This window comes from Polynucleobacter sp. AP-RePozz3-80-G7 (assembly GCF_018882145.1).
Lineage (GTDB): Bacteria > Pseudomonadota > Gammaproteobacteria > Burkholderiales > Burkholderiaceae > Polynucleobacter.
The window spans coordinates 1-222,378 of the sequence record NZ_JACVPC010000001.1 but is presented as its reverse complement, the minus strand read 5'-3'; the positions used below and the strand labels follow the sequence as shown (position 1 = coordinate 222,378).

The following is a 222,378-nucleotide window of genomic DNA, read 5'->3' as shown; positions in this document are numbered from 1 at the left end:
CTTTGCCATATAGTAATAGCCATCTGTATCTAAAAATATATTTGCTTCTGCAACGCACTTAGCCTCTCTTTCTCCAGTTCCTTGTGCCAAGTTGCTTGCCATACCTTCACTACTTAACTCACTACCATACGCTGAAGCCAATTTAGAAAAACTTGCCAAATATTCGGCATTAATATTTTGTGTGCCTAACTGTTCATTGGCTGTGGCGATTATTTTTTTTGCCACATCTTCATAGCTAACCATATTGTTGGTTTGATATCTGTACATAAGCGCAGACTGTAATAGCTGTGTAAATACCCTGCAATCAGCCTTTACTTGTTCTAGACTGAGTTTGTAGTTATTTGTATTTCGCTTTCCTGTATCTATATCCGATTTAGCAGGATTAGAGCTTGTGGAGTTATATGGCTTATTAGTTGCGAAATTAACCAGTGCAATTATGGCTATAAATAATGCAATTATTAGAGAAATTTTTTTAATGTTCATTGCTGGCTGTTATTTTGATAACCAATATTAGTTTTTATAAGCATAGCACTTGATATCCGCCCTACAAACGCTTAATGCATTGGACTGTATGCAACACATACAAAGTTGAGCTAAACAGCTTGTAGGGCTTATACGCAAGCCTGCATATTCCGTAGTCAATAAGCCACAAAATTACTAAATATATAAATGTAAGGAAATACACATTTCCTTACATTTGAGTACTTGCACTACATAAGCTCTTGAATTTTGGAAGGAATTTATAGGTACTCGATACAGCTAAAAAGAGGTAGGAAATTGATACATAAGAAAACACAATTAACTCATACAAATACTTTGATTACAGAGGGGGCTATGAGTAAACAGGCTAAAACACTTACTACAGCAGAATTACGCAGAGTGCTTGACTATGTAGCAACTCGCAAACACTCGGCACGCAATCGCGCCATATTGCTTACTACCCATTACGCAGGCTTAAGGGTTGGAGAAACAGCCAGCCTGCGTTTTGGGGACGTTGTAGATGCTGGCGGAAATATACGTAATGAAGTCCACTTAAGTGCCGCACAAACTAAAGGGGGCAATGCACGTACAGTTTTTATAAACGAAAGGTTGCGTAAAGAGCTGGAAGCGTACATAAAGTCTTATAGCCCTACTAACCCACTACATAAGTTGTTTTACAGTCAGAAAAAAGACAGCGATGGGTTTACAGCAAACACAATGACTCAATTTTTCCACTACTTATATCGTCGTGCTGGAATTGAGGGCGCTAGTAGTCACAGCGGAAGACGCACATTCATTACTAATCTAGCCAGCAAAGGCGTTGGTGTGCGTGTGCTAATGAGTTTGGCTGGACACAGAAATATCAGCACAACGCAAGCATACATAGACGTAAATGATGATATGAAGAGGCGCGCCGTTGAGTTGGCTTAGATTGCCTAGTCCTGAGAAGTAGTCATATCAACACTTAAGCCAATTTCTCTGCCGCCATTGTTGCCGTTAGCTTGCTGTAGTGCTTCTCAATCATTCCAATGCTCGTACCCATTTGCTTTGCCAATGTATGTACGTCAGTTTTATTCTCTATTAGCTCTAATGTTGCGTATGTATGGCGTAAGCTGTAAAGAGTGCGGTTCTGTCCTGTCGCACTATCTTTAAGCAGTCCGCTCGCTTTCATAAGCCATATAAAGGTGGTGTGGAAGCTTTTAGGCTGTGTGCCATCTTTAAATTTGAAGAGTGGCAAGTCGTGCTTCTCATTCAGCACCTCGTCTAATGTTTTGCCATCAAATAAAGCTTCCCTACTTAGTAATCTATCTAATGCTTCTTTTACATTGTGTTTAGCTATTAGATATCGTGCGCCTGTTTTGCCAGTCACCCATATGCGTAAATAGCGCTTGCCAGTGTTGCTGTCTGTGTACCAAGTTATATGCTTCCACCTAATATTTAGGCTTTCCTTGCCACAGCGCATACCTGTGCCAATTAATAATTCAATGTAGTCCCTGCTAAGTAAGCGCATTTCTTTAGCCACGCCACTATGCCCACCTACGCTATATGTTTTTAGATAGTTAAGTAGAAAGTCTATTTCTTCTCTCGTAAAGCCTGGACGAGGTTTGCCCTTAACTCCGCGCCTACTCATACTTGCTATTGGTGTGTTGTCGTTTATCCAGCCACGCTGTATTGCTGTGTCAATAACTCGCCTGTATGCACTTGCGTGATTTGCCAATGTGCTTGTTAAGGGCACTTTGCCCATAAGCTCATTGCGCCACAACTCGTACTTACGCATTACTTCGCCGTCTATGTTTTCTAGTAAATAGTTGCCAAAAAATGGAATAAGGTACTTATTAATTGCCCTTATGTAGTCCTTATTAGTTAAGGGCTTAATGCCCGCATTAATCTCATTTTCCAAGTCCTGTAAGCAAACCTTAGCTATAGCGTGGAATTTCTTAGTTGTATGCGTAATGCCCAAGCGTTCTCTAAAACGTGCTTCGTCATATATGTCGCCAGCCACTTTTATTGCGTAATTTAAGTTGCGGTGCTTAGTGCTTACTCTTCGCCACTCCTTATCAAATAGCTTGTAGCGCATTTGCCATACCCTGCTACGTTCGCGTTTGTATAAAACAACGTCCCCGTCGCGTAAGTACACAAGATTTTCTGTGCGTAAGAGAGTTGCGTTTTCATTTGTTTGCGCTTGCAGAAGCTGTACGTAAGTGCGTTGCATTCGCGTAGCGTAGCTTCGTCTTAGTTGCGAGAGCAACCAGTTTTGAGGTGTGCAATTTCTGCTAATAAAAAATGATAGGCAGGCTGTGAGGTGCGTAAATAAAGGGTGGGGAGATAGTGAGTACACGCACTATTGGAGAAAGATAACGACAGTTAGAAACTTTTAACAACGGAAGAAACAGTTGCGCTATAATCCTAAGTCTTAAATGGCCTGGTAGCTCAGTCGGTAGAGCAGAGGATTGAAAATCCTTGTGTCGGTGGTTCGATTCCGCCCCGGGCCACCAAGAAACACCAAAACCACCTTCGGGTGGTTTTTTCATTTGGTCTTTCGGAAAGGTTGCGTGATTCAGGATTTTTAACCCTGGTTGCTTATCCCAGCTGATGTATGTACAATGTACATATAACTTCGTTACGATTTGAATGGGAACCTAGAAAAGCTTCAGCCAATCTGAAGAAACACGGTATTTCATTTGAAGAGGCGAAATCTGTGTTTTATGACGAAAGTGCCAGGTTAATTTCCGATCCCGATCATTCGGAGGATGAAGACAGATTTATCTTGCTGGGGGTAAGCCATTCTCTTCGTGTGATTTTGGTTTGCCATTGTTATCGAAGCGAGGGTAATGTCATTCGTATTATTTCGGCTCGTAAGGCAACCCCTAAAGAGTCAAAATCTTATTAAAGGTGATGAAGATGCGTAAAGAATATGATTTCTCAAAAGCTCGTAAAAATCCATATGCTTCTATGCTCAAGAAGCCCATTACCATTAGATTGGATGAGGATTCAGTGAGCTACTTCAAATCTATATCAGAAGAGGTGGGCATTCCTTATCAAAGCCTCATTAATCTCTATTTAAGAGATTGCGCCCTTTCGCATAAGAAATTGAACCTTAGCTGGAAGTAGTCTAGAACTAGGATGAGAGTCTCCAGGGGCCTTGGTCGATTCCGACCCGGGCCACCAAGAAATACCAAAACCACCCTCGGGTGGTTTTTTCACCTGGGCTCTGGCTGGCCTCCAAATACGTCAACCCCGATTCCCTCTCGGCGTTATATTAGTAGAACAACGAGAAAGGTGGGTAATATGAATTCAAAATTCTATGCTTCTGTAACTCTAGTTTCCGTATTGGCTTGCATTGGTGCGCCAAGCTATGCTGAAAATGCTAAGTGGGAAAAAAATCATCCTCGTAGGACTCAAGTAAACGAGCGCTTAGAAAATCAAAACCATCGCATTACCAATGAAGTGAAGAGCGGAGAAATTACTAAATCCCAAGCTCAAGCACTAAGACAGAATGATAAAAATATTCGCCAAGAAGAACGTGATATGGCATCGCAAAATGGCGGCCATATTACTAAGACTGAGCAAAATGCTTTGAATCAGCAGTTAAACCAAAATAGTGCGGCGATAGGAAGGTAAAGTTTCTTGCATCCCGGGCCGGGCCCTGGTCGATTCCACTTCAGGGCACCAAGAAGCTCCAAAACCACCTTCGAGTGGTTTTTCATATAACTCAAGCTATCAATTTAAAGTTGCTTATGAATCCGAATACAAAAAAAGTTATTGAAAAATGCGCCCGTGAATCTCATGTTGGTTTTCTAACCTTCCCAGAGGCATTGGGCCGCTTAATTGAGGCTGGCGTTGAGTCCTACTTCGCTGACTATCGTAATCAATCAACCACATATTATTTGTCAAGAAATGAGGCCCTCAGTGTTCCCATGGCGATGCCCACAATTGAAATTCCAAACTCATTTAATAAAGATGGAGTTGTTTCAGCTATTTGTGCCGCTCAAAGTGATACGGTTAGATATCCTGAGTTCCTCAAGTTAACGATGTCTGCTGGCTGTATCGGGTACATCGTTTGGATGGCTGGAAAGTATGTCAGCTATTTCGGGCGGCAAGGTGAGCTTCATATCGAGCACTTTCCGCAAGAATGAGAATTCCTGGGCCCTAATAGATTCCGTTCTTGGTCACCAAGAAATACCAAAACTACCCTCGGGTAGTTTTGGTATTTGGTGTTCTATGATGTCGTTTAAAACGATAATATCAATTTAAGCCTTTGCAGCTTTTTCTAGTGCCCTACTTAAGTCAGAAAAATACTTGTCAGCTTTCTTTGTTAGCTCGATTCTTTTGACGCGGCCATCATTCGTTGGTTTGAGTGTGATATATCCATCATCAACCAATGAATGAAGTCTTTTGTGCAGTGTGGCTTGAGAGCCGAGTCGGTTAAGGGTAAGAATATCACCCACTACAAGCTTGCTCTCGTTCAGAATGATATTTTTGCTGATGTACTCAAGAATATCTTTGCTTAAAGGGTCTAGGGGTTTCTCGCTAGATTTAGTCAGCGTATCAGCGAGTCGTAAAAATCGTAAGTAGGAATTTGCCATTTAGTTATACCTTCTTTTTAAGTATGATAGATCTGTGCTCATTTCTTCAAAAAAATCACCACTAGTTTCAATTATCCTCTTAAAAATAGGATTACCGTTTTGCCTCTATTTTTTAACTTTATATGCGGTTAAAGCTCTACCAATATTAGTTAATCATCCCGAGCTTAGCTATTTTGTTTATCTACCAGCCGGTATTAAAGTTCTCTCGGTATTGATTTTTGGGTGGATGGCGGCTATCGGAATTGGCCTAGCTGTATTTGTTAGGTTGCTGATATTTCAACCGGAACAACCATGGGTAGTATGGTTCATAGTTGCGCTTGTTGGTAGCGCTGTGCTCGTCTTAGTGGTTAATTTAACGCTCAAAGGGCTTGGCGTTTCGAGAGACCTCCATAATTTGAAATATCGCGATGTAATTACCTTGGCGTTGCTTGCTAGCATTGCTCATGGCTTTAGCTACACCTATGTAATTTTTACCATTCATCACTATGCCTTTGATAACTTCATGCGTGAAGGCATGATTATTGTGATGGGCGGATTCTTTGGGAATATGTTGATTATTGGTTTATTGACTTTTGTTATTCAGCGCAACACATGGCTACAAAACGAGATCAAACGATTAAATGATGGCGAGCATCAAGGCTAGAGCCTTGACATCCTAGGCCCTGGTCGATTCCACTCCGGGCCACCAAGAAACATCTTCGAGTGATTTTTTATTTGATCGGATTGGTTAGCCACTATTGGTCTCAGGCCCTCCAACATTCCTCTGGACTCGAGATATTGTTTAAAAAAATCGTTTAGTTTAGGAGTGGCTTTTGGCACCTACCAAGAAACTCTGTTCTGGCTATATTGCGTTCATTAGGATTTATCTTTTCACCAACAGCCCAAATAGCATCAATTTCTGCGAATGACTGCGTGCTTGTATCGTAAATAATGCGTTTACGCTGCCTGGTACCGCTTTCTTCTTTTATAAAGTTACAACTGATGATGTTGGCTTGTTGAGCACAATCATAATCATCAATCTTGTAATTTTGGAACTTATAGGTTCGTGTAACCTGAGGTGTAACTACCTCTTGTTTTGCTTCAGTCTTAATGGCCGCACCATAACAACTTAATGTTAAGTTGTTAGGATTTTGTGAGCAAGCAACCAGTAAGCTAAACAGCGTTAGTACAAGCAATTTCCTCATAGCACCCTTTATAGTTTTAAAAATTATAAGTGATTTTTCTCCCCTACAGTTATGTTGTTAGCGGCGCGTCAATACTCTGCTTGCGCCTATTAGAAAAACTTGTCCTAAGTCAACCTTCTTGCCAAGAGCGGGTAATACTTTAGCTCTAGTGATGATTTTTAGTACTAAAAAACGCTATAAGGATTTCTATTATTGCGGCGCGTTAAAGATTTTTAAATAGCCACCAAGGATTAGACATCCTCGGCCCCAGTCGATTCACCCCGGGCCACCAAGAATCTCAATAGTCTACTTGTTGGGCTATTTTCTTTTAAGGCTTGCCAAGGTTAGGCGCCATTGGTCTCGGATATTGCATGCAAGAACTGCCCTTCAAAAGGGCAAACTAATTTGACTGCCCTGCGTCAATTTAAGCATATAGCTTATTAATGGCGGTTGCTCGCAATATCATTTAAAACGACATTTTTAATGCTCGATGAGGGTAATCACCAACGCATGCCTCTTTAAAAGTAGCTATTCTTACCTGAACCAAAAATACTATGGAGGAGACATCCATGAATTCAGAGAACTTTACCAATAGACGGAAAGTCATTACAGCCGCATTGGCTGGTGGAGCCAGTTCATTATTGCCATCTTGGGCAATGGGCGCAGAGAAAACAAATTTACCTATGGCCTATGGTGAGCGCGAACTCATGGCGTTTCCTGAAAAGAAGCCCATGATTGTGCTGACCTCTAGGCCCCCACAATTAGAAACACCATTTCAGTATTACGACAATCATGTCATTACGCCAAATGATGAATTCTTTGTACGCTATCACATGGCCGGCATTCCAACATCCATTGACCCTAATACTTATCGACTAAAAGTTGGGGGCAATGTAGAAAAGCCTTTAGAGATTTCTCTAGAGTCGTTAAAGAAAAACTTTCCATCGCAACGCATTGTTGCTGTTAATCAATGCTCTGGTAATAGTCGCGGCTTATTTGAGCCTAGAGTGAATGGTGGGCAACTCGGTAATGGTGCGATGGGTAATGCCGCTTGGGTTGGCGTTGCCTTAAAAGATATTTTGAAGGCGGCCAATCCCGGCGGCGGAGCTAAGCAAGTAACTTTCAATGGCTTGGATCAGCCAATTCTCCCAAGCGATTCAGATTTTGTAAAAGGCCTAGATATTGATCACGCCATGGACGGCAATGTGATGGTTGCCTATCAAATGAATGGCACAGATATTCCTTTCTTAAACGGCTATCCAATCAAGTTAATTGTTCCCGGCTACTACGGAACATATTGGGTTAAGCACCTTAGTGAAATTAAAGTGGTTGATGATGTATACAACGGTTATTGGATGAATCCTGCTTATCGCATTCCTGATAATGACTGTAACTGTGTTGCGCCTGGAACCGCACCTTCAAAAACGATTCCTATTAATCAGTTTACGATTCGCTCATTCATTACGAACTTCACAGACAGTAGCGTTGTCGCTATTGGTAAGCCGGTTCAAGCCCGAGGCATTGCCTTTGATGCGGGCTATGGAATAAAGAAAGTTTTGTTCTCGCAGGACAATGGACAAAATTGGACAGAGGCGAGATTGGGTCAAGACCTTGGACGTTTCTCATTTAGAGAGTGGCGCATTGAATTTACGCCAAAACAAAAAGGGATATTGGACTTAAGGGTCAGAGCATTTAATCATGCTGGCCAAGTTCAGCCCATGACTGCAAGCTGGATGCCTGCAGGCTATATGCGAAATATTGTTGAGACTGTAAAAGTCACAGCGGTTTAAGGAGAAGAATATGAAAAAAACTATCCTCCTTCTATCTGCTCTTGCTTTGGCACAAATGGCACAAGCTAAAACGATTGAGTTACCAGCTGATACTGTTTTATGGCGACCATCAGATTTGCCTGGCTATCAGCTGACTTTACAGAAATGTTCTACCTGCCACTCTGCCCACTATGCAGAATATCAACCGCCCAATACAGGAGTTGGCTATTGGAATGCTCAAGTTTTAAGGATGAAAAATGTATTTAAGGCGCCCATTACTGATGAGGAGGTTCCAGTCATAGTCGACTACCTTAATAAAACTTATGGGGCAAACAGGAAATAGAATTAAACATCCTCGGCCCTGGTTGATTCCGTGCCGGCCCTCCAAGAAACACCAAAACCACCCGAGGGTGGTTTTTTATTTAGCAATCTCTCAAGCTTCTGCGCAATTAATTGCATCTGTTTAAGATAGATGAATCTAAGGAGAATAGTGATGCCATTAGTCAGAATTGATTTAAGTAAAAAACACCCTGAGAGTTTTGCTCAGCAAGTCGGGGACATTATCTATAACGTGATGCGCGAGCAAATCAACGTTCCTGAAGACGATAAGTTTCAGGTTATTACTAGACACGACGCATCAGAATTAAATATCCCAAAAAGCTATTTAGGAATTGAATACTCAGAGGGCATCATTTTTATTCAAGCGACCATAAGTTTTGGTAGGTCCATAGAGGCAAAGAAGAAGCTATATAAAGCCATTTGTGAGGCCTTGGTGCAACAGCTTCAAGTCAGGCCTCAAGATATTTTTATTAACTTGCTTGAGGTAAGCAAAGAAAATTGGTCATTTGGCAATGGCGAAATGCAATATGCAGACAAGGATTAGGCATCCTGGCCCCAGTCGATAGGGTTATTGCCCATTTAAGCTTGGTGACTAAAAGAACAAACTGGCTTTAGTTTTCATAGTTATTTTTAGAGGCCGGGAGAATAAGTGAGTGTTGACGATCCAAATCAATTGGTTGAGCTGAGCTATATCAGCAAAGCAACTCATGAAATGGGCCTTTCAAGCCTAGTCCATCTGTTTGATGTTGCCCGAAAGTGGAATTTAGACCATGAGCTTACGGGGGCTCTTTTCTACGAGAATGGCCATTTCGCCCAGATTCTTGAGGGTAAGCGAAAGGATGTTTTGTTCATTTGGGGAAAAATTCAAAAAGACTATCGTCATAAGGTTCTGCATCGAATTGAGCTCGATGAGATTGACCAGAGATTGTTTCCCAATTGGGCCTTAAGGTTTTATGGGGGTGATCAAATTGCTAAGGATGTTCCGCATCTAGTTGGCCTGCTGGATGGTCTTCCAAGCCATGATGTTGAATTATTGAGAATCATGCGCTTAGTAGCTAAGGGCGATCAAAATTAGGATTAAATATCCTCAGCCCAGTTTGTAGGCATTGTTTAAAACGACAAATTTGGTAATCAGGTATAGAATTTGTCCATGTTGCTTCGTAGTAAAACACTCGTTCTATTGATATGCCTCTTCTTGATTGCATTTAAGGCGGCAGCTGGAACTATTTTTATCCAGTCTGCAATTGAGCGGGCAGAGCTTGCTGGCAGCTATAACAATGCCTCAGCTTCACAGCAAGCACATAACAGCTCTGATTCGACCGATGACAAAGAGCAGGTTCATACGATGTATCTGATGAGCCATGTAACCGCAAATATTAGCGAGATTGGAATTGCTGTTTTTCTTCCATCAACTACCATGCATCAATTTGCTATGACAAATGAAGTTTTGTTGACGCAAAACTTTCCCGACTCAGCGTTTAAACCACCCAAAGCTATAGCCTAATTTTCTTAGGTTGGGCATGCTTTAGTGGCGTGCCTCTTTGCTATTTGGCTACTAAGGTGTAGCCATGTTTGGGGAAACCTCATCATGTTTAAATTTGTAAAAATAGTGCCATTGGCATTATTGGTTTTATTTGTTTCCGCTTGCAGTAGCGTTAAGTTAGATGATGCCAATGGCGTCACCACTGTTAACGCTGGAGGCTCTTCTACTTACGATCCAATTAGTGATCCGAAGTCTAGTGTTTATGGTAAGCGCTCAATCTATTTTGAGTTTGACAGCTATACCGTAGACCCAAAATATGCATCAACAATCTCCGCGCATGCTTCTTACTTAAAGGCATTTCAAAAGCAAAAAGCTTTTGTGATCATCCAGGGCAATACCGACGATCGTGGAACTACCGAGTACAACCTTGCCCTAGGTCAAAAACGATCAGAAGCCATTAAGAAGGCGTTACTTGCCCAGGGCGTCAGTGAATCTCAGTTAGAGGCGGTGAGCTTTGGAAAAGAAAAGCCAGCTAACCCAGCTCAGACAGAGGCGGCATTTAAAGAAAATCGCCGCGCTGATTTTGTCTATCAATAACTAATGGGCCACTCAATGAAAAACATATTTAAGTTAAGTTTGATAGGAGTTACTTTCCTGGGGGGATGTGCGACAAGCGTTATACCCAATAACCCAGTACAGGTTGCTAAGGCACAATCACCAATGATGGCTCCAGCACCAGATCACTCGGGGTCTGTAACTAAGCGACTGAATGATTGCATCATTCACAGCAATCAAAGTGCTGATGCGTTGTTGGCGGACAGTCAAATCATCGCTGTCACAAGAAGCAATCCTCACGCCAAAGCCCTCTTTAGTTCCGCAGATAAATTAACGGATCAGCAAGCTGCGGCATTGACAAATTATTTGGCTGAAGCAAACTCCTGTCGACCCATTGCTTTGGAGGGCTTAAGCCCCGAAAAGAAAGCGGTTTACGAAGATTTTTTTAAAAAAATTGATGGTGTTTATGCAGATCTTATAGCCAGAAAGATCACTATTGGAGTGGCCAATCAAGAAAGGCAATTGCTTATTCAAGATGCCCGCATGAAGAAATTAGCGCTTCAATCTAAAAAGAATTAGCGAGATACATGTATGGCTAGATATAAATTTGTGTGCCGCTCTTGTAAGTTTGAATGCATTAGTAGCATAGGCAGAGAGGTTGGTCTTCACTCTTCTAGGGTGGCGATGGTTTGTAAATCTTGTTCAACGATTGATGCTTATACAGTGGCTCATCCAGGAAGTATTAATACTGAAATTAGTAGGGCACCGGTTTGTACTAGTTGCCACTCGAGTAATCATCTGTCTGAGTGGGATGGCCTTACCTGTCCGCATTGCAATACGAGCATGAGGGCTTTAGGCGGTGATGTAGATGCTGAAAAGCCTTTTAAGTACTGGTAATCAAGGATATATGCCAATCAGGGGCCTGCTAGCAGATGTTGGTTGAGGCCTTAAATTTTGTGCTGCGCTTGTTATAGGATGTAGGAGACACTAAAACCACCTTCGGGTGGTTTTTTCATATTGGGCAATATCGTTAAAGCGACATGCGATGCTGAGGTAAGTCCATTAAACCAGCATCAGCAAGTTAGAAAGGTAAAGAGCATAATAAAAGCACATTAAAAATAAGAGGCAACAAAATGGTAGATACGCTTATTTTGAGCAGAATTCAATTTGCTTCGAATATGACTTTTCACATTCTTTTCCCAACAATATCGATTGCATTGGGATGGGTGCTTTTTTATTTCAAAGTTAAATTTAATAAAACTGGCGACTCAGTATGGAGCCAAGCCTATCAATTCTGGGTCAAGATATTCGCTCTAACTTTTGCCCTGGGGGTTGTTAGTGGTATCACGATGAGTTTTCAGTTTGGAACCAACTGGCCTGGATATATGCAAACGGTTGGCAATATCGCAGGACCTTTGCTTGGCTACGAAGTTTTATCGGCATTCTTCCTCGAGGCAACTTTTTTAGGAATTATGTTGTTTGGCTCCAAAAGAGTCTCTCAAAGAGCTCACACTATCGCTACATTTTTAGTTGCCTTCGGTACATCACTATCGGCATTTTGGATCATTGCTTTAGATTCTTGGATGCAAACCCCGCAAGGGTTTGAGATGATTAATGGTCAAGCACATGCAGCTAATTGGATTGAGATTGTCTTTAATCCTTCCATGCCGTATCGCCTCTTGCATATGATGACAGCATCATTTTTGACGGTAACGTTTTTAATTGCAGGCATTTCCTCTTATCGATATTTGAAGGGCATTGATCTTTCTGGCAGTCGAGCGCTGATCAAGTTGGCGATGACTATGGCGGCAGTGTTAGCTCCACTGCAAATTGTTCTTGGAGACTCGCATGGCTTAAATACGTTGGAGTATCAACCTGCAAAGGTAGCGGCAATGGAGGGAATTTGGGAGACAACAAAAGGTGCCCCCGCCGTTTTATTTGCGATACCAGATGAGAGTATTAAAGCCAATAAATACGAAATAGCTATTCCAAAGCTCGCATCTTTATATTTGACACACTCATTTGCAGGTGAGGTGAAGGGTTTGGATTCCTTCCCTGGTGCAACTCCACCAGTCGCCCCCATTTTCTTTGCCTTTCGCATTATGGTCGGCATTGGCATGTTGATGCTCTTAACCGCATTCGTTGGGTTTTATCTCACAAGAAAAAATAAAGAACTACCAAACTGGCTCTTAAGGGCTCTCAGTGTGATGACTTTTTCTGGTTGGGTTGGCGTAGTTGCTGGCTGGTATGTGACGGAGATAGGCAGACAGCCCTACCTTGTTAGTGGAGTACTAAAAACTGCTGACGCAGTTACTAAAGTTCCTGCCAATATGGTTTTGGGTACGCTCGTGATGTACCTTGCTCTGTATTTGGGACTTATTGTTTCTTATATTTGGGTTGTTTTTTATTTGGCAAGACAAGCTAATCCCGTACATATTATTGATGGGCAAAAACCAGGTTTGACTAACGGTATTGCTGGAGCATAAGAATGATTCCTAATTTATACGAACCATCTGGTTGGTTGCCCCTTTTCTTTTTGGCGGCAATGGGCATTGCAATGATTGCTTACGTTGTCTTAGATGGATATGACTTAGGCGTTGGCATCTTATTGAATCAGGCAAGTGAGTCAGAAAAAGACATCATGATTTCATCAATCGGTCCTTTTTGGGATGCTAATGAAACTTGGTTGGTGCTCGGAGTCGGAGTTCTCTTGATTGCCTTTCCAATGGCGCATGGAATTATTTTGACTGAGCTCTATTTGCCTGTAGGCATCATGTTGGCTGGTTTAATTTTACGAGGCGTATCTTTTGACTTTCGTGCAAAAGCCCATTTGAGTCAGAAGGCAGTCTGGAACTTTCTATTCTTTTTTGGCAGCTTCTTGGCCGCTGCATCTCAAGGGGTTATGGTTGGTAGAGAGGTGATCGGTTTTGACTCCGGATACTTGGGTTGGATATTTTCTTTTATCGTGGCGCTTTGTCTGCCTGCTGGATATTCCCTATTGGGGGCTGGCTGGCTGATTATGAAGACTTCTGGCGAGTTACAGCTAAAGGCGGTGGGCTGGGCAAGAAGATGCCTCTTATTTACGGCCCTGGGTGTTGGGATCATTTCTGTGGCGACACCATTCTTTAGTGCAGAGATTGCGGCAAAGTGGTTTAACTTTCCCAATGTCTTTTTCTTATTGCCATTTCCAGTTTTGACTTTGGCTTGTTTTATCTTTATCGATTTGAACTTGTTAAAAATGCAGAAGAATAAGCCCGCTCCTGTTTGGGTTCCTTTTGCTTTAAGCGTAGCCATCTTTGTCTTAGCATTTCTAGGAATCGCCTACAGCATGTTCCCTTACATCGTTGTAGACAAAATGACGATTTGGGAGGCGGCTTCAGCTACGGAGTCATTATGGGTCATATTCTGGGGGGCTATAGTTGTGCTGCCAACCATCATTGGATATACCATTTATTCCTACAAAATCTTTTGGGGAAAAACCGAGCCACTGAGTTATTACTAAAGCAATAGTTAGAGCGCCCCCTCAATGGGTACTTCACCAACTGATTAATCGGTGTGGGCCTTAGAATGTAGTTTCAATGCCAATTAAGTTCATTCAGCTTTTAACTAGCGCTCAGCGCTCTCATAAGACTAATGTTCAGCTGGGCGCCTATATGGCATTTGTAGCGGGTGCGGTGAATGCGGGTGGGTTTCTAGCGATTGCTCGTTATACCTCTCATATGAGTGGCATCATTTCTGCTATTGGCGATGACCTGGCTCTCAATAATTTTATTTCTGTTTTAGGTGGCATCTCGCTTTTGCTCTCGTTTCTGTTTGGGGCGGCAACCACTGCTATTCTTATTAATTGGGGGCATAGAAGAAAAATTCATAGTGAGTTTGCTTTGCCCTTGTTGGTTGAGGCCATCCTGCTACTAGTGTTTGGTTTGGTGGGGGCCAACTTGAATATCTACTTGCCTATAACTGTCCCGGCGATTGCTCTTCTTTTATGTTTTGTGATGGGCCTACAAAACGCCATAGTTACAAAAGCCTCTAGAGCAGAGATAAGAACTACACATATGACGGGAGTCATTACTGATATAGGTATTGAGTTGGGTAAGTTGATCTATTGGAATAAGTCACCAGAAGCCAATGTGAGTGGTTATGTCATGGCCAACAGGGAGAAACTCAAAACCCACCTATTTATTTTTGGAATGTTTTTGGTGGGTGGAATTATTGGTGCGGTAAGCTTTAAAAGGGTTGGCTATATTTCAGTAGTGCCCTTATCCCTTTCCCTTATCTTCATTGCCGGCTTACAGATTTATCAAGATATTAGGGTTGCAATGAAGGATCGATCATTCTGAACTTCTGGTTTGGCTCCGTCCTGGGCGACCAAGAGACACTAACACCCCCTTCTTTGCTAGTATCAGGTAATGGATAAAGAAATAGAAGATCACGAATCACAAACGCCTGCCAAACAACAGGCCGGGAAGAAGAGCACATTGGTTAGTGTCGTTGTGAACATCGGCCTGACAGTTTCTCAAGTATTTGCAGGTATTGCGTCTGGCTCTCAGGGTTTGATTGCAGATGGCATTCACTCCGCGACAGATTTAGTTGCAGACTTTGTAGTGCTCTTTGCCAATCACCATAGCGCTAAAGATGCGGATGAAGATCACCGCTATGGCCATCAACGATATGAAACTGCTGCCTCTCTATTTTTAGGAATCTCTTTATTGGCTGTTGGTGCGGGCATGCTTTTTAAAGCCGGGGAAAAGATTATCAATCCAGTAGCGGCCGGACAAATTCAAACCCTAGCTTTGTATGTTGCATTGGCCTCCTTAGTTGCAAAAGAGCTTCTTTTTAGATACATGCTGGCAGTAGCTCAGCGTGTGCGATCTTCAATGTTGGTAGCTAATGCTTGGCATGCCAGATCTGACGCAGCTTCTTCATTAGTCGTTTCTATTGGTATTGTTGGCGCTCTATTTGGGCACCCAATCTTTGACGCTATTGGCGCTTTAGTGGTTGGCTTAATGGTGGCAAAAATGGGTTGGAAGTTTGGTTGGGATGCCCTGCATGACTTAATGGATAGGGCGGTATCGGAGGAAGAGCATCGTCAGATAGAGGACATCATTAAATCTACTGATGGCGTTAGAGGCTTTCATGATCTGCGTACTCGTAAGATGGGCGATATGATTTTGGTAGACGTCCATATTGATGTGGATGCCAATGCCACCGTCAAGGTTGGGCACGACATTGCTTTAAACGCGGGCAATGAAATCAAGAAACAATTGCCGGTGCTCAATGTCATGACGCATATCGATCCTGTATAACCCTCAGGCACTGTGGGGCCAATACAAGAACTTCTAAAATTACCTAAGATATCGATATGAATAATTTTTTGGATCCAGCAATTCTCTTCTTTGTCTTTGGTGCTTTTGCTGGCGCCGTTAAATCCAATTTAGAAATTCCTCAGCCCATTGCTAGGTTTTTATCGCTCTATCTATTGATGGCGTTGGGTTTGAAGGGCGGCTTTGCTCTGCATAAATCAGGATTTACTCTTGAGATAGGTTTGGCGCTTGGGCTCGCAGTATTTTTGGCAATCATCATTCCTCTCATGGGGTATATGGTTTTAAGAGCCAAACTCAATAACTATGATGCAGCCGCCATTGCAGCTACTTATGGTTCGGTTAGTGCCGTTACGTTTATTACTGCGACACAAGCACTTGATCAATATGGGATTGCGTTTGGTGGACACATGGCGGCCGCTATGGCTTTGATGGAGTCGCCGGCAATCATTCTGGCAATCTTGTTGGCGAATAAAGCAAGATCATCAGCTACTAATTCGACGCAGTCCACAGGCATGTCAAAGATTCTTCATGAGTCATTTACTGATGGCGCACAACTACTGCTTTTGGGTTCGATGATAGTTGGCTTAGTCAGTGGCGACAGCGGACAAAGAATAATGGCCCCATTTTCAATCGATTTGTTCAAGGGAATGCTGGCCTTCTTCCTGCTAGATATGGGTTTGATGGCGGCTAAGAACTTTGAGGGATTAAAGGGTAAGCCACCCATTACTTTGCTTTATGCAATCGGCGCCCCTTTGGTTCATGCCTCAATCGCATTGGGGTTTTGCAAACTACTTGGCTTACCATTGGGAGATACTGTTTTATTGATGGTGCTTGCCGCGAGCGCTTCTTATATTGCTGTGCCAGCTGTATTAAGACACGCACTTCCAGAAGTAAACCCCGCTTTATATATGGGAATGTCGTTGGGAATTACCTTCCCCTTCAATATCATTTTGGGGATTCCACTTTACGCTTATATTGCGGGTCTAACTTACTAGATGTGGCTGGTTGACTCTGTCCTGACCGGGATTAGAATGGTTCATAACCAGCAGGAGATGAGGCGATGATTTCTAAAAAATGGGTAGTTGGAGCGCTATTTAGTGTTGCTGTAATTTCCTTGGCTGCTGCTGCCATCCCCGAGCCACCAAATCCTTTGGCCAATATCAATCTCACCTTTGATCAGCGCTTTGAACAGATGAAGCAAATAGATGCTGCATTGCTGAAGGCAACACCAGAAGAGCGCAAAGCTTATTGGCATCAGGGGCGCGATCAAATGAAGGCCTTAAGCCCTGAAGATCGCAAGCTAGTTCAGGAAAAAATGAAGGCACAATGGCGATCCATTACTCATGAACAAAAAGAAAAAATGAAAGCTGAGAAAAAATATTTCTTTGATGGACTAACACCAGAAGAGCAGGCAGAAATAAAAGCACGAAGAGCTAAATGGGACAACATGAGTCCTGAGGAAAAGCAGAACCGGTTTAAAAAACCGAGTTAGGCTTGCCATCCTCGCCCCTTAATGCAATGAGTGAATTTATTGGATTTAGTCCGAAAGCTTTCAAATTTCTTGAAGAGCTTACCAACAATCAAACTAGGGTTTGGTTTTCTGAGCATCGTTCAGAATATGAAGAATTTGTGCGCGAACCCATGAGGCACTTTACAGACGCCCTGTCTGAGGGTCTCGCTAAAAAAGATGTGCCCTTGTGGGGTGATCCTAAAAAATCTCTCTTTAGAATTAATCGAGATGCTCGGTTTTCAAAAGCAAAGCATCCTTACAACATGCATGCCAGCGGGCTCTTTACGAGAACCGGCGACAAGCACTCTCCCGGCGTTTTGTATTTTCGTTTAGACCCCTTAGGAAGTAGATGTGCTGCGGGTTATTTACAACCAGAGGCCCACAATCTCAAAAAACTCAGGCAGGGGATTTTAGATAACCCTAAGGCCTGGCTATCTCTTGAGAAGTCTCTAAAAAGAAAAGGCTATGAGCTGGATTATTCCAACACATTGGCCCGAATTCCGAGAGGCTTTAATGATGTTCCTAAAGAGATTGAGGGAGCTATCAAGCTCAAGGGTTGGATTATTAGAAAGCAGTTGCCCAGATCAACGATTTGCTCGAAAGAGTTAATTAAAGAAGTCACTAGTTTTGCTAAAGATATGCTTCCCCTGCTTAGTTTTGGGTGGCATGCGTTGGCTAAATTTTCTGATTAAATGACAATAGAAATTCATACTAGAAAGCAAGAAACACATGTATAAGTTAATCGCTTTTGATGCCTATGGCACGTTATTTGATGTGTATTCCATGGGGCAGTTGGCAGAAGACTTATTTCCGGGTCATGGGCAGGCCTTTGCTTTAATGTGGCGCGATCGCCAAATTGAATACACTCGCCTGGTGACGATGAGTGATCCCAATCCCAATGGCAGTTCGCACTATCTCCCATTTTGGGAGCTAACCATTCGCTCATTGCGATATGTCTGTAAGCGCATGAACCTAAATCTCACCCCTGATTATGAGGGGCGGTTGATGGACCAGTATGCCAAGCTCACTGGCTTTGAAGATAGCCTTAATGTCCTCAAAACAATAAAACAGAAAGGAATCTCTACTGCGATTTTGTCTAACGGCAGCAGAGAAATGTTGGCAACCGTAGTCGAGAGTAATAGCTTAAAGCCTTACCTGGATAAAGTTGTCACCATCGAGGATGTGCGCTTATTTAAAACGGCCCCACAGGCCTATGAATTGCTATTAAAGGCATTTCCTGTGAAGAAAGAAGAAATTCTCTTTGTATCGAGCAATGCTTGGGATGCTCTAGCTGCAAAGTGGTATGGTTTTGATGTATTTTGGGTCAATCGTCTTGGCCACCCTTTTGAAGAGATTGGTGAAAAACCAAACTATGAAGGTAATTCTTTAAGCAAGGTATTAGAAGTTATCTAAGGAGATATGAATGCTTTTAATTACATCCATCATTACCGCCATCCTAACAATTATTTTTATCAAGCTCTCTTTTGCGGTCATTGGTTTAAGAAGAAAAAATAAGGTTGGCTTAGGAAGTGGTGGTCACGAAGATCTCGAGAGGGCTATTCGTACCCAAGCAAACTTTGCCGAATACATTCCTTTGGGAGTTATCTTAATAGCTTGTCTTGAGTTAAATGGCGCCCCTTGGTGGTTGATGGCTATTCCAGGTGTCTCACTCATTATTGGGCGCTTGATTCATGCAAAAGGCATGAATACTCCGCCGCCAGATTTCAGCAAGCGTGTGCTTGGAATGAAATTCACTTTTTTCACGCTTATTGCATTGGTTGCATTGAACTTGGGATGGTCTCTCTACAGGATCGCTGTGTAAACGATCCTTTGCCGTTAGGGTCTGCTATAAATCGAGCATTACTTATGGAAGCTATATGACTGCATCATCACGCCGCAATTTTTTAAAAACTTCCGTTGTTGGCATCGCGGCAGTTGCCAGTACACAAGCTCTAGCCCAGGCCCAAAATTTGCCACTAAAAACCATCGCCGAAGTTGAGGCCTTGGCAGCTAAAAAAGATGTTGAATCTACGGCGAGTTGGAATGATGGTTTGGTTCATCCAGCTCCATTTAAGAATCCGTTTGCGCAAGGGAAGGATCGAGGTTTGGCGTTGGGCGGTGGCGGAACTCCATTGATTGCTTGGTATGCCGGGTACTGTAATGCACTTAAGAAGGCCGGCGTAGATTTAAGTGTTGCAGATGTTGTGGTCGGAACTTCTGCAGGTTCAATATTTGGTGCAATGCTGACATCTGGGCACATGTGGCGCCTTATGGGTGAGATGGATCTTTTTGCGGATTTCCCAAAATTGCTTGCAGAAATGATGCCCGCATTAAAATTTAATGCTTCTCAATTAAGGGCGCAGCGTGCCGAGTTGACTGTGCACGATGGATCTCTTGCATCCATTCAGCGCATCGGCAAAGCTGCGATGGCTTCGTTCAATCCTGATGGTGTAGCCAATCACTACAAGGTAATGAGGAAGCTGCTAACGGCGTCTGCTTGGCCTTCAGATGGAATGTTTACTACGGCTATTGATTGCTTTACGGGACAGCGTATTGTTGTGTCAAAAGCCGATAATGTTCCTATTGACGTTGCTTGTGCCGCAAGCTCTTCAGCACCAGGCCAGGTTGGCCCTACATTCATAAAAGATAGGTTATGTATGGATGGCGGCATGAGCCAAAGTAGCACGCATAGCGATGTTATTGCCGGCGTTAAACGAGCCATTGTGATTTCTTTGGGCGATGGAACGATCAATGAGCAAAAGCAGGGATTGCGTTTATCTTCTCTGCCCAATACGATTAATCAAGAGGTGAAGGATTTGGAGGGCGGTGGCACAAAGACCAAGCACATTGTTGTTGGTCTTCCGCCTGGTTTATCTAAGGTAGAGAATCTTCTTGATCCAAAATGGATTGCACCTTATTTGAAGTATGGAAACGATAGGGGCATTGCTGATATTGCAATGATGAAAGAATTTTGGGCCTAATACAAAACTATTTATAAAGCTGTATTTCCAGTGAGGTATCGCAAATGAACAAAATATTCCTAGCTTTGACGATAGCTTTATTATCTCTGGTCTTGAGCGGTTGTCTTGCCAGCACCACTTCTCCAGAAGGGGTGAATTGTGATTTCAGCCAAGGCAAGCCTTTGTGGGAAATGCCTTTGGCTTGTCAAGGACGTTAATATGCCAATGCAAAATTTAACCCAGATGGGCGACTTTGTCTGACCTGATTCTTCAGGCCTTAGTCCTCGGTTCGCTGGGCCTGGGCGCTGGGGTTTTAGGCGGCGTCATTGGTTTTGGTACCACCATCATATTGATGCCCGCTTTGGTCTATTTTTATGGGCCCATTCAGGCAATTCCCGTCATAGCTTTGGTTGCTACCGTAGTTAATCTTTCTCGCATTTTTTTGTGGTGGAACGTAATTCAATGGCGTGTATGTTTTGTATATAGTCTAGCTGCAATACCATTCACGATATTGGGCGTGAATACGCTCGTACAACTTAATGAGCGATTAATTGAAATAACTTTAGGAATATTTTTAATCGCGTTAATTCCGATTCGTCGCTGGATGCGCAACCAAAATTTTTATCTAAAACTTTGGCAGATGGCCCTGGTTGGGGCTGTTATTGGCTATTTGACTGGGATTGTTGCGACTACTGGCGCTATCAACACCCCCTTCTTTTTAGCCTACGGCCTCACGAAGGGCGCCTTCTTGGGAACAGAGGCGGCAAGCACCCTATCTATTCTGTTTACCAAGGGAATTACATTTCATCAGCTAGGCTTTCTCAATGTAACCGCAATCATTCAGGGGCTTCTTATTGGAGGCTGTGTTTTGGTGGGCTCGATCTTTTCTAAGAAAATTGTTCTGGCGTTACCGGAAAAGAAATTTTTGCTGCTGATGGAGCTGGTGATGTTAATTTCAGGCTTGTCGATCTTGGCCATGTCTTTCTAAAGTCGCCATCTAGAGTAAGCCAGCTTCTATCTTCTTACTTAAAGCGATACGCAAGTGCCATAAAGACATTGTCTTGGAATGAGCGATTCATGACTGGGCTATTATTAATTCCGCCACCCATCCATTTACGTCTGCCATATACATTGATATACCAGTTATCCACTACCGGAATCTCTACCATGAGTCCTGCTAAAAGATTGTTCGTCGCTGGTGCGCTATAAGCTCCATAACCAGTAGCTGTCGACTCTCCAGGGCTGATGCCATAGTAGTAGTTAGCATATTGACTTGACTGTCGTTCTATACCAATTTGCGGATAGAGGATTACTTTTTTATAGGTTTCAATTTCGGCGAAGTATAAAAATTCATAGAGCGCCCCTTTTGATTTACCAAAGTCATGATAAGCATTAACAAAAAATCCCCCGATCGGCGTCTCTTGAAAGGTTCCCAGGCCAAGGGGTATTGGGTCGCTTCGGTTGATAGAGTTGCCATTGATTGACGACTTTACTTTGTAGGTGTCTAAATTAATTTTTCCGATGACTTCAAAGTAGCCGTAACCCATCTTGAAAGTCTTAATCCCCACCTCATCAATGCGAGCGAAAAAACGCTGATAGTCAAAAAAGGCATAGGGCAGAGCTAAGGATTGAGTCCCTTCGGTGCCAATATGTAAATTAGAGGTGTAAACGGCCGCACCGATATCGCCAACGATGCGATCCGGAAGCGCGTCCGGAATATCATCCAACGCGTAGGCGGGAATATGGATTGCAGTGGCAATTAAAAGAGCCGTTATGCGAAAAATCGATTTCATGTATGCATCATAAGCCCTTACGGGCCATTAGAGATCTAGATTATCTAGAGCCAAATCCTGAAGGTGGCTTATATCTGCCCAGCTATTCACCTTCCAGGCAAGTCCATCATGACTGATCCAATTGAGAGAGGCGTTAGGTACGGTAACGGCCTTTTCTGCATCCAAGGCTTGATTGCTCGCAATTCTGTACATCATATCCAATGCGCCTCCATGGCTTACCAATAAAATAGTTTTGCCTGAATGTTCTTCGCAGATTTCCACAAGCGCAGCTTTAATTCGATCTGCAAATTGTTGAATGCTTTCTCCATTGTGTAAGCTCTCTTCAATATTTCTGCTGAGATGAGATTTCCAAAGTTCTGGCTCACGTATCGGGGCTTCATCGGTAGTGAGTCCCTGTAGAGCACCAAGATGACGCTCTCTTAACCCAGCATTGGGTATCGCAGAGGTTTCGAATACATCTTCAATCGCTTGTGCAGTCTTTGCTGCTCGCTGAAGATCGCTGGTATATAGAACGTCAAATTGAAGCTTCATATTTTTGAGGGCACGCGCCATTTGCCCTGCTTGAGCTAAGCCTCTGGCATTGAGGTCAATATCAGTGTGGCCTTGAAGGCGTCGTGCGGCATTCCAGTCAGTTTCACCGTGGCGAACTAAGCAAAATCGAGTAATAGTCATATGGCAATGATAAAGACCGAATTACTTTTTGAGAGTCCAGGCGCGCGGATTGTGTTCAAAGCCAATATGTCCGTAATATTCATTTGCCTTAGGCGCTGCTAAAAGTACGATCATGCATTCAGGACCAAGGCGCGCTTTGGTTTCCTCAATCAGTTGCTTGCCAATCCCAGAGCGTTGATATTTTTCATCAACGGCTAAGTCCGCAAGATAGGCTACATAGGAGAAGTCAGTTAGCGAGCGAGAAATGCCCATCAAAGTTTCGCCATCCCAAGCGGTAATAGTGAGATTAGCGTTATTGAGCATGTCCGTAAATGTTTGAACGTTGTGAATAGGGCGCCGCTCTCCAAGAGTGGAGCGCTTGTATAGATCGATTGCTTGCTCAGCGCTAATTGTGGCGTTGTCGCGATATTGAATCATGTCACTCCTCATCTCTTATGAAGAGCTTATCACCCGCAGCCAGGACTCCGGAGTTTAAAACCTCAGCTCGAATGCCGCCACGCCCCTCGAATGCCTCCATGAAACTAGGCTTGCCGAGTAATTGCGCCGGTCTTTCACAGGGGGTGCATAGTTCTGTGCCAAGTAGCTGAATGTCACCTAGCTGAAATCGTTGGCCCACGAGCGCATTGAGTTCAGATGCCGTAATGCCTGCAAGCGCAATATTACGGCGTGTTTCAGAGCCATCAAAAGTCGGTTCATCCCCAGCTGTTAACCAATCATTTGCTGTATCGATGGCAGATAGGGCGATGATGCTGATGTGACGCACTTTAGTTGGCTCGATGGCTGAATAGGCGCCCGTACCTAGCGCATAACGGTCACCTTCAAGGCCAATGCCAACTATGGCTTTGGCAGTGCTGACAGATAGCATCTGCTTGCTAGCAGACGCTGCTAGATAGATGGCTTGAATATAGGCATTGAATTTCATATGGAGTGTTTACATATTACAACTCATGCTTTGATGATTGTTAATACAATAAATACAACACAAGAAAAAGGGCAACAGTGAATAAAGAAAGCAAGGGAATGCTAATTGGCTTTATTGGCATTCTAATTTTTAGCTTAACGCTACCAGTAAGTAAGATTGCTGTTTTAAGTTTTAACCCGTATTTCATTGCTTTCGGAAGAGCAACCCTGGCAGGACTAGTTGCACTCGCCTATCTTGCTTATAAAAAAGAGAGCACACCCACTAGGGTGGATTTCGTGAAATTTGTGGTCATAGCCCTGGGTGTCGTGTTTGGTTTTCCTATATTTACCACTGTTGCAATGACTCAAGGTTCGTCTTCACACGGGGCAGTGATTTTGGGGATGATGCCGCTTGCTACCACCGTTATTGGCGTGCTACGCTTTAAAGAGCGTCCCTCCTTAGGGTTCTGGCTGGTATCTTTATTGGGCGCCGGTTTAGTCATTCTGTACGCTCTATTAAAGAGTTCCGGCAGCTTTACGTATATTGATGGCCTTTTAGTGCTTGGCGGGATTAGCGCTTGCATTGGTTATGTAGAGGGCGGCGAACTCTCCAGAAAAATGAATCCACGCGCGGTCATTTCTTGGGCCTTGGTCATTTCCTTGCCGCTGAATATTGTGATGACTTGGTTCACTTATAGCCCAGAATATATTCATGCGGATGCCGTGGCATGGACTAGCTTTGTCTATCTAAGTTTATTCCCCATGTTTCTTGGCTTCTTTTTTTGGTATGAGGGACTTGCGATTGGTGGCATTGCACGCGTCAGTCAAGTGCAGTTAATTCAGCCGTTTTGCACTTTAGTAGCAGCAAGTATTTTGTTGGGCGATTCACTCACGGCGATGAATTTAATCTTTGCTATATTGGTTGTGTCTACTGTCATCCTTGGGAAAAGAATGTTGGTAAAAAGAGCGTAGTTTTATTTGTAACCATGAAATTAAATAGCCCCGATTAAACGGGGCTATTTAATTATGCGGCAACAACTTTGTGTTTGCTGAGTGCGCGCAAGATTTTGCTTTTCTCTTTGGGTTTGGTGATCGATTCTAGTAACTTAGTAAGTTGAGCGGTATTCAGGGGGCCTAAGCGCGCTTTTCCCGTTTTGGTGAGCATAGAGTCATTTTTTCTGGTTCTTTGATTTTGGCCTACAGCCATGGAGTTTTCCTAGGGTAATGGAATGATGAATCTCAATGACTTTCGCAAGAGATTCCCCTGTCTAGGGCGCACAATAGTGATCACAGTCCAGAATAACAGTTAACAAGTCTAGAAGCTATGATGTAGCCATGATCAGCCTACCCAATCTCATTTTTGCCCTGGTTATGGGATTCTTAATGTCCTCAAGCATTACGCTTGCTACTACATTTGTTCGTATTGGCCTTGCAGAAAATTTCTTCTGGGTATGGTTTGAAGTTTGGTCAGTAGCTTACCCAGTGGCCATTGTTTGTATTCTGATTTACAGGCCATTTGCTAGCAAAATCACTGCAAAGATTATGAAGGTGCTGGAGCTCAATAAGCTCTAGCTTACAGATGAGGAATGATTAAATGAATGTATTGATGAAGTCTTCTATTTTGACTATATGTTGCGCATCTATTTTGAGCGCTTGTGCTGCGGTATATACCGATGCATCAGATTCTAATCACGTTACTTTTCTAAATAGTAGTGGTGAATCAATTGAGCAATTAACTCAGAAGGCCGGCGCCTATTGTGCGCAGTACGGCAAGATTGCCTCGTTTAGAAGTAGTGATACGCAGTTAGTTGTCGTTTTTGATTGCAAAACAACACGCTAATTTAGTACAACCGCTGGACGAATTAGCCTGCCAAATCGGATTGATAAATTAAGCCAGCATGCTCTCTGAGGGCATGGAATTGAATAGACTCCCAACGTTGTTGGGCAACATCCAGTTCTGATTTATGTGATGCCAAGAAAACGGATGCGCCCACCACGTCTTCTGCCATACGGTGGATATTTTCTTGGGTAAATTTTTTCAGGGCAACAGGATCGTCTGAGCTAACCCAGCGAGCCAGGCTATAGCGGGCAGGTAGAAGACGCACTTCTGCACCGTATTCAGTTTGGAGGCGATGGCTTACCACCTCAAATTGAAGTTGACCAAAGGCGCCAAGTAGCATGGTGCCCCCAGCCATTGGCCTAAAGACCTGAATAGCGCCCTCTTCACCCAATTGCATGAGTCCAGTACGCAGTTGCTTAGAGCGCAAAGGGTCGGCAGATTCAACCATGCGGAAAATTTCTGGTGCAAAGAATGGGAGCCCCGTAAATTGCAATTGCTCACCTTCGGTTAAGGTGTCACCCAAGCGCAGCAAGCCATGATTTGGCAAGCCAATGATGTCGCCTGGAAAGGCCTCATCCAAAATATCGCGTCTTTGCGATAAGAAAGAGAGCGCATTATTCGTTCGAACTTCTTTGCCGTTGCGACAAATCTTGAGTTTCATACCGCGCTGAAAATGGCCAGAACAGATGCGTAAAAAAGCTACACGGTCACGATGTGCGGGATCCATGTTGGCCTGAATCTTGAATACAACCGCTGAGAACTTGTTCTCGGCAGGGCTGACCTCACGTTGCAAGGCTTTACGTGAGCCTGGCGATGGTGCAAGCTCAACCAATGTATTGAGAATTTCGCGCACACCAAAATTGTTGATGGCTGAACCAAAGAAGACCGGTGACTGGCGGCCAGCTAGAAAGGCTTCGAGATCAAAGGCTGGCATTGCTTCTTTGATCAGATCCACTTCAGCCAGGGCATTTTCTAAGTCTGTGCCCAGACGCTCTTTAAGGGCTGGATCATTTATAGCAACTACTGCATGTGAGTCTTCGGTCACGCGATCTTCACCTGCTTTGAACATGCGCATACGAGCATGGGCGATATCAATCACTCCAGCAAAGGATTTACCCATGCCAACTGGCCAAGTGAAGGGCACTACTTCTATGCCAAGCGCAGTTTCAATCTCATCCATTAATTCCATTGGAGGCTTAACTTCGCGGTCCATCTTATTAATGAATGTCACGATAGGTGTATTGCGTGCACGGCAAACTTCAAGCAAGCGCAATGTTTGAGATTCAACACCATTGGCCGCATCAATCACCATGAGAGCGGAGTCGACCGCAGTCAAGACACGATAGGTGTCCTCGGAGAAGTCTTGGTGGCCTGGCGTATCTAATAAATTAATGACGCAATCGCGGTATTCCATTTGCATCACCGAGCTTGCTACAGAGATGCCGCGCTGCTTTTCAATTTCCATCCAGTCAGATGTTGCATGACGGCTGGCTTTGCGTGCTTTAACACTTCCTGCGATCTGAATGGCTCCCGCATACAGCAGTAACTTTTCTGTAAGCGTAGTTTTACCCGCATCTGGGTGGGAGATGATCGCAAAGCTGCGACGTCTAAGTACTTCTACGCCTGGAGTGCTGGAGGTAAGAGTTTCGATGATAATTCTGCGTTGAGTATCTAGGTTCGGAGGCCATTATAAGCGTGCCAAGGTGCTTCAGAACTGCTCATGAGCCCCTACGTAGCGCCATTGCCCGGGAGGAAGCGGCCCCAATGAGATGCGACCCATTCTGACGCGTTTGAGACCTATCACTTTGAGGCCCACCATCTCACACATTCGACGAATTTGGCGCTTACGACCTTCACGCAACACAAAGCGAAGCTGATCTTCATTCTGCCAGCTAACCTGTGCAGGCTTGAGTTCTACCCCATCAAGAGAGAGACCATGTTTTAAGCGATCTAAATCTTCAAAAGAGAGAGCCCCCTCTACGCGCACTAAATATTCTTTTTCGATTGGGCTGTTTTCACCAATCAATAATTTGGCAATGCGGCCATCTTGAGTTAGAACTAGCATGCCCGTAGAGTCAATATCTAGCCTGCCTGCCGGTGCTAGCCCTTTCGTGTTAAAGCGAGGACTTCTACCTCTATCAAGCGGGCTGGTAAAGTAGTTTTCAGGGGTAATCAAAGAAGCCGCCGGTTGATATTCCTGCTCATCGTCATAGTGAGAAATATAGCCAACGGGTTTATTTAGAATGACGGTAATGCGAGAGGCTTGCTGTGCTTTGGCGCCAGATTGCAACTCAATTTTTTGATGACGGTAGGCGCGAACACCTAATTCATTCACCACTTCGCCATCTACTGTGACTAAGCCTTGCTCAATATATGAATCCGCTTCACGACGGGAGCAAAGGCCAAGCTCAGAGAGTAATTTTGAGACGCGTACTTTTTCTTCCATGCTTGCATTATCCGGTATCAGCGCTAAATACTGGCCTGGAGTTAATATGAGGGCAGACGAAATAAAAACGCCTGCTCATAATTTAATAAAGGATGACCAAATGACTGTTGAATTAAAAAAACCACCAATCTATAAAATCCTTTATTTTCAAGTACTTACAGCTGTTGTAATTGGCGTTCTACTGGGCCACTTTTACCCAAGCTTGGGTACGGAAATGAAACCATTTGGAGATGCCTTTATTAAAGGCATCAAGATGTTAATTGCCCCCATTATTTTTTGTACGGTGGTTCTCGGTATTGCCGGCATGGAAGACATGAAGAAGGTAGGCAAAACTGGTGGGCTAGCACTGTTGTACTTTGAGATTGTGAGCACGATTGCTTTGATGGTCGGCTTGGTTGTGGTAAATGTGCTTCAGCCTGGCGCTGGCATGAACATCGATCCAGCAAGCTTAGACACCAAAGGAATTGTTGCGTATACCGGGCCCGGAAAAATGGGCACTACTACGGATTTCTTAATGAATATTATCCCGAGCAGTGCGGTTGATGCATTTGCTAAGGGTGAAATTTTGCAGGTCCTTTTCATTGCAATCTTGTTTGGATTTGCATTGCATAAGTTCGGTGGTCGTGGAACTATGGTGTTCGACTTAATTGAAAAAACATCCCATGTTCTTTTTGACATGATTGGTGTGATTATGAAGTTCGCGCCTATTGGCGCATTCGGCGCAATGTCATTCACTATTGGCAAATACGGCATAGTCTCCTTGTTCTCTTTGGGCAAACTCATGGGCGCGTTTTATTTAACCTGCCTGCTCTTTGTGTTCATTGTCTTAGGAATCATCGCGCGAATTAATGGGTTCAATATTTTTAAATTCGTGCGCTACATTAAAGAAGAGTTGTTAATTGTTTTAGGTACTTCATCATCCGAATCCGTCTTGCCACGCATGATGGAAAAAATGGAGCTGTTGGGCGCCAAGAAAACTTGTGTTGGCCTCGTTATTCCAACGGGTTATTCATTCAACTTAGACGGTACTTCTATTTATCTAACAATGGCCGCAGTATTTATCGCACAAGCAACCAATACGCCAATGACACTCATGCAGGAGGTCACACTCTTGCTGGTGCTGTTGCTGACGTCTAAAGGTGCAGCGGGTGTTACTGGTAGTGGTTTTATCGTTTTGGCAGCTACTCTTTCTGCTGTCGGAGATGTTCCTGTTGCTGGTTTAGCCATCATCTTGGGCATCGACCGCTTTATGTCTGAAGCACGAGCGCTGACGAATTTAGTTGGCAATGGTGTGGCTACGATTGTGGTTGCTAAGTGGACTGGCGAGCTAGACCAAAAGCAATTAACTAGTGTGCTAAATCGCGACAATTGGATTGAGGCACAAGAGCCGGAACTAATCTTAGATCAAAAGCAGGACAAAATGCGCTGAGAATTAAGTGCGCACAATGTGAACGCTACAGGGAGCCTCTTCGACGATTTTGGTCATTGAGGTTCTCCAAGGCGTTACCTTATTAGGTAGCTTATGTGATGCTCCAATCAAAATGAGGGAGGCATCATTGTCTTTGGCAAATTCAACGATTCGAGAGGCGGGATCAAGTGCCTCAAGTACATGATAGGAAATTCTTTCGGGCGGTAATTTGAGTGGCTTAGCCCACTCCATCAGCTGTACTAAGTGGCCGCGGACGATGCCGCTAGCTGTTTGACTTTCATGATTGCCTTCATAGGTTGGTGTGCTGGCAATCGTGCTCAAGCAAATTAGGCGACTTTCAGGATGGGCCTGTAATAAATTTTTTGCCGTAATTTGCATGCGCTCACGCAGAGCCTCATCGGATTGACGTGTATCTATCGCAGCAATCATGAGGGGTGCATCAAGGCTGCCCATACTAGGCCGGGGGCTGGGAGAGGGCTCGTAACCAGCGGCTTTGAACATACCTTTGAGGTTTTCCCAAAAGCTAGGTGGCTCAACGCGGTCGGCGCGTTCGGTGAGCGTAACGCCCTCGGGGTCTCGCAATACTTGACGTAATCGCGCAGCGCTTTGATAGCGATCGGCAGCGCGTGGCTCTAGACATCTCAGTACTACCTCTTGTAACCAGCGAGGAATTTCTCTGCGAATAGCGCGTGGTGGAAAGGGCTCTGCCCACATCCGTTTGCGTAGACCACTCATTGTTTGGGGGTTGCCAAATGGCAGTTCGCCAGTCAGCAGCTCGTACATGATCACGCCAATAGAAAAAATATCACTTCGCGAATCAGAGCGAATACCGGCTACTTGTTCAGGAGAAATATAAGGTGCAGAGCCGATACCTTTTCGCATCTCTTCTGCAAGCAAGTCTGGGTATCGAGCGTGGTGCGACAAACCAAAATCAATGAGCGTTAACTTTCCCTTCTCATCAATCAAAATATTTTCAGGTTTGACGTCGAGATGAATGGCGTCCTGCGAGTGAAGTGATTGAACGGCTTGCGCCAAATCTGCGCCAATGCGCACTACCTCATCAATCGTAAATACCTTGCCTTCTTTGATGTAATCCTCTAATGGCCGGCCCCCAACCCTTTCCATTGCAATATAAGGACGCGTGGCCATATTGCCCGAACCTAAATATTGAGGAACATAAGGACTTTTTAGGGACCGCAGGATGGTGAGTTCGGTTTCAAAGCCAATCAAACTTTCAACCGGTTGATCTCTGCCAACACGCGGGATTTTTAGCAAGATAGGGACATTTATTCCCTCTTTAGTTGCTGAAAAAAGACTAGCCATTCCACCGCGGTGAACTTCCTTGCCTAAGACAAATCCATCTACTACTTTGCCTTCTTGAAATATATCGTCTACTGCTTGAATGTCGGTATTGATTGGCATTGTTTATTTGCCAGTGATGAGGCGGTTTGCCAGGTCTTCTGGCAGGCCAGCGCGACGTACTTTCTCTGCGGCAGTATAGTGATCGTAGGGCGTACGATGAAATGTAAGCACTTCTGAAGCGGGCTCAAAAACAGCAAAGCAGGCTTCTGGATTGCCATCTCTGGGCTGACCAAGAGAGCCGACAACACCTACCCATTGGCGATGAGGTAGTACCGGAATTTCATCACCAGGGTGTGGTGCAAATCGAATGAGTTTCCCAACAGCGCTTTGATAAAAAAGCGCTTGCTCATGCGCATGACCAACAAAAGTGTAGTTTTTCCCAGAGCTTTGTACACAACGCCATGCACTCATGCTGTCAGTAATGTAATTCCACTCTGCTGGATTGTAAGCGGAGGCATGCACAAAACAAATCTGATCTTCTTGAACCATCAGAGGAAGATTTTTAAGGAAGCCTACATGGTCATTATTTAGTTGAGATTTAGTCCACTCAATGGCGGCATTGGCACTGGCGTTCATTTGATTGCGGCTATCTTTAAAAACAGCCTCATCATGGTTGCCAAGAATGGCAATCGCTTTTTTGTTTTCTACGAGCGCGGCAACGCGTTCAAGCAGCGCAACAGGATCAGCGTTATAACCCACGAGATCACCCAGAAACACCATGCGAGTAACGCCAAGTTCCTCGGCGCGAGCCATGCAGGCATCAAAAGCTTCTAAATTGCTGTGGAGATCGGCAAATAGCCCAATACGTTCAGTCATCTCTTAATGATAGGACAAAAGGCCCCTAGTTAGAAGGGTTATAGGGGCTCGGACCATTATCTGGGCGATTTTTAAAGCGCTTGTGAACCCAGTAGTATTCCGCCGGCCGAAGTCGAATTTCTTCCTCAAAGCATTGATTAAGGCGTGCGGTGTCTGACTTGGGGTCTGCCCCAGGAAAATTCTCTAAAGGCTTCCCAATTTCGCAAAGGTAACCTGACTCATCTGCTTTTAATGTGGTGGTCATTAAGCATACGTCTGCGCCAGTAATTTTTGCTAAGCGAGAAATGGTGGTGATGGTATTTGTTTGAATTCCAAAAAATGGCACAAATTCAGAATCCTTAAGGCCTAAATCAAGATCCGGCGCAATGATGATGAAGTCTCCATTACGAATTTCTCTGATGATCGCTTTTGCATTGCCTTGGCGATCAATTGAATTTCCACCAAAGCGATTACGCCATTCCACAATTCGTTTATTAAAAAATGGATTCTTCATTCTCTGGAAAAATCCTGAAGTACGCGGCCAATGTTTTGTTTTAGAGAGCGCGCTCAAAATAATGCTGCCCTCAATCCCTGTGAAATGCATGTTTACTAAAATGCGCGGTTTCTTGCTTGAGAGATCAACCGCTGACTTCACCTCAATCATATTAATCAGTTGTTTAGAGCTGCCACACCAGATAATGCTTTTCTCTACCAGACTACGCCCAAGCAATCGCCAGTGCTCTTTGGCAAGACCGTCGATTTCAGCTGCACTTAGTTTTGGAAAGCATAAATGGAGATTTGTTTTGACCACTCGACTTCTATCGCTTGGAATTCGAGCCGCAATATATCCAAGGCCGTAGCCCAGCGCAACCAGAAGCCTGTATGGCAAAAGGGTAAGCAGCTTGAGTAGAACGACGACTACTTGATTGGAGAAAGACTTCAGCAAATTAGTTTTGCTCTGATTCGTAACGCTTTACGGATTTAGCATAGCGCTCTGCCATTTCTTCAATAGAGCTACTTGACATTCCCAAATCATTTACTAGGCCAGTTTCAAGGCGATAAGCCCAGCCATGAACAGTGAGATCTTGCCCGCGTGCCCAAGCATCTTGCACGATGGTTGTTTCGCATACGTTAACTACTTGCTCAATGACATTGAGTTCGCAAAGGCGATCTTGACGCTTAGGGGTTGGAATAGTCTCGCCTAAATACCGCCCATGTTTTTGATGCACATCCTTAACGTGACGCAACCAGTTATCTGCAAGGCCTATGCGTTTATCAGTTAGTGCTGCATGGACGCCTGAGCAACCATAGTGGCCGACTACCAGGATGTGTTTGACCTTGAGAAGGTCAATCGCAAATTGGATAACGGATAAACAATTTAAATCGGTGTGAACAACTACATTTGCAACATTTCGGTGAACGAATAATTCACCAGGTAGTAGGTTCACGATTTCATTCGCTGGCACTCGACTATCGGAGCAACCAATCCATAGATATTCAGGGGCTTGTTGAGAAACGAGGCGCTTAAAGAAATTGGCATCTTCCGCCACCATGCTTTCGGCCCAGGTACGATTATTGGCAAATAGCTGTTCTAGCGCTTGAGAATTCTTCATCGTCATGCTTTCAGTTTAAAGTACTTTAATGATGCCTCATTGGTTAAAACAAACCCCCACCGGAATTACCTTAAATTTACATTGCCAGCCAGGAGCCAAGGTGACCAAGGTCGTTGGCCTGCATGATGGCTGCTTAAAGATTTCTTTACAGGCACCTGCCTTAGAAAATAAGGCTAACGAGCTCTTATTAGCCTGGCTTTCTAAGCAATTAAGAGTGCCTCAAAAACAAATTCAATTCGTTTCTGGCCAGAATAGCCGCAAGAAACGAGTAGAAATTTGGGGGCCTATTAGTCCCGAGCAAATTGTGCAGTTGTTGAGCCCTTGATTTAAAGGTCGGCGCTTACCAAAATATTGCCCATAAGATTCCCAAAATAAGCACCCACTTACCTACGTAATAAACTGAGCGATGTTTTGCTTTGAGCTTTTTGGCTTGTGCGCGGAGATGGTAAAAATAGGTAAACAGAATATTTACAAAGCCTATTTTCTCGCCTTCAACATTTTGAGATGATGCAGCGCTCATGACATACCGCCCAAACCAGCGATTAAATAGAGCGACTGCCTTAGTGTGAACCGGGCGTTCGACATCGCAAAATAAGATGATTCTTTGCTGATCTGTTTCATTGGCAGCGAAATGAATGTAAGTTTCATCAAACATGACCGCTTCGCCATCTTTCCAGAAATAACGCTCTCCATCCACATCAATAAAACATTTGGGATCGTTGGGAGTCGCTAGGCCAATGTGATAGCGCAAGGAGCCTGCATAGGGGTCACGATGGCGCACCAGCGTTGCTCCAGGCGGCAGAGAGGCGAACATGGCAGCCTTGACCGAGGGTATTGATTTAAGCAGTGCAACCGTTTTGGGGCAACCTGCTTGGGCCGAGGGCACTTCTTTTCCATACCAGCAGAGGTGAAAACGCTTCCATCCAGTGCGAAAAAAGGAGTTAAAGCCAATATCGTTGTATCCAGTTGCCGCAGCAATAGAGCCACCTTCCTGCAGTGAAAGCGCTTCTTGTCGAATCATTTCCCAGTTATCTTGGATGGGCTGCATTTCAGGAAATTGGCTTACTGGAATAAAAGCACCAGGTTTTACTTTTGAAAATAAATACAAAAGTGCATTTACGGGAGCCAAAAGCACTTGGTAGTCGGTAAGGGATCTAACGACTCCAAAACGAATCTTTCCTCTGAAATAGACGTAAACGGCCGATGCAATAAAAATAAAAAAGATGATGTGGCGAATTTCCATGAGTTTTGTCTAAGTGAGGTAATTATTAATATTTTAATTTGTATATCAGATCTAAATTGACTATTTCTTATGCTTGGATGCTCATATACTTCAAGCAGAGGGTTTGAAAACCGGCCTAGGGTTTATGTGGAGTTTTACTAAGGATGATCTTATGAATAGCTTTATAAAGTGGCTCTTAAGCCTTGTTTTAATTGGGTTAGTGGGTATTTCAGTCTATACATGGGGAATGCTAACTTGGAGCTATGGCAGTGGTGAGCGTGCAGGGTATGTCCAGAAATTCTCTAATCGCGGTTACGTATGCAAAACTTGGGAAGGCGAATTAGCCATGGTTTCTATGTCGGGCACGATGTCAGAAAAATTCTTCTTTACGGTGCGCGAAGATGCTGTGGCGCAAAAAATCAATGCTAATTTAGGTAAAAAGGTGGCCCTAAAGTATGAGCAACACATTGGTTTGCCAACTACCTGTTTTGGCGATACCGAGTATTTTGTTTCTGATATTACTGTTTTGGATGAGTAATTTGTAGTCGTAGTAAAAAATTGCTGTAACGCAACTTTATTTTTGTAATTTTTTGTGGTTAAAATCATGTAAGCGTAATGTGCGCTGACATCAATATCTATAAGGAGCTTCACTTGAACAAAGCCGAACTAATCGCAGCGATTGCTGACGACGCGGAGATTTCTAAAGCCAAAGCTGAATTCGCATTGAATTCTGCAATCGACACAATTATCAAAGCTGTTACTAAAGGTGACTCAGTACAACTGATCGGCTTTGGTACTTTTGCTTCTGGCAAACGTGCAGCACGTATGGGTCGTAACCCAAAAACTGGCGAGCCACTCAAAATTGCTGCTGCAAAAACTGTTAAGTTTTCTGCTGGTAAAGCATTTAAAGATTCAGTTAACAAGCGTAAGAAGTAATTCTTCCTTTGTTGATAAAAAAGCCCGGCATGCCGGGCTTTTTTATTCCTTCAAAAATCTCAATCAATCAGATGCAACACTAAGCTGAGTTAGCTTTGCACTAAACGACGGTGACGATGGATGCTCATTAATATCCCTGCGCCAAAGCCAAGTGTCACTAATGCAGTGCCACCATAACTAATAAATGGAAGTGGCACACCAACTACTGGCAAGAGACCACTCACCATGCCAATGTTGACAAATGCATAGGTAAAGAAAATTAAAGTCACTGACGCACCTAAGAGACGCGTAAATAAGTTTGGCCCGCTCGCCGAGATCGCTAAACCTCTTTTAATGAGCGCGAAGAACAAGGCAATCAATATCAGATTACCCAATAAGCCAAATTCCTCAGAGAAAACTGCAAAGACAAAGTCAGTATGTTTTTCTGGAATAAATTCTAGATGTGCTTGCGTTCCTTGGAACCAACCTTTGCCAAAGAATCCGCCAGAGCCAATTGCAATCATGGATTGAATGGTATGAAAGCCCTTTCCAAGTGGGTCGCTAGTCGGATCTAGCAGAGTGCATATGCGATGCTTTTGATAGTCGTGCACAAATGGCCACACTACATCATGGGCACAAATAGTGCCGCCAAAAATAATGATTAACAAAATACCAATAACACCCAAGCCAACAAACGGCAGTATCCATTTCCACGGTAGGCCCGCCAAGATGATGACGTATAGTCCTGCTGCAAAAACGAGTAGCGCCGTTCCCAGGTCCGGTTGGCGTGCAATTAAAAAAACTGGTATCGCTAAGATCACAGTAGCAATACCATAGTCCCAAGATTTTTGAATGCCTTCTCGCTTTTGAAAGTACCAAGCAAGCATCAGTGGCATTGCAATCTTCATGATCTCGGATGGCTGAATGACAACTCCAATATTGAGCCAGCGACGAGCACCCTTTTTAATGAGTCCGAATGCGGCTACTGCTATTAAGAGGGCAACACCAAATCCATAAATCCAAACTGCACCCATCTCCAACCACTTAGGTGGAATACGTGAAACGATCCACATCACTAAAAACGAGAGTGCGAGGTTGCGCAATTCATCTGTAATTTGTACGGGAGTATTTTGACTTGCAGATAAAAAAGTACAAAAGCCAACAGCCGCTAAGCCAAGCAGAATAAGGCCTAGCTGGCGGTCTAAACCAGCGAAGATGCTGGAGAAAAATACTTTAACTTTGATTAAGGGGCTCTTTTCCATTCAGGAACCTCCTTGGGCCACTTGCCCTCAATGTAGTAGTCCAATGCTTGACGTGCAATCGGAGCAGCATACTGTGCGCCGAAGCCTGCGTTCTCTACAACCATTGCAATCACAATGGTTGGTTTATCCGCTGGAGCAAATGCGATATACAAGGCATGGTCGCGCAAAAATTCTGCTGTGGATCCATGCTTGTAATCTTTGGAGTTCAAGCTAAATACCTGCGCAGTTCCAGTTTTCCCACCCACTTGATATCCAGTGCCTTTAAATGCTGCGGCAGATGTGCCGGAGTTATTAACCTCGACCATGGCCTTCTTAATCACTTCAATATTCTCAGCATTGAGATCGATGCGATAACTTTCTTTTGGAGTTGTCAGTACTCTGTTGCGAGTAAATGGATCTTCAATGGCTTTGACTAAGTGGGGCTTCATCACAATTCCGTTATTAGCTACGTTTGCCATGGCATGGGCTAATTGCAAAATTGTGAAAGCGTTGTAACCCTGTCCAATACCCAGGGAAATAGTTTCACCCTCGTACCATTTTTGCTGCTCAGGTTTTTTGAAAGTATTTTTCTTCCACTCGGTAGATGGCAAAACACCCCTTGCTTCGCCTTGTAAATCAATGCCAGTAATTTGACCAAAGCCCAATGGCTTCATAAAATCAGCAATCATGTTTACGCCCATGTCTCGGGCAAGCATGTAGTAATACGTGTCACAAGATTCAACAATCGACTTTTGCATATCGACTATTCCGTGACCACCTTTTTTATCATCCCGGAAGGTGTGGTTGCCAAAGTCAAAGTAGCCAGGATCCGAAATTGTTTGTAATGGAGTGCGCTTTTTATTTTCTAAAGCTGCTAATGCCATGAAAGGTTTGTAAGTAGATCCGGGTGGATAGATTCCTTTCAGTGGGCGGTTATAGAGCGGCTTCTGTGGAGAGTCATTCAACTCTTTCCAAGTCACCGAATCAATGCCTTCCACAAAATCATTCGGGTTGAAGTTGGGCTTAGAGACAAAAGCCAATACATCACCTGTCGCTGGTTCAATAGCCACAAATGCACCGCGGAAATTTCCATACAGTTGCTCAACTAAATATTGGAGCTTGATGTCAACTGAGAGAACTACATTTTTGCCCGGAACTGATGGTGCGCTAGAAAGCGTGCGCACTGGTTTGCCGCCCGCAGTAATTTCTACTTGATCGTAACCAGGCACGCCACGTAAAACATTTTCATAACTTTGTTCCAGGCCAATCTTTCCAACGTATTGAATGCCCGGCAAAAAAGAAGCCTGCAAAGCATCGGGATCATCGGCCTTGGCGCCCTCAATTTCAGTCTGCATGCGCTCTTTGTCGCGTTGCGAAACGCGGCCAATATAGCCAATCAGGTGGGAGGCCAATTCGTTATATGGATACTCCCGAAAGCTTCTGGCCCGGATTTCTACCCCAGGAAAGCGATAGCGATTGGCCATAAACCGTGCAGTTTCGGTCTCGTTGAGCATGGATCGCAGGGGGAAAGTGCCCATATTGCGAGAATCTTCTAGGGAACGCTTGAAATTGCGACGATCCCGGGGCGAAATAGCAACGATTTCAGAAAGCTCATTGATGAGCTGATCTACGTTTCCTTTGACTTCTTCAGCATTCACATCCAATGTAAGGGCAGAATAATTTCGACCAATCACGATGCCATTGCGATCAATAATGAGTCCGCGATTTGCCGGCGCCGGAACCAGGGCAATGCGATTGCTTTCAGCCAGAAGTGCGTATTTCCCGTGGCTTACTAGTTGTAGCCATACAAGACGGGTGATGAGTAGTAAAAAGCAAAATGTGACAAATAGAGTCGCAATATGAATGCGCTCTTGAAAGGAGTCGAGATCGGGTTTTTTAAAAGAAACCATGCCGCCTCTTAAAGGGGTCGATTGTGATCAACATCTATAGGGCGACGTTGCGGCGCAAGCAAGATGCGAGTGGCTAGCGGCCAAAGCATCGCTTCAATCAAAGCCTGGATTGCGCCAGTTAAAGCCCACCAATAGAGCTCACCGCTGAGCAGCCAATGGGCGAGCACAGGAAATAGCGATACCAATAAGAAAATGGGAAGTAGGTGTAGGGCTTGCGAAAGAACGGTGAGAGCCACAATGCGCCTGTGCCATGAGATAGCAAGGTAGGCGACTAGGGAATAACTAAAGGCGTGCAATCCTAATAAATCGGAATTATGTACATCGATCATCAAGCCCAAAATGAAGGCGGTGATGACGCTGACATAGCGATGTTGATGAATGTTCCAAAACACAATACACAGGATTAACCAATCTGGCACCCAACCGTAATTACCAATGGGCAATAGGTTTAATAGCAGCGCACAAAATAAGCTGAAGTAAATGAAGACCGGATTTACCGGGCGCAGAATATAGCCGCTCTGGAAATCGATCATTGCATACCTCGCGCACGCGTTTGGCGTCTGCCGGGTGTATTGCTTAGTGGTGCACCAGAAGTGGATTTGCTATTCACAGTTGCCGCTTTGGCATCAAGTTGCGGATCGTACAACAGTGCAAGCGCTTGACGATAGCGATTTACTGCCGCAACGGGAACACAAAAGACGTTAGAAGAGTTCTTATCAACATTGCGCTCTATTTTGCTAATCACTGCTACTGCAAACCCTGGGGGGTAAACGCCATCAATGCCCGAGGTCAGCAAAATATCGCCAACCTCCAAATCGCTGGCTACCGGTAAATAGCGTAGCTCCAATGGATTGCCACGCCCCGCGCCAAATACAGCCGCACGAAGGCCGTTGCGGGCCACTTGAACTGGAACCGCAAAATCACGGTCTTCCAGCAGGGAAACCTCGGCAGAGCGCTCATAGAGGCGAACCACTTGACCCAAAATGCCAGAATCATTGGCAATCGGATTGCCAAGCTTTAGGCCATCATTGCTGCCACGATTGATTACGATGCGCTGCGAGATTGGATTGGGTGGATTAAATAGAATTTCTACCGGTAATGTTTTGAATGGAACCTGTTTTTGCAAAGTCATAAGCTCGCGCAGGTTTTGGTTTTCCACCATCAAAAATTCAGATTGATTTGCCAGCAAAGAAAGCTCTGCTTGACGTACTTTCATTACTTGGTTTTCTTGATCAAGAGTTGATCGGGTGGTGAAATATTCTGATGTTGCTTCGAAGGCGTTACGCGGTGCCATCATCACATATTCAAGAGGACGCAAAATCCAGTTGACATTATTGCGAATGGGGTCGAGTGCTTTGAAACGAAAATCGATCAGCATCAGAGCGATGCTGATCGACAGACAGACAATCAGTTTAAGTAAGGCCGGAATGCCCTGTCTGAAAAGTGGTGGAGCGCTATGTTGCAATTCCCTGGTCGACGTGTATGTCGCTTACTCGTGCGAGAACACTCCGCCTAACTTATCCATGCGCTCGAGTGCGATACCGCAACCACGAGCCACGCAAGTTAAGGGATCTTCTGCCACATGAATTGGCAAACCAGTTTCTTCAAGCAAGAGGCGATCGAGGTCGCGCAATAAGGCTCCGCCGCCAGTAAGCATCATGCCGCGTTCAGCAATATCGGACGCCAACTCTGGTGGAATTTGCTCGAGAGCTGCTTTTACCGCAGTCACGATTTGATTCAATGGATCAGTCAACGCTTCCAGAATTTCATTGCTTGTAACAGTGAAGCTACGTGGAATACCCTCAGAAAGATTGCGACCTTTAACTTCCATCTCGCGCACTTCAGCGCCAGGGAAAGCGGAGCCAATTGTTTTCTTAATCAGTTCAGCAGTTTGTTCGCCAATCAACATCCCGTAGTTACGACGAATGTAATTGGTAATCGCTTCATCAAACTTATCGCCACCAACACGAACAGAGCCTTTGTAAACCATGCCGCCTAATGACATCACGCCAACTTCAGTTGTGCCGCCACCGATATCAACCACCATCGAACCAGCAGCTTCTGAAACCGGGAGGCCAGAACCAATTGCAGCTGCCATTGGTTCTTCAATGAGGAACACTTGCGATGCGCCGGCACCTAATGCAGATTCGCGAATCGCACGACGCTCAACCTGGGTAGAACCACAAGGAACGCAAATGATGATGCGTGGGCTAGGCTTTAGTAATTTGCTTTCGTGCACAAGCTTGATAAATTGCTTGAGCATTTGTTCGGTGATGGTGAAGTCGGCAATTACGCCATCTTTCATTGGGCGAATGGCCTCAATATTCCCTGGAACCCGACCCAACATCGCTTTTGCCTCTTTGCCGACGGCCAAAATGGTCTTTTTGCCGTTTGGACCGCCTTCTTGGCGAATTGCCACAACCGAAGGTTCATCGAGGACAATACCCCGCTCACGCATATAAATTAAGGTGTTGGCGGTTCCTAGGTCGATGGCTAGGTCATTGGAAAAGTAGCTGCGGAAAAAACCGAACATGATGTAGTGGGAAAATAGAAAGTGTTAATGAAAATATATAGGAATGATACTCTCGTCCCATGAAACTTGATGATGTCCAGCGCATTGCGCACCTATCTAGGCTTGAGTTAAATCAGGCAGAAGCCGAGGCAGTTTTACCTCAATTACAGGCCATTTTTTCTTTGGTTGAGGAAATGCAGGCCGTGGAAACCACTGGTCTTGAGCCATTGGCTCACCCAATCCTCTTTTTGCGGGATTTGGCCCAGCCCATGCGCGTTGATCAAGTTACTGAATCAGATCATCGTGCCGAAAATATGCAGTCAGCCCCTGCTCAGCATGACGGCTATTTCTTGGTGCCAAAGGTGATCGAATGAGTTGGCACAACACCCCTATCGCCTTAATGGCAAAAGCACTTGCTGCAAAAGAGGTATCCAGTACAGAGCTAACCCAGTACTTCTTAGACCGTATTGAGGCTGGAAAACAGTGGAATGCCTATCTTGATGTGAATGCTCACTTAAGTTTAGAGCAAGCAAATAAGGCAGATCAACTGATTTCCTCCGGCAATGCTGGAAAGTTAACAGGCATCCCCGTTGCGCACAAAGACGTCTTTGTAACGCGTGGTTGGAAGTCAACAGCTGCCTCCAAAATCTTGGCTGGATATCAGAGTCCTTTTGATGCCACGGTGGTGGCTAATTTGGGCATTCCCGATGAAAGTAATCCCCATGGTGCTGGCATGGTTTGCCTGGGCAAAACCAATATGGACGAGTTTGCGATGGGCTCCTCGAATGAAAACTCTGCCTTTGGGCCGGTGTTAAACCCTTGGAATGCTGCTCACGTAGCGGGAGGCTCGTCCGGTGGCTCTGCTGCAGCTGTAGCAGCGGGATTGGCTCCGATTGCAACTGGCACAGATACGGGTGGATCAATTCGCCAGCCAGCAGCATTTTGTGGATTAACCGGCATTAAGCCTAGTTATGGGCGCGTATCGCGCTACGGCATGATTGCTTACGCTTCATCGCTCGATCAAGCTGGGCCGATGGGCAAGACTGCAGAAGACTGCGCCTTGTTGCTTTCTGCAATGTCTTCGCATGATCCGCGTGACTCAACCTCTTTGGCTGACTCTGGTGAAGATTACGGTCGTTACCTCAATCAACATTGGAAGGAAGGCAATGCCAATCCCGCAAAACCATTGGAGGGTTTGCGTGTTGGTTTACCTAAAGAATTTTTTGCAGAAGGTTTAGCCGCTGATGTTGCTAAATCCGTTACTGAAGCCACTAAGCTTTTAGAAAATTTAGGCGCTACATTAATTGAAGTCAGCTTGCCTAAAACCAAGTTATCCATACCGGTGTATTACGTTTTAGCGCCAGCAGAAGCATCGAGTAACTTGAGTCGCTTTGATGGTGTGCGTTATGGGTATCGTGCCAATGAGTATCGTGATCTCAATGATATGTATGCCAAGTCACGCACCGAAGGTTTTGGTGAAGAAGTGAAGCGCCGCATCATGATTGGAACCTATGTGCTATGTCATGGTTACTATGATGCTTACTATCTTCAGGCACAAAAAATTCGTCGCATTATTGCAGCGGATTTTCAAGCTGCATTCAATCAGTGCGATGTCATCCTGGGGCCTGTAGCCCCTGACGTGGCTTGGCGTTTGGGCGAGAAATCTAAAGATCCCGTGCAAATGTATTTAGAAGATATTTATACGCTCTCTACTAACTTGGCAGGCTTGCCAGCGATGAGTGTCCCTTGTGGATTTAATACAAACAACTTGCCAATTGGCATGCAGCTCATTGGTAATTATTTTTCTGAAGCGCGCTTGTTGCAAGTGGCTCATCAATATCAGCAAGCCACTGATTGGCATTTGCGTCCAGCAAGTGAGGTGGCATGATGCAATGGGAAGTCGTTATTGGTCTAGAGACCCACGCGCAGTTGCAAACTCAGTCCAAGATTTTTAGTGGCGCAAGTACGCGCTTTGGCGCCGCGCCAAACACGCAAGCGTGTGCGGTGGATTTAGCATTGCCTGGCGTTTTGCCTGTACTTAATCGTCAAGCGGTAGAGCATGCGATTCGATTTGGTTTAGCAGTAAATGCGAAGATTTCGCCGGCAAGTATCTTTGCTCGCAAGAATTATTTCTACCCAGATCTACCCAAGGGCTATCAAATCAGCCAGATGGAGATCCCGGTTGTTGTTGGCGGGTATCTTGAGATCTTGGTTGGGGATGAAATAAAAGTAGTTGAACTCACTCGCGCCCATATGGAGGAGGATGCTGGTAAATCAGTCCATGAAGAAGGCTTTACAGGCCCTCATGGCGAGCCCTCTAGCGGGATTGATTTGAACCGCGCCGGCACACCACTCCTCGAGATTGTTACTGAGCCAGTGATGCGCAGTGCCGCTGAGGCCGTTGCCTATGCCAAGGCTTTGCATGGCTTGGTGGTGTGGCTGGGAGTTTGTGACGGCAATATGCAAGAAGGCTCTTTCCGTTGCGATGCGAACGTTTCTGTTCGCCCTAAAGGCCAGGCTGAATTCGGTACCCGTTGCGAAATCAAAAACTTGAACTCCTTCCGCTTTTTAGAGGAAGCCATTCAATATGAAGTGCGTCGTCAAATCGAGCTGATTGAAGATGGCGGTGCCGTTGTTCAAGAAACCCGACTTTACGATCCTGACCGTGGCGAAACCCGCAGTATGCGCAGTAAAGAAGATGCTAACGACTATCGCTACTTCCCCGATCCTGACTTATTGCCCGTTGTGATTGATGATGCATGGATTACAGATGTGCGCAGCAAGATGCCAGCATTACCTGCTCAATTACGCGAGCAGTGGCAAACCGAGTTTGGCTTAAGTGCATACGATGCGCAGTTGCTCACGCAAGATCGCGACACAGCAAAAGTATTTGAAGCATTGTTGGTAATCGTAGGTAAGCCATTGGCAAAGGCCGCAGCCAATTTAATTGCTGGTGAATTTGCTTCCTCCTTAAATCGTGCAAGTATTGCTGCAGCTGACGCGCCATTAAAAGCGGAGCATTTAGCGCCACTACTGACGCGTGTGGCAGATGGCACTATCTCCAACAAGATTGCTAAAGATATCTTTGCCATTCTTTGGGAAGAGGCGATTGCAGGTAAAGCTATTAGCACGGTTGATCAGGTGATTGACGCTAAAGGATTGAAGCAAATTAGTGATAGTGGAGCCATTGAGGCCATCATTGATCAGGTGTTAGCCGCTAACCAGAAATCGGTTGAAGAGTTCCGCTCGGGCAAAGAGAAGGCATTTAACGCTCTCGTTGGCCAGATCATGAAAGCCTCTCAAGGCAAAGCAAACCCTGGTCAGGTGAATGAGCTCTTGCGTAAAAAGCTTGCTTAACCAAAGAACATATTTAGAAAGAAATACATGAGTGCAATCGATCCAAAGCAAGCCGAACAAGAAGAGTTAGTTGCTGAGTGGTTGCGTTCAACCCCAGGCTTCTTTGAGCGTTATGCCGATCTCTTTAATGAGATTCGGATTAAGCATCCACATGAGGATCGTGCGATCTCTTTGCAAGAGCGTCAGATGACGATATTGCGTACACAAAATCAAGAGCTCAATCGTCGCTTAAGTGAAATGTTGCACTTTGGAAGCCGTAATGACAAAACCCAACAAAGTTTGGTTGCTTGGTTATTGTGTTTGATGAAGGCCAACAATAAGGCTGATGTGGAGTCTGCGATAACTTCGGGCTTGGCCGAAGTATTCGAAGTAGAGTCTGCACAATTACTGTCGCCTAACTCTGCTTTTGGCCCTTGGGTAGACACCCCGTTATGCGGCTCCGCTAAGGAGTTGGCGGCAGCCAGCGTAGATTTGTTAGCAAGCCAGACAAGCATTGATTCTGAATGGCAAAGCATGGTGGCCATTGGGTTGCCATTAGGCAAGAGTATTGGTGCCGCTCAATCGCCCGCAGTATTGCTGTTAGCCAGCAAGGATGAATCCCGCTTTACGGCAGATATGGGCGCTTTCTATTTGCGTCAGATTGCTGAATTAACTGCCGCAGCTTTGGATCGTATCCAGGCTTATGAAATTAAAGTCGACTGAACTACACCCCCTCATGCAAGAGTATTTGCATGAGTTACATGTGTTGCGTCAGCTCTCGCCGCATACGCTTAAAGCGTACGGCATGGATTTGAGCGATCTACAAAATTTCGCCCTTGAGGACAATATTGAGTTGTTAAGAGTGAGTAACGGCCATGTGCGTCGTTGGGCTGGCCGTTTGCACTCCAAAGGTAAATCCTCAAGAAGTATTGCGAGAGCGCTTTCTGCATGGCGTGGCTGGTATGACTGGCTTACCGAGAAAGATGCCAGGCGTGATGCCCGTGCTGGTAAGGTAACAAGCAATTTAATTGCTAACCCGGTTGACGATGTAAAGGCGCCTAAGCGCTTGAGGTCTTTGCCCAAGGCTTTGTCGGTCGAGCAGGCGCTTGCCCTGGTAAACCAAGCCGTGAAAGAAGCGGAAGAAAAAAAGGATTTGGAATCAATCCGAGATGCAGCCATTATTGATTTGCTTTACTCATCAGGCCTGCGTCTTTCGGAGCTCTTGGGAATTGATGTGATGCAAAGCAAAAATCGTCAGCATGAATCTGCTGGTTGGTTGGATTGGGATGCTGCTGAAGTAACAGTTTTAGGTAAGGGCGGCAAGCGACGTTCAGTACCTGTTGGTGTGCCTGCAATGAAATCACTTGCTACCTGGCGAGAGCTGCGTGATGCTGGAAACTATTCAGAAGAATCCATCGCCTTGTTTTTGTCAGCAACGGGTAAGCGCTTATCACCGCGTACCGTACAAGCAAGACTGCGGACTTTAGCTATGCGCGCTGGATTGCCCACCCATGTGCATCCTCATATGATGCGCCATAGCTTTGCCAGCCACGTGCTGCAATCCTCACAGGATTTACGTGCAGTACAGGAGATGCTAGGGCACGCCAGCATTGCTAGTACCCAGATTTATACCTCTTTAGATTTTCAGCACCTAGCTCAGGCATACGATAAAGCGCATCCGCGCGCAAAGGCTGGCAAAGGCTGAGGAACTCGGTAAGATAGAAGGTTTCCCGCTTTGGGAATTGTTGGCTTTTAGATTTTGATTGGATCATCCATGGCATTAATTCCAGTAACGATTTTGACGGGCTTCTTGGGAAGCGGCAAAACCACTTTGCTTAAACACATCTTGACTGAAGAGCATGGCAAAAAAATTGCCGTCATTGAGAATGAATTCGGTGAAGAGAATATTGATAACGACATCTTGGTGCAAGACAACCAAGAGAACATTGTGCAAATGAGCAATGGTTGTATTTGCTGCACCATTCGTGGCGATCTCGTGGATGCTTTAAACGAGCTTTGGGAGCAACGCAAAGATAAGAAGATTAGTTTTGATCGTGTCGTGATTGAAACCACAGGCGTTGCTAATCCTGGCCCCGTCGCTCAGACATTCTTTATGGATGATGATGTGGCAGACCATTATGTTTTAGATGCTGTAGTGACCCTGGTGGATGCCAAGCACGGTCAGCAACAACTCAATGAGCATGAAGAGGCTCAGCGCCAAGTTGGCTTTGCCGACCAAATCTTTATTACTAAGACCGATTTAGTGACGCCTGCTGAAGTAGATGCCTTACGTAATCGCCTGATGCATATGAACCCAAGAGCGCCTATTGCAGGCATTTCTAAGGGTGTGGTGCCCTTGAATGCTGTCTTAGACCTCAAGGGCTTTAATCTCAATGCCAAGTTGGATATTGACCCTCATTTCTTGGAGCAGGAAGATCATGACCATGCGGATTGCGGTCATGACCATAGTCACGACCACGACCACAGTACCTGTGGCCATGACCATAGTCACGACCACCAGCACCAACACCATGGCCATGCTGGCCATACTGATCGTATCCAATCCTTTGTTTTTCGTAGTGATAAACCCTTTAATCACAAAAAGTTGGAAGACTTCCTGGGAGGCATTTTGGAGGTCTTTGGAGAGAAGATGTTGCGCTACAAGGGTGTACTCTATGTGAAGGGAAGTAGCCGAAAAGTGGTGTTTCAGGGGGTTCATCAGATGATGGGCAGCGATTTAGCCGGTCCATGGGGCACAGAACCCAAGCAAACCCGGATGGTCTTCATAGGCATCGATTTGCCCAAGGACACCCTATTGGCAGGGCTTGAGGGCTGTTTAGCCTAGCAAGATTCGGGTACAATCCGCCGCCACGGCCCATATTGATGAATATTAATAAAGGGGTCGTAAAAGTTTGGCAGAATGAAGCAATAATGCTTCAAACCAGGAAAGAATGAGATGACGGTAAAAACAGCAACAAAACCAGCAACCGCTGCAAAAGCTAGTAGTAAGGCTGCGAGCGCTAAGGTTGCAAAAGGTGCTCCATTGACTGAGGCCGAATTGCTCAAGATGTCCGATAAGGACTACATGAGTGCTGCGCAGTTAGATTTTTTCCGTCAAAAACTACTCACTCTCAAAGATGACATTTTGAAGAATGCGTCCGAGACAACAGAACATCTGCGTGAAAATATTTTGGTTCCCGATCCCGCCGACCGTGCAACGATCGAAGAGGAGCATGCATTGGAATTGCGCACGCGTGATCGTGAGCGCAAGCTGCTTAAAAAAGTAGAGCAAGCATTGGCTCGCATTGAGTCAGGTGACTATGGATGGTGCGAAGAAACTGGTGAGCCAATCGGCCTGAACCGTTTAATTGCAAGGCCTACAGCTAATTTATCTCTTGAGGCTCAAGAGCGTCGCGAACTCCGTCAAAAATTATTTGGCGAATAAATTTTAAGTAGCGATGACTAAGCATTTACCAACCATTAGTGATATCTCTCCTTTATTAAAGGCGGAGATTCTTGCTGAGGCTTTGCCTTATATTCGTGCGTATCACGGCAAGACTATTGTGATTAAGTATGGCGGAAATGCCATGGTGGAAGAACGTCTCAAGGAAAGTTTTGCGCGTGACGTTATCTTGTTAAAGCTTGTTGGCATGAATCCAGTAGTAGTTCATGGGGGAGGCCCACAAATTGATGAGGCCTTGAAGAAGATTGGTAAGACCGGTACTTTTATTCAAGGTATGCGCGTAACCGATGAAGAAACCATGGAAGTAGTGGAATGGGTTCTAGGCGGCGAGGTGCAGCAGGATATTGTGATGTTGATTAACCACTTTGGCGGCCAGGCTGTTGGCTTGACTGGTAAAGACGGCGGATTGATTCACGCTAAGAAAATGAAGATTCCTAGCGATACAGAGCCGGGCAAGATGGTGGATATCGGTTTTGTTGGCGAGATCGAGGCAATTAATCCTGCGGTGGTTAAAGCTTTGCAAGACGATGCGTTTATTCCAGTAATTTCTCCTATTGGCTTTAGTGCAGAAGGCCAGGCTTACAACATTAATGCTGACTTGGTGGCTGGCAAGATGGCAGAAATCCTGCATGCAGAGAAGTTGGTCATGATGACCAATATCCCGGGCGTGATGGATAAAGACGGTAAGTTGCTGACAGATTTAACCGCGCGAGAAATTGATGCGCTCTTTGCTGATGGCACTATTTCTGGCGGTATGTTGCCCAAGATTTCTTCCGCATTAGATGCCGCTAAGAGCGGTGTCAATTCAGTGCACATTATTGATGGCCGCATTGAGCATTCATTATTGTTAGAAATTCTGACCGAGCAAGCATTCGGCACGATGATTCGCTCTAGATAAGCAGATAACCATGAGCGAATCTTTAGAGCCAGTAAACATCAACGACAGCAACGCTGACGCTGGTGTAGCTCGTAAGCGCCCTCGCCCAGGTGAACGCCGCTTACAGATTCTGCAAGTGCTTGCTGAGATGTTGCAAAACCCAAAGGCTGAGCGTGTCACTACAGCCGCTTTAGCGGCCAAGATTGAGGTTTCAGAAGCAGCTCTTTATCGGCACTTCGCCAGCAAGGCGCAGATGTTTGAAGGCCTCATTTCTTTTATAGAGCAAACCGTTTTTGGATTGATTAATCAAATTAATCAAAAAGAAGAATCTGGCCTTGCTCAGGCGCGCGGTATCTTGCAAATGCTTTTATTCTTTGCTGAAAAGAATCCTGGCATGACTCGCGTTTTATTGGGCGATGCTTTATTGCAAGAGGATGATCGTCTTCAAGAGCGCATTACTCAAGTGCTTGATCGTGTCGAAGCATCTCTTAAGCAAGCTCTACGTATTGCCCAAACCCAAGGCGGTAATTGGGCTCAGCTAGGCCAAGAAGAGGTCAGCATTCGTGCGGCCATGTTGATGAGTTTTGTTTTGGGTCGTTGGCATCGCTTTGCCCGTAGCGGATTTAAGAAGCTGCCAACTGAAGCCTCCGATGTTAGCCTGCGCCTTCTCCTTTCAGAATGAGCGAGCTACACCTCTCTAGAAATACTATTCATTTTGCCGAGCCCCTGCCTTTGCAGAGTGGCGCCATTTTGTCTGGCTACGATTTAGTGATTGAGACCTACGGCAAACTCAATGCCGATAAAAGTAATGCTGTTCTTGTTTGTCACGCTCTCAATGCATCTCATCATGTAGCTGGCCCAAGCCCAGATAATCCAGAAGACATTGGTTGGTGGGACAACATGATTGGTCCTGGTAAGCCAGTGGATACCGATCACTTTTTTGTCATTGGCGTCAATAATTTAGGCTCTTGTTTTGGTTCTACTGGGCCAATGAGCATCAATCCTACTAATGGCAAGCCATATGGCGCAGATTTTCCGGTGGTCACGGTTGAGGATTGGGTGAATACTCAAGCCCGCTTGGCGGATAAGTTGGGTATTCGTAAATTTGCTGCTGTAATGGGTGGAAGCCTGGGTGGCATGCAAGCTATGGCTTGGGCTATTCAGTTTCCTAAGCGCATAGACCATTGTGTGGTGGTGGCATCTACCCCAAGGCTGAGCGCACAAAACATTGCCTTCAATGAAGTGGCTCGTAATGCCATTCTGTCTGATCCTGATTTTCATGGGGGCAACTACTACGAGCATGGCGTTGTACCAAAGCGGGGTTTGCGTTTGGCGCGCATGGTTGGTCACATCACCTATTTATCTGATGATGACATGGCAGAAAAATTTGGACGAGAATTGCAGCGTCCTAATGGCGAGTCAAATGACTATCGCTTCAGCTTTGATGTTGAGTTTGAGGTTGAAAGTTACCTACGCCATCAAGGTGATAAGTTTTCAACCTACTTTGACGCCAATACTTATTTATTGATTACGCGTGCACTAGATTATTTTGATCCTGCACGTCGTTACGATGGCAGTCTGAATCGCGCCTTAGCGGAGGTACAAGCTAAGTTTTTGGTTGTCAGCTTTTCAACCGACTGGCGGTTCCCGCCTGATCGCAGTCGCGAGATTGTGCAATCTTTGCTGAGCAATAAGAGTGAAGTAACCTATGCTGAGATCGACGCGCCACATGGGCATGATGCTTTTCTGCTAAATGACGAGCGTTATCACAACCTGGTCCGAGCTTACTTTAAGCAAATGCGTGAGGTTCAAGCATGAGCAATTTTAATAAGCGTGCCGACTTTGCTGCCATTGCTAATTGGATTGCACCCAATACTCAAGTCTTGGATCTCGGTTGTGGCGATGGTAGTTTCTTGGAGTTTTTGCAGAAGCAAAAACCGGTTCACGCTTATGGTGTTGAGATTGATGATTCACGCGTACTCTCTTGCGTGCAAAAGGGCTTAAACGTCATACAGCAAGATTTAGAAGGCGGCTTAGCGCTCTTTGAAGATGGTAGTTTTGACACAGTTGTGCTGTCACAAACTCTGCAAACTATTCATCAAACTGAAAAGATTTTGCGTGAGGTAGTGCGTGTAGGCAAGGAGTCAGTAATCTCTTTTCCAAACTTCGGCCATTGGTCTCATCGATTGGCTGTTGGTCTAGGCCGCATGCCAGTTTCTAAGAGTTTGCCTTATCAGTGGTACAACACGCCCAACGTACGCGTTCTCACGGTTGCTGACTTTGAGAAGTTAGCCTCAAGCCTTGGCCTGAAGGTAATCGATCAATGCATCTTGCATGAGGGTCGCCAGGTGACTTTGATGCCAAATTTATTTGGTAGTCTCGCTTTATTCCGCATTCGTCGTGCCTAACAAGCAACTCCATGTAGTGAAGTCCTGGCTTCAAGACTTTCGGGTTTATCTCGAATGGTCTTGTTTGCGCATGTTGTTCTTGGGCTTTTCCGCAGGACTTCCTCTATTACTTATTCTAGGAACTCTGAGCTTTTGGCTGCGTGAAGCCGGCATTGATCGCAGCACCATTGGTTACTTAACTTGGGTTGGTTTGATATATGCTTTTAAGTGGGTTTGGGCTCCGCTTGTTGATCGCTTACAAATCCCGCTCTTAACGCAATTGTTTGGTCGCCGTCGCAGCTGGTTACTCTTTGCGCAAGCACTCATCATTTTGGGTCTGGTCGGTATGTCGACTTTAGATCCCAAGCTGGCACTCAATTCCATTGTTTGGTGTGCGCTCTTGGTGGCTTTTGGATCTGCCACTCAAGATATCGCATTAGATGCTTTCCGTATTGAGTCGGCCAATGGTGACCATCAAGCAGCCCTTGCTGCTACATATCAAACTGGATATCGTCTTGCCTTAATTTGGGCCGGCGCCGGTGTGCTTTGGCTTGCTGCTCGTGCTGAAACAGGTAGTGGTTACGATGCGGGTGCATGGCAATTTGCCTATCTTTGTATGGCGGCCTCAATTGGGGTAGGTGTAATTACAACCCTTTTAAGCAAAGAGCCTGTGAAGTATGAGTTAGCAAAGGTCCGTACTGCCAAAGCATGGCTATATCAGACCTTAGTTGAGCCTTTTGCAGAATTTATTACACGCTATCGCTGGCATGCTATTTTGATCTTGTCATTAATTGCCATCTACCGTATTAGTGATGTCGTGATGGGCATTATGGCAAACCCCTTTTATGTAGATATGGGTTACACCAAAGATGAGGTTGCTGCAGTAAGCAAAGTGTTTGGTGTAGTGATGACCTTAGTTGGTGCTTTTGTTGGTGGCGTGCTGACACTTCGTTTTGGCGTCCTACGCATTCTGTTTGTAGGTGCAATTCTTTCGGCTGTCAGTAACTTGCTATTTGCTTGGCTAGCTACACAAGGTCATGATCTGCATGGTTTGATTTGGGTGATCTCCGCAGATAACTTAAGCTCTGGCATTGCCAGTGCCGCCTTTATTGCTTTCTTGTCTTCGCTTACCAATATCCGCTACTCAGCCACTCAGTACGCTTTGTTTAGTTCGATGATGTTGCTGCTACCCAAATGGTTGGCGGGCTTCTCTGGAGTGTTTGTTGATAACTTTGGATATCAGGCATTCTTCTATGGCACCGCCATTATTGGCGCCCCAGTCCTACTACTTATTTGGGCAACGATTCATTTCAAGATCGTTCAGATCAAAAAGGAAGGGGAGTAACTTCCCTGGCGACTTTTATTAACGCTTAAAGCTTCCAGTCGTAATCTACGGTAAGTGGTGCGTGGTCTGAAAACTTCTCTTCTTTGTACACCGCAGTTTTCTTGGCGGTAGCGGCAATGCTAGGAGTGGTGATGTGATAGTCAATGCGCCACCCAACATTCTTGGCATAGGCTTGACCACGATTGCTCCACCAGGTGTAGCAAGTTTCAGTTGCCTCTGGCTCTAACTGGCGATAGACATCGACATAACCTACTTTGCTAAATAAGTTGGTAAGCCATGCGCGCTCTTCGGGCAAGAAGCCAGAATTTTTGAGATTGCCTTTCCAGTTCTTCAGATCAATTTCTTGATGGGCAATATTGACATCGCCGCATAGGACAATTTCACGACCTGATTTTTTGAGGGAGATGAGATGCGGCAGAAAGCTGTCGAGGTAGCGATATTTAGCTTCTTGGCGCTTGGGGGAGCTTGAGCCTGAGGGCATATAAACAGATATCACTGATATACCTTTAAAGCGGGCTTCAACATAGCGCCCTTCAGCATCAAACTCTTCATTGCCATAGCCGTACAAGACCTCATCTGGCTTATGGGGCGTATAAATACCGCAACCACTGTAGCCCTTTTTCTCCGCATGATGGAAGTAGCCATGCATGCCGTCAGGGTTCAGAATGGCGTCCTCTAGATCATCGCGCTGAGCCTTAAGCTCCTGCATACAAATGAAATCAGCCTTTTGCTTTACAGCCCATGGCAGAAAGCCTTTTTTGACTGCAGAACGGATACCGTTGAGGTTCGCGGAAATGATGCGTAACATATAGGCCTATGAGCTCAAATAATTCAAATCAAGATAACTTTATTCGTTTTGCCTTAGAGGCAAGGGTTTTGTCCTTCGGGGAGTTTAAAACCAAAGCGGGAAGACTCTCACCTTATTTCTTTAATGCGGGTGAATTTAATGATGGAGCTCGTCTAAGCGCCTTGGGTCGTTATTACGCCAAAGCCTTGCAGGAATCGGGCATTCAGTTCGATATGCTTTATGGACCGGCATACAAGGGAATCACACTTGCAGCGGCAACAGCCATTGCGCTGGCAGATGATGGGATTAACGTTCCATATGCTTACAACCGTAAAGAAGCTAAGGATCATGGTGAAGGTGGCATGCTGGTTGGTGCGCCAGTAAAGGGCAGGGTTGTCATCATTGATGATGTAATTTCTGCTGGCACTTCAGTTAGGGAATCCGTAGATCTTATTCGCAAAGCGGGAGGAGAGCCTGCAGCGGTATTGATCGCTTTGGATCGTATGGAGCGCTCAGGCAATGCTGTTGAAATTGGAGACAAGTCTGCAGTGCAGGCCGTAGAGCAAGAATTTGGTTTACCGGTGATTGCAATTGCGAATTTAGCCGGCTTAATGTCTTTCTTAACTTCATCAAGCGATGTGCAGTTAACAAACCACTTGCCCTCAGTAAAGGCCTATCGTGAGAAATACGGAATCTAAGAGCAACCGCTTTTAGATTGTTGTTTCACCCTCAAAGACAGTAACTGCTGGGCCGGTCATGATGACTGGCTGAGCAAGGTTATCAATAGTCCCGCCCCAGGCAATCTGCAAGTCGCCGCCCCGCGTATGCACCTTTACTGGCGAGTCTAGTAAGCCTCTGCGAATCCCTGAAACCACCGCTGCACAAGCGCCGGTACCGCAGGCTAGCGTTTCTCCAGCACCGCGTTCAAAGACACGCAATTTGATTTCATTGCGATTGATTGCTTGCATGTAACCCACGTTTACTTTTTTCGGAAACGCTGCAAACTGTTCAATTTCTGGGCCTTCTTCTAATACGGGTGCACTATCAACATCACCAACTACTTGGACTGCATGTGGATTGCCCATTGAGAGGACGCCCATCAAACTATCGTGAGTAGCGGGGTAATTCAAAGGAAGCGCATAGAGAGTCTCTTGAAACTCTTGAACGCTTGCCAACCCGGCTGCATTAAATGGAATATGACTGTGCTCAAAAATTGGTGCGCCCATATCCACCTCAACCTGGCCATCCGGATGGGACTTGAGAGTCAGAACGGTGTGTGCCACTTCCACACGTAATGGATTCTTATTGGAAAGACCTTGATCTAATACAAAGCGTACAAAGCAGCGCGAGCCATTGCCGCATTGCTCTACCTCACCGCCGTCAGCATTAAAAATGCGGTATCTAAAATCAGCATCAGGACGCGTGGCTTTTTCAACCAGGAGAATTTGATCGGCACCAATGCCAAATTGACGATGGGCTAAGGCTTGCCATTGATCCTTGGTAATGCCACTCAAGTCTTGGTCGATACCATTGAGCACAATGAAGTCATTGCCAGCACCATGCATTTTGGTGAAGCGTAGCTTGCGTGCTGGATTGTTAGTATTGGTGCTCAAAATATTTCCGTTTAATCGTAAAGACTAGGTTCGCCTTCAGGCCTGTGTTTAAAACGCTTATGAACCCAATAGTACTCTGCTGGTCTTTCTCGAACAAGTTCCTCGATATATCGATTTAGGCGAGCAGTATCTTTTTCAACATCATCGCTAGGGAAGTTTGGCAATGGCTCACTAATATGGCAGGTATAGCCCTTGCGGTCTTTGTTTAAGGTAGTTGTCATTAAACATACTTCAGCGCCACTGAGTCTTGCCAGGCGGGAGACTGAGGTAATGGTGTTGGTCTGTATGCCAAAGAAGGGCACAAAGATAGAGTCACGTGGACCCAAGTCAATATCGGGGGCGATGAAAATAAAGTTGCCTGTTTGAATTTCACGAATCAGGTCACGTAAGCGGCTCTGTCGCTCAATGGACTTTCCGCCAAAGCGATTTCTCCACTCAATCATTTTTTGATTGAAGAATGGGTTCTTCATATTTTGATAAAGTCCTGCGCCACGTGGCCAGTCGTGTTGATTGGCTAAGACGGAAAGTGCCATGAAGCCGCCTTCAAGTCCAACAAAGTGTGGATTAATCAGTAGGCGTGGCTTGCGATCTCCCAAAGTAATCGCTGATGCAATGGTGACGATATCGGTAATTTGTTTGCCACTACCCAACCAGATGCGACTTCTCTCTAATACGCTGCGGCCAAATAATTTCCAGTGCTCAGTCGCCAGATCATCAATTGCTTTTTCGCTGAGATTGGGAAAGCACAGGCGTAAATTGGTTTTCACTACGTGGGTGCGGCTGTTTGGGGTATGGGCAGCAAGCCAGCCCAGGCCATAGCCCACATGGACGGTAATCGTATAAGGCAGGAAGGCAAAGAGGCGCAAAAGACTGAGCGCCAAAAAATTGAAGAGGTTTTGTAACCAGGTCATTTCAAAAATGATAGCGAATTTATTTAATTGCTTGGGGGCAATTCTGCACCGGCAGGATGCTTATAGCGGTTGTATGACCAAATGAATTGTTCTGGCGCGACCAGAACTGCATTTTCAATTGCAACGTTGAGTTCTGCAGCGGCAAGATTGGCATCCTCAGATAAAGGCACAAGGCGATTAGCCTGCATGAGCCATCCTTGGCCAATACCTTTGCGCTTAGCGGTAAACATGACTACTGGCGTGTTATTCCGATTAGCTAGACGCGCTGGTAGTGGCGTTGTGTAAGCAGGACGCCCAAAGAATGGGACCCAAACACCTTCGCCACCACTAGGCACTTGATCTGGAAGAATGCCAATCGCTTGGCCTCGGGTGAGCGCTCTAGTCATTTGGCGCACGCCATTGAGGTTGGTCGGCACGAAATGCATATTTGGATAGGCGCGGCCTTCTTCCACTACTTCATTGAGCCATTCTTGGCGTGAAGGTCGATAGAGAATCGTTGCTGGGAAATGCTGTGCGAGAACACGTGGAATGATCTCAAAGCCACCGAGGTGAGGAGTCAGCATCACTAAGCCATGCCCTTCGCCGATCGCCGCTTCAACCACATCCCAGTTTTGCACTTCCACTAATTTCAGTGCTTTTGCAGGGTTGCGCCAAATCCACAAGCTGTCTGAAAACAGCATTCCAGAGGCTCTTACTGCATCCCAAAGCTTGAATGTCAGACCCCGTGCATCAACTACCGCTTCGTATTGGGGTCTAAAGAGTGAGCGATATTGCTTGGAGCCAAGGTAAGCCAACATGCCTAAACAGGCCCCAATCACTTGCACAAGCGCAAGAGGAAGCACGGCAATCGCATTAAGGCAGAGCTTGAGAAGGAGTTTTCGCACCCCCTAATGATATTCAATGACGCTCTGAGTGTGTGGATTTCAGGTTGATTTGCTGAATTAAGTACTTTTCAGATAAAATTGCTTCATCGCTGAGTTAAGGCAACTTGCAGGGCGATTCATAAATTCTGCTAAAGCGTCGCCGTTGTAGTTCCTGGCACGTCGAGTTGTCCCAATGATCGTGTTAATTATTAAAGGAATATGCAATGGCAAATGATTACTTCTTCACCTCAGAATCTGTTTCTGAAGGTCACCCCGATAAAGTAGCAGACCAAATCTCTGATTCGATTCTCGATGCCATTTTGGCTCAAGATCCTACTGCACGTGTTGCAGCGGAAACTTTGTGCAACACCGGCTTGGTGGTTTTGGCTGGTGAAATTACTACTGACGCCAATGTTGACTACATCCAAGTTGCTCGCAACACTTTGCGTGAAATTGGTTATGACAACACTGACTACGGCATCGACTACAAAGGTTGTGCAGTATTGGTTGCTTACGACAAGCAAAGCCCTGATATCGCTCAAGGCGTTGATAAAGCGCATGATGACGGCTTGGACCAAGGCGCTGGTGACCAAGGCCTCATGTTTGGTTACGCTTGTGATGAAACTGCTGAGCTCATGCCTTTGCCAATTCACTTATCACACCGCTTGGTTGAGCGTCAATCACAGTTGCGTCGCGATGGCCGTTTGAACTGGTTGCGTCCTGATGCGAAGTCACAAGTGACCTTGCGTTATGTGGATGGCAAGCCTGATTCTATTGATACTGTTGTGCTGTCTACTCAACACGATGAAGAAATTTCTCTCGAAAAATTACGTGAAGCAGTTATTGAAGAAATCATTAAACCAGTATTACCTAAGCATTTGATCAAAGGTGCAATTAACTTCTTAGTTAACCCAACAGGTCGTTTCGTTATCGGCGGCCCACAAGGCGATTGCGGTCTAACTGGTCGCAAAATTATTGTGGATACCTACGGCGGTGCAGCCCCTCACGGTGGTGGCGCTTTCTCCGGTAAAGATCCCTCTAAGGTTGACCGCTCTGCTGCATACGCTGGACGTTATGTTGCGAAGAACGTAGTGGCTGCCGGTTTAGCTAGCAAGTGCTTAATTCAGATCTCTTATGCGATTGGTGTTGCTAAGCCAACTTCAGTTATGGTGAGCACATTTGGTACTGGCAAGATTTCTGATGAGAAGATTGCTCAATTGGTTTCTGAGCACTTTGACTTGCGTCCAAAAGGTATTGTGAAGATGTTGAATCTCTTGCGCCCAATTTATAAAAAGACTGCTGCTTATGGCCACTTTGGTCGTGAAGAGCCAGAATTTACTTGGGAGCAAACAGATAAAGCAGCCGCATTACGTGCCGCAGCAGGCCTGTAAGCAGGAAATACGCAGTTTGTAGGTGTATTGAGGCGAAATATGCCGTAATTGTTTACAATTACGGCATATCTTCAAGGAGCGTTGCAAGGAATGCTGAGACCCAGCACTTCCCCAGGCTTGAAGGGAGTGGGCTCTAAGGTAACCCCCAGAGTTTGCTAATTGCAACCGCGCTCGCTAACCCATGATTCAATGGCTAGCGAGTTTCTACTCCAGCATTGGATCGTATTTAGCTGGAGCATTAATGAATACCGTAACTGACTTAAATAACTTTGTTGCAACTCGTTGCGCAATTGCTGATATTTCTTTGGCTGACTTTGGCCGCAAAGAAATCGCTATTGCTGAAACTGAGATGCCTGGCTTGATTGCCATTCGCGATGAATTTGCTGCACAACAGCCATTGCGTGGCGCACGCATTACTGGCTCTTTGCACATGACTATTCAAACTGCGGTATTGATCGAGACGCTTGAAGCGCTCGGTGCTGAAGTTCAATGGGCGTCTTGCAATATTTTCTCTACACAAGACCATGCTGCCGCTGCAATCGCTGCTAATGGCACGCCAGTATTTGCGATCAAGGGCGAAACCCTTGAGCAGTATTGGGACTTTACTCACCGCATTTTTGAGTGGGCTGATGGCGGCTACACCAATATGATTTTGGATGATGGCGGCGATGCTACTTTGTTGTTGCACCTTGGTGCACGCGCTGAGAAAGATCAAGCTTGCTTGAATAATCCAACTAGCGAAGAAGAAACTATTTTGTTCGCAGCCATTAAGAAAAAATTAGAGCAAGATCCAACTTGGTATTCAACACGCTTAGAAAAAGTTAAAGGCGTTACAGAAGAAACCACTACTGGCGTACATCGCCTGTATCAAATGTTTGCTAAGGGCGACTTGAAGTTCCCTGCAATCAACGTAAATGACTCAGTTACCAAGAGCAAGTTCGATAATCTCTATGGTTGCCGCGAGTCCTTGGTTGATGCAATTAAGCGCGCTACTGACGTAATGGTGGCCGGTAAGGTTGCTGTAGTTTGCGGTTATGGCGACGTGGGTAAGGGCTCAGCCCAAGCATTGCGCGCTTTATCAGCTCAGGTTTGGGTGACTGAAGTAGATCCAATCTGCGCATTGCAAGCTGCAATGGAAGGCTACCGTGTTGTGACGATGGATTACGCTGCTGATAAAGCGGACATTTTTGTTTCTGCAACGGGCAACTATCATGTGATTACACATGACCACATGGCTAAGATGAAGAATCAAGCTATCGTTTGTAACATTGGCCACTTTGATAATGAGATTGATGTTGCTGGTATTGAGAAATACAAGTGGGAAGAGATCAAGCCACAAGTTGACCATGTGATTTTCCCAGCCGCTAATGGCAAGCCTGAAAAGCGCATCATCATTTTGGCCAAAGGTCGCTTGGTTAACCTTGGTTGCGGTACAGGACATCCTTCATACGTAATGAGCTCTTCATTTGCAAACCAAGTGATTGCTCAAATCGAATTGTGGAATGCAGTCGGTACAGATAAATACCCAGTCGGCGTTTACACATTGCCTAAGCATTTGGATGAGAAGGTTGCCCGTTTACAGCTCAAGACTCTGAATGCAGAGTTAACAGTGTTGTCTGATCAGCAAGCTTCTTACATTGGCGTAACGAAGGAAGGCCCATACAAGGCTGACCACTATCGTTATTAATCCAATCACTGTTCAATAGATCCCTAGGCCCAAAATCATGGAATTAAGCGTCGAATTCTTCCCTCCAAAAACACCTGAAGGTGAGAGTAAGTTGCACCTGGTGCGCGAGCGTTTTTCTGAAACGCTCAAGCCCGCCTTTTATTCCGTGACCTTTGGTGCCGGTGGCTCTACTCAGTCTGGCACATTAAAAGTGGTGAGCGATATTCATGCTGCTGGTGCAGCTGTTGCTCCCCATTTGTCTTGTGTCGGTAGCTCACGTGAAAGCGTGCGCGAGATGCTCAAGCAATATCAAGCCTTAGGTGTGAAACGCATTGTGGCTTTACGCGGTGATTTGCCATCTGGCATGGGTCAGTATGGTGAGTTTCATCATGCCAATGAATTGGTTGAATTTATTCGCACAGAAACAGGCGATTGGTTTCATATTGATGTAGCTGCTTATCCAGAAACGCATCCACAGGCAAAGTCGCCTGCTAGTGATATCGATTTCTTTGTGCAAAAGATGAAGGCGGGTGCAAACTCTGCTGTCACTCAGTATTTTTACAATAGCGATGCGTACTTTCGCTTTGTCGACGAGGCTTATGAATTAGGCGTTACACAGCCGATCATTGCCGGCATTATGCCGATTACCAATAGCAGCCAATTACTGCGATTCTCTGATGCCTGTGGCGCAGAAATTCCACGCTGGATTCGTTTACGTCTTCAATCCTACGGTGATGACATTGCGTCTATTCGTGCATTTGGTGAAGAAGTAGTGACCGACTTGTGTGATCAGTTGTTAACTGCCGGTGCACCTGGCATTCATTTCTACTCGCTAAATCAGGCTGATGCAGTTTTAGCGATTGCAGACAATTTGGACTTAACGAAGTAAATCAACTAAGTAAGCCAGACTCCGTCAATAGCATATCCAAGGGCTCGTCATGTGTTTGAGCGGCCCATTGAGAATCATCTAATTTTTGCCAATCAAATCCAATCCCCATGCAAATGAGGCTTGGATTATCTTTTCGTAGTTGGGCTAGGGTTCGATCAAAATACCCGCCGCCATAGCCTAGTCGCCAGTAGTTTGCTTTTCCGCTCACAACAGAGCTAGACCAGCCTACGCACGGAATTAGGATGCAGTCAGGAATAAGTTGTGGCCTGGCGGTGTTTTCTGGGCTGGGCTCAGGCACGCCGTGCGCGCTTGGAATTAATGCATCCCCCTCCTGCCACTCGTAGAAATCAAGATGCTTATCTGGACGCGCATAGGGCAGTGCTAAGTGACGCTGTGGGGCATTCTTCATCCAGCTTAATAAAGTTGGGCGTAAATCAATTTCATCTTGAATGGGCCAATAAAGGGCGATTGAGTGAATGGATTTGCCCTCATCGACTAAAAAATGATTGAGACCTGCAATTAGACCTGCTTTTGCAGAGGCGTAGCTATTCCCAGAAGTAAATTCATTGCGTTGTTTTAATAAATTCTGGCGAAGAGTTTTTGGTGAATTACCGTGCATATCGACCATTATCAGGCGAAAATTAAAGGATATAGTAATCAAGTGCTGCCAGGCCTCTAGCCTTGCAAATAGAGATAGGGTTGGATTGGAAGAATGAAGTTTGTAACAGTAAACAGCAAATACCTTGGATGGGCCAAAATTCTGGTTTTGGGCCTAGCCCTAGGCGCGTTCAATTCCTATGCCGAAAAGCTGAAGAAGCCAAGCCTGCCTAAGTCTTATGAAAGCAAGGTAGCCCCTGCTGAAATTACCGATACCGATCGGATATTTATCGATTTGCGCGAAGCTGCAAAAAAGAATGATGTATTTCGTACGCAGCAACTTTCATCTAATTTGGCTAATTACCCATTTGATGACTATGTAGCCTACTTCCGAATTAAGCCGCAATTATTTGATAGTGCTGGCGGTGCACGTAATGACTATGGCGCAGATGCTCAAGTAGTCGCATTCTTAAATCAATATCAAGGTACAGCATTGGCTGACCGTATGCGTAATGATTGGTTATTGGTTTTGGGTAAGCGTAGAGACTGGGCACGCTTTGATGTGGAGTACGCTAAGTTTGTATTGGATGACGATACACAAGTGAAGTGCTATTCCTTGTTGTCTAAATTATCTCAAGGCGAAAACCCAGCTAAATTAGCCATTGATGCACGAGCAGTGTTATTGGACCCAAGCTATTTTGGACAAGCATGCCAAGAATTGGTTCCATCTTTAGTTGCTGCAGGTGGTATATCCCCAAGTGAGGCCAAAGCTATTGGGCGTGCGGCGAGTGAGAAAGGCTACGACACCATGGCACGACGTCTTGGTGGTGAAGATCCGATAGCCGATATTGTTAAAGCTGCAAAGGCTGATCCAGCAAAGGCCTATCGCGACTTTTCTCAAAACGCTTCACGCTATAGCAAAGAAAACCAGGCCGTTGCTTGGGGCGTGATTGGACAATTTTTAGCCAAGAAATTAGATCCTAATGCGGATGATGCCTACCGCTTGCAACAAGAGCTAGGCTATAACGAGCTTCTTTCAGTCGAGTCACAAGAGTGGAAAGTGCGCGCAGGCTTGCGTGCTAAAGATTGGACCTTAATTAAAAATGCGATTGATGGCATGAACCTGGCAGTGCGTGCTAAAGATCCCGCATGGACCTATTGGTATGGCCGCGCATTAAAGGCCGAAGGCCAAGATGCAAATGCCAAAGACAGTTTTGAGTTGATTGCCGATCAATACAATTTTTATGGCCAGCTTGCGCGCGAAGAATTAGGAAAATCCAATAATGCGCCTGCTAAAACGAAAGTGACTGAGCAGGAGATAGATGCGATGGCCAGCCGCAAAGGCTTTATTCGGGGCGAACGCTTATATGCCATGAATCTTCGATTTGAGGGTAATCGTGAGTGGAATTGGGAATTACGCAATATGACTGACAAGCAATTGTTGGCCGCTGCCGAGTATGCAAAGCGAATCAATTTATATGACCGCGTCGTCAACACTGCCGATCGTACCAAGCAAGAGCACGACTTTAGCTTGCGCTACCCAACTCCGTACAAAGAGGAGCTATCTCCGATTGCGCGCCAAATTGATCTCAATCTTGCATGGGCTTATGGCTTGATCCGTCAAGAGTCGCGCTTCATTATGAATGCTGCCTCTTCTGTGGGTGCTTCTGGCTTAATGCAGGTGATGCCGAATACTGCAAAGTACGTAGCCAAGAAAATTGGGATGGCCAATTACACCAATGACAAATTGAGCGATACGAATACCAATTTAACTTTAGGTAGTAATTACCTCAATATGGTTTTGATCGATTTAGATGGATCTTGGGTTTTGGCTTCCGCAGCCTATAACGCAGGCCCTTCGCGTTCAAAGGCTTGGCGGGAAAAATTATCTGGCCCAACAGAGGGGGCTATTTTTGCTGAAACTATTCCATTTACTGAGACACGTGTATACGTGAAGAACGTACTCTCTAATGCAAATTACTATTCATCGGTGATGAGTGGTCAGCCGCAATCTTTAAAGCAGCGCTTGGGTGTCATTACACCGAAGGCTGCTACTCAATCTGAGCTTCCTTAAACAATCAATCACCTAGCTAAGCAAAGAAAGCTTCTTATGAAATATGACATCCTTTTAATCGGGGGCAATGGATTTGTGGGGCGTGTAATTGCTGCACAGCTTCAGCTAGCTGGTTATTCCGCGCTGGTTCCAACGGGTCATTTGGGTGCTGCACGTGAATTGCGTATGTTGCCCCAGGTACACGTCGAAGAGGCTGATGTTCATGAGTTTGATGAGCTGCAGAGCCTTTGTGGGCGCATTAAGCAAAATGGTGCTGTGATCAATTTGGTCGGCGTGCTACACGATAAGCCTGCCAAGCCTTATGGAAAAGTATTTAAGGCTGCCCATGTGGAGCTTCCTAAAAATATTATTACCGCAATGCAGTTGCATGGCTTAAAACGCTACTTACATATGAGTGCATTGGGTGCCGATTCTCATGGCCCATCGATGTATCAGCGCAGCAAAGGTGATGGCGAGGCTGCAGTGAAGGCCAGCAATTTAGATTGGACCATCTTTAGACCTTCTGTCATCTTTGGCGCCCAAGATCAATTTATTAATTTGTTTTCTAAGTTGACTAAGTTATTTCCGGCCATGCCTTTAGCCAATTCCCAGGCGCAGTTTCAGCCGGTGAGCGTAGATGATGTTGCAAGTGCATTTGTTAAATCCTTATCGATGCCTCAAACAATTCGTCATTCCTATGACTTAGTTGGCCCAACGGTTTACACCATGAAAGAGATTGTTGAGTTTGCTGCAAGTAAGGCTAAAACCTCGTGCCTCATTATTCCTGTACCAGCTTTTGTGGGTTATCTGCAAGCATTGGCATTTGAATACTTGCCCGGCCCTACATTGATGTCTCGTGACAATATTGCCTCTATGCAAGTGCCCAATACTTTGCCAGTGAATAGTGTTGATGCGTTGCTGGAAGTATTCAAAATGAGTCGTCGCAGCCTAGAGGGTATGCAGTAATGAAAATCTACGCAGTAGGCGGAGCCATTAGGGACACCCTCATGGGTTTGCCTGTGCACGACATTGATTATGTTGTGGTGGGCTCCAGCGTAGAAGAGATGATTGCTAAGGGCTTTCGTCCGGTGGGCAAAGATTTCCCAGTGTTTTTGCATCCAGAGACGCAGGCTGAATATGCACTGGCGCGCACTGAGCGCAAGACTGGTAAGGGCTATAAAGGCTTTAACTTCCATGCCGATCCTTCCGTCACTCTGGAACAAGACTTAGAGCGTCGTGATTTAACAATCAATGCGATGGCGCAAGAAGTAGGTGCTGATGGAAAGCCATTTGGGCCGATTATTGATCCTTATAACGGCCAAGAAGATTTAGCTGCCAAAGTATTTCGTCACGTGTCAGATGCATTTGCAGAAGATCCATTGCGTCTCTTGCGTATTGCTCGCTTTGCTGCGCGCTTCCCCGAATTTAGTGTTGCTGCTGAAACGCTCAGTGCTTTAAAAGCGATCGCTCAATCAGGTGAGTTAAATGCTTTATCCGCAGAGCGTATTTGGCAGGAGCTGGCTAGAGGCTTGGTTGCCTCTAGGCCGATGCGCTTGTTTCAAGTCTTATTAGATGCTGACGCAGCCAAAACAGTATTGGCGCCTAGATTGACTGCCGAGCTGTCTGAGGAATCGTTTCGCGAAGAGCTCATCGTCTGTTTTTCCTTAGCTGGAAATAGTATTGAAGAGCGCTGCGCAATTGTCTTAATGAATTTACCTGCAAATGAAATTCGTTCATGGGCTGAATGTGTACGCATGCCAATTGATGTGCGAGATTTCAGTGAAATATTCAGCGATCTGAGGGTCTTGGTCAAGAAATATTCCGATACTGCTTATCAGGCAGTAGATGTTTTAGCTTGGTTCAACCGTGCAGATGTTTGGCGTAAGCCAGATCGAGCCCAAGCACTTTTGAATCTTGCGGACAAATTGGGAATGCCTGTTTCCCCTTTGATCAATGCAATGCGCACCACTCAAGCCATCAATACCGCCGAAATAATTGCTGGGGTTGCTGCAGAAGATCGATCTAATGGTGAGCGCATTGGTAGTGCATTTGAGTCTGCTCGGTTGTCTGCAATTGCTGCTGCTCTAGCGGCTTAAAAAACTTCTACAGCCTATTTCTGCCGCGTAGACCTGGCAGATCTTCAAGTACATATCCCGGTAGTAGGCTCTCTAATTTCTTAGAAAATGCAAAAGTTTTAAAGAGTTCGCCCATCTCTGCTTCAGACAATAATTTTTGCAAAGAATTTGAGATTGGCAGGAAGGTTTCTGGATCGCTTGGATCGCCAATTTCTAAAGCAATTTCACCAATACCAGCATCCAATAGATACGCAGCCTGGTTTGTAAGATATACATCATCTACATTTTCAGCCAATGCGCTACGAGCAATTTGCGACCATTCAACGTGTGTTGTTAAATCACAAAGACCAGGTAGATGAAATGGATCTTGAATTGCATGATGGCGATGGTGGGCCATTAAGGTGCCTTCAAGTCTTTGCTGGTGGTAATACTCGCTTTCTGGAAAGCCATAGTCAAACGTGAGGAATAGGCCGGCATCTAAATGTTTTGCAACCTGTTGCATCCATGCATTTGCTGGCGCGTGTAGTTCAGTGATATAGCCTTCTGAGAAGTTGCCGCTGAGAAGGCCTTTAGGAAGTAGTTGTTGCTCGACTGGCAAGCCTGCCCTCCAAATGAGCTTATCGTTTTCAAATGCAACACCGTACCAATACCAAAATCCATTTTGATAAATGATGGCATCACAAGGAATGGCATCGATCACTTCATTGGCCAGAATGATGCCTTTGAAATTTTCAGGCAACTCCGTTAACCAATTGCATTGCGTCTTAAGATTGAGTAGCCCAACGGAGCCTCCAATTCTTTCTTGTTGTCTCTGGGCTAAGTCAGGTGAAATTTCGATAATGTCGTAGCGATCCAAATGAAAGCCGAGATCATTAAGACGAGTGAGTATTGAAGTGGCGAGCTTGCCCGTCCCGGCGCCAAACTCCAGGAGTTGAGTGGGAAGACCTTTTCCCCTTAACCCCTCGAGCACTGGCAAGAGAGTAGAGCAAATAGCTGCGCCAAAGAGGGGGCTTAATTCCGGGGCAGTAGTGAAATCGCCGCCGGCACCTAGTTTGTGAGCGCCAGCGCTGTAATAACCCATTCCGGGCTCATATAAAGCCATCTCCATATAGCGAGAGAATGGCAGCCAGCCGCCCTTTAGGGCGATTTGAGAGGCTATTTTGGCCTTTAGAAGAGCACTATGCTCCGTTTCAAGGCTGGTCAAGGTAATATCCATAGCTCGCTAGTCTAAGAGAATTTAATTGAACCCTAGTTCAAAGCCCCTATCCCAGCAAGGAAAAGCAGTTTTAGTGACTGGCGCCGCAAAGCGTCTAGGTCGCGAAATTGCCTTGCAGTTTGCCCGTCAGGGCTGGGATGTTGCCGTTCATTATGGGCGATCTGAGCAGGAGGCCCAAGAAACTGTCAGAGAAATCGAAATGATGGGTGTGAAAGCCCAAGCTTTCCAGGCGGACTTGGCTGATGAGGTCGCCACTAAAAATCTTTTTTTAGCTATTAGCAAGACATTCCCTAATTTGGTCTGCTTAGTAAATAGCGCGTCTATCTTTGAATATGACCGCGCCAACTCCAGCACCCCGTTAAGTGGGAAAAGTTTGCAAGACCATATGCAAGTCAATTTGACTACACCAATTTTGTTGTCTCAGATGATGTTTGAGTTTCAAAAAAGTAAGCCAAATACATCCGATACGATCTCAGCATTGATTCCAGTAGTAATTCAATTGCTAGATCAAAAGTTGATTAACCCTAATCCAGATTATTTGTCTTACACATTGTCTAAAGCAGCGTTACTTTCTTCCGTTGAATTATTGGCAATGGATTTTGCGCCTCATCTAAGAGTCGTTGGATTAGCGCCCGGAATCTCTTTGCCATCAGGTGATCAAACAATGGATGGTTTTTCCAAGGCCCATCAAATGACGCCGCTAGGTAGATCCTCATCGCCTGCAGATATTGCAAAGGCAGCCGTATTTTTGGCTGACTCTAGTGCCATCACCGGAACTACCTTATATGTAGACGGCGGGCAACATTTATTGCCATCATCACGTGATGTGATGTTCAAAACTAATTAAGTATTTTAAAAAGCAAATATACATGCACGCTATTCTTTCTCATCCCGCCCTTGTCGACTGTCGCCGTTTATTTCTCCGGGACTATGAGATTTATATCAACATCGGAGTTCATGACTTTGAGAAAAAAGCAGAGCAGCGCGTCATACTCAATGTGGACTTATATATTCCCCTTGAAATGAATACGCCAACCAATGATCAGTTGGATGAGGTGGTCGATTACGACTTCATGCGTGAAACTATTAAGGCTCGGGCCTTTCAGGGGCATATTCATTTACAGGAAACCTTTTGCGATGACATCGTGACGGCAATGTTGTTACACCCAAAGGTGTTGGCTGCGCGTGTGAGCACTGCTAAGCCGGATGTCTATCCTGATTGCCACTCTGTGGGTGTTGAAGTATTTCGTATCAAGACTTCTTAAATAGAATTTAGAAAAGAACTCTTATGGGCGATATTCGTAAAGTGGTCTTCGAAGAAAATAAGCTAGAGAAAAAACTCTGTCGCTTGGTAGGTCAGGCCATTGGCGACTTTGGCATGATTGAAGAGGGCGACAAAGTGATGGTGTGTGTATCGGGTGGCAAAGATAGCTATGCCATGCTCGATATCCTGATGAAGTTGCGAGAGCGCGCACCGATCAATTTTGAAATTATTGCAGTGAACTTAGATCAGAAGCAGCCTAATTTCCCCGCTGAAATCTTGCCCAATTATTTGAAGAGTTTAGGTGTTCAGTATCACATTGAAGAACAAGATACTTACAGCATTGTGAAGCGCGTTATTCCAGAGGGTAAAACCACTTGTGGATTGTGCTCACGCTTGCGTCGTGGCATTTTGTATCGTGTGGCGGATGAGTTGGGCGCAACGAAGATTGCTTTAGGTCATCATCGTGATGACATTCTAGAAACTTTGATGCTCAATATGTTTTATGCGGGCAAGCTAAAAGGGATGCCGCCCAAGTTGCGCTCAGATGATGGCAAACATATAGTGATTCGCCCCTTGGCATATGTCCCCGAGAAACTGCTTGAACGTTATGCGGCAGACATGAACTTCCCGATTATTCCGTGTGATTTATGTGGAAGTCAGCCTAATTTGCAGCGTCAGGTCATGAAAGAAATGCTGCGCGATTGGGAAAAAAAGCATCCAGGACGGGTAGAGAACTTATTTCGCTCTATGCATCACATTGTCCCCTCCCATTTGATGGATGGCGAAGCTTTTGATTTCAAAAATCTGGAGATTTCCACGGAGTTAGCGGGTATTGCTGCTAGATCTTCTGGCGACAGGGCAATTGATGAGGCCGAATTGGATGAATTAGCCTGTGGAACCATGATTCAGGGGACTTATAATCCCCCTTTATGAATATCGTCATTTTGGCTGCTGGGCAAGGAAAGCGGATGAAATCCGCGCTGCCCAAGGTCCTGCAAATTCTCGCAGGCAAGCCCCTGCTCCAACACGTTCTCAATACCGCGCTTTCACTACAAGACAAGAAGTCTAAATCTGGCCCCGTTGTAGTGATTGGTCATGGCGCAGCAGATGTAAAAACATTCTTGCTAAACACAAGCAAGGAAGACCCAAGCTTTGACAAAGTAAGCACTGCGCTGCAAGCTGAACAAAAAGGAACGGGTCATGCGCTATTGCAAGCCTTGCCTAAATTAGATGTTCAAGAGCCCACTTTAGTTTTATATGGCGATGTTCCCCTCACTACAAAAAAGACACTAGCCAAATTAGCGAAGTTAGCTGATGGTGTTCGCGGTCAAGACAGTGCACTCGCGCTCCTAACTCAAAACCTTGCCAATCCAACTGGATACGGCCGGATTGTTCGTGATGCAGATGGTTCTGTGAAAGAGATCATCGAAGAGAAGGATGCGACGCCTGCACAAAAATCGATTCAAGAAATTAATACCGGCATCATGGTATTGCCAACGAACTCATTAAAGAGGTGGCTCAAGTCTTTACGCGCCAGCAATGCACAGGGCGAGTACTACTTGACTGACGTGATTGCCATGGCTGTTAAAGATGGCGTGCCGATTCGCACAACGCAAGCTGATGATGAGTTTGAAACGATTGGCGTCAATAGTCGTGATCAACTCGCCGCATTAGAGCGTGTGCATCAACTCAATATTGCCCATCAATTAATGGATGCTGGCGTATCGCTTGCTGACCCTGCACGTATTGAGGTGCGCGGTACCTTAGAGTGCGGCACTGATGTATCAATTGACGTGGGGTGCGTATTTGAAGGTTGTGTCACTCTAGATGCTGGTACGAAGGTGGGACCATATTGCGTTATTCGCAATAGCGTGATCGGCAAAGGCGTAGCTATTCATGCATATAGCCATGTGGACGGCGCAAGAGTCGGCAATCAATCATTGATTGGCCCCTATGCTCGTTTGCGTCCTGGCGCAGATTTATCAAATGATGTGCATATTGGTAATTTTGTGGAAGTGAAGAACAGCAAAATTGCAGCCAATAGCAAGGCTAATCATTTAGCTTATGTTGGTGACTCCATTGTTGGTTCACGAGTCAATATTGGTGCTGGCACCATTACTTGTAACTACGATGGCGTTAACAAACACCAGACCATTATTGAAGATGATGTCTTCATTGGCTCTGATACTCAGTTGGTTGCACCAGTGCGTGTTGGCCGTGGTGCAACATTGGGCGCAGGAACAACCTTGACTAAAGATGCGCCTGCCAATCAGCTTACAGTATCCAGAGCAAAACAAATTTCCTTACAGTGGCAACGCCCTGTAAAGCAAGAAAAGAAACCAGTGAAAAAAGTTGCCATCAAGAAAGCAACCCCTAAAAAATCAGCAGTAAAGACGGCTGTGGATAAGCCCGTCAAGAAGACGGTTAAAAAAACTGCAAAGGGTAAAAAATAATGTGCGGTATTGTTGGCGCGGCCTCCCATAAAAATATTGTTGATGTTTTGGTTGAGGGTTTACGTCGCCTAGAGTACCGTGGTTATGACTCTTGTGGTTTTGCGGTCATTAATGGCGAGGATGCCAAGCACCCCATCGAAAGAGCTCGAACTACCGCACGTGTTTCTGAATTAGGTGAGCAAGGTAAAGATTTTTTCGGCACCCTGGGTATTGCACACACACGTTGGGCTACCCATGGCAAGCCAGATACCCAAAATGCACACCCACATACTTCAAACGACTTAATTGCTGTCGTACATAACGGCATTATTGAGAACTATGAAGTTCTGCGTTCAGATTTAAAAGCTGCTGGATATGTGTTTACCTCTGAAACAGATACCGAAGTTATCGCCCATTTAATTCACCAGCAATATGTTGCTAGTGGCCAAAAGGATATTGCGGCATCAGTAAGAGCAGTGCTTCCTCAGTTGCATGGTGCATACGCTATTGGTGTGATCGCACAAGATAATCCAAGCACTTTAGTAGGCGCTCGCGTTGGATCCCCTCTAGTGGTTGCTATTGGCGACCATGAGCACTTCTTAGCCTCTGATGCTTTGGCTTTAGCAGGACGTGCTCATTCCATGATGTATCTGGAAGAGGGTGATGTCGCCGTGCTTAAGGCAGATTCCGTTGAGGTAATTGATCAAGCTGGTAAGGTCGCCCAAAGAGAGCTGAAGCCTATGCCTGCTCAAGCTGACTCAGTTGATCTTGGCCCTTATCAGCATTACATGCAAAAAGAAATCTTTGAGCAGCCTAGAGCAATTGGCGACACGCTTGCCAATATCGCTGACTTTGGTCCTGGGCTATTTGAAGCAAAGCCAGAAGATTGGAAAGCTTTTGAGCAGATTTTAATATTGGCATGTGGCACAAGTTATTACTCCGCATGTGTTGCTAAATATTGGCTAGAAGATATAGCTGGTATTCCAACACAAGTAGAAATTGCTAGTGAGTATCGCTATCGCACAACCGTACCTAATCCAAAAACACTCATTGTGGTGGTTTCACAATCTGGTGAGACAGCAGATACCTTGGCAGCATTGCGTCATGCCAAGAGTTTGGGTCACCGCTTTACATTGGCTATTTGTAACGTTGCCAGTAGCGCCATGGTCCGTGAAACCGATTGGCATTTCTTGACCAAGGCTGGTGCTGAAATTGGAGTGGCCTCAACAAAGGCATTTACTACGCAGCTTTTAGCGCTTTATCTCTTAGCAGTTTCGATTGCTAAACGCGATGGCAGAATATCTCCTGAGAAAGAAAAGGAGTTACTCCGTGAGTTGCGCCACTTACCGAAAGCACTTCATGCAGTACTGGCGCTTGAGCCACAAATCATTGCCTGGAGCGATGCTTTTTCTAAGTGTGAAAATGCGTTATTCCTTGGGCGTGGAATGCACTACCCAATTGCGCTTGAAGGTGCATTAAAGCTCAAAGAAATTTCTTATATTCATGCTGAGGCATATCCAGCAGGTGAGTTAAAGCATGGGCCGCTTGCTCTAGTTACAGACAAGATGCCGGTTGTTACTGTTGCACCTAATGACGTCTTATTGGAGAAGCTCAAATCCAATATGCAAGAAGTCAAAGCGCGTGGTGGCATGCTCTATGTATTCGCCGATCAAGATACTGAGATTGTTAATGGCGATGGCATTCATGTCATTCGATTGCCAGAGCACTACGGCAATCTCTCGCCTATCCTTCATGTAGTGCCACTACAGCTATTGGCTTATCACACAGCCTGCGTACGCGGCACTGATGTTGATAAACCCAGAAACCTTGCAAAGAGTGTTACGGTCGAATAATTTTCGATTGTTTGACATTCATCTAAAGTTGTGAACAAAATTCAGTAGATAAATCAGGGCTTTACGAAGCTCTGATTGCATTTCTGTGGTCAAATAACCCTTGTAAAAGAGGATATTTGTTGTAACTTATGTTTCTGTCGATACCCCATCTTTCAGGTTTGAAATTGCTTCCGCTAATTTGTGCGCTAGCTCTCTCTGCATGCGCGGTCGGTCCAGACTTTAAGCAACCCGAGGCGCCCAACACATCTTCCTATACTGAAACCCCTCTAGCTAAGAAGCTCGCTACTGCGCCTGGTGTGCCAGGTGGTACAGATCAAGAGTTTGTTGAAGGTGCAGATATAGGGGCGCAATGGTGGGAGCTTTATAAATCTCCTGAGCTTGATGCGCTGATTAAAAGAGCGCTTGAGCAAAATCCAAATTTAGGTGCAGCAGACGCAGCATTGCGTGCTGCGCAAGAAAATGTCAACGCACAGATTGGCGGCCAATACTTTCCAGCGATTGGTGTTGGTGCAAATGCCATAAGACAGAAACAACCTTCAGCCGTATATGGCATGAACTACGGTTCTGATACTTATAACCTCTACAACGCCACAGTTAATGTGACTTACAAGTTAGATGTGTTTGGCGGAGCTCGGAGAGCGGTTGAAGGTGCGCGCGCGCAAGCAGAAGTTGCACAGTTTCAATTAGAGGGCGCTTATCTTTCGTTAACGGCTAACGTAGTAACAAGCGCCGTTAAAGAGGCTGCGCTTCGTGCACAAATGCAGGCCACAGAAGAAATTCTGAAGGCTCAAACGAATCTTGCTGAAGTCACTGAAAAGCAGTTAATCATTGGTACGGTTTCTAGAGTAGACGTCACTTCACAGCGTACCTTGGTATCGAACTCTCAAGTGGATCTCTTTAACTACGAAAGAAATCTCGCATTTGCACGCAATCAATTGGCAGTATTAGTGGGAGAGATTCCGAGCAACGCCAATATTGCAAAGTTTGATTTGGCTAATTTGCATTTGCCAGAGAAGCTGCCTCTATCGGTCCCATCTAGCTTAGTGCGTCAGCGCCCTGATGTGCGGGCAGCCGAAGCCCAGTTAAAAGCGCAGAATGCTTTCGTGGGTGTTGCAACTGCCAATTTATTGCCGCAATTTAATATCACGGGATCTATTGGTGCGGCCGCGCTGACATCTAGTGGGCTGTTTGGGCCGAACTCTGCCTTATGGAGTTTGGGTGGCGGCATCTTGCAGCCTTTATTTCAGGGTGGTGCTTTGCTGGCGCAACGTCGTGGCGCGATTGCGAACTACGAGCTAGCAGCATTTCAATATCAAGCAACCGTCTTAAATGCATTCCAAGAAGTAGCCAATGCATTACGCGCACTAGAGACTGGTGCACAGGCACTCAAGGCAGCTTCAGATGCAGAGCGTTATGCCTACGAAACTCTGGACTTAGTGCAGCAACAGTACAAACTCGGTACAGCCAGTTATTTAGCAGTGCTCTATTACCAAAATCAGTATCAGCAAGCAAAAGTGAAATCTGTTGCAGCACAAGCAACTCGCTTCTCAGATACGGCAGCTTTATTTGCAGCATTAGGTGGCGGCTGGTGGAATCGTGAAGGCCCTGCTTTTAAACCAAAAGACATAGCGAACAAAGATCAAAATGAAACTTCTGGAACAAATTAAGAACAAGCTCGTTGCTTTGGTTCTTGCCTTGTGGGCATGGATGCAACGTAAAGCAATTGAATGGAAATTACGTGAGAGAGCAATTGCTCTGTGGGAAAAGACCAGGGCCTTTTGGGCGAGCATGGGTCAAAAATGGCGCGGTACCAAGGCTCATGAAAAGCTCATGGCAATGGAGCCCTTGCAACGTCGTATGACCATCATGCTTTGCGGTGTATTTTTATTATTGGGCCTGATCTTCGCTTTCAATCAGCTGAAGACTTTCATGATTAAGCATTTCATTGCGGGCATGGGATTGCCTCCTGCAACGGTATCCACCCTGGTGATTACAAATGCAGAATGGCAGCCTAAATTAACCAGCGTAGGTAATGTCCGTGCATTTAGGGGTGTTGAGCTCAGCACTGAGATTGGCGGCTTAGTGCAGACTGTACCCATTAAGTCAGGTCAAGACGTTAAAGAGGGGGAACTCCTCATTAAATTAAACGATGCATCTGATGTAGCTCAGCTGAATTCTTTAAAAGCAATGGCTGATCTAGCTAAAGTCATTAATGAGCGAGATAGACAGCAGTTAGCAATTCAGGCAATTAGTAAGAACGTATTTGATACGAGCGCTGCTGATTCCAAATCAAAACAAGCGCAGGTTGAGCAACAAACTGCTTTAGTAGCCAAGAAAAACCTCAAAGCGCCATTTAGTGGTCGTGTAGGTATTGTTTCTATCAATCCAGGGCAGTATGTAAACCCTGGCGATAAGTTACTAACGCTACAAACCTTGGATCCTATTTTTGTAGATTTCAACTTACCGCAAAACAATGCCGAACTCATTCAGGTTGGCCAAGAGGTTGAGGTGACTACCGATGCATTTAAGGATGCAAGCTTCACAGGCAAGATTACTGCTGTTAGTCCAAAGGTCGATACCAATACACGCAATATTCAAGTGGAGGCGCAACTCGCTAATCCGGATAAGAAAATTTTGCCGGGCATGTTTGCTAATGTGAATATCAAGCTAGGTGATCAAGTGAAATACCTGACCCTGCCTCAGACAGCAGTTACTTATAACCCATATGGCTCGACCATCTTTATTGCTAAACCTACCGGCAAGAAAGATAAGCAAGGCAATCCAGCCCTTGAGGCACAACAGGTATTTGTAACGACTGGATTAACTCGTGGTGATCAAGTGGCTATTTTGAAGGGTGTTGATGAGGGCGCAACGGTGGTTACTAGTGGCCAACTCAAACTCAAGAATGGCACGCCGTTGATTATTAACAACAAAGTGCAGCCAGCTAACTCACCCGATCCAAAGCCGCAGGAATAAATAGCAGATGAATTGGACTGACATATTCATCCGTAGGCCAGTGCTCTCCATGGTGGTGAGCGCTCTTGTATTGATTTTTGGTTTGAAGGCAATTGGCTCTTTACCTGTAAATCAATATCCGCAAACGCAAAATGCGATTGTGACCATCACTACGGCCTACTATGGTGCCGATCCTGAAACGATTGCAGGCTTTATTACTCAGCCTCTTGAGGCATCTATAGCTCAGGCGCAAGGGATTGATTACTTATCTTCTGCCAGCGTGAGTGGAGTCTCCACCATTACTGCAACGCTCAAACTGAACTATGACTCAAACGCGGCATTAACGCAGATACAGACTCAAATTAGTGCGGTAAAGAATCAGTTGCCACCACAGGCGCAACAACCTATTTTGACAGTGCAGGTAGGGCAATCTACTGCCGCAATGTACATGGGTTTCTATAGCGATGACATCCCCAACAATGCTATCACCGACTATCTACTGCGAGTTGTAAAGCCAAAGCTGGATTCTGTTGAAGGGGTTCAGAATGCAGAGATCACTGGCGGACGTAAATTCGCCTTACGCGCCTGGTTGGATCGAGAGAAGATGGCCGGTCTTGGTGTGGGCGCCGATGATGTGTATAACGCCATGTCAGCCAACAACTATTTATCAGCAGTTGGAAGCACTAAAGGCGAGATGGTCTCGGTTGACTTGGTTGCCGGTACCGACTTACATACTCTGGATGAGTTTCGCAAGTTAGTCATTAAAAAAGATGGCGTGAATATTGTGTATTTAGACCAGGTGGCTAATGTCACCATGGGGTCTGAGGACTACAACACGAACGTTGCCTTTAGCGGTAAGAGGTCAGTGTTTATTGCTATTAAGGTTGCGCCGCAGGCCAACCTGTTAGACGTGGCACAAAGGGTCCGCGATGTCGTACCAGATATTCAGAAGCAATTACCCATTGGCATGACAGGCAAGATTGTTTACGACTCTACTAAATTTATTACCAGCTCTATTGATGAGGTAGTGTCCACCTTAATAGAGGCCTTGGTGATTGTGACTGTGGTGATCTACCTCTTCTTGGGTAGTGCTCGTGCGGTTGCTGTTCCAGTGATTGCAATGCCTTTATCGCTCATTGGTACTTTCTTCCTCATGCAAGTGCTGGGCTACTCGATTAATTTGCTTACCCTATTGGCTTTAGTGTTGGCAATTGGATTAGTGGTGGACGACGCCATCATCGTGGTGGAAAACGTTGACCGCCACATGAAAGAAGGTAAGTCACCGCTAGAGGCATCTTTAATTGCTGCCCGCGAATTAGGCGGACCTATTTTAGCAATGACAGTGGTACTGATTGCGGTGTATATCCCGATTGGCTTTCAGGGTGGCTTGACGGGTGCGCTATTTACTGAGTTTGCCTTTACTTTGGCTAGTGCCGTAGCTGTTTCAGGATTAATTGCCTTAACACTCTCGCCCATGATGTGTTCTCGCATCTTCACAGAGGAGCAAGAGGCGTCACCTTTTGTGCAGAAGATTGATCGCATATTTGAGAAGGTGCATCACAGCTATCAAACTACTTTACGTGATTTGCTCAGCACTTGGCAGGTCATTATCGTGATGGGAGTCATCTTGCTGGGGGGCGTAGCTTATTTATATTCAACTGCGCGTGCTGAATTAGCGCCAACCGAAGACCAGGGCATTGTTTTGATGCAAGCATCAGGACCCCCTAATAGTACGGTGACGCAAATGCAGACTTATGCAGATCAAATTTACGCAATTGCAGCTGCAGAACCAGAATATGAACAGGCTTTCCAGATCACGAGCCCAACTTCGAGCTTTGGTGGTATCTTGCTGAAAGACTGGGGTGAGCGCAGTCGTAACGCAACCAAGTTCCAAGAAGATATGCAGCAAAAGTGGAACTCTATTGCAGGCGCGCGCGTTGCTGCGTTCCAGTTTCCAGCCTTACCTGGCGCTCAAGGCTTGCCTGTACAGGTTGTTATTAATACAACGGAGTCTTATGCAGCGTTAAATGAAGTCTCACAAGCAGTACTTGATAAAGCGCGCCGCAGTGGCAATTTCTTCTTCGTAGATTCTGACCTCAAGATTGATAAGCCACAAGATGTTTTAGAGATTGATCGAGAAAAAGTTGCTGCCCTAGGCATGACTCAGCAACAAGTCGGTTCAGCCTTATCTGCTGCTTTAGGAGGTGGATATGTGAATTACTTCTCGGTGGCCGGACGCTCTTATCGTGTGATTCCACAAGTAAAGCAAGTGGATCGTCTCAATCCAGATCAAATATTGGATTACTACATACGTACACCAAGTGGCGCGATGGTTCAAGCGCGCACTATCGCAACGATTAAACAAAGGGTGGTGCCGCAGTCTATTAATCACTTCCAGCAATTAAATTCAGCAACGATCTCAGGTGTAAGCACACCATTTATTTCGCAAGCAGATTTATTGGAGTACATGCGTCAGACTCTGAAAGAGGTTGCGCCTAATGGTTACACCATGGACTACGCAGGCCCGTCACGCCAATTTATGGCTGAATCTGGCGGCTTCTTAGTTACCATGTTCTTTGCGATTCTGATTGTGTTCTTGGTGCTTGCAGCACAGTTTGAAAGTTTCCGCGATCCCATTGTAATTTTGGTTTCTGTGCCGCTAGCCTTATTTGGCGCCTTGATATTTATTAATTTGGGGTTCACGACCTTAAACGTCTATACCCAAGTTGGCCTAGTCACACTCATGGGCTTGATTAGTAAGCACGGTATTTTGATCGTGGAGTTTGCGAATGAACTTCAGGAAGCAGGGCGCAGTAAGCTCGATGCCATCGTTGAAGCAAGTAGCGTTCGTTTGCGCCCGATTTTGATGACAACTGCAGCAATGGTTTTAGGCGTATTGCCTTTGGTGATTGCTTCTGGCGCGGGTGCCGCAGGACGCAAATCTATGGGCATTGTGATTTTCACTGGCCTATCAATTGGTACGCTGTTCACACTCTTTGTAGTGCCGGCAATGTACTTATTTATTGGTGCCGATCACCACGCCAAGAAATTTAAGCAGCAGTAAAAATGAAAGACAGAAAAACTATTTAACGATATTGAGTTCTTTTTCAACAATATCGTTAAAGTAGGTTTCTATTTCTAGCCGCTGCAACCAGGCATCGATATTCTTAAGAGGCGCACGCTCGCCAGTTTGCTGCGGGAAGGCTTGATTCAGAAGAATCCAACGGCTGACACAAAGGGCTAAAACAATATCTCCAGGCTGAAATTGATTGCCCGCGCAATAGCTTTGCTTAGACAATGTTTGATCTAGCAATCCAAGCAGCCGATTAGTTTCTTGATATCCCTTGAGAATCGATTCGTATTGACGTTCTACCTCGGGTGTTCTAGTAAGACCCAGAAATGCTATGCGCAGCGCTGGCCACATCGTACCCAATTGCCAATCCATCCATTTCTCAGATTCGTACTGAGTTCTGATATCGGTAGTAAAGCGCCCAGCCCGATCATGTTGACGAGCCAAGTAACGCATGATGGTATTGGATTCCCAAAGCACTACCTCCCCATCTTCCAGTGTAGGTACTAAGCCATTTGGGTTGAGATTTAAGAACTCTGGAGTGTTATTGATCCCGAATTGCAGGCCGGCATCAATTCGCTCAAAGTCTTTGCCTTCTTTTAATCCAAGCTCAGCAAGGCACCACAATACTTTTTGAACGTTAATAGAACTTTTGCGACCCCATAAACGCATCATGGCATTTCCTTACAAAGATGAAGTGGTATTAGCTGGTTTTGGTTTCTGTGAAATCGAGACCTAAAAATTGGCTGCGCGCAAAAATGAGCGGCTCTCGTTCAGGATGATTTTTTAAGTTAATTACTTTGGCAACAATGATGTTGTGATCGCCGCCTATATGAACACATACAGTTTCACATTCATAGTAAGCAACGCAATGATCTATTTGCGTTAGTCCACTAGCTGCTGGCTTGTGATCAATTCCCTTGAATTGATCTGTCTTCACGGTAGCGAAATGCATTGCCAGATTCTCTTGCGAGCGCTCTAGCACATGAATCAGATGTTTCTTGCCAAGCTCAACCCAAGGCATTAGACGTGAATGCTTCTTGAGACTCCAAAGAATGAGTGGTGGCTCGAGTGAGACAGTGTTGAAGGAGCTAATCGTAATGCCGTGAGAATTGTTTTCCTCATCCAGGCAGGTGATAACAGTGACCCCAGTTGCAAATGATGCGAAACCTTTGCGTAGCTCTTGTGAAGTAAATGGGGTCATTAATCTTTACTTATTTAGCTTCAGCTTTTGCTGTAGCGGTCAGTGTTGTGCCGGGAATGGGATTTAAAACTTCATTCTCTTCAGCTTTTACGCACTTGAAGCGATATTCTTTGCCTGCCTTGGACAGAAAGCTGGCGCCTTCATAAAAATCATCTTTACAGGTCTTAGTGGCGAAATCCATGACATCCTGCGGTGCAGCGCTAGAGGTGATCAGACGCATATTGCCCATGGACATATTAATTTGGGTGGAATAGCAGCCAGACAGCACCAAGCCAGAAATCGTAGTTAATAGTAGAATTTTTTTCATGGAAACCTCCATAATCAGCAATGCTCGTTAGGATAAACCTATTAAGCAATTGCTGCGGGGAAATACCTCGCTCTAAAAGGAAGAGACATGTTTAAAGCAATATTGGTAAATAAGGATGACCAAGGGTATCGCGCAGAATTAGCCCAGGTCGATGAGGCTAACCTCCCAGAGGGAGATGTTCGCGTAAAGGTCCTGTATTCCACCCTCAATTACAAGGATGGCCTGGCTATCACGGGCAAAGGTCCGGTGGTTCGCAGCTTCCCAATAGTGCCGGGCATCGATTTTGCCGGTGAAGTGATGGAGAGCACCAACCCCGACTTCAAGACTGGCGACATGGTGCTTCTCAACGGCTGGGGAGTTGGGGAAGGGCATTGGGGTGGCTTAGGTCAGCAGGCTCGTGTGAAGGCCGATTGGTTGATTCCGCTGCCCAAGGGGTTTACTGCTAAACAAGCATTAGCCATTGGCACTGCAGGTTATACCGCCATGCTCTGCGTCATGGCGCTACAAAAGCATGGGCTTAAGCCAAGCGATGGTGAGGTTTTGGTCACTGGTGCTGCAGGCGGTGTTGGCAGTTTTGCCATCACGCTTCTCAGCAAGCTAGGTTTTACTGTTGTCGCGAGTACAGGCCGTATGGCCGAAGCAGATTACCTGAAGAAATTGGGTGCAACTGAAGTGATTGATCGCGCCATCTTATCTGCTCCTGGCAAGCCATTGGCAAAAGAGCGTTGGGCTGCAGTAGTTGATAGTGTGGGCAGTCATACCCTGGCTAATGCGTGTGCGCAGACCAAGAGCGATGGCGCAGTAGCTGCTTGTGGCTTGGCTCAGGGCATGGATTTTCCTTCAAGTGTCGCACCATTTATTTTACGCGGCGTGACTTTGTACGGCATTAATAGTGTGACTGTGCCACGTGCAAAACGCATTGCTGCCTATGAGCAGTTGAGTAAGTTAGTGGATCTGAAAACCTTAGATGAAATCTCTCATGAGATTACGCTTGAGGAGTCAATAAAATACGCGCAAGAATTAATGGCAGGAAATGTACGCGGGCGCTTGATTGTCGACGTCAATAAATAAAAAAGAAATAACAAGCAACTAAAGATTAGCTTTACTGTGGTGCTTGGGGTTTGCGACTAGGTAGTTGTGACCAAACCTCAAGCTTCTCAGGATTAGTCAGCTCGGACCAATCAGCAATTTCGGTCAGGGTGCGATAGCAGCCGCGACAGTAACCATTTTCAGGGTTAATGTCACACCAATTAATGCAAGGCGATGGAACTGTTGTCAAAGCAAACCTAGAAGTAAAAAATCAATCAATAACACTAAGCCATGAATACTCAAAACAAAGCAAGCGCTGAAGCTGCAGTTCATTATCCCTTAGGAGACGCCCTTCCGGAAGTGGGTAGCAGCATAGAGGTTGCGCCAGGTGTTCGCTGGATCAGAATGCGTCTGCCCTTTGCTTTAGATCACATCAATCTTTGGCTGCTGCGCGACGAAATTGATGGTCTTGCGGGTTGGACGATTGTGGACTGCGGTATTGCTAATGAAGAGACAAGAAACTCTTGGGAACAAGTGTTTGCTACTCAGCTTGAAGGCATGCCAGTCTTGCGCGTCATCGTGACGCATATGCATCCTGACCATGTGGGTCTATCGCAATGGCTCTGTGAAAAATGGCATGTCCCCATGTGGATTTCCATGACAGATTATTTAACTGCCCAATGGTTAAGTTGCAAAGAGGGTGGCGCCGCAGTTGGTTCGCGTGCTGGCAGCGGCGGTTCCGCAGATCACTTTCAAAGACATGGTTTAACGGGCTCAGACGATTTAGAAAAAATTCGAGGGCGCTCCAATTACTATAGCAATATGGTTCCTGGTGTGCCGCGTCAATACCGCCGCATTATTGATGGCGAGTCTATTTTGATTGGTGGTCATGCGTGGCAAGTCATCATGGGTTATGGGCATGCTCCAGAGCACGCCTCTCTCTTTTGTGAAGAGCTTGGAGTATTAATCTCTGGAGATATGTTGTTACCCCGTATTTCTACTAATGTGAGCGTCTATGATGCTGACCCAGATGCAGATCCGCTAGGATTGTATCTGGACTCTATTGAAAAATATTTAGTGTTGCCTGAGGATGCGTTGGTGCTTCCTTCACATGGCAAACCATTTACTGGAATTAGGCCGCGTGTTGCGCAACTCAAAGCGCATCATGATGATCGCTTGGCGGATACTTTGGCCGCATGTAAAAAACCGGCACATGCTAGGGAGATTGTGCCGGTTTTGTTTAAACGTGAATTAGATATTCATCAGCTCACATTTGCAATGGGTGAGGCTATTGCTCATCTGAATTACCTACTTCGTCGAGGAAAGTTGCGTCGCCAGCTTTGCGAGGACGGCGTGTTGCGGTTTTCCGTGGTTTAGCGCTAGTTGTTTTAGTCTTGGATTCTTCCTTTGGGGCGCTTGTTGAGCTGGCTGCAGCGCCAGCCGCTGAGACGGCATCACCAAAGGATTTGAGCGCCATCATGGTGGCATGCTGAACTTCAAGACCCTGAATAGTTGATTTGAGGATGTTGAGGTTCAAATTGAGCCAGTTTTCAACGCTTTTCAGGTCCTTGATGCGCTTTTCAAGCTCATCTACATCCAAGCCAGGAAAAGCCGATGCAAAGCCGCCAGCAGCCTTAGAGGCGTCTGCCGTGAAGGGGAACTGTCCGGCCTGACCTGCAGCGCCTTGTCCCCACATGGTTTTAAACATATCTAGGCTTTGATTGAATTCTGGAATGGTTCCAAACATAAGGGCTCCGGGGTGAATGAAAAGTGGCTTTTCCAATAGAATAAGGGATTCTAGAGATTAATCCCGGTTTAACAATGCAATCTAATGGTTTGTCCCAGCCTTATACCCGTGGTCAAAAGCTTCCCGAGCTTTTGAAGCAGCGCATCCTCATTTTGGATGGCGCCATGGGCACCATGATTCAGCAATATAAGTTGACCGAGGCCGACTATCGTGGTTTGCCGGGAAATACCCGATTTGCCGATCATCCCGGCGACATCAAAGGCAATAACGAGCTGCTAGTTCTGACGCAACCACAAATTATTAGCAAGATCCATGAGCAGTATTTGGATGCTGGCGCAGACATTATTGAAACCAATACTTTTGGTGCAACCTCAGTGGCGCAAGAGGACTACAAAATGGCTGGCTTGGCTCGTGAGATGAATGAAGTCTCCGCCAAATTAGCGCGCGCAGCTTGTGAAAAATACAGCACCCCAGAAAGACCTCGTTTTGCTGCTGGCGCAATTGGCCCTACACCAAAGACAGCGAGTATTTCGCCGGATGTTAATGACCCGGGTGCACGCAATGTGACCTTTGATGTATTACGTGCTTCGTATCGTGAGCAGATTGAAGGATTATTTGCGGGTGGCGTTGACTTATTTTTGGTTGAAACTATTTTCGATACGCTCAATGCCAAAGCGGCACTCTTTGCCCTCGATGAATTTTTTGAAGAGACCGGTGAGCGTTTGCCGGTAATGATTTCTGGAACGGTGACAGATGCATCTGGCCGTATTTTGTCTGGTCAAACAGTTGAGGCGTTCTGGAATAGTTTGCGTCACATCAAGCCACTCACCTTTGGTTTGAACTGTGCATTAGGGGCTGCTTTAATGCGCCCCTATATTGCAGAGCTAGCAAGAATTTGCGATGCGGCAGTGTCTTGCTACCCCAATGCGGGCTTGCCTAATCCGATGAGTGATACGGGCTTTGATGAGACCCCAGAAATCACTTCTAGCCTAGTAGATGGTTTTGCTAAAGATGGCTTAGTTAATTTAGTAGGCGGCTGCTGCGGCACGACACCCGATCACATTCGCGCAATTGCTAATGCGGTTGCCAAACGGAAGCCACGCGCTTTCTATCGTGAGAATGCGGAGGTATCAGCATGAGCACGACGGAGAAAAAAGCGATGCCAGCGATGAAGCTTTCTGGTCTTGAGCCATTTAACGTTACAGCAGATGTTGGCTTCGTCAATATTGGTGAGCGTACCAATGTCACAGGCTCCAAAGCATTCTCTCGCATGATTTTGAATAATCAGTTTGATGAAGCGCTCGTAGTGGCGCGTCAGCAGGTTGAGAATGGCGCACAGGTTATCGACATCAATATGGATGAGGCGATGTTAGATTCTGAGGCGGCGATGACTCGCTTCCTCAACTTAATCGCTTCTGAGCCTGATATTGCTCGTGTTCCCATCATGATCGACTCCTCCAAGTGGAGCGTGATTGAAGCGGGTCTGAAGTGTATTCAAGGTAAGCCAATTGTGAACTCGATCTCCTTAAAAGAGGGTGAGGAGTCCTTCAGAAAGCAAGCGCGTTTAATCCGTCGTTATGGTGCTGCCTCAGTGGTGATGGCTTTTGACGAGGTAGGGCAAGCTGATACCTTTAAGCGTAAGACAGAAATCTGTCAGCGCTGCTATGAGATCTTGGTAAACGAGATTGGCTTCCCAGCAGAAGACATTATTTTTGATCCGAATATTTTTGCAATTGCTACCGGCATTGAAGAGCACGACAACTATGCGGTCGACTTTATTAATGCCACCCGCTGGATTAAAGAAAACCTACCGGGTGCTAAGGTTAGCGGCGGCGTTTCCAATGTGAGCTTCTCATTCCGCGGTAATGACCGTGTGCGTGAAGCAATTCATACAGTGTTCTTGTATCACGCTGTCCAAGCTGGTATGGATATGGGCATTGTGAATGCTGGTCAATTAGGTGTGTACGCGGATTTAGATCCAGAGTTGCGTGAGCGTGTTGAGGACGTTGTTCTCAATCGCTTTAAAGAAAAGGATGGCAAAACACCTACCGAGCGTTTGCTCGATATTGCTGACCAATTTAAGGGTGGTGGCGCTAAGCAGGTCGAGAACCTAGTGTGGCGTGAAGCGCCTGTACGTGAGCGTCTAACGCATGCCCTAGTGCATGGCATCACCACCTTTATCGAAGAAGACACCGAAGAGTTGCGCGCAGAAATTATGGGCGCTGGCGGCAGACCTATTGAGGTCATTGAAGGCCCTCTGATGGATGGTATGAATGTCGTGGGCGACTTGTTTGGTGCGGGCAAGATGTTCTTGCCTCAGGTAGTCAAAAGCGCCCGCGTGATGAAACAAGCGGTTGCCATCTTGATTCCGTACATCGAAGAAGAAAAGCGCCAACATATTGCAGCAGGCGGCGAAGCCAAAGCTAAGGGCAAGATTGTCATGGCAACCGTGAAGGGCGACGTGCACGATATCGGTAAAAATATTGTGACTGTTGTTCTGCAATGTAACAACTTTGAAGTAGCCAATATGGGTGTGATGGTTCCCTGTGCAGAGATTCTCAAGCGTGCCAAAGAAGAGAATGCAGATATTGTTGGTTTATCTGGATTGATTACACCTTCGCTAGAAGAGATGACTTATGTTGCGCAAGAGATGCAACGTGATGATTGGTTTCGCGAACGCCAAATTCCGCTGATGATTGGTGGCGCAACAACTTCACGCGTTCATACGGCGGTAAAGATTGCCCCGCATTACGATGGCCCAGTGGTGTATGTGCCTGACGCATCTCGTTCAGTTTCAGTGGCTTCCAGCTTGCTTTCCGATGAAAGTGCTAAGAAATTTATTCAAGATTTGCGCGATGACTATGTACGCATTCGTGAACAGCATGTCAATAAGAAGGCGGCGCCAACGATTTCTTTAGAAGCAGCACGTAAGAATCGCGAGATGATCGACTGGTCTGCTTATGTTCCAAAGAAGCCGAAGTTCATTGGCCGTCGTGTATTTAAAAACTTTGCACTGAGCGATATTGCTAAATATATTGACTGGACACCATTCTTTCAGACTTGGGACCTTGCAGGTAAATTCCCAGCAATTCTGGATGATGAAGTTGTTGGTGTTGAGGCTCGCAAGGTGTTTGCTGACGCCCAAGCTCTGCTCGATAAGTTGATTAAGGGGCATTGGCTACAAGCCGATGCGGTGGTGGCTTTCTATCCCGCTAATACCATTGGCGACGATATCGTTTTGTATAGCGATGAAGCACGCGAGCATCCTTTGTTTGTTTGGCATAACTTGCGTCAACAATCCGAGCGTCCAGTTATAGAGGGTGTACGCAGACCTAATCGTTGTTTGGCCGACTATGTTGCGCCAAAGGACTCGGGCGTCGCTGATTACCTGGGTTGTTTTGCAGTGACCACCGGTCATGGTGTTGAAAAGAAAGTAGCTGAGTTTCAGGCAAAGCACGATGACTACAGTGCCATTATGTTGAAGGCCTTAGCTGACCGATTGGCAGAAGCGTTTGCTGAACTCATGCACCATCGTGTGCGCACTGATCTGTGGGGCTATGCAACAGATGAGATTTTGACCAATGATCAGATGATTAATGAGGAATACCGCGGTATTCGTCCGGCACCTGGTTACCCAGCCTGTCCTGCACATGAAGTTAAAGAAGATCTATTACGAGTCATTGGCTCTGAAGATATTGGCATGACTCTGACCGAGTCAATGGCCATGAATCCAGCTTCAAGCGTGAGCGGTTTCTATTTGGCCCATCCGGATGCGCGCTACTTTAATGTGGGCAAGCTATCGGATGATCAGGTTGAAGACTTGGCTAAACGCCGCGGTCAAAGTATTGAAGACACCCGTCGCCAGCTGGCAAGCTTGCTAGATTAGACGCCCCACATGACGGGTTCGTCTGTGGCTTTGGATTGCTTCATCAACTCCAGGAATGGGTAGGCTCGCTGTCCAAGGCGATCGGCCAGCTTAGGCTTCTCAGCACCCTTCTCGGACTCGTCATTTACTTTAGCCCGCTCCTCAAGATCTTTGAGGATGGCAGTTTCTAGGGCAGTGATGAGGTCAGGAAGTTGCTCAACGGTCAAAATTCCGCGAGGCTCCAGGGGGCGCCCCAAAATATCAAAAATTCGTTTAGTCAGATCCGCCAGCATGATGACATCTGGACCAGCCTTTGAGCGAAATTGATAGATCATTTCGATAGCTTACCACCTGATAAACTCACTAATCTATGTTGTTAACCAATAAAAATCGTTTAATTCAAATGCTGAGTGCTGCACTTGCGGGCTTGGCTCAGGAGCGCGACCTAGGAGAGGCTCCTACCCCCCGTTTGGAGCGTCCCAAGGCTGTTGACCATGGTGATGTCGCTTGTAATATCGCCCTTCAGCTAGCAAAGGCTTGGAAGCTTAACCCGCGTGAGCTGGCACAGGCTTTGGTTGAACGCTTGCAGCAGCAAGCGGGATTCAATGAGCTGATTGCATCCTGTGACATCGCTGGTCCTGGCTTTATTAATTTTCGCCTTAGTAATGCAGCTAAGACTACCGTAGTTCAGGAGATACTTGCTGCAGGGACTCATTTTGGTGAGTCTGTGCAAGTCGGCGAGTCTGTTCCAAACGCCATGATTGAGTTTGTCTCTGCCAATCCAACTGGACCATTGCATGTTGGCCACGGTAGACAAGCAGCGCTGGGTGATGCCTTAGCTAATTTATTAGCCACCCAGGGAATCAAAGTTCATCGTGAGTTTTATTACAACGATGCCGGTGTGCAGATTGCGAATTTAGCCTTGTCTGTTCAAGCTCGCTTACAGGGTTTGAAGCCTGGTGATGCCAAGTGGCCTGAGCAGGCATATAACGGCGAATATATTGCAGAGATTGCTAGTGCATTTCAAACTTCTCCAGAATTTAAAGATGATCTTGAGGCCATTCGCCAATTTGCTGTTGCTTATTTGCGTAATGAACAAGACATTGATTTGAAAACTTTTGGCGTGAAATTTGATTGCTATTACTTAGAGTCCTCTCTATATACCGACGGTAGCGTTGCACAAATTGTTGGCGACTTACAAAGCATTGGTAAGACATATGAATCCGAAGGTGCGCTCTGGTTGAAGAGTACGGATGATGGCGATGATAAAGATCGCGTGATGCGTAAGTCTGATGGTAGCTTTACCTACTTTGTGCCTGATGTGGCCTATCACACCAGCAAGTGGAATCGCGGCTTTCAGAAAGTAATTAATGTGCAGGGTAGCGATCACCACGGCACCATTGCCCGTGTCCGCTCAGGCCTGCAAGGCGTAGCACAGAAGCGTGGCTGGGATATTCCTAAAACGTATCCAGAGTATGTGCTGCATAAGATGGTTACGGTTATGCGCCATGGTGAAGAAGTCAAAATTTCTAAGCGTGCGGGCTCATATGTCACTGTGCGTGATTTGGTTGAATGGTCAGGCGGCGTTACTCCAGAGATGACGCCAGAAGAGAGGGAATTGGCTTTGCAGCGCGGTCGCGATGCTGTGCGCTTTTTCTTGATTTCGCGTAAAGCAGATACCGAGTTCGTTTTTGATATTGATTTAGCCTTGCAGCAAAACGATGAGAACCCAGTGTTCTATGTTCAGTATGCGCATGCGCGAATTAATTCAATCTTGCAACAGTGGGGTGGCCAAGTATCGGATTTGGCTACGGCTGATTTATCGCTCTTACAAAGTAAAGCATCGGATCATTTGCTGCGTCGTTTGGCAGAATACCCAGAGGTTCTGACGGCCGCTGCCGAAGAATTAGCGCCCCATGCATTGGCTTTTTACCTGCGTGACTTGGCTGGTGATTTCCATACCTTCTATAACGCGGATCGTGTCTTGGTTGACGATCAAAACTTAAAGCAAGCGCGTCTTGCATTGCTGCTAGCAACCCGACAAGTTCTACAAAATGGCTTAAAAGTACTCGGGGTATCTGCGCCAATAAAGATGTAATAGCGAGGTATGAAGTGAAGATGTAAGATGAGGAAATGATGAAAACACCGAATCAACAAAACTCCCAATACGGCGGCACTATTCTCGGCTTTATTTTGGGTTTGGGCGTCGGCCTTGGAATCGCCTTTGTCATTGCCTTTTACCTTTCTAAAAATACCCCTCAAGAAAGACCGGGGATGCGTGCCCCAAGTCTGCCTTTGATGATTAAGCCTTCTACAGCACCTGCGGAGGGTGAAGCGGGCGCCCCTGCTGAGCCTGTAGATTTGAATAAGCCGCTCCAGGGTAAATCACCCGCCCCTGCGTCACCCGATCCGATTGGAGATTTGGTAAATGGCAAGAAAACTGCTGACAAGCCAGCGGACGCATCCCCTGCAAGCAAATCAGACGCCATGTATTTCTTGCAAGTGGGCGCGTTTACAAAGCGTGCTGATGCAGATGCGCAAAAAGCGAATTTAGCTATTCAGGGAATTCAAGCCCAGCTAAGTGAAGTCACGAGTGACGGGAATACTCTTTGGCGCGTACGTGTAGGTCCTTACAACAGTGTTGATGAGAGTAACTCAGTGCGAGATAAATTGAGTGGCATTGGCATTAAACCAACCTTAATCAAATCCAGTAAATCATGATTTCATTCAGCAAAAGATTCATTACTTTATTAGCACTGCTTTCTTTAAGTAGTTTCGCTAGCGCACAAGCTCAAAAAATCGAAGAAGGTTTTGATTACCGTATATTGCCTGTTGCGCAGCCGGTCGAAACCAAGGGAAAAGTAGAAGTTATTGAATTCTTTTGGTATGGTTGCCCACATTGCTATGACTTTGAGCCTGAGCTCAGTAGCTGGGTAAAGCGTCAACCTAAAGACGTTGTTTTCAAAAGAGTCCCTGTAGCCTTTCGCGATGACTTTTTGCCGCATAGTCAGATGTACTACGCTCTAGAGTCGATGGGCAAAGCTGATGCTCTAAATGAAAAAGTCATGTACGCAATACACAAAGAAAATAAACATCTCCTCACGGAGACGGAGATCGCAGATTGGGTTGCGTCTCAAGGCATTGATCGCAATACCTTCTTGGCGACCTATCGCTCTTTTGCAGTAGTTTCTAAAGCACGTGCTGCCAAGCAATTGACGGAAGCCTATCGTATTGATGGAGTGCCAACCGTTGTGATGCAAGGCAAGTACGTAACATCACCATCCATTGCTGGATCTAAGGCTAAAGCAATCGCAGTAATGGGTTATCTAGAAGAGAAAATTCGTAAAGATAAGTACAAGTAGTAAATTCGAAACAGCTTGCTACGTAACACTTTAGCGCCGCTTAAATTTTGACGAAGCGGCGTACAATCCAAAAGTAGATTGGGTAAGGCAAGATTCTCAGAAACTTTAAGAATCTTGTGAATCGCTTAGGGAAGTGAATATCAAACTCCCCCTTCTGAATGCCGGCCAATATCTCACTGGCTGCTTCCTCGGCACTAATTAAGGCTGGCATTTCAAAGTCATTTTTTGCGGTAGCCTCAGTAGCTACAAATCCTGGCGAGATCATGTGCACACTGACTCCTGTCGGCAGCAAGTCGTAATATAAATTCTCACAAAAATTAATGATGGCAGCTTTACTTGGGCCATAAGCCAAAGCTTTTGGCAGACCGCTATAACCTGCAACACTGCCAACAATAGCAATATGTCCTGAGTGAGCTTTGAGCATTTCCGGTACCACTAGAGCAACCGCTCTCATTGGTCCTAAAAGGTTTGCATCAATGATCTTCTCGGCAACCTTGATATCAAAATTATCTGCGCGTAGTGGTACATACATGCCCGATACAAAAAGGAGCAGATCAACCCCATCCCAGGCCTTCATAATGGTTTTATAGCCATCTTGCAGTTGAGCATCATCTGTGACATCCAATGGAATAACGAGTGATTGATCAACCTCTGCAGTACTGGCAATTTCATTTAATCGTTCAGCTCTTCGGCTGGAAAGCGCTACTTTAGCGCCCTTGAGAAGAAGGGTTTTCGCACAAGCTTCACCAATACCGCTGGATGCGCCTATGACCCAGACTCTTTTGCCTGAGAAGTGAGCTATTCCGCTTTGTTTCATGCGCTTAATGTATCAGAAGATGCTGGTGAAGATTGATGGCTCAATGTGAATTGCACTACATCGATATTACGCTCAGTAAAGCCAGCGGCACAATACATGAGATAGAAGTTCCAAAGACGTATAAATGCTTCATCAAAGCCAAGTTGGCGTACCTCTTGCAGTTTTTGATTAAAGCTATCACGCCACAAGCAAAGAGTTCTTGCATAATCTCCGCCAAAGGCGAACTCGTCATCAATTCGTAATCCAGCTTTAGCAGCGCTCGCTTTAAAACTTGCCCTAGAGGGTAGCATGCCACCAGGAAATACATACTGTTGAATAAAGTCAGTGTTGCGTCTGTAGCGATCAAAAAGATCCTCGGCAATCACAATCGTCTGAATGCAAGCTTTGCCACCCGCTTTTAGGCAATGAGCAATCGTTTCAAAATACTCCGGCCAATGTTTTTCACCAACTGCCTCAAACATTTCGACGGAAGCAATGCCATCAAATTTTTCTTGGCAATCACGATAGTCCTGAAGGCGCACTTCAAATCTAGGAGGGTTAGCAATTTGACTTTGCACTTCTAGCAAACGTTTCTCTGCAAATACTTTTTGCTCTGTAGATAGAGTTAGACCAGTAATGGCTCTCTTGTTACGAAGAGACTCCTCCATAACGCCGCCCCAGCCACAACCAATTTCAAGTATGTGCTCCCCTGGCGTAGTCTTTAAGGAATCTAGAATGCGCCCAATCTTCGCACGCTGCGCATCAGCTAAGACTTGCTGAGCGCCTTCAGAAAACCAGGCGCTCGAGTAGCTCATCGTGGGATCAAGCCACAGCGTATAAAAAGCATTGCCTAGGTCATAGTGCGCATGAATATTCTTGCGACTTCCCGCTTTGCTGTTATCACGCAACCAATGCTTTAGTCGATAAAAAATCGAGCCATACCAATTGCCATAGATGGCTTTTTCTAAAATGGTTCGGTTGCGTATGGCTAGCTCAAGGAGCGCCTTAAGGTCGGGGGTATTCCATTTGCCCTTAATGTAGCTCTCGGCAAATCCAATATCTCCGTGGGACATGATTTCTTTAAATACAGACCACTCCAAGATATGAATTTCCGCATGTAATTGATCACTTTGAATGCCAAACTCGCGCTTTTCGCCATTGGGAAGGGTAAGCTTTAAATGGCCACTGCTTAGCTTCGTCAAAAGAGTTAGGAGTGCCTTAGCTTTAATTTGGTGTTGTGGCGAAGCGCTATCCCGCCCTTGCGGACGAGAAAAGTTGAGTCTGGAGAGAAGGGATTGTCCTGGACGATTCATCTGCTAACTTCAAGTTCTGGTGGTTTAGGCTTTGAGTGAAAGGGTACACCTTTTACCCACAATTTCAATGCTTGCCAATGTATTCGAAAAATGACGCCCACGCTCATTAAAGGGTAGCGAAGTAAGGCCAGAATGATATTGGCGCGACTAAGTGGGTGGCTGATGCCACTAATGCTGGTGTTGATGAGGGGTTGGCCGTCCTCATGAAGCTCAATGCGACAGACATTATTCTTGCCGCTACTACTATCTTGCGGAAATAAGAAGCGGAAATGGTAATCACCACGTACTGCGCAAAATGGTGAAACGTGAAATACCTTTTCACTACTAAGTGTTTCGCCAGAGTGCAATGCCTTACCCGAATCTTTGTGTAGTAAATAGCAATGACGCTCACCAAAGGTATTGTTAACCTCAGCCAGTACCGCTTGTACTTTGCCGTCAGCGCGCGTGCAGATCCAAAAGCTCACGGGATTAAAGACGTAACCCAATACCCTTGGAAAAGTCTGAAGCCAAATTTCTCCATCGATATGCTGTACATGATTATCTGCCAGAATCTTTTCGATCCAAGCAAGGCTATTGGATTCTCCTAAGCCATGGTCCTTATCAAAAAATGCACAGAGGCCCCAACGGTTATCGCTTAAGCCGTTCTGACTCAGTAAATTCGGGTTAGCATTGCGAGTACGCATAGGGATGGAGATGGTGAAAACCCCATAACCAAAGGCATTCTTAGCCGGCCTCAAGCGCTGGTGTTTTACTACCCCAAAGTTAATTTTGGCATCTGACATCAACTACACATCTTGTTTGGTTTTGATCGGCTGATGAATGCTTTCAATTAAAGCTTCTGCCACTAATTCTCCGGAGCGTAAACCATCTTCATGAAACCCAAACCCCGTCCAGGCGCCACAATACCAAATCGATGCTGTGCCCTGAATTAAGGGTAGCTCCTTCTGAGCTTGTATCGCACTCATATCAAAGACAGGGTGTGAATAGTGAATCTCTTGATACACAAGCTTTGGATCTGGCTCTTCCGAGGGATTTAAGCTCACAATAATTTGGGTATCTTGAAGTTGAGCTGGCAGAGGTTGTAGACGATTAATTAAGTAGTTAACGCTGACATGTTGCTTTGTGTCTGGTTTGGCACCAGATTTGGCGGTGTAATTCCAGGCAGCCCAACAACGTTTTGCGTCTGGCAAGAAGCGAATATCGGTATGTAATATTGCTCGATTCTTTTGGTATGGAACTGATGCCAGGATATTTCTTGATTGTTGGTCAATGCCATGAACTAAATCTAGTGTTTGGTCGCTATGACAAGCCATGATGACTTCATCGAAGTGAGCCGAGCCAGCCTGACTGATAACCTCAACTGGCCCGCCATCATGACCTGTATTTACTCTCAGGACACATTCCCTTTTAATGGCAACCCCATGCTTTTCTAGTGCTGTCACAAGGCGCTTTACATATTCTCGTGAACCGCCCTTGATGGTCAACCATTGCGGACGATTTTGGATTTGCAAAAGGCCGTGGTTATGGCAGAAGCGCACCATGGTTTGAATGGGGAACTCTAGCATCTGTTCGATTGAACAAGACCAGATGGCACCGATCATGGGTAAAAAATAATTTTCTTTAAAGCTTTGGCTGAAACGATGACGTTTTAAAAAATCGGCAATTTTTTCATCAGGCTCTTTATATTGATGACCAGCTTCAATTTGATCATGCGCTAACTGAGTGGCCAAACGATTAAAACGCATGATGTCATAAGCCATCCTCCAAAATGATGGAGACAGGAGATTGGATCTTTGTCCAAAAAAAGAATTGATGTCATTACCAGCCCATTCAATCTTTTTCCCCGTCCCAGATTTGTTGGCTGTATCAATCGATACGGAAAACGACATTTCTGAGGGGGCTACTGGCGCTTGAATTTCTTCGAATAAACGAACAAGACGTGGATAAGTCTTACGGTTAAATACCAAGAAACCAGTGTCTACGCCATGTGTGATGTCTTTGCCACCGATATTGCAAGTGATATCAACGGTATTGCTGTGGCCACCAATGTGATCGCCAGCTTCATATAAGGTAATTTCAAATTCAGGATGTTGTCTTAAGGCGTAGGCACAGCCTAATCCAGAGATGCCTGCGCCAATAATGGCAATTCTTTTTTTACTCACTGAGCTTTTTCTCCTAAAAGCTTTTCAACTTCATTTGTCATGCTGCTACTGGTGGGTTTGGTAACGCTTCCAAACGAATCAACCACATTACCATTTCGATCGATTAAGTACTTATAAAAATTCCATTTTGGAGTTGTGCCAGTTTTAGCTATCAACATCTTAAATAATGGATTTGGGTTGCTGCCGGAAACCCCACTCTTAGCAAACATCGGAAATTTCACGTCATAGGTGTTCTTGCAGAAATCGGCTATCTCTTTATTGCTGCCAGGCTCCTGTTGCCCGAAGTCATTAGAAGGAAAGCCCAGAATGACAAAGCCTTGCTCTTTGTATTTGGCGTAAATCTTCTCAAGACCTTCATATTGGCTTGTAAAGCCGCAAAAGCTGGCTGTATTTACTACCAATATGACTTTCCCTTGGTATTGACAAAGGTTTTGCGGCGCTTCATCCTGCAGGCGAGGAAAGGTATGGGAGAGCAGGGGGCTGCAAGTGGGCGCAGCATTGGCAAGCTGAAATCCAGACAAGAATGCAAATAGCCCAAATAGGCAGTTCATTACAAAACGAGGCATATTGCACCTTTTTTATTCACGAGTGAGAAGCCAAGTCTAAGACATTCTGGGTAATATCGCTGGCCTCGCAAGATTGCCATTAATATTGGGTTATGAGTCATTTGCCACCCCCCTCTTTTGAAGCAAAAGTCTGCTCACCAGAACAGCTTGCTGCTCGCCTGGAAAATCTTCCTAGACCATTGGTATTTACTAATGGAGTCTTCGATATCCTGCACCGTGGCCATGCCAGCTATTTGGCCCAGGCCCGCGCCTTGGGGGCTAGCTTGGTCGTGGGTGTGAATTCTGATGCCTCAGTGAAAATGTTGGGTAAAGGCGACGACAGGCCTATTAATTCAGAGGCTGATCGCCAGGCATTATTGGCTGCATTGGAAAGCGTGGATATGACGATGTTGTTTACTGAACAAACACCAGTCAATTTGATTGAAAAAATTCGTCCTGATATTTACGTCAAGGGTGGTGATTACGATATCGATACTTTGGCAGAAACCCATCTGGTAAAAAGTTGGGGTGGTAAAGCAGTTGCGATCCCTTTCCTATACGAGCGCTCAACTACAAGCTTATTGGGTAAGATCCGCTCTTAAAGGTTTTGCAGTAACCACGCCCAAATACCTCGAAGTACTAATCCTTCGGTTACTTCCACGGCCCGCTTGATTGGTAAATTATTTTTTGTAATTTCTTGCGCTAGGACCTTGGCATTACCGCCATCAAGCCAAATTTTTTCGATGGGAAAATTTAACTCTTTTGCATGTTGTATGCCATACAGAATTGCACCAATTTGCGCTGCATCGCAACCTCCAATGATTGCGTCGTTAGTGGAGAGTCCAAACCCATGATGTTCTGCGCGTGTAGCCAAGCCTAGCTGCGCAGTATTGTTTGCCAAACTTTCTTGCATTAATCCAAGACCAGGCAAAATCCATCCACCGTAATGTACGCCGTTAGAACCGAGTAAATCAATGGTAGTAGCAGTACCGGTATTCACAAGCAAGGTGTTTTTATTCGATAAGACGCGTGCCCCAATCAGCGCGGCCCAGCGGTCAGCGCCGAGCTTTCTGGGATCTTGATACAGGCTACGCATCCCAGCATAAGCGCTATCCCCTTTGAGCTGCCTCCAATCCAAATCACTCCATTGCGGAAATAGTGATTTGAGATTGGCCATGGCTGCTTGGCCAGCAACGCAGGCAAAACCAATAGCTGTAGGTTTCGGTAAGGTTTTAGCAATATAGTCAGCCAACTCAGCTCGATGTTCTGCTGATTGCAAAGACTTGCTACTAATGGAGCCCGAGTATGCCCACAATTTTTTTTGTTGAGCGCTAGGATTTTGTGTTGACTCCACAGCCGCCCACTTCAGGCGCGTATTACCAACATCAAAAAATAAATAAAGGCTCATGATTGAATCCGCAAAGAAACATCACCCGCATGAATGGCGATGATTTTTTTTTCTTGTTGCAATAGTAATGCCCCTGTCTCATCCACACCTTTTGCAATGCCATAAATAGCCTCTTTACCAGCGCCCGAAATGTACACGGCCTGATCTCGATAAGCATCCCAGCTCATCCAACGTTCTTTGTAGAACTTAAATCCATGCAGGTCAAATTCTGCAAGACTATGTTCGAGTGAGGCGATTAGTTTGAGCCAGAGATATTCTGTATCAGGAAGTAATTTTGTCAGCTGAGCAAGTGAGCCCACTTTCAGTCCAGTATCTAGATTTGCTTCAATTGTTTCTGGATTGCGCAAGTTAATACCAACCCCAATAACCATCCAAGTAAGATCACCCGATTTTGCTTGGCCGCCTTCAATAAGGATGCCGCCGAGTTTATGCTTGTTCAGCAATAAGTCATTGGGCCATTTCAGTTGCAGGCCGGCCTGTTGAAGCTCTTCCTCGCTCAGGTTGCAAGCTTGTGCAATACCGTCTATCACTGCAAGACCAACCAATAAACTCAGTCCGCTGAGTTCGGCCGGAGTTCTTTTAAATGGAAATGCGAGAGAGAAGCATAGTGAGTCCTCGGGGTTGGCTAGCCATGCTCGGCCTGCCCGGCCCTTGCCCGCAGTTTGTTTGTGGGCAATCCGAGCCACTGGATCAATGAGTTCCCCTGCACGCCAGCGACTCATAAGATCATCATTGGTGGATTTAGTCTCAGTAACGCGCTCAAGTATGCAATTTGCAGTCATTCCGCCATTGTAGAAAGGTCTGGCCTAGAATTGTGGGATGGATCAAAAAGATCAACGACCTCGGAAGCTGGTATGGCCACTACAGGCTATGCCCTTAGCGAGGGCTATGAGCTTAAGCTACGCGCTTTTGATCATCTACGTAAGCCTGAACCCCTTTGACTTTGATTTTCAGAATGGGATCTTTGCTTGGGCATGGTTGGATGCTCCTTTGCCTCGTTTTATGACTTTATTTGATGTATCGGTCAATATCTTGGCTTACATTCCATTCGGATTTTTGGTGATGTTTGCTGCCTATCCCCGTTGGCGTAACTACGTAGCTCTTGGAATTGCCCTTAGCTTGAGTGCTGGCCTGGCGCTAGGTGTAGAAACTTTGCAGTCTTGGCTGCCTACTCGCATACCGAGTCAGATGGACTGGTGGGCCAATCTATTAGGAGGGCTGTTAGGTGGCTTATTAGCGATTCCGCTAGGACCACAATGGCTTTCTGGAAGCGCAATTCGTCGGCGCTTTGATCAATGGTTTGGCCTTAATTGGGCAGCATGTGCCCTGTTCTTATTATTTCCCTGGTCACAAATTTATCCACAAAGCTCTTGGCTTGGCACGGGCGTATGGGGGCATGCCATCTTTGGCTCCGTTGATTGGGGTACTGTGGTGATTAATCAGGTCATTCAAGAGGCGGCAATTACCTCGCTAAGCTGGCTTGGAGTGGCCTTGTTGCTCTCTCTGGGTTTGCGCACCAAAGCCCCCCAGTGGCGCATTCTCAATGGACTGCTTGGCCTAACAGTGATGGTAAAGACTTTATTTACCGCCCTTCAATTTGGCACTGAGTTTAGTTTGATCTGGTTTACCGCTGGAGCTCTATGGGGAATGGTACTGGGCAGCATCTTATTAAGATGGACCTTAAGGCTCAAGCAAATGACTAAGTTTTGGTTAGCTTTGATTTGCTTGCTGGGAACCACAATAGCGGTCAATGTTTTGCCAGACAATCCATATTTCATTCTGACGCTCAGACACTGGTATCAAGGACGCCTATTGCACTTTAATGAGTTGATGCAATGGGTTTCCGTAGTATGGTTACCTTTGGCGCTGATTTGGATGGTTCGAAGTGCCGTTGAATTTAAACCGAAACATTGATGAATATAATTTTTCTATGAGTTTTTCACACCACCTATTTTTTTGTCTCAATCAGCGCGCCAATGGTGAGGATTGTTGTGATCAGCACAATGCTTTTGCCTTATTTGACTACGCCAAGAAAAGAGTGAAAGAGCTTGGTCTTGCGGGCCCAGGGAAAATACGCGTGAATAAGGCGGGTTGCCTAGATCGCTGTGCTGACGGTCCTGTCATGGTCGTCTACCCAGACGGCGTCTGGTACACCATGGTTGATGTGGATGATGTTGAAGAAATCATCCAGTCTCATTTAATCGCAGGGCGTCCAGTAGAGCGCTTGCAATTAGTCTAGCCATTACAGAGAGTTGAAAGTTTTTTATGAATAGCCGTACAAAAGTAATTCAGATTGAAGGCATTGTTGGATCAATGGAAATGTCTATTGATCTGCCGGATGAATTAAAAAATGATCCTGCATTTGCCGTTCGTGGCTTAGCCCTTGTTGCACATCCCCATCCATTGATGGGTGGAACGATGGATAACAAGGTAGCGCAAACCATGGCACGTGCTTTTAACCAGTTGGGTTACGTGAGCGTGCGCCCAAACTTTCGTGGTGTAGGCGGAACCGAAGGCGTTCATGACGATGGCGTTGGTGAGTTAGAGGACTTGCTTCATGTAACCGATTGGATGCGAACACCATCAAGCTGGAGTCAATTTGTAGCAACTGCGAATCAATCCTGGATAGGAGGGGCGAATACTCTGCCGCTAGTAGTTTCAGGTTTTTCTTTTGGAAGCTTTGTTGGTAGTCACTTAGTGCAAAGGCTTTCAGAATTAGGCCGTCCAGCTGAGCGCCTGGTAATGGTGGGTAGCGCCGCAGGCAAATGGACTCTGGCGCCAGTACCCGCGGATACGATTTTGATTCATGGGGAGTTGGATGAAACCATTCCTTTGATTGATGTTTTAGATTGGGCGCGTCCGCAAGAGTTGACTGTGCAAGTAGTGCCTGGCGCAGATCACTTTTTCCATCGCCGCTTGCATTGCATTCGCAACATCATTACTGGCGCGTGGTTGGGCATGCCAGATCATCGTAAGTAATTAGAAATAGAAAGACAATATGGCCGAAGAAAAATCATTAATCGAGTACCCATCCTTATTTCCCATCAAGGTCATGGGTAAAGCAAACCCAGAATATCTTCCAGCGATAGTGCATATTGCCAAACAATTTGATCCTACGTTTGATGAGAGTAAAGTTGAGCAGCGCCCTTCTAAGGATGGAAATTACCTCGGCATTACTTTGCCAATTACTGCGACTAGTCGTGAACAGTTAGATGAGCTGTACAGAACCTTGTCTACCCATCCATTGGTTAGTGTTGTTCTGTAATTAATTCATGGCAGCTTTAGTAAAACAATTGGGTTTAGCAGATTACGCCTCTACGTATGAGGCGATGAAACTCTTTACTAAAGAGCGCACTAACGAAACGCCCGATGAAATTTGGGTCCTAGAGCATCCTCCTGTTTTCACTTTAGGTTTGGCGGGTGATGCGGGTAACTTGCATTCACCCAGCAATCAAATTCCACTCGTGCAAGTAGATCGGGGTGGAGAGATCACCTATCACGGGCCAGGCCAAATCGTGGTTTATCTTTTGCTAGATCTAAAGCGTTTGGGGATTTTCGTAAAAGAATTGGTCTCTCGTATAGAGCAAGCGCTGATAGATACGCTCGCAGATTTTGGGATTAAGGCTGAAAGGCATCAGGGGGCTCCAGGAATTTACGTCTCTCAGCAGCCAGGAGTACCCTCAGAATGGATTGGCGCTAAGGTGGCGGCCTTGGGCCTCAAAGTCTCCAAAAGCTGCTCCTATCATGGTCTAGCCCTGAATGTCGCTACCGATTTAGAGGCCTTTCAGCGTATCCACCCCTGTGGGTATGAGGGTTTAAAGACAGTCGACATGCAAACTCTTGGGATCAAGGACAATGTAGACACTATTAGCCAAAGGCTTTTGCAGCATTTACAAAAGCAACTGATGCCATCATGACCACAAATAAGCCTGACACCAAGACACCCATCGAGGCGCGCCAAGACCTCAATTACGACGCATCACGTAAACAAAAATCGAGCGAGAAGACTGCGCGCATTCCGATCAAAATCATTCCTTTAACAGAGGTATTGAAAAAGCCTGATTGGATTCGGGTGAAGGCGGCCTCAAATAACTCCCGCTTTTCTGAAATCAAAAAGATTTTGCGCGAGAACGAGTTGGTAACCGTTTGCGAAGAAGCCAGCTGTCCCAATATTGGTGAATGCTTTGGTAAAGGAACTGCTACATTCATGATTATGGGTGACAAGTGCACGCGTCGCTGCCCTTTCTGTGACGTAGGCCATGGCAGACCAGATCCTCTTGATACAAAAGAGCCTGCTAATTTAGCGCGTACTATTGCTGCGCTCAAACTGAACTATGTGGTGATTACGAGCGTAGATCGTGATGATCTGCGTGATGGCGGTGCAATGCACTATGTTGATTGCATTTCTCAATCACGTGAACTCTCCCCGAATACTCGTATTGAAGTATTGGTCCCAGATTTTCGTGGCCGCCTAGATAAAGCGTTAGATATTTTTTCTGAGCATGCACCTAGTGGTTTGCCTGATGTGATGAATCACAACCTCGAAACAGTGCCTCGTTTATACAAACAGGCTAGACCGGGTGCAGATTACTTGCATTCGTTGAAGCTCTTGAAAGACTTTAAAGAGCGTTTCCCACATGTCCCTACTAAAAGCGGTTTGATGGTTGGCCTTGGTGAAACAGATGAAGAAATCTTAGAAGTGATGCGCGATATGCGTGAGCACAATATCGACATGCTCACTATTGGTCAGTATCTGGCCCCGTCAGGACATCATCTACCTGTTACGCGTTACGTTCATCCCGACGTCTTTAAGATGTTTGAGGAAAAGGCGTATGAAATGGGCTTCTCTCATGCGGCTGTAGGCGCTATGGTGCGCTCAAGCTATCACGCAGATCAACAGGCGCACGGAGCTGGGGTTGTTTAGACGGGTTTCTAAGGCCGCCACCGTACTAGCGGCTTTCATTTTTCTCATTGCATGTAGTCCTAAATTAGATTGGCGTACAGTCCAAGCGCCGCAAGAAAGATATACCGCTTTATTTCCTGGCAAGCCAGATAAATTAGAGCGCCGCATTCATTATCTTGATCAAGAACTCTTACAGACACTTGAGGCGGTAAAAATTGATGATGATATTTACTCGGTTAGCACTATCCAGTTGCCGGCCAATCAAAGTGCCTCACTAAGTAAGTTACTTTCGCAATTACAGGCTAACTTAATTGACAGGGCAAAAGCATCTGGTGGCGTTGTCACTGTTGAGGATGCTTTTTATAAAATAGCAGACCGACAGCGTTTGCCGATCAAAGATTATTTTCTGGATTTGAAATCCAGCGGTAAATCACAGCAACTCATGCGCGTTCGTTGGATCAATCGAGCTGCGTCGAATGGTGATATCTGGGTTTATCAAATATCAGTGCTGCATATGAATGCAGGCACGGAGAATGCAAAAACTTTGTTGTCTAAAGAAGAGTATGAAAACTTCTTTAGTGATTTTTCTCCAGAGTAGTCTGAAGAGAAGATCATTTAATTATTGTTTTTCTAGTGCAGCAACTTTAGCTTCAAGCGCTTCTAGCTTTTCACGTGTCTTGGCGAGCACTTTAGTTTGTAGCTCAAACTCTTCGCGTGTAACCAAGTCCATTTTCTGAAATCCTTGGTTCATCATGGCGCGTACATTCTTTTCAATTTCTTGAGCTGGCGAATTGCGGATCGCATCACCAACTTTGTTCTGCATATCGTTAGCGATACGTTGGATTTGTTCGAGGATTTCGCCTGGTTTTTGCATGATGAGAGATCGCAGTTCTATTGAGAGTTGCAGAAAAGATACACATTCGTATTTTAAGTTGTATGCGTAAAACTGCCCAAAAAGGGGTTAAAACCCGATAAATGCCCCATATTCACCTTTGAGGTGCATTATTTAGCACCAAAAAAGGGCATTTGCCTTATTTGGGGGATTTGTGGCAAAGCTATGAACCCCTGGGGATTCAATATCACCCCATGCAATAAGCATTCAACCCATTTTTTATTACAACCAGTAAGGAGTAGTTCATGAAAACTTTGCAAAAGACAGCAATCTCTGCAGCAGCAGTAGCTTTGTTGGCAGGTCTTTCGACTGTAGCATTCGCGGCTGATGAGCCAGCGGCACCAGAGGTAAGCCCAGTTACAGCTAACGTTACCGTAACAAATAACTACATCTATCGTGGTTTGACACAATCAAACTACAAACCAGCTATTCAAGGCGGTTTTGATTACGCTCATGAGAGTGGTCTCTACATTGGTAACTGGAACTCATCTATTAGCTGGGTATCTGATTACCAAATTGCTAAAAGCGCTCCAATTGAAATGGACTTCTACGGAGGCTTTAAGAAGGAGTTAATTGCTGAAGGCTTTGCTTCCGACTTCGGTATTTTGCAGTACTACTACCCAACCAACGGAATTAGTACCGCTGGCGGTTTTGTGAATCCTAATACGACTGAACTTTATGTAGCTCAAAATGCAACATTTGGCCCCGTTACTGGTTTCTTAAAGTTTTCATACTCATTGAGTAATACTTTTGGAACCAATAACAGTACTGGATCGAACTATACCGATTTAACTGCAAATTATGACACTGGTTTTTATGGCATTACTGTAAACGCTCACGCTGGTTACCAGAAAATTGCAGGTCAATATTACAGCGCCGGTCAAGCATCAGCTAGTTATGCCGACTGGAAGTTGGGCCTGACCAAAGACTTTGGCGGCGGCTTATCAGCATCTGCTGCTTACGTTGGAACAAACGTTAAGCAAGGTAGCGGTGCTTTTGCAGGTGTCTACGCTTATGCAGTTCCAGGTGGCAGAACTCAAGGTGGCAATACTGGCTTGATTTCCTTAACTAAAACTTTCTAATTTCCACTCTGAACGGAGAAACACATGAAATTAATTACCGCAATCATCAAGCCCTTCAAGCTTGACGAAGTGCGCGAAGCTCTCTCGGAAGTGGGAGTTTCGGGCATTACCGTCACTGAAGTTAAAGGCTTTGGTCGTCAAAAAGGTCACACTGAGTTGTATCGCGGTGCTGAGTATGTTGTCGACTTTTTACCTAAAGTAAAAATTGAAGCTGCTGTTGAAGATGGCATCTTGGAGCGTGCGATTGAAGCAATTGAAAAATCAGCACGTACTGGCAAGATTGGTGATGGCAAGATTTTTGTCTCACCAGTTGAGCACGTCATTCGTATTCGTACCGGTGAAACCGGCGCGTCAGCACTTTAAAGAGAGGTTCAAAATGTTAACTTGGATGAAACGACTCGTTGCTGGTGGTGCTATGGCCTTGGCTATTGGCGCTACTGGTGTAATGGTTACTTCGCCAGCGCATGCTGATGAAGTAAAAAAACCAGCTGTAACAGCTCCTGCTGCTACTCCTGCTGCTGCAGAACCTGCTCCTGTTCTTTGCTCTGAAAAGTGCAATAAAGGTGACACTGCTTGGATGATGGTTTGTACAGCACTAGTGCTGTTGATGACACTTCCTGGCTTGGCGTTGTTCTACGGCGGCTTAACACGTAGCAAGAACATCTTGTCTATCTGCATGCAATGTTTCATGGTCTTCTCTTTGATTTCAGTGCTATGGGCGATTTATGGCTATAGTTTTGCATTCACGGAAGGCGGGGCATTCATCGGTGGATTAGATCGTCTCTTCTTGGGCGGCATGAATCCAGACTCAGTAGCGGCAACCTTTAGTAAGGGTGTTGTGATTCCTGAGTATGTATTTATGGCTTTCCAAGCGGTGTTCGCAACAATCACTTGCTGCTTGATCATTGGTTCTTTTGCTGAACGCGCTAAGTTTTCTGCAATCTTAGTGTTTATGGTGATTTGGTTTACTTTCAGCTACTTACCAATCGCTCACATGGTTTGGTTCTGGCCTGGTCCAGATGACATCAAAGATGCTGCATCACTCGAAGCAATTACTGCTCGTGCTGGTTGGTTGTGGCAAAAAGGTGTTCTCGACTTTGCTGGCGGAACTGTTGTGCATATCAATGCTGCGATCGCTGGTTTGGTTGGCTCCTTTGTTATCGGCAAGCGTTTGGGCTACGGCAAAGAAGCAATGAAGCCACATAACTTAGTTTATGTAATGGCTGGCGCTGCTCTCTTATGGTTCGGCTGGTTTGGTTTCAATGCCGGTTCAGCTCTTGAAGCAAACGGTAGTGCTGCCTTGGCATTCGTGAATACTTATTTAGCTACTGCTGCTGCTGTATTGGGTTGGTCAGTTGCTGAGTGGGTTCTCAAAGGTAAGCCATCAATGTTAGGTGCTGCATCTGGTTGCGTAGCTGGTTTGGTTGCAATTACTCCTGCGGCTGGATTTGCTGGCCCAATGGGTTCAATCATCATTGGCTTAGTTGCTGGTGTAGTTTGCCTCTGGGGTGTTACTGGTCTCAAGAAGATTTTGGGCTCAGACGACAGCTTAGACGTATTTGGTGTTCACGGCGTAGGCGGTATTACTGGTGCATTGTTGACCGGTGTATTTGCTGACCCAGCATTAGGCGGATCTGGTATTTGGGATTATGTGGCTAACGCTGTTGCTCCTGATTACTCAATTGCTAGCCAATTGTGGATCCAGGCTCAAGGCGTGATTACCACTGTAATTTGGTCTGGCGTAGTTTCTTTCGTAGCCTTCAAATTGATCGATATCGTGATTGGTTTGCGCGTTAAGGAAGAAGAAGAGCGCGAAGGCTTGGATATCAGCTCACACGGTGAGACTGCTTACGAGTCTTAATCAGTAGATTTACCCCTCACTGGGTGGCCCTGGTTGGCTGCCTAGTTTTAAGCGCGGGATCCTCGGATCCCGCGTCTTTCTTTTAATAATCTTACAATGGTGGAATGGTTCCACATCTCATTACTGCACTCACCGGCCCTTTGCTCGAATTAGAGTCAAAGGTTCTAGAAGCGACCCCAACCATTGAGCGTTGGTTCAGGCTGGAGTGGCAAGAACATACCCCGCCTTTCTACTGTTCTGTCGATTTACGCAATTCTGGTTTTAAGTTAGCTCCAGTTGACACCAATCTTTTCCCTGGAGGGTTTAATAACCTTTCACCACAGATGTTGCCGCTTGCTGTTCAAGCTGCCATGGCTGCCATTGAGAAGATTTGTCCTGAGGCTAAAAACTTATTGCTGATACCAGAACGACATACACGCAATACTTTCTATTTGCAGAATATTGCGCGCTTGTCTTCGATTTTGCGTCAAGCTGGATTGAATGTTCGACTAGGTACCTTCTCCGAAGAAATTAAAAAGCCAACCTGGATTGACTTGCCTGATGGCAATCGCTTGTTGATGGAGCCGCTTTCTCGATTGGGTCTCAAGAAGCAACGCTTAGGCCTAAAAGATTTTGATCCTTGCTCGATCCTATTAAATAACGACTTATCCGCAGGCATCCCTCCGATTTTGGAAAATATCTATGAGCAGTACTTGCTGCCAGGCTTGCACGCTGGTTGGCATGTGCGTCGTAAATCTAATCACTTTGCCGCATATGAAGAGGTGGCAAAGAAATTTGCCAAAGTAGTGGATATCGATCCATGGATGATTAATCCTTACTTTACTAGTTGCTCCAATATTAATTTCCACGAGCGTAAGGGTGAAGACGAACTTCAAACTGCTGTAGAGCAAGTTTTAAAAAAGACCGCTAAGAAGTATCGTGAATACGGTATTAAAGAGAAGCCTTATGTTGTCGTAAAAGCTGATGCCGGTACTTACGGCATGGGCGTGATGGTAGTGAATGATCCCTCGCAGTTAAAGGGCTTGAATCGTAAAGACCGCAATAAGATGAGTGTGGTCAAGGAAGGTCTTGAAGTCAGTGATGTACTGATTCAGGAGGGTGTTTATACCTTTGAGAAGGTCAATGAAGCGGTTGCTGAACCGGTGGTGTACATGATCGATCGTTATGTCATTGGCGGCTTCTATCGCGTTCATACTGACCGTGGACCAGATGAGAACCTGAATGCTCCAGGTATGCATTTTGTGCCTCTAGCCTTCGAGCAAAACTCGATGCCTGATCTCGGAGCTAAGCCGGGTAGTGCCGCTCCAAATCGCTTCTATCTATATGGTGTGGTTGCTCGCTTAGCGCTGCTTGCTGCATCATTGGAGCTAGAGCGAACTGATCCCAATGCTGAAGCCGCATAAATAAATCACTAATCTCTCAATAGAAATAATGAACCTTCTTTTTATTGCAGATCCCCTTGAATCTTTTAAGATTCAAAAAGATTCCACACTCGCAATGATGCGAGCAGCGCAAGAGGCAGGCCACCATTTGTGGTTTTGTCAAAGTCGCAATGTGTTGTGGAGAGATGATTTCGTAGTGGCTGATTGCCAATCTTTAGTGATTAAGCCCAGCTCCACTCACTGGTTTGAGTTAGGTGATATTGAGTCTCGAACACTCAAGTCTTTTTCTGCTGTGCTTATGCGCACAGATCCTCCTTTTGATATTGAATATCTCAATACCACTTGGTTGTTATCGGCCGCAGCACGTCAGGGCGCGAAAGTATTTAATGAGCCAAGCGCTGTTCGAGATCATTCAGAAAAACTATCCATCACAGAGTTTCCAGAGCTGATTCCGCCTACCTTAGTCACGCGTGAATTAGCTGCAGTAGAGCTTTTTCATCAAGAACATCGCGATATCGTGATTAAACCGTTAGACGGCATGGGCGGCATGGGTGTATTTAGAGTTGGGGCTGATGGCCTTAACCTTGCGAGCATTGTAGAAACCCTTGGTGAGAATGGCGCAAGAACCCTGATGGTTCAACGCTTTCTTCCAGAAATTGCCCAGGGTGATAAACGGGTACTTTTAATTGGTGGAGAGGTGGTGCCATTTGCGCTAGCCCGCATTCCGCAGGGTAGCGAAATTCGGGGTAATTTGGCTGCCGGCGGCAAAGGCGTAGCGATGCCTTTAACCGAGACTGAAAAAAGGATTGCTGAAAAATTAGCACCTGTTTTAAATCAGCGTGGATTATTCTTAGTTGGGCTGGATTTAATTGGTGGTTATCTCACTGAAATTAATGTGACGAGCCCTACTTGTTTTGTAGAAATTACTGACCAAAGCAACTTTAATGTTGCGCAATTTTGGTTAGCAGCGCTAGAGAAAGCATTGGCATAAATATGGTTGGAATTGTCATCGTTGCTCACACACCGGTTGCCAGCGCAATGCTGGGGTTTGCTGAGCATACTTTTGGTGTATTGCCTGAGCGTGTTCGAGCAGTGGATATCCCTCCTCATGAAGATACCAAGGCAAGCTTTGATCGCGTAATGAAGGCGGCTTATGGTGTGAACACAGGCAATGGCGTCCTGATCCTGACAGATGTTATGGGCGCAACCCCCGCTAATGTGGCCTCTAAGCTTGAGGCCTTAGGGCCTTTATCGGGCCTAAATGCTCCTGTCATCGTCTTAGCGGGATTAAACCTTCCTATGCTGATGCGTTGCATTTCTCATCGCGGTGAGAATCTCGAAGAGTTAGCGCAAAAAGCCCTTGCCGGTGGGCAGAATGGCATCTTACGCTTAGGTACAAAAGTAAATCAAGAATAGATAAGGTCCAGCACGCTATGCCTTCGGCAGAAATCGAAATCATCAATAAATTAGGCTTGCATGCGCGCGCATCTGCCAAACTGTCTCAATTAGCGGCTCAGTTTCCTTGTGAAATATTGTTGTCACGTAATGGGCGTCAAATTAATGCGAAGAGCATTATGGGTGTGATGATGTTGGCGGCCGGTATCGGCAGCACTGTGACCCTTGAGACTGTGGGCGAAAAAGCGGATGAAGCTATGCAGGCACTCACTGCCTTAATTAATGACCGATTTGGTGAGGGTGAGTAAATAGCATGACTTTTGCATTGCACGGAATTCCAGTATCGAAAGGCATTGCCATTGGCAAGGCGGTACTGATTTCTCGTGCAGCATTAGAAGTGAGTCATCACCTGATTGAAGCTGGTAAAGAAGAGGCTGAAGCACAAAAGCTATTAGACGCATTTGATCAGGTTCGCCTAGAGCTTGAACAATTGCGCCAAGGGTTGCCAAAAGATGCCCCACAAGAGATGGCTGCATTCTTAGACGTCCACGGTATGATATTGGCGGATCCAGCATTGGCTGAGAAGCCCATTAAACTCATTCGTACGCAACGATTAAATGCAGCATGGGCTTTAACCACTGAGCTCAATGATCTTCTAGAGCAATTTGCAGATATTGAGGACGCTTATTTAAAGGAGCGTGCTAACGATATTCGGCAGGTTGCTGAACGAGTCATTAAGGCATTAAATTCCCAGAAAAAAGATCCATTAAATGATTCTGATTTTTTGCCAACAAGCGATATTGGTATTGAGTCAATTATTGTTGCTCACGATATTGCTCCGCACGACATGCTGCGTTTTAAAGAGCATGCGTTTACCGGATTTGTAACGGATCTTGGCGGCAAGACCTCCCATACTGCTATCGTGGCGCGCAGCATGGAAATACCCGCAGTAGTTGGCGTACGTCACGCGAGCGAAATGATTCGCCATGGCGATTGGTTGGTACTAGATGGCGATCGAGGAGTTGTAGTAGTTGCCCCAGATGAGCAACTGCTAGCCGAATATCGCAAACTACAAACGCAGGTTCTGAAAGAAGCTCGTAAGCTCCAGCAGTTAAAGCATGCAAAAACAGAAACAGCTGACCGTGTTGAGATTGAGTTGTTTGCCAATATTGAATTACCAGAAGATGCTATTCAGGCGGTAAAGCTAGGGGCTGTAGGGGTTGGTTTATTCCGTTCTGAATTTTTATTCATGGACCGTAAACAGGCCTTGCCAGATGAAGAGCAGCAATATCAAGAATACCGTCGCGTAGTCGATTTAATGCAGGGCTTACCTGTCAACATTAGAACCATTGATGTTGGTGCAGATAAAGCATTGGGCGGCGGTGGCGATATTTCTCAAACAGGAACTTCACCACTGGGATTGCGGGCAATCCGCTGGTCTTTAACGGAGCCTGAAATCTTTTTAACGCAGCTCAGAGCAATCTTGCGCGCATCAGCCCATGGTCAAGCGCGCATCATGATTCCTATGTTGGCGCATGCTAAAGAGATCGATGAAACTTTTAGGCTGATTGAAAAAGCCAAACAACAGTTGCATCAGCGTGGCAAAGCATTTAATCCGAATATTCAGATTGGCGCGATGATTGAGATTCCGGCTGCTGCTTTAGTCTTGCCTTTGTTTATTAGCCGATTCGATTTTCTCTCTATTGGAACGAATGATTTAATTCAGTACACACTGGCGATTGATCGCGCAGATCATGCAGTTGCCCATTTATATGACCCATTACATCCAGCCATATTGAATTTATTAGCCAATATCATTGAGCAAGCTAAACGTGCCAATGTGCCTGTGGCTGTTTGTGGTGAGATGGCTGGCGATCCTGCATTAACAAAGTTATTGCTTGCCTTGGGCTTAACGGATTTCTCAATGCACTTCAGCCAGTTATTACTGGTCAAGCGAGAAATTCTTCAGGCCAATGTCGGTTTATTAAAAGCTCGCGTTAATAGGGTCTTGAAGGCGTATGAGCCCGAAGAGCAGGAAAAGGCTCTAGAGCGACTGCTGTCTTAACTACTTAGCGAGTTGCTTAGTGGGCTGAGCCGCATACCGAGCACTCGGAATTACGGCTAATACGGATTGCATCGATTTGGGTCGTACGCCCATTCCAAAGTAACATGCGGCCCACCAAGGGCTCTCCAAAACCAATTAATACCTGCAGGGCTTGAGCGGCTTGCATGGCTCCAATGATCCCTACTAGAGGCGAGAAGATACCCATGCTGGAGCAACTGACTTCTTCAAATACTTCATCGGGAGAAAAGATGCAGGCATAGCATGGTGAGTTTGGATTTCGCAGATCAAAGACACTCACTTGACCATCAAACTTGAGTGCTGATCCAGAAACTAGAGGAATTTGATGTTTAACGCAGGCGGCATTAATGAGGTGCCGAGTTGTAAAGTTATCCGTGCAATCGAGAACAACATCAACGCTTGGCAATATTTCATCTAATAGCGAAGCTGTGGCTTTAGCCTGAATGGTTTCAATCTGAATGCTGGAGTTAAGACGTTGTAAAAATTCTTTTCCTGAGACAACTTTACTTTTGCCAACGCTACTTTCGGCATGCATGATTTGGCGCTGCAAATTGGTGAGCTCTACATCATCATGATCTACTAAGGTGATGAGTCCAACTCCGGCAGCAGCTAAATAGGGGGCGGCAGCACTACCTAAGCCGCCGGCACCGATGACTAAAGCATGTGATTGGAGAAGCTTCTCTTGGCCAGCAACATCAATCTCGTCAAGCAGTAAATGCCTGGAGTATCGAAGTAACTGCTCGTCATTCATGTGCCAGCCGCAGAGATTAAAAGGTTATTCGAGTTTGGATGAAGAGCGCTTCACAGGCTGGCCATTAATAAAGGCCACCGCTTGAGAAAGCATGAAGTCATCCGCACTACCTAGTTCTGTAGGCTTCTTATTTTTATCTTTCTCTTTTTCTTCAGGAGTCTTCTTGGCATTTTTTTCTTCAATGCGCTGCAACTCTTCGATACGACGTTGTTCCCGATCTTTAATCAACTTATCTTCGGCAGACTGCTTATTGCGGAGATGTTTTTCGCTATCAATCTCACGAGTGATTAATACATCATCTGGATCACCATCTTTGTTTTGATCTACTGGGATATCTGGTTTCACACCAAAAGCCTGAATCGACTTGCCACTTGGGGTGTAGTAATAAGCGGTAGTAATCTTCAGTGCTGAATCATTGGTCAGGGGGCGAACGGTTTGGACAGAGCCCTTACCAAAGGTCGTTTTTCCAATAATGGTTGCGCGTTTATAGTCTTGGAGTGCGCCAGCCACAATCTCGGAAGCTGAGGCGGAATAAGCGTTTACCAAGACCACCATAGGCAATTTCTTAAATATCGCTGGAACACCCGCCAAAGGGTCGCCAGACTCATTTAGGCGATACATCGCTGGCGTTGCATTAAATACCTGTTTTGAATCTGGGGACTGGCCCTTAGTGGAGACAATGACTGCGTCAGCAGGCAAGAATGCTGCAGCCACACCCACAGCTCCTTGTAATAGACCGCCGCCATTGTTGCGAAGATCAAGAATGATACCTTTGAGTTTTGGATCTTGATTGGCAATATCAGTTAGTTTCTTGGCAAGATCGGGAACGGTGCGCTCTTGAAAGCTTGTGATGCGTACCCAAGCAATATCGTTATCCAGAATTTTTGTTTTGACTGATTGAACTTTAATCTCTGCGCGAGTGATTGTGACCGGAAAGCTACGCTCCTCACTCTTACGAAATACCGTCAAAGTAATTTTGGTTCCAGGTTCGCCGCGCATAGTCCGCACAGCTTTGTCTAGAGACATACCACGAACAGGTTTGTCATCAAGGCGTGTAATGAGGTCTCCAGCTTGAAGGCCTGCGCGAGCAGCAGGACTATCTTCAATTGGATTGAGTACTTTCACTACACCATCTTCAGAAGTGATTTCAATGCCAAGTCCAGCAAACTTTCCAGAGGTCATCTCTTGCATTTCTGCAAAATCTTTTTTATCTAAGAAAGTGGAATGAGGATCAAGACTACTGACCATTCCTTTAACGGCATCTGTTAGTAGTTGCTTATCTTCTATGGGCTCAACATATTCACGCTTAATTTGGGCAAAGACATTGGAGAGCGTGCGGAGCTCATCCAGCGGTAGCTGAGGGCTTTGCTGGGCGGTCGCGGAGAGCTGGATCGTGGCTGCTACGCCGGCGATAAGGCCAACGGCTATCAGGGCGAAATTCTTTAGAAATTGGCGCATATCTCTTTTGCTTTAATCCAAATAAAAGTGTTGAATGGGTTTGAGGTTGTCGTCTAACTCATAAACAAGTGGCACACCATTAGGTACATTCACTTCCATGATGGCTTCATCAGACATTTGATCTAAATACTTAATGAGTGAGCGAATACTGTTGCCGTGCGCCACTAATAAAACGCGTTTGCCAGCTTTGAGTGCGGGTGCAATAGATTCATTCCACAAGGGTAATACTCGCTCAACATTATCTTTCAGGCATTCGCCCAAAGGAATATCGGAAGGATTGAGCTTTGAGTAACGGGGATCATTTTTGGGGTGACGCTCATCATCATGCTCAAGTAGCGGTGGACGTACATCATAGGAGCGACGCCAAATATGAACTTGTTCATCGCCATATTTAGTTGCCGTTTCAGCTTTATTCAATCCGGTGAGTGCGCCATAGTGACGTTCATTTAAGCGCCAGCTATGAACAACAGGGAGCCACATCAAATCCATGGCATCTTGAACGTGCCAAAGAGTGCGAATGGCACGCCTTAAAACAGAGGTATAGGCGATATCAAATTCATAACCTGCATTTTTGAGGTTTTCACCTGCTGCGATGGCTTGTTCTGCGCCTTTAGGGGTTAAGTCAACGTCCGCCCAGCCAGTAAAGCGGTTTTCAAGGTTCCAGGCGGATTCGCCATGACGAATAAGGACAAGTTGTTTCATAGAGCCATTCTATAATCCGGTGATGAACTTTCTCACGCAAATTGATAATTTAGCGCTTATTGCCCTGTTGTTGGTTTCAGGCATAGCGCTTTTCCTACCCTCATTATCTACGCTTATTGGCGGAAAAGGCTTGTCGCCTACCGAAGCGACGATTTGGATTAATCGACGCAAAGCCTATGTCTTGGACCTGCGCTCGGAAGAGGCCTTTAAATCGGGTCATTTACCTGGCGCCAAATTCGCTAATGCTGCTGGTTTAACGGCAGCGATTGAAAGGCTCAAGCTTGACCGTAAGCACCCAGTAGTCCTGGTTTGTGAAACCGGATCTCAGTCACGCAAACTCGTGGCCGAAGCTCAAAAGTTGGGCTTTGCCGAAGTAGGCGCCTTAGATGGCGGTGTGCAGGCTTGGAAAGCAGCAGCTCTGCCATTAGTGAAATAAGGATAAATCGATGCCTCCAGTAACAATGTATAGCACCCAAGTTTGCCCTTACTGCGTCATGGCGGAAAAGTTGCTGGCTAAAAAAGGCGTTGCTAATCTCGAAAAGATTTTGATTGATCGTGATCCGGCCCAACGCGAAGTTATGATGACACGCACTGGCCGCCGCACTGTTCCACAAATCTATATTGGTGATACGCATGTTGGTGGTTACGACGACTTAGTGGCATTAGATCGCGCTGGAAAGCTTGATCCTTTATTAGCTTAATAGATTTAACATTCAAAGAAAGTTAGCAATGACTGAACAAACCCCAGCACCTCAGGCAGGCACCGATCAAGCTAAAGAACCTGGATTTCGTATTCAGCGAATTTACTTAAAAGATGTATCTCTTGAGCAACCAAATGCTCCGCAAATTTTGTTGGTTGCGTCTGAGCCACAAGTCCAGGTTGAGATTGATATCTCCGTTGCACCCTTAAGTGAAGGTATCTTTGAGGTAGCTCTAAGCTCCACTGTGACTGCTAAAGTCGATACCAAAGTACTATTCTTGGTAGAAGCAAAACAAGCCGGCATCTTTGAATTTAGCAACATTCCGGTTGAGCAAATTGATCCTATGCTTGGCATTGCTTGCCCAACAATTTTGTATCCGTATTTACGTTCAAATATTGCCGATATTATTAGTCGCGCAGGCTTCCAGCCAATTCATTTGAATGAGATTAATTTCCACGGCATGTACGAACATCGTTTGATGCAAGCTCAACAAGAAGCTGCCGCCAAGGATGGCGCAGCCGCTGAGAGCAAGCCTCACTAAGCTCAACGAGCGAGCCCACAGATCATGAAGGTGACGCTGCTTGGTGCTGGTGCCTGGGGAACGGCGATGGCTGCACAAGCAGCTCGCTTTCTCCAAGAAGGTGATGTTGTTTTATGGTCTCGTAGCAAACAACAGCTAAAAGAAATTGAAGAGAGCGCTGAAAATCGCGCTTATCTTTCAGGCATTCAGTTGCCTGCAAGCCTTAAGTTTGAGAGCAACTTTTCTGCTGCCATCAAGCGACTTTCGAGCAATGATTTATTGGTCATTGCTACACCAATGTCAGGGCTTTCAGAAACTATCGCCCAAGCTTTAAAGATTGCTGAGCACCCACTTAATATTATTTGGCTCTGCAAAGGGCTTGAGCCGAATACCGCCCTATTGCCCCACCAGGTAGTAGAGCGTGAGAGCAAGATGCATTCTCATGGAATAACGCATTCGTATGGTGCCTTATCCGGCCCGAGCTTTGCACGTGAGGTTGGTGCGGGTATGCCTTGCGCTTTAACTGTTGCTAGCAAATCTCCTAAGTTATGTGAGGCAGTGCAAACCGCTTTCCATCACGGCAATATGCGTGTGTATTCAAGTGATGATTTGATTGGTGTGGAGTTAGGCGGCGCTATTAAGAATGTCTTGGCGATTGCTGCAGGTATTGGTGATGGCTTAGATTTGGGCTTGAACGCACGCGCTGCTGTTCTCACACGCGGTTTAGCAGAGATGATGCGAATTGTGAAAGCCGCAGGCGGTAAATCCGAAACTTGCATGGGTCTTACTGGGGTTGGGGACTTGATCTTGACCGCCACTGGAGATCTATCGCGTAATCGGCGCGTTGGTCTTGAGCTTGCTGCTGGTAAGTCGCTGCCTGAGGTTCTTGCCAGTCTTGGTCACGTTGCTGAGGGTGTGCTTTGTGCAGAGGCGGTTGGCAACTTGGCAAAACGCTTAGGGGTTGACATGCCGATCACTACGATGATGGGTGAAGTGCTCTCTGGAAAATTGAAGCCACATGTTGCCGTTAAAAAACTTATGGGGCGTGATCCTAAAATCGAATCGTAATTACAGCATCTGGGTCAATTTCTTATTGACCGCCAGCAAGGCCATTCTGGCGCCATGCTTCATACACTACGATTGCTACAGTATTTGATAGGTTCAGACTGCGACTACTATCTTGCATTGCCAGACGCATGCGATTCTCATTCGGAATCGAGTCTCTGACTTCATCCGCAATACCTTTGGTTTCAGAGCCAAATACAAAATAATCATCGGGCCCGTATTTGCCTTCATGAAACTTGCCCGAGCCCTTGGTAGTCAATGCAAAGAGATGCTGAGGATCGGGTTGCTCATCCTTTAAAAACTGTGCCCAATTTTTATGTACTTTGACTCGTGCAAACTCGTGGTAGTCCAGGCCCGCTCTACGCAACTTAGCATCTTCCATCGGAAACCCAAGCGGCTCAATTAAATGCAGCTTGGCGCCAGTGTTTGCACACAAACGAATAATGTTTCCAGTGTTAGGTGGAATCTCGGGTTCGAATAAAACAATATTAAACATACGGCACTCTTTAGATTGGTCGCGCAGCTCGAAGTACTACCCAATTAATGACGCGAGATACACCATTGTCCTTCAGAACGCGCGCAATTTCATTAAGAGTTGCGCCACTTGTCATCACATCATCAAACACAATCACAGTCTTGTTTGCGAGCTGATCAATATAACGCTCTTCAAGGTAAAACATTCCCTGAATGGCTAGGTGGCGATTGCTTAAGGTGCTTCCGGCCTGTCGCTCTGCATAATGATGGCGCTGCAGCACATAAGGTGATTTTTGAATATGCACTCCACACTGAATCCGTTTAGCAATTTCCCAACTTTGATTGAAACCACGCTGCGCTAACTTCTCAATACTAAGCGGCACTGGCAGTAAATAATCAGCAGAGATATCTTCAAATTCCTGACTAAAAAGTAAGTTCCATGTTCTGCCAAGGGCATTAGCAAATGCAATGCGTTTTTGATACTTCAATTCATGTAGCGGAGTTTGTAACAATCCATCGTAGCGATCTAAGCAATAGGTTTCATCAAAGCATGGTTGAAAGGTTTGGCATTGCATACAGCGTTGTTGTGCAATTTCTGAAACCTGAAGTGTTATGCCACATTGGTAGCAACATTGATAGTTCAATAAACCTTCATCGCGTAATTGATTGAGACAGCGATCGCATAGGGATGATTTTTGGAACCCCTGACAAGCAATACAAGCTGTCGGCAAAAGCTGTTCACAAATGGCTTGAAAAATGTTCTCTGGAAATCGCATGGGGCGCTGAGTATACTGAGTCAATGACCCAGCCCCTTAGATGGTTACAAGACGAAATTGCAGCTCGCATGCTGCAGAAATTAGACATTGTTAAGCTTGATGTAAAAGACATCTTAGTGGTGCCCGATTTTGCTGGTAAGCATTTAGATACGCTCGCTCAGCGCTATCCAAAGGCGCGCATTTTTAGCATCACCGAAAAAGGTGTTTCAGGATTTCAAATGTGGCGCGCTAAAGCGCTGAGTAATTGGCGTTCTTTATTTGCGAGTAACACTAGCTCCTTGACAAGCTATGCCTCGTCTGGAAGATTCGATATTCCCGATAATTCTGTTGATTTAGTGTTCAGCGATCTTTTGCTGCACGATTTGCCTGATCCGAAGCATTTTTTGCAGGAGTGTTGGCGCGTTCTGCGCGAGGGCGGCTTAATCACATTTAGCTATTTAGGGCCTGATACCGGAAAAGAGTTGCGCGCCTTAGAGCTTTCGGACGTAAAGCTGAAGAATTTATTAAGTCCTTGGGATATGCACGATATGGGAGATGCTTTGCTTGGCGAGCGGTTTTCTGATCCTGTAATGGACATGGAGTGCCTCACTTTGGATTACGAGAAGCCTGCTTTATTGCTGGCCGATATGAGTGCGCTGAAATTGGTGCATTCCACCCCTCCTGAAGTCACTGAAAAAGAGGTTTTGCCGCAAAAAATCACCTTAGAGGTGGTTTATGGGCATGCATGGGCACTCGGAAAGCACCTCGCAAAGGCAAAGGACAACGTCGCCTACATTGATCTAAATCAAATTGGGCACAAGACTAGGCCAGATTCTGCCTAAGTGTAAGTGCTTACTATCATTTAAACCTCGACCAAGATTGGTTCAAGCTGGGTTAACCCGGTTTGTTCTTGCGCTTAATTCACCCTATAATCACGGCTGTAAGTATTAGCTTAAGACCGTTTTTTGGGCATTTTGTGGCATTTTTGCTGCTTTGCTCACGACAATAAACAGAGAATAAGATGAATTTATTTGGAAAAGTCACTAGGGCTTCGCTCTATTTCGCAGTAGCTTTTGGTACTGCATTTGCTCATGCAGCAGAGAATATGCCTGGTGGGCCAGCTGTTAATCAGCTGAATTTTGCGCCTCCTGCTACCAAAATCATGCAAGAAATCCATTGGTTACATTGGATGATGTTGGTCATTTGCGCAGTGATTTTTATTGGTGTTTTCGGAGTGATGTTCTATTCCATCTTGAAGCATCGCAAATCATTGGGTCACAAATCAGCTTCTTTTCACGAGAGCACAACTGTTGAAATCATTTGGACAGTCATTCCGCTGTTGATTGTGATCGGCATGGCATTGCCAGCAACAAAAACTGTTGTGGCGATGAAAGACACCACTAACTCTGACATCACTATTAAGACCACTGGTTATCAGTGGAAGTGGGGTTACGACTACATCAAGGGCGAAGGCGAAGGCATTAGCTTCTTGTCTACCTTATCTACATCACGTGAAGCAATTAACAACTTGGCACCCAAATCAAATACCTATTTGATGGAAGTGGACAATGAAATGGTTGTGCCTGTTGGCAAAAAAATTCGTTTGATCACTACTGCTAACGACGTTATTCATGCTTGGACTATCCCAGCGTTTGGCGTAAAGCAAGATGCGATCCCAGGCTTTGTTCGTGACACCTGGTTTAGGGCTGACAAAATTGGCACATTCCGCGGTCAGTGTTCTGAGCTCTGCGGTGCAGAGCATGCCTTCATGCCTATCGTAGTGAAGGTAGTTTCACAAGAGGATTACAGCGCTTGGGTTGCTGAGAAGAAAAAAGCAATGGGTGCTGGCGGTGACGATCCATCAAAGGTTTACACCTTGGATGAGCAAAAAGAGCGCGGCGCTAAAGTTTACGCAGCGAACTGTGCCGCTTGCCACCAGCCGAATGGCAAAGGTGCTGGTGCATTCCCTGCATTGGATGGTAGCAAAGTGGTTAATGGACCTAAAGCGGGTCAATTTAATATTTTGTTGAACGGTAAAAATGCAATGCCGAAGTGGGGCGGTGTCCTTTCCGACGGAGATATCGCAGCCGTAATTACCTATACCCGTAATTCATGGGGTAATAAAACGGGCGAAGTGATTCAGACCCAGGAAATTATTACCGCACATGGCGGCAACTAATTCATTAACTAATACAGATAAAACTAAACCGGAGTAATCCATGAGCACAGTCTCTACTACCCACGACCACGCACACGATCACGCGCATGATGATCACACGCCACACGGATGGCGTCGTTGGTTATTTGCAACCAACCACAAAGACATCGGTACGATGTATTTGATCTTCTCGTTTGTTAGCTTGTTGGCTGGCGGCACGATGGCGTTGGGAATTCGTCTGGAATTGTTCCAGCCTGGTTTGCAATTCTTCCGCCCTGAGTTCTTTAATCAGCTAACAACCATGCATGGCTTGGTAATGGTATTCGGTGCAATCATGCCGGCATTCGTTGGCTTCGCGAACTGGATGGTGCCTTTGCAAATTGGCGCATCTGATATGGCGTTTGCTCGTATGAATAATTTTAGTTTCTGGATTCTTCCAGTAGCTGCAACATTGTTATTCAGCTCATTCTTAGTTCCTGGTGGCGCTCCATCAGGTGGCTGGACTATCTATGCCCCATTGACCTCGCAAATGGGGCCTGGCATGGACATGGCAATTTTTGCCCTCCACTTATTGGGTGCTTCTTCCATTATGGGTTCGATCAACATCATCGTGACCATCTTGAATATGCGCGCTCCTGGCATGACTTTGATGAAGATGCCAATGTTCTGCTGGACTTGGTTGATTACTGCTTATTTATTGATTGCCGTGATGCCTGTATTGGCTGGTGCAATCACCATGGTTCTGACTGACCGTCATTTCGGTACCTCATTCTTCTCCGCAGTTGGCGGTGGCGATCCAATCATGTTCCAACATATTTTCTGGTTCTTTGGTCACCCAGAGGTTTACATCATGATTCTTCCTGCATTCGGAATCGTCAGTGAAATTATTCCAACATTCTCCAGAAAAACATTGTTTGGTTACAGCTCAATGGTTTATGCAACCGCATCTATTGCGATCTTGTCATTCATCGTCTGGGCTCACCACATGTTTGCAACTGGTATGCCTGTCACTGGTCAGCTGTTCTTCATGTACGCAACCATGTTGATCGCTGTTCCAACTGGCGTGAAGATTTTTAACTGGGTTGCAACCATGTGGAAAGGTTCAATGACCTTTGAAACTCCAATGTTGTGGGCCATCGGCTTTATCTTCGTTTTCACCATGGGCGGCTTTACTGGTTTGATTCTGGCAATGGCACCAATTGATATTGGTGTTCAGGATACTTACTACGTTGTTGCTCACTTCCACTATGTATTGGTAGCGGGCTCATTGTTTGCCATGTTCGCTGGCTTCTACTACTGGTGCCCTAAGTGGACTGGTCGCATGGCTAATGAAACTCGCGGCAAGATCCACTTCTGGACCTCCATGATTTTCTTTAACGTGACCTTCTTCCCAATGCACTTCTTAGGCTTGGCAGGTATGCCACGTCGTTACGCTGACTACCCAACGCAATTTGCTGATTTCAATATGGTTGCTTCAATCGGCGCATTGGGCTTTGGCTTGTCGCAGGTCTATTTCTTGTTCTTCGTTGTGCTTCCTGCATACCGTGGTCAAGGTGAAAAAGCACCAATGAAGCCATGGGATGGAGCTAAAGGTTTGGAGTGGACTATTCCTTCTCCAGCACCACACCACACTTTTGAAACTCCGCCTAGTGCTGAGCAAATGCATGAAGCAGGAATTTAATTCTTCAGAGAAACAAGCCCTTGCTGCGAATAATCGTAGGATGGGCTTCATTCTTTTGAGTGTTGTATTGGTATTTTTTATTGGTATTGTGATTAAACGGAGTATGTTGGGTTAATCCCGCAATGACGATGGTTTCAACTCAATCACTGAATCGCCAGATTTTATTAAAGCTCTTAATTGCAGCGGTAATGATGTTTGGATTTGGTTATGCACTAGTCCCAATGTATAAAGCCTTGTGTGAAGCTACTGGGATTAATGTTGTAACGAGCAAAAATGACTATGGCGTTAGAGCTTTCAGCCCAAATAGGGTTGGCAATACCCAAGTTAACTATGCACGTACGGTGACGATTGAGTTTGACTCTAATAGCCGAGGCCCGTTTACTTTTAAGCCGGTAAAGAATTTTTTAGAAGTGCATCCTGGTGAAATGACCGAGATTGTTTATGAGGTCACTAATAATCAGAATCGTCAAGTACGAGCACAGGCAATACCAAGTTATGCGCCTAAAAGCGCAACAGAATTTTTTACAAAGTTAGAGTGTTTTTGTTTTCAGGAGCAGACACTAGCGGCAAATGAAACAAAGAAGATGCCAGTAGTTTTTGTGATCGATGCGGGTTTACCGGACGATGTGAAAACCATTACTTTGTCGTACACCTTCTTTGAGCTGGGCATGGGTGGCACACCACCTGCGCCAAAGTCAAAGGTGGTGTCATGAAGAAAAAAAGTAGTTTTATGCAGTCTATGAAAGCCGTGATGTGGGGTTTCTTGGGGGTGCGTAAACAATCAGGTTTGCAGGAAGATGTCGCTTCACTTAGTTTTGTTCACATTATCATTGCAGGTGTTGTTGGCGCCTTGATTTTTATGGGTGTTCTCCTGTTGATAGTGAAAGCAGTTGTTTCCCATTGATTATTTTTTGATTGAATAGAGAGAATAAGATGTCATCCAATTCAACCCCATACTATTTCGTTCCTGGACTATCTAGGCATCCTGCCATGGCCGCCGCCGGCTTAATTGCATTTGGCGCTGGTATGTCTGGCTGGGTAAATCACACTTCTTGGGGCGGTGCCCTAAGTTTGGTTGGTGTGGCATGGGTTCTATTTGTGCTCTATCACTGGTTCGGCGATACGATTGCTGAGTCCAATGCTGGTAAGAATGGTATCAACGTTGATATTTCTTATCGCTGGTCAATGGCTTGGTTCATCTTCTCAGAAATCATGTTCTTCGGCGCATTCTTTGCGGCCCTCTTTTACGCACGCAATATTGCAATGCCTTGGATGGGTGACGTTACGAGCAAATTACTTTGGCCTAATTTCCAGGCTGTCTGGCCAAATGATGGTCCTGCTGGATTGGTTGAGAAGTTCACCACCATGGGCCCATGGCCGATTCCAACTATCAACACATTATTGTTATTGAGCTCTGGCGTGACGATTACTATTGCTCACCATGCATTGGTAGCGAACCACATGAAGAAGGCCATTATTGGCTTGGCTGCAACTGTTGGCCTGGGTTTTATCTTCTTGTGCTTCCAGGTTTTTGAGTACTACCACGCTTACCATGAGCTCAATTTGAAGCTCACATCAGGTATCTACGGCTCTACATTCTTTATGTTGACTGGATTCCATGGTTTCCACGTATTCCTTGGCGGCACTATGCTGGCCATCGTATTGCGCCGTATGATTCGTGGCGACTTTACTGCTAAACACCATTTTGCTTTTGAAGGCGCTGCTTGGTACTGGCACTTCGTTGACGTAGTCTGGCTTGGTCTGTACATCGCTGTTTACTGGATGTAGTTTGAATAAAAAATCGGGGCTTTAAAGCCCCGATTTGTTTCAGCGCTCTTGTGTTGTTCGCTAGCGACTAGTTTGTTCCCACCCTGATGCCGGTAGCTTCAATGAGACCAAAGTAGTGGGCTAGCAAAATTCCTAAAAATAGCGCGACGGATAATCCAATGCGTAGCATCAGTGAATGAACCATGCGGGAGCTATTCCCCCTATCTTTCATCATGTAATACAAAGCCGATCCTAAGCTAAAAACAATCATTAGTAGGACAATAGGAATAATCCACTTCATTTCAAATCCCTCAATTGAATAAGCTGTTTTTTGCCCTCGTTGCCAAGCGCATAGTCGCTACTTTATCAGCCTTGCTGGTGATTGGGATCGGCTGTGGTGCTGGGGTCTGGCAATTAAGCAGGGCTGATACCAAAATTGCCTTGGCAGCGAATTTACAGGCTCGCCAACAAATGCCCATCTTAAGTGCCAATGCAACACCATGGACTTTGGAAGAGGCTAGTGAGCGCCGTATGATTGCTCGTGGGCGATATGTTCCTGAGGCAGCAATTTGGCTGGATAACAGGCCAAGACCCATTCCTCCTGTTGGTAGCGCCACTGCACAGTCCGGCTTTTACCTGATGATGCCATTGAGGCTTGAGGGGAAAGACGAGGTTCTTTGGGTGAATCGGGGTTGGGCGCCGCGCAACAATGAAAATCGCGAAACCCTTCCACCCGTGCAAACCCCAAATACAGTAGTCAATATTGAAGGCGTTGTATTTGCTCATCCCGGAAAAGTCTATGAGCTTGGGAGCAGCAAGATTTCTGCTGATATAAACAAACCAAGAATTGAGCAAAATTTTGATTTAACAACTGAAGGCAAGTTACATGGCTGGAGTCAAGCGCCCTTTATCTTGCGTGAGATTGAGATTGGCATAGAGGATGGCTTAATCCGCGATTGGGCGCCTCTGACAAGTGGGGTCGATCGCCATTATGCTTATGCATTCCAGTGGTTTGCTTTGGCTTTTGCTGGATTTTTATTTTGGTTGCTAAGTGGCCTGCGGCAATACAAACGACAGGGATTAGTGAATGGGGATCAAGAGTGAGTGATAAAGAGTTATTAATTCCAGCTTCACAGGTGGATGCATCTGCGATTAATGCGCGTACGCGTCGTGGCCGTATTCAGATGTTGTTGTTATTGCTTGCCTGTGCCTCACCAGTTCTCGCCTCTTACTTTGCTTATTACGTAATTAAACCTGAGGGTGGAAAAACCAATTTCGGAACACTCGTATATCCAGCCCAAGAGTTCAATGCGGCGTGGCTTGACGCCCCCCTCCAGGGTAAATGGACTCTCTTGGTTGCTCGTCCAGCTGGTGAATGCCACATCAAAGATGAGAAATGTATTGAAGCTTTATTTCTGATGCGCCAAACCAAAGTTGCCATGGGTAGAGAAAGCGAACGCTTGCAGTTAATCTGGGTTAATACAGATGGTAAGCCTGTTGACCCTCAAGTCCTCAAGATTTATGACGAAAAGACGGCAGGGCTTAAGGTGCTTACGTTGCCTTCAGACCCAAAGCAGAAGGCGGATTTTGAGGCTTGGTTAAATAAAGAGGGCGTAGGACAGCAAATTCAGTTGATTGATCCAAGCCCGGCAAAGATGATGTATTTCCCAGTGACCAATTCACCTAAAGAATTTTCTAGTATGAAGAAAGACTTGGAAAAGCTTCTGAAGTTAAATCACAAAGGCGAGAATTTGTAATGCCCAGTTTCCTTTTATTTCTGGAACTGGCAGCCATCGCTATTATTTTTGCTGGCCTACCACTCTTCTTCATTTGGAAAAAGCCTGGCTATAGCTTGTTGCAAAAACTCAATTGGGTCTTGGTCTTCATGACCTTTGATCTAATTGTATTTGGCGCATTTACACGCCTCACTGACTCAGGGCTGGGCTGCCCTGATTGGCCTGGATGCTACGGTACTTCCAATCCTTTTCATGCGCTAACCAATATACAACAGGCACAGATTGCTTGGCCTACTGGGCCGGTCACAATTATTAAAGCCTGGATTGAGATGATTCATCGCTATTTAGCCATGACAGTAGGTACATTGATTTTGGTACAAGTGGCTATTGCATTTTCTAAACTAAAGTCCTTGGGAAAAAATCCTTTGCTCGGCAGCTTGGGCTTGCTTTTATTGGTCTGCATTCAAGGCGCCTTTGGTGCTTGGACTGTCACCCTGAAATTGCAACCGATCATTGTTACAACACACCTGATGTTGGCCTTAGTCTTGTTGGCTTGCTTAACGGCGTATGCGCAGCAGTCATGGGAGGGTAGGTCCTCTGCAATTCGCACCATTCGGGTACGGCCGCTTTCTGCGCAACTCCTCACCCTTTCTTTTATGGTTTTATTCATCCAAATTTTTCTAGGTGCGTGGGTGAGTACTAATTACGCTGTATTAGCGTGCCCTGATTTCCCAACCTGTTTGGGAAGTGCTTGGCCTGAGACTAATTGGAGCGAGGGCTTTACTCTTTGGCGTCAGTTAGGCCTGAATGCGCAAGGAGAATTCATCTCTCCTGCGGCCTTGCAAACAATCCACTGGGCGCATCGCCTTTTTGCCATGCTGGTATTGGTCGTGCTTGGTACTCTGGGCTGGAGTGCTCTTGCGCTGGCAACCCCAGTTCTATCAAGCCTTGGTCAAGTGGCTAAGCTATTGCTAGGAGTGCTTTTATTGCAAGTCATCACTGGTATTTCTAATGTGGTGTTTCAGTGGCCGTTATTGGCGGCTTTATTGCACACTGCCGGCTCTGCGGCTTTGGTATTCTGTTTGGTCAGAATGAGTTATTGGGCTTCTTGGAAGCCTTTCATTCAAAAGAAGATGGCGTAAATATGAGCGACTCTAAAACAAGCGCACCAGTGGCTATGCCACGTTGGCGTCAATATTGGGTTTTAACTAAACCCAGAGTGACTCAGCTCGCCGTTTTTTGTGCAGTGATTGGTATGTTCTTGGCAACGCCTGGCATGGTTCCGTATCCAGTGCTCTTTGGTGGCATTGTTGGGATCTGGCTTTTAGCTGGCGCTGCATTTGCAGTGAACTGTTTGATTGAGCAAGCCGTTGATGCCAAGATGAAGCGCACTGCTTGGCGTCCATCAGCCACCGGCGAAGTGACGCCTTTTCACATCATTATTTTCTCAATTGTTCTGGGTTCGCTCGGAATGATTATTTTGTGGAATTTTTGTAACCCATTAACGATGTGGTTAACACTTGCTACCTTCGTTGGTTATGCAGTGATTTATACCTGGTTACTAAAGCCTGCCACGCCACAGAATATTGTGATTGGCGGTTTATCTGGTGCGATGCCACCAGCCTTGGGCTGGGCTGCAGTGACCAATACCCTTTCTGCAGAAGCCTGGCTTTTGGTTCTGATTATTTTTGTGTGGACCCCTCCACATTTCTGGGCACTTGCTTTGTATCGTCGTGATGACTACGTTCAATCGGGTTTACCAATGCTGCCAGTGACTCATGGCGAGCGTTTCACACTGCTGAATATCGTTCTCTATACCCTTATATTAATTGCAGCTACGATGCTGCCTTATATCTATGGCATGAGCGGTATGGTCTATTTAGTTTCAGCAATCATCTTGGGCTTAATGTTCCTGGCCTATGTCATTGCCTTGTTTATTTCCTATAGCGATGCTTTAGCCAAAAAGACCTTCCGCTTTTCTATTACCTATCTTTCGCTACTCTTTGCGGCGCTTTTGATAGACCATTATTTCCTCTGAGAATCATATGAATTTTTTACGCTTTTGCTTTTTAGCAATTCTTTGCTTTGTACTAGCTGCTTGCAGTCCAAAGCCAGAGTTTAAAAATATCGATATCACTGGCAGCACCGTTTTCGGAAAAGACTTTAGTTTGGTGGATCCCGACGGCAAGGTCAGAACCTTGGCGGACTTTAAGGGCAAAGTGGTGGTAATGTTTTTTGGTTACACCCAGTGCCCTGATATTTGCCCAACCACCTTAACTGAAATGCAGCAAGTCATGACTCTCTTGGGGCCCCAGTCCGATAAGGTGCAAGTACTTTTTGTCACCGTAGATCCTGAGCGCGATACCGCAGAGATTCTCAAGCAGTACGTCCCTGCGTTTGATCCTCGTTTCTTGGGTTTGCGTCCCGCAGATGAGGCAGCCTTGGAGAAGGTGACCAAAGACTTCAAGATTTATTACAAGAAGGTTCCGGGATCTAAGCCGGGCTCTTACACCATGGATCACACAGCGGGTAGCTATGCATTTGATCCTGAGGGTCATCTACGTTTGTATATCAAGCACGCTCAAGGTCCAGAGACCTTGGCGCATGATTTAAAAGAACTGTTAAAGTAAGGGAATTAAAGAAGTTTGCTACCTGCAAACTTCTTGATTGATTAAGCTGCTTGCAACAGGCCGCGCATCTTTTTTAGAGCAGCGGTTTCAATTTGACGAACGCGTTCTGCGGAGATGCCATATTCGCTAGCAAGATCATGTAACGTCTTAGTACCATTGCCTTCGGCATCCATAGCCAGCCAACGAGATTGCACAATATTGCGACTACGCTCATCTAAAGCCATGAGTGCCTGGTCTAGTTTGGGACCTTGCAAGGCATCTGCTTCAGCGCTGGCAATGCGAGCAGTAGGCTCTTGTGAGTTATCCGCTAGCCATTGAATAGGGGCGTAAGCAGATTCATCATCGCTGTCATCGCCCTCTAGAGCGACATCGCCACCAGCAAGGCGCATTTCCATTTCTTTAACATCAGAACCTTTGACATCAAGTGCTTTAGCCAAGGCGTCAACCTCACTAGGTGTAAGCGCACTCAAGGTAGGCTTGTTGCTGCGTAAGTTAAAGAATAATTTGCGTTGTGCTTTGGTGGTTGCAGTTTTTACTAGGCGCCAATTCTTGAGAATGTACTCATGAATCTCTGCTTTGATCCAATGTATTGCATATGACACTAAACGTGCGCCATTGTCTGGGTCATAGCGTTTAACAGCTTTCATCAAGCCAATATTGCCTTCTTGAATTAAGTCAGCATGCGGGATTCCATAGCCAAGATATTGGCGAGCAACAGAAACGACTAAGCGTAAATGAGAGAGCACTAAAGTTTTGGCGGCATCGACATTTTCAGTACGACGAAATTCCTGCGCAAGATGTAACTCTTCCGCAGCACTAAGCATCGGCACTCGATTAACATACGAAATGTATGAATCGAGAGTGCCAACCCCAAGAGTTGGCAACATCTGAAATGCAGACGCCGACGCAGTCTGCGCGACTGGCAGCGTTTGCAAATTCGGGTTGTCGGATTTCTTTTGAACCATTTTTTCTTATAAAGATGAGGTGTTAATAGAGATCTATTTTAGCACTCTTGTCAAGAGAGTGCTAATGGTTTTAATGAACTGTAAGCTATTGATTTAATTGAATAATTCAGATGAATATTGCCCTGCGGTGAAGGGGGCTAAATCCTCAATCCCTTCGCCCTTGCCTAGGGCTAGAACAGCGGGTTTTGGGCCATCCTGTAGGGTGTGGGCTAAGGCACAGATCACGCCGCCCTTAGCGGTGCCATCAAGCTTGGTAACGATGATTCCAGTCAGGCCAAGAGCGGCATGGAATGCCTTTACTTGGCTCAAGCCGTTCTGCCCAGTATTGCCATCTAAAACAAGCAGGGTGTGGTGAGGCGCCCCAGGAAGTGCTTTACCAATGACACGTTTTACTTTCTTGAGCTCTTCCATGAGGTTGTCCTGGGTGGCGAGACGGCCTGCAGTGTCAATGATGAGAATATCGTTCTTGCGAGAGATGGCAGCATGAATGGCATCGTGTGCAACGGCTGCTGCATCACCACCTTCTTGAGTAATAACGTCAACCTGGTTGCGTCCACCCCACTCCTGAAGCTGGTTGCGTGCCGCAGCTCTAAAAGTATCGCCGGCAGCCAAGAGAACTGATTTTCCCTGAGACTGAAAGAGTCGGCAAAGTTTGCCAATGGTCGTAGTCTTGCCGGCTCCATTTACCCCTACAACCAACCACACCTCTGGAGTGTTAGGCTTATCACTTGTAAATAGTGGGTTTGGTGAAGGTTCAATAGCAGTCAATAGTGCGCTGACTTCTTGAATGAGAAGAGTTTGCAACTCCTCTGGACTAGAGGCCTTTTCAGACTTTGCTGCTTTTCGTAGTTTGGTGATGAGTTGTTCAGTCGTAGGTAGACCCACATCACTTTGAATGAGTGATTCTTCTAAAGTTTCAAACCAAGATTCATCAACCTTGCTTGATTTGAAAAGGGATCCGAGGGTTTTACGTAAGCCGAACATAATCGATACAATTTAAAACTTGCATCTTATCAATTTAATTCTAGGGATATGGTGATTTAGCAGATGCTTTCCAATTTACTCCGAATTTCCTTTTTATTCTTTGTCTTTAGCCAGCATACTTGGGCTGCTGGTCCTGATTCAGGGGATACGCATGAGTATCGATTGAGCAATGGCCTCAAATTGATTATCAGGGAAGACCATCGTGCGCCAACAGTAGCTCATATGGCTTGGTATCGCGCCGGATCCATGGATGAGGTCAATGGGAAGACGGGTGTTGCCCACGTGCTTGAACACATGATGTTTAAGGGTACCGATAAAGTGAAGGCGGGTGAATTTTCTCGCTTGGTAGCCGCGGTCGGTGGGCGCGAGAATGCATTTACCTCGCGCGATTACACGGCTTACTTTCAGCAAGTTGAAAAATCAAAATTAGAAGACGTGATCAAACTTGAAGCAGATCGTATGTCTAACCTCAATTTTGATGATGCAGAATTCTTGAAAGAAATTCAGGTCATCATGGAGGAGCGTCGCTTACGAACAGAAGACAATCCTAGTAGTTTACTCAGCGAATCATTAATGGCAACCGCTTATATGAGCTCTCCATATCGCCATCCGGTCATTGGTTGGATGAATGACTTAGAGAATATGAAAGCGTCCGATGCGCGAGATTGGTATCGTAGTTGGTATAAGCCAAACAATGCAACCGTAGTCATCAGCGGTGATGTGGATGCTAAAAAGGTGTTGAATATGGCGGAGAAGTATTACGGTGTTGCCGCTGCTCATGAGTTGCCAGTGCGTAAGCCGCAAATTGAGCCGCCTCAAAAAGGGATTAAGCGGGTCCAGGTAAAGGCGCCAGCTGATAGTGCTCAACTGACTATGGCTTGGAAGGTGCCGCGCCTCGATCCCGGTAAGCCAGATGATCCCGAGCCGTATGCTTTAGAGCTTCTGACAGCAGTGCTGGATGGCTATGACAATGCCCGCTTAAATCGCACGCTCGTTAAGCAGGAAAAAGTAGTCAATGATGTAGGCGTGGGGTACGACATGATCTCCCGGGGGCCAGAACTATTTTTAATTAGCGCCACGATGGCTAAAGGAAAAACAGTCGATCAGGCTCAGGTAAGCATCCGGAAGGCGCTTGACGAAATAAAGCAAAAAGGAATTCTGGAATCTGAGCTCAAAAGAATTAAGGTTCGCATCCTGTCGGAGCAAATCTATAAGCGCGACTCTATCTTTGGTCAAGCAATGGAAATTGGCAGTACAGAGATGGCAGGATTTTCTTGGAAGGACATCGATTACATACTGGAGAAAATGCAAACCATTACACCTGAGCAAGTGCAAGCAGTTGCAAAAAAATATATGGTTGATGAGGGTTTGACGATTGCGGTATTGGATCCTCAGGCGCGTCAAGCTGCAGGTAAGGAGAGCAAGTGATGAATCTCTTCGTTAAAGGTATTTCAGTTTGCCTCTTTGCTTTTGGCTTGCTTAGTAACGCGCACGCCATCTTACCGATCGAGAAGTTAGATTCTTATAAGGGTGCCAAGGCATATTTAGTGCAAACCAAAGCGCTGCCGATGGTAGACATTGAAGTGAGCATTGATGCAGGCGATCGCTATGACCCTGCTGGCAAAAGTGGCCTAGCCGATATGGTTGCAGGCCTCATGAATTATGGGGTTAGGGGTAAAAAAGGGGCTCTCACTGAAGCTCAAATAGCTGATGAAATCGCTGATCTTGGAGCCAATATTGGCCTATCGGTGAGCGGTGAGCGAGCAATCTTGCGCATTCGCAGTTTGAGTCGAAAAGACTTGCGCGATAGAGCGGTACAACTAGCCTCTGCTATGTTGAGCGAGCCGACTTACGATTCAAAAATTGTTGAGCGTGAGAAACAAAGAACGATAACAAGTTTGCTTGAGGCGGAAACTAAACCCGAGTTTGTTCTAGAGCGTCGTTTTAAAAAGTCAGTGTATGAAAACTATCCTCTAGCTGATTCGCCAACAATAAAATCAGTTGCTACTGTAAGCGTAAATGACTTAGTGCAATTTCATAAGCAGTTTTATCGCGGTGATCGCATGATTGTGAGTATTGTTGGCGATGTTGACCGTGCTCAAGCAGAAGAAATCGTTAAAGCTTTGTTAAAGCAGATTCCAGCTTCGGGTCAGCCCATCGCAAAGTTGCCCGAACTCGAGCGCTCTCCTGTAGAGCCTCTGGCGCAACGAGAAATTCAAATTCCTTTTGACTCTCAGCAGGCCCACATTGCTATGGGGATGACGGCGGTTGCTCGCAACAACCCTGATTACTTCCCATTGCTGGTTGGTAACTATGTTTTGGGCGGCGGCGGTTTTGTTTCTCGTTTGATGGCTGAGGTGCGCGAGAAGCGCGGTCTTGCGTACAGCGTGTTTAGCTATTTTATTCCTGGAAAAGAGAATGGCATTTTTCAAGCGGGCCTACAAACCAAGAGTGATCAGGCTGCGCTGGCTTTAGAGGTGATGAGTTCTACCACTGCTCAATTTATTGCTGATGGACCCACTCCATCTGAGCTTTTGGCTGCTAAAGCAAACCTAGTGAATGGTTACCCATTGCGGATTGATAACAATCGCAAGTTGTTGGACAACCTCTCTTCAATTGCATGGAATGGCTTGCCGCTCGATACGATGGATGTATGGACAAAGCAAGTTGAGGCGGTAACTTTGGAGCAGGTCAAGACTGCATTCCAAAAATACCTTGCAATGGATCGTATGAAGATTATTGTATTGGGAGCAAAAAATAAATAAGCCCAATAAAGTAAGCAAGCCTTTAAAGACTGAGCCGCCGAAGAAGGTGCGGATTATTGGTGGTAATTGGAGAAGTCGTTTGCTAACGGTTTTGGACCTGCCTGGCCTACGCCCTACAACTGATCGCATTCGGGAAACGCTCTTTAATTGGTTGGGACAAGATTTAACAGGTTTACGATGCCTAGATCTTTTTGCGGGTACCGGTGCTTTGGGTTTTGAGGCCGCATCAAGAGGCGCTGCATTGGTTGTGTTGCTGGAGAAAGAAAAAAAGGCTTACACAAATTTAACAGCCAATTTTGCTTTATTGCAGTCTTCACCAGCTGCTGGCCTTGTAGAAATTTTGCAGCGAGATAGCCTTGAGTTTCTGAAGCAGCAGGCAGATCGTTCTAGCAATTTAATTTTTATTGATCCACCATTCCAGGATTCGGGTTTATTAGATCGCGCCGTTATCCAGGCAGCTAGGGTTTGTGATGACTCGGCAGGCGGTGGTATTTATGTGGAATTTCCCTCTAGTCGACCACGCGAGGAGGTGGAGGCCCTACTACCGGACTGGCATTGTGGAAAATACTTAGAGGCTGGACAGGTAAAAGCCTGTCTATTTCGGGGTGGAAGAGGCTAAACTCTTGCCTGTAGCCGATAAAGCCTTAGGAACGTTATGACAGTTGCCGTATACCCTGGAACATTTGATCCATTTACTCGTGGTCACGAGGACTTGGTCCGCCGCGCATCGAGCATTTTTACGGAGTTGATTGTGGGTGTTGCCGACAGTCGCAGCAAACGTCCATTCTTCAATTTAGAAGAGCGCATTGCTATCGCCAAGGAAGTACTTGGCCACTATCCGAATGTAAAAGTCGTTGGCTTTACTGGCTTATTAAAAGATTTTGCACGCGAGCATCAGGCGCGCGTGATCGTGCGGGGGTTACGTGCTGTATCTGATTTTGAGTATGAGTTCCAAATGGCAGGCATGAATCGTTACCTGCTTCCTGACGTTGAAACTTTATTCTTAACCCCATCCGATCAGTATCAATTTATCTCAGGCACTTTCGTGCGTGAGATAGCTTCAATGGGTGGTGATGTGAGTAAGTTTGTTTTTCCATCAGTGGAAAAATGGCTCGTCAGAAAAATTGCTTCAGGCACTCAGAATAAAGAGTGACCAAATGAAATTTGGCGAGTAAATCATGGCATTAATGATCACGGACGAATGCATTAACTGCGATGTCTGCGAGCCGGAGTGTCCAAATGATGCTATTTACATGGGTCTGGAGATTTATGAAATCAATCCCGATAAATGTACCGAATGCATAGGTCACTATGATGCCCCCCAATGTCGCCAGGTCTGTCCAGTCGACTGCATCCCATTTAATCCTGAGCACACAGAAACTCAAGAGCAGTTAATGGTGAAGTTCACGCGTTTAACTGCTGCCAAAAAAGCCAATGCAGCTTAACTGAGCAGCTTAGTTCAGTAATTAGCCCTTGGAGTGCAACTCCATCATAGCGTTTTGAGTGTCGCCTTTTAAAAAGAGCGGCAAAATTTGCAGGCTATTTTCAATGCTGATATCAATAAGTTTTTGCTCGTCCAATTGAGGTCTACGCAATACATAATCTGCAACATCCATCGGGCGTCCATCACCAGCTAAATCTCTGGGGTGGCCAATGCCTAAGCGTAAGCGCCAATAATCTGGGGTACTTAAATGCGCTTGGATATCTTTCAAGCCATTGTGACCGCCAGTGCCGCCACCTAACTTCAGTCGTGCAGTACCAGGCTTCAAATCCAGTTCATCTTGGACTATCAAAATATCCGCAGGAGTGATTTTGTGAAAGCGGCATAGCGCGCCAACCGATTGCCCACTCAGGTTCATGTAAGTGCTTGGCTTGAGTAAGTAAAGATCTTCGCCTTCCCATTTAGCTTTAGCTACTTTGCCATGAAAGCGTTTTTCAGATTCAAAACGAGTGCTTAGTTGTTTTGCCAAGACGTCAACAAACCAGAAGCCAGCATTGTGCCGATCTTCTTTATGCTCATCTCCAGGATTGCCTAGGCCAACAATTAATTTAGTCATGTTGAGAGTTTAAAGATATAAAAGTATTTCGCCAAAAAAGAGTGAAAACTTAGGGCAATAAAAAAGGCCCGCTTGCGCAGGCCTTCTTGTACAAGCGATTGAGCTAAAAATTAAGCTTTATCTTTTGGCGCCTCAGCTGCAGAGGCTGCGGCTGCTGGTGCAGCAGGCGCGTCTGTAGGCTCAGCACCTTTAACTGCTGGGATACGTGCGTTAGCAAGCACTGGATTCTCTTGCTCAACATGCAATACCAAGGTAACGCCTTTTGGCAATGCGATGTCTTTAGCGTGAATACCGTGACCAACTTCAATCTTCGCCAAGTCCACTTCAATGAACTCTGGCAAGTCTGCTGGTAAGCAAGAAACTTCGAGTTCAGTGAGGATATGGCTAATAACAGCGCCTTGCAATTTCACAGCAGCTGAAGTGTCAGCATTAGCGAAGTGCAATGGAACGCGCATATGAACTTTCTCAGTCGCAGATACGCGCTGGAAGTCAATATGCAATACCAATGGCTTGAATGGATGCATTTGGTAATCGCGCAACAACACTTTTTGTGTCTTACCGCTAATTTCCAAATCCAAAATGGATGAGTGGAATGCTTCCTTGCGGAGAGCATGGAACAACGCGTTGTGGTCTAACTCGATGACCAAGGCTGGATCTTTACTACCGTAAACGATTCCCGGAGTTTTTCCGGAATTGCGCAGACGGCGGCTCGCACCCGTTCCCTGTACGCTTCTTTCAAAGGCAACTACTTTCATGATGATTTTCCTAATTAAGGTTAATTTCCGTTCGCGACCAAACAGAAAAGCCTTCAATTATATCGTGGGAAAGAGTGTTTTTGCCTACAAAAGGCTTAAAACTGCCAAAAACCGGGGTAAAACGGTGATTTTTGACTTATTCAGCAAACATCGACATCACTGAATCACCTTTGCTGATGCGGGAAAGGGTTTCAGCGAGGATCGGAGCAACGCTCAATTGGCGAATTTTGGATACTTTCATGGCCTCTGCAGTCAGGGGAATGGTGTCGGTAACAACCAACTCATCCAATTCAGAGGCTGCAATACGGGCTACAGCACCGCCTGAGAGCACGGCGTGAGTACAGTAGGCGGTAACGCCCTTAGCACCGCGCTCTTTAAGCGCTTCAGCGGCTTTACAGAGGGTTCCACCGGTATCGATGATGTCATCCATGATGACGCAATGGCGGCCTTCTACCTCGCCAATGAGGTGCATCACTTCGGATACGTTTGCTTTAGGACGGCGTTTATCAATAATCGCCAAATCAGTGCCTAATTGCTTAGCCATTGCACGGGCTCGAACCACGCCGCCAATGTCTGGAGACACAATGATCAAGTCTTTTTTAGTTTTCTGTGCCTCCAAGTCAGCCAAAAGGACTGGGGAAGCATAGATGTTGTCTACCGGAATATCAAAGAAGCCCTGAATTTGGTCAGCATGCAGATCCATAGTCAAAACACGCTCAATGCCAGCTACTGACTGAAGCATGTTAGCCACAATCCGAGCGGAAATAGCTACGCGGGCAGAACGAGGGCGGCGGTCTTGACGGGCATAACCGAAGTAAGGAATCACTGCGGTTATGCGACTTGCAGATGCTCGTTTCAGAGCATCAATCATGATCATGAGCTCCATTAAGCTGTCATTTGTAGGTGCGCAGGTTGATTGGATCACCACGACATTCTTGCCGCGGACGTTCTCTTGAATTTCTACTTGAATCTCGCCATCAGAGAATCGGCCAACAAAGGCTTTTCCCATTGGGAGTTTGAGTTCTTTGGCTACAGCCTCAGCCAAAACGGGATTTGCGTTGCCTGTGAAAAGAGTCAATAAATCTGCGTTTGTGGAGGACATAGTCTTATGGGTTTTGTGGGGTCAAAAGGTTATCTTTATCGTTTCTACAGTACTTGGCAGGGGAAGAAGGATTCGAACCTTCGCATGCTGGAATCAAAATCCAGTGCCTTAACCAGCTTGGCGATTCCCCTACAGGTCAATCTGAAGAAATCAAATTGTAAGCGGGATTTTTATTTAGCCCCCGAACAACCCGACCTACCCACCCTTCAGGAAGATTTTGCAGAAGATTTTCTAGTTTTGCGGTGTCGGTCTTAGGGTCTAAGACTGCGAAAACGCTACTACCAGAACCAGACATTCGGGGCTGTGAGCCCGGTACTGCCTGGGTAATCCAATCCAAAGCTTGCTTCACTTCTGGGCAAATCCGCATCGCTACAGCCTGACAATCATTCGATTGATATGACAATGGCGATGCAAGAAAGCCATCAATTGTAATCTGAGCGTGATCTCGGGTCAATTCCGGGTCTAGAAAAATGCTTGCTGTTGAGATGCCTTGATTGGGAAATATCACCAAAAAATCAGGGGTTTGGAGGGAAATTTCTTGAATTTTCTCCCCAATGCCTTCAACAAGGGCATTTTGACCAAAAATGAAGAAGGGGACATCGGCACCGAGCTGAAGCCCAAGGGTGCAAAGCATTTCTTTAGAGAGATTGAGATTCCAAAGGGCGTTAAGACCAATCAATGTAGTTGCTGCGTCAGAGGACCCGCCCCCCATACCCGCCCCCATCGGAATTTCTTTATGAAGATGGATTTCAACGCCAGCCTCAATCTTGCAAAAATCTTTTAGTAGCTTAGCTGCGCGAACCACCAAATCTTGTTCTGGCGGAACTCCGGGAATGGGATTGATGCGGCGCACTTCATTTTCAGAAATGCTTTTTAGGTGGATGGTGTCACACCAGTCAATTAGTTGAAAAACAGACTGAAGTAGGTGATAACCATCTGCTCTACGTCCGACGATGTGTAAAAAAAGATTGAGCTTAGCCGGCGAACGAAGAGATAAAGAATCGGGTTTCGCCATTGTTCTTTTGCTTAGTCATTCGGGCGGTCAAACACGAGGCGTATATCAATCGATCCGATATTCGAGCTACGCGTCATGGTGAGTTTTTCGAGGCGATTGGTATTGCTCCAGGTGTATACCAAGTCCCAGCCATCCTGACTAATTTTACTTACTTGACCATTTGCATTTCTATCAACACTTGCCTCGCTTCCAGGACGCACTTCGCCTCTTAACCAGTTTGATAATCCGCGAGCTGGTAGTGGTAGGCCTAATGTGTTTTGCAATAAGGTATCTGCATCAACTGCAGTAACTACTTTGCCATCACTTTCGAGTGTGGCTTCACCTGGCGTAATAGTAATTTTTGCAATCGAGCCACCCATGGGATTGCGTATTTCTAAAACATCCTTTAATGCTTCTTGGGTCAAGGTAAAGCCACCAGAGCCACCTTGGTTTTGTGACTCAGTTAAGCCAATGACTTTGACGGCAAAGCGCCCATCCCATGAGCCCTTAGATGCTTGGTCATCCCTTGCCCAGTCTGGCTTTAGACGTTGTAAGGTTTCTTTCAGGGTTGGATTATTGGCGTCTATTTTTTGTCCCTGGCGCCACATCTCTTCAGCTTCCGCACGGCGATTCATGGCCCACAACACTTCACCAGTATGAGCCGCAATATCAGCTTCTGGTTTCATAGCAAATGCTTGTTGTAATTGTTCTAATGCGAGGGTATTTTTACCTAGACGAAAATTGACCCAACCCAAGCTGTCCAAAATAAAACTATCTTTTGGAGACAGTTGATGTGCTTTACTGATGAGCGCATATGCCTCAGGTAACTTCAAATTACGGTCAGCTAGAGAATAGCCAAGGGCATTAAGAGAATTTACATCGTTTGGGTTCTTGCGCAAAATGTCACGCAGTGTTTTTTCCATTACATCCATGTGACCTACTTTTTCAGCAGACATGGCATAGGTATAAAGCAGGCCCGGATCTTTGGGTGGAATCTTGACAGTAGATGCGATTTCATAAAAAGCGCGTAAAGCATCCGACTCATCTTTCGCTTTAGCAAGCAATGCTTGTAATTGCAAAAGAGTATTCTCCTGTTCGGCGGGAGTTTGTTGGCGCAATAGAGTAATTGCTGGCTTGACAGCATCAGACCAGCGATTACTTAAGATCAATAGCGTTACCAGGACTTCTTTAGGTTTGGTATCCGAAGCTGGAGAGAGTTCATCCCAAGCTTTCGCTGCTTGCATGGCTAAATCTGGGGAACCTCCAGCAATCGCAATTTCCATAGCTCTTTGAGCAAGCCTGGGGTCCTGGTATTGACGCGCCATCTCCAGGTAGGTGTTGTAAGCCAAGCCAGCCTCACCCCGCTGAAGGGCGATTTCAGAGGCGAGCACCTCAAAGACCGCTTCGCCAGTTTGTAATCCATTTGCCTGGGTTTGGGCATGAGCTGATGAAATGACTCCACCAGTGAGGGCTGCCAGGAATAAACCCTTTAAAAGAGGTTTCAGTGTGAATTTACTCATAAGCACATTCTAATCCGCGAATCTACAATCCATTTATGCCAGAACTTCCAGAAGTAGAAGTCACCCGATTAGGAATCGCCCCCCATCTTGAGGGGCGCAAGGTCAGCGCCGTCAATATTATTGATGGACGTTTGCGTTGGCCAGTGCCCGCCAACCTCTCTAAAAGCTTGCCTGGGCAAAAAGTGCATGCTATTGAAAGGCGTGGGAAGTATCTTTTATTAGAAATGGATACGGGCTACTTACTGATTCATTTGGGGATGACGGGAACTTTGCGTGTACTCTCAAGCTCGGACCCCCTTAAGATTCATGATCGCGTGACGCTAGAGTTCGGTAAGTTCAGTTTGCGTTTACATGATCCACGAAAATTCGGCGCCGTCTTATGGCATCCTAAATCAAAAGGTCCCATTGAAACATTTGCGCTTTTGCAAAAGCTAGGAGTGGAGCCGTTTTCTCCAGAGTTTGCGGGTGAGCTGGGCGCAGATATTTTGTATCAAAAATCCCGCAAACGTAGTGTTGCTGTGAAGCAGTTTCTTTTGGCGGGGCAAGCGGTTGTCGGGGTTGGCAATATTTATTGTTCTGAAAGTTTATTTGAGGCGGGTATTCATCCAGCTAAAGCTGCAGGAAAGCTCACACGTCCGCAATGTTCTCGTTTGGCTGAAGCGGTGAGATTGATTTTGAAAAAAGCGATTGCAGCTGGCGGCAGTAGTTTGAAAGATTTTGTAAATAGCGATGGTGATCCTGGACACTTTATGGTCCAAACCAAGGCCTATGACCGCAAAGGACTTCCGTGTAAGGTATGTGGGACGCCTATTAGTCAAATAGTGCAGGGCCAACGTTCCACTTATTTTTGTACTCAATGTCAAAAACGCTGATCAACACATTTGCATCAAAGCTAGTTGCTTGGCATGCGATCAGTGGGCGCTCAGGCTTGCCTTGGCAAGGTAATCGAGACCCTTATGCGGTGTGGGTCTCAGAAATCATGTTGCAACAAACTCAAGTGGCTACTGTCCTTGAGCGCTACCCACGTTTTATGGAGCGCTTTCCTACAGTTAAAAAATTAGCTTGCGCTGATATCGATGAAGTATTGGCTGAGTGGGCGGGATTAGGTTATTACTCGCGCGCTAGAAATCTACACGCTTGCGCAAAGCAAGTCATGACAGAGTTCGGCGGCCAGTTTCCAAGTGACCCCATTTTGCTTGAGCAATTAAAAGGGATTGGGCGATCTACAGCTGGCGCAATCGCTGCATTTGCTTTTCATGAACGAGCACCTATTTTGGATGCGAATGTGAAGCGCATTCTGGCGCGTTTATTTGCGATTGAAGGTGCGATGCAGGATAAGAAAATCAATGATCGACTATGGGATTTAGCAATTGATTTACTACCAACTAAGCCTACAGATATGCCAGTCTATACCCAGGCGCTGATGGACTTTGGCGCTACTTGGTGTATGTCACGCAAACCAGTATGCTTAGGGTCTGAAAAAAAATGCCCATTCACAAAAGACTGCCAAGCTAATTTAAGCAATCAGGTCCTTTTGCTTCCACAAAAAACCAAGAAGACGAAATCTCCAGAATTTGATTGCAATATGTTGTTGATGCGTTCGGGTAATTCCATCCTCTTGCAAAAGCGCCCAAGTAAAGCCATTTGGGGTGGTCTGTGGTCTTTGCCTGAAGGGCCGTGGACCCCTAGGATAGCTCGTGAAAAAGTTATTGAAATAAGCCCGCAGGAATTATTTGCAGCTACATTGCCCGAAGAAAAATTAGCAGCACTTACAAAAGCTTTTAAATCATTAAAGCGAGCCGAAGAAATTAAGCATGTCTTTACGCACAGACGATTGTGGATGCAGATATGGCAAGTAAGTGCTCAAAAAGAGTTAGTCTTTTTAAATCCAGATCTGAAGTGGGTGCCCTTGGCTCAGCTAGGACGCCATGGCCTGCCGCAGCCGATTAAGCTTTTGCTGCAGGGATTGAATCTAGTTCGCGGTGACGATCTAAAAAATTAAGCTGCAAGTCCATGAGGTCCTTTTGGGCGCGGAAGTGTTCGCTCAGGCGGCCTACGAGATAGACAGAGCGATGTTGGCCGCCAGTACAACCAATAGCAACCGTTAAATAACTGCGACCATCAGCAATGTAATGGGGCAACCACTTGTTAATGAATTGGGTGATGTCAGATTCCATGCTCATCACCTCTGGAATTTTTTCCAGAAATTCTTGCACGGGCTTGTCGTTGCCAGTAAGGGGCCTCAGTACTTTGTCATAGTGAGGATTTGGTAGACAGCGCACATCAAAAACTAAGTCCGCTTCGCTGGGCACACCCTTTTTAAAACCAAATGATTCAAAAACTACTGTGAGACCTACCGGTTTGTCTTTGAGAAGATCTTGAATCCAGGAACGCAGTGCATGAGCAGGTAGGTTGCTGGTATCGATGCTGTGCGCCTGGGCACGTAAGGGCTCCAGCAAATTACGCTCTTTATCAATTGCCTCAATCAGGGTTGCCGATTGAGATTGTTTGCCATTAGTAGATAAGGGATGGCGACGACGGGTTTCCGAGAAGCGTTGCACCAAAGTATTGGTATCGGCATTTAGAAATACCACTCTGACCTGATGATTTTTACGTAGGTTCTCGAGAATGGACGGCAAGTTTGCAATAGATTGTCCGCGACGAGCATCTATGGCGACCGCAACTTGCTCGCACTTTTCTTTTTCAAGAGTGGAGATGAGGTTTTCTAGAAGCGAGACAGGAAGATTGTCAACGCAGTCATAGCCTGCGTCTTCAAAAGCCCTCAGGGCTACTGATTTACCTGAGCCTGAGATTCCGGTAATCAGATTGATTTGCATGGCTTAGAGTAGGCGTCCTTGGGACTTTGAGGATTCTGACTCAGCATTCATCTGAATGCGCTGACGCTCGATAAATTCTTTTAAGGTATCGATACCGCGCAATTGCAAAATGGTATTGCGTACAGCAGCTTCAACAAGTACGGCTAAGTTGCGACCTGCAGCCACCTGAATCTTGACGGTGCGAATTGGCACTCCTAGAACATCGATATGCTGGGCCTCAAGGGGTAGACGTTCAAATTCGCCATCATTTCTGCGAACGAGCTGAACAATGAGGCGTAGTTTTAATTTACGACGTACTGCGGTTTCACCAAAGATTGTCCGAATATCGAGTAATCCCAATCCGCGTACCTCAAGCAAGTTACGCAAGATGACAGGGCAGCGACCCTCAATGTAATCTGGTCCAAGTCGAGCAAAGTCAACCGCATCATCGGCTACCAATCCATGCCCACGAGAAATGAGTTCGAGGCCTAATTCACTTTTACCTAGGCCGGATTCGCCAGTAAGGAGTACACCCAAGCCCAGAATGTCCATGAAGACACCATGCATGGTGATCTGAGGCGCTCCAATTTTAGTTAAATAAATGCGCAAATGATCAATCACTTCCGCAGCAGAAATAGCAGTGGTGAATAGTGGTGTTGAGGAGCGCTGGCAGAATAGTTGTAAGTCTGGATCCGCACTCTTACCATCGGCCACAATGACACAAGGAGGCATCTTGGAGATTAAGCTGGCAATTTGCTCTTGCCTTTGTTTTGGCTCCAGAGCAGCGTGATATTCAACCTCTTGCTCGCCGAAGATTTGAATGCGACTTGGGTGAATAAGGTTTAAGTGTCCTACTAAGTCGGAGCTGGCTGCAGCTATTTTTACAGCTTCTGGCGGGAAGGTGCGGTCGGCACCTTCAAGACCGCCAATCCAAGACAGTTTTAATTCTGAAACATTGTCATCAAAAATCTGCTGAGCAGTTACTCCCTCTAGGAGTAATGGCTGAGTCATTTTGCTGTACCCCAGTGTTGTAAGAGTTCGCAAACTTTTAAGGGGTCTGCAGTAGACGATAAGGACTCGCGAGCATCGGCATCCGATAGCAGCTGTGCAATCGAAGACAAAATCTCTAAATGTTGTTGGGTGGCTTTTTCGGGCACCAATAAGAAAATCAAGATGGAAACCGCTTCACCATCCGGAGCTGCAAACTCAATTGGGTTCTGCAGTCTCATAAAAGCTGCGCTCGGCTGCTTTAAGCCTTTCACACGACCGTGAGGGATGGCCACACCAGCACCGAGGGCGGTGGAGCCTAAATCTTCACGAGCATTGAGGAACTCTATAACGGAGTTGGCTGTTATTCCTGTTTGTTTAGAAAACAGTTCTCCAGCGGCTGCAAATGCATCAGCCCTGCTTGTGGCGGGGATATCTAATGCAATGCAGTCGGGAGTAAAAAGATTGGTCAGGGCATTCATGTGAATTGATTATAGGTGTCCTGACGCACTAGATCACTCAAAATGCTTTTCGTGGTGATGATCTTGAATCTTTTCTTTGTGTTTAACAACTTGGCGCTCTAACTTATCAACCACTGCATCCATGGCGTGGTAGAGGTCGGCATTGTGTGCTTCAGCGAACAGATCTTTCCCCTTAAGGTGAATGGTGATCTCGGCGCTTTGACGTAGGTCCTTCTCTTTGGCTTTATCTACTACCAGGAAGGCAGACGCATCAATGACGTGATCGAAGTGCTTACGAATTTTGGCTAGACCCGCCTCAAGATGAGAGCGCATGGCAGGGGTAACTTCCACGTGACGGCTATTAATTTTCAAATTCATTAGCGACTCCTTTTATAGATGCTATAGATGCGTGCGCATAGTCATGCCCGGGGTGCGCAGCAAGCCCCTGAAATTTTTTGTGCTGTTTTTTTGGAAGATAAACCATGAGCCTCCAGCGTATCAGCGAATTTGCTGAAAACCAAGAGGGAAGTGAAATTATTATTGCTTTAAAAGCGGGAAGCCTCGTCTGGCCTACATCCGGAAGTTTTCGCCCAGATAGACTCTGCGGACGGCATCGTTCTGAATAATCTGATCAGGCTTGCCTTCTGCCAATACGCTACCTTCGCTGATGATGTAGGCGTGGTCACAGATACCTAGGGTTTCGCGGACGTTGTGGTCGGTAATTAGTACCCCAATTTGGCGGTCCCGTAGGAAGCGAACAATGCGCTGGATTTCCCCAACGGCGATAGGGTCAACACCGGCAAAGGGTTCATCTAGCAAGATAAATTTTGGCTGGGAAGCTAGTGCTCTCGCAATTTCTACCCGTCTACGTTCACCACCCGATAGAGAGAGGGCTGGGTTATTGCGCAGATGACTAATTTGGAGTTCGCCCAAGAGCTCATCTAGGCGGTTGGCAATTTCAGCCTTAGTCAGGGGTTTGCCACCTTGAGCTTGAAGCTCTAAGACTGCCTGAATATTTTCAGCTACGTTGAGCTTTCTAAATACAGAGGCTTCTTGTGGTAGGTAGGAGAGACCCATTCGAGCACGTTCATGAATCGGTAAATGCGTAATATCTGCGCCATCTAAAACGATATTTCCACCATCGAGTGGGACTAGTCCAACAATCATGTAGAACGAAGTTGTTTTGCCTGCTCCATTTGGGCCTAGTAGTCCTACCACTTCACCGCATCTGACTTGTACGGATACATCACGAACCACGGTTCTTGAGCCATACCGTTTTTGTAGATTATGGGCGCTTAGTGTGGGCGCATTATCGATGTGGGCTAAATCCGCTGTCATTTCTCTAGGGTTGCTTTTCGTCTTGGTGAAAGGATGGCTCTTGCTAAGGGCAGATCATCCGGTTTTGCATCTTTAGGGGGCGTGACATGATAGTACTGCTTTACATCATCGTACTCAATTTTCCAGCCCTTTAATTGATCGAGCATTTGCATATTGAGCAAGCGCTTCAAGCTGGCATCGCCTGTCAACGTCAGAAATTCTGTCTTGGCGTCATAGGTAACCTGGGCGCCGCGTCCTTGCATGAATTCATCTGCAAGGCCTTCGCGACGTTGTCTAAAGCTCGCAACCGCTTCTGGAGTACCCACGACATCGACAAACTCATAACCCTGGGGATCGACTTCAATGTGGCCATCCTCACCAGTAACAATAATGCTGCCTTTGATCAGTAGCACCTGACCGTTGAGGTCATAGATTTGCTTAACGTCGTTTACAGAAACTTTTTCCGCTTCCAGAATGACGGGTTTATCTTGGTCTGCTTTTTCTGCGAACGACAAAGATGCAAGGGAGAGCCCAAAGCTCAGGAGCACAAGCCGAACCAATAATATTTTCATCGACATCATTTTATTGGTGGTTCCGTGGGGCGCGCTCAATACGTCCTTTAACTTGGCCGCTGAGCACCATACTTTGTTCGATGTTGTTAAACACACCACCTTCAGTGGAGTTCAGGATCGACATTCCTTGCTCAAGGGTAATTGGACGATCGGTTTCAATAATGTCATCGTTAATAAGCACTTTGAAATAGCTTGAGCTAGCCAACATTCTTAAGGTAGCTGGCTGTGATGCAGTCGCCTCTTGAGCTGGGCGAAAGATGCTAGCGTTATCGTATAAATCTAGGATGGTGAGGTCGCCGTCGAGATGTCCTGTATCCGACTTTACAGTTACAGGCGCTTTCTCAGCTTGGAATAGGCGCATGCGCGGCGTCAGAATATCGATAGAAGCATCGTCATCATAGTGAGTGACTTTAACGCCCAACACTCGGTATTTGGTATTGCCTAATTCATTTAGGGCAGATAGTGCACCATCTTTGATGGTGTAGTCAGGCTCATGCAGACGCACGCGTTCTAGGGGGGATTTTTCTGGTGGAGTATTTTTTTGGACCAGCCAAAAAGTTGCCAGCGTGAGTACTCCCATTAATATCAAGGGTAGTAGGCGCAACAAAGCGCGCCCGATGCCGACCTTAATTTGCTGAGGCTTTAACTGCATTGCTTAGCTACGAGCCTTAAGAAGTAATTCTTCGTAGCGATTCTGGGCTTTGAGAATCAGGTCACATACTTCACGCACTGCACTATTACCGCCATTGCGTGTCGTCACCAAGTGGGAAAATTCTTGAACAGCTTCGTGACCTTGTGCTGGGCAAATACGAAAGCCTGCATTTTTCATCATTTGCATGTCTGGCCAATCGTCACCCATAACAGCGCAGTCAGCCGCAGTCAGCCCCAGAGATTGAAGAACTTCTTTCAGGGCAATAGCTTTGTTTTCAACACCCATGTGAACATTTTTAATGCCAAGCTCTTCGCAGCGCGCCAAAACCATTTTGGAGTTTCTGCCGGTAATGATGGCAGTCGGAATGCCGCATTGCTCTAATAATTTGATGCCTAAACCATCTTGAATATCAAAAGCTTTTAACGATTCTTTTCCATCGGCGCCAATCCATACTTGCCCATTTGTTAATACACCATCAACATCCAATACCAAAAGCTTCACTTTGCCTGCACGCTCCCATGCTTGTGGATATTGAGTTAGAGGGTTGGTCTTGTGAGTATTGAAAGCGCTGGGCATGAAAGGGAAACTCGATTACTAATGGAGGTTAAATGACTTTGGCTGCAAATAAATCATGTAGATTTAATGCGCCTAATAAATGGCCTTGGTTATCTGTTACCACTAAATGATTGATGCGATGTTTCTCCATCATCTCGATCGCTTCTTCAGCAAGTAACTCTGCTGGAATGGTGCGAGGATCGGCAGTGGTTGCACTCTCGAGTTTGATGCCGCTCAGGTCAGTAGTTTTTTCTAGAAGGCGACGCAAGTCGCCATCAGTCAATATGCCAAATACTTTTTTGTTGGCATCTAGGATTACCACCATACCCATACGCTTTGAGGTCATCTCTAACAAGGCATCTTGTAGTGATGCATCAATGGAGATTTTTGGTGTGTCTGCAAGGCTGCGCATTACTTCACTGACATGCATCAATTGCTTACGACCTAGTCTGCCGCCGGGATGTGAGCGAATAAAGTCTTCAGCTTCAAAGCCGCGTGAATCTAGTAAGGCGACAGCAAGTGCATCGCCCATGGCTAGTGCTGCAGTAGTGCTGGTAGTGGGCGCTAGATTTAAAGGGCAAGCCTCTTTTTCAACACTGGTATCTAAATGCGCGTCTGCCAATTTGGCAAGGGAGGAATTTGGAGCGCCAGTGAGGGCAATGAGTTTTGCGCCAGTGCGTTTCACGATTGGCACGATAGTCAAAAGCTCATCGGTCTCGCCGGAATTAGAAAGTGCGACAAAAACATCATCTCTAGTAACCATGCCTAAGTCACCATGGCTGGCTTCAGCGGGGTGAACAAAAAATGCAGGGGAGCCTGTGGAAGCAAAAGTAGCGGCAATTTTGCGAGCAATATGGCCCGATTTGCCGATTCCAGAAACGACGATTCTGCCTTTGCAGTCATGTAAAAGTTCAACCGCCAGGACGAGGGCATCAGCATTGGCGCCCTCTAGGCGATCACGCATAGTTTGCAGTGCAGCAGCCTCAATAGTGAGGGTGTCGCGCGCAAGCTTTAGGGTACGTTCACGAGTCTTAGCTATCATCGAGTAAGTATATGCCGTCAGTCCTTCAATTAACCCTCATTCTCCTGGCCTCGGGTGTGGCCGGAGTGGTTATTTTCCGCTATTTTGGCTTACCCCCCATTTTGGGCTATTTGGCCATTGGCGTGCTGATTGGGCCTAATGCCTTGGGCTTGGCGAATGATTCAGCCACAGTGAAGTATTTGGCTGAATTTGGCGTGGTTTTCTTGATGTTCTCGATTGGTTTGGAATTTAACCTGCATAAATTAAGGGCAATGCGATCGATCGTATTTGGTCTTGGTGGCAGCCAAGTCATTTTGACAATGCTTTTAGCAATCCCCGCCAGTTTGCTAATGAATTGGATTTATCCCATCTCATGGCATGCTGCGATCGCTTTGGGTGGTGCGCTGGCAATGTCATCCACCGCAATTGTGACCAAATTGATTTCTGATCGCGCTGAATTAGAGACAGAGCATGGTCGCAATGTCGTGGGTATTTTGTTATTCCAGGATTTGGCCGTGGTCTTCCTGTTGATCTTATTGCCATCACTTGGAAAAAATCCATCGGATTTATTTGTTGCGCTCACTGCGGCCTCAATCAAAATTACCGTTGCTTTGGTGTTAATTTTCTTTATTGGCCAAAGCTTGATGAGTCATTGGTTTAAGTTGGTTGCTAAGTTGCGCTCACAAGAGTTGTTCATGCTCAATCTGTTGTTGATTGTTTTGGGTATGGCAGCGCTTACTGAGCACTTTGGCTTGTCGCTGGCGCTTGGTGCGTTCTTGGCTGGCATGTTGATTTCTGAAACGCCTTATCGCCATCAAGTGGAAGAGGATATCAAGCCGTTTCGCGATGTTTTACTCGGCCTCTTCTTTGTGACGATTGGCATGTTGCTGGATTTCAACGTGATTCGTGAGCAGTGGTTGTTGGTTTTGGTTTTACTGGTTGGTCCGCTCATCTTCAAGTTTGCTCTTATTGCTTTGTTATCACGGGGCTTTGGCTCTAGTCCTGGAATCTCGATTAGAACCGGACTATGCTTAGCTCAGGCGGGTGAATTCGGCTTTGTGTTGTTGAATCAAATTGATGGTTTAGATTTAATTGATCCCATTTTGAGCCAAGCAGTATTGGCAGCGATGCTGATCTCCATGTTCTGTGCGCCGTTCCTCATTGAATATAGCGATCGCATTGCGATGCGTTTCTCCAGTAACGAATGGTTGTTGCAATCGCTTGCATTAACTCGTGTCGCCTCTAAAAGTGTTCGTAATGAAAACCACGTGGTCATTTGTGGTTTTGGTCGCTCAGGCCAAAGTTTGGCGCGCATGCTTGATCAAGAAAAAATTCCATACATTGCCTTGGATTTAGATCCTGATCGCGTTAAAGAAGCTGCGGCTGCTGGCGACAATGTAGTTTATGGCGATGCAAGTCGTGAAAACTATTTAGTAGCCGCAGGTCTTGCAAGAGCAAAAGCAGTTGTCATTACTTATGCCGATACAGCAGCAAGTATGCGAGTATTGCGTCAGGTAGAGCGCTTACGTCCTGGTATGACGGTATTGGTGCGCACTAGAGATGATGCGGATATCGCCAAGTTGCAGGCTGCGGGTGCTACCGAAGTGGTACCCGAGTTAATTGAGGGTAGCTTAATGATTGCCTCCCATGTTCTATTGATCATGGGTGTGCCAATGCGTAAGGTAGTGCGACGCATCACAACAGCAAGGGAAGAGCGTTATAGTTTGTTGAGGGGCTACTTCCGCGGCTCTGCGGACGATGACTTTGGCTCCAATGAATCTTGGCGTTTACATGCCATTACCCTGTTACCCAATTCAAAAGCGATTAGTAAAACTTTAGGCGAGCTTGATCTGGAGAAAGAGGGCGTCAATATTCAGGCAGTGCGTCGCAAAGGTCGAAACGCAGATTATGTGAAGTTGGATCCTACTCCCGATCTCAAGCTTGAGGCTAATGACATTTTGGTGATCTCAGGCAATTCAGAGGCAACCGATTTGGCTGAAGCTAAATTACTCTGAGATCAATCTAATAGCGCTGCGCACTATTATTGCTTTACTTACTTTTCTTTTTACCGGCTACAGGAGTAGGCGCTTTACGAGTTAGCAATGGCGCTAAGTAGTGACCTGTAAAACTCAATTCATTTTTAGCTACGTCTTCTGGTGTCCCGGTGGCAATGATTTGCCCGCCACCGGCGCCGCCCTTAGGCCCTAAGTCAATAATCCAATCCGCAGTCTTAATCACATCAAGGTTGTGCTCAATGATGACAATCGTGTTGCCTTGCTTCTTCAGTGTTTGAATCACAGTTAGCAATAACTGAATATCGTGGAAATGCAAACCAGTAGTTGGCTCGTCCAAAATATATAAGGTTCTGCCGGTGTCACGCTTGGAGAGTTCAAGAGAAAGTTTTACGCGTTGTGCTTCACCGCCAGATAAGGTGGTTGCGCTTTGTCCAAGCTTCACGTAGCCCAGGCCTACGTCTAGCAATGTTTTGAGTTTGCGCTTAACAACGGGCACCGCTTCAAAAAACTCATGGGCCTGTTCGATAGTCATCGAGAGCACTTCATGAATATTCTTGCTCTTGTAGCGAATATCTAAAGTTTCACGGTTGTAACGCTTTCCATGACAAACATCGCAGGGAACATACACGTCAGGCAAGAAGTGCATCTCTACTTTAAGAACGCCATCGCCTTCACAAGAGTCACAGCGCCCACCTTTAACGTTAAAGGAGAAGCGACCCGCTTCATAGCCCCGTTCACGTGATGCAGGAACGCCTGCGAAGAGTTCTCTAATTGGGGTAAATAGTCCCGTGTAGGTGGCGGGGTTGGAGCGCGGAGTTCTACCAATAGGAGATTGGTCAACGCTAATGACTTTATCAAAATGTTCTAAACCCTTAATTGCATCGTGCGCCGCAGGCTCTGCATTAGAACCATAGAGGTGCTGAGCAACTGCATGATGCAAGGTGTCGTTAATTAAGGTGGATTTACCAGAGCCTGATACACCAGTAACGCAAGTTAACAAGCCAACGGGAATTTTTGCATGAACAGATTGCAAGTTATTGCCGCGCGCACCAATGATTTCTAAAAAGCGATCATTTACCGGAATCCGTTTTTCTGGAACCGCGATTGCTTCACGGCCGGCAAGGTAAGCACCAGTTAAGGAATTTGGGTTGGCTTCAACTTCTGCTGGCGTGCCTTGAGCGACCACTTCGCCACCATGAACACCAGCACCAGGACCGATATCAATAACCCAGTCAGAGGCGCGAATCATATCCTCATCATGTTCAACGACTAAAACGCTATTACCTAAATCTCGCAGGTGCTTCAGGGTGCCAATCAGGCGATCGTTATCGCGTTGATGCAGGCCAATTGAAGGTTCGTCCAATACATACATCACCCCCGTTAAGCCAGAGCCAATCTGGCTTGCTAGGCGAATACGTTGGGCTTCACCGCCAGAAAGAGTGTCGGCACTACGCTCGAGTGAAAGGTAGTCTAGGCCTACATCATTTAAGAAGCGTAGACGTGCGCCAATCTCTTTAACAATCTTGTCAGCGATTTCTCGTTTGGCGCCCTTGAGCTCAAGGGTCTCGAAATATTCTTTTGCTTCTTTTAGTGGTAGGGCGCTGATCTCGTATATCGCACGAGATTGTTTCTTCTCACCCACTTTGACAAAGCGAGCTTCTTTGCGTAAACGGCTGCCATTACATTCAGGACAAGTTTGAACATTTTGATAGCGCGATAGTTCTTCACGAACTGTCATGGAATCGGTTTCGCGATAGCGTCTTTCAAAGTTGGCAACAATGCCTTCGAAGGCATGTTCACGAATGCTGTTCTTGCCACGCTCGTTGATGTATTCGAAAGGAATAGTGACATCGCCAGAGCCCAAGAGAATCAGATCTTGCTGCTTTTTGTTCAGCGTCTCAAATGGCTTCTCCACATCAAAGCCGCCATGCTTAGCTAGGGTTTGAAGTAGTTTGAAGTAGAACTGATTGCGGCGATCCCACCCCTTAATGGCACCAGAGGCGAGTGACAAATCAGGATGCGCAACGATGCGCTTTGGGTCAAAGAAAGACTGGTGACCCAGGCCATCACAGGAAGGGCAGGCGCCCATCGGGTTATTAAAAGAGAAGAGACGCGGCTCTAATTCTTGCAAAGAGTATGAGCAAACTGGGCAAGCAAACTTGCTGGAGAAAATCATCTCTTTGCCAGTATCCATATCGACGATCATGGCTTTGCCATCCGCCAAACGTAGGGCTGTCTCAAAAGATTCTGCCAAACGTTGCTGAATATCGGGACGTACCTTGATGCGGTCAACCACTACTTCAATCGAATGCTTATCATTCTTTTTGAGCGCTGGTAATTGATCCACTTCAAAAATCTCGGCTTTTGCTACGTTTGCTGTACCACCACCAGAGCGCACACGAAAGCGCACAAAGCCTTGTGCCTGCAGGTCTTGAAAGAGGTCAACGAATTCACCTTTGCGTTCGCTCACTACTGGAGCCAAAATCATCAACTTCGTATCTTCAGGCATTGAGAGTACGGTATCGACCATTTGAGAAACGCTTTGTGCTTCTAAAGGTAGATCGTGGTCTGGACAATGGGGCGTGCCTGCGCGGGCAAATAACAAACGCAAGTAATCATGAATTTCAGTAACGGTACCCACGGTGGAGCGAGGGTTATGGCTGGTGGCTTTTTGTTCAATCGAAATCGCTGGTGAAAGCCCTTCAATCGTATCGACATCTGGCTTTTCCATGAGTTGCAAAAACTGGCGGGCATAAGCTGAGAGAGATTCCACGTAGCGGCGTTGACCTTCTGCATACAGCGTGTCAAAAGCCAATGAGCTTTTGCCTGAGCCAGATAAGCCAGTAAGGACGACGAGTTTCTCTCTAGGGATGTCTAGATTGATGTTTTTGAGGTTGTGGGTGCGGGCACCGCGGATCTTGATTTCGTTATTCATGATTTTTTAGCGTAACTTGTTAATATAGCTCTTTCCCATGAATCCTTCTGAACTTCGCTCCACTCTGGCCTTAGCAGGCATATTTGGCCTCCGTATGCTGGGCCTATTCTTGCTACTGCCCATCTTTAGCCTCCATGCGCGTGGCTTGCCGGGTGGTGAGCACGCACTTTGGGTCGGCTTGACTCTCGGAATCTTTAATATTGTTCAGGCCTGTTTTTACATCCCTTTAGGCCGTTTATCGGACCGAATTGGGCGTAAACCCGTTGTTTTATGGGGTCTATCCCTGTTTGTGGCTGGAGCTTTAATTTGTGCCGCCAAAGATGATTTGCTTTGGATTGCGATTGGCCGCGGGATTATGGGGGCTGGGGCCGTCTCAGCGGCGATTTCTGCATGGGTAGCGGATTTGACTCGCGAGCAGGTTCGCACTCGAGCTATGGCATTGGTAGGTGGCAGTATTGCCCTCTCGTTTGCTTTGTCTTTAGTGATTGCCGCCCCGATTTATCGAGCGATTAGTCTGAGCGGAATTTTTATCGTTCTGGCAGTGTTGGGTGTGATTGCGATGTTTGTGACTTATTACGTTTTGCCAACGAGTAAGCCTGAAGCGAAAGTGCAACAAGCTTCATTGAAAGAAGTTTTCTTTCGTCCGGACTTGATGCGCTTGAATCTCGGTGTATTTGTATTACATGCAACTCAAGTTGCGATGTTCTTGGTGGTTCCTAGACTCTTGGTGCAGGCAGGATTACCACTTTCTTCACACTGGGAAATTTATCTTCCTGTAGTACTACTGTCATTTGTCTTCATGGCACCCGCCATTATCTATGGTGAAAAGAAGCAGAAGTTAAGAACCATTTTGTTAGTTGCGATTGTTTTATTGCTGGTTGCAGAATTGATTTTTACGCAAGCCAATTCAGTCATGACGATTGCAATTGCGCTACTAGTGTATTTTGTAGGCTTCAATCTACTCGAGGCCTTACAACCTTCTTTGGTGTCTCGTTTTGCTAAAGAATCCAAGGGCACTGCATTAGGTGTTTACAACACTACGCAATCCATTGGCTTGTTTTCAGGGGCGGTCATTGGGGGCTATTTGATGGATAGCCACGGTGATTTATCGGTCTTTGCCATGGGTGCAGCACTCCTCGTTTGCTGGCTTATAATTGCTTGGTCGATGGGTGAAATGCCAACGAGAGCAACAGGTTCCAAGGATGTAAGCACAACGACATAACCGCAGCTTCATTGATTAAATTAAAGCGAGCAGTTTATTTTTTAGCAGTAATAACAGTAGTATTTTTCTTCGGGAGACAACATGGCTTCGGTAAATAAGGTCATCATCGTAGGTAACGTAGGACGTGATCCAGAGACGCGTTATATGCCAAGTGGCGACGCAGTTACAAACATCTCAGTAGCAACATCTGATCGCTACAAAGACAAACAAACTAACGAAATGAAAGAAACCACAGAATGGCACCGTGTTGCATTCTTTGGCAAGCTTGCAGAAATCGCTGGTCAGTACCTCAAAAAAGGTTCGCAGGTTTATGTTGAAGGTCGTTTGCGCACACGCAAATGGACTGACGCTAGTGGCCAAGAAAAGTATTCCACAGAGATCGTTGCAGAAACAATGCAAATGCTTGGTGGCAAGCCAGTAGGTGGAAGTGGTGATGGTGGCGAGAGCTATAGCCGCTCAAAGCCGGCTGAGCAGTCTGCCCCAGCAGCATCAAACGCTGCATCATTAGGCGCAATGGACGACGATATTCCGTTTTAATAACTTCGGAATGCCTAGTAAGTAGTTTTTACTAAAAACCAGGAAAACCCCAATTAGTTATTGGGGTTTTCTTTTATGTGATCGGGATTCTTGGGTGTATGTAAATCTGACATTCACTATTGACCTTAAAATGCCCATATGAATATCAGAGGAATAAGGCAGTTAGTCTTTTTACTATGCGCGGTAGTGCTTGCGGCCATCATACCTAGCTTGTCTTATGGTGCACCCTTCTTCTTTCCGGATATGAACCCTTCCTTTGTTAAAGGAGACTCTCCCGAATGGTTGCAAGAAGGACGGGGCAATGACGGCTACCTAACAATTACTTCTGAAGTGATTCCAGTTAATACATGCACGCAGATGGCTAGTCGTAGTTTCTGGGGATCGGATAAAACTCAGCTTGTTCTATCGGTTGTTACCTATGGGTTTAAGAGCAAGCTTGATAAAGTAGACATTCCAATTGGGACTTTTGATGGCAGGGATAGCGGCTCTGAGTGCTCTTCTCTGAGCACTACACCATTGCAGATAGTGCCAATCACCAGTCTTGGTGCTTACTCAGTATTTAATCCAGGAAATCTATCTTTGGTCCTGAATGTCAGAAGCTCGAATGATTCAAATCAAGACTTTGTAGGTTCTGCAAAATTACTTCTTGGCGCCGCAGCAATGGTTGCCACAGGTGGATCAGCAGCGGCGATTGGGGGTATTTCAGCAACCATTGGTAATTCAGTGATGAGCGATACCCAGAAGAAAGCCAATAGCCTTTTGCAGGGAATGATTGATGCAAAAGTGCCCGTGACATTTAGCTGGTCAGAGTTGCGTCGAGGAATTAGCGCAGTGCAAATCCCTGTATATAAGGTTGATCAAAGCGTAAGTAGTCTGACGGATAAACAAATTCAGCAACTACAAAAAGATCCTAAAGCAGATAAGCAATTAATGTTCACAGTAAAGTTAGAAGTTCAATACTTTAGAAGTATCTTCTATCCAACAGTGGCAAACATTGAGGATTTGGCTAGCCGTGAAAACCTGTCTTCAGACTATATTTTAAATTTCCAGGTGCCTGGTTCTAGTCAAAACTTTATGCAACTCTTAAATAGTTCAGCGCCAAGTCTTTTGCAGCAAGTGACAAAAGTGGAGGGGGCCGATCTCACTCGCGCCTGCTCCATTGCCTTATCGAAATTGAAGTCAGCAGGTCTTGATGACGTTGACAGTGCAATTGTGATGAAGTCATTTATTGATGAGGCAAAAGGCTATGTAGGCTGGTACTTGAACCCAGCTTTAGTAAATAGCTGCTTTTCTCAGGCCCCAAGTATTCATACAAATCTGGAAAAGATATATGGCAAGCCCGCACAAGTAAGCATCCAGACTACGACGCCTTAAGTTTTGACTTATTGACGTGCGTGTCGAATATTTTCTGGCCAAGGGGAGTTGTAGTCAGTACGGAATGGATTGATATCTAAACCGCCGCGTCTTGTGTAGCGCGCATAGACAGAAAGTTTCTCTGGTTTGCACTGATGCTTGATATCAGTAAAGATGGTTTCCACGCAATGCTCGTGGAACTCACCCAACTGCCTAAAGCCAATGAGGTAGCGTAATAAACCCTCTTCCAAAATTGGACGTCCTTGATAACGAATCTGTACGCTCGCCCAGTCTGGCTGGCCAGTAACGGGACAGTTGGATTTCAATAGATGCGAAACCAAGCATTGTTCAATAGGGCCAAAGGATTCATTAACACCCAGTAGGCTTGGGTCTGCTGGTAGGTTTGGATCAATCTCAATATCGAGTCGATCCATCAAAATGCCACCCATTTCTCGCATTCCCTTTTTAGAGACCACTTCTGTTGGGTTAATGCGGGTGGTGATCTTGCTGCCTGCAACTGCAGATAAATCTGTAATGAGGCGCTCTTTAACTTCATTCTCATCTTCAAAGCGTGCGCTGTTAAGGCTGTTGAGATAAAGCTTGAAAGATTTAGACTCAATCATGTTCGGTGAGTCTGCAGGAATCTGAAACTCCGCCAAAGCAATCTGCGGTTTACCTTTTTGATTAAGCCAGCTCAGCTCAAAGGCGTTCCATAGATCAACACCAACAAAGGGTAGGGCTTGATCTTCTTTAAGGCCCAACTTCTTTCTGTTCTCAGACCTGGGGATGGGAAACAGCACACTCGGATCATATTGATCTGGGTATTGCGTTGATTGTCCGAGGGGTAAGGTTGCCATTACAGTATTTCACTTACTTCTTAGGTTTATTTGATACGCCAGATACCACGTGGCCCGTTGGTGCTACAGACGCAGCTGACTGGCAATGACCGGTTTGATCATCAAAGAAAAAGTCTGGTTCGAATTCTCGCAAAAACTCGCTCTTCGAGAGGCCGCCTAAGAACATTGCTTCATCTACATCAATACCCCAAGCCATCAGTGTGCGAATGGCTCGTTCATGGGCGGGTGCAGAGCGTGCTGTAACTAATGCGGTACGAATGCGCATACCGTTTTCACTAGTGGAGCGTTGCAGTCTATGTAAGGCCTCTAGCAAGGGCTTGAATGGGCCGGGAGGCAAGGGAATATCGACCTTCTTGCTTTCGTGGTCCACAAAGGCTTCAAGACCTTTTTTCTGGAAGACTTGTTCGGCTTCATCAGAAAAAAGGACGGCGTCTCCGTCAAATGCAATACGGATTTCATTAGGATGAGACTCAGCGGTTTTGCTGGACTCTGGATACACACGAGCGGCAGGAAAGCCTGCATCAATCGTTGCTCGCACATCATCTTCATTTGCAGACAAGAAGAGATTGGCATGTAGAGAGCGCAAATAATGATACGGAGGTCTACCTCTGGTAAATACGCCACGCTCAAGATGCAGGCCATGATGTTCGGCAGAGCGGAATACACGCAGACCACTGACTGGATCGTTGCGAGAAAGAATGACTACTTCGACACGTTGCTCACCTTCATCATTAAAAGCGAGGAGTTTCTTGACCAAGGGGAATGCCACCCCTTTTTGAGCGGCCTCACTGAGGCGCTCTAACTGCAACTTCATATAAGCGCTGTCATCGGTCGATTCGAAGATGCGATTTTCTTCTTCGAAATCAAACAGGGCGCGCGAAGAGATCGCGACGACGAGTTTTCCAGTGAGTGTGTATGACATTTGAGATTGGGCTTATTTCAGGAATAGGCGATAGGCAGGGTTATTGGTTTCATCCCAATGTGGATAGCCTAAGGTTGCCAAGAAACTCTGAAATTTCTTCTGCTCATTCTTAGGCACCTGAATACCAATCAGAATGCGGCCATAGTCAGCTCCATGATTGCGATAGTGGAACAAGCTGATATTCCAGTTAGGAGCCATGCTGGTTAAAAACTTCATCAAAGCGCCTGGTCGCTCTGGGAACTCAAAGCGATAGAGCAATTCATCTTTAGCCAGCGCTGAGTGCCCTCCAACCATATGGCGTAAATGTGATTTTGCTAGCTCATCATGCGTGAGATCAATGGTTGCAAACTTGGCTTTTCGGAAATGCTTTGCAATCGTCTCGCTATCACCGGATTTTTGTGTGCTGATACCAACAAAAATATGGGCTTCACTTTGATCACCAATGCGATAGTTAAATTCAGTCACGTTACGTTTGCCGAGTAATTCACAGAAGCGTTTAAAGGAGCCACGTTCTTCCGGAATAGTGACTGCAAACACGGCTTCGCGGAACTCACCAACATCTGCTCTCTCAGCTACAAAGCGGAGACGGCTAAAGTTCATGTTCGCCCCACATGCCACAGCCACTAGGGTTTTCTTCTTGATACGTTTTTTCTCGACATACCTCTTCATGCCTGCAATAGCGAGTGCGCCAGCGGGCTCAAGAATACTGCGGGTGTCAGTAAACACATCATTAATAGCTGCACAGATTTCATCTGTATCGACAGTGACAATCTCGTCTACTACTTTCTTGCAGATACGGAATGTTTCTTTGCCAACCAATTTCACAGCAGTGCCATCAGAGAACAAACCGACGTCTTTCATCTCAATACGTTTATTTGCTTTGAGTGACTGATTCATAGCATCTGAGTCAGAAGCTTGAACGCCGATGACTTTTGTTTTAGGGCTAACAGCTTTGATGTATTCGCCAATGCCGGAAATCAAACCACCACCACCAATAGCTACAAATATTGCATCGATGGGTTTTTCGTATTGGGTAAAAATTTCGTGGGCAATCGTTCCTTGACCTGCGATGACATCGGGATCATCAAAAGGGTGGACAAAAGTTAAGCCCCGTTTTTTGCCGAGAATCTCAGAATGTTTAAAGGCATCGCTATAGGATTCACCATGAAGGATGATTTCCACCCAGGATCCGCCTCTGGCCTTGACTGCGTCAATTTTGACGCTAGGGGTCGTAACCGGCATCACGATGACGGCTTTGCACTTCATTTTGGCTGCCGATAGGGCTACACCCTGAGCATGATTGCCTGCGGAAGCTGTAATAACTCCGCGTTTTAAGGCTTCTGGGGGTAAATGGGCCATTTTGTTGTAGGCGCCACGGAGTTTGAAGGAGAAAACCGGCTGGTTATCTTCTCTTTTGAGTAAGACCTGGTTGCCCAAACGCTTAGTCAGTTCTGGGGCGAGCTGAAGTTCGGTTTCTCTGGCTACGTCATAGACGCGAGCCGATAAAATTTTCTTTAAATAGTTCGTTGCCATCCGATGAGCGTACCACGGATGGCTCCTAAGCCCTTAGATTTGCAAGGGTTTATCCCTTTGGGGAGCAACTTTCTCGGAATCCTGCCACTATCAGGTTCACTCAATTAAAATGCTTATTTATCAAATATGTCGCTATGAACGCACCATTAGCTTTGAACCAGTTGCTAGATGCTGAGGCGGGCTCCCCCCGTCTTCGCGAAATTCCCTACAACTACACCTCCTTTTCTGATCGAGAGATTGTGATTCGCCTATTGGGCGAGGAGTCATGGCGTGTTCTCAATAACTTGCGTGGCGTTCGTCGTACAGGCCGTTCCGCTCGCATGTTGTTTGAAATTCTGGGTGATATTTGGGTGGTGCAGCGCAACCCTTTCTTGCAAGATGATTTGCTGGATAGTCCCAATCGCCGCAAACAATTAATCGATGCACTCTGGCATCGCTTGGGCGAAGTCAAGAAGCGCAATAGTGGCGATTCTGCTGACCAAGTAGAAATTTTATTAAGCGCTGCTTATCGTGCAATCGAAAATTTCGAAAACGGATTTAAAGAAGTTGAAGTCATTCGTAAGCGTGCTCGTAAGGAGTTAGGTCGTCATACTGCTGCAGACAATATTTGCTTTGATGGCGTGTCTCGTGCCGCTCACGTTACCGATGCAACAGACTGGCGCGTGGAGTTTCCACTCGTTGTTCTAAAGCCGGATTACGAATCTGAAATTCCCGGCCTAGTTAAAGCTTGTATTGAATTAGGTCTCACGATCATTCCTCGTGGAGGCGGTACTGGTTATACCGGTGGCGCTATTCCGCTGTATGCAATGTCGGCAGTGATTAACACTGAGAAGTTGCAAGATATTGGTGGTGTAAAAGCTAAAAAACTGCCAGGCTTAGATCGCGAAGTATCTACCATCTTCACTGGCGCAGGCGTTGTGACCCGTCGCGTATCTGATGCTGCAGAGCATGCTGGTCTTGTGTTTGCAGTTGATCCTACTTCTGCCGATGCAAGCTGCATTGGCGGCAATATTGCCATGAATGCGGGTGGTAAGAAAGCTGTTCTTTGGGGAACGGCTTTAGACAATCTTGCTAGCTGGCGCATGGTGGATCCGCAAGGTAATTGGTTGGATGTCGAGCGTCTTGAACACAATATGGGCAAGATCCATGATGTGGCGACTGTCCGTTTTCAGCTCACTTGGTCTGATGGCAATAGCGAGCCGGGTCAGCGTATTCTAAAAACAGAATTATTGGAAGTTGAAGGCAGACGTTTCCGCAAAGAAGGTTTAGGTAAAGACGTTACTGATAAATTTTTATCAGGTTTACCTGGTGTGCAAAAAGAAGGTTGCGATGGTTTGATTACTAGCGCAACTTGGGTATTGCATCGCATGCCTAAATTCATGCGCACGGTTTGCTTGGAGTTTTTTGGTCAAGCGCGAGAGGCAATTCCGAGTATTGTGGAAATCAAAGCTTACTTAGATGGTTTAAGCAAGCAAGGTGGTCCAATTTTGGCTGGTCTGGAGCACTTGGATGATCGCTATTTAAGAGCGGTGGGTTATTCAACTAAATCGAAGCGCAATAGCTTGCCGAAGATGGTATTGATTGGCGACATTGCTGGCGATGATGAGGAAGCTGTTGCTGCTGCTACTAGTGAAGTAGTGCGCATGGCAAATTTACGTGTTGGCGAAGGCTTTGTTGCAGTCAGCACTGAAGCTCGTAAGAAATTCTGGCTCGATCGTGCCCGCACAGCGGCGATTGCCCGTCATACCAATGCTTTTAAGATCAATGAAGACGTTGTGATTCCTTTGCCGCGTATGGGCGAGTACACCGACGGTATTGATCGCATCAATATTGAACTCTCTCTCAAGAACAAGTTGCAAGTACTTGATGGTCTTGAGGCTTTCTTGAAAAAGAGCGCATTACCGCTAGGTAAGAGTGATGCTGAGTATGAAATTCCAACAGCAGAAATCTTGGGTGATCGTGTTCAGCAAGCCTTAGAGCTCATTGCCAAGGTTCGTGGACGCTGGGATGAGTGGCTCACTGAGATGGACTCTTATTTCCCGCGTCTGCAGGATTACAGTCTGCGCGCTTCATGGAAAGAGGAAGTGCGCTCAGAGTTGCGCATCATCTTTGGTGGTTTGGCGTTTGAGCCGATTCTGGCAGAGTTAGAAGCAATCCACAAAAACATTTTGCGTAAGCGTGTATTCGTGGCCTTGCACATGCATGCTGGCGATGGCAACGTGCACACCAATATCCCTGTGAACTCGGATGACTACGAGATGTTGCAGGATGCGCATCGCGCCGTAGATCGGATCATGAAATTAGCCCGCTCATTAGATGGTGTGATTTCTGGTGAGCATGGTATTGGTATTACTAAATTAGAGTATTTAACAGAAGCTGAACTCAAAGATTTCCGCAACTATAAGAATCGCGTGGATCCAGAAGGTCGCTTTAATAAAGGTAAGTTGATGCCACATGCTGACCTGAGCATGGCCTACACGCCAAGCTTTGGTTTGATGGGCCATGAATCGATCATCATGCAGCAAAGCGATATTGGTGCGATTGCTGATAGTGTAAAAGATTGCTTGCGTTGTGGTAAATGCAAGCCTGTTTGCTCAACCCATGTACCGCGTGCAAACTTGCTTTACAGTCCGCGCGACAAAATCCTCGCAACATCACTATTGATTGAAGCCTTCTTATATGAGGAGCAAACTCGACGTGGTGTTTCGATTCGTCACTGGGAAATGTTTGATGATGTCGCTGCACATTGCACCGTATGCCATAAGTGCTTAACTCCATGCCCGGTCAATATTGACTTTGGTGATGTGACCATGAATATGCGCAATCTCTTGCGCAAGATGGGTCAGCAGCGCTTTAATCCTGGTACAGCAGCATCCATGTTTTTCTTAAATGCCACTAGTCCAGAATCCATTAATCTCGCTCGCAAGACGATGATTGGCTGGGGTTATAAGTTGCAACGCTTGGGTAATGATGTCTTACGGAAGTTTGCGAAAAAACAAACTGCCCATCCGCCTTCAACAGTAGGAAAGCCGAGCGTCAAAGAGCAAGTGATTTTCTTTGTAAATAAGAAGATGCCTGGCAATCTACCCAAGAAAACAGCGCGTGCTTTGCTGGATATTGAAGATGCGAACTATGTTCCGATCATTCGTGATCCTAAGACAACTTCTGCAGATACCGAGGCGGTGTTCTACTTCCCGGGTTGCGGATCTGAGCGCTTGTTCTCGCAAGTTGGTTTAGCTACTCAAGCGATGTTGTGGAATGTAGGCGTTCAAACGGTTCTGCCACCGGGCTATCTCTGTTGCGGCTACCCGCAGCGTGGTAATGGCGACTTTGATAAAGCAGAGAAGATGATCACAGATAACCGTGTGTTATTCCATCGCGTAGCTAATACTCTCAATTACTTAGATATCAAGACCGTAGTTGTTTCTTGTGGCACTTGCTATGACCAGTTAGCGGGTTACCAGTTTGAACAGATTTTCCCTGGCTGCCGCATTATTGATATTCATGAGTTCTTGGCAGAGAAGGGCGTTAAGCTCTCTGGCGTAACGGGCGTGAAGTATATGTATCACGACCCTTGCCACTCCCCAATGAAGTTACAAGACCCTCTGAAGACGGTGAATGAGTTAATTCAACTCGAAGATGGCAAAGCGATTGCGAAGAATGATCGTTGCTGCGGTGAATCTGGCACATTAGCCGTCACACGTCCTGATATTTCTACTCAAGTGCGTTTCCGTAAGCAGATTGAGATGGAAAAAGCTGCGACTGAATTGCGCAAAGATGATTTCACTGGCGAGGTCAAAGTGTTAACCAGCTGCCCATCATGTTTACAGGGCCTGACGCGTTTTGATGCGGATAGTGACACTACAGCTGATTACATTGTTGTTGAAATGGCTCAAAAGCTACTTGGTAAAGACTGGATGCAGGACTATGTAGCCAAGGCTAACCATGGTGGTATTGAGAGGGTCCTTGTTTAATGATTCCAAGCAATATCGTTGTGCATCAGCAATCCAAGGTCTTGGAGCTCTCCTATGAGAACAGCAATACCTATCGTTTGCCTTTTGAATTGTTAAGGGTTTTATCTCCTTCCGCCGAAGTTCAGGGCCATGGGCCAGGGCAGGAAACATTACAGACGGGCAAGCGTGATGTTTTGATTGCCAACATTGAACCTGTTGGCCACTATGCACTCAAGCCCAGCTTTTCGGATGGGCATGACTCTGGCTTATTTACCTGGGATTACTTATTGTTTCTGTGTGAGAACCAAGAGCAATTATGGAAAGAGCATTTAGATAAATTGGCCGCTGCCGGCTTAGATCGTGATACACCGATGACTCAATCAGGCGGTGCATCAGGCCATTCTTGTGGAAGTCACTAATGAGTAAAACGCACTTCGGGTATCAAAGTGTTGATGAAGCTGAAAAAGCCGGCAAGGTTGCCGAGGTTTTTCATTCGGTAGCCAGTAAGTACGACGTCATGAATGACCTGATGTCATTCGGGCTGCATCGTATTTGGAAAAAAGTGACGATTGCTCGCGCAAATGTTCGTCCTGGCCAAAAGATTTTGGATATTGCCGGCGGTACTGGTGATCTCGCCGCGGCTTTTGCAAAGGCCGCTGATTGGGCGCGCAACCCAGATGCTCAAGTTTGGTTAAGTGATATCAACGCTTCTATGCTGGGCGTGGGGCGTGACCGCTTATTGGATCGCGGCATGGCTTTGCCTTGCGTGCAGTTTGATGCCGAAAAAATTCCTTTTCCGAACAATCATTTTGACGTGGTGACCGTTGCTTTTGGTTTGCGTAACATGACACATAAAGAGATCGCTTTAGGTGAAATGTGCCGTGTGATCAAACCTGGTGGCCGTGTTTTGGTATTGGAGTTCTCCAAGCCTGATGCCTTTTTGCAGCCCGTTTATGACACTTATTCATTTAAGGTTTTACCTTGGTTGGGTGAGAAGATTGCGCAAGATTCAGAAAGCTATCGCTATCTAGCTGAATCGATTCGCATGCATCCCGATGCAGACGCCCTCAAAGAAATGATGTTGGGGGTTGGTTTTGATGAAGTGGAAACCCATAGGATGACTGGGGGTATCGTTGCTTTACATATTGGTATTAAATATTGATGGTTATATAGTTTCTAAGCTCTTAAAAACTAGAGAAGTTCAGTAGTTAAAAGAAGGGGTAAATATAAAAATGAATAAACATTTTTTTAAAGTAGTTCTCTTGAGTTTTACTTTGATCATTGCAATGGTTGGTCAAGTTGATGCTGCTCGCTTAGGTGGAGGAAGAAGTTTTGGACGCGCGCCAAGTGCACCAATGCAACGTCAGGCTACTCCTGTGCAAAAGCCAGTTCAGCAAGCGCAGCCGACTGCTCCAACCCCAGCCCCTCAAGCACCTGCGCCTAGTCGTTTTGGTGGCATGGGTGGTATTTTGGGTGGCTTAGCTGCGGGTCTGGGAATTGGTTACCTCTTATCGCATTTTGGTTTAGGTGAAGCAGCCTCTTCATTGGTTACTGGATTGCTGATCGCAATGTTGGCTGGCTTTGTCATTATGTTCGTGATTCGTAGATTATTGCCAGCGATGTCTGGTGCTGGTCAAAACTCTAATGCTCCATCTCAAGGTATGCAGCGCAATAGCGTTGAGATGCCAAGACAAGAGCCTCCATTTACTCCTGCTGCAAACGCATTTGGCGGGGTGAGTGCAGAACCTGAGGTATTTCAGTCAACCTTGCCCCCGGGTTTCGATCAGCAAACATTTTTGGAAAATGCAAAACAATATTTTGTAACTTTGCAAAAAGCTTGGGACCAAGGTGATCTTGCATCCTTACGTGAATTTACAACTCCTGATATGTTTGCCACGATTCAGCAAGATTTAGCTGGTAGAACTGATGGCAGTAATCAAACAGATGTCGTGACCATTAATGCTCAGCTATTAGGGGTTGAGACGGCAGATGCCCATTATTTCTGTAGCGTTCAGTTCAGCGGCATGATTCGTGAGCAGCAGGGTGCTCCAGCGAGTGAATTCTCCGAAATCTGGAATTTGAGCAAGCCTGTGGAAGGTCCTGGTGGCTGGGTACTGGCGGGTATTTCCCAGTTGGTTTAAGCTTTAGGTACTTTCCGTCGGAAAACCCGCACTAGTGCGGGTTTTTTACACTCATGAACAGACATTTTTCGACTACCCATACGATTGCTTCTGGCGCAGCCTGCCGGGGGATTAATCACGTGTTGGGTAGCGAGCCTTGGGCGTCTACAGAATTGGCCCGTCATGCCAACAAAACCATTTTGCTGCAGTTACCTCTTGGTAATCTGTGTTTTGAGATCAACCCAGATGGTTTATTGGCTAGCTTGAAAGAGATTGAGGCGCCTTCACTCACCTTGGATGTTTCTGCCAAGGCCTTGAGCGACTTGGCTGGCAGCGCCGGCTCTTTGCGAGAGCAAGCTTTTAAAGCAGTCAAAATTACAGGTGATGCAGACTTAGCCCAATTGTTGGGTCGTCTCGCGGGGCAGTTGCGCTGGGAATACGAGGAAGATTTAGCTCGCCTAGTGGGAGATGCACCTGCAAACTTTGCTGTGAGGCAGGGTAAGAAGTTTGTATCTGCTACCCGTTCTGCCGTAAGTGATTTACTGGACAATGTAGTGGAGTATGTCAGCGAAGAAAAGAAAGTGCTTTTAAATAAACGAGACTTTATGGTTCGTAAATCCGAATTAAGTGATTTACGTGAGTCTGTAGATCGTATGGAAAAACGTATTCAACTTCTAGAGCAAAAGGCTAAATAAATCGTGCGTCGAATTGCTCGTCTCTTTTTCATTTTCTTTACCGCATGGCGTTATGGTTTATTGCCACTTCTGCGTGATCTTCTAAAGCCGGGCATTCGTCGCGGATTCTTGACGATGCTTTGCTGGATCTCTCCGGGCAGTCATTTGCCTAGAGGCGAGCGTATTCGATTAACGCTCGAGGCACTAGGCCCTATCTTTGTGAAGTTCGGTCAGGTACTGTCTACGCGTCGCGATTTATTGCCAGAAGATATTGCTAATGAATTGGCTAAATTACAAGATCAAGTTCCACCATTCTCAAACGAAGAATCGCGTCGTTTGATTGAAGCCGATCTAGGTCAGCCAATTGAGGAAGTGTTTATTAGCTTTGATGCAACACCTGTTGCCAGTGCTTCAGTTGCGCAGGTGCACTTCGGAGTCTTGCGTGGTACAGATAAGCATCCTGAATGGGGGGGTCGTTCAGTAGCCATTAAGGTCTTGCGCCCCGGCATTCTGCCAGTGATTGAGGGTGATTTGGCCTTGATGTACGACTTAGCCAAAGTGATTGAAAAAAGCTCCGAAGATGGCCGCCGTTTAAAGCCGCGTGAGAACGTTTCGGAGTTCGATACTTATTTGCATGATGAGCTTGATCTCATGCGCGAAGCCGCTAATGCGAGTCAGCTACGTAGGCAATTTGCGGATTCGAATAAGTTAATGATTCCGGAGATGTATTGGGATTTATGCCATACCAATGTGATTGTCATGGAAAGAATGTATGGCATCTCGATTGGTAAAACTGTAGCGCTCAGAGAGGCGGGTGTTGATTTTAAGAAATTAGCTTCGGATGGTGTAGAAATATTCTTTACCCAAGTATTTGAATATGGTTTCTTCCATGCGGATATGCATCCCGGAAACATCATGATTAGCTTAGAGCCAGAAACTTTTGGCCGTTTCATTTCTCTGGATTTTGGAATCGTTGGCGCGTTAAGTGAATCCGATAAAAATTATTTAGCCTTGAATTTTCTGGCGTTCTTTAATCGCGATTACCGTCGTGTTGCTGAGTTACATATTGAATCGGGTTGGGTTCCAGCGAATACCCGCGTTGAAGAATTAGAGGGTGCGGTGCGTTCAGTTTGTGAACCGTATTTCGATCGCCCTCTAAAAGAAATTTCCTTGGGCATCGTGCTGATGCGCCTGTTCCAAACATCGCGTCGCTTTAAGGTGGAAATTCAGCCGCAACTCACTTTGCTACAAAAAACCCTCTTGAATGTCGAGGGGCTGGCCCGTCAATTGGATCCTGATCTGGACCTTTGGAAAACAGCCAAACCGATTCTGGAAAAATGGGTAAGCAAGCAGTTAGGGTGGCGTGGTCTTATTGATGGCATCAAGGAAGAGGCCCCTACTTGGGCCAAAATTCTGCCGACATTGCCCCGTTTGATTGCCGATAGCCTAGCCCAGGTCCGTTCCCCCATCAAAGACCAAAATGGGGAATTAGAGGTCTTAAAGGCTCTTTTATTACAAGAAAGACGTACACATCGCCTGTTGGCGGGCGCTTTACTCTTTGCCGGTGGGTTTTTGGCTGGAATTTTGATCATCAGCCTAGGCATTTATTAGTCTCTCGCTGATTGGCTGCTAACCCGCTAAAATATCGGGTTAGGCAGAACACATGAAAAAATACTTTATTGCTGGCATCCTCGTTTGGGCACCATTGTCGATCACCATTTGGGTGATTGCTTGGGGCTTGGGTCTGCTCGACGGTGTTTTTGGTTCTGTAATGCACGCCATTATTGTGGTTCTCCCTGAAGATGCTGCGAGAGATTTACAGCATTTCCGCGATCTCCCAGGCGTTGGCATATTGATTGTGATTGTGGTCATCCTGCTCACTGGATTGACTGCGATTAATTTTGCAGGCCAGTGGTGGTTAAAGGTCTGGGATAAATTTGTTAATCGCATACCGATTGTTCGTTCCATTTATTCCAGCGTTCAGCAAGTCTCATCGACTTTATTTTCTGGAAGTGGACAAGCCTTTAGCAAAGCCTTGCTGATTCGCTATCCCCATGCTGATTCTTGGGTGATTGCTTTTCAAACTGGTATCCCAGCAAAAGAAGTGACTGCCAAATTAGGTGAAGACTACGTCAACGTATTTTTGCCTACAACCCCAAATCCAACCTCTGGTTTTTTCATGATCGTGCCACGTGCACAAACTATTGAATTAGAGATGAGTGTTGAAGAGGCTCTGAAACATATTGTTTCAATGGGCTCTGTTCCCCCCAATAGTTCTAGTGGTTTAACTGCATCCCAGTTGCCACACCATTTTTGATTTATAGGAAATTGTTATGTCAATGCGAAGCCATACCTGCGGCCAGGTAACCGATTCACTGATTGGTCAAGAAGTTACTCTTGCTGGATGGGTTAATCGCCGTCGTGACCACGGAGGCGTAATCTTTATTGACTTACGTGACCGCGAAGGTTTTGTACAGGTTGTTTGCGATCCTGATCGCCCAGAAATGTTTGCTCTTGCTGAGCAAGTTCGTAGCGAGTTCTGTATCCAGATTAAAGGTCTTGTACGTGCACGTCCTGCCGGCACTGAGAACACGGATTTGGTTAGCGGAAAAGTAGAGATCCTCTGCCATAGCTTGGTGATTCTGAATGCTTCTGTAACTCCACCATTCCAAATTGATGATGAGAATTTGTCAGAGACTACTCGATTGACTCATCGCGTATTAGATTTGCGTCGCCCACAAATGCAAAAGAATTTACGTTTGCGTTACAACGTGGCGATGGAGTGTCGTCGTTATTTAGATGATGCTGGCTTTATCGATATCGAAACACCGATGTTGACTAAGAGCACCCCAGAAGGCGCGCGTGATTACTTGGTGCCTTCCCGTGTGCATGATGGCCAGTTCTTTGCGCTGCCACAGTCTCCACAGTTATTCAAGCAGTTGTTAATGGTCGCTGGCTTTGATCGCTACTATCAAATTACCAAGTGTTTCCGTGACGAAGATTTGCGCGCAGATCGTCAACCTGAATTTACTCAGATCGACTGTGAAACTGCTTTTTTAAGTGAGTTGGAAATTCGTGATTTGTTTGAAAACATGATTCGTCATATTTTCAAGAAGACCATGAATGTGGAGCTTCCTAATCCATTCCCAACCATGCCTTATTCTGAAGGTATGGCGCGTTTTGGCTCTGATAAGCCAGATTTGCGTGTGAACTTCGAATTCACCGAATTGACCGATTTAATGAAAGATGTTGATTTCAAGGTGTTCTCAGGTGCAGCGAATCAGGTTGGTGGCCGTGTTGTGGGCTTGTGCGTTCCTGGCGGCGCTGAAATTAGCCGTAGCGAAATCGATGACTACACTCAGTTCGTCAGTATTTATGGCGCTAAAGGCTTGGCTTGGATCAAGGTCAATTCTGTTGCTGAGGGCCGTAATGGCTTGCAGTCACCAATCGTGAAGAATTTGCATGATGCAGCGATTGAAGGCATTTTGAAGCGCACTGGTGCAAAAGATGGCGACATTATTTTCTTTGGTGCCGATAAAGAAAAAGTAGTAAACGATGCAATTGGTAATTTACGTTTGCGTATTGGCCAGTCCGCTTGGGGTAAGGCCCATGGCCTCTTTACAGAGGGTTGGAAGCCATTGTGGGTAGTAGATTTCCCAATGTTTGACTACGATGAAGGCGAAGCCCGTTGGGTTGCTTGTCATCATCCGTTTACTAGCCCTAAAGATGAGCACATGAAGTATTTGGAGTCTGATCCAGGTAAGTGTTTAGCTAAAGCGTATGACATGGTGTTGAACGGTAGTGAAATTGGTGGCGGCTCAGTCCGTATTCACCAAGAAGCAGTTCAAAGCCAGGTATTCCGTGCATTGAAAATTGATGCAGAAGAAGCGCAAGCGAAGTTTGGTTTCTTGTTAGATGCACTTCAGTATGGCGCCCCTCCTCACGGCGGTATCGCGTTCGGTCTGGATCGCATCGTAACCATGATGACTGGTGCAGAATCCATTCGTGATGTGATTGCTTTCCCTAAAACACAACGTGCGCAGTGCTTGTTAACTCAAGCTCCAAGCCCAGTAGACGAGCGTCAGCTGCGTGAGTTGCATATTCGTTTGCGTCAAGCGACCCCTGCCGCTTAAAGTAATTTAATTAGTTCCCACTTTGAAAATCCCTATCTCGGTTTTAGTCGTTATCTACAAATCGAATAGGGATGTTTTATTAATGGAGCGCGCTGATCGCTCTGACTTTTGGCAGTCTGTCACCGGTAGTCTTGATGCTCTCGATGAAGACCTGGCTTTTGCGGCCGCCCGAGAAGTTTTTGAAGAGACTGGGATTGCAGTAGATTACCTACCCAAAGGCGCATTACAAAACATGTATCATCAAATCGAGTATGAAATCTATCCTGAGTGGCGCTTTCGTTATGCCCCAGGGGTTACCCGAAATATCGAGCATTGGTTTGCGTTAGAAGTTCCAGATAACACCCCAATTACACTGGCTCCTAGAGAGCATGTTGCATATGAGTGGCTACCTTATGAAGAGGCTGCTAAGAAATGTTTTTCTCGCAGCAATGGCGAGGCTATTCTGAAATTGTTCGCTGCGAACTAAGGCAAGTCAAATAGTGAATTAGGAATAAGATAGAGCGATGAGACATTCATCAGGACATCATCACGGTAGCGCAGATTCAAAAACACCAGGGCGCGGTGATTGGCGCGTCATTCGTGATCTTCTTCCTTATCTTTTGGAGTACCGCTTTCGGGTAATCATTGCCCTTAGCTGCCTGATTGCAGCTAAGGTAGTTAATCTGGGCATTCCGATTGTGATGAAAGAGTTAATTGACTCTTTGGATATCATAGCAAGCTCTCCTCAAGCCCTTTTGGTTGTTCCCTTGGGAATTATTCTGGCTTATGGCTTATTAAGAATTTCCGCATCCTTGTTTACAGAGTTGCGTGAAGCTTTATTTGCCAAGGTTACCCAGAATGCCGTCCGCAAAGTGGCTCTTCAGGTATTTGAGCATTTGCACTCACTAGCGCTGAGCTTTCATCTAGCTCGTCAGACGGGTGGTGTGAGTCGAGATATCGAGCGTGGTACCCGTGGTATTCAGTCACTGATTTCTTACTCGCTCTACAGCATCCTGCCAACAGTAATTGAGTTTTGTTTGGTGCTGGGCTACCTTGCCTATTCATACGATATTTGGTTTGCCGCAATTACATTCATAGCCTTAGTTCTCTATATTGTCTTTACGGTTGTAGTTACTGAGTGGCGTACCCATTACCGCCGCACCATGAATGATATGGATTCAAAAGCCAATCAAAAGGCCATTGATTCGCTCTTGAATTTTGAAACAGTGAAGTATTTTGGTAACGAGGCCTTTGAGGCCAGGCGTTACGATGAAAACTTGCTGCGCTATCAATCTGCAGCAGTGAAGTCACAAAAGACCTTGGCCGTATTAAATCTTGGCCAGCAGATCATCATTGCCACGGGCTTAATGTTAATTCTGTGGCGTGCTACTGTCGGTGTTGTCAATGGCACGATGACTTTGGGTGATCTGGTGCTGGTAAATACCTTGATGATTCAACTCTATATCCCACTCAATTTCTTGGGGGTGATATATCGAGAAATTAAGCAGTCATTGACTGATATGGATCGGATGTTTTCTTTGCTGAATACCGATAAAGAGATTGCTGATTCTCCAGATGCAAGGCCACTGCAAGTTCACGACCAGGGACATGGCCCAGATGTTAGGTTTGAGCATGTCTCGTTTCACTATGATGCGAAGCGTGAAATTCTGCGTGATGTCAGTTTCAACATTCCTGCTGGAACCATTACTGCAGTAGTAGGTCAAAGTGGCGCAGGTAAAAGTACTCTCGCCAGATTGTTATTCCGTTTTTATGATGTGCAGTCAGGAGAAATTCTGATCGCTGGACAGAATATTCAAGATGTGACGCAGGCTAGCTTGCGTAAAGCAATCGGCATCGTTCCGCAAGACACCGTTTTATTTAATGACACGATTGGTTACAACATTGCCTATGGCGATCCTTCGGCGACGATTGAAGAGGTCCAAGAGGCGGCTAGGGCTGCTCAAATTGATGGCTTTATTAAGCGCTTGCCAGACGGCTATGACACTCAGGTCGGCGAGAGAGGCTTAAAGCTATCTGGAGGTGAGAAACAGCGCGTGGCGATTGCGAGAACGCTCCTCAAGAAACCAGCCATGTTGATTTTTGATGAAGCGACTTCAGCTTTAGATTCCAAAACAGAACGCGCATTTCAGGAGGAGCTGCTCAGTTTGGCCAAGAACCGGACGACCCTCATTATTGCCCATCGTCTTTCAACCATTATTCATGCCGATCAAATTTTAGTGATGGACCGGGGTCAGATTGTGGAGAGAGGAACTCACGAAGCGTTGCTTGCAGCTCAAGGAAGATACGCGGAGATGTGGCAGATGCAAGAGCGTGCCACTGTTGATTAGAATAGCTGGATGACTCAAAACAGTTCTTCTCCCTCTATGGCAGCAAGTAAAGAAGCAATTCTTAAAAATGCTTTTGCTGCTGCAGTTGCAGCGGCTGATCCACAGGTCATTGTTCCCCAGTACTTAGCAAAGATATTTCCGGTCGGGCAGGAGCCTAAGGGTAAATGTTTGGTAGTGGGTGCAGGTAAAGCTAGTGCTTCGATGGCTAGTGCATTGGAAGCTTATGCCAAATCTCATTGGCCACAGGTGAAATTAGAGGGCGTTGTGCTGACGCGTTATGGTCACAGCTCACCAACTTCCTTCATCAAGATCGTAGAAGCTGGCCATCCAGTGCCCGATCAGGCTGGTATGGATGGAGCTAAAGAAATTTTTGCCTTAACCAATCAATTGGAAAAAGACGACGTATTGATCGCCTTAGTCTCTGGTGGTGGATCAAGCCTTCTTACCCTGCCGCAAGAGGGTATCTCGATTGATGACATGCGCAAGACCACGGAAGCGCTTTTGCGTAGCGGCGCACCTATCGAAGAGATGAACGTGGTGCGTAAACATTTATCTGCAATCTTGGGTGGCAATTTAGCTAGAGTAGCTATCGCCCGTGGCGCACGAGTCGAGGCTTTATTAATTTCTGATGTCACAGGCGACTCACCAGCCGATATTGCTAGCGGTCCATGTGCCGCAGACTACTCAACGTATTTAGATGCGCTCAATATTTTGCAAAAATATGATTTGGATGATTCGGTTATTCCCGCATCAGTATTGAATCATCTCAAACAAGGTTTGGCTGGTGAAAAGCCAGAGACTCTGAAAGATTCTGATTTTATCTCCGCTCAAGTGGCCAATCATGTGATTGCAACTGCCTATAAAAGTTTGGAGGCTGCCGCTGAGTATGTCCGCACGCAGGGTTATGAGCCTATTGTTTTAGGGGACACTATTACTGGTGAGGCGCAAGAAGTGGGTGTGGAGCAGGCTGCGTTAGCTCGTGAATACATGGCCAAGGGAAATACTAAGCCGCTTGCCTTCATTTCAGGTGGTGAATGTACCGTTACTATTCCAGCAGGCGTTAAAGGCCGTGGTGGTCGTTGCAGTGAATACCTGCTCTCACTTTTGGCTGCTAGCTCTGATTTGCCAAGAATGGCTGCTTTGGCTGCTGATACCGATGGAATTGATGGTAGCGAAAAGAATGCTGGAGCTTGGTTTGATGGCACTGTTCGTCAATCTAGCCATACGGCAGGTCTGGTTCCAGAGAAATTCTTATCAGCGCATGATTGCTATGGCTTCTTTGCAGAATTAGGCGCTTTAGTGGAAACTGGCCCTACACTTACCAATGTGAATGATTTCCGCATCATCTTGCTCGATAAATATTATGTCTAATAGTCCTACACAAATTCAACTGATTCAGCCGGATGATTGGCATTTGCACATTCGTGATGGTGAAGTGATGAAGGATGTGTTGGCAGATACTGCGCGTCAATTTGCGCGCGCTATCATCATGCCTAATCTCAAGCCACCAGTGACTACTGTGGATTTGGCTAAGGCTTATCAATCTCGCATTGAATCGAATTTAAGGTCTCTGGGTGTCAGTGACTTCACGCCTTTAATGACTTTATATCTCACTGACAATACTTCTGCAGATGAAGTTCGTAAGGCTAAAACTGCAGGCATCGCAGCATTTAAGCTATACCCCGCAGGTGCAACGACGAATAGTGATGCTGGTGTCAGTGATCTTAAACATTGCCATGGGGCATTAGAAGCGATGCAGGCTGTAGGTATGCCACTCTTAGTGCATGGTGAAGTAACCAGCTCTGAAATTGACATCTTTGATCGTGAGGCGGTCTTTATTGATACGGTGCTAGAGCCTTTGCGTAAAAAATTTCCTGAGCTCAAAATCGTCTTTGAACATATCACCACCAAGCAGGCCGCTCACTATGTGCATGATGCTGCAACCGGTGGAAAGAATACGATTGCAGCCACGATTACACCGCAGCACCTGCTCATGAATCGCAATGCTATTTTTGCAGGCGGCATTCGTCCACATAATTATTGTTTGCCTGTGCTCAAGCGTGAAGAACATCGCATTGCTTTATTGGAAGCTGCAACGAGTGGAAATGCGCGTTTCTTCTTAGGTACCGATAGTGCGCCTCATGCTAAGGGTGCCAAAGAGGCGGCTTGTGGCTGTGCGGGTTGCTATAGTGCCTTTAATGCTTTGGGTTTATATGCCGAAGCATTTGAGGGTGTTGGCAAACTGGATAAGTTAGAAGGCTTTGCTAGTTTCTTTGGCCCTGATTTTTATTCTCTGCCACGTAACAGCAAAAAAATTACTCTGGTAAAGCAGGCGCAAAGTATCCCTGTTGAATTGCCATTGGGTGATACCACTATCGTTCCGCTCCGTGCTGGCGAAACCATCGCCTGGTCACTCGTTTAAAAAACACAAATCATTACTTTCTTAGCCAAATTGGCCCGACTGCGTTAGACTGCAGGCGCAGAGTCAATTGGGCAATCGCCGCCTCTTTATTGAGGGGGAGGAAAGTCCGGACTCCATAGGGAAGGGTGATGGCTAACGGCCATCCACGGCGACGTGAGGAATAGGGCCACAGAGACGAGCGTATTTAGTTACGGTGAAACGCGGTAACCTCCACCTGGAGCAATCCCAAGTAAGCAGGCGATGAGGCGTCCCGCTGAGTCTGCGGGTAGGGAGCTTGAGCCGTCAGGTAACTGCCGGCCTAGAGGAATGATTGCCCCTAGATGCAAATCTAGGCGACAGAATCCGGCTTATCGATTGACTCTGCACTTATTCCGCAATGATTTCGACGCTGTAAGTCAGTTCTGCAGTTTTAGCCAACATAGTCGTAGCTGAGCAATATTTTTCATGTGAGAGCTTTACTGCGCGATCTACCTTTGCCTGATCCAAATCTTTTCCTTTGACCGTAAAGTGCAAATTGATCTTGGTGAAGACTTTAGGGTCTTCTGTTGCTCGCTCAGCCTGGAGGGCCACTTCACAGCCACTAATCGCCTGACGGGCCCTTTGTAGAATTAAAACCACATCAAATGCAGAGCAGCCGCCCGCGCCGGCCAAAAGTAGCTCCATTGGCCTTGGGGCGAGGTTTTTACCACCAGCTTCAGGGGCACCATCCATGTTTACCAGGTGGCCACTGCCAGTTTCTGCAGAAAAAGCCATACCGCTATTACCCAACCAACTTACTCGACATTCCATTATTAGTGACCCCTAACTTACTAAATTAATCAATATTATCAATAGTTTACCTATTTTATGGGAAATCAAGTTGCTGCACAGCAACATAAAAATATTGATTTTGGTCAATATTCTTGCATCGCACCATGCATATGGATACAATAACCATATTGGTAGTCAGTCTTGTATAAGACTGTCACTTACCTCCCAGTGTCTCCTCCACCCAAACATAGGTGGATTCCAACCCAGGACTCGTTCCTGGGTTTTTTTTAGGTTACAATTCAAGGCTTTACTGAATTACCGAGCCGGTCAGCGGTAATTTGTTGTACCAGTTGAATTGCAGAATCTGCGAGCTTGCAAATATAAGCAGGGCCAAGGTGGACGTAGTTTGGTTGGGGTAATTTTTTTGACCATAACAATTTGAGAAATCATGAAAACTTTTTCTGCAAAATCCCATGAGGTAGTGCATGAATGGTTCGTGATTGACGCTACGGACAAAGTCCTCGGTCGTGTCGCCAGTGAAGTGGCACTCCGTCTACGCGGCAAGCACAAGCCTGAATACACCCCACACGTTGATACTGGCGATTTTATCGTTGTCATCAATTCATCTAAGCTCCGTGTCACAGGCACAAAAGGCTTGAACAAAATTTATTACCGTCACAGCGGATACCCAGGTGGTATTAGCTCGACTAACTTCGACAAGATGCAAGACCGTTTCCCAGGTCGCGCTTTGGAGAAGGCTGTGAAGGGTATGTTGCCAAAAGGCCCACTAGGCTATGCCATGATCAAGAAATTGAAAGTTTATGGCGACGCTAATCATCCGCATACGGCTCAACAGCCTAAAGCGTTAGAGATTTAAGGAACCCAAATGGCTATTAATTACGGAAATTGGAATTACGGTACTGGTCGTCGCAAGAGTTCTGTGGCGCGTGTATTCATTAAATCTGGCAAAGGCGAAATCATTGTTAATGGTAAGCCTATCGATGCCTATTTTGCTCGTGAAACATCACGCATGATCGCTCGTCAGCCTTTGGCTCTCACAGCCCACTTAACGACCTTTGATATCAAAGTAAACGTTTCTGGTGGCGGTGAAACTGGCCAAGCTGGTGCAGTTCGTCACGGTGTTACTCGTGCATTGATCGACTACGACAACGCCTTGAAGCCAGCCCTGTCTAAAGCAGGCTTGGTGACTCGCGATGCTCGTGAAGTTGAGCGTAAAAAAGTTGGTCTGCATGGCGCGCGTCGTCGTAAGCAGTTCAGCAAGCGCTAATTCTTTCAGTCGCTCAAGTTTTATCGAAAGGGTCGCGCAAGCGGCCCTTTTTGTTTCTACAATTGAGGTATTCAGAAGTTTTAAAAGAAACTTCTCATGATCGGTATTTTGGAGAATGGCATGATTAAAGTTGGCATCGTAGGCGGCACTGGATATACCGGAGTGGAATTGTTGCGTTTATTGGCGCAGCATCCTGAGGTAGAGCTCACTGCAATTACTTCTCGCACAGAAGCTGGCATGCCAGTGGCTGAGATGTTTCCATCTTTGCGTGGCCGTGTTGCTCTGAAATTTACAACACCTGATGAAGCCAAGCTGAATGAATGTGATGTGGTGTTCTTTGCAACTCCACATGGTGTTGCGATGGCACAAGCAAAAGAATTACTCGCTAACAATGTGAAGATTTTGGACCTTGCTGCAGACTTTCGTTTGAAGGATGTCAAAGAATTTGCAAAGTGGTATGGCATGGAGCACACCTGCCCAGAAATTTTGGCTGAAGCGGTTTATGGTTTGGCGGAAATTAATCGTGAGGCCATTAAGAAAGCTCGCGTAGTTGGTTTGGCAGGTTGCTATCCAACATCGGTGCAGCTAGGTCTAGCGCCTTTGCTGTCACCTAAATCGACTGGCGGCAAGCACCTGATTGATGGCTCGCATATTATTTCTGATTCAAAGTCGGGTACTTCTGGCGCTGGCCGGAAAGCAGAGATCGGCACACTATTGTCCGAAGCAAGTGATAACTTCAAGGCTTATAGCGTGAAGGGGCATCGCCATTTACCGGAAATCGAGCAGGGTTTAAAAGCCATTGCTGGCCATGATCAGATCGGTTTGACCTTTGTGCCGCATTTAACGCCCATGATTAGAGGTATTCATTCGACCTTGTATGTGCGTTTGACTGACGCAGGTAAAGAGGTTGATTGCCAAAAGCTATATGAGAACTTCTATAAGGATGAGCCATTTGTCGATGTCATGCCAGCAGGCAGTCATCCAGAGACGCGTTCTGTGCGGGGTAGCAACGGTATTCGGATTGCGATCCATCGTCCGGGCGGCGGTGACACTTTAGTTATTTTGGTGGTTGAAGACAATTTGGTGAAAGGTGCTTCAGGGCAGGGCGTGCAGTGTATGAACTTGATGTTTGGGTTGCCAGAGACCATGGGTCTTACCCAGATCGCCGTTTCCCCATAATGACCCTTCAGCAAACTGGGCATTAAAAGCCTAAAATAAGACATTGCCTTTTGAATTGGGAGTAAATCATGACCGAATTAGCTACACAAACTGCACAAGATTTAGCCGAGCCGCCAACCCCATTGGTGTTCACGGATAGCGCTGCTGCGAAAGTGGCGGACTTGATTGCTGAAGAAGGTAATCCAGAGTTGAAATTGCGCGTATTCGTACAAGGTGGCGGTTGCTCAGGATTTCAGTATGGCTTCACATTTGATGATGCTGTAAATGAAGATGACACACTCTTTGAAAAGAATGGCGTTACTTTGTTGGTGGACTCAATGAGTTTCCAATATTTAGTTGGCGCTGAGATTGATTACAAAGAAGACATCAACGGCTCACAGTTTGTGATTAAGAACCCAAATGCCCAAACTACTTGTGGCTGCGGATCTTCTTTCTCTGCTTAAATAAAAACGAGCTTAATTAATATTTAATTAAGCAGGATAGCAAGCGCCTAGAATTCTAGGACCCTTCGCTCCCGTAACGGCTGGCAAATTTGCTGGCCGTTTTTCTTTGTGGGCCCATGCAAGCCATGCAAAGGCAAGGCCCTCTACTAGCTGTGGATCAATTCCTGCCGACTCACTTGTAGTAATTTCTAATGGCTTTTTGAAGAAATGCTGCGACTTCACTTTGAATAAATTCATCAAGGCACTGTTTCTGGCACCGCCTCCACAGATAATCAGCTTCTGGGTTTGCGGGGCATGACGGGCTAAAGCTTCGAGGGCTGAGTGAGCAGTGAGGTGCAATAAAGTGGCCTGTACATCTTCACAAAGATGATTTTCACCATTCAATTTTTCTTGTAACCAAGCAAGATGAAAGTCGTCTCTACCAGTACTCTTGGGCGGAACTTTTGTAAAGAAAGAATCAGACAACATTTTTGTAAGTAGTGCTTCATGAACTTTTCCTTGTAACGCCCAGTTGCCATTCTCATCAAATGCGTTGCCTTGATGCTCTTGAATCCAGACATCCATCAACATATTTCCTGGCCCGCAATCAAAGCCAGTGACTTCACCATTCTTAGGAAGTAATGTGAGATTTGCGATGCCGCCAATATTGAGAATAGCTAAATTTTGATCTTCTACAAACTGTTGCGCATGAAACGCTGGAACCAAAGGTGCTCCATGACCGCCAGCAGCTACATCCCGACTCCTAAAGTCAGCAATGACATCAATACCCGTTTTTTCTGCCAAGAGAGCGGGATTCAGGGTTTGATGTGTGTATGCCCAATCACCTAGATGAGGTTGGTGGCGAATGGTCTGACCGTGAGCGCCGATGGCAGCGATATCAGAAGGCTGTAGATTTGTTTTTTTGAGCAACTGGCTAACTGCTTCTGCATAGGCCATGGCTAGGGCATTTCCTGCTTGTTTTTCTCGGTGGAGCTCATTTGGGCCGGGGCTTTGAAGCTCAGATAGGGTCTTACGGAGCTCCGCTGAGAAAGGGGCGCTAATGGCGTCTAGCGCACTAGCTTCCCCATTAGCCCCTATCTTCGCTAGAACAGCATCTATCCCATCCAGGCTGGTGCCGGACATTAGGCCGATATAGAGGGAATGGGGTTTGTTCATGGAGCTCTCAGGAATGCGACAATTATGCTTTAGCAATTTAACTACTAATTTAACTGAATCAGCAATCCGAATCAGCATGACGGCTAAACCAGAACAAAAATATCCTTTGACCCCCGAAGTCTTTGCGGCGCTCGAAGTCACCAAACGTGGCTGCGATGAGCTATTGGTTGAGGCGGACTGGGTTCAGAAACTTGCTCGTAGCCAAGCTACTAAGACGCCACTCAGGATTAAATTAGGTTTAGATCCTACGGCACCTGATATTCATCTGGGTCATACCGTTGTTTTAAATAAGCTGCGCCAGTTGCAGGATTTAGGTCACACCGTTATTTTCTTGATCGGTGACTTTACGAGCATGATCGGTGATCCATCCGGTCGTAATGCAACTCGCCCACCGTTGACTGCAGAAGAAATCGCTGCCAATGCTGAGACTTACTATCGTCAAGCAAGTATGGTGCTCGATCCTTCTAAGACGGAAGTTCGTTACAACAGTGAGTGGTGTGATCCTTTGGGCGCGCGTGGGATGATTCAGTTGGCCGCTAAACATACTGTTGCTCGTATGTTGGAACGTGATGACTTTACTAAGCGTTATCGCAACGGTGTACCCATTTCAATTCATGAGTTTTTATATCCACTCATGCAGGGCTATGACTCTGTTGCGCTGAAGAGTGATTTAGAGTTGGGTGGTACAGATCAGAAGTTCAATCTTCTAGTTGGCCGTGAACTCCAACGTGAGTATGGTCAAGAGCCTCAATGTATTTTGACGATGCCATTACTAGTTGGTCTTGATGGCGTAGAGAAGATGAGTAAGTCCAAGGGTAACTATATTGGCATTAGTGAGCCTGCTGGCGATATGTTTGGCAAGCTCCTCAGTATTTCCGATGATTTAATGTGGGGCTACTTCACATTGCTGTCATTCCGACCAATGGCAGAAATAGATCTGATGAAGCAAGAAGTTTCTGCAGGTCGCAATCCAAAGGATTGCAAAGTACTTCTCGCACAAGAAATCGTGGCACGCTTCCACTCGCAAGCCGCAGCAGAAAAAGCCTTAGAGGACTTTAATCACCGTGCTAAAGGTGGTGTGCCTGAGGATATTCCAGAAGTAAGTCTCTCTGGTGCGCCTATGGCAATCGCTAATCTTTTGAAGGCCGCAGGTCTTGCCCCTTCGACATCTGAAGCGATGCGCAATATAGAGCAAAATGGCGTAAAGATTGATGGTGTAACCGTTGCTGATAAGCAATTAAAGGTTGAAGCTGGAACGTATGTGGTGCAGGTAGGTAAGCGTAAGTTTGCGAAAGTGACGCTAGCTTAATTGCACTGAGTGTATTTGCGTTTCTTGGCATCCTCAAGATAGCTATCAAATACCAGTAGCGGGTTGAACTGCTTTTCTCCCAGAATAGCGAACTTAAATCCTTTTGGAGTGGCTTGGTTTGAGCCAAACCAAGAATAGGCTGTCATTACCCGGATAGTCTTGCCATTCACAGTTAAATCAACATCCGAGGCGGTTCCATTCACCTCAGGATTGACTAGGCGATATTCAATAACGGTCTTGCCATGGCAATAAACAACACCCTCTGGCTTCTCTATAGCGCTGACCGGCATAGAAAGGCATATTAATAGGGTGATAAGAGCTCTGAACATATAAAATATTAATAATTCCAATAATGATTTTCTATATGAATTTTAAGTCACTTATCCTGTCTTGTTTTGCAATTCTTTGTATCAGCTCTTGCACCACATACCGATATGAATATATTGCCCCGCCCACTGAAGGCGGCAAAACATGCGCTGTTCATTGCATGAGCACTAAGAATGTTTGTTACAACGGCGCACAGGCTCAAGCGCAGAACAATGTGAATGCTTGTCATCAGCAGAATAGTTATAGCTATCAAGCCTGCGTTAATCGTGCGCAAAGCCACGATGATGTGAAGAAATGCAATCCCAATCCGCAGTACTGTTCAGTAAATCCAAATTACTGGAACTGCGACGAATCCTATAGACAGTGTTTTGCTGCTTGTGGTGGCACAGTTAATGTTTATAAGAATGAATAATGAAAAATAAATGCCTAAAGGCTTTTTCGTTGGTTGCAGCATTGCTGGCTTTTAATCAGGCATTTGGCGCGTGCAGCAATACTGGAGACCCAATCAACATCACTAGTAGTTGCGAAGACTTGAGTATTAATAATACGGTCTCTGGTGTAACGATCGCCTCAGGTGTCACTGTGAGTTCGTTCTTTGCTACTGATGCAGTCAATATTGGAACCCCAGGCAATGTAACCAATACATTTCTTAACTTGGGGACGATTAGCAACGGAATTTACTGGAATGGTTTGGTAAATAACGGTGTGATTAACACACTTCAGAACCAAGGAGCCATTACTAGTAGTTCTCGAAGTGGGTTGATTAACAGTGGAAATATAGGAACATTAACCAATACCGGCACCATCAATTCTGGTGCAAGCGGCAATAGCTATGGCGCCATAGCTAATAACAATCAAATTGGCACACTAAATAACTCTGGCACCATTTCAGCTACAGTCGGCATAGGGGGTAACGGAGCTTACGCCATACAACAAAACGGCCATATTGGTACGTTGAATAATTCGGGCACTATTTCTGCGCAGAACAATGCAATTTACTTCCAACCAGCCTTTAGCTCCAGAATCGATACCTTAATAAATTCAGGAACTATTCAGGGTGGTATTAATGGCACGGGCTCCTCTACTTTCGCTAGCGCAATCGTTCTTGGGGCGGCTAACTCAATTGGCACCATTATCAATACGGGAACTATTGATCACAGCGTTTGTAGTGGAGGAACCTGCTATGCCGCTATTGAAAATAATGGGGGCAGCATCGGCACAATTACTAACTTGGGCAATCTAACAAGCGGTAATACCAGTAACAGTGGATATGGGATTATCAACAGCACAACGGGAACAATTAGTACGCTGAACAACCTTCAAAGCGCTTTGACCTATTCTGGAAATTTACCTAGTAATTACAACATTATTATTAACAGCACAACTAGTTATGGAGGATTGATTACTTCTTCTTTAACTACAGGTACACAAACTAATTTTGGTATTGATATAACTCGCTCCACATTGCCTACGGGTGTTTCAAACTACAGTTCCGTGCTAAATGGTTTAACAAGTGGTAATTTATTGAGTACAACTGGTAGTTTTGTTGGTGGTCTAGTTACTACTTCATGGATTTTGAATAATTCATCTGGGAATACTTGGAATTTACAAACAACCAAAACAGTCGCTGCCACTCCGGTGGTTGCTGGAAGTGCAGCTGGTACAAACTTAGCCTATGTATTTGCTGGTCAATCAGCCAATACCAGTATTCAATCAAATGGAGTGACCATTGGTGCGGCGGTTAGCGGATTGGCGCCAGCCCAGGTCAATCAATTACAAAATGTTCACGCTGAAGGCTACTCCTCTAACATGACCATTGGCCTTGAGCAGATGGCGCACATTACCAATACAGTCATGGATCGTATTCATGCACCAATGAGTGCCTCACCTTCTACCAAGGTTTATCAAGATGATGAAGGTCGTTATTTATGGGCAGATGCTGCAGCAGTGCGAGGTACTGTCAATAATTACAACAATCTGGCTGGCTTCGGTTATAGCCTCTACGACATCATTATTGGCGGGGACATTAGGCGATCTAAAGACGGGGGTTTTGGTGTATTTGCTGGGACTGGCACCACCTCGATGACTGAGAGTCAGCAAGTAACCCAAAACTTCAACACCACCAACTTCTATACTGGTTTGTATGGAGCGCGTAACTTTGCTGAGCAGGTCAAACTTTCTGGCGCGCTGGGTTATATGTATGGCAACACCAATGCCAATAGAAGCGCCCCCAATGTGGGAGATTTGGTTGGTGGAAATGCAACTAGCTCATTTAAGTCCAATGGCGTATATGCGGCTGCCAAGCTAGCTAAAGCGTATCAAGCGGAAAATTTCACCGTTTCACCATTCGTGGGCGCTTCATATTCTCAACTCTGGATGGGTGGGGCTAGTGAGCAGGGCGGTAATACATTTAATTACGGTATTAACTCGGCAACTGCTTACACTGCCGTGACATTTGCGGGTGCAGATTTTATTTATCCACTGCTTAAAGGAACCAATGATCCATTGTCATTAATTGGTTTCTATAAGTTCGGTTATGACTGGTATGCCAATAGTGCTTCAGCCCATACAGTTACAGCAACCACTTCTTTCAGTGGAAGTACTCAATCATTTGCACAGGTTGGCGCCAATATGGGTCCCGTATCCAATATGGTCGGTTTGGGTATTCAAGGTGGAATTACGAAAGACGTATCTGCTCGTATTGGTGCAGTCGCCTCATACAATACGTATGGTCATGAATACGGTGGCGGTGCAGAGCTTAGATTAAAGTTCTAACGCTTAAAAAACAGACTTGCTGAATTACAAATCCTGGTTAGCACTTCCGCTGGGTGGTGTTAACCCAAAGTGTTCATAGGCTTGGCGAGTTGCTACTCGGCCGCGCGAGGTTCTTTGTAGATAGCCTTGTTGAATGAGATAGGGCTCAAGAACATCTTCAATCGTATCGCGCTCTTCGCCAATAGCAGCTGCCAAGTTATCGATACCTACAGGGCCCCCATCAAACTTGTGCAAGATTGCTTCCAAGAGTTTTCTGTCCATCACATCAAAGCCGCTTGGATCCACATCCAGCATCTTCAGTGCAGCATCTGCCATAGCTTTAGTGATCGTGCCAGTGCCTTTTACTTCTGCATAGTCACGAACGCGGCGTAATAGGCGGTTGGCAATACGAGGAGTGCCACGGGCACGTTTAGCAATTTCTATTGAGCCTTCTGGATCAATATCAGCCTTAAGCAAGCTAGCTGAGCGATTAATAATTTTAGTGAGTTCTTCGGTGGTGTAGAACTCGAGCCTAGCCACAATACCAAAGCGATCGCGCAGTGGGTTAGTTAGCATGCCGGCGCGAGTAGTTGCACCGATCAAGGTAAATGGTTTGAGATCAATTTTCACGCTACGGGCTGCAGGACCTTCGCCAATCATGATGTCTAGGCTGTAATCCTCTAGTGCGGGATACAGAATTTCTTCCACAACTGGAGACAGACGATGAATCTCATCAATAAAGAGAACATCGTTTTCTTCTAAATTGGTAAGTAAGGCAGCAAGATCGCCCGGCCTGTCTAGAACAGGGCCACTCGTTTGACGTAAGTTCACGCCTAGCTCTCTCGCAATAATGTGAGCAAGAGTCGTTTTACCTAGTCCAGGAGGCCCAAATAACAGAACGTGATCCAGGGCTTCCTTGCGCGCTCTCGTAGCACTAATAAAAATCTCTAATTGCGCTCTGGCCTTAGTTTGGCCAACATACTCATCGAGTTGTTTAGGGCGTAGCGCTCTTTCAAAGACGGCTTCAGTATTGCCCGCTGCACCGCTCACAATGCGGGCATTACCTTCTGGTAAATCTTCAGGAATGGAGCTGAGGTCGTCTGTATGTATTGCCATGCTGAGAGTTTAGTACCGTTTGGCTATTAGGCTTTAGATAGATACTTCAATCCCATACGGATGCCATCTGAAATACTGGTATCGGGTGGAATTTGCTTAAGTGCTAACAGTGCTTCTTTTTCTGAATAACCTAGCGCCAAGAGCGCTTGCAATACTTCGCTGCTAGTTTCAATCGCCTGAGGTTTGTCGCCAGTAATGCCTAAGTCTGGAGCTAGTTTACCTTTGAGTTCTAGGCAGAGACGTTCAGCGGTTTTCTTGCCGATGCCAGGCACTTGTGTGAGACGTCCAGCCTCCTGAAGCGCAATAGCTTGCGCCAGTTCATTAACACTCATGCCTGAGAGAACGGCTAGTGCCGTACGGGAGCCAACACCACTAATTTTGATCAGCTGTCTAAATGCTTCACGCTCAGTCTCAGTTGCAAAACCAAAAAGTTGCTGCGCATCTTCGCGAACTTGGAAGTGCGTTAGAAGAGTGATTTTTTGACCAGCCTGAGGCAATTGATACAACGTGCTCATAGGCACATCAACCTCATAACCAATCCCTTGGCAGTCGACCAAGAGGCGAGGAGGGTGAACCGAAACGAGAGTACCTTGAATGCGACCAATCATGTAGAGATCTTAACCTGTGATGTGTATTTTTACTTGCTACGTTTCTTGGGAGCCAAGGCAGCACTAATTGCTTTTGGTATTTGTGCATGATGAGCAGCACAAATGGCAACACCTAGTGCATCAGAGGCGTCAGTACCAGGGGCGCGATTGAGTTTCAGGAGGCGCTTTACCATTTCTTGGACCTGAGGCTTGGCTGCTCTACCACTGCCAACAATGGACTGCTTGACTCTTAAGGCGCTGTACTCTGCTACAGGGAGCTTTTCAGAAACAAGGGCGGCAATGATTGCACCCCGAGCTTGGCCCAACATCAGCGTAGAGCGGGGATTAACGTTTAAGAAAACCTCTTCGATCGCGGCAGATTCTGGGTGATAGGTCTCTAAAACTTCTTTGACACCGGCATAGAGGGCGCCTAAGCGCTCAGGTAAACCATTGGCTGGGTCGCCACTCTCAATCGTCCCAGAGGCTACGTAAGTCAGCTTTTGGCCATCGACATCGATGACTCCAAAGCCGGTAGTCCGCAAACCTGGGTCGATTCCAATCCAGCGCATGAGTTTTTTATAACTTCTTGTTTTCTTAGTGACGGAAGTGACGGGTGCCAGTAAAGATCATGGCAATGCCATGCTCATTTGCTGCCGCAATGATTTCATCATCACGCATGCTGCCACCAGGCTGAATTGCGCAGCTGGCACCACCATTAACAACCACATCTAAGCCGTCACGGAATGGGAAGAAGGCATCGCTTGCTACTGCAGAACCTTTAAGACTTAAGCCAGCATGCTCAGCCTTGATGCTAGCCATGCGCGCAGAGTCTACGCGGCTCATTTGACCGGCGCCGATACCAAGAGTCATCCCATTAGCGCAATACACAATGGCATTGGATTTCACAAACTTGGCTACGCGCCATGCAAACATCATGTCGTGCATTTCGCTTGGGGTTGGCAGACGCTTACTGACAACGCGCATTTCACTTTCGAGAACATTTTTAGCATCAGGAGACTGCACAAGCAAACCACCACCAACACGTTTGAAATCAAAGGTATTAAATGCAGTGCCCAATGGAATTTCTAGAAGGCGTACATTTTGTTTTGCAGCAAAGATCGCTTTGGCTTCATCACTAAAGCTAGGGGCAATTAATACTTCCACAAATTGCTTGGAGATCGCTTCAGCTGCAGCGCCATCGCATTGCACGTTGAAGGCAATGATGCCGCCAAAAGCGGAGCTCGGATCGGTCTTGAAGGCTTTTTGATAGGCCTCAAGCGCAGTAGCACCAACAGCTACACCACAAGGGTTAGCATGCTTGATGATGACGCAAGCTGCTGCACCACCTGCATTGCCAGTAAAGCTCTTGACGCATTCCCAGGCAGAATCTGCATCGGCAATATTATTGTAAGAAAGTTCTTTCCCTTGCAACTGCTTGTAATTGGCTAGCGCGCCATCGACTGGGTAAATATCTTTGTAGAATGCTGCAGACTGGTGTGGATTCTCACCGTAACGCATCTCTTGTACTTTTTCAAAGGCAAAGTGCAAAGTTTCTGGGTAGGCAGAACGGGCTTTGTGATCAAGATCATCACCTAATGCTGAGAGATAGTTGGCAATCGCACCATCGTATTGCGCGGTATGTGCAAATACTTTTTTCGCTAAAGCCAAATTGGTTTTGTAAGAAACAACATTCTTGTTAGCCTTCATTTCTGCTAAGACAGGAGCGTAATCTTCTGGTGAGATCAGCACAGTGACATCTTGGTGATTTTTGGCTGCTGCACGAAGCATTGCTGGGCCACCGATATCAATGTTTTCAACGGCATCTTCGAATGAGCAGCTTTCCTTAGCAACAGTCTCATTGAAGGGGTAAAGATTGATGACGAGCATATCAATGGTGTCGATGCCATGCTCTTTCAGGGCTGCCATATGTTCCGGGAAATCTCTGCGAGCTAATAGGCCACCATGGACCATCGGGTGAAGGGTTTTTACGCGACCATCCAGCATCTCCGGAAATTTCGTTAAAGAAGAAACTTCAACAACAGGCAGATTGTTTTCGGTCAAGAGTTTTGCTGTGCCGCCTGTAGAAATAAGCTTAATGCCTTGCTCATGGAGGGCTTTAGCAAAAGGCACGATGCCATTTTTATCGGAGACGGAGAGTAGGGCTGTATGGATCATGGTTTTCGGAGCTTAATTTAAAAAATGGCTTTGTTATTAGTAAAGTTTGCGGTTACTTCAGAAGTTGATGTTCAACCAACTTCTTGTGCAGGGTGTTGCGATTAATGCCTAGATATTGCGCTGCCAGTGATTGATTCTGCTTGGCATGTTGCATCACTAATTCCAGCATCGGTTTTTCAACAACGGCCAATACCATGTCATAGATATCAGTTGGTGCAGTTCCTTTGAGGTCATTCAGGTAACCCTGCAATTGGGTTTCAATACATTCGGTAATTGGGTGCTTATTGGTCATAACAATCTATCAATACAAAAACAAAAAAATAAAGAAATTAATTTAAGCTAAAACTATGCCGCTTCCAAAAATAACAAGCGGTCAGAATGGGATTTCATTTCGTCAAAATAATCATTGACCATTTGCAGTTGAGTTTTACAGTCGTCGGCAGTATTCATGCGCTGGCGAAATGCGTGGGAGTCACGCAGCCCTTTGCAGTACCAACCAATATGTTTACGTGCAGTTCGCAGGCCAATATGCTCACCATAAAACTCATAGTGGTCTAAGAGGTGGGCATTCATGATGCCCTGAATCTCATTGATCTCCGGGGTTGGCAGCTTGCCACCGGTTTCAAGATAGTGGTTGATTTCACGGAAGATCCAAGGGCGACCTTGAGCAGCTCGACCAATCATGATGGCATCAGCACCAGTGAGCTTTATAACCTGCTCTGCCTTTTCTGGGCTGGTGATATCACCATTAGCCACTACCGGAATCTTCACACTATTTTTGACTGCCGTAATCGTTTCATACTCTGCTTCACCGTGATACAGGTCTGCTCTCGTGCGGCCATGGACCGTCAGCATGGAGATGCCAGATTTTTCTGCGAGACGCGCTATCTCAATGGCATTCTTATGTTCACGATCCCAGCCTGTACGAATTTTCAAAGTAACTGGTACCGCATCTGGACCGACACCAACGGCATTTACAACCGCTTCTAGAATTTGCTGCACCAGAGGCTCATCTCGCAATAGGGCGGAACCAGCTGCAACATTGCAAACTTTTTTGGCCGGGCAACCCATGTTGATGTCAATAATCTGAGCGCCATGATCAACGTTTATTTTTGCAGCTGCCGCCATCATCGCGGGGTCAGCCCCGGCAATTTGAACGGCAATCGGCTTGAATTCACCAACATGGTTGGCGCGGCGTTGAGTCTTTTCACTCTTCCAAAGAAGGGCATTTGAGGCCACCATTTCGGATACGGCATATCCGGCGCCCAATTTCTTGCAAAGCTGTCTAAATGGGCGGTCCGTTACCCCAGCCATAGGCGCTACAAATAATCTATTTGCGAGGAGGTGAGGACCAATGTTCATCTGAAAGGGCTTGGGCGGAAAGCATGACACTTTAGCACAGTCAGGCTCAAATCTGCCTAATTTTTAGGCAGATTGCTTGCTACAGATCAAACAGAGAATGCTTATATTTTGAGGGTGATTTAAGGGCTTTAGCGCCTACCAAACATCATCTGGCGAGCTAAGGCTGTCTTGAACGGCGGAAGCCACTGCAGGGCGCTTAAAGCCAATCCACGGGCTACAACAACTGGGGCTAAATTGGATGTAAATACTCTAGCCATAAAGTCTGTCAGTCCGATGGTTGTTGTTCTATCAGCTTTGCGACTTTGAGCGTAACTCTGGAGTGCATTTTGGATGTCTGCTGGAGATTGATTCTCGGCAGCCCCAGAAAATACCTCAACTAACTTCTCCGACAGTAAGAAGGCATCTCGTAATCCTAAATTCAGGCCTTGACCCGCTACTGGGTGCAAAGTTTGAGCGGCATTGCCAACCCAAACCTCATTGTCATGAGTAATCGCTTTGCGATAGTTCAAGCCAAGTTCATATAAACGACGATCTTGAATTTTCAGAAAACGTCCAATCCGTGAACCAAATTCTTTTTGTAGTTCAACTAAGAAATCTGTGTCACTCAGTTGCAAGCGATGCTGCGACGATTCTGGCGAGCCGCACCAAACCAGATTCAAAATATGATGTCCGTAGTGACTTGGTAAAACGGCTAACGGACCTTCAGCAGTAAAACGTTCCCAAGCTTGATGAGGTTCCGCATTCTCAACCTCAACTAAACCTACGAGGGCTGACTGCCCATAGTCGCGTCCAGATTCAACCCAGTCTTGCGTCTTAAATAAACCACCCTCAGCATGCACGATGCATTGAGCGTAGATGCTTTTTTCCTCGACATCCGGATTGATGTGCTTCCAAACGAAGTTAGGGCTCTTTGCTTGAATAGCCCGTAAGGAGTGACGCAGAGCCATATGAATGTCGCGATAACGAATAATGTGCCCTAGCGCATCTTGCTTGAGCTCTTCACGCGTCATCAGCGCGCGGCCAAAGCGACCCGCTTGCGAAACATGCACTCGATGAATTTCTGCAAACTCTTTTGGCCATGCATTAATCGTATCGAGCAAGAGTTTGCTGCCGTGCGATAGGGCAATGCCTCGGCTGTCGGCACTTGCAAGATCGTTGTCATTTACGGGGTTGCGATCAAGCAAAATAATCTTTGCTTCGGGGAATTTCTGCAGGGTCCAGGCAGCACAAGCAAGCCCAACTGGCCCGCCGCCTTGAATCAAGATATCGCAATGAGATGAATTCATTTTTATTATGGCGGTCTTAAGCATTCTTCATGAGTGCTTCGATTTCATCGGCTGTGACAGGTACGCCTCGAGAAATCAACTCACACCCAAAATCATTGATGACAGCGTCATCTTCAATACGAATACCAATATTCCAAAAGGCCTGATCAACATCATCAGTAGGTCTGATATAGAGGCCTGGTTCCACCGTAATCACCATGCCGCTTTTTAGGATGCGCCAAGGCTTTTCTTCGCTTGATAGGTTTTGGGCGGTTTCACGATAAGAGCCTACATCGTGGACATCCATGCCCAGCCAGTGGGACGTGCGGTGCATGTAGAAACGACGGTAGGCGCCAGTCTCAATGGCGTTTTCTAAAGAACCCAACTCTGAAAGTTTGAGAAGCTTTTCATCCAGCAGACCTTGGGTCAGCACTTTAAGTGCCGCCTCATGTGGCTGCATAAATGTATTGCCAGGCCTGGTCATCGCAATCGCAGCTTCTTGCGCGGCTAATGTGATGTCATACAAAGCTCGTTGCGGTCCCGTAAATTTCCCATTGACTGGAAAGGTACGTGTAATGTCTGATGCATAACCATTGAGTTCACAACCCGCATCAATCAGACAAAGCTCGCCACTACGTAATTCAGTTGAGCCTGCGCGATAGTGAAGAATGCAAGAGTTTGCACCACCGGCAACAATGCTGTTGTAGGCAACACTTTGCGAACCGCTATTGCGGAACTCATGTAGTAATTCAGCTTCAAGTTGATATTCACGTAGGCCAGGCTTACAGACTTGCATAGCGCGGATATGCGCACGAGCTGAGATCTCTGCAGCTCGGCGCATGATATCAATTTCATCTACATCTTTAAATAAACGCATTTCATGAATCAGCGTTTCAACATCATGAAATTCTGATGGTGGATTTACACCAGAACGTGCTTGTCCACGCACCTGTTTCATCCAGTGACGTAGGCGTCTATCGGCTTCGGCGCTCTCAGCAAGGCGAATATATACCGCATCTTGATCAGCCAGTAAGTCACCGAGTTTTTGATCTAACTCTTGGTTGCTATATGCGTAGTCAATACCCAAAGCGTCCGGTGCTGCTTCAGGCCCAAGGCGAATGCCATCCCAAATTTCTCGCTCAGAATCTTTGGGTCTACAAAATAAGTGGGATTGCAGTTGGAAGTTTTTTCCATAGCTACCAACCTTCATGACGAGTGTTGCGCCCGGCTCCTCGAAACCCGTCAGATAATAAAAGTCGCTGTCGTGACGATAAGGAAATTCACTGTCACGGTTGCGAGAAAGTTCAGGAGCAGTTGAGATGACAACAATACCTCCGCCAGTCTTGGCAAAGATTTGTTCTGCTAATTGGTTTCTACGAAGCTGATAAATATTCGTTTTATTCATATGCTGCATTAAGCTCTTGTAAGCGTTGTGGTGTGCCTACATCGTGCCATGGACCGAGATATTTTTCACCAGACACTTTATTTTGCTCCATGGCAGTTCTTAATAGGGGCGCGAGCTTAGCTGGGGTACCGAATTCCAAGTCTTGGAAGAGGTCTTTGTGATAAATCCCAATTCCAGAGAAGGTGAGCTTTTCTGCTCCAAGTGATTGGGTGTTTCCAACCACCGAACCTTGGAGGTAAAAATCTCCTTCAGGATGCTGGACTGGGTTGGGGACCATTAATAGGTGGGCCAAAGGCTTGCTTTCGTCCATTCGCATTTTGGAGGTTGCTTCCAAAAGCTGGGTAATTGGTAGCTTCGGGCTAAATACATCCCCATTAATGACTAAGAAGTAGTCTTTGGGTGCAATGATGGGGAGCGCCTTGCAAATACCCCCAGCGGTTTCAAGGGCCCTGCCTTCCGGAGAGTATTTAATGTGAAGACCAAATTGATCTCCATTACCTAGGGCTGCCTCAATTTTTTCACCCAACCAAGCATGGTTAATCACGACATCCTGAATCTTTGCCTTTGCCAGCGCTTCCAAATGCCACTCCAGCAAAGATTTTTTTTGAATAGCGAGTAAAGGCTTGGGTAAATCATCTGTAAGGGGGCGCATACGCTCGCCGCGTCCAGCCGCTAGTAAAAAACAAGGTATGGGATTGAGCTGACTCATGGTTTATGAATTACGCTTGATTTATGCGAGTAGATTCCAGAATCCGGGCTAATGGTTTTAGTTCAATATAACGGTTCGCTGTTGCAATAGCGTATTCCAACACAAGTGGAATATCTTTAATGTACCCATCCTTGCCGTCACGATGAAGGAGTCTTGCAAAAATGCCCAAAACTTTAAGGTGGCGCTGTAAGCCCATCCATTCAAAGTCACGATAGAACTGTCCAAAATCATTTGGCATTGGCAATCCTGCTTTACGACCATCCTCCCAAAATTTAATAACCCAATCAATCACACATTCTTCGGGCCATGCAATATAGGCATCACGCCACAGTGAAGAAGCATCATAAGTAATAGGTCCGTAAACTGCATCCTGAAAGTCAATTACTCCAGGATTACGTTTTTCAGTCACCATTAAGTTGCGAGAATGGTAATCACGATGAACATACACTTTAGCTTGAGCTAAATTATTTTCAATAATGAACTCAAAAGATTTCTTGAGCTGTTCTGTTTGTTGTTCGCTCAGATTGATATTGAGATGCTTTTTTAGATACCACTCTGGAAATAAATCTAATTCTCGTTGTAATAGCGCTTCATCATAGTTTGGCAAAACCCCTGGTTTGCTTGCTGATTGCATGAGCACTAGAGCGTGAGTTGCATCTTTGTAAAGATAATCAGCCGTTTCATTGTTGAGCTCGGCTAAGTAGGTTTTAGTGCCTAAATCGTTTAAGAGCAAGAAGCCTTCAGCAAGATTTTGCTCTAGGATTTTTGGCACATTTAGACCAGCCTCAGCGAGTAATAAATCGACCTTTATAAAGGCATCCAAAGGCTCATGTTGGGGCGGGGCGTCCATTACGATCAAAGTCCCAAAATTGGGCTTTTTGGACTCAATTCGAAAATAGCGTCGAAAGCTGGCGTCAGCCGAGGCTGGCACCAAAGAGTCGAGATCTAATTGCCAGCTAGCTTCTAGGGCTTTTAGCCAGTTACGGAGGGTGTTTAAGCGTGAGTCAGTCATGGTCGATTCGTATAATAAGGCGGGTCTGGATCTATGAGTCATTATCGCCGTCGCGCCGGCCTTTGCGCCCCTCTTTTTTTGCATGTAACCCTGCGCGTATTGATGGGGGTGGCATTGCTTCAATTTGCCCTCTGCGGACGTGCTCAAGCACCTGCTCCTTTGCCTGCAAATGCACAAGCTAATACCAATACCGTTTTATTGCCAGATCGCGGCAATGTCACTGTTTTAAAGTTGGATGATCAGCTGCGGGTCGGTAAGCCCATTAATGATGGAGAGGCTTTAACCTTTACTTCAAGCGATTCAGTAAATGGAGTTGTTGATCGTGATATGCATTTACAAGGACGAGCCCAAATTCGCCGCAATGGTGGGGTCGTTAAAGCGGATGAAATTACTTATAACCCCGACACCGACGTTGCCGATTTATTAGGGAATGTGGAGCTCTCTAAGGGGAATGTAACTTTTAAAGGGCCCAAAGGAACTTTCAAGGTTGATGCGCGCGAGGGCTCTATGGAGACAGCCGAATATGAATTGAGGGATAACGGCGGTAATGGCCAGGTTAAAAAATTAACGATTGAAAATACCGATATCTTTGTTTTTGATAAAGCAACGTACACCACCTGTACACCGCAAAACATGGATTGGTATTTTTCTGCCAGCACTCTAGAAATCGATAATGAGCAAAAGGAGATGGTAGGGACCCATGGTGTGATGCGTTTCTTTGATGTGCCTATTGCCTATGTTCCTTATTTCACTGCGCCTACTGGAGGACAACGTCGCACTGGTTTACTTGCTCCGGTCGCTGGCTACAGTTCTAATAACGGCCTTGATATTACCCAGCCTTACTACGTCAATATCGCCCCTAATCGTGACTTGCTTTTATTGCCCCGCTATATGAATCATCGCGGTGCAATGCTCGGCGCGCAATATCGCTTCTTAGATACTCAGTACTCCGGAACTGCGATGGGTGAATATATGTCATACGACAAAAAAACCGGCACCAGTCGCTGGAAGTATGACTGGCAACAACGACAAGTATTTAGTGGGAGTGTAGGTCCTGGCGGCATTCCGATGCCAGGCGCATGGTCAGGTTATGCAAATATGTCCCGTGTTTCTGACAATTTATATCCAACGGATTTCTCGCAAAGTATTGCAGGAGCCGTTACAAGTCAGTTTCGCCAAGAGGTTGGGACCACGAAAGGGCTAACGGGAAGTTTAAGTAATTGGAATGTTTCAGCAAAAGCAATCACCTTCCAGACCTTGCAGCCTGACCTAACTGCCCCAGTGCAATCTCCCTACAATGTATTGCCGAATATTAATGCGTCCTACAACAATCGACTTACTCCAGCGGTGGCAGATGTCAGTGGTAAGTATGTGACGTTGCCAACAGGCCCTGCCACCACCTTTTCTACGGATTACACCCGTTTTGCGTATAACGTAAATAGTAATTTAGCTTATGCCCCGGCTGGATACTTATATAGTCAAGCGGATCGAACTGTTATTAAGGGTGCAATGGCTCTACCGCAGATTACTCCGGGCTACTACATCACTCCAAAGGTCAGTTTTCAGTCTAATACTTATGCTGCTACTGCTGCAGTTACTAGCGCCAATCCTCTAGGCGCTGCACCCCCACCGCAAGGCTTTACGATCCCAACATTTAGTCTGGATTCGGGCCTGGCGTTTGAAAGGGATGCTGCTGAATTAAAGGGCTTCTTTGGCCGTGATATGTTGCTGACAATGGAGCCGCGCGCTTTCTATGTTTATACGCCCTATCAAAATCAATCGCAGACACCCCTGTTTGATACGGCTGATGCTGGTTTTGGTGTTTCCCAAATTTTCAGTGAAAATACTTTTGTTGGTAATGATCGTATTGCAGATAGTAATGCCACCACCCTTGGTTTAACCAGTCGCATGATTGAGGCTAATACTGGAGCGGAACGTGCGAACGTAACACTTGCTCAAAAGCAGCAGTTCACTGGACAAAAGGTTGGTCTGAATGGAACGATTCTGAATCCAACTACGTATTCTGATACTTTAGGTTCTGCTTCACTTCGCCTGCTTGGAAACTTTAGTGCGGATTTATTTGGTCAATACAACACCCAGTTAAATAAATTTGTACAAACTACGGTTGGTGGTAGTTGGCGCCCAACACAAGGCAGGAGTTTAAATTTCGGATACCGGAATGTTTGGTCTCCTCCCACGCAGGCTTTTGGTCCAACTCCAGCAACCCTGGCTCAAACGACAACGGATCAATACAATATTTCTGGGCAATGGCCTATTACTCGGGAAATTTCTGTTTTAGGACGTTGGGGATATGATGCCTTGACTACTAAGACTTTGAACTCCTTAGTGGCCTTGGAGTGGAGCAGGGACTGCTGGACTTTCCGTGGGGCTTACTCCCAAGTCTTAAATACTTCGCAAATAACCACCACTCAGGTGCTCTTTCAGGTTGAATTTAAGGGCTTTGGTAGCGCTGGAGGCAATCCTGTTGATATCATGAAGCTAAATGTTCCCGGATATATGCCTACTTCCAAGCCTATACCACCTTCAACATACGAGAACTATCAATAATGCTTTGTATGAAACGTTTTAAACAAATTAGTATTCATGCCATTTTAATTGGCATTGGATTATTTGTGAATATTGCTTTTGCCCAGGATTCGGCAAAGACGAATACTATTGCCGAAAGCAAAATTCGTAATATTGATGGCGTAGCTGCAGTTGTCAACACGGGTTATGTAACCCGTAAAGAGATTGATGACCGAATTGCTGCACTTAAAAAACAAGGTGTGAAATTACCTGAAGATGGTTCACTGCGTAAGGTAATTTTAGATCGACTCATTTTAGAAAAAATCCAACTGCAAAATGCTGATCAAGAAGGGGTTAAGGTTACCAATAAGGAGTTGGACAGAATTATTGGTGACATTGCCGCCAAGAACAAGCTAAGTTATGCAGAATTTAAAGCTAAGGTAATCGCTACTGGGACTACGTTTGAGCGTTATAAGGAGACCTTGCGCGATGATGTCATCGTTACCCGCTATCGAGAGCGCGAAGTTGAGGGTAAGCTCAAAATATCAGATGCTGAGATAGATAACTTCATTGCCGAGCGTACTCGTGCCATGACATCAGGCGGTGCGCCACGGTCAACTCCAGCAGCTAACGGCGAGCCGGAGGAAATTGATGTAGCGCAAATCTTTATCCCGGTTGATACCGGTGCCGGTGCGGGGGCTCAGGCTGAAGCAAAAAAGAAAGCGGACGCTCTATTAAAGGATGCTCGTGGGGATGTCGATTTTCTGCAGCTAGGTGCAATGGCTGCAAAAGATAATCCAAAGATTAAGTTTCAAGAGTTGGGCTACCGTACTCCTGATCGTTTGCCGCAATTGTTTTATGAGGCTATTCGTAATACTGGTGGTGGCCAGGTTGCTAATACAGTTGTTAAAAGTCCTGCTGGGTACCATGTGCTCAAAGTTCTAGATCGCCGTGCAGCAGGCGCTAGCACTCCTCAACAACAAGCTACAGCATCTGATGCCGGTTCACCTACCCCGCAAAATATTCCCATTACCCAAACTTTATCTCGCCACATCTTGTTAAGAAGTCGTCCTGGGTTAAGTGATCAAGATGCAGAGAGGCGCTTGCAGGGCTACCGTGATCAGGTGCGGGCAAAGACTGCGGACTTTGCGGAACTTGCAAAGAAATATTCTGAAGATGGATCTGCGGCAAATGGCGGTGAGTTAGGTTGGATGAGTCCTGGAGATTTGGTTCCTGAATTTGAGCAAGCTATGAATCGCTTACAAATTGGCGAAGTTAGTAACCCTGTAAAAACCGAGTTTGGTTGGCACTTAATTCAGGTATTAGAGCGTCGCGAAGGCCAGCTGACCGTTGAAAAGCAGCGTCAATTTGCAAAAGCAGCAATCCGTGAGAGAAAGTTTGAGCAAGCTTATCAAGAGTGGATGCGTGAGCTGCGTGATAATGCAACTGTAAAAATTCTGAACGTGGAAGATGCAGCAAGCAGCGCACCTCGTTAATCTCGTTATAACTACAGGTGAACCAGCCGGTATCGGGCCAGAAGTTTCTTTAGCTGCTTCGCTGGAGTTTCTACGTGAACATGCAGATGCTCGCATCACTTTATTGGGTAACGACCAGTTATTGACATTATCTAAGGGGCTTAGCTCAGAGTTATCTAGTCGATTACAAATCCAATCCTTTCCCCTGGGAGCCCCTGTTGTTTTGGGGAGTTTGAATTCGCAAAACGCTCAGTATGTGGTGAATCTTTTAGATCAGGCGATTGATGGTTGTCAGCAAGGGCGCTTTGACGCCATGGTGACTGCGCCTCTTCAAAAAAGCATTATTAATGAGGCTGGTACGCCATTTACAGGGCATACGGAATACCTTGCACAGCGCTGCAAGGTTTCTCATGTGGTGATGATGTTGTGCGCACCATTGCCCATTGGATTTTTGGGGCTCAAGGTACCCAGGGATTTACGTGTTGCTCTCGTCACAACTCATCTTCCTTTAAAGGAAGTTGCGCCAGCGGTGAGTTATGACTTGATATTGGAAACGATTCAAATCGTCAATCAAGATTTACAGCAGAAATTCGGAATCGCTAAGCCCATCATTCGAATGGCGGGTTTAAATCCACATGCAGGAGAGTCAGGTTATTTGGGCCGAGAGGAGATTGATGCCATCTCACCGTCAATTGAAGCAGCCAAGAAGATGGGAATCCATGTTTCTGGCCCTTATCCTGGCGACACAATGTTTGATCCAGAATCTGTTGCACAAGTAGATGCTTTTATTGCGATGTATCACGATCAAGGACTCGCGCCGTTTAAGTTTGTGACCTTTGGTAATGGCGTTAATGTCACTTTAGGATTGCCCATTATTCGCACTTCTGTAGATCACGGAACCGCTTTGGATATCGCCGGTAAAGGTGTGGCGGACTCTAAGAGCATGCTTGAGGCTTTGCGTTTGGCATATAAGTTGGCTCTGAATAAACGAAAGCAAGTCTAAAACATGCATCGCGCTCGGAAACGATTTGGCCAAAACTTTTTGCAGGACAATGGAATTATTTATTCTATTGTTGCGCTTATCAATCCTGGTGCGGATATGCATGTCATTGAGATTGGTCCTGGCCTGGGTGCGCTAACCCTTCCTTTACTGAGCAATCTTGATCACCTAGATCTTTTGGAGATTGACCGTGATTTGGTGGCTTTTTGGAATGAGAAAAATCTCAAAAGCCTCACAGTGATTGAGGGTGATGCGCTCAAGTTTGACTTTTTGACATGGGCTCAAAATAGATCGACCAAGCAAGGTTTATGTAAAGTGGTTGGTAATCTTCCATACAATATTTCTTCGCCTTTATTGTTCCATTTGGTTTCTGCTGCGGCCTCAATTGATGAGCAGGTATTTATGTTGCAAGCTGAGGTGGTGGAAAGAATGGTTGCAAAGGCCGGAAGTTCTGATTTCAGTCGTTTGTCGGTCATGCTACAAGCCCGTTACGACATGGAGCTAGTGCTAGAGGTGCCTCCTGAGGCTTTTGATCCTCAGCCCAAAGTGAACTCAGCTGTAGTGCGGATGATCCCAAGAAGGGACTTCACATTGACTGATGCTCAATGGAATTCATTGGAAAAAGTAGTTGCCGCCGCCTTCTCCCAAAGAAGAAAAATGTTGCGGACTAATTTGAGTGCTTTTTCAGACAGATTGAGTTTGACGGGGATAGAGCTTAAGGCAAGAGCCCAGGATATTTCCGTTGACCGCTATATCGAGTGGGCTAAAGTTCTAGCCTCATAAATCAATATTCAGTCCTGACTCAGCACTGAATTACTACCTTCTAGTGAATTATTTATAAGCGCTGGGGTCAATCACGCGCATTTCAGCTTCAATCCAGCCTTCTACTTCCCGTTGGAGCTCTTCTGCTGATTTATTGGTTGAGCTAATTGCTGGACCAATTGAAAAGATGACTGTGCCCGGTTCCTTGACAAAGCTATTTTTCGGCCAGCAACGACCAGCGTTGTGTGCAATCGGAATCACTAGTGCATCTGTAGCATTCGCAAGGCGTGCCCCACCTTTGCGGTAAGGCTTCGTTGATCCAATAGGAGTTCTAGTGCCTTCTGGAAAGAGCATGATCCATTTACCTTCACTTAAGCGTTTACGACCTTGAGTCGCTACAGAATGGGCTGCTGTCTGCTTATTAGAACGATTAATGTGGATCATCTTTAGTAAGGCGAGTGCCCAACCAAAAAATGGGATCCAAAGTAGTTCGCGCTTAAAGACAAAGCAAAGTTGTTTTGGCAGTAGTGCGATATACGCAATGGTTTCATAAGCGGACTGGTGCTTACTTAAGATGATGACGCGTTCATTGAGTACGGCCTGCATATTCTCTATGCCGCGGATTTCATAATGAATGCCGCACAATGGCTTTAATAGGGCGATAACGATTTTGTTCCAGAGCCCAATAAATGTGTAACGGTTTTCTGGGCTTAGGAATGGAAAGGCCAACATGCATAGCACTGACCAAATGGGCGTGAATATAACTAAAAATAAGGCAAAGAGGATGGAGCGAATCAATTTCACGACGGGTCTAAACCTTATTTTCTAAAAGTGCATTTGCAAAAGCCAGTAGATCAGCATGAATTTGCGTGCCTTCAGGTAGATCACCTTTTGTAAGCGTTTTTTCACCCTTGCCGGTGAGTACTAGGTGGGGTGAAGCTCCCAAGGCTACGCCAGCCTGGAGATCCCGTAAAGAATCCCCCACTATAGGAACGCCTGTCAGTGGTTTGATGCTATCTATCCTCTTGTAGCGCAATGCAATTTCTTTCATCATTCCTGGGGCCGGTTTACGGCAATCACATTGATGTGAATCTTGATGGGGGCAAAAGAAGATGCTGTCGATATGACCACCTAATGGCTTTAGCAAAGCCTCCATTTTGCTATGCATGGCATGTAGATCATTAACTGTGAAGTAGCCCCTGGAAAGACCTGACTGATTGGTTGCCAAGGCAATTTGATAGCCCGCTTGATTGAGTAAGGCTATCGCCTCTAAGCTTCCTGGAAGGGGAAGCCATTCGTCCACTGACTTTACATAATCATCGCGATCTTCATTGATCACGCCATCGCGATCAAGAATGACTAATTTAGAAGAGCTGGAGCTCATGCTAATTTGCCGAGATCGGCAACGAGATTCATTTTCTGGTGAAGTTGTTGCAGGAGGGCTAAGCGGTTATCACGTAGCTCAGGATTAGGATCCATGACCATCACATCCGCAAAGAATTGATCAATTGGTCCGCTCAAGGCGACCAGCGCTCTTAAGAGTTCAACAAATTGACGCTTCTCATAAGCGGTATTGAGTGCAGGAGTCACCGCTTCCAATGCCTTGTGTAGTGTTGCCTCTGCAGGAATTTGCAGTAATTTGGCTGAACACGCTACAGGAATAGCGGTAGTGGTTTTCTTTAGAATATTGCTAATGCGTTTATTAGCAGCAGCGAGCTGAGCCGCTTCTGCCAGAGCATTAAATTCACGCAAGGCAGTCAAGCGCTCGATTAAATCATTAATTTGCGCTGGGTCTTGACTCAGGACAGCATCAATCTCGGCGCTAGTAAATGCTTTACCAGCAACTGATTGGTCTCGCAAATAGGCGCGTAAGCGATCAATGATGAAGGCATAGATATCGGCAGCCTTTGCTTTTTCTTGTACATCCGCTTGGGGAAACTGCGCACGAGCTAATTCAATTAATTCAGGCAAATTGAGTGAAAGATTCTTTTCCAAGAGCAAGCGGCAAATACCTAAGGCATGACGACGTAGAGCATACGGGTCTTTATCGCCTGTAGGGGCAAGTCCAACACCCCAAATGCCAACCAATGTTTCTAGTTTGTCGGCAATGGCTAAGATCGTGCCAGTTTGGGTTTGTGGCAAAGCATCGCCGGCAAAGCGCGGCATATAGTGTTCGCTGCAAGCACTAGCAACATCAGCATTCTCGCCATCATGAGTAGCGTAATAGCGCCCCATGATTCCTTGCAACTCCGGAAACTCGCCAACCATATCGGTTAGTAAGTCTGTTTTAGCAATTTCTGCAGCGCGTGATGCTAGCTTTTCATCGGCACCCAGTTTTTTGGCGATACCTACAGCTAACCCTTGAACGCGCTTTGTGCGATCTAGCTGATTGCCTAACTGGTTGTGATAAACCACCTTACCAAGATCTGCCACACGAGAAGCCAAAGGGCGCTTTTGATCTTGTTGGAAGAAGAAGCGAGCATCGGACAAGCGTGGGCGTACAACGCGCTCATTGCCTGAAATGATGGCATCAGGCTTACCTGTTTCAATATTAGAAGCAATCAAGAAGCGATTACGTAATTTGCCTTGCTTGTCTGTTAATGCAAAGTACTTTTGATTGGTTTGCATGGTCAAAATCAAGCATTCTTGAGGCACTTCTAAGAACTCTTGATCAAAATGGCATTCATAGATGGCCGGCCACTCAACAAGGGCTGTTACTTCATCTAGAAGGCTATCCGGCATCAATACCAAATCATCGCCAGCCGCTTTTAATAGGGCCGCTTCAATTTGCGCCCGACGCTGATTGAAGCTAGGAATAATCTTCGCGTTGGACTGCAAAGTGGTCTCGTATTGGTCTGCATTTGTAATAGTGATGAGACCAGGAGCCAGGAAACGATGCCCTTCGGTTTGATTGGCCGCATCGATACCCAAAGCACTGATTTTTAAAGTACTGTCGCCGTGTAGTGCAATGATGCGGTGGGCAGGACGAGCAAATTGCACGTCGGCCAATTGACCATCCTTTTGCAGCACTTGGTAGTGCATCATTTTTGCAATGGGCAGCTTGCTCAATGTTTGCTCAAGCGCAGCCTGTGCAGTTTTCTCAAGCGCAGCACCTTTAGCAATGACATTAAGGTACAGGGCTTCATTCTTACCCTCGCCTGCTTTTTCTAAAGTGGCAAGATCAATATCCCCATACCCAAGAGCGCCTAATTTTTTGAGTAGTGGTGGGGTTGCCTTGCCTTCAGCGTCAAATGCAATGCTAGTAGGTAATAATTTTTCCCGCACAGGGTAGTCGGGCGCTTGATCAAGAACGTTAGTGACTTGAACGGCTAAACGGCGCGGGGTTGCAAAGCCGGTCATCCTCGATGATTCTGATGCAAGGCCGGCTGTTTTGAGTCCTGCAAAGATGCCTTCGCTAAATGCATCACCTAAGCGACGCAGAGTCTTAGGTGGCAGTTCTTCGGTAAATACCTCGATCAATAAAGTCGCTGATTGAGGTTTTAAATTAGATGTGCTCATAAGTGGAATGCAGAAATCTCGATGCGCTTAAGCCTGAGCTTTAGCTTGACGTTGACACATTGGGAAGCCCAGTTTTTCTCTAGACTCAAAGTAAGCTTGAGCCACTGCGCGAGAAAGATTGCGAATGCGACCTATGTAAGCTGCGCGCTCAGTAACCGAGATAGCGCCACGCGCATCCAGTAAATTAAATGTGTGCGCAGCTTTCAGAACCATCTCGTAAGCAGGTAGTGCCAGTGGAACTTCCATCAAACGCTTTGCTTCACTTTCATAGTTTGTGAAGTTGGCAAAGAGTAAATCAGTATTAGAGTGTTCAAAATTGTAGCAAGATTGCTCCACTTCATTCTGGTGATACACATCGCCATAGGAGATGCCATCGGCCCATACTAAGTCGTAGACGTTAGAGCAGTTTTGGATATACATTGCCAAACGTTCGATGCCATAGGTAATCTCACCAAGAACAGGTTTGCAATCTAAGCCGCCTACTTGTTGGAAGTAAGTGAACTGTGTCACCTCCATGCCATTGAGCCAAACTTCCCAGCCAAGACCCCATGCACCCAGCGTTGGGTTTTCCCAATCGTCCTCTACAAAACGAACATCATTCTCTTTAAGGTCTAAGCCTAAAGCGGCAAGAGATCCTAGGTAAAGATCGAGAATATTTTCAGGTGCCGGCTTGAGGACTACTTGATATTGATAGTAGTGTTGTAAGCGGTTTGGGTTCTCGCCATAGCGACCATCTTTAGGTCGGCGGGATGGCTGAACGTAAGCCGCTTTCCAAGGCTCAGGACCAATGGCGCGTAGGAAGGTGGCGGTATGGGATGTACCAGCACCAACCTCGAGGTCGATAGGTTGTAGTAGGGCACAACCTTGTTGGTCCCAATAATCTTGAAGTTTGAGAATGATTTGCTGAAAAGTAAGCATGATTAACCTGGCTAAGCCTTTGATTTTACATGGCTAGAGCACTCTGGAGTTAAAAATACTTAAAAACGTCTCTGACGAATCAGACCCCAAAGCAAGAGCAGGCAAGAAATACCCAAAATCGGTAAATTACCCCAAATGACATAAGGCGTTTTACCAGAGTAGGCCTGAACCTGGGTACTGAGGGTTGTTTGGGTAAATTCCGGGAGCGCTTTCAGCACTCTGCCATCAGGACCAAGAACCGCAGTAATCCCAGTATTGGTGGCACGCAAGGCGGGAAGCCCAGTTTCCAGGGAGCGCAATTGTGAAAGCCTGAGTTGTTGGGTAGACGCTTGAGAATCACCAAACCAGGCTAGATTGGTCATATTGATGAGTAGGTTGACTGGCTGATCGCTGTGTTGAATACGGGAGGCAAGTTCACCACCAAAGACGTCTTCATAGCAAATCGTAATTGCCGCATGAAGATCATCTTGATCCTTGCGCACAATCGCAAAGAGAGGTTGATCCAGCTTTCCTCTTGCAAAGTCGCTCATGGGTACATGAAAGGCTTTAACGAACCACTGAAAACCTAGAGGAATAAATTCTCCAAAGGGAACGAGGTGGGCTTTATCGTATTGATATGGCAATGCATTTGGCGACAGTCCAGCAGCGCGATTCGAATACTGCATACCGCCTTCTCCAGGCACTTCGCCGATCAAGCCAAGTAGAATATTGCTACTGCTTTTATTAGAAAAGTTTTGTAAGTAATCTAACAGGCCAATGGGTAAATTTGGAAGTGGCCATGGAAACGCAGTCTCAGGAATGATGATGAGGTTGGCTGCTTCTGCAGTAATCTCTCCAGCATAGAAATTGATTTGCTTACCAATAGCTTGAGGATTGAATTTCAGACTTTGTTCAAAGTTACCCTGTATTAAGCGAACGCTAATTGGCTCTCCAATTGGTTTGGTGAAGGCAAATAAACCAGCGCTTTGAGAGATGCCAATGGCAATCAAGAGGAGTAGCGCGCTAGAAATGACATGCTTGCGAGCTTGGTAAATTTCCCAGGAGGCCCATACTGCCAAAAAGGTACATGCTAGCCCGCCAAAGAAGGGTGCGACAGGTGCAAATGGGCCATTGAACTGGATTTCCGCAAAGCCCATCCAGGGAAATCCAGTGAAGATATAGCCTCTTAGAAATTCTGCAAGAACCCAACTCGCTGCCAACAGCAGGCCAAATGAGCGATTCTGTTTAAACAGTGGAATAGCAAGTGTTGCCAATGAGAAATAGAGTGCCACATAAGCAGAGAGCAGAAATACACCCATGCAAGCAAGTGGCGCATTCATTCCACCAACATCATGCAGGCTGATGTAAAGCCACCATAGACCTACAACAAAATAAGCGATGCCGAATGAGAGACCTAAGACAAATTGTTTTTTAAAGGAGATGGGCTTCTGATCAAGACGCCACCACAGAAGGCTGAGAACGGGGATCTGAATCCAGCCACCATAGGGTAACTCAGCAACGGCAGCAAGGACCGCCCCCAATACAAACAGAATGCAAACTGAAAAGATTTTGATGCTCATGCCCGAATGATTGGATTGCTGATCAAACAATGTGAATCTCAGTCTGATTTTTTATTGGATTGTCGTGCAAGCAGAATATGAATTTGTCTTGGGTCGGCGCGCTGCACTTCAAATTCAATGCCACCTATATCAATGAGCTCACCCATTTTAGGAACGCGGCCTAAATACTGGATCACTAAGCCCGCCACAGTCTCAATATCTTCCACTTCAAAATGAGTACCAAGTCTTTCATTAAATTGCTCAAGCTCGGTAATGCCTTTAACGCGGATATCGCCATTATCTAAAGCGATGAGGTTGTCTGCCTCTTCATCGACATCATGTTCATCCTCAATATCACCAACGATCTGCTCGAGCACATCTTCAATGGTAATAATGCCGGCAACACCGCTATATTCGTCAACTACGATAGCTAAATGATTGCGGTTGTCTTTGAAGTCTCGCAATAAGACGCTAAGACGTTTGGATTCTGGAATAAATACCGCTGGGCGTAACCAATCCCGCACCTGAAAATCTTTCTCGGTAGCGTGACGTAATAAATCTTTTGCTAACAAAATGCCAATGACATTATCTCGACTACCTTCGAATACAGGAAACCGTGAGTGAGCTGCTTCAATGACACTCTTAATGATTTCAGAGAGAGGTTGGCCAATATCAATCCAATCAATTTGGGCGCGAGGCACAAGTATGTCACGAGCGCATAACTGCCCTACTTGAAACACGCCCTCAATCATGGAGAGGGCATCCGCATCAATTAATCCCTCAGCTTGAGCTTCTCGAAGGGTATCAATCAGTTCTTGACGGCGCTCACTGGGTTCCGTTGGCTGCGGAGTTAAAAAATCAGCCAAGCGATCTAAAAGGGATTTATTGGGGTCAGGCATATAGCAAGAATAGCGTAGAAATATGGCAAATCAAGAATAGGGGTTAGCAAAGCCCAATTTTTGGAGACTCTGGATTTCCAGGGACTCCATTTTTTTAGCATCCCGGCCTATCTCGTGATCATGGCCTTGAGCATGAAGGCAGCCGTGCACAATTAAATGGGCCAAATGGGCTTTTAGTAATTTACTTTGCTCTTTAGCTTCTTTTTGCAGAACCGGTAGGCAAAAAATAATATCTGCTACTACAGCTTCTTTTGAAAGCTCGTAAGAAAAAGTTAAAACATTGGTGGCGTAATCTTTTTGACGAAAAGCCAAGTTCAACTTTTTACCTTCCGCAGCATTTACAAAGCGTAGGGTAATTAAGCCACCAAGTGCCGTAGAGCTTTTGACCCATTTTTTAATTAGGGTTGAGGAAGCCACTTTATTTACGGCGGACTCAATCGCCGGGCTAGCGTATTGCAACTCAATCGCTAGCTTGGGAGAAGTACTTTTTTTATTGGCTGACATGTGCTTCTACCAAATCGCCTCTGAGGGTGTAGTTCAGAACTTCCGTAATACGAATGTCTACGAATTGACCAATCAGGCTCTCAATATCTTGAACGGGTGCTGTGAAATGAATGACACGATTATTTTCAGCGCGACCTTGTAAGTTGATGCCATCTTTGGCAAGACCTTCAATCAATACTCTTTCAATATTACCCAGCATTTTTTGGCTAATTTGGTTTGCCTGTCCCTCAACCAATGCCAATAAAGTTTGGAGACGCTTGAGTTTGACTTCGTATGGTGTGTCATCGTGAAGATTCGCTGCTGGAGTTCCTGGACGTGGGCTAAAGATAAAACAAAAGCTGTTATCAAAGTTCAGATCTTTCACCATCTTCAATAGTTTTTCAAAGTCAGCCTCAGTTTCTCCTGGGAAACCCACAATGAAATCACTCGACAGTGTCAGGTCGGGACGAACAGCGCGCATCTTGCGAATAATGCTCTTGAACTCCAGTGCCGTATAGCCACGTTTCATCGCTGAGAGCATAGAATCCGACCCATGTTGTACGGGCAGATGCAGGTGACTGACAAGCTTAGGTACTTTGGCGTAGACGTCGATGAGGCGTTGTGTAAATTCTTTAGGATGGCTGGTGGTAAAGCGAATTCGTTCAACCCCAGGAATTTCAGCGATGTATTCAATCAATAGAGCAAAGTCAGCGATTTCTTCGGTATCACCCATCTTGCCAAGATAGGCGTTTACGTTTTGACCAAGCAGAACAATTTCTTTGACGCCTTTACTTGCTAGGCCAGCGACTTCTGTCAGCACATCATCAAATGGTCTTGAGACTTCTTCACCACGCGTATATGGCACAACACAGTAGCTGCAATACTTAGAGCAACCTTCCATGATGGAGACGTATGCAGAGCCACGAGTTTGGCGAGATGCGGGAAGATGATCAAACTTTTCGATTTCAGGAAAAGAAATATCCACTTGTGAGATGCCTGTTTTGCGACGCTGTGCAATGAGGTCGGATAAGCGATGGAGTGTTTGAGGTCCAAACACAACATCTACGTAAGGAGCGCGGCTAACAATTTGTTGACCTTCTTGGCTGGCAACGCAGCCACCAACACCAATCAGTAAGTCAGGCTTCGTTTTTTTGAGTTCACGCAGCCGTCCTAAATCTGAAAAGACTTTATCTTCCGCTTTTTCGCGGATAGAGCAGGTGTTGAGAAGAACCACGTCGGCATCTTCAGGGCGATCCGTCATGACCATGCCTTCATCCGCATGCAGGAGGTCTGCCATTTTTCCCGAGTCGTACTCGTTCATTTGACAGCCAAAGGTTTTGATGTAGAGCTTTTTCATATGCCGTTCTCAGGTGTATAGCTGGGGGCGAAGCTCAGATTTTACCGCCTAAGACCCAAGTTGTTCTTATATGAGTCTGTAAGCCAGAATTGCCACGATGGTGGGCGGAATGGCCGCAATCAATAAATACAGCGCTGAAACCGTATGTCCAGGAAAGTGGCCACGCAAGATCGCAATACCCGCTGGGTTGGGGGCATTAGCAATAACGGTGAGGCCACCACCGGCAACCGCTCCACCCACTAATGCCAGCTTGAACTCCGGTGAGGTTCCCGTAACCAATGATCCTAAATAGGTGAGTGCCGCATTGTCAGTGAAAGCAGTTAAAACAAGACTGCCATAAAAGACTGCGGTAGGGCTCATCATTTCGAGAATGGGTTGCAGCCACCATCCTTGCAATGAACCCAATACTACTAAGCCACCCAGGAAGAATCCCACTAAAAGTGCTTCTTTCAGGATGAGAGGACTTTGATGTTTTGGATATGCCGTGGTGTAACCAATAAAGAAGAGCAGAATCCACGTGAAAATAATCGGATCATGCGCAAAGTAAACCACACCAAATAAGAAAACTAGGTGCGTCAAAATGACTGCGAAAGGAATTTTTACTTCCCCTTTATCGGCATTAGGTTCAATCAATTGGCGATGAAATAAAAGCGTTGCTGCCAGAGCATTGATGAAGATCGCAATGCAAGACTCTAGACCAAAGTTGCTAAACATAAATGCTGAACTCCATCCCCAGGTAGAGGCCACCATCAGAACAGGCGGAGCAGCAAAATTGGTGAGTGTGCCTCCAATGGAGATATTCACAAAGAGCACGCCAAGGGTGCCAAATAGAAGCGCTTTAGAACATTGGTGACGATAGACAAGGTCGCGCAATAAAAAAGCAGCCAGAGTCATCGCTGCAGGCTCGGTGATCAAAGAGCCAAGGAGTGGTGTGGCCCCTAGAGTTAAAAAATATAAAGCAGGAGCGCTTCTGATACGCAAAAGATATTGCAGGCCATTGGCCAGCACATGCAAAATTTGAGTAGAAAAATACAGAATGGGTTTTGTGCCAGCCACAATCATGATGGCAAAGACAAAGAGTGGTTCTGTGAAATTGCGTTTATTCAGAAAGTTCTTAGCAGTCCCTAAGTCGTCATATAAGGAAATAAAAATAACCAGTATGGCAGCCCAAAAACCAAAAACAATTTCTACTTCACCAAGGAGATGCCAAAGACCAGCATGTCGAGGCGATTTTTTAGCAATCGTTTCAAAATAGCCTGTGCAAAAGGTATGCAAAACAGCAATTGCAAAAATAATGCTCGCACCAAGTTCTGTGGGGGTAAAGTTCATAGCAGAATGGTAGCAGGTACTTGGTGAGGCTCAGACATTGTTAATTTAGGAGATTTTGGTGAAATTAAAGATTGGGTATCAAGAGCTCATTCAGGAGGCAATGGCTGAAATTGAGACGCTCTCCATGGAAATAGCGTCAGATTTATTGGTAGATACAAATGTGGTGTTTGTGGATATACGGGATGTTCGTGAATTAGAGCGAGAGGGCATGATTCCAAATGCGCTGCATGCCCCCAGGGGAATGTTGGAGTTTTGGGTTGACCCTGACAGCCCTTATTACAAACCAATCTTTGGGGAAGGCAAGAGGATCGTGTTGTATTGCGCCTCAGCTTGGCGTTCGGCCCTAGCAACACAAACCCTCCAGAGAATGGGTGTCCCTAATATATGCCACCTAGAGGGTGGCTTTAGTGCTTGGAAGAAGGCGCAATTACCCATCGTAGCAAAAGCAAGCAAATCCCATTCCAGTTAAAGTCGGTCTTGATGATTTTTTTGCATTAATAATTTTTTAGGATTCTTATGAGAAAAGTAGTTTCGCAGTTTGGCCAAGGCCCCCTTCAGCAGAAATTAACTGCTGGTGATTTACATTTTTTGTCTGATGCTGAAGTTTCTAAAGGAGGCTCTGATACCGGCCCAAGTCCTCACGAATATCTTGGTGCTGCTTTGGCAGCCTGTACCTCAATGACTTTAAAGATGTACGCTGGGCGCAAAGAAATGAAATTAGACAATGCTATCGTAACTGTGGATATCGAACGGAATGATGATGTTGAAACATTCTCCCGCGAGATTCAGTTGCAAGGCAACTTGAGTGCTGAAGAAAAAGAGCGCTTACTTGAGATTGCAGATAAATGTCCAATCCATAAAGCATTGGCAGGGCAGATTCAAATAAAAACCCAGCTGGTAAATTAATACGAGCTGGGTTGGTATTGCTGAACTCGGGTCTCAATAGGCCTGGGTATTCTGCTTAGCTAGGCTTATTAATTAGGTGCCTGAGCTGGCTGATTCTTTTTTCCAGCGTTGTAGCCAGCATTGTAATTAGAGGCTTCATTTTTCTTGTAAGCATCATAGACATAGCCAGATGCTGCACCCACTGCTGCACCACCAACTGCGCCCCAGATAGGATTGCCGTGGAAGATTGCCGTGCCAACAGCACCAGCTGCTGCGCCAATGCCTGCGCCTGAGAGTGTACGTTGCTCGGTGTTGCTCATGTTTGAGCAACCAGCGATTGCTAAAGTTGCTGCGGTAATTGCGATAATTTTTTTCATCTCAACTGATCCTTTAAATGGGTATTCGTTTGTCTAAGTTACTTAGATTATTTTCTGGCGCAAGGGAAGCGTGAAGCTAAGAAGCCCAAGAAAACACCTGCTGCTGGTTTGTCTGCAACTTGTGGAGTGCTATTGGCAAACTTCACAAAATCACCAATGACTTCATCACGTGCTGGAGCAGGTTGCTTAACGCAAATAAATGGCTTTGCACGTTGTGGGTGACGAGTTGCTAAATAGGTTTCATAAACAGAAGTAGTAAAGCCAATACAGAAACTACGGGATTCTGGGCTTGCAGGAAGTTTGCAAACATTCGCAAGTTCTTGTGTGCTTAATACTTTGATGGTTTCTTGTGCTTGAGCAAGACCGGAAAATGCAGCTAAAGCGGCCAATGCGATGAGGATTTTTTTCATGGGATCTCCCTTGGGTGTATGTAAAAACCATGATAAACCATAAAAATCTCTACATATGCACTAAATAGGTGCGTCATGCCCTTTTTTGGGATTTTCCAATCCCCATAATGATGCAAAAAATAAGAGGGAGAAATTGCATGGAAACTTTGAAATCTGGAAGTGATGCTTTATTTATCTTGCTTGGCGCCATTATGGTGCTTGCCATGCATGCCGGCTTTGCGTTCTTGGAGTTAGGAACAGTTCGTAAGAAAAACCAGGTCAATGCCTTAGTCAAAATCTTGGTGGACTTTGCAGTCTCAACGATTGCCTATTTCTTTATTGGCTACAGCATTGCTTATGGCGTGAACTTTTTCTCTGGGGCGGAGTTGCTAGCGGAAAAGAATGGCTACGAGTTAGTCAAATTTTTCTTCTTGCTGACTTTTGCCGCCGCGATTCCCGCAATTATTTCTGGTGGCATTGCAGAGCGCGCTAAATTTAATCCACAACTAGTCGCTACTTTTGTATTGGTAGGTTTTGTCTACCCCTTCTTTGAAGGGATTGCTTGGAATCAGCATTACGGTATTCAGGCTTGGATCAAGGGATTTGCTGGTGAAGAGTTTCATGACTTTGCGGGATCAGTAGTAGTTCATGCAGTAGGTGGTTGGATTGCCTTGCCTGCTGTTATTTTGCTGGGCGCGCGCCGTGGCCGTTACACAAAAGAAGGTCAAATTTCTGCTCATCCACCATCAAGCATTCCTTTCTTGGCCTTGGGTGCATGGATCTTAGCGGTAGGTTGGTTTGGCTTTAATGTGATGAGTGCACAAACGATCGACAAGATCAGTGGTTTGGTCGCGATGAATTCATTGATGGCAATGGTTGGTGGAACATTGGCTGCTTGGGCGGTGGGTCGTAACGATCCTGGCTTTACCTACAACGGGCCACTTGCTGGTTTGGTTGCAGTGTGCGCAGGGTCAGACTTAATGCATCCGCTTGGCGCTTTGTTTGTTGGCTTAGTTGCCGGCGCATTGTTTGTATATATGTTTACGTTGGTTCAAAACCGCTGGAAGATTGATGATGTTCTCGGTGTTTGGCCCTTACATGGTTTGTGCGGTCTTTGGGGTGGATTGGCTGCTGGCATCTTCGGCACCAAAGCCTTGGGCGGAATTGGTGGCGTGACTTTTACTGGCCAGCTAATTGGCAGTGCTTTAGGTGTTGGGATTGCATTCCTTGGTGGCTTTATTGTCTATGGCACCCTGAAAGCAGTATTGGGTATTCGCATGTCTCAAGAAGAAGAATTTGAAGGTGCGGATTTAAGCGTGCACCGCATTTCCTCTACGCCCGATCGCGAGCCAAACTGGTAATGTGCTTTTAGTGCATAGTCGTTCATCTATAGCCTGATTCATACCTATAATGAGTCATGGCTATATTTGAACTAGATGGAAATGCCCCTCATTTAGCTGAGGGTGCTTGGGTTGCCGACAGCGCAGAAGTGATCGGTAAGGTTGAACTTCATCAAGATGCGAGTATCTGGCCTAAAGTCGTTATCCGCGGCGATAACGACCTCATTCAAATCGGCGCAGGCAGCAATGTGCAAGATGCTTCTGTTTTGCACACCGATCCAGGCTATCCACTCATCATTGGTAAGCAGGTCACTGTTGGTCATCAAGTGATGCTGCATGGTTGCTACATCGGAGACGGTAGTTTGATTGGCATTGGCGCGGTGATTTTGAATGGCGCAAAGATTGGAAAAAACTGTCTCGTAGGTGCGGGCGCGCTTGTTACCGAAGGAAAAGAATTTCCGGATGGCTCCATGATTTTGGGGACTCCCGCTAAGGCGGTAAAAGAGTTGACCCCGGAGCAGATTGCTGGCATCCACGATATCGCTGGTCGATATGTCAAAAATGCGCAGCGTTATATGAAGACGCTGAAGAAAATTTCCTAATCTCTTAACTATCACTCGTTAAATATTTTGCTCTACGTATTTAATGTAGTTCTCCCAGTATTCCTACTCATATTGATTGGGTATGTTGGTGGGCGTACTGGTAAGTTAGGCATTAATGCTTCAGTTGAGCTCAATCGTTTTGTTGTTTGGTTGGCATTGCCTGCGCAACTGTTTAACTTTGCCGCCAATAGTGGATGGCAAACGCTTTGGCAACCTGGTTTCATCACTGCTTTTTTTCTAAGTTGTTTAATTGTTTTTCTACTGGTGCTCTTGGTAAGCTGGGTATGTCATCGCGATTTAGCGGCAGCCAGTTTCGATGGCCTCAGCGCCTCTTATTCAAATACTGGGTATATGGGGATTCCCTTGTGCGCACTTGCCCTTGGCCAAGATGGTTTAGCACCTGCGATTATTTCCACCTTCATTGTGTTTGTCATGTTTGCTTTGGCGACGGTCTTGATTGAGATTGGCATCTTGTCGCATAAGAAGCCGCATGAGATTGGTTTAAGCGTCATTAAATCGCTTTGCACTAATCCCTTGTTAATAGCTCCAGTTGCGGGTCTATTGTGGGCCTCGAGCGATTTAACTTTGTATGATCCGATTGCACAAGTAATTGCGTTCTTAGCTGCCGCATCAACACCTTGCGCTCTCGTTTCCATCGGTTTATTTCTGATGCAAAAAAGTACTGCCGCTCCTGCTCGGGCTTGGGGTATCAGTTTGGCAAAGTTGATTCTTCAACCCTTGATTGCTTGGGTCATTGCGGGCCCCATCTTGGAGTTGCCAGCATTGTGGGTAAGTGCCATCGTCATACTCAGCGCGCTACCCACTGGTACGGGCCCCTTTATGTTGGCGCAGTACTACAAGGCTGACGGTAGTGTGATTTCTAGAGTGGTACTAATTACTACCGTGAGTTCTTTGCTGACGCTCTCTTTATTTTTGTGGTGGAGCAACGGGATTTAGTCCCTCAGCATCCATTTGTTTTTCCCAAGAGGCATCGTTAAAGGCGGGCAATGTCATGCATTCATGAAAGATTCGCATGAGAGTGGGGTAAGGCTTTACATCTACTCTTGCGCTTAGTGCATTAAAGAGTTGGGGCACTAAGCAGACATCAATCAAGCCAGGTTGATCGCCATAGGCAAATCTCCCAACCCGTGGATCAAGACTTAATTGCATCTCTACACTTTCGAGTCCAACCTTGATCCAGTGCCCATACCATTCATCCTTCGCCTCACTGCTGATGCCGAGTTTCTTGATCAGATAACGCAACACCCGTAAATTATTGATTGGGTGAATATCGCTCGCAATATCCATTGCAATAGCACGCACCCATGCGCGATCAATCGCTAGTGTTGGTAGAAGTGCTGGCTCAGATTGAATCTCTTCGAGGTACTCAATAATGGCTAAGGATTGATGAATACTTTTTTTGCCATCTTCTAGAAGAGGCACTAGGCGACTGGGATTTTTCTTGCCATACTCCTCGCCCAATTGATCTCCACCATTTTTACCGAGATGTACGGGAATGATTTGATAATCCATACCCTTGAGATTGAGGGCAATGCGAACCCGAAAAGCGGCGGAGCTGCGCCAAAAGCTATACAGCTTGGAGGTCATATCAACACCTTATTTGCACTCATAGCTGACAGTATATTGAGGATGGTCATTCAAGTCTGTGCTCAGACAAAGTGCATTAGACTCAATGTTATGGAAGACATTAATTTCTGGATTGGCATCATTGCAACCATGGCCTTTGCGGTAACGGGTGTCTTAGCTATTGCAGATCGTGGCGTAGACCTCTTTGGCGTCTTGGTACTGGGTTTAATTACCGCCATTGGCGGCGGCACTATTCGCGACATTATTTTAGAAGCACCCATTTTCTGGTCTGAGAACCAAATGTATGTGTGGCTTGCACTCGGCGCTAGCATCCTCACCTTCTTTGCAGAATCTTTCTTTACCCAACCGCAAATTTATCGGTGGATGCTGTATATCGACGGATTTGGTGCTGCTCTCTTTGCGATTCAGGGTGCTGATAAGGCATGGAGTATGGGTTATGGCCTGCCTGTGGCGCCAGTCATCTTGGGTGTTATTACTGCAATTGGCGGTGGCTTATTGCGCGATGTCTTAGCTGGTAGAAAAACACTCATCATGTCGCATGAGCTTTATGCCATTCCAGTGACTTTAGGTTGCTGCGCGTATGTTCTGGTGCTGAACTTTTTACCCCAGTATGTTGTTGAGGGCTCCGTGATCTGTATGCTCGGAATTTTTGGACTGCGCGCAGCTGCTATTTATTGGGATCTGCACGTACCCAAAATGTTTATTACTAAAACGCGTTAATTGCATCAACGCTGGGCTCATAGGTGTTGCGTCGCTACCTCTAATTCCCAAATATCTCGGGAAAACCCCGATCCTATTTGATGGGGAATTACCCTAACTAGTGGATTTCTTTGAATTTTTTCAAAGCATAATCGATCCGTTGTTATTTATTTAATAAAAATAGTTAGGAGCTACTGATGTCAACATCAACTAAAGCAGCCCCAATGACCGCTGAAGAACGCAAAGTTATCTTTGCATCATCTTTAGGTACGGTTTTTGAGTGGTACGACTTTTATCTTTACGGTTCACTTGCGGCAATTATTGCTAAGCAATTCTTCTCTGGCCTAGATGCTGGCTCTGCCTTCATTTTCGCTTTGTTAGCGTTTGCTGCTGGTTTCATCGTGCGTCCATTTGGCGCGTTGGTGTTTGGTCGTCTCGGCGATTTGATTGGCCGTAAATACACCTTCTTGGTAACCATCTTATTGATGGGCGGCGCAACTTTCATCGTGGGTATTCTGCCTAACTATGCAACCATCGGCGTTGCTGCTCCAGTGATCTTGATCGCATTGCGTATGCTTCAAGGTTTGGCTTTGGGCGGTGAGTACGGTGGTGCTGCTACTTACGTTGCAGAACACGCTCCTCATGGTCGTCGTGGTGCATACACAGCTTGGATTCAGACAACAGCTACCTTAGGCTTGTTCCTCTCCTTGCTAGTGATTTTGTTCACACGTGAATTCACTGGCCCAGACTTTGAGGTTTGGGGCTGGCGCGTTCCTTTCATCGTTTCTATTGGATTGTTGGCAGTTTCTGTATGGATTCGTTTGTCCATGAATGAATCTCCAGCTTTCAAGAAGATGAAAGAAGAAGGCAAATTGTCTAAAGCGCCATTGACAGAGTCATTCGGTCAATGGAAGAACTTGAAGATTGTGATCTTGGCATTGTTTGGTCTGGTTGCAGGTCAAGCGGTAGTTTGGTACACAGGCCAGTTCTACGCTTTGTTCTACCTCACACAAGTGTTGAAAGTAGATGCTAAGACAGCGAACTTGTTGATTGCTGGTTCATTAGTAATCGGCACACCATTTTTTGTGGTCTTCGGTAGCTTGTCTGACAAGATCGGTCGTAAAGTGATCATCATGGGCGGTTTGTTATTGGCTGTAATTACTTACATCCCTAACACCCCTGTTTCCGTGTTTAATGCTTTGACACACTTTGCTAACCCAGCGTTGGAAAAGGCAATGGCAACAGCGCCAGCAACTATTACTGCTGACCCGGCTGAATGTACATTCCAGTTCAACCCAACTGGTACAGCGAAGTTCACAAGCTCTTGCGATATTGCAAAACAAGTGATGGCCTCGAACTCTGCTAGCTATACAACTGTTGCGGCTCCGGCTGGTGCCACTGCTGTTGTGAAAATTGGCGATATCGAAATCCCTGGATATACATCTAAGGGCATTGATCCTGCTGAAGCAAAAGCGAAAGATGCTGAGTTTAAAAAGGCAATTCGTGAGGCTTTGAACAAGGAAGGCTATCCTGTTAAGGCTGATCCAGCACAGATTAACTACGTTGCTGTATTGCTCTTATTGGTGTACTTAGTGCTCTTGGTAACCATGGTTTATGGCCCAATCGCTGCGATGTTAGTTGAGATGTTCCCAACTCGTATTCGTTATACCTCTATGTCCTTGCCATACCACATTGGTAACGGTTGGTTCGGTGGCTTGTTGCCAACGATCTCCTTCGCCTTGGTAGCGCAAAACGGTAACATTTACTACGGTCTCTGGTACCCAATCATCATCGCTGCGATTACATTGGTAATCGGTACACTGTTTATACGTGAAACTAAAGACGTAGATATCTACGCACGTGACTAAGCGGATTGACTAAGATTCCTTAGTCTGCATCAAATAAGAAACCCGATCAGAAATGGTCGGGTTTTTTTATTCCCACAAATCTTTTTGATTGCGACCGTTTAAGAGCTTTTGATTTTGCTGGGCAATAGAGGTTTCTCTTGGACCCGGAATTAAAGTAATTTCAGTTCCAGCAGTGAGAGCTCCAGTTTTGAGTACTCGCAAATACCAACCACTAAAGCCAGACTGCAGCATGGCTTTGCTTGCACCCTTATAACCAACGGCAGCGTTGAATTTGAAACAAGGCTCACGTAGTTTGACTACAGCAAATTCAAGCTCGCCAACAACCAATTTATCCCCAACAAACACTTCTGTTTCTAGCAGGCCTTCGATCGTGAAGTTCTCGCCGATGGCACCATATTGCAAATCAACTGGCTGCTTAGTTTCTCTGGTGAGTAGTTGATTCCAGAAAATGTAATGCTCTGCTGGATAAACATAAATGGCTTTTTCAATTCCGCCGTGTACTGATAGGTCAGCTTGCTCATCACCTTTAATGCCCAGTGGAGTAATTTCAACTAGAGCAAGATTTTCTAAATCACTGACCACCTTCTTGCGAATGGCTGAAGCAACTGATTTGTAATTGGGGTGGTGATTGCCAAACAAAGGAGCTACTTTGCTGGTGGATATAGAAAGAAGTCTCATGAGATGAATGGGGGCTTAAGAGATATTTATTAGTAACGGCAGCGAGCATCACTTTTGTACTTAGTGAAATACACAATGAGATCAGCTTCGGACTTATATTGGGTGTAATAAATCACGGCACGGGCATCGCCCTTGTATTTTGTATAGAACCAAACACCCGGATCGTTATCACTGGAGTATTGGGTGTCATACACAATGCAGTTTGCTTCGGATTGGTACTTTGTGACAAAGACTTTGGCATTGGCCTCTGATGGGTAATTGGTGATGAAGATTTGGGCTGCAGAAGCGGCGATAGGGAAGCAGTTACTCAAGAGCAGGAAACTGAGAAGGCGCAAGAGAAATGAATTCATTATTTGAGAATATTACGCTTTCTACTTTTTAGGTGTTCATCTGGCTGATATGATCACGGGATGAATTCCTCTCAAAAGAAATCTGTTTTTGTATTGAGCCAATTGGCCTTGATATTTATTTGTGCCATAGCGAGTTCAAGTATTTACGCTAAGTGGGATGAAGAGCGCGACATGACTACCAATGGCAAAGAGGAGTTGGTCTATTACTTCAAGACCAACGACCAGGGTCAAAAGCTCGTTTTAGATAAGTATGTAAAGCGCCTCATTTTTATACGTCCCGATAAGTTTTATAAACGCTCAATCAAGCAAATCAAGATTGATGGGGTGGCAGTAGACGTTAATAGCGACCCTTTTTCGCATTACCCTGATCAAACCGCGATTGTGTTTGAGAACAAGGATGAGGTCCTGAAAAAGCTCTTTTTAGCCAAGAAAATCGAATTTAATGTCCTTTATGGCCGAGATGAGGCTGTCAGCACCTTTCAGATCAAATAGGCGCTTAGACGCCCCTGAAGGCAAAAAGGCTTGATTCGTTTAGACAGATGCATGCCGATCATTTACAATAACGAGTTCGGCGAATTAGCTCAGCTGGTTAGAGCGACGGAATCATAATCCGCAGGTCCGGGGTTCAAATCCCTGATTCGCCACCAAATCTAAAGGCCATTGCCCCTCGGCAGTGGCCTTTTTCTTAGGTTGCTAGGTATATGGCTAAATTTTGGAACTTTGTTATTTTCCAGCTTGGTTGGTTTGCCTGTGTATTGGGCGCAGCCAATAAAGATGTGCTTTGGGCGGTAGTTGCTACCCTAGCCTACATTGCTTTCCACGCCTGGCGCTCACCTTCTCCCAAAACAGAAATCAGCCTTTTATTTAAAGCCTTTGTCTTTGGTTTGGTGGCCGATACTCTCATCATGCATCTGGGCTACCTGGATTTTCGGAATGATTGGCCGTCACCGTACTTGTCGCCTCTCTGGATGTGGGTCTTGTGGGTTTTGGTGGCAACCACCATTAATGGCTCCTTGACTTGGTTGCGCGGCAGACCTGTTTTAGGGGCTGTTTTAGGAGGTATTGCTGGTCCGATGTCCTATGAGGCTGGTATTCGGATGGGCGCCGGATCCTGGGTTCCTGGTGGCGAAATCACTGGATTTATCCTAGTAGGGGTGGTCTGGGCTGTTGCTATACCCCTCTTTTTCTATTGGGATCGAGTCAATCAAGTGCAACCTAGTCAAAAATCCGTAAATTCAGTTTAAAAGACGCTTGCAAAGACCACTGTTTTTATATACAGTAACTCCTAAGTTGTTACACAGTAGATAAAACTTCGGGAAAAAGCCCAGTACATAGCGAAAAGGGAATAAAAAATGGCCTTGGATAACAAAAAGCAATCAGCCTCTTCAGAATTTGAAGGAATGAGCGGAGACAAGCAAAAAGCATTAACTGCAGCACTGGCACAAATTGAGAAACAGTTTGGTAAAGGCTCAATCATGAGATTGGGCGATGCCGAAATTAGCCAAGACATTCAGGTGGTGTCTAGCGGTTCACTCGGATTAGATATCGCTCTTGGAGTTGGTGGTCTTGCGCGCGGTCGCGTGATTGAAATCTACGGCCCAGAATCTTCTGGCAAAACCACTTTGACATTGCATGCGATTGCAGAAATGCAAAAGCTTGGCGGCACTTGCGCGTTTATTGACGCAGAGCACGCATTAGATGTGCAGTACGCATCTCGTCTCGGCGTGGATGTAAATAATTTGTTGATCTCTCAACCGGATACTGGCGAACAGGCATTAGAAATTGCAGATGCATTAGTTCGCTCAGGTTCTATTGATTTAATCGTCATTGACTCTGTTGCTGCTTTGGTTCCAAGGGCTGAGATCGAAGGCGATATGGGTGATTCTTTACCAGGCTTACAAGCCCGTTTGATGAGTCAGGCCTTGCGTAAGTTAACTGGTGCTATCAAGCGTACCAACACTACTGTGATCTTCATTAACCAGATTCGTATGAAGATTGGTGTGATGTTCGGATCCCCAGAAACTACTACTGGTGGTAATGCGCTGAAATTCTACGCCTCTATGCGTTTAGACATCCGTCGTATTGGTAGCATCAAAAAAGGCGATGAGGTTGTTGGTAATGAAACCCGTGTGAAGGTTGTAAAGAATAAAGTTTCCCCTCCATTCCGCGAAGCAATTTTTGACATTATGTACGGTGCTGGCATCTCTAGAGAGGGTGAAATTATTGATATGGGTGTAGAAGCTGACCTCGTTGAAAAGTCAGGCTCTTGGTATAGCTATAACGGTGATCGCATTGGTCAAGGTAAAGACAATGTGCGCGAGTTCTTAAAAGAGAACCCAGCCATTGCTAAAGATATCGAAGCAAGAATTCGCGAGAAATTAGGCGTTAAATCCGGTTCAGCAGTAGTAACGGATGTGCTGAGCGAGGAAGAGGAAGTCGAATAATTCGATGCAAGAGTTAAGTAGTAATCAGAAGGTTAAACAAAGCCCGAGTCTCAAAGCTCGGGCTTTGCGCCTTTTGTCGCAGCGAGAATACAGTCGCAAAGGCTTAGCCGCAAAGTTGGCAGAATCAGAAGCAAGATGGGGTAAGTTAGGCGGTGAGCAGGCTGAGCAAACGCCTGAATCCAGAGATTCTCAGATTGAAGCGGTTTTGGACGACTTTGAGGCAAGAGGCTGGTTGTCTGACGAGCGTTTTGCTGAAGCGCTGGTTCGCCGCCGTAGCGAGCGCTACGGGATGAGAAAGATTGCCGATGAACTCGATAGGGCTGGGGTGGATGCCAAAAAGTCAGCTGTACTTCTTGGGGCCTTAAAAGAGACCGAGTTTCAGCGCGCCTTTGATCTCTGGACCAGGAAATACGGCATACGCGCTCAGGACCAAAAGGAGAGGGCTAGGCAGTACCGCTTCTTGGCATCGAAGGGTTTTGGCTCGGAAGTGGTGGCAAAAGTGATTGGCGGTCAATGCCCAGATTAGGGCAATTACGGATCCGTAGAGGCAATTTGCGGCATTGCAGCATGCTAGACTTATGAAGTCGGTCAAGCCGTTCGCATTTATTCAAATTTGGCTAATTTAGCTATTTCTAGAGTAAGTATGGGAGCAAGGCAACATCGGTTTAACTAATCCTCATCGCTTGCTAAAAAAGATACCGTTTCGGAGTAATTATGAAAATTCACGAGTACCAAGGCAAAGAACTTCTTCGCCAATTTAATGTGCCAGTTCCTAATGGCATCCCTGCATTCAGTGTTGATGAGGCGGTGAAGGCTGCTGAAAAACTGGGTGGCCCAGTATGGGTTGTGAAGGCCCAGATTCATGCTGGTGGTCGCGGTAAAGGTGGCGGCGTGAAGTTAGCAAGAAGCATGGATGAAGTGAAAAAATACGCTTCTGAAATTTTGGGCATGCAACTCAAGACGCATCAAACTGGACCAGAAGGTCAAAAAGTAAATCGTCTCCTCATTGAGGATGGCGCTGACATTAAAAAAGAGTATTACTTCAGCATCGTTACAGACCGCGGAACACAGAAGAATGTGATCATGGCTTCTAGCGAAGGTGGTATGGATATTGAGGAAGTTGCCGAATCTCATCCAGAAAAAATTATTAAAGTATTTGTTGATCCAATGGTTGGCTTGACAGATGCGGATTGCGATATCGTTGCTAAAGGTATTGGCGTGCCCGAGGCATCCATCCCAATGGCTCGCGATGTATTTAAGAACTTGTACAAGACTTACTGGGATACCGATGCTTCACTGGTTGAAATCAACCCATTGATTCTTGAGGGTAACGGCAAGATCAAGGCTTTGGACGCGAAGTTCAACTTTGATCCAAACGCATTGTTCCGTCATCCAGAAATCGTTGCGTACCGCGACATTGATGAAGAAGATGCTGCTGAAATTGAAGCCTCTAAATTTGACCTCGCTTACATCTCATTAGACGGCAATATCGGCTGTTTAGTGAACGGTGCAGGCTTGGCGATGGCGACAATGGACACCATTAAGTTGTTCGGTGGCGAGCCAGCGAACTTCTTGGACGTTGGTGGCGGTGCTACAGCAGAAAAAGTAACTGAAGCATTCAAGATCATGTTGAAGAACAAGAGTGTTGAGGCAATTTTGGTCAACATCTTCGGCGGCATTATGCGTTGCGACGTGATTGCTGACGGCGTTGTGACTGCATGTAAAGCAGTCAACCTAACAGTACCTTTGGTTGTGCGTATGAAAGGTACAAATGAAGAGCTAGGCAAGAAAATTCTTGCAGACTCTGGTTTGCCAATTATTAGCGCCGATTCAATGGCTGAAGCTGCTACCAAGGTGGTTGCTGCTGTTGCCAAAAACAAATAATCCAGGAATTTCAATATGTCTATTTTGATCAATAAAAACACCAAAGTCATTACACAAGGTATCACTGGTAAGACCGGTCAGTTCCATACTGAAAAATGTCAGGAATACGCAAACGGTAAAAATTGTTTTGTTGCAGGTGTAAATCCTAAAAAAGCGGGTGAGTCTATTTTTAATATTCCTATTTATGGGACTGTTAAAGAAGCTGCTCAGCAAACTGGTGCAACGACTTCCGTTATCTATGTTCCGCCTCCTGGTGCTGCTGCTGCGATTTGGGAAGCTGTTGAAGCTGACCTCGACTTTGTGATCTGTATCACTGAGGGCATTCCAGTGCGCGACATGCTTGAAGTGCGTAACAAGATGCATGCTAAGGAAGCTGCTGGAGGTAAGAAGACTTTATTACTGGGCCCTAACTGCCCAGGCATCATCACTCCAGACGAACTCAAGATCGGCATCATGCCTGGCCATATTCATAAGAAAGGCCGCATTGGTGTTGTTAGCCGTTCCGGTACATTGACTTATGAAGCAGTTGGTCAGTTGACAGCTATTGGCTTAGGTCAGTCCACAGCAGTTGGTATTGGTGGCGACCCAATTAACGGCTTAAAGCACATCGACATCATGAGAATGTTCAATGAAGATCCAGAAACAGATGCTGTGATCATGATTGGCGAAATCGGCGGTCCAGACGAGGCGGAAGCTGCTCGCTGGTGCAAAGACAATATGAAGAAGCCGGTAGTTGGCTTTATCGCCGGCGTAACAGCGCCTCCAGGCAAGCGTATGGGTCACGCAGGTGCCTTGATTTCTGGTGGTGCGGATACTGCGGATGCCAAGCTTGCTGTAATGGAAGAGTGTGGCTTCAAAGTAACGAAGAACCCTTCAGAGATGGCTGCTTTACTAAAGGCAATGTTGTAATTAGTAATAAGGAAAAGGGTGCTGATAAAACAGCATCCTTTTTGTAGTGTCAGCAGTTAAAACATAAAAATAACGTAGGGAGACGACTCATGGATTTTTCAGTATTTTCAGGCCCTGCATTTTGGGCTGCACTTTTGTCAATCATTGTTGCCAACATTTTGTTATCTGGTGATAACGCAGTAGTGATTGCATTGGCATCACGCAATCTGCCAGCAAATCAACAAAAGAAAGCAATTTTTTGGGGTAGTGCAGCAGCCATTATTTTACGTGTGATTTTGACAATCACTGCGGTACAACTCCTCAGTCTTCCTTATCTAAAAATCGTTGGCGCTATTTTGCTGGTCTACATTGGCGTGCAATTATTAGCTGATAGCGATGATGAAGCTGAGATGGATGGCCACTCTAATATCTGGGGCGCGATACGCACAATATTGGTAGCTGACTTAGTGATGAGTTTGGACAACGTTATTGCTGTAGCTGCCGCTGCTCAAAAGGGTCCTGAAGAAACTCGTTTAGCCCTTTTAATCATTGGTCTTGGTCTTTCTATCCCGTTGATCATCTTTGGTAGCACTATGCTTTTAAAGGTGATGGATCGCTTCCCTGTCATCATTACTTTGGGGGCTGGTTTATTAGGTCTATTGGCTGGCGGTATGTTGGTGGAAGACCCGGCAATCAAAGATTCTATTCAAGGCGCAATGGAAGATGCTCACATGATTTTTGAGGGCATTGGAGTTGCTATTGTGATCTTGCTTGGTACCTATTTGAAGAAAAAGAATCGCGCTAAAGCATAAGATTCTTCAGCCTTCCCCCGAATCAGAAAAGCCAGCGATAAAAGCTGGCTTTTTTTACGACTGAATATCTTGAGAATTAAAGGTTTAGACTCGATGATGAGGCATTTGACCCCGGGAGCTAGAAAATATGCAGATTCAAGATATTCAAAAACTAGAAAACAGTGAAGAAGTTGGATTTACCTTGATTGAGGTAATGGTGGTTGTGGCCATCATTGGCATTTTGGTTGCGGTAGCCGTTCCTCAGTATCAAGACTACATTGCTCGAAGTAGGGTTGTAGAAGGTATGAATTTATCCTCAAGCGCTAAGCTTGCGGTGACAGAAGCTTTTGCAAGTCGCGGCACTGTTCCGATGGATGATGCAACGAATGGCGGTTTTACTTTTACGCCAACACGCAGCGTTAAGTTAATTGAGATCACACCCTCGGGTGCGATTGCGATTGACTATCAAGTCAGCGTGGCGCCTGAAGGTAAAAATACACTTCATTTAGTGCCAACTAACGAGCCGGATGCAAATTCGCCTAAGCCCATTGATTTGTCCAGGCCAGAGGGAGCAACTTGGGCGGGTGGTTGGTCATGTAGGTCTTCGGAGACTAATCTGATACCGCAGTTACTGCCTTCAGAATGCAGAATAAGTAAATAAGGAACTAAATAAAGAGCCGCTTCATTGAACTGACCCCCAAAAGTTGGACATTATGTCCAACCAAGGGGGTTTTGTTTTATGAGCAAGTACAGCAAGCAGTTCAAGCTAAAGGTAGTTAAAGAGTTTCTAAGGTCAGGCGGTCTTAGGCGG

The 222,378-nt window shown here is 45.9% G+C and carries 241 protein-coding genes, 3 tRNA genes, 1 other RNA gene and 1 riboswitch (1 of these 246 only partly in view); of the genes, 150 read left to right on the top strand and 95 right to left on the bottom strand.

The annotated features are described in order from the left end of the window. Positions 1 to 483, bottom strand: the 5' portion of a protein-coding gene (locus ICE90_RS01225; protein WP_216190663.1) for a hypothetical protein. It extends 60 nt beyond the left edge of the window; only the first 483 of its 543 coding nucleotides appear in the window; it begins with the start codon at positions 481 to 483; its stop codon lies off the left edge, out of view. 351 nt (positions 484 to 834) lie between these two features. Between ICE90_RS01225 and ICE90_RS01220 the strand changes: the two genes are divergently transcribed. Next, complete coding sequence (locus tag ICE90_RS01220) at positions 835 to 1,410, top strand: site-specific integrase (RefSeq protein ID WP_216190662.1); 576 nt, start codon at positions 835 to 837, stop codon at positions 1,408 to 1,410. A 34-nt stretch (positions 1,411 to 1,444) separates the two neighbouring features. Here ICE90_RS01220 and ICE90_RS01215 read toward each other — a convergent pair whose 3' ends face one another. Next, positions 1,445 to 2,692: a tyrosine-type recombinase/integrase gene (locus ICE90_RS01215; RefSeq protein WP_216190661.1), complete on the bottom strand. Its 1,248-nt coding sequence runs from the start codon at positions 2,690 to 2,692 to the stop codon at positions 1,445 to 1,447. Between the two features lie 207 nt (positions 2,693 to 2,899). Here ICE90_RS01215 and ICE90_RS01210 point away from each other — a divergent pair. The 5 genes from ICE90_RS01210 (at position 2,900) to ICE90_RS01190 (ending at position 4,616) form a co-directional block, all read left to right on the top strand. Beyond that, positions 2,900 to 2,975 (top strand) — tRNA-Phe (locus tag ICE90_RS01210). A gap of 101 nt (positions 2,976 to 3,076) precedes the next feature. Beyond that, a complete protein-coding gene (locus tag ICE90_RS01205) occupies positions 3,077 to 3,370 on the top strand; it encodes a BrnT family toxin (RefSeq protein ID WP_216190660.1) in 294 nt (97 codons plus the stop codon). Positions 3,371 to 3,381: 11 nt separating this feature from the next. After that, complete coding sequence (locus tag ICE90_RS01200; RefSeq protein ID WP_215292926.1) at positions 3,382 to 3,591, top strand: BrnA antitoxin family protein; 210 nt, start codon at positions 3,382 to 3,384, stop codon at positions 3,589 to 3,591. A 177-nt stretch (positions 3,592 to 3,768) separates the two neighbouring features. After that, complete coding sequence (locus tag ICE90_RS01195) at positions 3,769 to 4,101, top strand: hypothetical protein (protein ID WP_216190659.1); 333 nt, start codon at positions 3,769 to 3,771, stop codon at positions 4,099 to 4,101. Between the two features lie 116 nt (positions 4,102 to 4,217). Then, on the top strand, positions 4,218 to 4,616 hold the full coding sequence (locus ICE90_RS01190; RefSeq protein WP_216190658.1) for a DUF1398 family protein: 399 nt from the start codon (positions 4,218 to 4,220) through the stop codon (positions 4,614 to 4,616). A gap of 114 nt (positions 4,617 to 4,730) precedes the next feature. Here the strand turns inward: ICE90_RS01190 and ICE90_RS01185 are convergent, their stop codons facing one another. Beyond that, positions 4,731 to 5,066 carry a hypothetical protein gene (locus ICE90_RS01185; RefSeq protein WP_216190657.1) on the bottom strand — a complete coding sequence of 112 codons (336 nt, stop codon included), beginning with the start codon at positions 5,064 to 5,066 and terminating at the stop codon, positions 4,731 to 4,733. A 34-nt stretch (positions 5,067 to 5,100) separates the two neighbouring features. On the opposite strand from ICE90_RS01185, the gene ICE90_RS01180 reads away from it, so the two are divergent. Next, positions 5,101 to 5,709 (top strand): hypothetical protein, encoded by a 609-nt coding sequence (locus ICE90_RS01180; protein ID WP_216190656.1) that lies wholly within the window; start codon positions 5,101 to 5,103, stop codon positions 5,707 to 5,709. 151 nt (positions 5,710 to 5,860) lie between these two features. Here the strand turns inward: ICE90_RS01180 and ICE90_RS01175 are convergent, their stop codons facing one another. Then, on the bottom strand, positions 5,861 to 6,250 hold the full coding sequence (locus ICE90_RS01175; RefSeq protein ID WP_215321196.1) for a hypothetical protein: 390 nt from the start codon (positions 6,248 to 6,250) through the stop codon (positions 5,861 to 5,863). A 548-nt stretch (positions 6,251 to 6,798) separates the two neighbouring features. Here ICE90_RS01175 and ICE90_RS01170 point away from each other — a divergent pair. The 19 genes from ICE90_RS01170 to ICE90_RS01080 all read left to right on the top strand — a co-directional run bounded on the left by ICE90_RS01170 (position 6,799) and on the right by ICE90_RS01080 (position 21,157). Next, positions 6,799 to 8,019 (top strand): molybdopterin-dependent oxidoreductase, encoded by a 1,221-nt coding sequence (locus tag ICE90_RS01170; RefSeq protein WP_215321195.1) that lies wholly within the window; start codon positions 6,799 to 6,801, stop codon positions 8,017 to 8,019. 10 nt (positions 8,020 to 8,029) lie between these two features. Further along, positions 8,030 to 8,341, top strand: coding sequence for a cytochrome c, class I (locus ICE90_RS01165; RefSeq protein ID WP_215290234.1), 312 nt, complete (start codon positions 8,030 to 8,032; stop codon positions 8,339 to 8,341). A gap of 150 nt (positions 8,342 to 8,491) precedes the next feature. Then, positions 8,492 to 8,881 (top strand): tautomerase family protein, encoded by a 390-nt coding sequence (locus ICE90_RS01160; protein WP_216156208.1) that lies wholly within the window; start codon positions 8,492 to 8,494, stop codon positions 8,879 to 8,881. 105 nt (positions 8,882 to 8,986) lie between these two features. Further along, positions 8,987 to 9,412 carry a BLUF domain-containing protein gene (locus ICE90_RS01155; RefSeq protein WP_216190655.1) on the top strand — a complete coding sequence of 142 codons (426 nt, stop codon included), beginning with the start codon at positions 8,987 to 8,989 and terminating at the stop codon, positions 9,410 to 9,412. Positions 9,413 to 9,487: 75 nt separating this feature from the next. Continuing rightward, a complete protein-coding gene (locus ICE90_RS01150; protein WP_215321192.1) occupies positions 9,488 to 9,841 on the top strand; it encodes a hypothetical protein in 354 nt (117 codons plus the stop codon). A gap of 84 nt (positions 9,842 to 9,925) precedes the next feature. Beyond that, a complete protein-coding gene (gene pal / locus ICE90_RS01145; RefSeq protein ID WP_215321191.1) occupies positions 9,926 to 10,417 on the top strand; it encodes a peptidoglycan-associated lipoprotein Pal in 492 nt (163 codons plus the stop codon). A gap of 15 nt (positions 10,418 to 10,432) precedes the next feature. After that, a complete protein-coding gene (locus ICE90_RS01140; protein WP_216190654.1) occupies positions 10,433 to 10,954 on the top strand; it encodes a hypothetical protein in 522 nt (173 codons plus the stop codon). A 105-nt stretch (positions 10,955 to 11,059) separates the two neighbouring features. Next, on the top strand, positions 11,060 to 11,272 hold the full coding sequence (locus tag ICE90_RS01135; RefSeq protein WP_216190653.1) for a hypothetical protein: 213 nt from the start codon (positions 11,060 to 11,062) through the stop codon (positions 11,270 to 11,272). 236 nt (positions 11,273 to 11,508) lie between these two features. Further along, on the top strand, positions 11,509 to 12,861 hold the full coding sequence (locus ICE90_RS01130) for a cytochrome ubiquinol oxidase subunit I (RefSeq protein ID WP_215321189.1): 1,353 nt from the start codon (positions 11,509 to 11,511) through the stop codon (positions 12,859 to 12,861). A 2-nt stretch (positions 12,862 to 12,863) separates the two neighbouring features. Further along, entirely contained in the window at positions 12,864 to 13,877 is a 1,014-nt protein-coding gene (locus ICE90_RS01125; protein WP_215321188.1) for a cytochrome d ubiquinol oxidase subunit II, read from the top strand. A gap of 76 nt (positions 13,878 to 13,953) precedes the next feature. Continuing rightward, complete coding sequence (locus tag ICE90_RS01120; RefSeq protein WP_216155261.1) at positions 13,954 to 14,715, top strand: YoaK family protein; 762 nt, start codon at positions 13,954 to 13,956, stop codon at positions 14,713 to 14,715. 69 nt (positions 14,716 to 14,784) lie between these two features. After that, positions 14,785 to 15,681 (top strand): cation diffusion facilitator family transporter, encoded by an 897-nt coding sequence (locus tag ICE90_RS01115; protein ID WP_215321186.1) that lies wholly within the window; start codon positions 14,785 to 14,787, stop codon positions 15,679 to 15,681. Positions 15,682 to 15,737: 56 nt separating this feature from the next. After that, on the top strand, positions 15,738 to 16,694 hold the full coding sequence (locus ICE90_RS01110; RefSeq protein ID WP_216190652.1) for a sodium-dependent bicarbonate transport family permease: 957 nt from the start codon (positions 15,738 to 15,740) through the stop codon (positions 16,692 to 16,694). Between the two features lie 65 nt (positions 16,695 to 16,759). Next, the gene (locus ICE90_RS01105) at positions 16,760 to 17,191 is read left to right on the top strand and encodes a DUF3106 domain-containing protein (protein WP_216190651.1); all 432 of its coding nucleotides are present in this window, start codon (positions 16,760 to 16,762) and stop codon (positions 17,189 to 17,191) included. A gap of 26 nt (positions 17,192 to 17,217) precedes the next feature. Continuing rightward, positions 17,218 to 17,901, top strand: coding sequence for a DUF2461 domain-containing protein (locus tag ICE90_RS01100; RefSeq protein WP_216190650.1), 684 nt, complete (start codon positions 17,218 to 17,220; stop codon positions 17,899 to 17,901). A gap of 37 nt (positions 17,902 to 17,938) precedes the next feature. Then, positions 17,939 to 18,622, top strand: a complete 684-nt coding sequence (locus ICE90_RS01095; RefSeq protein ID WP_216155269.1) for a haloacid dehalogenase type II — start codon at positions 17,939 to 17,941, stop codon at positions 18,620 to 18,622. A gap of 10 nt (positions 18,623 to 18,632) precedes the next feature. Beyond that, a complete protein-coding gene (locus ICE90_RS01090) occupies positions 18,633 to 19,031 on the top strand; it encodes an MAPEG family protein (RefSeq protein WP_216190649.1) in 399 nt (132 codons plus the stop codon). Positions 19,032 to 19,086: 55 nt separating this feature from the next. Further along, on the top strand, positions 19,087 to 20,190 hold the full coding sequence (locus ICE90_RS01085; protein ID WP_216190648.1) for a patatin-like phospholipase family protein: 1,104 nt from the start codon (positions 19,087 to 19,089) through the stop codon (positions 20,188 to 20,190). A gap of 232 nt (positions 20,191 to 20,422) precedes the next feature. Beyond that, a complete protein-coding gene (locus tag ICE90_RS01080; RefSeq protein ID WP_216190647.1) occupies positions 20,423 to 21,157 on the top strand; it encodes a sulfite exporter TauE/SafE family protein in 735 nt (244 codons plus the stop codon). A gap of 34 nt (positions 21,158 to 21,191) precedes the next feature. Here ICE90_RS01080 and ICE90_RS01075 read toward each other — a convergent pair whose 3' ends face one another. From ICE90_RS01075 to ICE90_RS01060, 4 genes are read right to left on the bottom strand one after another with little or no spacing between them, the layout of a single operon-like run. Further along, positions 21,192 to 21,962, bottom strand: coding sequence for a MipA/OmpV family protein (locus ICE90_RS01075; RefSeq protein ID WP_215321179.1), 771 nt, complete (start codon positions 21,960 to 21,962; stop codon positions 21,192 to 21,194). A 27-nt stretch (positions 21,963 to 21,989) separates the two neighbouring features. Beyond that, the gene (locus ICE90_RS01070) at positions 21,990 to 22,634 is read right to left on the bottom strand and encodes a histidine phosphatase family protein (protein WP_215321178.1); all 645 of its coding nucleotides are present in this window, start codon (positions 22,632 to 22,634) and stop codon (positions 21,990 to 21,992) included. Between the two features lie 21 nt (positions 22,635 to 22,655). Continuing rightward, complete coding sequence (locus tag ICE90_RS01065) at positions 22,656 to 23,051, bottom strand: GNAT family N-acetyltransferase (protein WP_215321177.1); 396 nt, start codon at positions 23,049 to 23,051, stop codon at positions 22,656 to 22,658. Between the two features lies 1 nt (position 23,052). Then, positions 23,053 to 23,556 (bottom strand): MOSC domain-containing protein, encoded by a 504-nt coding sequence (locus ICE90_RS01060; protein WP_251368478.1) that lies wholly within the window; start codon positions 23,554 to 23,556, stop codon positions 23,053 to 23,055. Positions 23,557 to 23,633: 77 nt separating this feature from the next. Here ICE90_RS01060 and ICE90_RS01055 point away from each other — a divergent pair, with 77 nt between their 5' ends. Then, positions 23,634 to 24,506: a DMT family transporter gene (locus tag ICE90_RS01055; protein WP_251368477.1), complete on the top strand. Its 873-nt coding sequence runs from the start codon at positions 23,634 to 23,636 to the stop codon at positions 24,504 to 24,506. 52 nt (positions 24,507 to 24,558) lie between these two features. On the opposite strand, the gene ICE90_RS01050 is transcribed toward ICE90_RS01055, so the two are convergent. Further along, positions 24,559 to 24,741 carry a hypothetical protein gene (locus ICE90_RS01050; protein WP_216190646.1) on the bottom strand — a complete coding sequence of 61 codons (183 nt, stop codon included), beginning with the start codon at positions 24,739 to 24,741 and terminating at the stop codon, positions 24,559 to 24,561. Between the two features lie 128 nt (positions 24,742 to 24,869). On the opposite strand from ICE90_RS01050, the gene ICE90_RS01045 reads away from it, so the two are divergent. After that, a complete protein-coding gene (locus ICE90_RS01045; RefSeq protein ID WP_215321176.1) occupies positions 24,870 to 25,106 on the top strand; it encodes a DUF2798 domain-containing protein in 237 nt (78 codons plus the stop codon). A gap of 22 nt (positions 25,107 to 25,128) precedes the next feature. Beyond that, on the top strand, positions 25,129 to 25,374 hold the full coding sequence (locus ICE90_RS01040) for a hypothetical protein (protein ID WP_215321175.1): 246 nt from the start codon (positions 25,129 to 25,131) through the stop codon (positions 25,372 to 25,374). Positions 25,375 to 25,396: 22 nt separating this feature from the next. Here ICE90_RS01040 and ICE90_RS01035 read toward each other — a convergent pair whose 3' ends face one another. Both ICE90_RS01035 and ICE90_RS01030 read right to left on the bottom strand, forming a co-directional pair. Then, a complete protein-coding gene (locus tag ICE90_RS01035) occupies positions 25,397 to 27,025 on the bottom strand; it encodes a peptide chain release factor 3 (protein WP_215322370.1) in 1,629 nt (542 codons plus the stop codon). 57 nt (positions 27,026 to 27,082) lie between these two features. Then, the gene (locus ICE90_RS01030) at positions 27,083 to 27,820 is read right to left on the bottom strand and encodes a pseudouridine synthase (RefSeq protein WP_216190645.1); all 738 of its coding nucleotides are present in this window, start codon (positions 27,818 to 27,820) and stop codon (positions 27,083 to 27,085) included. A 100-nt stretch (positions 27,821 to 27,920) separates the two neighbouring features. Here ICE90_RS01030 and ICE90_RS01025 point away from each other — a divergent pair, with 100 nt between their 5' ends. Next, positions 27,921 to 29,249, top strand: coding sequence for a dicarboxylate/amino acid:cation symporter (locus tag ICE90_RS01025; protein WP_216190644.1), 1,329 nt, complete (start codon positions 27,921 to 27,923; stop codon positions 29,247 to 29,249). A gap of 3 nt (positions 29,250 to 29,252) precedes the next feature. On the opposite strand, the gene ICE90_RS01020 is transcribed toward ICE90_RS01025, so the two are convergent. From ICE90_RS01020 to can, 4 genes are read right to left on the bottom strand one after another with little or no spacing between them, the layout of a single operon-like run. Beyond that, on the bottom strand, positions 29,253 to 30,671 hold the full coding sequence (locus ICE90_RS01020) for a protein kinase (RefSeq protein ID WP_215321172.1): 1,419 nt from the start codon (positions 30,669 to 30,671) through the stop codon (positions 29,253 to 29,255). A 3-nt stretch (positions 30,672 to 30,674) separates the two neighbouring features. Continuing rightward, positions 30,675 to 31,427 (bottom strand): metallophosphoesterase, encoded by a 753-nt coding sequence (locus ICE90_RS01015; protein WP_215321171.1) that lies wholly within the window; start codon positions 31,425 to 31,427, stop codon positions 30,675 to 30,677. A 25-nt stretch (positions 31,428 to 31,452) separates the two neighbouring features. Then, a complete protein-coding gene (locus ICE90_RS01010; protein ID WP_216190643.1) occupies positions 31,453 to 32,352 on the bottom strand; it encodes a lipid A biosynthesis acyltransferase in 900 nt (299 codons plus the stop codon). Position 32,353: 1 nt separating this feature from the next. Further along, the gene (gene can / locus ICE90_RS01005; protein ID WP_215321169.1) at positions 32,354 to 33,025 is read right to left on the bottom strand and encodes a carbonate dehydratase; all 672 of its coding nucleotides are present in this window, start codon (positions 33,023 to 33,025) and stop codon (positions 32,354 to 32,356) included. Between the two features lie 25 nt (positions 33,026 to 33,050). Here can and ICE90_RS01000 point away from each other — a divergent pair, with 25 nt between their 5' ends. After that, positions 33,051 to 33,344, top strand: a complete 294-nt coding sequence (locus tag ICE90_RS01000) for a DUF167 domain-containing protein (protein WP_216190642.1) — start codon at positions 33,051 to 33,053, stop codon at positions 33,342 to 33,344. A 15-nt stretch (positions 33,345 to 33,359) separates the two neighbouring features. Here the strand turns inward: ICE90_RS01000 and ICE90_RS00995 are convergent, their stop codons facing one another. After that, positions 33,360 to 34,256, bottom strand: coding sequence for an aspartyl/asparaginyl beta-hydroxylase domain-containing protein (locus ICE90_RS00995; protein WP_215322369.1), 897 nt, complete (start codon positions 34,254 to 34,256; stop codon positions 33,360 to 33,362). Positions 34,257 to 34,413: 157 nt separating this feature from the next. Here ICE90_RS00995 and ICE90_RS00990 point away from each other — a divergent pair, with 157 nt between their 5' ends. Next, positions 34,414 to 34,779, top strand: coding sequence for a hypothetical protein (locus ICE90_RS00990; protein WP_216190641.1), 366 nt, complete (start codon positions 34,414 to 34,416; stop codon positions 34,777 to 34,779). A 77-nt stretch (positions 34,780 to 34,856) separates the two neighbouring features. Continuing rightward, positions 34,857 to 35,177 carry an HU family DNA-binding protein gene (locus tag ICE90_RS00985; RefSeq protein ID WP_011903860.1) on the top strand — a complete coding sequence of 107 codons (321 nt, stop codon included), beginning with the start codon at positions 34,857 to 34,859 and terminating at the stop codon, positions 35,175 to 35,177. A gap of 89 nt (positions 35,178 to 35,266) precedes the next feature. Here ICE90_RS00985 and rodA read toward each other — a convergent pair whose 3' ends face one another. Genes rodA through ICE90_RS00960 form a run of 5 tightly spaced genes read right to left on the bottom strand, consistent with a single transcriptional unit; the run spans position 35,267 to position 40,840 of the window. After that, positions 35,267 to 36,418, bottom strand: coding sequence for a rod shape-determining protein RodA (gene rodA, locus ICE90_RS00980; protein WP_215321167.1), 1,152 nt, complete (start codon positions 36,416 to 36,418; stop codon positions 35,267 to 35,269). Beyond that, on the bottom strand, positions 36,400 to 38,307 hold the full coding sequence (mrdA, locus tag ICE90_RS00975) for a penicillin-binding protein 2 (protein WP_216190640.1): 1,908 nt from the start codon (positions 38,305 to 38,307) through the stop codon (positions 36,400 to 36,402). Before mrdA ends, rodA begins: the two co-directional genes overlap by 19 nt. Before the next feature lie 8 nt (positions 38,308 to 38,315). Next, on the bottom strand, positions 38,316 to 38,840 hold the full coding sequence (gene mreD / locus ICE90_RS00970; RefSeq protein ID WP_215321165.1) for a rod shape-determining protein MreD: 525 nt from the start codon (positions 38,838 to 38,840) through the stop codon (positions 38,316 to 38,318). After that, positions 38,837 to 39,772 carry a rod shape-determining protein MreC gene (gene mreC / locus ICE90_RS00965; protein WP_216155289.1) on the bottom strand — a complete coding sequence of 312 codons (936 nt, stop codon included), beginning with the start codon at positions 39,770 to 39,772 and terminating at the stop codon, positions 38,837 to 38,839. Before mreC ends, mreD begins: the two co-directional genes overlap by 4 nt. A 24-nt stretch (positions 39,773 to 39,796) precedes the next feature. Then, a complete protein-coding gene (locus ICE90_RS00960) occupies positions 39,797 to 40,840 on the bottom strand; it encodes a rod shape-determining protein (RefSeq protein ID WP_068319852.1) in 1,044 nt (347 codons plus the stop codon). Positions 40,841 to 40,899: 59 nt separating this feature from the next. Here ICE90_RS00960 and gatC point away from each other — a divergent pair, with 59 nt between their 5' ends. The 12 genes from gatC to ICE90_RS00900 all read left to right on the top strand — a co-directional run bounded on the left by gatC (position 40,900) and on the right by ICE90_RS00900 (position 52,227). Beyond that, positions 40,900 to 41,193: an Asp-tRNA(Asn)/Glu-tRNA(Gln) amidotransferase subunit GatC gene (gene gatC / locus ICE90_RS00955; RefSeq protein WP_216190639.1), complete on the top strand. Its 294-nt coding sequence runs from the start codon at positions 40,900 to 40,902 to the stop codon at positions 41,191 to 41,193. Next, positions 41,190 to 42,707 (top strand): Asp-tRNA(Asn)/Glu-tRNA(Gln) amidotransferase subunit GatA, encoded by a 1,518-nt coding sequence (gene gatA, locus ICE90_RS00950; protein ID WP_216190638.1) that lies wholly within the window; start codon positions 41,190 to 41,192, stop codon positions 42,705 to 42,707. Before gatC ends, gatA begins: the two co-directional genes overlap by 4 nt. Further along, a complete protein-coding gene (gatB, locus tag ICE90_RS00945) occupies positions 42,707 to 44,176 on the top strand; it encodes an Asp-tRNA(Asn)/Glu-tRNA(Gln) amidotransferase subunit GatB (protein WP_216191289.1) in 1,470 nt (489 codons plus the stop codon). The genes gatA and gatB overlap by 1 nt, the downstream gene beginning before the upstream one ends. A 27-nt stretch (positions 44,177 to 44,203) precedes the next feature. Further along, on the top strand, positions 44,204 to 44,878 hold the full coding sequence (locus ICE90_RS00940) for a DUF484 family protein (RefSeq protein WP_216190637.1): 675 nt from the start codon (positions 44,204 to 44,206) through the stop codon (positions 44,876 to 44,878). After that, complete coding sequence (locus ICE90_RS00935; RefSeq protein WP_216190636.1) at positions 44,859 to 45,860, top strand: tyrosine recombinase XerC; 1,002 nt, start codon at positions 44,859 to 44,861, stop codon at positions 45,858 to 45,860. Before ICE90_RS00940 ends, ICE90_RS00935 begins: the two co-directional genes overlap by 20 nt. A 69-nt stretch (positions 45,861 to 45,929) precedes the next feature. After that, entirely contained in the window at positions 45,930 to 47,000 is a 1,071-nt protein-coding gene (locus ICE90_RS00930; RefSeq protein ID WP_215321159.1) for a GTP-binding protein, read from the top strand. A gap of 222 nt (positions 47,001 to 47,222) precedes the next feature. Further along, entirely contained in the window at positions 47,223 to 47,600 is a 378-nt protein-coding gene (dksA, locus tag ICE90_RS00925; protein ID WP_088525877.1) for an RNA polymerase-binding protein DksA, read from the top strand. Between the two features lie 13 nt (positions 47,601 to 47,613). Continuing rightward, complete coding sequence (gene argB, locus ICE90_RS00920; RefSeq protein ID WP_215321158.1) at positions 47,614 to 48,516, top strand: acetylglutamate kinase; 903 nt, start codon at positions 47,614 to 47,616, stop codon at positions 48,514 to 48,516. A gap of 10 nt (positions 48,517 to 48,526) precedes the next feature. Further along, the gene (slmA, locus tag ICE90_RS00915) at positions 48,527 to 49,177 is read left to right on the top strand and encodes a nucleoid occlusion factor SlmA (protein ID WP_216190635.1); all 651 of its coding nucleotides are present in this window, start codon (positions 48,527 to 48,529) and stop codon (positions 49,175 to 49,177) included. Beyond that, positions 49,174 to 50,313, top strand: a complete 1,140-nt coding sequence (locus ICE90_RS00910) for a homoserine O-acetyltransferase (protein ID WP_216190634.1) — start codon at positions 49,174 to 49,176, stop codon at positions 50,311 to 50,313. Before slmA ends, ICE90_RS00910 begins: the two co-directional genes overlap by 4 nt. Beyond that, a complete protein-coding gene (gene metW, locus ICE90_RS00905) occupies positions 50,310 to 50,903 on the top strand; it encodes a methionine biosynthesis protein MetW (RefSeq protein ID WP_072582609.1) in 594 nt (197 codons plus the stop codon). The genes ICE90_RS00910 and metW overlap by 4 nt, the downstream gene beginning before the upstream one ends. After that, a complete protein-coding gene (locus ICE90_RS00900; RefSeq protein WP_216190633.1) occupies positions 50,896 to 52,227 on the top strand; it encodes an MFS transporter in 1,332 nt (443 codons plus the stop codon). The genes metW and ICE90_RS00900 overlap by 8 nt, the downstream gene beginning before the upstream one ends. Positions 52,228 to 52,252: 25 nt before the next feature. On the opposite strand, the gene ICE90_RS00895 is transcribed toward ICE90_RS00900, so the two are convergent. After that, complete coding sequence (locus ICE90_RS00895) at positions 52,253 to 53,035, bottom strand: exodeoxyribonuclease III (protein WP_216190632.1); 783 nt, start codon at positions 53,033 to 53,035, stop codon at positions 52,253 to 52,255. 8 nt (positions 53,036 to 53,043) lie between these two features. On the opposite strand from ICE90_RS00895, the gene pyrE reads away from it, so the two are divergent. Further along, positions 53,044 to 53,712, top strand: a complete 669-nt coding sequence (pyrE, locus tag ICE90_RS00890) for an orotate phosphoribosyltransferase (protein WP_215321153.1) — start codon at positions 53,044 to 53,046, stop codon at positions 53,710 to 53,712. A gap of 12 nt (positions 53,713 to 53,724) precedes the next feature. Here the strand turns inward: pyrE and dapF are convergent, their stop codons facing one another. The 3 genes from dapF to ICE90_RS00875 are packed head-to-tail and all read right to left on the bottom strand — an operon-like array spanning position 53,725 to position 56,422. Then, positions 53,725 to 54,579 (bottom strand): diaminopimelate epimerase, encoded by an 855-nt coding sequence (gene dapF, locus ICE90_RS00885; RefSeq protein ID WP_216191288.1) that lies wholly within the window; start codon positions 54,577 to 54,579, stop codon positions 53,725 to 53,727. A 59-nt stretch (positions 54,580 to 54,638) separates the two neighbouring features. Next, on the bottom strand, positions 54,639 to 55,538 hold the full coding sequence (locus ICE90_RS00880; RefSeq protein ID WP_215321152.1) for a lipid A biosynthesis acyltransferase: 900 nt from the start codon (positions 55,536 to 55,538) through the stop codon (positions 54,639 to 54,641). A 23-nt stretch (positions 55,539 to 55,561) separates the two neighbouring features. Then, positions 55,562 to 56,422, bottom strand: coding sequence for a lysophospholipid acyltransferase family protein (locus ICE90_RS00875; protein ID WP_215321151.1), 861 nt, complete (start codon positions 56,420 to 56,422; stop codon positions 55,562 to 55,564). Between the two features lie 203 nt (positions 56,423 to 56,625). Here ICE90_RS00875 and metK point away from each other — a divergent pair, with 203 nt between their 5' ends. The 3 genes from metK (at position 56,626) to metF (ending at position 60,347) form a co-directional block, all read left to right on the top strand. Beyond that, on the top strand, positions 56,626 to 57,792 hold the full coding sequence (metK, locus tag ICE90_RS00870) for a methionine adenosyltransferase (protein ID WP_215321150.1): 1,167 nt from the start codon (positions 56,626 to 56,628) through the stop codon (positions 57,790 to 57,792). 67 nt (positions 57,793 to 57,859) lie between these two features. Continuing rightward, positions 57,860 to 57,972, top strand: a riboswitch (S-adenosyl-L-homocysteine riboswitch). A 61-nt stretch (positions 57,973 to 58,033) separates the two neighbouring features. Next, positions 58,034 to 59,479, top strand: a complete 1,446-nt coding sequence (gene ahcY, locus ICE90_RS00865) for an adenosylhomocysteinase (protein WP_215322366.1) — start codon at positions 58,034 to 58,036, stop codon at positions 59,477 to 59,479. Positions 59,480 to 59,516: 37 nt separating this feature from the next. Further along, positions 59,517 to 60,347: a methylenetetrahydrofolate reductase [NAD(P)H] gene (gene metF / locus ICE90_RS00860; protein WP_216190631.1), complete on the top strand. Its 831-nt coding sequence runs from the start codon at positions 59,517 to 59,519 to the stop codon at positions 60,345 to 60,347. A 1-nt stretch (position 60,348) separates the two neighbouring features. Here metF and ICE90_RS00855 read toward each other — a convergent pair whose 3' ends face one another. Continuing rightward, positions 60,349 to 60,966, bottom strand: coding sequence for a 5-formyltetrahydrofolate cyclo-ligase (locus tag ICE90_RS00855; protein WP_255533259.1), 618 nt, complete (start codon positions 60,964 to 60,966; stop codon positions 60,349 to 60,351). 93 nt (positions 60,967 to 61,059) lie between these two features. Between ICE90_RS00855 and ICE90_RS00850 the strand changes: the two genes are divergently transcribed. The 3 genes from ICE90_RS00850 to ICE90_RS00840 are packed head-to-tail and all read left to right on the top strand — an operon-like array spanning position 61,060 to position 65,093. Next, on the top strand, positions 61,060 to 63,018 hold the full coding sequence (locus tag ICE90_RS00850) for a transglycosylase SLT domain-containing protein (protein WP_216190629.1): 1,959 nt from the start codon (positions 61,060 to 61,062) through the stop codon (positions 63,016 to 63,018). Between the two features lie 36 nt (positions 63,019 to 63,054). Then, positions 63,055 to 63,963 (top strand): complex I NDUFA9 subunit family protein, encoded by a 909-nt coding sequence (locus tag ICE90_RS00845; RefSeq protein ID WP_216190628.1) that lies wholly within the window; start codon positions 63,055 to 63,057, stop codon positions 63,961 to 63,963. Next, positions 63,963 to 65,093 (top strand): polynucleotide adenylyltransferase, encoded by a 1,131-nt coding sequence (locus ICE90_RS00840; protein ID WP_216190627.1) that lies wholly within the window; start codon positions 63,963 to 63,965, stop codon positions 65,091 to 65,093. The genes ICE90_RS00845 and ICE90_RS00840 overlap by 1 nt, the downstream gene beginning before the upstream one ends. Before the next feature lie 7 nt (positions 65,094 to 65,100). Here ICE90_RS00840 and ICE90_RS00835 read toward each other — a convergent pair whose 3' ends face one another. Beyond that, entirely contained in the window at positions 65,101 to 66,288 is a 1,188-nt protein-coding gene (locus ICE90_RS00835; RefSeq protein ID WP_216190626.1) for a class I SAM-dependent methyltransferase, read from the bottom strand. Positions 66,289 to 66,313: 25 nt separating this feature from the next. On the opposite strand from ICE90_RS00835, the gene ICE90_RS00830 reads away from it, so the two are divergent. The 8 genes from ICE90_RS00830 to ICE90_RS00795 all read left to right on the top strand — a co-directional run bounded on the left by ICE90_RS00830 (position 66,314) and on the right by ICE90_RS00795 (position 77,856). After that, complete coding sequence (locus ICE90_RS00830) at positions 66,314 to 67,135, top strand: SDR family oxidoreductase (RefSeq protein WP_216155311.1); 822 nt, start codon at positions 66,314 to 66,316, stop codon at positions 67,133 to 67,135. Between the two features lie 22 nt (positions 67,136 to 67,157). Next, positions 67,158 to 67,553, top strand: coding sequence for a dihydroneopterin aldolase (locus ICE90_RS00825; RefSeq protein ID WP_215321142.1), 396 nt, complete (start codon positions 67,158 to 67,160; stop codon positions 67,551 to 67,553). A gap of 23 nt (positions 67,554 to 67,576) precedes the next feature. Continuing rightward, on the top strand, positions 67,577 to 68,485 hold the full coding sequence (gene ttcA / locus ICE90_RS00820) for a tRNA 2-thiocytidine(32) synthetase TtcA (protein ID WP_215321141.1): 909 nt from the start codon (positions 67,577 to 67,579) through the stop codon (positions 68,483 to 68,485). After that, entirely contained in the window at positions 68,482 to 70,005 is a 1,524-nt protein-coding gene (glmU, locus tag ICE90_RS00815) for a bifunctional UDP-N-acetylglucosamine diphosphorylase/glucosamine-1-phosphate N-acetyltransferase GlmU (protein ID WP_216190625.1), read from the top strand. Before ttcA ends, glmU begins: the two co-directional genes overlap by 4 nt. Continuing rightward, on the top strand, positions 70,005 to 71,837 hold the full coding sequence (gene glmS / locus ICE90_RS00810; protein WP_216190624.1) for a glutamine--fructose-6-phosphate transaminase (isomerizing): 1,833 nt from the start codon (positions 70,005 to 70,007) through the stop codon (positions 71,835 to 71,837). The genes glmU and glmS overlap by 1 nt, the downstream gene beginning before the upstream one ends. Positions 71,838 to 71,965: 128 nt before the next feature. After that, positions 71,966 to 73,504, top strand: a complete 1,539-nt coding sequence (locus ICE90_RS00805) for an efflux transporter outer membrane subunit (protein ID WP_215321138.1) — start codon at positions 71,966 to 71,968, stop codon at positions 73,502 to 73,504. A gap of 169 nt (positions 73,505 to 73,673) precedes the next feature. Continuing rightward, positions 73,674 to 74,813, top strand: a complete 1,140-nt coding sequence (locus tag ICE90_RS00800) for an efflux RND transporter periplasmic adaptor subunit (RefSeq protein ID WP_216155565.1) — start codon at positions 73,674 to 73,676, stop codon at positions 74,811 to 74,813. Between the two features lie 7 nt (positions 74,814 to 74,820). Then, positions 74,821 to 77,856: an efflux RND transporter permease subunit gene (locus ICE90_RS00795; protein ID WP_215321137.1), complete on the top strand. Its 3,036-nt coding sequence runs from the start codon at positions 74,821 to 74,823 to the stop codon at positions 77,854 to 77,856. An 18-nt stretch (positions 77,857 to 77,874) separates the two neighbouring features. Here the strand turns inward: ICE90_RS00795 and ICE90_RS00790 are convergent, their stop codons facing one another. Genes ICE90_RS00790 through ICE90_RS00780 form a run of 3 tightly spaced genes read right to left on the bottom strand, consistent with a single transcriptional unit; the run spans position 77,875 to position 79,373 of the window. Beyond that, positions 77,875 to 78,537 (bottom strand): glutathione S-transferase family protein, encoded by a 663-nt coding sequence (locus ICE90_RS00790; protein WP_216190623.1) that lies wholly within the window; start codon positions 78,535 to 78,537, stop codon positions 77,875 to 77,877. 28 nt (positions 78,538 to 78,565) lie between these two features. Continuing rightward, positions 78,566 to 79,066 carry a flavin reductase family protein gene (locus ICE90_RS00785; protein WP_216190622.1) on the bottom strand — a complete coding sequence of 167 codons (501 nt, stop codon included), beginning with the start codon at positions 79,064 to 79,066 and terminating at the stop codon, positions 78,566 to 78,568. Between the two features lie 10 nt (positions 79,067 to 79,076). Further along, the gene (locus tag ICE90_RS00780) at positions 79,077 to 79,373 is read right to left on the bottom strand and encodes a hypothetical protein (RefSeq protein WP_216190621.1); all 297 of its coding nucleotides are present in this window, start codon (positions 79,371 to 79,373) and stop codon (positions 79,077 to 79,079) included. 87 nt (positions 79,374 to 79,460) lie between these two features. On the opposite strand from ICE90_RS00780, the gene ICE90_RS00775 reads away from it, so the two are divergent. After that, positions 79,461 to 80,444 carry an MDR family oxidoreductase gene (locus ICE90_RS00775; protein ID WP_216190620.1) on the top strand — a complete coding sequence of 328 codons (984 nt, stop codon included), beginning with the start codon at positions 79,461 to 79,463 and terminating at the stop codon, positions 80,442 to 80,444. 31 nt (positions 80,445 to 80,475) lie between these two features. Here the strand turns inward: ICE90_RS00775 and ICE90_RS00770 are convergent, their stop codons facing one another. Continuing rightward, positions 80,476 to 80,652, bottom strand: coding sequence for a DUF1289 domain-containing protein (locus ICE90_RS00770; protein WP_216190619.1), 177 nt, complete (start codon positions 80,650 to 80,652; stop codon positions 80,476 to 80,478). Positions 80,653 to 80,693: 41 nt separating this feature from the next. Here ICE90_RS00770 and ICE90_RS00765 point away from each other — a divergent pair, with 41 nt between their 5' ends. After that, the gene (locus tag ICE90_RS00765; protein ID WP_216190618.1) at positions 80,694 to 81,779 is read left to right on the top strand and encodes an MBL fold metallo-hydrolase; all 1,086 of its coding nucleotides are present in this window, start codon (positions 80,694 to 80,696) and stop codon (positions 81,777 to 81,779) included. Here the strand turns inward: ICE90_RS00765 and ICE90_RS00760 are convergent. Beyond that, positions 81,691 to 82,149 (bottom strand): PhaM family polyhydroxyalkanoate granule multifunctional regulatory protein, encoded by a 459-nt coding sequence (locus ICE90_RS00760; RefSeq protein WP_215321130.1) that lies wholly within the window; start codon positions 82,147 to 82,149, stop codon positions 81,691 to 81,693. The genes ICE90_RS00765 and ICE90_RS00760 overlap by 89 nt on opposite strands. 74 nt (positions 82,150 to 82,223) lie before the next feature. Here ICE90_RS00760 and ICE90_RS00755 point away from each other — a divergent pair, with 74 nt between their 5' ends. Then, positions 82,224 to 83,288, top strand: coding sequence for a homocysteine S-methyltransferase family protein (locus tag ICE90_RS00755; protein WP_216190617.1), 1,065 nt, complete (start codon positions 82,224 to 82,226; stop codon positions 83,286 to 83,288). Next, a complete protein-coding gene (gene metH, locus ICE90_RS00750) occupies positions 83,285 to 86,035 on the top strand; it encodes a methionine synthase (protein ID WP_216190616.1) in 2,751 nt (916 codons plus the stop codon). Before ICE90_RS00755 ends, metH begins: the two co-directional genes overlap by 4 nt. Here metH and ICE90_RS00745 read toward each other — a convergent pair. After that, the gene (locus tag ICE90_RS00745) at positions 86,032 to 86,349 is read right to left on the bottom strand and encodes a DUF1840 domain-containing protein (RefSeq protein WP_215321127.1); all 318 of its coding nucleotides are present in this window, start codon (positions 86,347 to 86,349) and stop codon (positions 86,032 to 86,034) included. The two genes, metH and ICE90_RS00745, sit on opposite strands and share 4 nt — an antisense overlap. Before the next feature lie 35 nt (positions 86,350 to 86,384). On the opposite strand from ICE90_RS00745, the gene argS reads away from it, so the two are divergent. From argS to ICE90_RS00730, 3 genes are read left to right on the top strand one after another with little or no spacing between them, the layout of a single operon-like run. Continuing rightward, on the top strand, positions 86,385 to 88,112 hold the full coding sequence (gene argS / locus ICE90_RS00740; RefSeq protein ID WP_216190615.1) for an arginine--tRNA ligase: 1,728 nt from the start codon (positions 86,385 to 86,387) through the stop codon (positions 88,110 to 88,112). 35 nt (positions 88,113 to 88,147) lie between these two features. Continuing rightward, positions 88,148 to 88,735 (top strand): SPOR domain-containing protein, encoded by a 588-nt coding sequence (locus ICE90_RS00735; RefSeq protein ID WP_215321125.1) that lies wholly within the window; start codon positions 88,148 to 88,150, stop codon positions 88,733 to 88,735. Next, entirely contained in the window at positions 88,732 to 89,376 is a 645-nt protein-coding gene (locus tag ICE90_RS00730; RefSeq protein ID WP_215321124.1) for a thiol:disulfide interchange protein DsbA/DsbL, read from the top strand. The genes ICE90_RS00735 and ICE90_RS00730 overlap by 4 nt, the downstream gene beginning before the upstream one ends. A gap of 40 nt (positions 89,377 to 89,416) precedes the next feature. On the opposite strand, the gene ICE90_RS00725 is transcribed toward ICE90_RS00730, so the two are convergent. Genes ICE90_RS00725 through ICE90_RS00705 form a run of 5 tightly spaced genes read right to left on the bottom strand, consistent with a single transcriptional unit; the run spans position 89,417 to position 94,198 of the window. Next, positions 89,417 to 90,193, bottom strand: a complete 777-nt coding sequence (locus ICE90_RS00725; RefSeq protein ID WP_216190614.1) for an SDR family oxidoreductase — start codon at positions 90,191 to 90,193, stop codon at positions 89,417 to 89,419. Beyond that, positions 90,190 to 91,485, bottom strand: a complete 1,296-nt coding sequence (locus ICE90_RS00720; protein WP_216190613.1) for a cyclopropane-fatty-acyl-phospholipid synthase family protein — start codon at positions 91,483 to 91,485, stop codon at positions 90,190 to 90,192. The genes ICE90_RS00725 and ICE90_RS00720 overlap by 4 nt, the downstream gene beginning before the upstream one ends. Further along, positions 91,482 to 92,267: a DUF1365 domain-containing protein gene (locus ICE90_RS00715; RefSeq protein ID WP_215321121.1), complete on the bottom strand. Its 786-nt coding sequence runs from the start codon at positions 92,265 to 92,267 to the stop codon at positions 91,482 to 91,484. Before ICE90_RS00715 ends, ICE90_RS00720 begins: the two co-directional genes overlap by 4 nt. Positions 92,268 to 92,270: 3 nt before the next feature. Further along, complete coding sequence (locus ICE90_RS00710) at positions 92,271 to 93,647, bottom strand: NAD(P)/FAD-dependent oxidoreductase (RefSeq protein ID WP_215321120.1); 1,377 nt, start codon at positions 93,645 to 93,647, stop codon at positions 92,271 to 92,273. Further along, on the bottom strand, positions 93,644 to 94,198 hold the full coding sequence (locus tag ICE90_RS00705) for a glutathione peroxidase (RefSeq protein ID WP_370623817.1): 555 nt from the start codon (positions 94,196 to 94,198) through the stop codon (positions 93,644 to 93,646). The genes ICE90_RS00710 and ICE90_RS00705 overlap by 4 nt, the downstream gene beginning before the upstream one ends. Before the next feature lie 107 nt (positions 94,199 to 94,305). Between ICE90_RS00705 and rfaE2 the strand changes: the two genes are divergently transcribed. Next, positions 94,306 to 94,794 (top strand): D-glycero-beta-D-manno-heptose 1-phosphate adenylyltransferase, encoded by a 489-nt coding sequence (gene rfaE2 / locus ICE90_RS00700; protein WP_215321118.1) that lies wholly within the window; start codon positions 94,306 to 94,308, stop codon positions 94,792 to 94,794. On the opposite strand, the gene ICE90_RS00695 is transcribed toward rfaE2, so the two are convergent. Next, complete coding sequence (locus tag ICE90_RS00695; protein ID WP_215321117.1) at positions 94,791 to 95,600, bottom strand: type III pantothenate kinase; 810 nt, start codon at positions 95,598 to 95,600, stop codon at positions 94,791 to 94,793. The two genes, rfaE2 and ICE90_RS00695, sit on opposite strands and share 4 nt — an antisense overlap. Further along, on the bottom strand, positions 95,597 to 96,382 hold the full coding sequence (locus ICE90_RS00690; protein WP_215321116.1) for a biotin--[acetyl-CoA-carboxylase] ligase: 786 nt from the start codon (positions 96,380 to 96,382) through the stop codon (positions 95,597 to 95,599). Before ICE90_RS00690 ends, ICE90_RS00695 begins: the two co-directional genes overlap by 4 nt. A gap of 106 nt (positions 96,383 to 96,488) precedes the next feature. Between ICE90_RS00690 and ICE90_RS00685 the strand changes: the two genes are divergently transcribed. The 7 genes from ICE90_RS00685 to ICE90_RS00655 are packed head-to-tail and all read left to right on the top strand — an operon-like array spanning position 96,489 to position 101,101. Next, positions 96,489 to 97,514 carry a VanZ family protein gene (locus ICE90_RS00685; RefSeq protein WP_255533258.1) on the top strand — a complete coding sequence of 342 codons (1,026 nt, stop codon included), beginning with the start codon at positions 96,489 to 96,491 and terminating at the stop codon, positions 97,512 to 97,514. A gap of 16 nt (positions 97,515 to 97,530) precedes the next feature. Next, complete coding sequence (locus tag ICE90_RS00680; protein WP_215321114.1) at positions 97,531 to 97,839, top strand: ferredoxin; 309 nt, start codon at positions 97,531 to 97,533, stop codon at positions 97,837 to 97,839. A 26-nt stretch (positions 97,840 to 97,865) separates the two neighbouring features. Continuing rightward, positions 97,866 to 98,579 (top strand): alpha/beta hydrolase, encoded by a 714-nt coding sequence (locus tag ICE90_RS00675; RefSeq protein WP_216190611.1) that lies wholly within the window; start codon positions 97,866 to 97,868, stop codon positions 98,577 to 98,579. A 19-nt stretch (positions 98,580 to 98,598) separates the two neighbouring features. Continuing rightward, the gene (locus ICE90_RS00670; protein WP_072582654.1) at positions 98,599 to 98,865 is read left to right on the top strand and encodes a DUF493 family protein; all 267 of its coding nucleotides are present in this window, start codon (positions 98,599 to 98,601) and stop codon (positions 98,863 to 98,865) included. A gap of 7 nt (positions 98,866 to 98,872) precedes the next feature. Then, positions 98,873 to 99,517 carry a lipoyl(octanoyl) transferase LipB gene (gene lipB, locus ICE90_RS00665; RefSeq protein ID WP_215321112.1) on the top strand — a complete coding sequence of 215 codons (645 nt, stop codon included), beginning with the start codon at positions 98,873 to 98,875 and terminating at the stop codon, positions 99,515 to 99,517. Further along, positions 99,514 to 100,524, top strand: coding sequence for a lipoyl synthase (gene lipA, locus ICE90_RS00660; RefSeq protein ID WP_216190610.1), 1,011 nt, complete (start codon positions 99,514 to 99,516; stop codon positions 100,522 to 100,524). Before lipB ends, lipA begins: the two co-directional genes overlap by 4 nt. Then, positions 100,517 to 101,101, top strand: coding sequence for a hypothetical protein (locus ICE90_RS00655; RefSeq protein WP_216863814.1), 585 nt, complete (start codon positions 100,517 to 100,519; stop codon positions 101,099 to 101,101). The genes lipA and ICE90_RS00655 overlap by 8 nt, the downstream gene beginning before the upstream one ends. A 21-nt stretch (positions 101,102 to 101,122) precedes the next feature. Here the strand turns inward: ICE90_RS00655 and ICE90_RS00650 are convergent, their stop codons facing one another. Further along, positions 101,123 to 101,377, bottom strand: coding sequence for an accessory factor UbiK family protein (locus tag ICE90_RS00650; RefSeq protein ID WP_215321110.1), 255 nt, complete (start codon positions 101,375 to 101,377; stop codon positions 101,123 to 101,125). Positions 101,378 to 101,640: 263 nt separating this feature from the next. Here ICE90_RS00650 and ICE90_RS00645 point away from each other — a divergent pair, with 263 nt between their 5' ends. The 8 genes from ICE90_RS00645 (at position 101,641) to ptsP (ending at position 109,180) form a co-directional block, all read left to right on the top strand. Further along, positions 101,641 to 102,477 (top strand): TorF family putative porin, encoded by an 837-nt coding sequence (locus ICE90_RS00645; RefSeq protein WP_216190609.1) that lies wholly within the window; start codon positions 101,641 to 101,643, stop codon positions 102,475 to 102,477. Between the two features lie 24 nt (positions 102,478 to 102,501). Then, entirely contained in the window at positions 102,502 to 102,840 is a 339-nt protein-coding gene (locus tag ICE90_RS00640) for a P-II family nitrogen regulator (protein ID WP_011903792.1), read from the top strand. Between the two features lie 13 nt (positions 102,841 to 102,853). Next, positions 102,854 to 104,338, top strand: a complete 1,485-nt coding sequence (locus ICE90_RS00635) for an ammonium transporter (protein WP_215321108.1) — start codon at positions 102,854 to 102,856, stop codon at positions 104,336 to 104,338. Positions 104,339 to 104,442: 104 nt separating this feature from the next. Further along, a complete protein-coding gene (gene gshA, locus ICE90_RS00630; RefSeq protein WP_215321107.1) occupies positions 104,443 to 105,741 on the top strand; it encodes a glutamate--cysteine ligase in 1,299 nt (432 codons plus the stop codon). A gap of 28 nt (positions 105,742 to 105,769) precedes the next feature. Next, complete coding sequence (gshB, locus tag ICE90_RS00625) at positions 105,770 to 106,711, top strand: glutathione synthase (protein ID WP_216155366.1); 942 nt, start codon at positions 105,770 to 105,772, stop codon at positions 106,709 to 106,711. A 2-nt stretch (positions 106,712 to 106,713) separates the two neighbouring features. Further along, positions 106,714 to 107,136, top strand: a complete 423-nt coding sequence (locus ICE90_RS00620; protein ID WP_215321105.1) for a PTS sugar transporter subunit IIA — start codon at positions 106,714 to 106,716, stop codon at positions 107,134 to 107,136. Between the two features lie 17 nt (positions 107,137 to 107,153). Further along, positions 107,154 to 107,423, top strand: coding sequence for an HPr family phosphocarrier protein (locus tag ICE90_RS00615; RefSeq protein ID WP_215321104.1), 270 nt, complete (start codon positions 107,154 to 107,156; stop codon positions 107,421 to 107,423). A gap of 5 nt (positions 107,424 to 107,428) precedes the next feature. Then, the gene (gene ptsP, locus ICE90_RS00610) at positions 107,429 to 109,180 is read left to right on the top strand and encodes a phosphoenolpyruvate--protein phosphotransferase (protein WP_216190608.1); all 1,752 of its coding nucleotides are present in this window, start codon (positions 107,429 to 107,431) and stop codon (positions 109,178 to 109,180) included. A gap of 16 nt (positions 109,181 to 109,196) precedes the next feature. Here ptsP and ICE90_RS00605 read toward each other — a convergent pair whose 3' ends face one another. From ICE90_RS00605 to gpmA, 3 genes are read right to left on the bottom strand one after another with little or no spacing between them, the layout of a single operon-like run. Beyond that, positions 109,197 to 109,949: a HesA/MoeB/ThiF family protein gene (locus ICE90_RS00605; RefSeq protein WP_215321102.1), complete on the bottom strand. Its 753-nt coding sequence runs from the start codon at positions 109,947 to 109,949 to the stop codon at positions 109,197 to 109,199. Positions 109,950 to 109,973: 24 nt separating this feature from the next. Then, the gene (locus ICE90_RS00600) at positions 109,974 to 111,407 is read right to left on the bottom strand and encodes a S41 family peptidase (protein WP_216190607.1); all 1,434 of its coding nucleotides are present in this window, start codon (positions 111,405 to 111,407) and stop codon (positions 109,974 to 109,976) included. A 12-nt stretch (positions 111,408 to 111,419) separates the two neighbouring features. Beyond that, on the bottom strand, positions 111,420 to 112,109 hold the full coding sequence (gene gpmA / locus ICE90_RS00595) for a 2,3-diphosphoglycerate-dependent phosphoglycerate mutase (RefSeq protein WP_215321100.1): 690 nt from the start codon (positions 112,107 to 112,109) through the stop codon (positions 111,420 to 111,422). A gap of 22 nt (positions 112,110 to 112,131) precedes the next feature. Between gpmA and ICE90_RS00590 the strand changes: the two genes are divergently transcribed. From ICE90_RS00590 to ICE90_RS00575, 4 genes are read left to right on the top strand one after another with little or no spacing between them, the layout of a single operon-like run. After that, complete coding sequence (locus ICE90_RS00590) at positions 112,132 to 112,545, top strand: rhodanese-like domain-containing protein (RefSeq protein ID WP_215321099.1); 414 nt, start codon at positions 112,132 to 112,134, stop codon at positions 112,543 to 112,545. Between the two features lie 10 nt (positions 112,546 to 112,555). Next, positions 112,556 to 112,810 carry a glutaredoxin 3 gene (gene grxC, locus ICE90_RS00585; protein ID WP_215321098.1) on the top strand — a complete coding sequence of 85 codons (255 nt, stop codon included), beginning with the start codon at positions 112,556 to 112,558 and terminating at the stop codon, positions 112,808 to 112,810. 28 nt (positions 112,811 to 112,838) lie between these two features. Further along, the gene (gene secB, locus ICE90_RS00580) at positions 112,839 to 113,351 is read left to right on the top strand and encodes a protein-export chaperone SecB (RefSeq protein WP_215321097.1); all 513 of its coding nucleotides are present in this window, start codon (positions 112,839 to 112,841) and stop codon (positions 113,349 to 113,351) included. A 24-nt stretch (positions 113,352 to 113,375) separates the two neighbouring features. After that, the gene (locus ICE90_RS00575) at positions 113,376 to 114,398 is read left to right on the top strand and encodes an NAD(P)H-dependent glycerol-3-phosphate dehydrogenase (protein WP_216190606.1); all 1,023 of its coding nucleotides are present in this window, start codon (positions 113,376 to 113,378) and stop codon (positions 114,396 to 114,398) included. A gap of 22 nt (positions 114,399 to 114,420) precedes the next feature. Here ICE90_RS00575 and trmL read toward each other — a convergent pair whose 3' ends face one another. Beyond that, a complete protein-coding gene (trmL, locus tag ICE90_RS00570) occupies positions 114,421 to 114,891 on the bottom strand; it encodes a tRNA (uridine(34)/cytosine(34)/5-carboxymethylaminomethyluridine(34)-2'-O)-methyltransferase TrmL (protein ID WP_215321095.1) in 471 nt (156 codons plus the stop codon). 10 nt (positions 114,892 to 114,901) lie between these two features. Continuing rightward, on the bottom strand, positions 114,902 to 115,669 hold the full coding sequence (locus ICE90_RS00565; protein WP_255533257.1) for a ComF family protein: 768 nt from the start codon (positions 115,667 to 115,669) through the stop codon (positions 114,902 to 114,904). On the opposite strand from ICE90_RS00565, the gene ICE90_RS00560 reads away from it, so the two are divergent. The 7 genes from ICE90_RS00560 (at position 115,669) to ICE90_RS00530 (ending at position 121,251) form a co-directional block, all read left to right on the top strand. Beyond that, complete coding sequence (locus ICE90_RS00560) at positions 115,669 to 116,466, top strand: methyltransferase domain-containing protein (RefSeq protein ID WP_255533256.1); 798 nt, start codon at positions 115,669 to 115,671, stop codon at positions 116,464 to 116,466. The genes ICE90_RS00565 and ICE90_RS00560 overlap by 1 nt on opposite strands. Before the next feature lie 179 nt (positions 116,467 to 116,645). Next, positions 116,646 to 117,803, top strand: coding sequence for a cytochrome c oxidase subunit II (coxB, locus tag ICE90_RS00555; protein ID WP_215321092.1), 1,158 nt, complete (start codon positions 116,646 to 116,648; stop codon positions 117,801 to 117,803). A 40-nt stretch (positions 117,804 to 117,843) separates the two neighbouring features. After that, positions 117,844 to 119,463 carry a cytochrome c oxidase subunit I gene (gene ctaD, locus ICE90_RS00550; protein ID WP_215321091.1) on the top strand — a complete coding sequence of 540 codons (1,620 nt, stop codon included), beginning with the start codon at positions 117,844 to 117,846 and terminating at the stop codon, positions 119,461 to 119,463. After that, on the top strand, positions 119,363 to 119,578 hold the full coding sequence (locus ICE90_RS10860) for a cytochrome oxidase small assembly protein (protein WP_370624631.1): 216 nt from the start codon (positions 119,363 to 119,365) through the stop codon (positions 119,576 to 119,578). Before ctaD ends, ICE90_RS10860 begins: the two co-directional genes overlap by 101 nt. Before the next feature lie 13 nt (positions 119,579 to 119,591). Beyond that, positions 119,592 to 120,176 carry a cytochrome c oxidase assembly protein gene (locus ICE90_RS00540; protein ID WP_216191285.1) on the top strand — a complete coding sequence of 195 codons (585 nt, stop codon included), beginning with the start codon at positions 119,592 to 119,594 and terminating at the stop codon, positions 120,174 to 120,176. A 17-nt stretch (positions 120,177 to 120,193) separates the two neighbouring features. Further along, entirely contained in the window at positions 120,194 to 120,367 is a 174-nt protein-coding gene (locus ICE90_RS00535; protein ID WP_083564235.1) for a DUF2970 domain-containing protein, read from the top strand. Positions 120,368 to 120,396: 29 nt separating this feature from the next. Then, a complete protein-coding gene (locus tag ICE90_RS00530) occupies positions 120,397 to 121,251 on the top strand; it encodes a cytochrome c oxidase subunit 3 (RefSeq protein WP_215321089.1) in 855 nt (284 codons plus the stop codon). A 67-nt stretch (positions 121,252 to 121,318) separates the two neighbouring features. Here the strand turns inward: ICE90_RS00530 and ICE90_RS00525 are convergent, their stop codons facing one another. After that, entirely contained in the window at positions 121,319 to 121,531 is a 213-nt protein-coding gene (locus tag ICE90_RS00525; protein ID WP_072582679.1) for a twin transmembrane helix small protein, read from the bottom strand. A 14-nt stretch (positions 121,532 to 121,545) separates the two neighbouring features. Between ICE90_RS00525 and ICE90_RS00520 the strand changes: the two genes are divergently transcribed. From ICE90_RS00520 to ICE90_RS00500, 5 genes are read left to right on the top strand one after another with little or no spacing between them, the layout of a single operon-like run. Further along, positions 121,546 to 122,334 (top strand): SURF1 family protein, encoded by a 789-nt coding sequence (locus tag ICE90_RS00520; RefSeq protein ID WP_255533255.1) that lies wholly within the window; start codon positions 121,546 to 121,548, stop codon positions 122,332 to 122,334. Continuing rightward, on the top strand, positions 122,331 to 122,987 hold the full coding sequence (locus ICE90_RS00515) for a hypothetical protein (RefSeq protein ID WP_215321088.1): 657 nt from the start codon (positions 122,331 to 122,333) through the stop codon (positions 122,985 to 122,987). Before ICE90_RS00520 ends, ICE90_RS00515 begins: the two co-directional genes overlap by 4 nt. Continuing rightward, the gene (locus ICE90_RS00510) at positions 122,987 to 124,108 is read left to right on the top strand and encodes a heme A synthase (protein ID WP_216190603.1); all 1,122 of its coding nucleotides are present in this window, start codon (positions 122,987 to 122,989) and stop codon (positions 124,106 to 124,108) included. Before ICE90_RS00515 ends, ICE90_RS00510 begins: the two co-directional genes overlap by 1 nt. A 2-nt stretch (positions 124,109 to 124,110) precedes the next feature. After that, positions 124,111 to 125,004: a heme o synthase gene (gene cyoE, locus ICE90_RS00505; RefSeq protein WP_215321086.1), complete on the top strand. Its 894-nt coding sequence runs from the start codon at positions 124,111 to 124,113 to the stop codon at positions 125,002 to 125,004. A 7-nt stretch (positions 125,005 to 125,011) separates the two neighbouring features. Further along, positions 125,012 to 125,596 carry an SCO family protein gene (locus tag ICE90_RS00500; protein WP_216190602.1) on the top strand — a complete coding sequence of 195 codons (585 nt, stop codon included), beginning with the start codon at positions 125,012 to 125,014 and terminating at the stop codon, positions 125,594 to 125,596. Between the two features lie 41 nt (positions 125,597 to 125,637). Here ICE90_RS00500 and rpoH read toward each other — a convergent pair whose 3' ends face one another. Together rpoH and ftsY are read right to left on the bottom strand one after the other, a co-directional pair. Beyond that, complete coding sequence (gene rpoH / locus ICE90_RS00495) at positions 125,638 to 126,561, bottom strand: RNA polymerase sigma factor RpoH (RefSeq protein WP_216190601.1); 924 nt, start codon at positions 126,559 to 126,561, stop codon at positions 125,638 to 125,640. 93 nt (positions 126,562 to 126,654) lie between these two features. Continuing rightward, positions 126,655 to 127,545 carry a signal recognition particle-docking protein FtsY gene (gene ftsY, locus ICE90_RS00490; protein ID WP_215321083.1) on the bottom strand — a complete coding sequence of 297 codons (891 nt, stop codon included), beginning with the start codon at positions 127,543 to 127,545 and terminating at the stop codon, positions 126,655 to 126,657. A 63-nt stretch (positions 127,546 to 127,608) separates the two neighbouring features. On the opposite strand from ftsY, the gene ICE90_RS00485 reads away from it, so the two are divergent. Genes ICE90_RS00485 through ICE90_RS00465 form a run of 5 tightly spaced genes read left to right on the top strand, consistent with a single transcriptional unit; the run spans position 127,609 to position 131,755 of the window. Beyond that, a complete protein-coding gene (locus ICE90_RS00485) occupies positions 127,609 to 128,973 on the top strand; it encodes a pitrilysin family protein (protein WP_216190600.1) in 1,365 nt (454 codons plus the stop codon). Beyond that, positions 128,973 to 130,310, top strand: coding sequence for a pitrilysin family protein (locus tag ICE90_RS00480; protein WP_216190599.1), 1,338 nt, complete (start codon positions 128,973 to 128,975; stop codon positions 130,308 to 130,310). The genes ICE90_RS00485 and ICE90_RS00480 overlap by 1 nt, the downstream gene beginning before the upstream one ends. Continuing rightward, positions 130,285 to 130,929: a 16S rRNA (guanine(966)-N(2))-methyltransferase RsmD gene (gene rsmD / locus ICE90_RS00475; RefSeq protein ID WP_216863813.1), complete on the top strand. Its 645-nt coding sequence runs from the start codon at positions 130,285 to 130,287 to the stop codon at positions 130,927 to 130,929. The genes ICE90_RS00480 and rsmD overlap by 26 nt, the downstream gene beginning before the upstream one ends. A gap of 36 nt (positions 130,930 to 130,965) precedes the next feature. Next, positions 130,966 to 131,463 carry a pantetheine-phosphate adenylyltransferase gene (gene coaD, locus ICE90_RS00470; protein WP_072582688.1) on the top strand — a complete coding sequence of 166 codons (498 nt, stop codon included), beginning with the start codon at positions 130,966 to 130,968 and terminating at the stop codon, positions 131,461 to 131,463. A 25-nt stretch (positions 131,464 to 131,488) separates the two neighbouring features. Then, on the top strand, positions 131,489 to 131,755 hold the full coding sequence (locus tag ICE90_RS00465; RefSeq protein ID WP_216190598.1) for a YfhL family 4Fe-4S dicluster ferredoxin: 267 nt from the start codon (positions 131,489 to 131,491) through the stop codon (positions 131,753 to 131,755). Positions 131,756 to 131,776: 21 nt separating this feature from the next. Here ICE90_RS00465 and pth read toward each other — a convergent pair whose 3' ends face one another. From pth to ICE90_RS00435, 6 genes are all read right to left on the bottom strand, one after another. Further along, positions 131,777 to 132,367, bottom strand: coding sequence for an aminoacyl-tRNA hydrolase (gene pth / locus ICE90_RS00460; RefSeq protein WP_215321079.1), 591 nt, complete (start codon positions 132,365 to 132,367; stop codon positions 131,777 to 131,779). Positions 132,368 to 132,477: 110 nt separating this feature from the next. Continuing rightward, a complete protein-coding gene (locus ICE90_RS00455) occupies positions 132,478 to 133,122 on the bottom strand; it encodes a 50S ribosomal protein L25/general stress protein Ctc (protein WP_215321078.1) in 645 nt (214 codons plus the stop codon). A gap of 136 nt (positions 133,123 to 133,258) precedes the next feature. Continuing rightward, positions 133,259 to 134,224 carry a ribose-phosphate pyrophosphokinase gene (locus ICE90_RS00450; protein WP_215321077.1) on the bottom strand — a complete coding sequence of 322 codons (966 nt, stop codon included), beginning with the start codon at positions 134,222 to 134,224 and terminating at the stop codon, positions 133,259 to 133,261. Positions 134,225 to 134,278: 54 nt separating this feature from the next. Then, a tRNA-Gln gene (locus tag ICE90_RS00445) sits at positions 134,279 to 134,355 on the bottom strand. A 5-nt stretch (positions 134,356 to 134,360) separates the two neighbouring features. Beyond that, positions 134,361 to 135,239, bottom strand: coding sequence for a 4-(cytidine 5'-diphospho)-2-C-methyl-D-erythritol kinase (gene ispE, locus ICE90_RS00440; protein WP_216190597.1), 879 nt, complete (start codon positions 135,237 to 135,239; stop codon positions 134,361 to 134,363). Positions 135,240 to 135,250: 11 nt separating this feature from the next. Next, positions 135,251 to 136,738, bottom strand: a complete 1,488-nt coding sequence (locus ICE90_RS00435) for an outer membrane lipoprotein LolB (RefSeq protein WP_216190596.1) — start codon at positions 136,736 to 136,738, stop codon at positions 135,251 to 135,253. Positions 136,739 to 136,773: 35 nt separating this feature from the next. Between ICE90_RS00435 and mutM the strand changes: the two genes are divergently transcribed. Together mutM and mutY are read left to right on the top strand one after the other, a co-directional pair. Beyond that, positions 136,774 to 137,610: a bifunctional DNA-formamidopyrimidine glycosylase/DNA-(apurinic or apyrimidinic site) lyase gene (gene mutM / locus ICE90_RS00430; protein ID WP_216190595.1), complete on the top strand. Its 837-nt coding sequence runs from the start codon at positions 136,774 to 136,776 to the stop codon at positions 137,608 to 137,610. After that, positions 137,595 to 138,740 carry an A/G-specific adenine glycosylase gene (gene mutY, locus ICE90_RS00425; protein ID WP_216190594.1) on the top strand — a complete coding sequence of 382 codons (1,146 nt, stop codon included), beginning with the start codon at positions 137,595 to 137,597 and terminating at the stop codon, positions 138,738 to 138,740. Before mutM ends, mutY begins: the two co-directional genes overlap by 16 nt. Here the strand turns inward: mutY and rapZ are convergent. The 9 genes from rapZ to ICE90_RS00380 form a co-directional block, all read right to left on the bottom strand. Further along, entirely contained in the window at positions 138,685 to 139,575 is an 891-nt protein-coding gene (gene rapZ / locus ICE90_RS00420; RefSeq protein WP_215321072.1) for an RNase adapter RapZ, read from the bottom strand. The genes mutY and rapZ overlap by 56 nt on opposite strands. Before the next feature lie 3 nt (positions 139,576 to 139,578). Continuing rightward, positions 139,579 to 140,565 (bottom strand): HPr(Ser) kinase/phosphatase, encoded by a 987-nt coding sequence (gene hprK, locus ICE90_RS00415; RefSeq protein ID WP_215321071.1) that lies wholly within the window; start codon positions 140,563 to 140,565, stop codon positions 139,579 to 139,581. After that, on the bottom strand, positions 140,562 to 141,023 hold the full coding sequence (locus tag ICE90_RS00410) for a PTS sugar transporter subunit IIA (RefSeq protein ID WP_215321070.1): 462 nt from the start codon (positions 141,021 to 141,023) through the stop codon (positions 140,562 to 140,564). Before ICE90_RS00410 ends, hprK begins: the two co-directional genes overlap by 4 nt. Before the next feature lie 33 nt (positions 141,024 to 141,056). Beyond that, entirely contained in the window at positions 141,057 to 141,380 is a 324-nt protein-coding gene (gene hpf, locus ICE90_RS00405; RefSeq protein WP_012358449.1) for a ribosome hibernation-promoting factor, HPF/YfiA family, read from the bottom strand. A 192-nt stretch (positions 141,381 to 141,572) separates the two neighbouring features. Next, positions 141,573 to 142,340 carry an LPS export ABC transporter ATP-binding protein gene (lptB, locus tag ICE90_RS00400; RefSeq protein WP_072582701.1) on the bottom strand — a complete coding sequence of 256 codons (768 nt, stop codon included), beginning with the start codon at positions 142,338 to 142,340 and terminating at the stop codon, positions 141,573 to 141,575. Then, positions 142,337 to 142,891, bottom strand: coding sequence for a lipopolysaccharide transport periplasmic protein LptA (gene lptA, locus ICE90_RS00395; RefSeq protein ID WP_251368468.1), 555 nt, complete (start codon positions 142,889 to 142,891; stop codon positions 142,337 to 142,339). Before lptA ends, lptB begins: the two co-directional genes overlap by 4 nt. Before the next feature lie 10 nt (positions 142,892 to 142,901). Further along, positions 142,902 to 143,543 carry an LPS export ABC transporter periplasmic protein LptC gene (gene lptC, locus ICE90_RS00390; RefSeq protein WP_216190593.1) on the bottom strand — a complete coding sequence of 214 codons (642 nt, stop codon included), beginning with the start codon at positions 143,541 to 143,543 and terminating at the stop codon, positions 142,902 to 142,904. 3 nt (positions 143,544 to 143,546) lie between these two features. Next, positions 143,547 to 144,119 (bottom strand): HAD family hydrolase, encoded by a 573-nt coding sequence (locus tag ICE90_RS00385; protein WP_216190592.1) that lies wholly within the window; start codon positions 144,117 to 144,119, stop codon positions 143,547 to 143,549. Between the two features lie 28 nt (positions 144,120 to 144,147). Beyond that, a complete protein-coding gene (locus ICE90_RS00380; RefSeq protein WP_216190591.1) occupies positions 144,148 to 145,140 on the bottom strand; it encodes an SIS domain-containing protein in 993 nt (330 codons plus the stop codon). Between the two features lie 11 nt (positions 145,141 to 145,151). Between ICE90_RS00380 and ICE90_RS00375 the strand changes: the two genes are divergently transcribed. After that, complete coding sequence (locus ICE90_RS00375) at positions 145,152 to 147,134, top strand: monovalent cation:proton antiporter family protein (protein ID WP_215321065.1); 1,983 nt, start codon at positions 145,152 to 145,154, stop codon at positions 147,132 to 147,134. 34 nt (positions 147,135 to 147,168) lie between these two features. Here the strand turns inward: ICE90_RS00375 and uvrA are convergent, their stop codons facing one another. Next, complete coding sequence (gene uvrA / locus ICE90_RS00370) at positions 147,169 to 150,069, bottom strand: excinuclease ABC subunit UvrA (protein ID WP_215321064.1); 2,901 nt, start codon at positions 150,067 to 150,069, stop codon at positions 147,169 to 147,171. 37 nt (positions 150,070 to 150,106) lie between these two features. Here uvrA and ICE90_RS00365 point away from each other — a divergent pair, with 37 nt between their 5' ends. The 3 genes from ICE90_RS00365 (at position 150,107) to ICE90_RS00355 (ending at position 153,202) form a co-directional block, all read left to right on the top strand. Next, entirely contained in the window at positions 150,107 to 151,291 is a 1,185-nt protein-coding gene (locus ICE90_RS00365) for an MFS transporter (protein WP_216190590.1), read from the top strand. A gap of 81 nt (positions 151,292 to 151,372) precedes the next feature. Further along, on the top strand, positions 151,373 to 151,828 hold the full coding sequence (gene ssb / locus ICE90_RS00360; protein WP_215321062.1) for a single-stranded DNA-binding protein: 456 nt from the start codon (positions 151,373 to 151,375) through the stop codon (positions 151,826 to 151,828). Positions 151,829 to 151,966: 138 nt separating this feature from the next. Then, positions 151,967 to 153,202, top strand: a complete 1,236-nt coding sequence (locus ICE90_RS00355; protein ID WP_215321061.1) for a hypothetical protein — start codon at positions 151,967 to 151,969, stop codon at positions 153,200 to 153,202. Positions 153,203 to 153,210: 8 nt separating this feature from the next. Here the strand turns inward: ICE90_RS00355 and queF are convergent, their stop codons facing one another. The 3 genes from queF to ilvA are packed head-to-tail and all read right to left on the bottom strand — an operon-like array spanning position 153,211 to position 156,493. After that, on the bottom strand, positions 153,211 to 154,038 hold the full coding sequence (queF, locus tag ICE90_RS00350; protein ID WP_215321060.1) for an NADPH-dependent 7-cyano-7-deazaguanine reductase QueF: 828 nt from the start codon (positions 154,036 to 154,038) through the stop codon (positions 153,211 to 153,213). 13 nt (positions 154,039 to 154,051) lie between these two features. Then, on the bottom strand, positions 154,052 to 154,960 hold the full coding sequence (locus tag ICE90_RS00345; protein WP_072582710.1) for a 5'-nucleotidase: 909 nt from the start codon (positions 154,958 to 154,960) through the stop codon (positions 154,052 to 154,054). A gap of 12 nt (positions 154,961 to 154,972) precedes the next feature. Next, entirely contained in the window at positions 154,973 to 156,493 is a 1,521-nt protein-coding gene (ilvA, locus tag ICE90_RS00340) for a threonine ammonia-lyase, biosynthetic (protein ID WP_216190589.1), read from the bottom strand. 134 nt (positions 156,494 to 156,627) lie between these two features. Here ilvA and ICE90_RS00335 point away from each other — a divergent pair, with 134 nt between their 5' ends. The 13 genes from ICE90_RS00335 to rnpB all read left to right on the top strand — a co-directional run bounded on the left by ICE90_RS00335 (position 156,628) and on the right by rnpB (position 172,488). After that, positions 156,628 to 160,467, top strand: a complete 3,840-nt coding sequence (locus ICE90_RS00335) for an FAD/FMN-binding oxidoreductase (protein WP_216190588.1) — start codon at positions 156,628 to 156,630, stop codon at positions 160,465 to 160,467. Next, on the top strand, positions 160,467 to 160,865 hold the full coding sequence (locus tag ICE90_RS00330) for a gamma-butyrobetaine hydroxylase-like domain-containing protein (RefSeq protein ID WP_215362211.1): 399 nt from the start codon (positions 160,467 to 160,469) through the stop codon (positions 160,863 to 160,865). The genes ICE90_RS00335 and ICE90_RS00330 overlap by 1 nt, the downstream gene beginning before the upstream one ends. Further along, the gene (gene ubiE, locus ICE90_RS00325) at positions 160,865 to 161,608 is read left to right on the top strand and encodes a bifunctional demethylmenaquinone methyltransferase/2-methoxy-6-polyprenyl-1,4-benzoquinol methylase UbiE (RefSeq protein ID WP_216190587.1); all 744 of its coding nucleotides are present in this window, start codon (positions 160,865 to 160,867) and stop codon (positions 161,606 to 161,608) included. Before ICE90_RS00330 ends, ubiE begins: the two co-directional genes overlap by 1 nt. A gap of 70 nt (positions 161,609 to 161,678) precedes the next feature. After that, entirely contained in the window at positions 161,679 to 162,587 is a 909-nt protein-coding gene (locus ICE90_RS00320) for a Tim44 domain-containing protein (protein ID WP_216190586.1), read from the top strand. 53 nt (positions 162,588 to 162,640) lie between these two features. After that, the gene (locus ICE90_RS00315) at positions 162,641 to 163,261 is read left to right on the top strand and encodes an SCP2 domain-containing protein (RefSeq protein WP_216190585.1); all 621 of its coding nucleotides are present in this window, start codon (positions 162,641 to 162,643) and stop codon (positions 163,259 to 163,261) included. Between the two features lie 3 nt (positions 163,262 to 163,264). Continuing rightward, positions 163,265 to 164,851 (top strand): ubiquinone biosynthesis regulatory protein kinase UbiB, encoded by a 1,587-nt coding sequence (ubiB, locus tag ICE90_RS00310; RefSeq protein WP_216190584.1) that lies wholly within the window; start codon positions 163,265 to 163,267, stop codon positions 164,849 to 164,851. 52 nt (positions 164,852 to 164,903) lie between these two features. Then, the gene (locus tag ICE90_RS00305) at positions 164,904 to 165,557 is read left to right on the top strand and encodes a DUF502 domain-containing protein (RefSeq protein ID WP_216190583.1); all 654 of its coding nucleotides are present in this window, start codon (positions 164,904 to 164,906) and stop codon (positions 165,555 to 165,557) included. A 16-nt stretch (positions 165,558 to 165,573) separates the two neighbouring features. Next, entirely contained in the window at positions 165,574 to 167,373 is a 1,800-nt protein-coding gene (aspS, locus tag ICE90_RS00300; RefSeq protein ID WP_215358653.1) for an aspartate--tRNA ligase, read from the top strand. A gap of 22 nt (positions 167,374 to 167,395) precedes the next feature. After that, entirely contained in the window at positions 167,396 to 167,839 is a 444-nt protein-coding gene (gene nudB, locus ICE90_RS00295; protein ID WP_216190582.1) for a dihydroneopterin triphosphate diphosphatase, read from the top strand. Positions 167,840 to 167,876: 37 nt separating this feature from the next. Beyond that, on the top strand, positions 167,877 to 169,700 hold the full coding sequence (locus ICE90_RS00290) for an ABC transporter ATP-binding protein/permease (protein ID WP_216190581.1): 1,824 nt from the start codon (positions 167,877 to 167,879) through the stop codon (positions 169,698 to 169,700). A gap of 9 nt (positions 169,701 to 169,709) precedes the next feature. Further along, positions 169,710 to 171,071, top strand: coding sequence for a glycerate kinase (locus ICE90_RS00285; RefSeq protein WP_216190580.1), 1,362 nt, complete (start codon positions 169,710 to 169,712; stop codon positions 171,069 to 171,071). Beyond that, the gene (gene pyrC, locus ICE90_RS00280; RefSeq protein WP_216863812.1) at positions 171,064 to 172,122 is read left to right on the top strand and encodes a dihydroorotase; all 1,059 of its coding nucleotides are present in this window, start codon (positions 171,064 to 171,066) and stop codon (positions 172,120 to 172,122) included. The genes ICE90_RS00285 and pyrC overlap by 8 nt, the downstream gene beginning before the upstream one ends. A gap of 59 nt (positions 172,123 to 172,181) precedes the next feature. Then, an RNA gene (gene rnpB, locus ICE90_RS00275) (RNase P RNA component class A) lies at positions 172,182 to 172,488 on the top strand. On the opposite strand, the gene ICE90_RS00270 is transcribed toward rnpB, so the two are convergent. Then, entirely contained in the window at positions 172,489 to 172,911 is a 423-nt protein-coding gene (locus ICE90_RS00270; RefSeq protein ID WP_216190579.1) for an OsmC family protein, read from the bottom strand. It lies immediately after the preceding RNA gene. Positions 172,912 to 173,320: 409 nt separating this feature from the next. Between ICE90_RS00270 and rplM the strand changes: the two genes are divergently transcribed. From rplM to erpA, 4 genes are all read left to right on the top strand, one after another. Further along, entirely contained in the window at positions 173,321 to 173,749 is a 429-nt protein-coding gene (gene rplM, locus ICE90_RS00265) for a 50S ribosomal protein L13 (RefSeq protein ID WP_072582725.1), read from the top strand. A 9-nt stretch (positions 173,750 to 173,758) separates the two neighbouring features. Then, on the top strand, positions 173,759 to 174,160 hold the full coding sequence (rpsI, locus tag ICE90_RS00260; protein ID WP_072582726.1) for a 30S ribosomal protein S9: 402 nt from the start codon (positions 173,759 to 173,761) through the stop codon (positions 174,158 to 174,160). 120 nt (positions 174,161 to 174,280) lie between these two features. After that, positions 174,281 to 175,339 carry an N-acetyl-gamma-glutamyl-phosphate reductase gene (gene argC, locus ICE90_RS00255; RefSeq protein WP_216191279.1) on the top strand — a complete coding sequence of 353 codons (1,059 nt, stop codon included), beginning with the start codon at positions 174,281 to 174,283 and terminating at the stop codon, positions 175,337 to 175,339. 68 nt (positions 175,340 to 175,407) lie between these two features. Further along, complete coding sequence (gene erpA, locus ICE90_RS00250) at positions 175,408 to 175,782, top strand: iron-sulfur cluster insertion protein ErpA (protein ID WP_088526457.1); 375 nt, start codon at positions 175,408 to 175,410, stop codon at positions 175,780 to 175,782. Between the two features lie 27 nt (positions 175,783 to 175,809). Here erpA and ICE90_RS00245 read toward each other — a convergent pair whose 3' ends face one another. Next, on the bottom strand, positions 175,810 to 176,937 hold the full coding sequence (locus ICE90_RS00245) for an anhydro-N-acetylmuramic acid kinase (RefSeq protein WP_216190578.1): 1,128 nt from the start codon (positions 176,935 to 176,937) through the stop codon (positions 175,810 to 175,812). 76 nt (positions 176,938 to 177,013) lie between these two features. On the opposite strand from ICE90_RS00245, the gene tyrS reads away from it, so the two are divergent. Next, complete coding sequence (gene tyrS, locus ICE90_RS00240; protein WP_216190577.1) at positions 177,014 to 178,246, top strand: tyrosine--tRNA ligase; 1,233 nt, start codon at positions 177,014 to 177,016, stop codon at positions 178,244 to 178,246. Here the strand turns inward: tyrS and ICE90_RS00235 are convergent. Then, positions 178,243 to 178,536, bottom strand: coding sequence for a hypothetical protein (locus ICE90_RS00235; protein ID WP_216190576.1), 294 nt, complete (start codon positions 178,534 to 178,536; stop codon positions 178,243 to 178,245). The two genes, tyrS and ICE90_RS00235, sit on opposite strands and share 4 nt — an antisense overlap. Positions 178,537 to 178,733: 197 nt before the next feature. Between ICE90_RS00235 and ICE90_RS00230 the strand changes: the two genes are divergently transcribed. Next, positions 178,734 to 178,985, top strand: a complete 252-nt coding sequence (locus tag ICE90_RS00230) for a hypothetical protein (protein WP_215321044.1) — start codon at positions 178,734 to 178,736, stop codon at positions 178,983 to 178,985. Continuing rightward, positions 178,985 to 181,348 (top strand): autotransporter domain-containing protein, encoded by a 2,364-nt coding sequence (locus tag ICE90_RS00225; RefSeq protein ID WP_216190575.1) that lies wholly within the window; start codon positions 178,985 to 178,987, stop codon positions 181,346 to 181,348. The genes ICE90_RS00230 and ICE90_RS00225 overlap by 1 nt, the downstream gene beginning before the upstream one ends. A 24-nt stretch (positions 181,349 to 181,372) precedes the next feature. Here ICE90_RS00225 and ruvB read toward each other — a convergent pair whose 3' ends face one another. From ruvB to ICE90_RS00175, 10 genes are all read right to left on the bottom strand, one after another. After that, on the bottom strand, positions 181,373 to 182,443 hold the full coding sequence (gene ruvB, locus ICE90_RS00220; RefSeq protein ID WP_215321042.1) for a Holliday junction branch migration DNA helicase RuvB: 1,071 nt from the start codon (positions 182,441 to 182,443) through the stop codon (positions 181,373 to 181,375). A gap of 26 nt (positions 182,444 to 182,469) precedes the next feature. Then, positions 182,470 to 183,051, bottom strand: coding sequence for a Holliday junction branch migration protein RuvA (gene ruvA, locus ICE90_RS00215; protein ID WP_215321041.1), 582 nt, complete (start codon positions 183,049 to 183,051; stop codon positions 182,470 to 182,472). Positions 183,052 to 183,080: 29 nt separating this feature from the next. Then, positions 183,081 to 183,599, bottom strand: a complete 519-nt coding sequence (gene ruvC / locus ICE90_RS00210; protein ID WP_215321040.1) for a crossover junction endodeoxyribonuclease RuvC — start codon at positions 183,597 to 183,599, stop codon at positions 183,081 to 183,083. Positions 183,600 to 183,624: 25 nt separating this feature from the next. Next, positions 183,625 to 185,205: a bifunctional phosphoribosylaminoimidazolecarboxamide formyltransferase/IMP cyclohydrolase gene (gene purH / locus ICE90_RS00205; RefSeq protein ID WP_216190574.1), complete on the bottom strand. Its 1,581-nt coding sequence runs from the start codon at positions 185,203 to 185,205 to the stop codon at positions 183,625 to 183,627. A 52-nt stretch (positions 185,206 to 185,257) separates the two neighbouring features. Further along, a complete protein-coding gene (locus ICE90_RS00200) occupies positions 185,258 to 185,497 on the bottom strand; it encodes a helix-turn-helix domain-containing protein (RefSeq protein WP_072582732.1) in 240 nt (79 codons plus the stop codon). Between the two features lie 53 nt (positions 185,498 to 185,550). Then, complete coding sequence (gene dusB, locus ICE90_RS00195; protein WP_215321038.1) at positions 185,551 to 186,567, bottom strand: tRNA dihydrouridine synthase DusB; 1,017 nt, start codon at positions 186,565 to 186,567, stop codon at positions 185,551 to 185,553. 128 nt (positions 186,568 to 186,695) lie between these two features. Then, positions 186,696 to 187,853 carry an FAD-dependent monooxygenase gene (locus tag ICE90_RS00190; RefSeq protein WP_215321037.1) on the bottom strand — a complete coding sequence of 386 codons (1,158 nt, stop codon included), beginning with the start codon at positions 187,851 to 187,853 and terminating at the stop codon, positions 186,696 to 186,698. A gap of 16 nt (positions 187,854 to 187,869) precedes the next feature. Next, the gene (locus ICE90_RS00185; protein WP_255533254.1) at positions 187,870 to 189,237 is read right to left on the bottom strand and encodes an aminopeptidase P N-terminal domain-containing protein; all 1,368 of its coding nucleotides are present in this window, start codon (positions 189,235 to 189,237) and stop codon (positions 187,870 to 187,872) included. Continuing rightward, positions 189,230 to 189,946 (bottom strand): N-acetylmuramate alpha-1-phosphate uridylyltransferase MurU, encoded by a 717-nt coding sequence (gene murU / locus ICE90_RS00180; protein WP_216190572.1) that lies wholly within the window; start codon positions 189,944 to 189,946, stop codon positions 189,230 to 189,232. Before murU ends, ICE90_RS00185 begins: the two co-directional genes overlap by 8 nt. Before the next feature lie 10 nt (positions 189,947 to 189,956). Further along, positions 189,957 to 190,958, bottom strand: coding sequence for an aminoglycoside phosphotransferase family protein (locus tag ICE90_RS00175; RefSeq protein ID WP_215321034.1), 1,002 nt, complete (start codon positions 190,956 to 190,958; stop codon positions 189,957 to 189,959). 33 nt (positions 190,959 to 190,991) lie between these two features. Between ICE90_RS00175 and ICE90_RS00170 the strand changes: the two genes are divergently transcribed. The 4 genes from ICE90_RS00170 to rsmA are packed head-to-tail and all read left to right on the top strand — an operon-like array spanning position 190,992 to position 196,742. Then, positions 190,992 to 193,526, top strand: coding sequence for an LPS-assembly protein LptD (locus tag ICE90_RS00170; RefSeq protein ID WP_215321033.1), 2,535 nt, complete (start codon positions 190,992 to 190,994; stop codon positions 193,524 to 193,526). A gap of 8 nt (positions 193,527 to 193,534) precedes the next feature. Then, on the top strand, positions 193,535 to 194,980 hold the full coding sequence (locus tag ICE90_RS00165; protein WP_251368465.1) for a peptidylprolyl isomerase: 1,446 nt from the start codon (positions 193,535 to 193,537) through the stop codon (positions 194,978 to 194,980). Then, on the top strand, positions 194,955 to 195,962 hold the full coding sequence (pdxA, locus tag ICE90_RS00160; protein WP_216190571.1) for a 4-hydroxythreonine-4-phosphate dehydrogenase PdxA: 1,008 nt from the start codon (positions 194,955 to 194,957) through the stop codon (positions 195,960 to 195,962). Before ICE90_RS00165 ends, pdxA begins: the two co-directional genes overlap by 26 nt. A 3-nt stretch (positions 195,963 to 195,965) precedes the next feature. Further along, on the top strand, positions 195,966 to 196,742 hold the full coding sequence (gene rsmA, locus ICE90_RS00155; RefSeq protein ID WP_216190570.1) for a 16S rRNA (adenine(1518)-N(6)/adenine(1519)-N(6))-dimethyltransferase RsmA: 777 nt from the start codon (positions 195,966 to 195,968) through the stop codon (positions 196,740 to 196,742). A gap of 48 nt (positions 196,743 to 196,790) precedes the next feature. On the opposite strand, the gene ICE90_RS00150 is transcribed toward rsmA, so the two are convergent. The 9 genes from ICE90_RS00150 to ICE90_RS00110 form a co-directional block, all read right to left on the bottom strand. After that, positions 196,791 to 197,525 (bottom strand): 1-acyl-sn-glycerol-3-phosphate acyltransferase, encoded by a 735-nt coding sequence (locus ICE90_RS00150; protein WP_215321029.1) that lies wholly within the window; start codon positions 197,523 to 197,525, stop codon positions 196,791 to 196,793. Between the two features lie 7 nt (positions 197,526 to 197,532). After that, positions 197,533 to 198,105 (bottom strand): D-glycero-beta-D-manno-heptose 1,7-bisphosphate 7-phosphatase, encoded by a 573-nt coding sequence (gene gmhB, locus ICE90_RS00145; protein WP_215321028.1) that lies wholly within the window; start codon positions 198,103 to 198,105, stop codon positions 197,533 to 197,535. Continuing rightward, positions 198,102 to 200,240, bottom strand: a complete 2,139-nt coding sequence (gene glyS, locus ICE90_RS00140) for a glycine--tRNA ligase subunit beta (RefSeq protein ID WP_216190569.1) — start codon at positions 200,238 to 200,240, stop codon at positions 198,102 to 198,104. Before glyS ends, gmhB begins: the two co-directional genes overlap by 4 nt. 27 nt (positions 200,241 to 200,267) lie before the next feature. After that, entirely contained in the window at positions 200,268 to 201,158 is an 891-nt protein-coding gene (glyQ, locus tag ICE90_RS00135) for a glycine--tRNA ligase subunit alpha (RefSeq protein ID WP_068319536.1), read from the bottom strand. Between the two features lie 59 nt (positions 201,159 to 201,217). Beyond that, complete coding sequence (gene lnt, locus ICE90_RS00130; protein WP_216190568.1) at positions 201,218 to 202,717, bottom strand: apolipoprotein N-acyltransferase; 1,500 nt, start codon at positions 202,715 to 202,717, stop codon at positions 201,218 to 201,220. A 38-nt stretch (positions 202,718 to 202,755) separates the two neighbouring features. After that, positions 202,756 to 203,595 carry an HlyC/CorC family transporter gene (locus ICE90_RS00125; protein ID WP_216190567.1) on the bottom strand — a complete coding sequence of 280 codons (840 nt, stop codon included), beginning with the start codon at positions 203,593 to 203,595 and terminating at the stop codon, positions 202,756 to 202,758. A 30-nt stretch (positions 203,596 to 203,625) separates the two neighbouring features. Next, the gene (gene ybeY / locus ICE90_RS00120; RefSeq protein WP_215321025.1) at positions 203,626 to 204,099 is read right to left on the bottom strand and encodes an rRNA maturation RNase YbeY; all 474 of its coding nucleotides are present in this window, start codon (positions 204,097 to 204,099) and stop codon (positions 203,626 to 203,628) included. Next, entirely contained in the window at positions 204,086 to 205,435 is a 1,350-nt protein-coding gene (miaB, locus tag ICE90_RS00115; RefSeq protein WP_215321024.1) for a tRNA (N6-isopentenyl adenosine(37)-C2)-methylthiotransferase MiaB, read from the bottom strand. Before miaB ends, ybeY begins: the two co-directional genes overlap by 14 nt. A 66-nt stretch (positions 205,436 to 205,501) precedes the next feature. Beyond that, positions 205,502 to 206,764 carry a putative Na+/H+ antiporter gene (locus ICE90_RS00110; protein WP_216190566.1) on the bottom strand — a complete coding sequence of 421 codons (1,263 nt, stop codon included), beginning with the start codon at positions 206,762 to 206,764 and terminating at the stop codon, positions 205,502 to 205,504. Between the two features lie 58 nt (positions 206,765 to 206,822). Here ICE90_RS00110 and ICE90_RS00105 point away from each other — a divergent pair, with 58 nt between their 5' ends. Further along, positions 206,823 to 207,233 (top strand): rhodanese-like domain-containing protein, encoded by a 411-nt coding sequence (locus ICE90_RS00105; protein ID WP_216190565.1) that lies wholly within the window; start codon positions 206,823 to 206,825, stop codon positions 207,231 to 207,233. Between the two features lie 47 nt (positions 207,234 to 207,280). Further along, positions 207,281 to 207,670, top strand: coding sequence for an OsmC family protein (locus ICE90_RS00100; protein WP_215321021.1), 390 nt, complete (start codon positions 207,281 to 207,283; stop codon positions 207,668 to 207,670). 68 nt (positions 207,671 to 207,738) lie between these two features. On the opposite strand, the gene ICE90_RS00095 is transcribed toward ICE90_RS00100, so the two are convergent. Together ICE90_RS00095 and ICE90_RS00090 are read right to left on the bottom strand one after the other, a co-directional pair. Next, positions 207,739 to 208,026 carry a glycine zipper domain-containing protein gene (locus ICE90_RS00095; RefSeq protein ID WP_216190564.1) on the bottom strand — a complete coding sequence of 96 codons (288 nt, stop codon included), beginning with the start codon at positions 208,024 to 208,026 and terminating at the stop codon, positions 207,739 to 207,741. Positions 208,027 to 208,073: 47 nt separating this feature from the next. Further along, complete coding sequence (locus tag ICE90_RS00090) at positions 208,074 to 208,436, bottom strand: Rap1a/Tai family immunity protein (protein WP_215358624.1); 363 nt, start codon at positions 208,434 to 208,436, stop codon at positions 208,074 to 208,076. A 137-nt stretch (positions 208,437 to 208,573) separates the two neighbouring features. Between ICE90_RS00090 and ICE90_RS00085 the strand changes: the two genes are divergently transcribed. From ICE90_RS00085 to ICE90_RS00075, 3 genes are read left to right on the top strand one after another with little or no spacing between them, the layout of a single operon-like run. After that, positions 208,574 to 209,776: an ammonium transporter gene (locus ICE90_RS00085; protein ID WP_216190563.1), complete on the top strand. Its 1,203-nt coding sequence runs from the start codon at positions 208,574 to 208,576 to the stop codon at positions 209,774 to 209,776. Positions 209,777 to 209,832: 56 nt separating this feature from the next. Continuing rightward, positions 209,833 to 210,357 carry a gamma carbonic anhydrase family protein gene (locus ICE90_RS00080; RefSeq protein ID WP_215321019.1) on the top strand — a complete coding sequence of 175 codons (525 nt, stop codon included), beginning with the start codon at positions 209,833 to 209,835 and terminating at the stop codon, positions 210,355 to 210,357. Positions 210,358 to 210,384: 27 nt separating this feature from the next. Beyond that, positions 210,385 to 211,314, top strand: coding sequence for an AEC family transporter (locus ICE90_RS00075; RefSeq protein WP_216190562.1), 930 nt, complete (start codon positions 210,385 to 210,387; stop codon positions 211,312 to 211,314). Here the strand turns inward: ICE90_RS00075 and maiA are convergent. Next, positions 211,285 to 211,965: a maleylacetoacetate isomerase gene (gene maiA / locus ICE90_RS00070; protein WP_215321017.1), complete on the bottom strand. Its 681-nt coding sequence runs from the start codon at positions 211,963 to 211,965 to the stop codon at positions 211,285 to 211,287. The two genes, ICE90_RS00075 and maiA, sit on opposite strands and share 30 nt — an antisense overlap. Positions 211,966 to 212,055: 90 nt before the next feature. Between maiA and ICE90_RS00065 the strand changes: the two genes are divergently transcribed. Then, entirely contained in the window at positions 212,056 to 212,685 is a 630-nt protein-coding gene (locus ICE90_RS00065; RefSeq protein ID WP_215358619.1) for a trimeric intracellular cation channel family protein, read from the top strand. A 176-nt stretch (positions 212,686 to 212,861) separates the two neighbouring features. Further along, the gene (locus ICE90_RS00060; RefSeq protein WP_216190561.1) at positions 212,862 to 214,532 is read left to right on the top strand and encodes an MFS transporter; all 1,671 of its coding nucleotides are present in this window, start codon (positions 212,862 to 212,864) and stop codon (positions 214,530 to 214,532) included. Between the two features lie 66 nt (positions 214,533 to 214,598). Here the strand turns inward: ICE90_RS00060 and ICE90_RS00055 are convergent, their stop codons facing one another. Together ICE90_RS00055 and ICE90_RS00050 are read right to left on the bottom strand one after the other, a co-directional pair. After that, positions 214,599 to 215,210 carry an MOSC domain-containing protein gene (locus ICE90_RS00055; RefSeq protein ID WP_216190560.1) on the bottom strand — a complete coding sequence of 204 codons (612 nt, stop codon included), beginning with the start codon at positions 215,208 to 215,210 and terminating at the stop codon, positions 214,599 to 214,601. A 29-nt stretch (positions 215,211 to 215,239) separates the two neighbouring features. Further along, complete coding sequence (locus ICE90_RS00050) at positions 215,240 to 215,560, bottom strand: DUF6150 family protein (RefSeq protein ID WP_216190559.1); 321 nt, start codon at positions 215,558 to 215,560, stop codon at positions 215,240 to 215,242. Between the two features lie 60 nt (positions 215,561 to 215,620). Here ICE90_RS00050 and ICE90_RS00045 point away from each other — a divergent pair, with 60 nt between their 5' ends. The 9 genes from ICE90_RS00045 to ICE90_RS00005 all read left to right on the top strand — a co-directional run bounded on the left by ICE90_RS00045 (position 215,621) and on the right by ICE90_RS00005 (position 222,228). Further along, positions 215,621 to 216,052: a hypothetical protein gene (locus tag ICE90_RS00045; RefSeq protein ID WP_216155516.1), complete on the top strand. Its 432-nt coding sequence runs from the start codon at positions 215,621 to 215,623 to the stop codon at positions 216,050 to 216,052. A 78-nt stretch (positions 216,053 to 216,130) separates the two neighbouring features. Beyond that, positions 216,131 to 216,207 (top strand) — tRNA-Met (locus ICE90_RS00040). 54 nt (positions 216,208 to 216,261) lie between these two features. Beyond that, positions 216,262 to 216,804, top strand: a complete 543-nt coding sequence (locus ICE90_RS00035; protein WP_215321011.1) for a DUF2878 domain-containing protein — start codon at positions 216,262 to 216,264, stop codon at positions 216,802 to 216,804. A gap of 114 nt (positions 216,805 to 216,918) precedes the next feature. Further along, a complete protein-coding gene (recA, locus tag ICE90_RS00030; protein ID WP_370623815.1) occupies positions 216,919 to 218,004 on the top strand; it encodes a recombinase RecA in 1,086 nt (361 codons plus the stop codon). 4 nt (positions 218,005 to 218,008) lie between these two features. Further along, positions 218,009 to 218,530 (top strand): recombination regulator RecX, encoded by a 522-nt coding sequence (recX, locus tag ICE90_RS00025; RefSeq protein ID WP_216155200.1) that lies wholly within the window; start codon positions 218,009 to 218,011, stop codon positions 218,528 to 218,530. Positions 218,531 to 218,718: 188 nt separating this feature from the next. After that, positions 218,719 to 219,888: an ADP-forming succinate--CoA ligase subunit beta gene (sucC, locus tag ICE90_RS00020; protein WP_011903667.1), complete on the top strand. Its 1,170-nt coding sequence runs from the start codon at positions 218,719 to 218,721 to the stop codon at positions 219,886 to 219,888. Positions 219,889 to 219,903: 15 nt separating this feature from the next. Further along, complete coding sequence (gene sucD, locus ICE90_RS00015; RefSeq protein WP_072582760.1) at positions 219,904 to 220,797, top strand: succinate--CoA ligase subunit alpha; 894 nt, start codon at positions 219,904 to 219,906, stop codon at positions 220,795 to 220,797. An 89-nt stretch (positions 220,798 to 220,886) separates the two neighbouring features. Continuing rightward, positions 220,887 to 221,588, top strand: coding sequence for a TerC family protein (locus tag ICE90_RS00010; protein ID WP_215321007.1), 702 nt, complete (start codon positions 220,887 to 220,889; stop codon positions 221,586 to 221,588). Between the two features lie 127 nt (positions 221,589 to 221,715). After that, positions 221,716 to 222,228 carry a pilin gene (locus ICE90_RS00005; protein ID WP_215321005.1) on the top strand — a complete coding sequence of 171 codons (513 nt, stop codon included), beginning with the start codon at positions 221,716 to 221,718 and terminating at the stop codon, positions 222,226 to 222,228. The last annotated feature ends 150 nt before the right edge of the window (positions 222,229 to 222,378 follow it).

What these genes read in the sequence shown, in the direction of transcription:
- ICE90_RS01220 (WP_216190662.1), top strand. Translation starts at nt 835, where the DNA reads ATGAGTAAACAGGCTAAAACACTTACTACAGCAGAATTACGCAGAGTG.
- ICE90_RS01215 (WP_216190661.1), bottom strand. Translation starts at nt 2,692, where the DNA reads ATGCAACGCACTTACGTACAGCTTCTGCAAGCGCAAACAAATGAAAAC.
- ICE90_RS01205 (WP_216190660.1), top strand. Translation starts at nt 3,077, where the DNA reads ATGTACAATGTACATATAACTTCGTTACGATTTGAATGGGAACCTAGA.
- ICE90_RS01200 (WP_215292926.1), top strand. Translation starts at nt 3,382, where the DNA reads ATGCGTAAAGAATATGATTTCTCAAAAGCTCGTAAAAATCCATATGCT.
- ICE90_RS01195 (WP_216190659.1), top strand. Translation starts at nt 3,769, where the DNA reads ATGAATTCAAAATTCTATGCTTCTGTAACTCTAGTTTCCGTATTGGCT.
- ICE90_RS01190 (WP_216190658.1), top strand. Translation starts at nt 4,218, where the DNA reads ATGAATCCGAATACAAAAAAAGTTATTGAAAAATGCGCCCGTGAATCT.
- ICE90_RS01185 (WP_216190657.1), bottom strand. Translation starts at nt 5,066, where the DNA reads ATGGCAAATTCCTACTTACGATTTTTACGACTCGCTGATACGCTGACT.
- ICE90_RS01175 (WP_215321196.1), bottom strand. Translation starts at nt 6,250, where the DNA reads ATGAGGAAATTGCTTGTACTAACGCTGTTTAGCTTACTGGTTGCTTGC.
- ICE90_RS01170 (WP_215321195.1), top strand. Translation starts at nt 6,799, where the DNA reads ATGAATTCAGAGAACTTTACCAATAGACGGAAAGTCATTACAGCCGCA.
- ICE90_RS01165 (WP_215290234.1), top strand. Translation starts at nt 8,030, where the DNA reads ATGAAAAAAACTATCCTCCTTCTATCTGCTCTTGCTTTGGCACAAATG.
- ICE90_RS01160 (WP_216156208.1), top strand. Translation starts at nt 8,492, where the DNA reads ATGCCATTAGTCAGAATTGATTTAAGTAAAAAACACCCTGAGAGTTTT.
- ICE90_RS01150 (WP_215321192.1), top strand. Translation starts at nt 9,488, where the DNA reads ATGTTGCTTCGTAGTAAAACACTCGTTCTATTGATATGCCTCTTCTTG.
- pal (WP_215321191.1), top strand. Translation starts at nt 9,926, where the DNA reads ATGTTTAAATTTGTAAAAATAGTGCCATTGGCATTATTGGTTTTATTT.
- ICE90_RS01140 (WP_216190654.1), top strand. Translation starts at nt 10,433, where the DNA reads ATGAAAAACATATTTAAGTTAAGTTTGATAGGAGTTACTTTCCTGGGG.
- ICE90_RS01135 (WP_216190653.1), top strand. Translation starts at nt 11,060, where the DNA reads ATGGTTTGTAAATCTTGTTCAACGATTGATGCTTATACAGTGGCTCAT.
- ICE90_RS01130 (WP_215321189.1), top strand. Translation starts at nt 11,509, where the DNA reads ATGGTAGATACGCTTATTTTGAGCAGAATTCAATTTGCTTCGAATATG.
- ICE90_RS01125 (WP_215321188.1), top strand. Translation starts at nt 12,864, where the DNA reads ATGATTCCTAATTTATACGAACCATCTGGTTGGTTGCCCCTTTTCTTT.
- ICE90_RS01120 (WP_216155261.1), top strand. Translation starts at nt 13,954, where the DNA reads ATGCCAATTAAGTTCATTCAGCTTTTAACTAGCGCTCAGCGCTCTCAT.
- ICE90_RS01115 (WP_215321186.1), top strand. Translation starts at nt 14,785, where the DNA reads ATGGATAAAGAAATAGAAGATCACGAATCACAAACGCCTGCCAAACAA.
- ICE90_RS01110 (WP_216190652.1), top strand. Translation starts at nt 15,738, where the DNA reads ATGAATAATTTTTTGGATCCAGCAATTCTCTTCTTTGTCTTTGGTGCT.
- ICE90_RS01105 (WP_216190651.1), top strand. Translation starts at nt 16,760, where the DNA reads ATGATTTCTAAAAAATGGGTAGTTGGAGCGCTATTTAGTGTTGCTGTA.
- ICE90_RS01100 (WP_216190650.1), top strand. Translation starts at nt 17,218, where the DNA reads ATGAGTGAATTTATTGGATTTAGTCCGAAAGCTTTCAAATTTCTTGAA.
- ICE90_RS01095 (WP_216155269.1), top strand. Translation starts at nt 17,939, where the DNA reads ATGTATAAGTTAATCGCTTTTGATGCCTATGGCACGTTATTTGATGTG.
- ICE90_RS01090 (WP_216190649.1), top strand. Translation starts at nt 18,633, where the DNA reads ATGCTTTTAATTACATCCATCATTACCGCCATCCTAACAATTATTTTT.
- ICE90_RS01085 (WP_216190648.1), top strand. Translation starts at nt 19,087, where the DNA reads ATGACTGCATCATCACGCCGCAATTTTTTAAAAACTTCCGTTGTTGGC.
- ICE90_RS01075 (WP_215321179.1), bottom strand. Translation starts at nt 21,962, where the DNA reads ATGAAATCGATTTTTCGCATAACGGCTCTTTTAATTGCCACTGCAATC.
- ICE90_RS01070 (WP_215321178.1), bottom strand. Translation starts at nt 22,634, where the DNA reads ATGACTATTACTCGATTTTGCTTAGTTCGCCACGGTGAAACTGACTGG.
- ICE90_RS01065 (WP_215321177.1), bottom strand. Translation starts at nt 23,051, where the DNA reads ATGATTCAATATCGCGACAACGCCACAATTAGCGCTGAGCAAGCAATC.
- ICE90_RS01060 (WP_251368478.1), bottom strand. Translation starts at nt 23,556, where the DNA reads ATGAAATTCAATGCCTATATTCAAGCCATCTATCTAGCAGCGTCTGCT.
- ICE90_RS01050 (WP_216190646.1), bottom strand. Translation starts at nt 24,741, where the DNA reads ATGGCTGTAGGCCAAAATCAAAGAACCAGAAAAAATGACTCTATGCTC.
- ICE90_RS01045 (WP_215321176.1), top strand. Translation starts at nt 24,870, where the DNA reads ATGATCAGCCTACCCAATCTCATTTTTGCCCTGGTTATGGGATTCTTA.
- ICE90_RS01040 (WP_215321175.1), top strand. Translation starts at nt 25,129, where the DNA reads ATGAATGTATTGATGAAGTCTTCTATTTTGACTATATGTTGCGCATCT.
- ICE90_RS01030 (WP_216190645.1), bottom strand. Translation starts at nt 27,820, where the DNA reads ATGGAAGAAAAAGTACGCGTCTCAAAATTACTCTCTGAGCTTGGCCTT.
- ICE90_RS01025 (WP_216190644.1), top strand. Translation starts at nt 27,921, where the DNA reads ATGACTGTTGAATTAAAAAAACCACCAATCTATAAAATCCTTTATTTT.
- ICE90_RS01020 (WP_215321172.1), bottom strand. Translation starts at nt 30,671, where the DNA reads ATGCCAATCAATACCGACATTCAAGCAGTAGACGATATATTTCAAGAA.
- ICE90_RS01015 (WP_215321171.1), bottom strand. Translation starts at nt 31,427, where the DNA reads ATGACTGAACGTATTGGGCTATTTGCCGATCTCCACAGCAATTTAGAA.
- can (WP_215321169.1), bottom strand. Translation starts at nt 33,025, where the DNA reads ATGACGATGAAGAATTCTCAAGCGCTAGAACAGCTATTTGCCAATAAT.
- ICE90_RS01000 (WP_216190642.1), top strand. Translation starts at nt 33,051, where the DNA reads ATGCCTCATTGGTTAAAACAAACCCCCACCGGAATTACCTTAAATTTA.
- ICE90_RS00990 (WP_216190641.1), top strand. Translation starts at nt 34,414, where the DNA reads ATGAATAGCTTTATAAAGTGGCTCTTAAGCCTTGTTTTAATTGGGTTA.
- ICE90_RS00985 (WP_011903860.1), top strand. Translation starts at nt 34,857, where the DNA reads ATGTGCGCTGACATCAATATCTATAAGGAGCTTCACTTGAACAAAGCC.
- rodA (WP_215321167.1), bottom strand. Translation starts at nt 36,418, where the DNA reads ATGGAAAAGAGCCCCTTAATCAAAGTTAAAGTATTTTTCTCCAGCATC.
- mrdA (WP_216190640.1), bottom strand. Translation starts at nt 38,307, where the DNA reads ATGGTTTCTTTTAAAAAACCCGATCTCGACTCCTTTCAAGAGCGCATT.
- mreD (WP_215321165.1), bottom strand. Translation starts at nt 38,840, where the DNA reads ATGATCGATTTCCAGAGCGGCTATATTCTGCGCCCGGTAAATCCGGTC.
- ICE90_RS00960 (WP_068319852.1), bottom strand. Translation starts at nt 40,840, where the DNA reads ATGTTCGGTTTTTTCCGCAGCTACTTTTCCAATGACCTAGCCATCGAC.
- gatC (WP_216190639.1), top strand. Translation starts at nt 40,900, where the DNA reads ATGAAACTTGATGATGTCCAGCGCATTGCGCACCTATCTAGGCTTGAG.
- gatA (WP_216190638.1), top strand. Translation starts at nt 41,190, where the DNA reads ATGAGTTGGCACAACACCCCTATCGCCTTAATGGCAAAAGCACTTGCT.
- gatB (WP_216191289.1), top strand. Translation starts at nt 42,707, where the DNA reads ATGCAATGGGAAGTCGTTATTGGTCTAGAGACCCACGCGCAGTTGCAA.
- ICE90_RS00940 (WP_216190637.1), top strand. Translation starts at nt 44,204, where the DNA reads ATGAGTGCAATCGATCCAAAGCAAGCCGAACAAGAAGAGTTAGTTGCT.
- ICE90_RS00935 (WP_216190636.1), top strand. Translation starts at nt 44,859, where the DNA reads ATGAAATTAAAGTCGACTGAACTACACCCCCTCATGCAAGAGTATTTG.
- ICE90_RS00930 (WP_215321159.1), top strand. Translation starts at nt 45,930, where the DNA reads ATGGCATTAATTCCAGTAACGATTTTGACGGGCTTCTTGGGAAGCGGC.
- dksA (WP_088525877.1), top strand. Translation starts at nt 47,223, where the DNA reads ATGTCCGATAAGGACTACATGAGTGCTGCGCAGTTAGATTTTTTCCGT.
- argB (WP_215321158.1), top strand. Translation starts at nt 47,614, where the DNA reads ATGACTAAGCATTTACCAACCATTAGTGATATCTCTCCTTTATTAAAG.
- slmA (WP_216190635.1), top strand. Translation starts at nt 48,527, where the DNA reads ATGAGCGAATCTTTAGAGCCAGTAAACATCAACGACAGCAACGCTGAC.
- ICE90_RS00910 (WP_216190634.1), top strand. Translation starts at nt 49,174, where the DNA reads ATGAGCGAGCTACACCTCTCTAGAAATACTATTCATTTTGCCGAGCCC.
- metW (WP_072582609.1), top strand. Translation starts at nt 50,310, where the DNA reads ATGAGCAATTTTAATAAGCGTGCCGACTTTGCTGCCATTGCTAATTGG.
- ICE90_RS00895 (WP_216190632.1), bottom strand. Translation starts at nt 53,035, where the DNA reads ATGTTACGCATCATTTCCGCGAACCTCAACGGTATCCGTTCTGCAGTC.
- pyrE (WP_215321153.1), top strand. Translation starts at nt 53,044, where the DNA reads ATGAGCTCAAATAATTCAAATCAAGATAACTTTATTCGTTTTGCCTTA.
- dapF (WP_216191288.1), bottom strand. Translation starts at nt 54,579, where the DNA reads ATGCATGGTGCTGGCAATGACTTCATTGTGCTCAATGGTATCGACCAA.
- ICE90_RS00880 (WP_215321152.1), bottom strand. Translation starts at nt 55,538, where the DNA reads ATGACCTGGTTACAAAACCTCTTCAATTTTTTGGCGCTCAGTCTTTTG.
- metK (WP_215321150.1), top strand. Translation starts at nt 56,626, where the DNA reads ATGGCAAATGATTACTTCTTCACCTCAGAATCTGTTTCTGAAGGTCAC.
- ahcY (WP_215322366.1), top strand. Translation starts at nt 58,034, where the DNA reads ATGAATACCGTAACTGACTTAAATAACTTTGTTGCAACTCGTTGCGCA.
- metF (WP_216190631.1), top strand. Translation starts at nt 59,517, where the DNA reads ATGGAATTAAGCGTCGAATTCTTCCCTCCAAAAACACCTGAAGGTGAG.
- ICE90_RS00855 (WP_255533259.1), bottom strand. Translation starts at nt 60,966, where the DNA reads ATGCACGGTAATTCACCAAAAACTCTTCGCCAGAATTTATTAAAACAA.
- ICE90_RS00850 (WP_216190629.1), top strand. Translation starts at nt 61,060, where the DNA reads ATGAAGTTTGTAACAGTAAACAGCAAATACCTTGGATGGGCCAAAATT.
- ICE90_RS00845 (WP_216190628.1), top strand. Translation starts at nt 63,055, where the DNA reads ATGAAATATGACATCCTTTTAATCGGGGGCAATGGATTTGTGGGGCGT.
- ICE90_RS00840 (WP_216190627.1), top strand. Translation starts at nt 63,963, where the DNA reads ATGAAAATCTACGCAGTAGGCGGAGCCATTAGGGACACCCTCATGGGT.
- ICE90_RS00835 (WP_216190626.1), bottom strand. Translation starts at nt 66,288, where the DNA reads ATGGATATTACCTTGACCAGCCTTGAAACGGAGCATAGTGCTCTTCTA.
- ICE90_RS00825 (WP_215321142.1), top strand. Translation starts at nt 67,158, where the DNA reads ATGCACGCTATTCTTTCTCATCCCGCCCTTGTCGACTGTCGCCGTTTA.
- ttcA (WP_215321141.1), top strand. Translation starts at nt 67,577, where the DNA reads ATGGGCGATATTCGTAAAGTGGTCTTCGAAGAAAATAAGCTAGAGAAA.
- glmU (WP_216190625.1), top strand. Translation starts at nt 68,482, where the DNA reads ATGAATATCGTCATTTTGGCTGCTGGGCAAGGAAAGCGGATGAAATCC.
- glmS (WP_216190624.1), top strand. Translation starts at nt 70,005, where the DNA reads ATGTGCGGTATTGTTGGCGCGGCCTCCCATAAAAATATTGTTGATGTT.
- ICE90_RS00805 (WP_215321138.1), top strand. Translation starts at nt 71,966, where the DNA reads ATGTTTCTGTCGATACCCCATCTTTCAGGTTTGAAATTGCTTCCGCTA.
- ICE90_RS00800 (WP_216155565.1), top strand. Translation starts at nt 73,674, where the DNA reads ATGGAGCCCTTGCAACGTCGTATGACCATCATGCTTTGCGGTGTATTT.
- ICE90_RS00795 (WP_215321137.1), top strand. Translation starts at nt 74,821, where the DNA reads ATGAATTGGACTGACATATTCATCCGTAGGCCAGTGCTCTCCATGGTG.
- ICE90_RS00790 (WP_216190623.1), bottom strand. Translation starts at nt 78,537, where the DNA reads ATGATGCGTTTATGGGGTCGCAAAAGTTCTATTAACGTTCAAAAAGTA.
- ICE90_RS00785 (WP_216190622.1), bottom strand. Translation starts at nt 79,066, where the DNA reads ATGACCCCATTTACTTCACAAGAGCTACGCAAAGGTTTCGCATCATTT.
- ICE90_RS00780 (WP_216190621.1), bottom strand. Translation starts at nt 79,373, where the DNA reads ATGAAAAAAATTCTACTATTAACTACGATTTCTGGCTTGGTGCTGTCT.
- ICE90_RS00775 (WP_216190620.1), top strand. Translation starts at nt 79,461, where the DNA reads ATGTTTAAAGCAATATTGGTAAATAAGGATGACCAAGGGTATCGCGCA.
- ICE90_RS00765 (WP_216190618.1), top strand. Translation starts at nt 80,694, where the DNA reads ATGAATACTCAAAACAAAGCAAGCGCTGAAGCTGCAGTTCATTATCCC.
- ICE90_RS00760 (WP_215321130.1), bottom strand. Translation starts at nt 82,149, where the DNA reads ATGTTTGGAACCATTCCAGAATTCAATCAAAGCCTAGATATGTTTAAA.
- ICE90_RS00755 (WP_216190617.1), top strand. Translation starts at nt 82,224, where the DNA reads ATGCAATCTAATGGTTTGTCCCAGCCTTATACCCGTGGTCAAAAGCTT.
- metH (WP_216190616.1), top strand. Translation starts at nt 83,285, where the DNA reads ATGAGCACGACGGAGAAAAAAGCGATGCCAGCGATGAAGCTTTCTGGT.
- ICE90_RS00745 (WP_215321127.1), bottom strand. Translation starts at nt 86,349, where the DNA reads ATGATCTATCAATTTCGCTCAAAGGCTGGTCCAGATGTCATCATGCTG.
- argS (WP_216190615.1), top strand. Translation starts at nt 86,385, where the DNA reads ATGTTGTTAACCAATAAAAATCGTTTAATTCAAATGCTGAGTGCTGCA.
- ICE90_RS00735 (WP_215321125.1), top strand. Translation starts at nt 88,148, where the DNA reads ATGATGAAAACACCGAATCAACAAAACTCCCAATACGGCGGCACTATT.
- ICE90_RS00730 (WP_215321124.1), top strand. Translation starts at nt 88,732, where the DNA reads ATGATTTCATTCAGCAAAAGATTCATTACTTTATTAGCACTGCTTTCT.
- ICE90_RS00725 (WP_216190614.1), bottom strand. Translation starts at nt 90,193, where the DNA reads ATGAAACAAAGCGGAATAGCTCACTTCTCAGGCAAAAGAGTCTGGGTC.
- ICE90_RS00720 (WP_216190613.1), bottom strand. Translation starts at nt 91,485, where the DNA reads ATGAATCGTCCAGGACAATCCCTTCTCTCCAGACTCAACTTTTCTCGT.
- ICE90_RS00715 (WP_215321121.1), bottom strand. Translation starts at nt 92,267, where the DNA reads ATGTCAGATGCCAAAATTAACTTTGGGGTAGTAAAACACCAGCGCTTG.
- ICE90_RS00705 (WP_370623817.1), bottom strand. Translation starts at nt 94,198, where the DNA reads ATGAACTGCCTATTTGGGCTATTTGCATTCTTGTCTGGATTTCAGCTT.
- rfaE2 (WP_215321118.1), top strand. Translation starts at nt 94,306, where the DNA reads ATGAGTCATTTGCCACCCCCCTCTTTTGAAGCAAAAGTCTGCTCACCA.
- ICE90_RS00695 (WP_215321117.1), bottom strand. Translation starts at nt 95,600, where the DNA reads ATGAGCCTTTATTTATTTTTTGATGTTGGTAATACGCGCCTGAAGTGG.
- ICE90_RS00690 (WP_215321116.1), bottom strand. Translation starts at nt 96,382, where the DNA reads ATGACTGCAAATTGCATACTTGAGCGCGTTACTGAGACTAAATCCACC.
- ICE90_RS00685 (WP_255533258.1), top strand. Translation starts at nt 96,489, where the DNA reads ATGAGCTTAAGCTACGCGCTTTTGATCATCTACGTAAGCCTGAACCCC.
- ICE90_RS00680 (WP_215321114.1), top strand. Translation starts at nt 97,531, where the DNA reads ATGAGTTTTTCACACCACCTATTTTTTTGTCTCAATCAGCGCGCCAAT.
- ICE90_RS00675 (WP_216190611.1), top strand. Translation starts at nt 97,866, where the DNA reads ATGAATAGCCGTACAAAAGTAATTCAGATTGAAGGCATTGTTGGATCA.
- ICE90_RS00670 (WP_072582654.1), top strand. Translation starts at nt 98,599, where the DNA reads ATGGCCGAAGAAAAATCATTAATCGAGTACCCATCCTTATTTCCCATC.
- lipB (WP_215321112.1), top strand. Translation starts at nt 98,873, where the DNA reads ATGGCAGCTTTAGTAAAACAATTGGGTTTAGCAGATTACGCCTCTACG.
- lipA (WP_216190610.1), top strand. Translation starts at nt 99,514, where the DNA reads ATGACCACAAATAAGCCTGACACCAAGACACCCATCGAGGCGCGCCAA.
- ICE90_RS00650 (WP_215321110.1), bottom strand. Translation starts at nt 101,377, where the DNA reads ATGCAAAAACCAGGCGAAATCCTCGAACAAATCCAACGTATCGCTAAC.
- ICE90_RS00645 (WP_216190609.1), top strand. Translation starts at nt 101,641, where the DNA reads ATGAAAACTTTGCAAAAGACAGCAATCTCTGCAGCAGCAGTAGCTTTG.
- ICE90_RS00640 (WP_011903792.1), top strand. Translation starts at nt 102,502, where the DNA reads ATGAAATTAATTACCGCAATCATCAAGCCCTTCAAGCTTGACGAAGTG.
- ICE90_RS00635 (WP_215321108.1), top strand. Translation starts at nt 102,854, where the DNA reads ATGTTAACTTGGATGAAACGACTCGTTGCTGGTGGTGCTATGGCCTTG.
- gshA (WP_215321107.1), top strand. Translation starts at nt 104,443, where the DNA reads ATGGTTCCACATCTCATTACTGCACTCACCGGCCCTTTGCTCGAATTA.
- gshB (WP_216155366.1), top strand. Translation starts at nt 105,770, where the DNA reads ATGAACCTTCTTTTTATTGCAGATCCCCTTGAATCTTTTAAGATTCAA.
- ICE90_RS00620 (WP_215321105.1), top strand. Translation starts at nt 106,714, where the DNA reads ATGGTTGGAATTGTCATCGTTGCTCACACACCGGTTGCCAGCGCAATG.
- ICE90_RS00615 (WP_215321104.1), top strand. Translation starts at nt 107,154, where the DNA reads ATGCCTTCGGCAGAAATCGAAATCATCAATAAATTAGGCTTGCATGCG.
- ptsP (WP_216190608.1), top strand. Translation starts at nt 107,429, where the DNA reads ATGACTTTTGCATTGCACGGAATTCCAGTATCGAAAGGCATTGCCATT.
- ICE90_RS00605 (WP_215321102.1), bottom strand. Translation starts at nt 109,949, where the DNA reads ATGAATGACGAGCAGTTACTTCGATACTCCAGGCATTTACTGCTTGAC.
- ICE90_RS00600 (WP_216190607.1), bottom strand. Translation starts at nt 111,407, where the DNA reads ATGCGCCAATTTCTAAAGAATTTCGCCCTGATAGCCGTTGGCCTTATC.
- gpmA (WP_215321100.1), bottom strand. Translation starts at nt 112,109, where the DNA reads ATGAAACAACTTGTCCTTATTCGTCATGGCGAATCCGCCTGGAACCTT.
- ICE90_RS00590 (WP_215321099.1), top strand. Translation starts at nt 112,132, where the DNA reads ATGAACTTTCTCACGCAAATTGATAATTTAGCGCTTATTGCCCTGTTG.
- grxC (WP_215321098.1), top strand. Translation starts at nt 112,556, where the DNA reads ATGCCTCCAGTAACAATGTATAGCACCCAAGTTTGCCCTTACTGCGTC.
- secB (WP_215321097.1), top strand. Translation starts at nt 112,839, where the DNA reads ATGACTGAACAAACCCCAGCACCTCAGGCAGGCACCGATCAAGCTAAA.
- ICE90_RS00575 (WP_216190606.1), top strand. Translation starts at nt 113,376, where the DNA reads ATGAAGGTGACGCTGCTTGGTGCTGGTGCCTGGGGAACGGCGATGGCT.
- trmL (WP_215321095.1), bottom strand. Translation starts at nt 114,891, where the DNA reads ATGTTTAATATTGTTTTATTCGAACCCGAGATTCCACCTAACACTGGA.
- ICE90_RS00560 (WP_255533256.1), top strand. Translation starts at nt 115,669, where the DNA reads ATGACCCAGCCCCTTAGATGGTTACAAGACGAAATTGCAGCTCGCATG.
- coxB (WP_215321092.1), top strand. Translation starts at nt 116,646, where the DNA reads ATGAATTTATTTGGAAAAGTCACTAGGGCTTCGCTCTATTTCGCAGTA.
- ctaD (WP_215321091.1), top strand. Translation starts at nt 117,844, where the DNA reads ATGAGCACAGTCTCTACTACCCACGACCACGCACACGATCACGCGCAT.
- ICE90_RS10860 (WP_370624631.1), top strand. Translation starts at nt 119,363, where the DNA reads ATGGAGCTAAAGGTTTGGAGTGGACTATTCCTTCTCCAGCACCACACC.
- ICE90_RS00540 (WP_216191285.1), top strand. Translation starts at nt 119,592, where the DNA reads ATGGTTTCAACTCAATCACTGAATCGCCAGATTTTATTAAAGCTCTTA.
- ICE90_RS00535 (WP_083564235.1), top strand. Translation starts at nt 120,194, where the DNA reads ATGCAGTCTATGAAAGCCGTGATGTGGGGTTTCTTGGGGGTGCGTAAA.
- ICE90_RS00530 (WP_215321089.1), top strand. Translation starts at nt 120,397, where the DNA reads ATGTCATCCAATTCAACCCCATACTATTTCGTTCCTGGACTATCTAGG.
- ICE90_RS00525 (WP_072582679.1), bottom strand. Translation starts at nt 121,531, where the DNA reads ATGAAGTGGATTATTCCTATTGTCCTACTAATGATTGTTTTTAGCTTA.
- ICE90_RS00510 (WP_216190603.1), top strand. Translation starts at nt 122,987, where the DNA reads ATGCCCAGTTTCCTTTTATTTCTGGAACTGGCAGCCATCGCTATTATT.
- cyoE (WP_215321086.1), top strand. Translation starts at nt 124,111, where the DNA reads ATGAGCGACTCTAAAACAAGCGCACCAGTGGCTATGCCACGTTGGCGT.
- ICE90_RS00500 (WP_216190602.1), top strand. Translation starts at nt 125,012, where the DNA reads ATGAATTTTTTACGCTTTTGCTTTTTAGCAATTCTTTGCTTTGTACTA.
- rpoH (WP_216190601.1), bottom strand. Translation starts at nt 126,561, where the DNA reads ATGGTTCAAAAGAAATCCGACAACCCGAATTTGCAAACGCTGCCAGTC.
- ftsY (WP_215321083.1), bottom strand. Translation starts at nt 127,545, where the DNA reads ATGTTCGGCTTACGTAAAACCCTCGGATCCCTTTTCAAATCAAGCAAG.
- ICE90_RS00485 (WP_216190600.1), top strand. Translation starts at nt 127,609, where the DNA reads ATGCTTTCCAATTTACTCCGAATTTCCTTTTTATTCTTTGTCTTTAGC.
- ICE90_RS00480 (WP_216190599.1), top strand. Translation starts at nt 128,973, where the DNA reads ATGAATCTCTTCGTTAAAGGTATTTCAGTTTGCCTCTTTGCTTTTGGC.
- coaD (WP_072582688.1), top strand. Translation starts at nt 130,966, where the DNA reads ATGACAGTTGCCGTATACCCTGGAACATTTGATCCATTTACTCGTGGT.
- ICE90_RS00465 (WP_216190598.1), top strand. Translation starts at nt 131,489, where the DNA reads ATGGCATTAATGATCACGGACGAATGCATTAACTGCGATGTCTGCGAG.
- pth (WP_215321079.1), bottom strand. Translation starts at nt 132,367, where the DNA reads ATGACTAAATTAATTGTTGGCCTAGGCAATCCTGGAGATGAGCATAAA.
- ICE90_RS00455 (WP_215321078.1), bottom strand. Translation starts at nt 133,122, where the DNA reads ATGAAAGTAGTTGCCTTTGAAAGAAGCGTACAGGGAACGGGTGCGAGC.
- ICE90_RS00450 (WP_215321077.1), bottom strand. Translation starts at nt 134,224, where the DNA reads ATGTCCTCCACAAACGCAGATTTATTGACTCTTTTCACAGGCAACGCA.
- ispE (WP_216190597.1), bottom strand. Translation starts at nt 135,239, where the DNA reads ATGGCGAAACCCGATTCTTTATCTCTTCGTTCGCCGGCTAAGCTCAAT.
- ICE90_RS00435 (WP_216190596.1), bottom strand. Translation starts at nt 136,738, where the DNA reads ATGAGTAAATTCACACTGAAACCTCTTTTAAAGGGTTTATTCCTGGCA.
- mutM (WP_216190595.1), top strand. Translation starts at nt 136,774, where the DNA reads ATGCCAGAACTTCCAGAAGTAGAAGTCACCCGATTAGGAATCGCCCCC.
- mutY (WP_216190594.1), top strand. Translation starts at nt 137,595, where the DNA reads ATGTCAAAAACGCTGATCAACACATTTGCATCAAAGCTAGTTGCTTGG.
- rapZ (WP_215321072.1), bottom strand. Translation starts at nt 139,575, where the DNA reads ATGCAAATCAATCTGATTACCGGAATCTCAGGCTCAGGTAAATCAGTA.
- hprK (WP_215321071.1), bottom strand. Translation starts at nt 140,565, where the DNA reads ATGACTCAGCCATTACTCCTAGAGGGAGTAACTGCTCAGCAGATTTTT.
- ICE90_RS00410 (WP_215321070.1), bottom strand. Translation starts at nt 141,023, where the DNA reads ATGAATGCCCTGACCAATCTTTTTACTCCCGACTGCATTGCATTAGAT.
- hpf (WP_012358449.1), bottom strand. Translation starts at nt 141,380, where the DNA reads ATGAATTTGAAAATTAATAGCCGTCACGTGGAAGTTACCCCTGCCATG.
- lptB (WP_072582701.1), bottom strand. Translation starts at nt 142,340, where the DNA reads ATGACAGCGGATTTAGCCCACATCGATAATGCGCCCACACTAAGCGCC.
- lptA (WP_251368468.1), bottom strand. Translation starts at nt 142,891, where the DNA reads ATGAAAATATTATTGGTTCGGCTTGTGCTCCTGAGCTTTGGGCTCTCC.
- lptC (WP_216190593.1), bottom strand. Translation starts at nt 143,543, where the DNA reads ATGCAGTTAAAGCCTCAGCAAATTAAGGTCGGCATCGGGCGCGCTTTG.
- ICE90_RS00385 (WP_216190592.1), bottom strand. Translation starts at nt 144,119, where the DNA reads ATGCCCAGCGCTTTCAATACTCACAAGACCAACCCTCTAACTCAATAT.
- ICE90_RS00380 (WP_216190591.1), bottom strand. Translation starts at nt 145,140, where the DNA reads ATGATAGCTAAGACTCGTGAACGTACCCTAAAGCTTGCGCGCGACACC.
- ICE90_RS00375 (WP_215321065.1), top strand. Translation starts at nt 145,152, where the DNA reads ATGCCGTCAGTCCTTCAATTAACCCTCATTCTCCTGGCCTCGGGTGTG.
- uvrA (WP_215321064.1), bottom strand. Translation starts at nt 150,069, where the DNA reads ATGAATAACGAAATCAAGATCCGCGGTGCCCGCACCCACAACCTCAAA.
- ICE90_RS00365 (WP_216190590.1), top strand. Translation starts at nt 150,107, where the DNA reads ATGAATCCTTCTGAACTTCGCTCCACTCTGGCCTTAGCAGGCATATTT.
- ssb (WP_215321062.1), top strand. Translation starts at nt 151,373, where the DNA reads ATGGCTTCGGTAAATAAGGTCATCATCGTAGGTAACGTAGGACGTGAT.
- ICE90_RS00355 (WP_215321061.1), top strand. Translation starts at nt 151,967, where the DNA reads ATGAATATCAGAGGAATAAGGCAGTTAGTCTTTTTACTATGCGCGGTA.
- queF (WP_215321060.1), bottom strand. Translation starts at nt 154,038, where the DNA reads ATGGCAACCTTACCCCTCGGACAATCAACGCAATACCCAGATCAATAT.
- ICE90_RS00345 (WP_072582710.1), bottom strand. Translation starts at nt 154,960, where the DNA reads ATGTCATACACACTCACTGGAAAACTCGTCGTCGCGATCTCTTCGCGC.
- ilvA (WP_216190589.1), bottom strand. Translation starts at nt 156,493, where the DNA reads ATGGCAACGAACTATTTAAAGAAAATTTTATCGGCTCGCGTCTATGAC.
- ICE90_RS00335 (WP_216190588.1), top strand. Translation starts at nt 156,628, where the DNA reads ATGAACGCACCATTAGCTTTGAACCAGTTGCTAGATGCTGAGGCGGGC.
- ICE90_RS00330 (WP_215362211.1), top strand. Translation starts at nt 160,467, where the DNA reads ATGATTCCAAGCAATATCGTTGTGCATCAGCAATCCAAGGTCTTGGAG.
- ubiE (WP_216190587.1), top strand. Translation starts at nt 160,865, where the DNA reads ATGAGTAAAACGCACTTCGGGTATCAAAGTGTTGATGAAGCTGAAAAA.
- ICE90_RS00320 (WP_216190586.1), top strand. Translation starts at nt 161,679, where the DNA reads ATGAATAAACATTTTTTTAAAGTAGTTCTCTTGAGTTTTACTTTGATC.
- ICE90_RS00315 (WP_216190585.1), top strand. Translation starts at nt 162,641, where the DNA reads ATGAACAGACATTTTTCGACTACCCATACGATTGCTTCTGGCGCAGCC.
- ICE90_RS00305 (WP_216190583.1), top strand. Translation starts at nt 164,904, where the DNA reads ATGAAAAAATACTTTATTGCTGGCATCCTCGTTTGGGCACCATTGTCG.
- aspS (WP_215358653.1), top strand. Translation starts at nt 165,574, where the DNA reads ATGTCAATGCGAAGCCATACCTGCGGCCAGGTAACCGATTCACTGATT.
- ICE90_RS00290 (WP_216190581.1), top strand. Translation starts at nt 167,877, where the DNA reads ATGAGACATTCATCAGGACATCATCACGGTAGCGCAGATTCAAAAACA.
- ICE90_RS00285 (WP_216190580.1), top strand. Translation starts at nt 169,710, where the DNA reads ATGACTCAAAACAGTTCTTCTCCCTCTATGGCAGCAAGTAAAGAAGCA.
- pyrC (WP_216863812.1), top strand. Translation starts at nt 171,064, where the DNA reads ATGTCTAATAGTCCTACACAAATTCAACTGATTCAGCCGGATGATTGG.
- ICE90_RS00270 (WP_216190579.1), bottom strand. Translation starts at nt 172,911, where the DNA reads ATGGAATGTCGAGTAAGTTGGTTGGGTAATAGCGGTATGGCTTTTTCT.
- rplM (WP_072582725.1), top strand. Translation starts at nt 173,321, where the DNA reads ATGAAAACTTTTTCTGCAAAATCCCATGAGGTAGTGCATGAATGGTTC.
- rpsI (WP_072582726.1), top strand. Translation starts at nt 173,759, where the DNA reads ATGGCTATTAATTACGGAAATTGGAATTACGGTACTGGTCGTCGCAAG.
- argC (WP_216191279.1), top strand. Translation starts at nt 174,281, where the DNA reads ATGATTAAAGTTGGCATCGTAGGCGGCACTGGATATACCGGAGTGGAA.
- erpA (WP_088526457.1), top strand. Translation starts at nt 175,408, where the DNA reads ATGACCGAATTAGCTACACAAACTGCACAAGATTTAGCCGAGCCGCCA.
- ICE90_RS00245 (WP_216190578.1), bottom strand. Translation starts at nt 176,937, where the DNA reads ATGAACAAACCCCATTCCCTCTATATCGGCCTAATGTCCGGCACCAGC.
- tyrS (WP_216190577.1), top strand. Translation starts at nt 177,014, where the DNA reads ATGACGGCTAAACCAGAACAAAAATATCCTTTGACCCCCGAAGTCTTT.
- ICE90_RS00235 (WP_216190576.1), bottom strand. Translation starts at nt 178,536, where the DNA reads ATGCCGGTCAGCGCTATAGAGAAGCCAGAGGGTGTTGTTTATTGCCAT.
- ICE90_RS00230 (WP_215321044.1), top strand. Translation starts at nt 178,734, where the DNA reads ATGAGCACTAAGAATGTTTGTTACAACGGCGCACAGGCTCAAGCGCAG.
- ICE90_RS00225 (WP_216190575.1), top strand. Translation starts at nt 178,985, where the DNA reads ATGAAAAATAAATGCCTAAAGGCTTTTTCGTTGGTTGCAGCATTGCTG.
- ruvB (WP_215321042.1), bottom strand. Translation starts at nt 182,443, where the DNA reads ATGGCAATACATACAGACGACCTCAGCTCCATTCCTGAAGATTTACCA.
- ruvA (WP_215321041.1), bottom strand. Translation starts at nt 183,051, where the DNA reads ATGATTGGTCGCATTCAAGGTACTCTCGTTTCGGTTCACCCTCCTCGC.
- ruvC (WP_215321040.1), bottom strand. Translation starts at nt 183,599, where the DNA reads ATGCGCTGGATTGGAATCGACCCAGGTTTGCGGACTACCGGCTTTGGA.
- purH (WP_216190574.1), bottom strand. Translation starts at nt 185,205, where the DNA reads ATGATCCATACAGCCCTACTCTCCGTCTCCGATAAAAATGGCATCGTG.
- ICE90_RS00200 (WP_072582732.1), bottom strand. Translation starts at nt 185,497, where the DNA reads ATGACCAATAAGCACCCAATTACCGAATGTATTGAAACCCAATTGCAG.
- dusB (WP_215321038.1), bottom strand. Translation starts at nt 186,567, where the DNA reads ATGAACATTGGTCCTCACCTCCTCGCAAATAGATTATTTGTAGCGCCT.
- ICE90_RS00190 (WP_215321037.1), bottom strand. Translation starts at nt 187,853, where the DNA reads ATGAATTCATCTCATTGCGATATCTTGATTCAAGGCGGCGGGCCAGTT.
- ICE90_RS00185 (WP_255533254.1), bottom strand. Translation starts at nt 189,237, where the DNA reads ATGAATAAAACGAATATTTATCAGCTTCGTAGAAACCAATTAGCAGAA.
- murU (WP_216190572.1), bottom strand. Translation starts at nt 189,946, where the DNA reads ATGAGTCAGCTCAATCCCATACCTTGTTTTTTACTAGCGGCTGGACGC.
- ICE90_RS00175 (WP_215321034.1), bottom strand. Translation starts at nt 190,958, where the DNA reads ATGACTGACTCACGCTTAAACACCCTCCGTAACTGGCTAAAAGCCCTA.
- ICE90_RS00170 (WP_215321033.1), top strand. Translation starts at nt 190,992, where the DNA reads ATGAGTCATTATCGCCGTCGCGCCGGCCTTTGCGCCCCTCTTTTTTTG.
- ICE90_RS00165 (WP_251368465.1), top strand. Translation starts at nt 193,535, where the DNA reads ATGAAACGTTTTAAACAAATTAGTATTCATGCCATTTTAATTGGCATT.
- pdxA (WP_216190571.1), top strand. Translation starts at nt 194,955, where the DNA reads ATGCAGCAAGCAGCGCACCTCGTTAATCTCGTTATAACTACAGGTGAA.
- rsmA (WP_216190570.1), top strand. Translation starts at nt 195,966, where the DNA reads ATGCATCGCGCTCGGAAACGATTTGGCCAAAACTTTTTGCAGGACAAT.
- gmhB (WP_215321028.1), bottom strand. Translation starts at nt 198,105, where the DNA reads ATGAGCTCCAGCTCTTCTAAATTAGTCATTCTTGATCGCGATGGCGTG.
- glyS (WP_216190569.1), bottom strand. Translation starts at nt 200,240, where the DNA reads ATGAGCACATCTAATTTAAAACCTCAATCAGCGACTTTATTGATCGAG.
- glyQ (WP_068319536.1), bottom strand. Translation starts at nt 201,158, where the DNA reads ATGCTTACTTTTCAGCAAATCATTCTCAAACTTCAAGATTATTGGGAC.
- lnt (WP_216190568.1), bottom strand. Translation starts at nt 202,717, where the DNA reads ATGAGCATCAAAATCTTTTCAGTTTGCATTCTGTTTGTATTGGGGGCG.
- ICE90_RS00125 (WP_216190567.1), bottom strand. Translation starts at nt 203,595, where the DNA reads ATGCCTGACCCCAATAAATCCCTTTTAGATCGCTTGGCTGATTTTTTA.
- ybeY (WP_215321025.1), bottom strand. Translation starts at nt 204,099, where the DNA reads ATGTCAGCCAATAAAAAAAGTACTTCTCCCAAGCTAGCGATTGAGTTG.
- miaB (WP_215321024.1), bottom strand. Translation starts at nt 205,435, where the DNA reads ATGAAAAAGCTCTACATCAAAACCTTTGGCTGTCAAATGAACGAGTAC.
- ICE90_RS00110 (WP_216190566.1), bottom strand. Translation starts at nt 206,764, where the DNA reads ATGAACTTTACCCCCACAGAACTTGGTGCGAGCATTATTTTTGCAATT.
- ICE90_RS00100 (WP_215321021.1), top strand. Translation starts at nt 207,281, where the DNA reads ATGAGAAAAGTAGTTTCGCAGTTTGGCCAAGGCCCCCTTCAGCAGAAA.
- ICE90_RS00095 (WP_216190564.1), bottom strand. Translation starts at nt 208,026, where the DNA reads ATGAAAAAAATTATCGCAATTACCGCAGCAACTTTAGCAATCGCTGGT.
- ICE90_RS00090 (WP_215358624.1), bottom strand. Translation starts at nt 208,436, where the DNA reads ATGAAAAAAATCCTCATCGCATTGGCCGCTTTAGCTGCATTTTCCGGT.
- ICE90_RS00085 (WP_216190563.1), top strand. Translation starts at nt 208,574, where the DNA reads ATGGAAACTTTGAAATCTGGAAGTGATGCTTTATTTATCTTGCTTGGC.
- ICE90_RS00080 (WP_215321019.1), top strand. Translation starts at nt 209,833, where the DNA reads ATGGCTATATTTGAACTAGATGGAAATGCCCCTCATTTAGCTGAGGGT.
- maiA (WP_215321017.1), bottom strand. Translation starts at nt 211,965, where the DNA reads ATGACCTCCAAGCTGTATAGCTTTTGGCGCAGCTCCGCCGCTTTTCGG.
- ICE90_RS00065 (WP_215358619.1), top strand. Translation starts at nt 212,056, where the DNA reads ATGGAAGACATTAATTTCTGGATTGGCATCATTGCAACCATGGCCTTT.
- ICE90_RS00060 (WP_216190561.1), top strand. Translation starts at nt 212,862, where the DNA reads ATGTCAACATCAACTAAAGCAGCCCCAATGACCGCTGAAGAACGCAAA.
- ICE90_RS00055 (WP_216190560.1), bottom strand. Translation starts at nt 215,210, where the DNA reads ATGAGACTTCTTTCTATATCCACCAGCAAAGTAGCTCCTTTGTTTGGC.
- ICE90_RS00050 (WP_216190559.1), bottom strand. Translation starts at nt 215,560, where the DNA reads ATGAATTCATTTCTCTTGCGCCTTCTCAGTTTCCTGCTCTTGAGTAAC.
- ICE90_RS00045 (WP_216155516.1), top strand. Translation starts at nt 215,621, where the DNA reads ATGAATTCCTCTCAAAAGAAATCTGTTTTTGTATTGAGCCAATTGGCC.
- ICE90_RS00035 (WP_215321011.1), top strand. Translation starts at nt 216,262, where the DNA reads ATGGCTAAATTTTGGAACTTTGTTATTTTCCAGCTTGGTTGGTTTGCC.
- recX (WP_216155200.1), top strand. Translation starts at nt 218,009, where the DNA reads ATGCAAGAGTTAAGTAGTAATCAGAAGGTTAAACAAAGCCCGAGTCTC.
- sucC (WP_011903667.1), top strand. Translation starts at nt 218,719, where the DNA reads ATGAAAATTCACGAGTACCAAGGCAAAGAACTTCTTCGCCAATTTAAT.
- sucD (WP_072582760.1), top strand. Translation starts at nt 219,904, where the DNA reads ATGTCTATTTTGATCAATAAAAACACCAAAGTCATTACACAAGGTATC.
- ICE90_RS00010 (WP_215321007.1), top strand. Translation starts at nt 220,887, where the DNA reads ATGGATTTTTCAGTATTTTCAGGCCCTGCATTTTGGGCTGCACTTTTG.
- ICE90_RS00005 (WP_215321005.1), top strand. Translation starts at nt 221,716, where the DNA reads ATGCAGATTCAAGATATTCAAAAACTAGAAAACAGTGAAGAAGTTGGA.